Annotated in this window: 171 protein-coding genes and 1 other RNA gene (1 of these 172 running past the window's edge); 96 read left to right on the top strand and 76 right to left on the bottom strand. The window is 37.6% G+C overall.

Going from position 1 to position 182,798, the window contains the following annotated elements; translation table 11 throughout:
- Window positions 1-201: 201 nt before the first annotated feature.
- Window positions 202-1,299: an RNA-binding domain-containing protein gene (locus tag RM541_RS05875; RefSeq protein WP_311499282.1), complete on the top strand. Its 1,098-nt coding sequence runs from the start codon at window positions 202-204 to the stop codon at window positions 1,297-1,299.
- A gap of 292 nt (window positions 1,300-1,591) precedes the next feature.
- Here RM541_RS05875 and RM541_RS05870 read toward each other — a convergent pair whose 3' ends face one another.
- Both RM541_RS05870 and RM541_RS05865 read right to left on the bottom strand, forming a co-directional pair.
- Window positions 1,592-2,716, bottom strand: coding sequence for an IS91 family transposase (locus RM541_RS05870; RefSeq protein ID WP_432264661.1), 1,125 nt, complete (start codon window positions 2,714-2,716; stop codon window positions 1,592-1,594).
- A 2-nt stretch (window positions 2,717-2,718) separates the two neighbouring features.
- Window positions 2,719-3,474, bottom strand: a complete 756-nt coding sequence (locus RM541_RS05865; protein ID WP_311499281.1) for a tyrosine-type recombinase/integrase — start codon at window positions 3,472-3,474, stop codon at window positions 2,719-2,721.
- Between the two features lie 267 nt (window positions 3,475-3,741).
- Between RM541_RS05865 and RM541_RS05860 the strand changes: the two genes are divergently transcribed.
- Together RM541_RS05860 and RM541_RS05855 are read left to right on the top strand one after the other, a co-directional pair.
- A complete protein-coding gene (locus tag RM541_RS05860) occupies window positions 3,742-3,879 on the top strand; it encodes a hypothetical protein (RefSeq protein ID WP_311499280.1) in 138 nt (45 codons plus the stop codon).
- Between the two features lie 248 nt (window positions 3,880-4,127).
- Window positions 4,128-4,331 carry a hypothetical protein gene (locus RM541_RS05855; RefSeq protein ID WP_311499279.1) on the top strand — a complete coding sequence of 68 codons (204 nt, stop codon included), beginning with the start codon at window positions 4,128-4,130 and terminating at the stop codon, window positions 4,329-4,331.
- Between the two features lie 372 nt (window positions 4,332-4,703).
- Here RM541_RS05855 and glgB read toward each other — a convergent pair whose 3' ends face one another.
- The 3 genes from glgB to RM541_RS05840 are packed head-to-tail and all read right to left on the bottom strand — an operon-like array spanning window position 4,704 to window position 12,638.
- The gene (gene glgB, locus RM541_RS05850) at window positions 4,704-7,337 is read right to left on the bottom strand and encodes a 1,4-alpha-glucan branching protein GlgB (protein WP_311499278.1); all 2,634 of its coding nucleotides are present in this window, start codon (window positions 7,335-7,337) and stop codon (window positions 4,704-4,706) included.
- Entirely contained in the window at window positions 7,318-10,647 is a 3,330-nt protein-coding gene (treS, locus tag RM541_RS05845) for a maltose alpha-D-glucosyltransferase (protein WP_311499277.1), read from the bottom strand. The genes glgB and treS overlap by 20 nt, the downstream gene beginning before the upstream one ends.
- A 14-nt stretch (window positions 10,648-10,661) precedes the next feature.
- Complete coding sequence (locus RM541_RS05840; protein WP_311499293.1) at window positions 10,662-12,638, bottom strand: alpha-1,4-glucan--maltose-1-phosphate maltosyltransferase; 1,977 nt, start codon at window positions 12,636-12,638, stop codon at window positions 10,662-10,664.
- 174 nt (window positions 12,639-12,812) lie between these two features.
- On the opposite strand from RM541_RS05840, the gene treZ reads away from it, so the two are divergent.
- The 5 genes from treZ to RM541_RS05815 all read left to right on the top strand — a co-directional run bounded on the left by treZ (window position 12,813) and on the right by RM541_RS05815 (window position 22,730).
- The gene (treZ, locus tag RM541_RS05835) at window positions 12,813-14,609 is read left to right on the top strand and encodes a malto-oligosyltrehalose trehalohydrolase (protein ID WP_311499276.1); all 1,797 of its coding nucleotides are present in this window, start codon (window positions 12,813-12,815) and stop codon (window positions 14,607-14,609) included.
- Between the two features lie 112 nt (window positions 14,610-14,721).
- Window positions 14,722-17,151: a DUF3536 domain-containing protein gene (locus RM541_RS05830; protein ID WP_311499275.1), complete on the top strand. Its 2,430-nt coding sequence runs from the start codon at window positions 14,722-14,724 to the stop codon at window positions 17,149-17,151.
- Window positions 17,148-19,808 (top strand): malto-oligosyltrehalose synthase, encoded by a 2,661-nt coding sequence (treY, locus tag RM541_RS05825; RefSeq protein ID WP_311499274.1) that lies wholly within the window; start codon window positions 17,148-17,150, stop codon window positions 19,806-19,808. The genes RM541_RS05830 and treY overlap by 4 nt, the downstream gene beginning before the upstream one ends.
- A 2-nt stretch (window positions 19,809-19,810) precedes the next feature.
- Complete coding sequence (gene malQ, locus RM541_RS05820) at window positions 19,811-21,340, top strand: 4-alpha-glucanotransferase (RefSeq protein ID WP_311499273.1); 1,530 nt, start codon at window positions 19,811-19,813, stop codon at window positions 21,338-21,340.
- Between the two features lie 76 nt (window positions 21,341-21,416).
- Entirely contained in the window at window positions 21,417-22,730 is a 1,314-nt protein-coding gene (locus RM541_RS05815; protein ID WP_311499272.1) for a serine hydrolase domain-containing protein, read from the top strand.
- Window positions 22,731-22,791: 61 nt separating this feature from the next.
- Here the strand turns inward: RM541_RS05815 and RM541_RS05810 are convergent, their stop codons facing one another.
- Window positions 22,792-24,087 carry a carboxypeptidase-like regulatory domain-containing protein gene (locus tag RM541_RS05810; protein WP_311499271.1) on the bottom strand — a complete coding sequence of 432 codons (1,296 nt, stop codon included), beginning with the start codon at window positions 24,085-24,087 and terminating at the stop codon, window positions 22,792-22,794.
- A gap of 578 nt (window positions 24,088-24,665) precedes the next feature.
- Here RM541_RS05810 and RM541_RS05805 point away from each other — a divergent pair.
- Window positions 24,666-25,217 carry a sugar O-acetyltransferase gene (locus RM541_RS05805; RefSeq protein ID WP_311499270.1) on the top strand — a complete coding sequence of 184 codons (552 nt, stop codon included), beginning with the start codon at window positions 24,666-24,668 and terminating at the stop codon, window positions 25,215-25,217.
- Window positions 25,218-25,222: 5 nt separating this feature from the next.
- On the opposite strand, the gene RM541_RS05800 is transcribed toward RM541_RS05805, so the two are convergent.
- The gene (locus tag RM541_RS05800) at window positions 25,223-25,378 is read right to left on the bottom strand and encodes a hypothetical protein (protein ID WP_311499269.1); all 156 of its coding nucleotides are present in this window, start codon (window positions 25,376-25,378) and stop codon (window positions 25,223-25,225) included.
- 71 nt (window positions 25,379-25,449) lie between these two features.
- Between RM541_RS05800 and RM541_RS05795 the strand changes: the two genes are divergently transcribed.
- On the top strand, window positions 25,450-25,914 hold the full coding sequence (locus RM541_RS05795; RefSeq protein ID WP_432264663.1) for an FKBP-type peptidyl-prolyl cis-trans isomerase: 465 nt from the start codon (window positions 25,450-25,452) through the stop codon (window positions 25,912-25,914).
- A gap of 250 nt (window positions 25,915-26,164) precedes the next feature.
- On the opposite strand, the gene RM541_RS05790 is transcribed toward RM541_RS05795, so the two are convergent.
- The 7 genes from RM541_RS05790 to RM541_RS05760 form a co-directional block, all read right to left on the bottom strand.
- Window positions 26,165-26,701, bottom strand: a complete 537-nt coding sequence (locus RM541_RS05790) for a hypothetical protein (protein WP_311499267.1) — start codon at window positions 26,699-26,701, stop codon at window positions 26,165-26,167.
- 205 nt (window positions 26,702-26,906) lie between these two features.
- Window positions 26,907-27,374 (bottom strand): hypothetical protein, encoded by a 468-nt coding sequence (locus RM541_RS05785; RefSeq protein ID WP_311499266.1) that lies wholly within the window; start codon window positions 27,372-27,374, stop codon window positions 26,907-26,909.
- 320 nt (window positions 27,375-27,694) lie between these two features.
- Window positions 27,695-28,129: a serine hydrolase gene (locus RM541_RS05780; RefSeq protein WP_349254612.1), complete on the bottom strand. Its 435-nt coding sequence runs from the start codon at window positions 28,127-28,129 to the stop codon at window positions 27,695-27,697.
- Window positions 28,130-28,203: 74 nt separating this feature from the next.
- A complete protein-coding gene (locus RM541_RS05775) occupies window positions 28,204-28,653 on the bottom strand; it encodes a serine hydrolase domain-containing protein (protein WP_311499265.1) in 450 nt (149 codons plus the stop codon).
- Window positions 28,604-28,918, bottom strand: a complete 315-nt coding sequence (locus tag RM541_RS05770) for a hypothetical protein (RefSeq protein ID WP_311499264.1) — start codon at window positions 28,916-28,918, stop codon at window positions 28,604-28,606. Before RM541_RS05770 ends, RM541_RS05775 begins: the two co-directional genes overlap by 50 nt.
- 209 nt (window positions 28,919-29,127) lie before the next feature.
- On the bottom strand, window positions 29,128-29,943 hold the full coding sequence (locus RM541_RS05765) for a DUF4393 domain-containing protein (RefSeq protein WP_311499263.1): 816 nt from the start codon (window positions 29,941-29,943) through the stop codon (window positions 29,128-29,130).
- Window positions 29,944-30,042: 99 nt separating this feature from the next.
- Window positions 30,043-31,701: an AIPR family protein gene (locus tag RM541_RS05760; protein WP_311499262.1), complete on the bottom strand. Its 1,659-nt coding sequence runs from the start codon at window positions 31,699-31,701 to the stop codon at window positions 30,043-30,045.
- A 362-nt stretch (window positions 31,702-32,063) separates the two neighbouring features.
- On the opposite strand from RM541_RS05760, the gene RM541_RS05755 reads away from it, so the two are divergent.
- Window positions 32,064-32,231, top strand: a complete 168-nt coding sequence (locus tag RM541_RS05755; protein WP_311499261.1) for a hypothetical protein — start codon at window positions 32,064-32,066, stop codon at window positions 32,229-32,231.
- Window positions 32,232-32,549: 318 nt separating this feature from the next.
- Window positions 32,550-33,281, top strand: a complete 732-nt coding sequence (locus RM541_RS05750; RefSeq protein ID WP_311499260.1) for a class I SAM-dependent methyltransferase — start codon at window positions 32,550-32,552, stop codon at window positions 33,279-33,281.
- Between the two features lie 168 nt (window positions 33,282-33,449).
- Here RM541_RS05750 and RM541_RS05745 read toward each other — a convergent pair whose 3' ends face one another.
- Together RM541_RS05745 and RM541_RS05740 are read right to left on the bottom strand one after the other, a co-directional pair.
- The gene (locus RM541_RS05745; protein WP_432264660.1) at window positions 33,450-34,133 is read right to left on the bottom strand and encodes a thioredoxin family protein; all 684 of its coding nucleotides are present in this window, start codon (window positions 34,131-34,133) and stop codon (window positions 33,450-33,452) included.
- A gap of 2 nt (window positions 34,134-34,135) precedes the next feature.
- Window positions 34,136-34,723 (bottom strand): TlpA disulfide reductase family protein, encoded by a 588-nt coding sequence (locus RM541_RS05740; protein ID WP_311499259.1) that lies wholly within the window; start codon window positions 34,721-34,723, stop codon window positions 34,136-34,138.
- A 298-nt stretch (window positions 34,724-35,021) separates the two neighbouring features.
- Between RM541_RS05740 and RM541_RS05735 the strand changes: the two genes are divergently transcribed.
- Window positions 35,022-36,209, top strand: a complete 1,188-nt coding sequence (locus RM541_RS05735; protein WP_311499258.1) for a hypothetical protein — start codon at window positions 35,022-35,024, stop codon at window positions 36,207-36,209.
- Between the two features lie 164 nt (window positions 36,210-36,373).
- Here RM541_RS05735 and RM541_RS05730 read toward each other — a convergent pair whose 3' ends face one another.
- Together RM541_RS05730 and pta are read right to left on the bottom strand one after the other, a co-directional pair.
- Window positions 36,374-37,558 (bottom strand): acetate/propionate family kinase, encoded by a 1,185-nt coding sequence (locus RM541_RS05730; RefSeq protein WP_311499257.1) that lies wholly within the window; start codon window positions 37,556-37,558, stop codon window positions 36,374-36,376.
- A 119-nt stretch (window positions 37,559-37,677) separates the two neighbouring features.
- A complete protein-coding gene (gene pta, locus RM541_RS05725; RefSeq protein WP_311499256.1) occupies window positions 37,678-39,780 on the bottom strand; it encodes a phosphate acetyltransferase in 2,103 nt (700 codons plus the stop codon).
- A gap of 455 nt (window positions 39,781-40,235) precedes the next feature.
- Between pta and ychF the strand changes: the two genes are divergently transcribed.
- The 5 genes from ychF (at window position 40,236) to mscL (ending at window position 46,930) form a co-directional block, all read left to right on the top strand.
- Complete coding sequence (gene ychF, locus RM541_RS05720) at window positions 40,236-41,330, top strand: redox-regulated ATPase YchF (RefSeq protein ID WP_311494745.1); 1,095 nt, start codon at window positions 40,236-40,238, stop codon at window positions 41,328-41,330.
- A 155-nt stretch (window positions 41,331-41,485) separates the two neighbouring features.
- Window positions 41,486-43,348 carry a DNA topoisomerase IV subunit B gene (locus RM541_RS05715; protein ID WP_311499255.1) on the top strand — a complete coding sequence of 621 codons (1,863 nt, stop codon included), beginning with the start codon at window positions 41,486-41,488 and terminating at the stop codon, window positions 43,346-43,348.
- Window positions 43,345-43,833 carry a hypothetical protein gene (locus RM541_RS05710; protein ID WP_311499254.1) on the top strand — a complete coding sequence of 163 codons (489 nt, stop codon included), beginning with the start codon at window positions 43,345-43,347 and terminating at the stop codon, window positions 43,831-43,833. The genes RM541_RS05715 and RM541_RS05710 overlap by 4 nt, the downstream gene beginning before the upstream one ends.
- On the top strand, window positions 43,833-46,481 hold the full coding sequence (locus RM541_RS05705; protein ID WP_311499253.1) for a DNA gyrase/topoisomerase IV subunit A: 2,649 nt from the start codon (window positions 43,833-43,835) through the stop codon (window positions 46,479-46,481). The genes RM541_RS05710 and RM541_RS05705 overlap by 1 nt, the downstream gene beginning before the upstream one ends.
- On the top strand, window positions 46,481-46,930 hold the full coding sequence (gene mscL / locus RM541_RS05700; protein WP_311494749.1) for a large-conductance mechanosensitive channel protein MscL: 450 nt from the start codon (window positions 46,481-46,483) through the stop codon (window positions 46,928-46,930). Before RM541_RS05705 ends, mscL begins: the two co-directional genes overlap by 1 nt.
- Window positions 46,931-46,937: 7 nt before the next feature.
- Here mscL and RM541_RS05695 read toward each other — a convergent pair whose 3' ends face one another.
- Together RM541_RS05695 and RM541_RS05690 are read right to left on the bottom strand one after the other, a co-directional pair.
- On the bottom strand, window positions 46,938-47,312 hold the full coding sequence (locus tag RM541_RS05695) for a DNA topoisomerase IV (protein ID WP_311499252.1): 375 nt from the start codon (window positions 47,310-47,312) through the stop codon (window positions 46,938-46,940).
- 31 nt (window positions 47,313-47,343) lie between these two features.
- The gene (locus RM541_RS05690) at window positions 47,344-47,760 is read right to left on the bottom strand and encodes a helix-turn-helix transcriptional regulator (protein ID WP_311499251.1); all 417 of its coding nucleotides are present in this window, start codon (window positions 47,758-47,760) and stop codon (window positions 47,344-47,346) included.
- Window positions 47,761-48,073: 313 nt separating this feature from the next.
- Between RM541_RS05690 and RM541_RS05685 the strand changes: the two genes are divergently transcribed.
- The 6 genes from RM541_RS05685 to RM541_RS05660 all read left to right on the top strand — a co-directional run bounded on the left by RM541_RS05685 (window position 48,074) and on the right by RM541_RS05660 (window position 54,614).
- Entirely contained in the window at window positions 48,074-49,204 is a 1,131-nt protein-coding gene (locus RM541_RS05685) for a M14 family zinc carboxypeptidase (protein WP_311499250.1), read from the top strand.
- Between the two features lie 78 nt (window positions 49,205-49,282).
- The gene (locus RM541_RS05680) at window positions 49,283-49,762 is read left to right on the top strand and encodes an Lrp/AsnC family transcriptional regulator (RefSeq protein WP_311494754.1); all 480 of its coding nucleotides are present in this window, start codon (window positions 49,283-49,285) and stop codon (window positions 49,760-49,762) included.
- An 85-nt stretch (window positions 49,763-49,847) separates the two neighbouring features.
- Window positions 49,848-52,430, top strand: coding sequence for a phosphoenolpyruvate carboxylase (locus RM541_RS05675; protein WP_311499249.1), 2,583 nt, complete (start codon window positions 49,848-49,850; stop codon window positions 52,428-52,430).
- Complete coding sequence (locus RM541_RS05670) at window positions 52,430-52,948, top strand: DinB family protein (protein WP_311499248.1); 519 nt, start codon at window positions 52,430-52,432, stop codon at window positions 52,946-52,948. Before RM541_RS05675 ends, RM541_RS05670 begins: the two co-directional genes overlap by 1 nt.
- Window positions 52,949-53,965: a YihY/virulence factor BrkB family protein gene (locus RM541_RS05665; protein ID WP_311499247.1), complete on the top strand. Its 1,017-nt coding sequence runs from the start codon at window positions 52,949-52,951 to the stop codon at window positions 53,963-53,965.
- Window positions 53,966-54,065: 100 nt separating this feature from the next.
- The gene (locus tag RM541_RS05660; RefSeq protein WP_311499246.1) at window positions 54,066-54,614 is read left to right on the top strand and encodes a type 1 glutamine amidotransferase domain-containing protein; all 549 of its coding nucleotides are present in this window, start codon (window positions 54,066-54,068) and stop codon (window positions 54,612-54,614) included.
- 83 nt (window positions 54,615-54,697) lie between these two features.
- On the opposite strand, the gene RM541_RS05655 is transcribed toward RM541_RS05660, so the two are convergent.
- Both RM541_RS05655 and aroB read right to left on the bottom strand, forming a co-directional pair.
- Window positions 54,698-55,021 carry a hypothetical protein gene (locus tag RM541_RS05655; RefSeq protein ID WP_311499245.1) on the bottom strand — a complete coding sequence of 108 codons (324 nt, stop codon included), beginning with the start codon at window positions 55,019-55,021 and terminating at the stop codon, window positions 54,698-54,700.
- Window positions 55,022-55,099: 78 nt separating this feature from the next.
- Window positions 55,100-56,167 carry a 3-dehydroquinate synthase gene (gene aroB / locus RM541_RS05650; protein ID WP_311499244.1) on the bottom strand — a complete coding sequence of 356 codons (1,068 nt, stop codon included), beginning with the start codon at window positions 56,165-56,167 and terminating at the stop codon, window positions 55,100-55,102.
- Between the two features lie 96 nt (window positions 56,168-56,263).
- On the opposite strand from aroB, the gene RM541_RS05645 reads away from it, so the two are divergent.
- A complete protein-coding gene (locus RM541_RS05645; protein ID WP_311499243.1) occupies window positions 56,264-57,460 on the top strand; it encodes a proline dehydrogenase family protein in 1,197 nt (398 codons plus the stop codon).
- A gap of 158 nt (window positions 57,461-57,618) precedes the next feature.
- Here RM541_RS05645 and RM541_RS05640 read toward each other — a convergent pair whose 3' ends face one another.
- The 4 genes from RM541_RS05640 to gcvT form a co-directional block, all read right to left on the bottom strand.
- Window positions 57,619-58,338: a YebC/PmpR family DNA-binding transcriptional regulator gene (locus RM541_RS05640; RefSeq protein ID WP_311499242.1), complete on the bottom strand. Its 720-nt coding sequence runs from the start codon at window positions 58,336-58,338 to the stop codon at window positions 57,619-57,621.
- 94 nt (window positions 58,339-58,432) lie between these two features.
- Entirely contained in the window at window positions 58,433-58,720 is a 288-nt protein-coding gene (locus tag RM541_RS05635) for a 4a-hydroxytetrahydrobiopterin dehydratase (RefSeq protein WP_311499241.1), read from the bottom strand.
- Between the two features lie 86 nt (window positions 58,721-58,806).
- Window positions 58,807-59,622 (bottom strand): sugar nucleotide-binding protein, encoded by an 816-nt coding sequence (locus tag RM541_RS05630; protein ID WP_311499240.1) that lies wholly within the window; start codon window positions 59,620-59,622, stop codon window positions 58,807-58,809.
- Window positions 59,623-59,626: 4 nt separating this feature from the next.
- Window positions 59,627-60,709, bottom strand: coding sequence for a glycine cleavage system aminomethyltransferase GcvT (gcvT, locus tag RM541_RS05625; protein WP_311499239.1), 1,083 nt, complete (start codon window positions 60,707-60,709; stop codon window positions 59,627-59,629).
- A 202-nt stretch (window positions 60,710-60,911) separates the two neighbouring features.
- Between gcvT and RM541_RS05620 the strand changes: the two genes are divergently transcribed.
- Complete coding sequence (locus tag RM541_RS05620) at window positions 60,912-62,447, top strand: NAD(P)H-hydrate dehydratase (RefSeq protein WP_311499238.1); 1,536 nt, start codon at window positions 60,912-60,914, stop codon at window positions 62,445-62,447.
- 368 nt (window positions 62,448-62,815) lie between these two features.
- On the opposite strand, the gene RM541_RS05615 is transcribed toward RM541_RS05620, so the two are convergent.
- The 3 genes from RM541_RS05615 to RM541_RS05605 are packed head-to-tail and all read right to left on the bottom strand — an operon-like array spanning window position 62,816 to window position 65,250.
- A complete protein-coding gene (locus RM541_RS05615) occupies window positions 62,816-63,148 on the bottom strand; it encodes a CCC motif membrane protein (protein ID WP_311499237.1) in 333 nt (110 codons plus the stop codon).
- Between the two features lie 15 nt (window positions 63,149-63,163).
- Window positions 63,164-63,436, bottom strand: coding sequence for a DUF2752 domain-containing protein (locus RM541_RS05610; protein WP_311499290.1), 273 nt, complete (start codon window positions 63,434-63,436; stop codon window positions 63,164-63,166).
- Window positions 63,437-63,447: 11 nt separating this feature from the next.
- Entirely contained in the window at window positions 63,448-65,250 is a 1,803-nt protein-coding gene (locus RM541_RS05605) for a T9SS type A sorting domain-containing protein (RefSeq protein WP_311499236.1), read from the bottom strand.
- Window positions 65,251-65,910: 660 nt separating this feature from the next.
- Between RM541_RS05605 and RM541_RS05600 the strand changes: the two genes are divergently transcribed.
- Both RM541_RS05600 and RM541_RS05595 read left to right on the top strand, forming a co-directional pair.
- Entirely contained in the window at window positions 65,911-66,114 is a 204-nt protein-coding gene (locus RM541_RS05600; RefSeq protein ID WP_311499235.1) for a hypothetical protein, read from the top strand.
- Between the two features lies 1 nt (window position 66,115).
- Window positions 66,116-66,667, top strand: a complete 552-nt coding sequence (locus RM541_RS05595; RefSeq protein ID WP_311499234.1) for a DUF8465 domain-containing protein — start codon at window positions 66,116-66,118, stop codon at window positions 66,665-66,667.
- Here RM541_RS05595 and RM541_RS05590 read toward each other — a convergent pair.
- The gene (locus RM541_RS05590; RefSeq protein WP_311499233.1) at window positions 66,664-67,686 is read right to left on the bottom strand and encodes a hypothetical protein; all 1,023 of its coding nucleotides are present in this window, start codon (window positions 67,684-67,686) and stop codon (window positions 66,664-66,666) included. The genes RM541_RS05595 and RM541_RS05590 overlap by 4 nt on opposite strands.
- A gap of 124 nt (window positions 67,687-67,810) precedes the next feature.
- Between RM541_RS05590 and RM541_RS05585 the strand changes: the two genes are divergently transcribed.
- On the top strand, window positions 67,811-68,959 hold the full coding sequence (locus RM541_RS05585) for a cysteine desulfurase family protein (protein WP_311499232.1): 1,149 nt from the start codon (window positions 67,811-67,813) through the stop codon (window positions 68,957-68,959).
- Window positions 68,960-69,447: 488 nt separating this feature from the next.
- Here RM541_RS05585 and RM541_RS05580 read toward each other — a convergent pair whose 3' ends face one another.
- Entirely contained in the window at window positions 69,448-71,136 is a 1,689-nt protein-coding gene (locus RM541_RS05580; RefSeq protein WP_311499231.1) for a M23 family metallopeptidase, read from the bottom strand.
- 180 nt (window positions 71,137-71,316) lie between these two features.
- Here RM541_RS05580 and RM541_RS05575 point away from each other — a divergent pair, with 180 nt between their 5' ends.
- From RM541_RS05575 to rny, 4 genes are all read left to right on the top strand, one after another.
- Window positions 71,317-71,607, top strand: a complete 291-nt coding sequence (locus tag RM541_RS05575; RefSeq protein ID WP_311499230.1) for a hypothetical protein — start codon at window positions 71,317-71,319, stop codon at window positions 71,605-71,607.
- A 9-nt stretch (window positions 71,608-71,616) separates the two neighbouring features.
- A complete protein-coding gene (locus RM541_RS05570; RefSeq protein WP_311499229.1) occupies window positions 71,617-71,910 on the top strand; it encodes a cell division protein ZapA in 294 nt (97 codons plus the stop codon).
- A gap of 48 nt (window positions 71,911-71,958) precedes the next feature.
- Window positions 71,959-72,066, top strand: a non-coding RNA gene (ssrS, locus tag RM541_RS05565) — 6S RNA.
- Window positions 72,067-72,117: 51 nt separating this feature from the next.
- A complete protein-coding gene (gene rny / locus RM541_RS05560; RefSeq protein ID WP_311499228.1) occupies window positions 72,118-73,680 on the top strand; it encodes a ribonuclease Y in 1,563 nt (520 codons plus the stop codon).
- A 75-nt stretch (window positions 73,681-73,755) separates the two neighbouring features.
- On the opposite strand, the gene RM541_RS05555 is transcribed toward rny, so the two are convergent.
- A complete protein-coding gene (locus RM541_RS05555; RefSeq protein WP_311499227.1) occupies window positions 73,756-74,703 on the bottom strand; it encodes an aldo/keto reductase in 948 nt (315 codons plus the stop codon).
- Between the two features lie 255 nt (window positions 74,704-74,958).
- Entirely contained in the window at window positions 74,959-75,855 is an 897-nt protein-coding gene (xerD, locus tag RM541_RS05550) for a site-specific tyrosine recombinase XerD (RefSeq protein ID WP_311499226.1), read from the bottom strand.
- A gap of 119 nt (window positions 75,856-75,974) precedes the next feature.
- Here xerD and RM541_RS05545 point away from each other — a divergent pair, with 119 nt between their 5' ends.
- The 4 genes from RM541_RS05545 to RM541_RS05530 all read left to right on the top strand — a co-directional run bounded on the left by RM541_RS05545 (window position 75,975) and on the right by RM541_RS05530 (window position 78,665).
- Window positions 75,975-76,592 (top strand): porin family protein, encoded by a 618-nt coding sequence (locus RM541_RS05545; protein WP_432264662.1) that lies wholly within the window; start codon window positions 75,975-75,977, stop codon window positions 76,590-76,592.
- Window positions 76,593-76,915: 323 nt separating this feature from the next.
- Window positions 76,916-77,413 (top strand): hypothetical protein, encoded by a 498-nt coding sequence (locus tag RM541_RS05540; RefSeq protein ID WP_311499224.1) that lies wholly within the window; start codon window positions 76,916-76,918, stop codon window positions 77,411-77,413.
- Window positions 77,414-77,517: 104 nt separating this feature from the next.
- A complete protein-coding gene (gene aroQ / locus RM541_RS05535) occupies window positions 77,518-77,943 on the top strand; it encodes a type II 3-dehydroquinate dehydratase (protein ID WP_311499223.1) in 426 nt (141 codons plus the stop codon).
- A complete protein-coding gene (locus RM541_RS05530; RefSeq protein ID WP_311499222.1) occupies window positions 77,940-78,665 on the top strand; it encodes a Dph6-related ATP pyrophosphatase in 726 nt (241 codons plus the stop codon). Before aroQ ends, RM541_RS05530 begins: the two co-directional genes overlap by 4 nt.
- Before the next feature lie 399 nt (window positions 78,666-79,064).
- Here the strand turns inward: RM541_RS05530 and lpdA are convergent, their stop codons facing one another.
- The 6 genes from lpdA to RM541_RS05500 all read right to left on the bottom strand — a co-directional run bounded on the left by lpdA (window position 79,065) and on the right by RM541_RS05500 (window position 83,798).
- Complete coding sequence (lpdA, locus tag RM541_RS05525) at window positions 79,065-80,456, bottom strand: dihydrolipoyl dehydrogenase (protein WP_311499221.1); 1,392 nt, start codon at window positions 80,454-80,456, stop codon at window positions 79,065-79,067.
- 153 nt (window positions 80,457-80,609) lie between these two features.
- On the bottom strand, window positions 80,610-81,296 hold the full coding sequence (locus RM541_RS05520) for a collagen-like protein (protein ID WP_311499220.1): 687 nt from the start codon (window positions 81,294-81,296) through the stop codon (window positions 80,610-80,612).
- Between the two features lie 168 nt (window positions 81,297-81,464).
- Entirely contained in the window at window positions 81,465-82,001 is a 537-nt protein-coding gene (locus RM541_RS05515; protein WP_311499219.1) for a hypothetical protein, read from the bottom strand.
- Between the two features lie 15 nt (window positions 82,002-82,016).
- Window positions 82,017-82,409, bottom strand: coding sequence for a peptide-methionine (R)-S-oxide reductase MsrB (gene msrB, locus RM541_RS05510; RefSeq protein ID WP_311499218.1), 393 nt, complete (start codon window positions 82,407-82,409; stop codon window positions 82,017-82,019).
- A gap of 4 nt (window positions 82,410-82,413) precedes the next feature.
- Window positions 82,414-82,893 (bottom strand): peptide-methionine (R)-S-oxide reductase MsrB, encoded by a 480-nt coding sequence (gene msrB / locus RM541_RS05505; RefSeq protein WP_311499217.1) that lies wholly within the window; start codon window positions 82,891-82,893, stop codon window positions 82,414-82,416.
- 26 nt (window positions 82,894-82,919) lie between these two features.
- Window positions 82,920-83,798 carry an alpha/beta hydrolase gene (locus tag RM541_RS05500; protein ID WP_311499216.1) on the bottom strand — a complete coding sequence of 293 codons (879 nt, stop codon included), beginning with the start codon at window positions 83,796-83,798 and terminating at the stop codon, window positions 82,920-82,922.
- Between the two features lie 183 nt (window positions 83,799-83,981).
- Between RM541_RS05500 and RM541_RS05495 the strand changes: the two genes are divergently transcribed.
- Complete coding sequence (locus tag RM541_RS05495; protein ID WP_311499215.1) at window positions 83,982-84,806, top strand: M48 family metallopeptidase; 825 nt, start codon at window positions 83,982-83,984, stop codon at window positions 84,804-84,806.
- A 75-nt stretch (window positions 84,807-84,881) separates the two neighbouring features.
- Window positions 84,882-86,216 (top strand): MFS transporter, encoded by a 1,335-nt coding sequence (locus RM541_RS05490; RefSeq protein WP_311499214.1) that lies wholly within the window; start codon window positions 84,882-84,884, stop codon window positions 86,214-86,216.
- Window positions 86,217-86,404: 188 nt separating this feature from the next.
- Here the strand turns inward: RM541_RS05490 and RM541_RS05485 are convergent, their stop codons facing one another.
- Genes RM541_RS05485 through RM541_RS05470 form a run of 4 tightly spaced genes read right to left on the bottom strand, consistent with a single transcriptional unit; the run spans window position 86,405 to window position 89,342 of the window.
- Window positions 86,405-87,136, bottom strand: a complete 732-nt coding sequence (locus RM541_RS05485) for a head GIN domain-containing protein (RefSeq protein WP_311499213.1) — start codon at window positions 87,134-87,136, stop codon at window positions 86,405-86,407.
- Window positions 87,137-87,162: 26 nt separating this feature from the next.
- Complete coding sequence (locus tag RM541_RS05480) at window positions 87,163-88,251, bottom strand: DUF4097 family beta strand repeat-containing protein (protein ID WP_311499212.1); 1,089 nt, start codon at window positions 88,249-88,251, stop codon at window positions 87,163-87,165.
- Complete coding sequence (locus RM541_RS05475; protein WP_311499211.1) at window positions 88,232-88,792, bottom strand: DUF4179 domain-containing protein; 561 nt, start codon at window positions 88,790-88,792, stop codon at window positions 88,232-88,234. Before RM541_RS05475 ends, RM541_RS05480 begins: the two co-directional genes overlap by 20 nt.
- Window positions 88,779-89,342 (bottom strand): RNA polymerase sigma factor, encoded by a 564-nt coding sequence (locus RM541_RS05470; RefSeq protein ID WP_311499210.1) that lies wholly within the window; start codon window positions 89,340-89,342, stop codon window positions 88,779-88,781. Before RM541_RS05470 ends, RM541_RS05475 begins: the two co-directional genes overlap by 14 nt.
- A gap of 213 nt (window positions 89,343-89,555) precedes the next feature.
- On the opposite strand from RM541_RS05470, the gene lon reads away from it, so the two are divergent.
- The 4 genes from lon (at window position 89,556) to RM541_RS05450 (ending at window position 95,261) form a co-directional block, all read left to right on the top strand.
- Window positions 89,556-92,006: an endopeptidase La gene (gene lon / locus RM541_RS05465; RefSeq protein ID WP_311499209.1), complete on the top strand. Its 2,451-nt coding sequence runs from the start codon at window positions 89,556-89,558 to the stop codon at window positions 92,004-92,006.
- Between the two features lie 133 nt (window positions 92,007-92,139).
- On the top strand, window positions 92,140-92,844 hold the full coding sequence (cmk, locus tag RM541_RS05460; RefSeq protein WP_311499208.1) for a (d)CMP kinase: 705 nt from the start codon (window positions 92,140-92,142) through the stop codon (window positions 92,842-92,844).
- Window positions 92,845-93,136: 292 nt separating this feature from the next.
- Window positions 93,137-94,990 carry a 30S ribosomal protein S1 gene (rpsA, locus tag RM541_RS05455; RefSeq protein ID WP_311499289.1) on the top strand — a complete coding sequence of 618 codons (1,854 nt, stop codon included), beginning with the start codon at window positions 93,137-93,139 and terminating at the stop codon, window positions 94,988-94,990.
- A 106-nt stretch (window positions 94,991-95,096) separates the two neighbouring features.
- Window positions 95,097-95,261 (top strand): hypothetical protein, encoded by a 165-nt coding sequence (locus RM541_RS05450; RefSeq protein ID WP_311499207.1) that lies wholly within the window; start codon window positions 95,097-95,099, stop codon window positions 95,259-95,261.
- 334 nt (window positions 95,262-95,595) lie between these two features.
- Here the strand turns inward: RM541_RS05450 and RM541_RS05445 are convergent, their stop codons facing one another.
- Complete coding sequence (locus RM541_RS05445; RefSeq protein WP_311499206.1) at window positions 95,596-96,345, bottom strand: C40 family peptidase; 750 nt, start codon at window positions 96,343-96,345, stop codon at window positions 95,596-95,598.
- 21 nt (window positions 96,346-96,366) lie between these two features.
- On the bottom strand, window positions 96,367-97,545 hold the full coding sequence (locus RM541_RS05440; RefSeq protein ID WP_311499205.1) for an acetyl-CoA C-acyltransferase: 1,179 nt from the start codon (window positions 97,543-97,545) through the stop codon (window positions 96,367-96,369).
- A gap of 113 nt (window positions 97,546-97,658) precedes the next feature.
- On the opposite strand from RM541_RS05440, the gene RM541_RS05435 reads away from it, so the two are divergent.
- On the top strand, window positions 97,659-99,707 hold the full coding sequence (locus tag RM541_RS05435) for an HD family phosphohydrolase (protein WP_311499204.1): 2,049 nt from the start codon (window positions 97,659-97,661) through the stop codon (window positions 99,705-99,707).
- Here RM541_RS05435 and RM541_RS05430 read toward each other — a convergent pair whose 3' ends face one another.
- The gene (locus RM541_RS05430) at window positions 99,708-100,151 is read right to left on the bottom strand and encodes a transcription elongation factor (RefSeq protein ID WP_311499203.1); all 444 of its coding nucleotides are present in this window, start codon (window positions 100,149-100,151) and stop codon (window positions 99,708-99,710) included.
- A 190-nt stretch (window positions 100,152-100,341) separates the two neighbouring features.
- Between RM541_RS05430 and RM541_RS05425 the strand changes: the two genes are divergently transcribed.
- On the top strand, window positions 100,342-101,007 hold the full coding sequence (locus tag RM541_RS05425; protein WP_311499202.1) for a hypothetical protein: 666 nt from the start codon (window positions 100,342-100,344) through the stop codon (window positions 101,005-101,007).
- Window positions 101,004-101,732, top strand: coding sequence for a DUF3307 domain-containing protein (locus RM541_RS05420; protein WP_311499201.1), 729 nt, complete (start codon window positions 101,004-101,006; stop codon window positions 101,730-101,732). Before RM541_RS05425 ends, RM541_RS05420 begins: the two co-directional genes overlap by 4 nt.
- Here the strand turns inward: RM541_RS05420 and RM541_RS05415 are convergent.
- Window positions 101,709-102,116, bottom strand: a complete 408-nt coding sequence (locus RM541_RS05415) for a glyoxalase (RefSeq protein WP_311499200.1) — start codon at window positions 102,114-102,116, stop codon at window positions 101,709-101,711. The two genes, RM541_RS05420 and RM541_RS05415, sit on opposite strands and share 24 nt — an antisense overlap.
- Window positions 102,117-102,283: 167 nt before the next feature.
- Here RM541_RS05415 and RM541_RS05410 point away from each other — a divergent pair, with 167 nt between their 5' ends.
- From RM541_RS05410 to RM541_RS05395, 4 genes are all read left to right on the top strand, one after another.
- Window positions 102,284-103,642 (top strand): NAD-dependent succinate-semialdehyde dehydrogenase, encoded by a 1,359-nt coding sequence (locus RM541_RS05410; RefSeq protein WP_311499199.1) that lies wholly within the window; start codon window positions 102,284-102,286, stop codon window positions 103,640-103,642.
- A gap of 12 nt (window positions 103,643-103,654) precedes the next feature.
- Window positions 103,655-104,527 (top strand): DUF72 domain-containing protein, encoded by an 873-nt coding sequence (locus tag RM541_RS05405; protein WP_311499198.1) that lies wholly within the window; start codon window positions 103,655-103,657, stop codon window positions 104,525-104,527.
- 1 nt (window position 104,528) lies between these two features.
- Window positions 104,529-104,942 (top strand): NUDIX domain-containing protein, encoded by a 414-nt coding sequence (locus tag RM541_RS05400; protein ID WP_311499197.1) that lies wholly within the window; start codon window positions 104,529-104,531, stop codon window positions 104,940-104,942.
- Between the two features lie 131 nt (window positions 104,943-105,073).
- A complete protein-coding gene (locus RM541_RS05395; RefSeq protein WP_311499196.1) occupies window positions 105,074-105,463 on the top strand; it encodes an acyl-CoA thioesterase in 390 nt (129 codons plus the stop codon).
- Window positions 105,464-105,465: 2 nt separating this feature from the next.
- On the opposite strand, the gene RM541_RS05390 is transcribed toward RM541_RS05395, so the two are convergent.
- From RM541_RS05390 to RM541_RS05375, 4 genes are all read right to left on the bottom strand, one after another.
- Window positions 105,466-106,380 (bottom strand): mechanosensitive ion channel family protein, encoded by a 915-nt coding sequence (locus tag RM541_RS05390; RefSeq protein WP_311499195.1) that lies wholly within the window; start codon window positions 106,378-106,380, stop codon window positions 105,466-105,468.
- A gap of 103 nt (window positions 106,381-106,483) precedes the next feature.
- Window positions 106,484-107,581 (bottom strand): endonuclease/exonuclease/phosphatase family protein, encoded by a 1,098-nt coding sequence (locus RM541_RS05385; RefSeq protein WP_311499194.1) that lies wholly within the window; start codon window positions 107,579-107,581, stop codon window positions 106,484-106,486.
- 25 nt (window positions 107,582-107,606) lie between these two features.
- Window positions 107,607-108,908, bottom strand: a complete 1,302-nt coding sequence (locus RM541_RS05380; RefSeq protein WP_311499193.1) for a mechanosensitive ion channel family protein — start codon at window positions 108,906-108,908, stop codon at window positions 107,607-107,609.
- Complete coding sequence (locus tag RM541_RS05375) at window positions 108,909-109,193, bottom strand: DUF3817 domain-containing protein (RefSeq protein WP_311499192.1); 285 nt, start codon at window positions 109,191-109,193, stop codon at window positions 108,909-108,911. It lies immediately after the preceding gene.
- 166 nt (window positions 109,194-109,359) lie between these two features.
- Between RM541_RS05375 and galE the strand changes: the two genes are divergently transcribed.
- The gene (gene galE, locus RM541_RS05370; RefSeq protein ID WP_311499191.1) at window positions 109,360-110,394 is read left to right on the top strand and encodes a UDP-glucose 4-epimerase GalE; all 1,035 of its coding nucleotides are present in this window, start codon (window positions 109,360-109,362) and stop codon (window positions 110,392-110,394) included.
- Between the two features lie 121 nt (window positions 110,395-110,515).
- Here the strand turns inward: galE and RM541_RS05365 are convergent, their stop codons facing one another.
- The 4 genes from RM541_RS05365 to RM541_RS05350 all read right to left on the bottom strand — a co-directional run bounded on the left by RM541_RS05365 (window position 110,516) and on the right by RM541_RS05350 (window position 112,689).
- Window positions 110,516-110,668: a YqaE/Pmp3 family membrane protein gene (locus tag RM541_RS05365; RefSeq protein WP_311499190.1), complete on the bottom strand. Its 153-nt coding sequence runs from the start codon at window positions 110,666-110,668 to the stop codon at window positions 110,516-110,518.
- A gap of 30 nt (window positions 110,669-110,698) precedes the next feature.
- Window positions 110,699-111,493, bottom strand: a complete 795-nt coding sequence (locus RM541_RS05360; RefSeq protein ID WP_311499189.1) for a DUF1206 domain-containing protein — start codon at window positions 111,491-111,493, stop codon at window positions 110,699-110,701.
- 110 nt (window positions 111,494-111,603) lie between these two features.
- The gene (locus RM541_RS05355; protein WP_311499188.1) at window positions 111,604-112,221 is read right to left on the bottom strand and encodes a YqaA family protein; all 618 of its coding nucleotides are present in this window, start codon (window positions 112,219-112,221) and stop codon (window positions 111,604-111,606) included.
- A gap of 93 nt (window positions 112,222-112,314) precedes the next feature.
- Complete coding sequence (locus tag RM541_RS05350) at window positions 112,315-112,689, bottom strand: hypothetical protein (protein ID WP_311499187.1); 375 nt, start codon at window positions 112,687-112,689, stop codon at window positions 112,315-112,317.
- A 224-nt stretch (window positions 112,690-112,913) separates the two neighbouring features.
- On the opposite strand from RM541_RS05350, the gene RM541_RS05345 reads away from it, so the two are divergent.
- Window positions 112,914-113,627: an SDR family oxidoreductase gene (locus RM541_RS05345; RefSeq protein ID WP_311499186.1), complete on the top strand. Its 714-nt coding sequence runs from the start codon at window positions 112,914-112,916 to the stop codon at window positions 113,625-113,627.
- Window positions 113,628-113,919: 292 nt separating this feature from the next.
- Window positions 113,920-114,666 (top strand): SDR family oxidoreductase, encoded by a 747-nt coding sequence (locus RM541_RS05340; RefSeq protein ID WP_311499185.1) that lies wholly within the window; start codon window positions 113,920-113,922, stop codon window positions 114,664-114,666.
- An 80-nt stretch (window positions 114,667-114,746) separates the two neighbouring features.
- Here RM541_RS05340 and RM541_RS05335 read toward each other — a convergent pair whose 3' ends face one another.
- Window positions 114,747-115,742: an NADP-dependent oxidoreductase gene (locus RM541_RS05335; protein WP_311499184.1), complete on the bottom strand. Its 996-nt coding sequence runs from the start codon at window positions 115,740-115,742 to the stop codon at window positions 114,747-114,749.
- A 191-nt stretch (window positions 115,743-115,933) separates the two neighbouring features.
- Here RM541_RS05335 and RM541_RS05330 point away from each other — a divergent pair, with 191 nt between their 5' ends.
- Genes RM541_RS05330 through RM541_RS05320 form a run of 3 tightly spaced genes read left to right on the top strand, consistent with a single transcriptional unit; the run spans window position 115,934 to window position 120,631 of the window.
- A complete protein-coding gene (locus tag RM541_RS05330) occupies window positions 115,934-118,201 on the top strand; it encodes an FUSC family protein (RefSeq protein ID WP_311499183.1) in 2,268 nt (755 codons plus the stop codon).
- Window positions 118,202-118,711 (top strand): DUF6155 family protein, encoded by a 510-nt coding sequence (locus tag RM541_RS05325; protein WP_311499182.1) that lies wholly within the window; start codon window positions 118,202-118,204, stop codon window positions 118,709-118,711. It begins immediately after the preceding gene.
- Between the two features lie 42 nt (window positions 118,712-118,753).
- Complete coding sequence (locus tag RM541_RS05320) at window positions 118,754-120,631, top strand: T9SS type B sorting domain-containing protein (protein ID WP_311499181.1); 1,878 nt, start codon at window positions 118,754-118,756, stop codon at window positions 120,629-120,631.
- A gap of 3 nt (window positions 120,632-120,634) precedes the next feature.
- On the opposite strand, the gene RM541_RS05315 is transcribed toward RM541_RS05320, so the two are convergent.
- A complete protein-coding gene (locus tag RM541_RS05315; protein ID WP_311499180.1) occupies window positions 120,635-121,855 on the bottom strand; it encodes an MFS transporter in 1,221 nt (406 codons plus the stop codon).
- A gap of 471 nt (window positions 121,856-122,326) precedes the next feature.
- On the opposite strand from RM541_RS05315, the gene RM541_RS05310 reads away from it, so the two are divergent.
- Both RM541_RS05310 and cysM read left to right on the top strand, forming a co-directional pair.
- On the top strand, window positions 122,327-123,118 hold the full coding sequence (locus RM541_RS05310; protein ID WP_311499288.1) for a serine O-acetyltransferase: 792 nt from the start codon (window positions 122,327-122,329) through the stop codon (window positions 123,116-123,118).
- A complete protein-coding gene (gene cysM / locus RM541_RS05305; protein ID WP_311499179.1) occupies window positions 123,115-123,999 on the top strand; it encodes a cysteine synthase CysM in 885 nt (294 codons plus the stop codon). Before RM541_RS05310 ends, cysM begins: the two co-directional genes overlap by 4 nt.
- 65 nt (window positions 124,000-124,064) lie before the next feature.
- Here cysM and RM541_RS05300 read toward each other — a convergent pair whose 3' ends face one another.
- Entirely contained in the window at window positions 124,065-124,625 is a 561-nt protein-coding gene (locus tag RM541_RS05300) for a hypothetical protein (protein ID WP_311499178.1), read from the bottom strand.
- 90 nt (window positions 124,626-124,715) lie between these two features.
- Complete coding sequence (locus RM541_RS05295) at window positions 124,716-125,429, bottom strand: Crp/Fnr family transcriptional regulator (RefSeq protein ID WP_311499177.1); 714 nt, start codon at window positions 125,427-125,429, stop codon at window positions 124,716-124,718.
- Window positions 125,430-125,646: 217 nt separating this feature from the next.
- Here RM541_RS05295 and RM541_RS05290 point away from each other — a divergent pair, with 217 nt between their 5' ends.
- On the top strand, window positions 125,647-127,161 hold the full coding sequence (locus RM541_RS05290; protein ID WP_311499176.1) for a DEAD/DEAH box helicase: 1,515 nt from the start codon (window positions 125,647-125,649) through the stop codon (window positions 127,159-127,161).
- A 141-nt stretch (window positions 127,162-127,302) separates the two neighbouring features.
- On the opposite strand, the gene RM541_RS05285 is transcribed toward RM541_RS05290, so the two are convergent.
- Together RM541_RS05285 and RM541_RS05280 are read right to left on the bottom strand one after the other, a co-directional pair.
- Entirely contained in the window at window positions 127,303-129,597 is a 2,295-nt protein-coding gene (locus RM541_RS05285; protein ID WP_311499287.1) for a transglycosylase domain-containing protein, read from the bottom strand.
- Between the two features lie 318 nt (window positions 129,598-129,915).
- On the bottom strand, window positions 129,916-130,038 hold the full coding sequence (locus RM541_RS05280; RefSeq protein WP_311499175.1) for a hypothetical protein: 123 nt from the start codon (window positions 130,036-130,038) through the stop codon (window positions 129,916-129,918).
- A gap of 252 nt (window positions 130,039-130,290) precedes the next feature.
- On the opposite strand from RM541_RS05280, the gene RM541_RS05275 reads away from it, so the two are divergent.
- The 8 genes from RM541_RS05275 to RM541_RS05240 all read left to right on the top strand — a co-directional run bounded on the left by RM541_RS05275 (window position 130,291) and on the right by RM541_RS05240 (window position 137,465).
- Complete coding sequence (locus RM541_RS05275; protein ID WP_311499174.1) at window positions 130,291-131,142, top strand: SdiA-regulated domain-containing protein; 852 nt, start codon at window positions 130,291-130,293, stop codon at window positions 131,140-131,142.
- Window positions 131,143-131,454: 312 nt separating this feature from the next.
- Entirely contained in the window at window positions 131,455-131,610 is a 156-nt protein-coding gene (locus RM541_RS05270) for a hypothetical protein (protein ID WP_311499173.1), read from the top strand.
- Window positions 131,611-131,619: 9 nt separating this feature from the next.
- Window positions 131,620-132,333, top strand: a complete 714-nt coding sequence (locus tag RM541_RS05265; protein WP_311499172.1) for a TVP38/TMEM64 family protein — start codon at window positions 131,620-131,622, stop codon at window positions 132,331-132,333.
- Window positions 132,334-132,489: 156 nt separating this feature from the next.
- Window positions 132,490-132,864 carry a hypothetical protein gene (locus tag RM541_RS05260; RefSeq protein ID WP_311499171.1) on the top strand — a complete coding sequence of 125 codons (375 nt, stop codon included), beginning with the start codon at window positions 132,490-132,492 and terminating at the stop codon, window positions 132,862-132,864.
- Between the two features lie 80 nt (window positions 132,865-132,944).
- The gene (locus RM541_RS05255; RefSeq protein WP_311499170.1) at window positions 132,945-133,973 is read left to right on the top strand and encodes a transporter family protein; all 1,029 of its coding nucleotides are present in this window, start codon (window positions 132,945-132,947) and stop codon (window positions 133,971-133,973) included.
- A 134-nt stretch (window positions 133,974-134,107) separates the two neighbouring features.
- Complete coding sequence (locus RM541_RS05250) at window positions 134,108-135,565, top strand: RimK family ATP-grasp domain-containing protein (RefSeq protein ID WP_311499169.1); 1,458 nt, start codon at window positions 134,108-134,110, stop codon at window positions 135,563-135,565.
- On the top strand, window positions 135,562-136,782 hold the full coding sequence (locus RM541_RS05245) for a carboxylate-amine ligase (protein WP_311499168.1): 1,221 nt from the start codon (window positions 135,562-135,564) through the stop codon (window positions 136,780-136,782). Before RM541_RS05250 ends, RM541_RS05245 begins: the two co-directional genes overlap by 4 nt.
- The gene (locus RM541_RS05240; RefSeq protein WP_311499167.1) at window positions 136,779-137,465 is read left to right on the top strand and encodes an N-formylglutamate amidohydrolase; all 687 of its coding nucleotides are present in this window, start codon (window positions 136,779-136,781) and stop codon (window positions 137,463-137,465) included. Before RM541_RS05245 ends, RM541_RS05240 begins: the two co-directional genes overlap by 4 nt.
- A gap of 87 nt (window positions 137,466-137,552) precedes the next feature.
- On the opposite strand, the gene RM541_RS05235 is transcribed toward RM541_RS05240, so the two are convergent.
- Together RM541_RS05235 and RM541_RS05230 are read right to left on the bottom strand one after the other, a co-directional pair.
- Complete coding sequence (locus tag RM541_RS05235; protein WP_311499166.1) at window positions 137,553-137,966, bottom strand: OsmC family protein; 414 nt, start codon at window positions 137,964-137,966, stop codon at window positions 137,553-137,555.
- Window positions 137,967-138,114: 148 nt separating this feature from the next.
- Window positions 138,115-138,546, bottom strand: a complete 432-nt coding sequence (locus tag RM541_RS05230; RefSeq protein WP_311496291.1) for an FKBP-type peptidyl-prolyl cis-trans isomerase — start codon at window positions 138,544-138,546, stop codon at window positions 138,115-138,117.
- Window positions 138,547-138,856: 310 nt separating this feature from the next.
- Here RM541_RS05230 and RM541_RS05225 point away from each other — a divergent pair, with 310 nt between their 5' ends.
- Both RM541_RS05225 and RM541_RS05220 read left to right on the top strand, forming a co-directional pair.
- Window positions 138,857-139,309 carry a 3D domain-containing protein gene (locus RM541_RS05225; protein ID WP_311499165.1) on the top strand — a complete coding sequence of 151 codons (453 nt, stop codon included), beginning with the start codon at window positions 138,857-138,859 and terminating at the stop codon, window positions 139,307-139,309.
- A gap of 75 nt (window positions 139,310-139,384) precedes the next feature.
- Window positions 139,385-140,449 carry a transporter substrate-binding domain-containing protein gene (locus tag RM541_RS05220; RefSeq protein WP_311499164.1) on the top strand — a complete coding sequence of 355 codons (1,065 nt, stop codon included), beginning with the start codon at window positions 139,385-139,387 and terminating at the stop codon, window positions 140,447-140,449.
- Between the two features lie 2 nt (window positions 140,450-140,451).
- Here the strand turns inward: RM541_RS05220 and RM541_RS05215 are convergent, their stop codons facing one another.
- Window positions 140,452-140,583, bottom strand: coding sequence for a hypothetical protein (locus tag RM541_RS05215; protein WP_311499163.1), 132 nt, complete (start codon window positions 140,581-140,583; stop codon window positions 140,452-140,454).
- Window positions 140,584-140,714: 131 nt separating this feature from the next.
- Between RM541_RS05215 and RM541_RS05210 the strand changes: the two genes are divergently transcribed.
- Together RM541_RS05210 and RM541_RS05205 are read left to right on the top strand one after the other, a co-directional pair.
- Window positions 140,715-140,864 (top strand): hypothetical protein, encoded by a 150-nt coding sequence (locus RM541_RS05210; RefSeq protein ID WP_311499162.1) that lies wholly within the window; start codon window positions 140,715-140,717, stop codon window positions 140,862-140,864.
- A gap of 341 nt (window positions 140,865-141,205) precedes the next feature.
- A complete protein-coding gene (locus tag RM541_RS05205) occupies window positions 141,206-141,358 on the top strand; it encodes a hypothetical protein (RefSeq protein WP_311499161.1) in 153 nt (50 codons plus the stop codon).
- 3 nt (window positions 141,359-141,361) lie between these two features.
- Here RM541_RS05205 and RM541_RS05200 read toward each other — a convergent pair whose 3' ends face one another.
- The gene (locus RM541_RS05200) at window positions 141,362-142,006 is read right to left on the bottom strand and encodes a hypothetical protein (protein ID WP_311499160.1); all 645 of its coding nucleotides are present in this window, start codon (window positions 142,004-142,006) and stop codon (window positions 141,362-141,364) included.
- Between the two features lie 101 nt (window positions 142,007-142,107).
- On the opposite strand from RM541_RS05200, the gene RM541_RS05195 reads away from it, so the two are divergent.
- Together RM541_RS05195 and RM541_RS05190 are read left to right on the top strand one after the other, a co-directional pair.
- A complete protein-coding gene (locus RM541_RS05195; RefSeq protein ID WP_311499159.1) occupies window positions 142,108-143,445 on the top strand; it encodes an aspartate kinase in 1,338 nt (445 codons plus the stop codon).
- Between the two features lie 27 nt (window positions 143,446-143,472).
- Window positions 143,473-143,841, top strand: coding sequence for a cupin domain-containing protein (locus tag RM541_RS05190; RefSeq protein ID WP_311499158.1), 369 nt, complete (start codon window positions 143,473-143,475; stop codon window positions 143,839-143,841).
- 121 nt (window positions 143,842-143,962) lie between these two features.
- On the opposite strand, the gene RM541_RS05185 is transcribed toward RM541_RS05190, so the two are convergent.
- Complete coding sequence (locus tag RM541_RS05185; RefSeq protein WP_311499157.1) at window positions 143,963-145,204, bottom strand: glycosyltransferase; 1,242 nt, start codon at window positions 145,202-145,204, stop codon at window positions 143,963-143,965.
- Between the two features lie 154 nt (window positions 145,205-145,358).
- Here RM541_RS05185 and RM541_RS05180 point away from each other — a divergent pair, with 154 nt between their 5' ends.
- The 5 genes from RM541_RS05180 (at window position 145,359) to RM541_RS05160 (ending at window position 151,348) form a co-directional block, all read left to right on the top strand.
- A complete protein-coding gene (locus tag RM541_RS05180) occupies window positions 145,359-145,862 on the top strand; it encodes a GreA/GreB family elongation factor (RefSeq protein WP_311499156.1) in 504 nt (167 codons plus the stop codon).
- A gap of 5 nt (window positions 145,863-145,867) precedes the next feature.
- Window positions 145,868-147,775, top strand: coding sequence for an NADP-dependent phosphogluconate dehydrogenase (gndA, locus tag RM541_RS05175; protein ID WP_311499155.1), 1,908 nt, complete (start codon window positions 145,868-145,870; stop codon window positions 147,773-147,775).
- A complete protein-coding gene (locus tag RM541_RS05170) occupies window positions 147,775-149,121 on the top strand; it encodes a GntP family permease (protein ID WP_311499154.1) in 1,347 nt (448 codons plus the stop codon). Before gndA ends, RM541_RS05170 begins: the two co-directional genes overlap by 1 nt.
- Before the next feature lie 168 nt (window positions 149,122-149,289).
- Window positions 149,290-149,709: a DoxX family protein gene (locus tag RM541_RS05165; protein WP_311499153.1), complete on the top strand. Its 420-nt coding sequence runs from the start codon at window positions 149,290-149,292 to the stop codon at window positions 149,707-149,709.
- Between the two features lie 235 nt (window positions 149,710-149,944).
- Window positions 149,945-151,348 (top strand): amidohydrolase family protein, encoded by a 1,404-nt coding sequence (locus RM541_RS05160; protein ID WP_311499152.1) that lies wholly within the window; start codon window positions 149,945-149,947, stop codon window positions 151,346-151,348.
- A gap of 113 nt (window positions 151,349-151,461) precedes the next feature.
- Here RM541_RS05160 and RM541_RS05155 read toward each other — a convergent pair whose 3' ends face one another.
- Window positions 151,462-151,791, bottom strand: a complete 330-nt coding sequence (locus tag RM541_RS05155; RefSeq protein ID WP_311499151.1) for a hypothetical protein — start codon at window positions 151,789-151,791, stop codon at window positions 151,462-151,464.
- A gap of 500 nt (window positions 151,792-152,291) precedes the next feature.
- Window positions 152,292-153,128, bottom strand: coding sequence for an OmpA/MotB family protein (locus tag RM541_RS05150; RefSeq protein ID WP_311499150.1), 837 nt, complete (start codon window positions 153,126-153,128; stop codon window positions 152,292-152,294).
- 436 nt (window positions 153,129-153,564) lie between these two features.
- On the opposite strand from RM541_RS05150, the gene RM541_RS05145 reads away from it, so the two are divergent.
- The gene (locus RM541_RS05145; protein ID WP_311499149.1) at window positions 153,565-158,646 is read left to right on the top strand and encodes a translocation/assembly module TamB domain-containing protein; all 5,082 of its coding nucleotides are present in this window, start codon (window positions 153,565-153,567) and stop codon (window positions 158,644-158,646) included.
- Between the two features lie 12 nt (window positions 158,647-158,658).
- Window positions 158,659-160,980, top strand: a complete 2,322-nt coding sequence (gene tamL, locus RM541_RS05140) for a translocation and assembly module lipoprotein TamL (RefSeq protein WP_311499148.1) — start codon at window positions 158,659-158,661, stop codon at window positions 160,978-160,980.
- Here the strand turns inward: tamL and upp are convergent.
- Window positions 160,977-161,636, bottom strand: a complete 660-nt coding sequence (gene upp, locus RM541_RS05135) for a uracil phosphoribosyltransferase (protein ID WP_311499147.1) — start codon at window positions 161,634-161,636, stop codon at window positions 160,977-160,979. The two genes, tamL and upp, sit on opposite strands and share 4 nt — an antisense overlap.
- Window positions 161,637-161,811: 175 nt before the next feature.
- Here upp and RM541_RS05130 point away from each other — a divergent pair, with 175 nt between their 5' ends.
- The 5 genes from RM541_RS05130 to def all read left to right on the top strand — a co-directional run bounded on the left by RM541_RS05130 (window position 161,812) and on the right by def (window position 165,120).
- Window positions 161,812-162,075, top strand: a complete 264-nt coding sequence (locus RM541_RS05130) for an SRPBCC family protein (protein WP_311499146.1) — start codon at window positions 161,812-161,814, stop codon at window positions 162,073-162,075.
- Window positions 162,076-162,090: 15 nt separating this feature from the next.
- Complete coding sequence (locus tag RM541_RS05125; protein ID WP_311499145.1) at window positions 162,091-162,345, top strand: SRPBCC domain-containing protein; 255 nt, start codon at window positions 162,091-162,093, stop codon at window positions 162,343-162,345.
- A 91-nt stretch (window positions 162,346-162,436) separates the two neighbouring features.
- Window positions 162,437-163,066 carry a hypothetical protein gene (locus RM541_RS05120; RefSeq protein ID WP_311499144.1) on the top strand — a complete coding sequence of 210 codons (630 nt, stop codon included), beginning with the start codon at window positions 162,437-162,439 and terminating at the stop codon, window positions 163,064-163,066.
- A 250-nt stretch (window positions 163,067-163,316) separates the two neighbouring features.
- On the top strand, window positions 163,317-164,378 hold the full coding sequence (locus RM541_RS05115) for a hypothetical protein (RefSeq protein WP_311499143.1): 1,062 nt from the start codon (window positions 163,317-163,319) through the stop codon (window positions 164,376-164,378).
- Between the two features lie 100 nt (window positions 164,379-164,478).
- Window positions 164,479-165,120, top strand: coding sequence for a peptide deformylase (gene def, locus RM541_RS05110; protein ID WP_311499142.1), 642 nt, complete (start codon window positions 164,479-164,481; stop codon window positions 165,118-165,120).
- On the opposite strand, the gene RM541_RS05105 is transcribed toward def, so the two are convergent.
- Complete coding sequence (locus tag RM541_RS05105; RefSeq protein WP_311499141.1) at window positions 165,121-166,365, bottom strand: APC family permease; 1,245 nt, start codon at window positions 166,363-166,365, stop codon at window positions 165,121-165,123.
- Window positions 166,366-166,728: 363 nt separating this feature from the next.
- Here RM541_RS05105 and RM541_RS05100 point away from each other — a divergent pair, with 363 nt between their 5' ends.
- From RM541_RS05100 to RM541_RS05085, 4 genes are all read left to right on the top strand, one after another.
- Window positions 166,729-167,634 (top strand): helix-turn-helix domain-containing protein, encoded by a 906-nt coding sequence (locus RM541_RS05100; protein ID WP_311499140.1) that lies wholly within the window; start codon window positions 166,729-166,731, stop codon window positions 167,632-167,634.
- Between the two features lie 94 nt (window positions 167,635-167,728).
- Complete coding sequence (locus RM541_RS05095; protein WP_311499139.1) at window positions 167,729-168,187, top strand: universal stress protein; 459 nt, start codon at window positions 167,729-167,731, stop codon at window positions 168,185-168,187.
- A 73-nt stretch (window positions 168,188-168,260) separates the two neighbouring features.
- Complete coding sequence (locus tag RM541_RS05090; RefSeq protein ID WP_311499138.1) at window positions 168,261-168,833, top strand: Crp/Fnr family transcriptional regulator; 573 nt, start codon at window positions 168,261-168,263, stop codon at window positions 168,831-168,833.
- Window positions 168,834-169,120: 287 nt separating this feature from the next.
- Window positions 169,121-170,236, top strand: a complete 1,116-nt coding sequence (locus RM541_RS05085) for an alkene reductase (RefSeq protein WP_311499137.1) — start codon at window positions 169,121-169,123, stop codon at window positions 170,234-170,236.
- 109 nt (window positions 170,237-170,345) lie between these two features.
- On the opposite strand, the gene RM541_RS05080 is transcribed toward RM541_RS05085, so the two are convergent.
- Complete coding sequence (locus tag RM541_RS05080) at window positions 170,346-171,359, bottom strand: zinc-binding alcohol dehydrogenase family protein (RefSeq protein ID WP_311499136.1); 1,014 nt, start codon at window positions 171,357-171,359, stop codon at window positions 170,346-170,348.
- Window positions 171,360-171,680: 321 nt separating this feature from the next.
- Between RM541_RS05080 and RM541_RS05075 the strand changes: the two genes are divergently transcribed.
- The 5 genes from RM541_RS05075 to RM541_RS05055 all read left to right on the top strand — a co-directional run bounded on the left by RM541_RS05075 (window position 171,681) and on the right by RM541_RS05055 (window position 176,909).
- Complete coding sequence (locus tag RM541_RS05075; RefSeq protein ID WP_311499135.1) at window positions 171,681-172,130, top strand: cold-shock protein; 450 nt, start codon at window positions 171,681-171,683, stop codon at window positions 172,128-172,130.
- A gap of 139 nt (window positions 172,131-172,269) precedes the next feature.
- The gene (locus RM541_RS05070) at window positions 172,270-173,592 is read left to right on the top strand and encodes a DEAD/DEAH box helicase (RefSeq protein WP_311499134.1); all 1,323 of its coding nucleotides are present in this window, start codon (window positions 172,270-172,272) and stop codon (window positions 173,590-173,592) included.
- Window positions 173,593-173,644: 52 nt separating this feature from the next.
- Window positions 173,645-174,589: an EamA family transporter gene (locus tag RM541_RS05065; RefSeq protein ID WP_311499133.1), complete on the top strand. Its 945-nt coding sequence runs from the start codon at window positions 173,645-173,647 to the stop codon at window positions 174,587-174,589.
- A 5-nt stretch (window positions 174,590-174,594) separates the two neighbouring features.
- Window positions 174,595-175,086 carry a peptide-methionine (S)-S-oxide reductase gene (locus RM541_RS05060; protein WP_311499132.1) on the top strand — a complete coding sequence of 164 codons (492 nt, stop codon included), beginning with the start codon at window positions 174,595-174,597 and terminating at the stop codon, window positions 175,084-175,086.
- Between the two features lie 392 nt (window positions 175,087-175,478).
- The gene (locus RM541_RS05055; RefSeq protein ID WP_311499131.1) at window positions 175,479-176,909 is read left to right on the top strand and encodes a pyridoxal phosphate-dependent decarboxylase family protein; all 1,431 of its coding nucleotides are present in this window, start codon (window positions 175,479-175,481) and stop codon (window positions 176,907-176,909) included.
- 153 nt (window positions 176,910-177,062) lie between these two features.
- Here the strand turns inward: RM541_RS05055 and RM541_RS05050 are convergent, their stop codons facing one another.
- From RM541_RS05050 to RM541_RS05035, 4 genes are all read right to left on the bottom strand, one after another.
- Window positions 177,063-177,305, bottom strand: a complete 243-nt coding sequence (locus tag RM541_RS05050; RefSeq protein WP_311499130.1) for a hypothetical protein — start codon at window positions 177,303-177,305, stop codon at window positions 177,063-177,065.
- A gap of 14 nt (window positions 177,306-177,319) precedes the next feature.
- Window positions 177,320-178,051 (bottom strand): LytR/AlgR family response regulator transcription factor, encoded by a 732-nt coding sequence (locus RM541_RS05045; protein ID WP_311499129.1) that lies wholly within the window; start codon window positions 178,049-178,051, stop codon window positions 177,320-177,322.
- Entirely contained in the window at window positions 178,048-179,127 is a 1,080-nt protein-coding gene (locus RM541_RS05040; RefSeq protein WP_311499128.1) for a sensor histidine kinase, read from the bottom strand. The genes RM541_RS05045 and RM541_RS05040 overlap by 4 nt, the downstream gene beginning before the upstream one ends.
- A gap of 766 nt (window positions 179,128-179,893) precedes the next feature.
- Window positions 179,894-180,406: a DUF4251 domain-containing protein gene (locus RM541_RS05035; RefSeq protein WP_311499127.1), complete on the bottom strand. Its 513-nt coding sequence runs from the start codon at window positions 180,404-180,406 to the stop codon at window positions 179,894-179,896.
- A 373-nt stretch (window positions 180,407-180,779) separates the two neighbouring features.
- On the opposite strand from RM541_RS05035, the gene RM541_RS05030 reads away from it, so the two are divergent.
- Both RM541_RS05030 and hpf read left to right on the top strand, forming a co-directional pair.
- The gene (locus RM541_RS05030) at window positions 180,780-181,520 is read left to right on the top strand and encodes a DUF6090 family protein (RefSeq protein WP_311499126.1); all 741 of its coding nucleotides are present in this window, start codon (window positions 180,780-180,782) and stop codon (window positions 181,518-181,520) included.
- Between the two features lie 321 nt (window positions 181,521-181,841).
- Window positions 181,842-182,141, top strand: coding sequence for a ribosome hibernation-promoting factor, HPF/YfiA family (gene hpf, locus RM541_RS05025; RefSeq protein WP_311495732.1), 300 nt, complete (start codon window positions 181,842-181,844; stop codon window positions 182,139-182,141).
- Between the two features lie 72 nt (window positions 182,142-182,213).
- Here hpf and RM541_RS05020 read toward each other — a convergent pair whose 3' ends face one another.
- Window positions 182,214-182,798: the 3' portion of an aconitate hydratase gene (locus RM541_RS05020; protein ID WP_311499125.1), read on the bottom strand. The gene runs 1,452 nt beyond the window's last position; 585 of the gene's 2,037 nt are visible here — the last part of the coding sequence; the start codon falls outside the window, past its right edge; its stop codon occupies window positions 182,214-182,216.

Below are 182,798 nucleotides of genomic sequence, written 5' to 3'. Positions count from 1 at the left end.
TTGTGTATAAGCAATAGCGGGTTAAGTGCTATTTTAAAACGTAAAACTTTAAATCAAAGGTCGGTGCTATCTGACAGTTTAGTGGCTTAAAATCCGCTACTGCTCATACACGAGACCGTTAGGCACAATTTAAACCGACATTCTCATTCAAACAGCCAATAATGGAATTAAAAGAATTAAAAAACCATGTAGAAGTTTTAATTGAAGCTTAAAGACCATGGAAAGTATCCTAAAGAAAACGGACTCGTAGATTATAAAATGGAATTAAATTTTATTCCAAACGATAATGATGTCACTACTTTCATGAAAAACTTCGCAAAGGATATAATTTCTTTCTCAAATGCCAATGGTGGGATTATCATTATAGGAATTAAAGAAAACAGTACGACTGGAGTTCATGAGGATTTAGGATTAAATCAAAAAAACATCGATTGTTTTGCCAAACTCGATTTAAATGATATTAGCCAAAAATTCAATAAAATTTTGAAGAATGGAGTATCATTAGATATCCAACAGTTTCAAATAAGTATTAGAAAATTTTATTACATATTAATTCCAAAAAGTAATAATACCCTCGTTCCGATCAATGATTTTAAAGAATATAAAATCGAAAAAGGTGCGATCTATTATAGAGATACTGGAGGAACTGAACAGGCAAACAAGTCAACATCAGAATTTGACCGCTTTCTACAAATTAAAGCAAATGAAAAAAGTAAAGAATTCATGGAAATTTGGTCAAAATTACTTCCTGAAATGATAGATATAAATCCACGTGAAGTTTTGATCTTGAATCCGCAACAAAACAAAGTTTATGGTTTCAACAATAAAGATAAAACTCTCTCGGGCAGTAACATAGATATCGAGAAATCACAAGAAGGTGTTTTCAATATTATTTTAAGTGCAATAAGTGCTGGGGAAATTGGCAAAATCACTGATAATGAAGGCAAACCGATATACAAGCTTATGGGTGAAATCCATACAGAAAGAGAACATATTTCCTTAACGAGTTTAGAAAAGGCTGTAAAAGAAGTTGCCAATTACAAATTTACAAATGCACATCTAAAAATAGTGATCGATCATTTGGGATGGGTTAATGATAAAAGTTTCAATGTAATAAATCCACCTAATCAAACAGTCTCGAATGACTTTAATAAATTTATTTGGATAGAAACAGTCGACCAGTATTCACAAAGGACTAAAGTATTCTTCTCTCCCTCTGCAATACCAGAAATAGCAAAAGTTATAGATGACCCTAAAATTCACAAGCAGCTTTTTAATAAGAAATTAAGTAAAAAATAAAACTGTGCCTCATAACTAAGCGTTCGTGTGGCCGGAACGGCCCAACATGAACGCACTGTTGACTAAACCGGTGCTTTGCGAATTAGTATATATGGGGATTAGTCTGTTTTTAGGAGGTAGTATTTGTTGGATAGTACATCTAGCCTCTATGCAAGATATCGGCTTTTGACTATTGACCTAAAGTCAAGCTGCTTTTAGTAAGTTTTTTACTGGCACTTACAGTATTCAATGTCATTTTGATCTTTTTAGGCCATAGGTTTCCTGTTACGCCCGGAAGAATCGTTTCTTATACTCATTTATTTGATTGTTTTCTTAGTTTTTCCATCCAGTATCCTGGTGGGCCTCGGGCCGTAAAAGTAGTAAGGGTTATCAGTTTTCCTTTCTTGCATACCGGGCACAGGCGGTGTTGAAGTGGTTTACGCTCCTTGAGTTGTACCCCTCCCAGGCTTTTCCGTAGCTTGGTAATCGTAATTTTTTTATGGTAAGTACTTAAGATTCCATAATGTCGGATGCGAACAAAGCCTTTGGGAAGTACGTGAAGCGCGAACCGCCTTATGAACTCTGCATCGGATAAACGTAACAAAGATATTCTTCCGGCGTGCCGGTAATCCTTTACAGTAAATGTAACGCTTTCATTATCCAAGTTTTTTATCCGGTGGTTACTGATGGCGATTTTGTGGGTATATCGGCCAAGATATTCCACCACCTGGGCGGGACCTAAAAATGGACGCTTGCAGTAAACTACCCAGTTGTGTTTGAACAGGCTTTCATAGAAGTCCGTGGATTGCGGTTCCAGTTCCTTGCGAAGGGAAGCCACAAAATGAGCTCTAAACACCTTGCTCATAGCCTTGACTGGGAACAGGTATTTGCCTTTGCTTTTTGCAGATTTCCATTGACCACTTTGGTTAATACCACCCCCGGGAACAATACAGTGCAGGTGTGGGTGCAAAGAAAGGTTTTGTCCAGAGGTGTGCAGGATAGCGATCATCCCTGGTTTGGCACCCAAAAATTTATGATTGGATGAAAAACCCTGGATCACCTGCCAGGCTATTTTAAACAGTAGCCCATACATTTTTTTAGGTTCGTACAGGCACAGGCGGTTGAGCGCTGATGGCAGGGTAAAGACCACGTGGAAGTAGGGAACATTAAGAAGTTCTTCTTCCCGCGCCTGGATCCACTGTTCTTTTTTATGCCCCTGGCACTTGAGACAATGGCGGTTCCGACAACTATTATAACTAAGGTGGAGCCGATGGCAGGAAGGGTTGTTACAACGGTCGATATGGCCACCCAGGGCAGCAGTGCGGCATTTGCGCAAGGCGTGCAGGGTTCTTGTCTGCCAGCTGTTGTAACAATATTTGGATAAAGATTCCGTATTCCTTTCCAGAACCTGGGCCACCTCATAGGCAGCAGGTTTCACGGCTACTCCTTGTATAGCCGATCCAACGGACTGAAGGGCTTCTGCCTACCGAGTTGTGCCAAGTGTAGGTAGGTGAGGGTGGTTTGGATATCTGCGTGTCCCAGTAAATCTTTGACACTGATAATGTCCAATCCCATCTCCAAAAGGTGGGTGGCATAACTGTGCCGAAGGCTGTGGGTAGTGATTTCTTTCTGGATCCCGCTGTGTTTCCAGGCTTTCCGAACGATCCATTGTACCCCCATTGCCGATAACTGGGCTGGGTTTCCTTTCCTGTTGTAGCCATTAAAACACCAGGTGGTAGGATGATCTGCAGCGATATATTTTTTAAAGCCACGGATCTGCATCTGGGATAATGGAACATAACGGTCTTTTCTTCCTTTACCATGGCGGATGTGAAGCATTTTACGATCAAAATCCAGGTCCTTGAGCTGAAGGCTGCGAAGTTCAAAGCAGCGAAGACCACAGCCGTAGAGCATTGCCAGTACCAACCGGTGTTTGAGAAGTTTGGTAGTTTTAAGCAGTTGCTTTACTTCTCTACGACTTAGTACCACCGGGAGTTTGTGAGGTCGTTCTATCGAGGGTAGTATAACCCGCATTTCCTTCATCCCGGAGATTCGATAGGCATAGCGAAGACCATAGACCATATGCTTAAAGAAACTATCCGATGGTGTTTTGTGCTGCGATTTCAAAACGTGCAGGTAATCCAAAACCTGTTCTTCATCGAGATCAAGGGGACTACATTTAAAAAGGAGGGACATATGAGTAAGGCAGCGGGAGTAGTTGGTAAGGGTACTTTGACTTTTACCGGCGAGTTCTACGTAACGCTTTAATTTACGGTAAAGTTGATCGAACTCAGGTACAGAAATACAGGCCCTGTCAATAAGGGTACTACTTTTTTTTCATAACTTTAAATATTATAATTTGAGATACTTAAAGGTAGTGAATAGTGATTTTGCGATCTCTTGAAGCTACCTTTAGGTTTAGTTCAACATTGAACTGAGTTTGGAACTAAAAAACAAAAAGCTTTGACTGAAATACAAGAGCAAAGAATAAAAGCCAAAATTACTAAAATCAAAAAAGATTTAGCTGCTGATAAAAAAAATGGGGAGGATTTTATGATGATAGCGCAGGACTTAGATACTTACCGCCCGAATTATATATAAAATTAAAAGATTATAAAGGTGCTTCAAGGTATTTCAACTGGTTTGATAAAAATTTCCCAGAAGATATAGGATTCCCAAATTTCTTATTCCAGTATACCCTCACTTTATTTAAGAACAATAAAATCAAAAGAGCAGAAAATAAAGCAGTACAAACATTTATATCAAACACTTATATAATTGATTATTTCCTAGGAAGAAAATTAATCGATATCGATAAGAATGAAAATTCTAACTGGGAAAAGGAATCAATGATCAAATACTTTCCTTACTCAAAAAAGGATTCAGATTTTAACGATTTTGCACAATGGTTAGAAGAATACACGGAGACCCCTAAATTTTTAAAAATTAAAAATGAGTTCATTGATATTGAGAAAAAATTAAAAGATGAACCAGTTGGACCTAAAAGAACAGAATTAGTCAGAAGAAGATACAGCTTATTCGAGGATGTTTAAATCAACAGCAGCTATAAGTGCATAACTTAAATAGACGACACCATTAGAAAGAAAAATAATTAAATTGACCAATAAAACAATTCTAAGGTGAAAAATCCGAGTCCCCTAATCCGCCAACTGGAGATAACAGGGGCCTTTGAAAACAATTTTGGCTAAAAAGGACACCATACGAAATATGAAATTAGCAATAAAAATATAACGTATTCTCGACAAAACTACATCCCAACAAAACGTTAATTGTTATGCAGTTTTCTGGATTTAAAATGTAGTAGGGAATAGATATGAATAAAACCTTCTACAGACCCTAAAAAAAACCCTTCCAATTCGGCGGAAGGGTTTTTGACAATACTAAAGCTCTAAGGCCCGCTTAGATTACTGCTTTTTAAGATACACAACTGCCATTGGGGGAAGTGTGAGCGCAATAGAATGATCTTTACCATGCGTTGGCAAAGGCTTAGCTTCTACAGGCTCTTTGTTACTTACATTACTTCCTCCAAATTCTTCGGAATCTGAGTTAAAAACTTCTTTCCATTTCCCGGTTTCAGGAACTCCTATGCGGTAATTTTCCCTGGGAACAGGGGTCAGGTTGCAGACCACCATTATTGTATCCTTTTCTTTCTCTCCTTTTCTTAAGAAGCTAATAATACTATTCTCGTGATCATTAATATCTATCCATTCAAAACCTTCGCTTTCAAAGCTCTTTTCATAAAGAGCCGGCTCTTGCTTATATAACCTGTTTAAAGCCTTGAGGGTTTCCTGAACCTGCCTGTTTGGGGCGTTATTGGTCTCATGCCAGTCCAGGCTGGAATCGTGGTCCCATTCTGTTCTCTGGCCAAATTCAGCACCCATAAAGAGTAATTTTGTACCCGGGTGTCCGTACATATATGCATACAGACTTCTTAGGTTCGCGAATTTATTCCATTCGTCGCCCGGCATCTTATTGAAAATTGCCTGCTTTCCGTAAACCACTTCATCATGACTTAATGGAAGCATAAAGTTTTCAGTAAAAGCATAGGTGGTACTGAAGGTGATTGTATTTTGATGGTATCTTCTATGGATAGGATCTTCCTGAAAGTATTCCAGCGTATCGTGCATCCATCCCATCATCCATTTTTGACCAAATCCAAGGCCTCCCATGTAAGTTGGTTTAGAAACCATTGGCCACGCAGTGGATTCTTCAGCAATAGTTATTATGTCTGGAAACTCTCCATAGACAGTCTCGTTAAATTCCTTAAGGAAACTTATTGCTTCCAGGTTTTCATTTCCGCCATTCTCATTAGGCTCCCATTCTCCTTCCTTCCTGGAGTAATCCAGGTAAAGCATAGAGGCAACGGCATCTACACGCAGCCCGTCAACATGAAATTTATCCAGCCAGAAAACGGAATTACTTATTAAAAATGAACGTACCTCATTTCTTCCGTAGTTAAAAATATAACTCTGCCAGTCGGGATGAAATCCTTTTCTCGGGTCGGCATGTTCGTAAAGAAAAGTTCCGTCGAAATAATGGAGTCCGTGTAGATCTGAAGGAAAGTGCGAAGGTACCCAATCCAGGATCACCCCAATTCCCGCCTGGTGAAGCGCATCAATTAGATGCATAAAATCCTGCGGACTACCAAAGCGGCTGGAAGGAGCAAAATACCCTGTTACCTGGTAACCCCATGATCCAAAGAACGGATGTTCCATAACAGGCATAAACTCTACGTGTGTAAAGCCCATTTCATTTAAATAACCCGGAAGATCTTCTGCGAGTTCCCGGTAAGTAAGGGAACGGTTATCTTCTTCGGGCTTTCTTTTCCAGGAGCCAACATGGAGTTCATAAACGGAATAAGGTTTGGCTTTTTGCGCCTCTTTTTTACGTTTTTTCATCCAGTCCCCGTCGTTCCAACTTCCTTCAAGATCCCATACAACAGAGGCAGTGTTTGGCGGAGTTTCCCATTTAAAAGCAAATGGATCTCCTTTTTCTGCTTCGTACCCGTTGTTATGGGAGCGGATATAGTATTTGTACATACTTCCGTTCTTTGCTTCCGGAATAAAAGCTTCCCAAATACCAGATTCATCATTCCTAGGCTTCATTGGGTTAGTTTGCCTGTCCCAGCCGTTAAAATCACCTATTACTGAAACTTTTTCAGCATTTGGTGCCCAAACAGCAAAGTAAACTCCCTTTGTTCCCTGGTGCTCCATAATGTGGGAACCGAATTTTTTGTAAAGGTGGTAATGTTTTCCCTCTCTAAAAAGATGCACATCATATTCTGAAAGCAAACTGGCGCCTTCTGCCACTTCACTTTTTTTACTGGTCTTCTTAGCTTTTGCTTTTGTTTTTTTCACTTTGTCCTCTTTTTCATCATCGGATAACAGCGTGTCAACAGCTTTATTGACCGTCTTCTTCACAGTTTTCTTTACCGTTTTTTGATCAGGAAGAATTGCCTTAGCCGTATCTCCCACTGCTTTCTGAGTTTCTTCATCAGGCAGTACTTTATCTGCAATATTCCTAACCTTAGAGGTAACATCGTCTGAAGTTTTTTTCTTGGTTGTTGTCTTCTTTGATGTAACAGATTTCCCGGTTTTAGAAGGATCTACTTTCTTTGCTTTTGAATTTTTTTCAGCAACTTTCTTTTCTACACCGGTTTTTTTAGCTGCGGATTTTGCAGTAGTACCGGGCTTGGATTTAGTTGACTTTTTTGCTCCCGCAGCGGCTTTAGAAGATTTCTTAGCAGTTGTTTTTTTCTCAGATGCCGAAGTTTCTTCCGGATTAGCCTCTTTTGGCTTCGGAAGCTTTCTTTTAGTAGTACCCTTTGCCGCGTTAGCCTTTGCAGTAGGTTTTATAGCAGTCTTAGTCTGCGTTTCCTTTGCCTTACCAGTATCCGGATTTTTCTCACCAGTTCCTTTAGGGCCTTTTACTTCGCCAGATTTTGATGCATCTTTAGTGGTCTTCTTAGCACTTGTAGTTTTAGTAGTTGATGTAACCTTTTTGTCTTTATCGATATCTTTATTTTGTTTCTTTGCCATCTCTATACCTCCCTATAATTGTTTTTATGCCCCGTAATGGAATTAACACCCAGTCAGGACGATTATTCAGTTCGTAATTCAGTTCGTATACTGCTTTTTCAAGCAGGAATGTATCCATCAGGATTTTAAAATCTTCTTCATCCTCCGGAATGAAATTGTTATTTCCAACATTTTCAGCGTAACCCTCGAGGAAAAGCCGGGTTACATGGTAATACCAGGATTCTGCCCAATCTTCAAGATCGCCTTCACGACGTTGCTGGTCAAACTCTGGTTCCATAATACTACTGTAGGCAGCATAATGGAAGGATCTCACCATACCTGCAACGTCTCTTAGTGCAGATCTTTTTAAACGTCTTTCACTAAATGCTCTTGCTGGTTCACCTTCAAAATCAATGATTATAAAATCTTTTCCAGTCCATAATACCTGTCCAAGATGATAATCCCCATGGGTTCTTATTTTCATGGTAGGAATTTTATGATCAAAAACCCGTTTGAAGCAATTAAGAACTTCGTTTTTCATATCCAGAACTTCCTTAGCTTCATTCCTTACTTCCTCCGGAAGGTTTTTAAGGTTCTTCTGAAGGTTTGTGAAGCTGTTCCTGGTTAGAGACTGTAATGAAGAGAAAAGCGATCTCTGGTAATGCAGAGAGAAAGGCTCGTGTTCAAAATCCTTTTCTTCAGGATGTTCTGCGAGCGCTTTGTGCATTTCTGCGGTACGCTGACCTAAAAGAGAAATCCGCTCCGGAAAAATTGCTCCCATAAGCTTTTTCATATCCTCTGTTATTTCAGTGTAATTAAGGGGTGTAAGTAAAAGATCTGTGTCTTTTGGTGTCAGTTTTACATCTTTAGCCCTTGTCATTACATTTTCGAAATAACGATTTATAGAATCTTTTGTGTAATCCCACGCATCGCCCTGGTTCGGTATCAGGTCCTGCATCATTCCCAATACGATGATATTTCGGGCACCGGTCCTGTATTCTAAAGCACCAACAAATTGAGGAGAATTTTTATAATCTGTCTTTTCAGAAAGATAGCGCGTTATCTCCAAATCAGGATTTATAGTATTATCCAATTTCCGGTATAACTTCAGAAAATACTTATTGTCGTAAATTAGTGAAGTGTTGCTTTGTTCTGCGTTTAAAATCTTAGAATGTAGAACTTCAGAATTTATCGTAATTTCTTCATCACCATGATAAAAATTGAGGCTGCCTTTACCGCTTGTTAGAGTCTTATTCTTTTGAATATTTTTAAATATTGCATTTCTGAATTCTTCATTATATACAGCATCAAAAAGAATTCCTTCCTCTTTTCCAACGGTTAATCTTGTGATTACACCTTTTTCGGGTATATCCCTTATGTCATCTTCATTATGATACGGTACAAAGGCAAGTGGTAACTGATAAACTTCGGGCAGACCATCGTTATAGTTGATTTCAATAGTAACCAGGGTAGCCGGTAAATCTTTCACCGGAATCGGTATCTGGTTAATAATTGCGATATTTTGGACTACTCTTGATTTTCCGCCGAACCATCTACAGGAATTCAAATAAGAAGGGAGAACTTTATTCTCCAGCTTACTTTGAGTCTTACGTTCCAGCAATTCCGGCCATTCCTTAACTTTTAGGGCAGGAAGATCTGCTTTTTCAGAACGTTCTTTGTCTTTTTCCAGCACAAACCAGTAGTACCCGTGAGGTCCCATTGTAAATAAATAAGGATCTTCAGAAACTTTCGGAAATTTATTGTGGCTAAATACCTCTATTGGAGTGTAGCCTTCATAACCTTCCAGTTCCAGTTCCGCAGCCTGTGGGAAGCGGGAAAGATTTCCAAGGACCAATATATCTTCTTCCTCATAAGTACGGGTATAGGCTATAATTTTGGCATTAGAAGGAGAAAGGAATTTAATATCGCCACGTCCAAAGGCCTTAAATCGTTTTCTCATTCCAATTATCCGCTTCATCCACCATAACAGGGAAGAGGAGTTTAACTGTTGCGCCTCTACGTTAACGGCTTCGTACTTATACTCTGGATCGATGATTACCGGAAGATATAATTTATGCGGATTTGCCGTGGAAAAGCCGGCATTTCTATCTGCAGTCCACTGCATTGGTGTTCTCACACCATCCCGATCTCCAAGATAAAAGTTATCTCCCATTCCTATTTCGTCCCCGTAGTAAATTACAGGTGTTCCCGGAAGAGAAAATAAAAGCACATTCATTAATTCAATTTTGTTCCGGTTGTTTTCCAGTAAAGGAGCCAGCCTGTGCCTTATTCCAACATTGATTTTTGCCTGTGGATCTTTGGTATAAACTTTATACATATAATCCCTTTCCTCATCTGTCACCATTTCGAGGGTAAGCTCATCATGATTTCTTAGGAATATTGCCCACTGGCAGGACTCAGGAATATCAGGTGTCTGATCGATAATGTCAATTATCGGATACCTGTCTTCCATTTTTACCGCCATAAACATTCGTGGCATAATAGGGAAGTGGTAGTTCATGTGGCATTCGTCCCCGTCACCAAAATAGGCTGCGGAATCTTCCGGCCACATATTCGCTTCGGCTAAAAGAAGTTTATTATCGTAATTTTTATCTATATGTGCCCTTAATTTTTTAAGAAAAACATGGGTCTCATCAAGATTTTCGCAATTGGTGTTTTCCCTTTCAAAAAGATAAGGAACGGCGTCCAGTCTGAAACCATCGACTCCCATTTTGCACCAGTAATCCATAACTTTTAAAACTTCGTCCTGAACTTCAGGATTATCAAAGTTTAAATCTGGCTGGTGAGAAAAGAACCTGTGCCAGAAATACGATTTTGCCACAGGATCCCAGGTCCAGTTAGAAGGTTCAGTATCTGTAAAAATGATACGTGCATCTTTATATTTATTGGGGTCATCGCTCCATACATAGTAATCTCTGTATTTAGACCCTTCCGGAGCTTTTCGTGCTCTCTGGAACCACGGGTGTTGATCTGAAGTGTGATTAATTACAAGTTCGGTAATAATTTTTAGTCCGCGTTTATGCGCTTCTTTTATAAGCTTTTTAAAGATCTTTACATCTCCAAAAGAAGGGTTAATATTGTAGTAGTCTGCAATGTCATAGCCATCATCTTTTAGTGGCGAGGGATAAAAGGGTAGCAGCCAAATTGCTGTTACTCCCAGGTCTTCCAGGTAATCGAGTTTTTTTAGAAGACCTTCAAAATCACCTATTCCGTCGCCATTGCTATCAAAAAAGGCTTTAATATGTAATTCATAAATTACGGCATCTTTATACCAATGCACGTTGTCGTCAATATTTGTCTGGTTGATCATAAATCTTTAAATTTTTATCTCTCTGTTACGGTTTCAACACGTAGAATATGTGCGGGCATTGCCTGAGGGTGAAGTTCTACATAATTCCATTCATTCTGCCAGATATACCTCGAGCCGGTAAGTAGATCGTGCACAGCAAAAGGTTCGTGCCCCTGGATTTCCAACTCGTTTAATGGCACTTTTATCCAACCCGACTGAGTGTGATCGGGGTTAATGTTTACAACCGTTATCAATTTATTCCCTGTTTGCCGGTCAATTTTAGTATAGCAAATAATCTGGTCATTATCGGTTTCTGCAAAGGCGATATTATAGGTAGTCTGCAGCGCCGGATTTTCGTTTCTAATACTATTTAACTTACCTATTAATTCTTTAATTCTTGTAGGCCGGTACCAATCCCAGTGCTTAACTTCATATTTTTCTGAACGGGTGTATTCTTCTTTTCCGGGATAAGCTTCATTTTCTCCGAATTCGAACAATGGACCATAGATTCCGTAATTTGAAGATAAAGTTGAAGCAAGGATAATCCTGATTAAAAAAGAGGCTTCACCTTTATCCTCTAGCGAAACTGGTAAAATATCAGGAGTATTAGGCCAGAAATTGGGTCTGAAATATTCCCTAAGTTCTGTCTTAGTAAGTTCAGTGAGGTACTCCTCAAATTCTTCTTTTGAATTTCTCCACGTAAAGTAAGTGTACGATTGCGTGAACCCGACCTTAGCCAATTCTTCCATAACCCGTGGACGGGTAAAGGCTTCGGCCAGAAAGATAATATCCTGATGTTTTTTGTCTATTTCCTTGATTAACCATTCCCAGAATATGAAAGATTTTGTATGAGGATTATCTACACGGAAAATTTTCACTCCCTTGTCAATCCAGTATTCTACCACACTTTTTAGTTCTTTCCAGAGGTTTTCCCAGTCTTCCGTTTCGAAATTTACAGGTAAAACATCCTGATATTTTTTCGGAGGGTTTTCCGCATATTGTACAGTTCCATCGGGACGCCATTTAAACCATTGTGGATGTTCCTTAACGTAAGGATGATCGGGGCTGCACTGGATGGCAAAGTCAATTGCGACTTCAATCCCGTGACTTTCGGCCTTCTTTATAAAGGAAGTGAAATCTTCCAATGTACCAAGTTCCGGATGAATGGCTTTGTGTCCGCCTTCTTCAGAACCTATAGCCCACGGTGATCCTGGTTCTCCCGGTTTTGCTTCGGTAGCATTATTAGTACCTTTTCTATGGCTTTTTCCAATGGGATGAATGGGAGGGAGGTATATAACATCAAAACCCATATTTGCAATTTCAGGGAGTATTCTTTCAGAACTTTTAAAAGTCCCGTGTTCCCCATGATTTTCCGCAGTAGACCGGGGAAAGAATTCATACCATGCGCTGAAAAGGGCTCTTTTTCTCTCTACTCTGGCAGTAAGTATCTTATGGTATTGTGTAGCTTTTTCGCGATTTCGCGCCTGGTACATTATCTTTTTTACAGCATCTTCAAAAACCTTAGAAATAGCTTCAGATTCCTTCTCTTCATCTTTGATAAGTTTTATCCAGTTGCGCAATTGCTTTTTCTGGGTTGCAGGAAGTCGTTCCAGGGCATCTTCCATTAGATCGGCACCTATAAGCAACTCTGTCCTTACATTCTGCTTATCTTCAATTTTCTTTTTTAGACCGTATTTCCAGGTGGAAAAATGATCTATCCATCCTTCAATCGTATATTCATAAGTTCCCAGCTTGGCTCCTTCAAAAGCAGCAGACCAATGGTCGTTACCTTCAAAAATCATGGGTAACTCCTCCCATTTTTTATCTTTACCACTACCTCTTCTGGATTCGCGATAGAGGAGTACGGCATCTACTTTATCGTGTCCATCTCCAAATATATCAGCCTCAACTTCAATTTTTTCATTTATAATCCTCTTTATAGGATATTTCCCACCTTCAATTTGTGGTGAAACATTTTGAATACTTACTCTTTTTTGCCCTTCCAATTTCATCAAAATTTTTATTTTTTACACTTCAATTGCGAGCTGAAGTATGGATTTTTCAACTAAAAACTCTTTTAAAGGTAGTTAAGCGTGTTAAAACGGCTAGTTAAATAATTATTAAACATCTATAATTATAATTTATCATTATTAGCTTTGAAGTAGTTTTAAATTATATAAGATCATATGCAGAGAAAAGTAGGAGCACATTATGTGAAGGATGAAAAATGTCAATTTCGGGTATGGGCACCTTCTGCCAAAAAAGTTGAAGTTGTTGTAAAAAACAGAAAAAACGTAATTCAACTAGAAAAGGAGGAGAAAGGTTACTGGAGTAAAGAATTAGAAGGTATACCTGCCGGAAGCTACTACAAATTTCGGCTAAATAAAGAAAAAGAATTTCCGGATCCTGCTTCAAAATTTCAGCCGGAAGGAGTTCATAGCTGGTCTCAGGTGATAGATCCTGAAGATTATCAATGGAACGACAAAGACTGGAAAGGTTTACCAATGTCGCAAATGATTATCTACGAACTTCATGTTGGTACCTTTACAAAAGAAGGAACTTTTGCTGCAATTGAAGAAAAACTGGATTATTTGCTGGAACTGGGGATTACTGCTATAGAAATTATGCCTATTTCGGCATTTCCCGGAAATCGAAATTGGGGATATGACGGAGTTTACCCTTATGCTACACAAGAAAGCTATGGCACGGTAAAGGCGCTTAAAAAACTGATCGATTCCTGCCATAAAAAGGAAATTGCAGTTATTTTAGATGCTGTTTACAACCATATGGGGCCTGAAGGAAATTATTTAGCGGAATTTGGTCCTTATTTTACAGATAAATATACAACGCCGTGGGGAAAGGCGATTAATTTTGACGACCGGCAGTCAGATCATGTGCGAAATTTCTTTTTGCAGAGTGCACTTATGTGGTTAAAGGAATTCCATTTTGATGGTTTACGCCTTGATGCTATTCATGAAATCATTGATCGTGGAGCAAAACATCTTTTAAAGGAATTAAGCGAACAGGTAGATAAACTTGAAGAAGAAACTGGTCGCAAATATGTTTTAATTGCTGAAAGTGATCTTAACGATACAAAAATAATAAACGAATATAAAAAAGGTGGTTTCGGACTGGAGGCACAGTGGGTAGATGATTTTCACCATTCCCTGCACACTTTGATTACGGGCGAAAATGAAGGCTATTATAATGACTATGGCAAAATGGCAAATCTGGGTAAATCCCTGGAGCAGGCATTTGTGTATGATGGCATTTATTCAAATTTTAGGAAAAGGACCATAGGGAACAGCCCTAAAGGTCTTCCTTCTTCAAAATTTGTAGTCTGTATTCAAAATCACGATCAGGTTGGGAACAGAATGCTGGGAGATCGCCTGTCTCAGTTAGTCTCTTTTGAAAAATTGAAGCTTGCAGCAGGTGTAATGCTTACTTCGTCTTTTGTACCAATGCTATTTATGGGTGAAGAATTTGCTGAAGATCAGGTTTTTCAATATTTCGTAAGTCATGGAGATCCAGAACTGGTAAAAGCTGTTCAGGAAGGAAGAAAAAGGGAGTTTGAGTACTTTAATCATCATGGTGGAGAGTTTCCCGATCCGCAATCTGAGGAAACTTTTAACAACTCAAAGCTTAATTGGAGTTTTCAGGAAGAGGGGTCAAAAATGGCAATTTTCGGCTTATACAAAGAACTTATACGACTTCGTAAAGAGGGTGCATTTCAGGCGTTTTACACTAAAGAAAAAAGCAGCGAAGCAGATGAAGAAAATAAAACGCTAAGGCTGTCTGCAGGTGGGCTTACCGCACTTTATAATTTTAGTGAAGATTCCAAAAAAATGAATTTACCAGAAGGTGAACATCAGTTGGTTTTTGCTTCCGCAGATAAGAAATGGAGTGGACCTCAGGATTTTCCGCAGAAAGTATCCGGAGCTGTTAATATTCCGCCGGAATCATTAATTATTTGCAAAAGTTAGCAGAGCACGCTACACCTAACCAATTTATAATTACCTTTTTCGACTTTTCCGAAGCAAATATTTTCTGTCTGAAAATGTGTGGAAGTGAAACGATTACTAATAAAATGAAACTATGAAAGAAAAATATATTTGTATCCACGGCCATTTTTACCAGCCACCAAGAGAAAACCCATGGCTAAACAAGGTTGAAATTCAGGATTCCGCCTATCCTTACCACGACTGGAATCACAGGATTAACGCCGAATGTTATATAAGAAACGCTTCTTCCAGAATTCTCAATTCTGAAGGGAAGATTGTGGATATAATGAATAATTACGGCTGGATGAGTTTTAATATCGGCCCAACCTTGCTCGCTTGGATGGAGCATGAAGCTCCCGAAACTTATGAAGGGATTTTACAGGCAGATAAGGAAAGCCAGGAGCGTTTTTCAGGTCACGGTTCAGCACTGGCACAGGCTTACAACCACTTAATTATGCCATTGGCCAATCAAAAAGATAAAGAGACGCAGGTAATTTGGGGAATAGAGGATTTTAAATCCAGGTTTAACAGACATCCGGAAGGAATGTGGCTGGGAGAAACTGCCGCAAATACAGAAACTCTGGAGGTTCTTGCAGATCATGATATTAAATTTACTATTCTTTCGCCTTACCAGGCTAAAAGGATGAGGAAAATTGGAGATAAAGAGTGGGAGGATGCTACAGATGCAAAAGTAGATCCACGTAAGGCTTATGTCTGTAATTTACCTTCGGGAAGAAAGATAAGTCTGTTCTTTTATGATGGTCCTGCTTCACAAGGTGTGGCTTTTGAAGGACTTTTAAATGATGGAGAGCGTTTCGCCAGCCGATTGCAGGGACAGTTTACAGAAACAGATGATGTACAACTGGTAAACATTGCAACAGATGGTGAGAGTTATGGCCACCACCACAAACTTGGTGAAATGGCACTATCATACTGTCTCGAATATATAGAAGAAAATGAAGATGCCAACCTTACCATTTATGGTGAATTTTTGGAAAAATTTCCTCCTCAATACGAAGTGGAAATTATAGAAGATACTTCATGGAGTTGTTATCACGGTGTGGAAAGATGGCGAAGTGACTGCGGTTGTAATACCGGCGGGAATGGAGACTGGAACCAGAAATGGCGTGGTCCTTTACGTGATAGTTTTGACTGGGTTCGGGAAGAGCTTATCACGCTTTATGAAAAGGAAATGGCAAGCTACACGAAAGATCCGTGGTTAGTACGAAACAAATATGTTGAGGTTGTTTTAGACAGAAGTAAAGAAAATGTAGACGCGTTCTTAAAAGAACAATTCGGATCAGAATTAAAAGAGGAAGAAAAAATTAAGCTCCTCAAACTGCTGGAAATGCAATATCATACGATGTTGATGTATACCAGTTGCGGTTGGTTTTTTGATGAAGTAACGGGAATAGAATCGATGCAGGATATTTTCTATGCAACCCGTGCCATCCAGTTGGCAGAACAGATAAGCGGTAGGAATTATGAAGAGACCTTTGAAAAATATTTAGACAAAATCCCGAGCAATATGCCGGAATTTGAATCTGCGCTAGGAGCTTACGACAAGTATGTTAAACCTATGGCTCTGGATATGATTCGTATTGGTGCGCATTACGCAGTCTCCTCACTATTTGAAGAGTTTCCTGAAGAAGTCAGCCTTTATAACTTTAGCGCCACTACAAAGAGTAATTATTTTTATGAAGCCGGAAAACAGAAACTGGTTATTGGCCGTACTGAATTCCGCTCAGATATTACATGGGAAAAAGTAGATATTTCCTATGCTGTTTTGCACATGGGAGATCACCATTTATTTGGTGGTGTTAGGGAGTATATTGGTGCAGAAGCTCTGGAAGATTTACATAAGAACGTCGCTGAATTTTTTCAGAAGGGAAATGTTTATGAAATTTTCAATATGATGGATACCTATTTTGGTAATCATAACTATTCCTTCTGGCATTTATTCCGTGATGAGCAACAGAGCATTATGGAGCTGGTGATGGAGAACACTCTAAAAAGTGCAGAAGGGGCTATGCAGCAGGTATACGAAAATAGTTATCCGTTGCTGCAAACCTTTAAGGAGATTCATATGAAGGTGCCCAACAGGCTCAAGCTTCCGGCAGAACTTGCAATCAATACGAAGCTGGAAACTGAATTAAAGAACGATAACTTCAATTTAAAGAATTTTAAAAGTTTGCTTCATTCAGCCAAACAGATCGGAGTAAATCTTGATGTTGTGACACTCAGTTTCCTTGGCGATATTCAACTGAATTCATTAATGAGGAAATTAAAGAAAAATCCTGAAGACCTTAAATTGCTGGATTGCATTAATGAATTTGTAGAAACACTTGATAAAAGTACACTCGAACCTGAAAAATGGGAAGCACAGAACGTGATTTTCGCTATGCGTGAAGAAGAAGTCGCACGAATAGAAAGAAATGCAGAAGAATCGCAGGATGGTAAAGGTCAAAAATGGCTGGAAGCACTCGACAGGCTCACAAGTAACCTGAACCTTGTAAATGAATGAGAGTACCAATAACTACATACAGGCTGCAAATGTCTCCAGATTTCACCTTTATGGATCTGGAGCAAATCACAGATTATCTTGAGAAACTTGGAATCTCCACTGTTTATTCCGCGCCTTTTTTTAAGGCAAGAACGGGCAGCACCCATGGATATGATGTTACAGATCCTTTTACCCTCAATCCGGCCATTGGAAACCTCAAGCAGTTTAAGAAGCTGAGTAAGGATTTGAAGGGGCGAAAAATGGACTGGCTTCAGGATATTGTTCCCAACCACATGGCCTACGATAGTAGCAATCCGTGGTTGCGGGATATTACTGAGCTTGGTCCAAGATCACGGTTTTACAATTTTTTTGACATTGACTGGGATTATAAGGGTTGGGGAAAAGTGATGACTCCGTTTTTGGGTGATTCCATAGACGAAGTAATAAGGAACGGGGAACTTAAAGTAAATTATGACCAAACAGGTATCTCGGTCAATTATTTTGAACATAGTTATCCTGCTTCAGTAAGATCTTATAAAACTGTTTTAGCTGAAGTAAATTCCGAAAAGGCCGATAGACTAAAGAATTTCTCCGGAAATGCAGAAGAATGGGCAGATGTGAAAATCTCATTTTTCAGGGAAGTTCAGGAAGATGCCGATTTGGAGAAGAAGATTACTGAAGTAATTGAAAACATCAATAAATCTGAAGAGAAGATGCACCAGGTGATGGAGTTGCAATACTTTAAACCTGTACACTGGAAAACCACCGAAAGCGAGATAAATTATCGCCGTTTTTTCACCATTAACGATCTTATTTGCCTAAGTATGGAAGATGATGAGGTTTTTAAAACCTATCATCATTTTATTAAGGAAATGTGTGAAGCCGGAATGATCAATGGTTTGAGAATAGATCATATCGACGGACTTTTTGATCCGGAAGGTTACACTAAAAAGCTTCGGAAGCTCGTTGGCGAGGATTTTTATATAGTTGTTGAAAAGATATTGGAAGCTCATGAAGAGCTACCGTCTCACTGGCCGGTGCAGGGAACAAGCGGATACGAATTTCTGGCCCAAATCAACCACCTGTTCACAAACCCTGAAAGTAAAGGAGTATTTTCTGAAAGATATAAAGAACTCGTACCAGATCTTCCGGAATATGAAGAACTGGTTTATCAGAAAAAGCTGTTTATCCTTAAGGAAAGAATGGGAGGAGAGCTTCACAATTTACTGGATTATCTAAGGACGAAAAAACTTCTACCGGAAGGAAAACAGGAGGACGATAATTGGCAAAAATCGCTATGCGCTTTTTTGGCTGCTTTTCCTGTTTATAGAATTTACCCCGGAGGTTTTCCGCTGAGAAATGCTGAGGTTGAGACTATAAATACTGCTTATAAATGGGCACTGGAGCATGTAAAAGATGCTAAAAACGAGCTGGATTATCTAAAATCTCTCTTTTTAGGCGAAATTGACGATAAAAAAGAGGAAGCTTTTTATTTTCTTCAGCGTTGCCAGCAATTTAGCGGCCCGCTTGCTGCAAAAGGAGTGGAGGATACCAGTTTTTACATTTATAACAGGCTTATTTTGCACAATGAAGTAGGGGATTCACCCGAAAACTTTGGAATTTCTACAGAGGATTTTCATAAGAAAATGCTTCAGAAGCAAAAAACATTTCCTCATACTTTAAATGCAACTGCCACACACGACACCAAAAGGGGAGAGGATGCAAGAATGCGATTGAGTATTCTAAGCGAATTTCCGGAAGAATGGTTTCGGAAAGTGGCGGAATGGAGCAAAATAAACGGCAATATCAGGAAAAGCAATAAAGCACCAGATAAAAACGAAGAATATTTTATTTATCAGGCTTTAATTGGAGCGCTGCCTTTCGACAATTTTGATGAAGAGGAATTTTTGCAGCGGACCAAAGATTATTTGCAAAAAGTAATGCGTGAAGCAAAGGTAAATACCAACTGGTCTCAGCCAGATGAACAACATGAAAATGCTGTTTTTGAATTTATTGAAGGTATTTTTACTCATGAAGAATTCAGAAAATCCTTTGATCCATTTTTGGAGAAAATGGCACTTTGGGGAGCAGTTAAGTCATATTCGCAGGTGCTCATTAAGAACACCGTTCCGGGAGTTCCCGATACTTACCAGGGAACCGAACTTTGGGATTTAAGTTATGTAGATCCCGATAACCGAAGACCGGTAGATTATGATTTAAGGAAGGAAATTCTGTCTGAATTCTCTTCTCTTAAAGAAGAAAAGAAAAGTGACTACCTAAAAAATCTAAAGAAAGAATTCAGCAATGGAAAATTAAAATTCTATTGTCTGCACAAAGCTTTGGCGGCAAGAAAGGAATACCATGATGTTTTTGAAAAAGGAGAATATCAGCCTCTTTCAGTCTCAGGTACTTTAAAAGGCAAAATTATCGTCTTTGCCCGAACTTATCAGGATACCACTATTGTTACTGTGGCTCCGGTGCAGGTAAAAAATCTTTGTAAAGAAGATGAAATTTCTTTAGACGAGTCCATGTTGGATGATTCTTTCATGGAATTACCCGAACGCGATTTAAACTGGAAAAATCTGCTCACCGGAAAAGCTCTGAAAAATGGTGGAAAAATTAAATTTTCAGAAATTTTAGGAGATCTTCCGTTGGCGCTCTTAATCAGTAAAAAATAAATATGGAATTAACCAGAAGTAGTGGGGTTTTGCTACATATAACTTCTTTACCTTCAGAATATGGTATTGGGGATTTAGGAACTTCTGCTTATAAATTTGTCGATTTTCTTAAGGCTTCCGGGCATAAATACTGGCAATTATTGCCACTTAATCCTACTCATAACACTTTTCATCATTCTCCTTATAGTAGTTATTCCGCTTTTGCGGGCAATCCGCTTTTAATTAGTCCGGAATTACTCGAGAAAGAAAAACTGGTAGATTTAAAGAAGTTTTCGATTCCGAAGAAACTTTCTGCTGAAAAAGTGAATTTTGAGCCTGTAGAAAAATATAAAACTGATTTGCTGGATTCTGCTTATTCGAATTTTAAGGAGCGAAAGGCAGATTTCCCTGATTTTGAAAAATTTTGTAACAGGCACGCAACATGGTTGAATGATTTCGCGATCTTCAAATCCCTTACACAGAAGTTTAGTAAGGGCTGGCTGGAATGGCCGGAAGAGTTGCGCGACAGGAAACCCGCAGGACTAAAAAAAGCGGAAAAAGAACTTTTTGAAGAAATTGAAAAAGAAAAATTCATTCAGTACCTGTTTTTTAAGCAGTGGGAAAGTCTCACCAGCTATGCACATAAGAATGATGTACAGCTGATTGGTGATATTCCATTTTATGTTAACCATGAAAGTGCAGACTGCTGGGCGAATACAGAATATTTTAAACTGGACAGTGATAAAATGCCCACACATGTTTCCGGAGTACCACCAGATTATTTCAGTGAAACTGGTCAGCTCTGGGGAACTCCGGTATTTGAATGGAAAACGCTAAAGAAAAATAAATACGATTGGTGGGTAAAACGGATAAAGCAAAACCTGTTATTGTTTGACCTGGTAAGAATCGATCATTTCCGGGCTTTTGCAGCATACTGGCAGGTACCGGCCGGAGATGAAACAGCCATTAACGGAAAATGGGTGAAATCTCCGGGAACGGAATTTTTTAAAATCATTGAAAAGGAGATTCCCGAAATGCCTTTTATTGCCGAGGATCTTGGACAACTGGATCAACCGGTTTACGACCTGCTGGAAAAATTTAATTTTCCCGGCATGAATGTATTGCAATTTGCTTTTGGCGAAGAAAAGGCAGAGAATCCATATCTGCCATTTAACCACAAATCCCACAGCATAGCTTACACCGGAACTCATGATAACAATACTACCGTAGGCTGGTTTAAAGCTGCGGATAAAGTCACAAAACAACATTTAAAGAGATATTCAGATAAACGTGTGACAGTGAATAATGTTCACGAAATATTGCACAGAATTGTACTGAGATCTGTGGCGAAAATTGCCATTTTTCCACTTCAGGATATTATCGGGCTTGGGGAGGAAGCACTTATGAATACTCCCGGAAGTATTGAAGGTAACTGGACCTGGCGTGTAAAAGAGGTTCAGATTCCTTTAGAAGCTGTCAAAAGTTTACGTGAGCAAAATATTCTCTTCGGAAGATTTAAAGAACCCAAGCCAGTCAAAAAGGTTAAGAAGTAAAGAGGACAGTGACAGCAAGGTTTTTAAGATTAGTGACAAAAAAATATCTAACTTTACCTGAACCAAAAAATATTTTATGCTGTCACCATATTTAATAAAGCTAAAACAGGGGCTAACCGGCCTCTTGTTTTTTGCCTGTACAATTGCTTTTCAAGCTCAAACCACTTCTTCTCAGCATTCTGAACCGCTATCTGAAGCTGCACCAGAAAGTGTGGGAATCTCGTCAGAGAGGTTGGAAAAAATCAGTGAAATGATTCAGTCTTCGATTGATGAAAATCAAATTCCGGGAGCGGTGGCGTTGATTGCAAAAGACGGCAAAATCATCTACCTCAAAGCTTTTGGCAAAGCCAATGCTGAAGGAAAGGAGCTGGAAAAGGATGCTGTTTTCAGGATTGCTTCACAAACCAAGGCTATAACTTCAACAGCAGTTATGATGCTGTGGGAAGAAGGAAAATTTCAGCTGGACGATCCTGTTTCTAAATATATTCCGGAATTTGAGAATCCGCAGGTGCTGGAAAGCTTTAATGAGGCTGATTCCTCTTATACTACAAAGCCTGCAGATAAGGAGATTACGATACGTCATTTACTCACCCACACTTCCGGATTAGGCTACGGAATGATAGATTCAGATCCCAGGATTAGAAAGATATATCAGAAAGCAGGAGTAACAGAATTGTTTACAACCGCAAATGTGAAAATTGGAGAAGTAATTAAAAAGCTTGGGAAACTTCCTTTGCACCACAATCCGGGTGAAAAATTCACTTATAGCATGGGACTGGATGTGCTGGGATATTTTGTAGAAGTTGTGTCAGGCCAGTCATTTAGCGATTATCTGGAAGAGCATATTTTTGATCCCCTGGAAATGGAGGACACCCATTTTTACCAGCCTGAAGGTAGCAAGGAAAGGCTGGTTTCTGTTCAGGTAAAAGAAGGTGGCCAATGGAAAAATCTCGAACCTACTTTTTATGATCCCGATTACCCTATAAAAGGAGCACAGACTTTTTATTCCGGTGGTGCAGGTCTTTCCAGCACGGCTGAAGATTACGCCACTTTTCTTCAGATGTACTTAAACAAAGGAGAATTAAACGGAACACGTTTGTTAAGCAGGACTACAATAAATAGCATCCTCGGAAATCACACAGAGGATCTTTTTGGCGGGAAAAACAAGTACCATGGACTGGCGTTTGGAGTGGTAACTCCCGAAGGGCAGGATATGGGCGGCATCGGCAGCACTGGCACCTTCGACTGGGGAGGATATTTTAATACCCAGTATTTTGCAGACCCTGAAGAAGATGTAATTGGTATAATAATGAAACAAACTTCTGGTGGGACAGGAGACCAAACCGGCTGGAAATTTCGCCAGATGGTTATGGCAAGTATTGATGATTAATGGTAGAAAATAAAATCGCCTGTTGTTTCAAAACAACAGGCGATACATTTTTTAACGGTATTTAATCTTGATCATCCTCCATATTCCTTTTTATCTTCTCAATAGCATTTTGGATTGATTTCTCAGGCTCAATTATGTTGTTATTTCCCCAGAATTCAGCGTCATAGAACCCTGATACATCATCACTCATCACTACATAGGGATCTATAAATTCTGTTTTCTTTTGTTCTACAAGGTCAGAGTATTTTTCCCAATCTGTTATTACCATTTCACTGTTAATAGTATATCGCGAATTAAAAATTTTTCTCTTCCAGTTCACTACATATTCCATAACAGCATTGCCGTAGGCGTAATGCCACTTCCCGTCTTTTTCAGCGTAGTCAACTTTATAGGCGAGATCTACGGGATATACCTTAGATCCCGAAGGTTTCTTCTTTACAAACATTTTACTTGCTGTGCGTTTATCGTCAACATTTAAATTATACTCTGCCCGTACGAGTGTAAGAGATTGAGCGTCAATAAACAATTGTCCAAAATACCATGGACTTGACTTATCTTTCTCTTCGAAATTTACCACATAAATATAATTGTCATCAATTTTGGTGGGTTCATCAAAAGTGTACTCATAGTTTGCAGTCATACCCGGCTCCAGGACATACTCTGTATATTTTATAAGGTCCAGGTAAAGTGCATTAAAAGGCCCACCTCTTAATTTTAAAGCGAGGGTATCCAGCTTGTTATAATCGGTACTTTTTCTTGCTTTAAATATAGAGACAAGATCATCTTTGTTGGAGTTGTGCGGACTCTTGTATATCTTCACAACTGCTTCAGACAAAGAGACATTTGTACGTCTTCTTTTAATTGTTTCCCGATAGAAGGAGGTCATTAAGGTTTGATCTGTAAAATAATTCTCATCCTTTTTCTGAAGCATTTTATCAACCAATGCTTTGGGATCTTTAGCATCAAAAATATTAATTTCTGAAAGTTCTTCCACATTGCTTACCAGTTCCACGCGGTTATTGTTGCTAAAATAATCCAGCGGGAGACTTTTACTATTATAGCCTAACATGGAAACTGTAACGGTTACCGGTAAAATACTCGTAGGTACACGGAGCGAAAATTCTCCATCTGAATTGCTTATCGTGGTAATATTGCTTCTATTCACTGCAATTGAAGCAGAAGCTATAGGATCATCGCTCTCGCTGTTTACTACTATTCCTTTATAAACATTAAAACTCGTGGAATCGGTCTGCTGTTCCTGGAAGTTAGCACTAAGGGCGGGCGAAAGGCCGAAAACGAGTAGAAAAAGAGCACTGTATATTTTTTGCAGGCGGAAGTTTAATTTTGATGTTTCCATGGCATGTAGTTTTACTTCCTAAGATACTAAAAACTAAGCTTTTATTAACAAAATTTTAGTTAAATTAATTTGGAAATGTGCAGCAGGATTTAATAAGAATAAAAATTATTCCGGAAGTGAGCAGTATTATTGCGGACTGCTGAAAATGGCCGTTTTCGGCATGCTGCTTTGTGCAGCAGGTTGGCAATTGTACTGTGTATCCACCTTTTCTGTTGATTGCTGCGGAGACAAATAAGGAATGCCAAGCCCGAGACCTCTAACCACGAACATTAGCCCCATAATAACCACAAAGACCGGAATTGCATGTCTAATGTGCTTCCGTACCTTGCCGGAAAGGACATCTCTTGACCTCTGTAAAATTTCAAATAATTATACCGGACAATAATAATTATTTAAAAATACGCTTGCCCTAATGCACCACGCCATAAAATAGTTTTTATATATTGAAAAAGAGTGAAAATTATAACGCTTCACCAGATGAAGTACAAACGATACTCGGGTAGGAGAGAAGCAAATACTTTTTGAGACCCGACGGGCAGGCACTTCAAAAAAAATTAAGCATAGACAAAGAATTTAAGATGAAAACAGAAAAGGAAAAAATGATGGCCGGAGAGCCTTATGATGCACATGGGAAAGAGCTTATTGAAGTCCGTACCAGGGTGAAACGTATTCTTCATAAACTAAATGTCACTGAATATTATACAGATAAGTTCCAGGAAACCATAAACGAATTATGTCCTAATTCAGCTAAAAATATACATTTAGAACCACCTTTCCATTGTGACTATGGGGAAAATATCTATGCTGCAGAGAATGTTTTTGTCAATTTTGGAGCAGTTATCTTAGATGGGGCAAAAGTCACTATAGGAAAGGGAACACTCCTCGCTCCCGGAGTGCATATTTACACCTCAAGGCATCCTTTAGGAATTAAGGAACGAAGGCTGTGGGAAGATTGCAAGCCCGTAAACATAGGAGAAGAATGCTGGATTGGCGGACATGCAACGATTTGCCCCGGGGTAAATATTGGTGACAGGGCTGTAATTGGAGCAGGAGCAGTGGTGACAAAAGATATTCCGGCAGATACATTAGCAGTTGGGAATCCCGCAAAAGTGGTTAAGAAATTAAACTAGGAGAACTAAATGTTCCAGCTCCAGAAATCTGCGCATAAGATATCTGTTTTAAAGAGGTAACGGTTGGCAAAAGATTCTTTTCCCGGGTTGCATTCTGCCAATGCACGTTTTAATCTGCAGGATTTATGCGAGAGATGGGCGGCCTTATTGATTGCTTCCAATTTATGATTTTACTTTACCTTCAGGGGTGGAGCTTCTCAAAGTTATTTATATTTGTGAAAAAAATATGAAAATTAAAATCAGCCTTTTGGCACTCCTGTTCATTTCCTTTATTTCCTGTAACGATGATATCAATTCCGTAGATTATGTAAGCCTCAATGATCAGGAAATTCAGGATTATCTGGAAGAAAATGATCTTGAAGCAGAGAAGAGTAATTCAGGATTGTATTATATTATTGAAGAGGAAGGAACAGGGGAGCAACCGACAGCAACAGACGATGTAAGGATCGCGTACAAAGGTTACTTTACTGATGGTGAGATTTTCGATCAAAGTGATGCGGGTGGAGTTACCTTTAATCTACAGGAGGTAGTCAGGGGCTGGACAGAGGGAATAACGTATTTTAAAGAGGGTGGGAGCGGAATGCTTCTCGTACCCTCACACCTAGCTTACGGCCCGAATAATTACAGGGGTATTCCCGGAGGTTCTGTTTTAATTTTTGAAATTGAGCTTTTAGAGGTTGTTGATGCTACCAATTAATTTATAGATATATTGGAAACCGGGTAGCAGTAGAATTGCTTCAAAGAACGTTTTTCTCGTTGACAACGCTTCGGAAATTTTCTAATAAGTCCTTGATCAGTCTATTATTTGCCAGGATAGGATAGGCAGCATATTTACTATATATATTATTTATTTTGTAAGTGTGATGCGTTTTTAGATGTTCCGGCATCCAATTTTAAAGCAAGGATCCCGCAAAACTTTTATTTTCAATAAAACGTTGAAGTTTCTTCTAATTAAAAATACGCCACCCCAGTCTTAAGCTGACTATCGGAGAGAAAAAAGAACTACCGGACTCATTGAAACCATAGCCTCCACCTAAGTTAAGATCTAATTTAAAACCAGCACCATAATAGCGCTGCAATCCCCACACCGGACCAATGACACCGAAGTAATTTTCATTATACTCCAAATCCCCGATTATTGGTTTACTAGTCTGGATGGCGCCACTTAAAGCAATATAATTTCCACTATTACTGGAGATGTTTTTTCCTTTTTCAAAACGCTTCTTTAAGTTATAATAATGGCGGTACTGAACATTAAAAATTGGATAGATACCAAAACCTTCCCCAAATATTCCTTTTCTATACGCAAACCCTGATCCTGCTCTTAAATCTAAAGTTGCAGAATTTGTTAGGCCATATTCATACTCCAGCCCGGGAGTTAAAATGTTTACTGATAATAAACCCTCTTCCACTGAAGGTTGATTTTGAGCATCAATGTTTAAAAATGAACAAAAGCAGAAGCTGAGTAGTAATATTTTTTTCATTCAGAAGTTTTGTGAAAATAAAGGGCGCAAGTTAAAAAAACACTGTTCGCCAAACGGGATTGTCCAGGTTTTTTCTCCACCTGAATTGAGATTTATCTTATCCGGACATAAGTATAAATATATCCTTCTGAAGGATCAGGCGCAGCAAACGAGCACGGAGTTGCGATTTAAAAAATTTTTTAGCAATGTTGGCATTTTTTACCCGCTATTGCTTTTTGGTCAGATCTTTTATTTCCTCAAGGGTTGTTACATCGTTGACTATTCCTCCCATCATACAAATGTTTGTTCTGATTTTTCCATTATCGTCAATATTCCCAAAAAAGATGTAGCTGTAGCTTATCTTATACAGTCGGTCACAATTTGTCCATTCTGTCTGATAACTATATTTTCCATCTACTAATTGATCTTTTATTCCACCTTTAAAATTTTCAATAATTTTAAAAATTGGTTCATAACCGCCCTTGTTTGCATAATCATCCCCGAATGTGTAGTATTTGACCTGTTCTGCGTAAACCGGATCATCGCGGTCGTCAACGCCTAAAACTGTTCCATAAAAGATTATATCGGCATCCTCAACCATCTCTTCGATTGACTTAGTTAAAATACATTCACAGGCGTGAAGTCCGCCGGTAAGGAAAAGAAAGATTAATAGTATCTGAAACTTAAATTTCATAGTCAGCGTTTTAGCTTGCTGCCAGTCGTCCCGGTTGTAGGAACGTGGAATTGACGGCTTATATGATTTTATTCCTGGGTTTTAAGATTATAATATTTTGATAAAAGAAATGCATCCGCTTAGCTTTCAATCTCCTTAAATTTTACTTTTGTAATATTAAAAATACAGCTTTAATTTTACTAAAAGTCATGGTGTTTGTCCGAGGAATGGTTGGCAACGTATTTGTGTATGATTTGTGGAGTGTAAAAGCACCTGATCTGGCAAATACAAACCGAATAGAAAATCCGCCGGGATTTTCGGAAGTAGGCGCGAACTAGCCATTAATTATACACTGTGCTGGTAGTGGTTATTTCTTCTGCTATGAATAATTCAGCTATTTTAAATGTAATATCGAATAATTCAGATGACGAACCACTCCTATTCATTGCTACAGCTATAGATGTATTATATTCAGGCAGAAGTACTAGCATTGCGAGAGAGCCTGAGGCAGTTCCACCGTGATGAATAATTCTAATTTCTCGGTTGTCTTTAATTACATCTTTTCTTATATCATTTCGCCAACCTAAACCATAGTTTTGTTCATTTACTTTACCGTTTTTCAATTGAACAGGTTCAAATAGCAACTTCGTTGTTGTGGAATTTATAAGTTCTTGATTAAGTACTCCATTCCCAAATTTTACTAAATCAATTGGTGTAGAAAGAAAACCACCACCAGCCCATTTGTTACTACTATTGGTCTTGTATGCTTTATTTATTTTGTTATCTGCATTATCATAGAATTCAGCTATATTATTTGATTTGTTAACAGCGTAGTCTGGTATTGTTTCAGTTAATTTAAAGGTTCAAACACGTTTGTTTTCATAAATTCAAGGTAATCCAGATTAGTAGCACCCTCAATTATTCCACTCAATAACGTATAATTATAAGTACTGTAGTTAAAATCTGTACTTGGTTCAAAAATAAGGTCATCATTATTAAAAATTAAGACACTCTGTTTAATGGAATTATATTGGTTATTATTATAGAATTCCCAAATAGGAAAACATAGACAACTACTGTAGTTTCTAATACCAGATGTATGGGAAGCTAATTCTTTTATTGTTAATTTGGATAACTTACTATTTGCGTATGGTACATAATTTTCTACAATTGAATTAGGTTCAATAGTTTTCCTTTCAAACAATAAACCTAAACCAACAGAAGTAAGGCTTTTTGAAATACTCCCAATTCTATATTTTGTTATTGAATCTGCAAAATTTTTTTTTTTCAAAGTCTGCATAACCAATAGAATTTGACCAAATTAAAGAATCATTCATTCCGACAGCAATAGAAATAGATGGTGCTTCAAGTAATTTAAATTCTTTTCCTAATATTTCATCCGCTTTATTTTTCAACGTTTCAGAATGTGTTTTCTTTGGATGAATTTCTTCTAAATTTGGCATTTCAGTTCTACCTATGTAATAAGTAAAAACAGGCTCAAAAAGAAAGTAGCTTAAGATTAATACTCCAATTACGCATATAATAATAGTCAGGTTTTTTTTCATTTATTTTACGATAAAAAATTAAGAGAATATTAGCATTTTCTGGTATTATCGATTCAAATTTTAGATAACAAATCTATTTTAGAAATTATAAAATTCTGAATTGTGGTAATATACTGATGAGCTGTAATTACTGCTAAAGGTCTCGTTTATCGCAAGTTCCGGGAGTAGGGGACGTGGGGATATTGGCGATTAGCCGATGTTAGACACAATTAATGACCCCTAATACATGCTCTTATAAACATATTGCCAAAATTGGTTTTTTCATACATTCCTTTATCTTCTATTCTTACTTTTCTAAGTTCTTCCTCATTATATTTTTCAAAAATTTTTTTGATCTCAGGATCTAGATCTTCTAGAATTTTTTCAAATTTTGTTTCAAGTACAGTAAGATAATATGGTTTTCTACTAATCAGACCTAATGACTCTAAATTGTCTAAGTAGATTGGTAAATTGTCCGGCCAGTTTAATATCAATTTTTGTTTTAAGCCAGTTTCCCCTTTAATTACAAGTCGATATTGTGCAGAATTGTCAGGATTGTTAATATGTTTAATGTCTATTACAGGAATTGCAATTGCGGTTGCTAAATATTTTAAAATACGAGCTTCGTCTGGTGAAATTCTATCAATTATTTGTATAAAACCTGGGTGAGCATCTTTTGCTTTTTTGGAAGATGAAGCACTGGCTAATAATTTTACAAAGGCATCACTTAGTTCTTTATTTGAAACATATGAGAATCTGTCTAGAATCGGATTTGATATCTCTGTAGGAACTGGAGTAATTTCTTCTTCAGGTAAATTTTCCAGTTTTTCCTCGTATTTTTTCAGATTGCTCTCAAAATATAATCTTGTTCTCTCATTGAACCATTTTATAGGCCATAAAACGGTATTACTAACATTCACAATAGTGCCTAAAGCTTGTCCAGCTTTCTTACTTGGTTTACTTAAAAGATCTTGATAAAGTTTTGATACCAACTTTCCTTGACCTAAATGAATTAAAGCATTAACGTTTGATTCTTCATCACTCATTATCTTGAATTTTATGGCTAATTATGCCTAACGGTCTGCGTATGGTGCCGCAGCTATCACGTAGGATAGCTATGCATTATACACCTTGTTAGCATCGTTTTAAAGTTGATTGGCTACAAATTTACACTTAGAGGTGTTTTTGAATAGGGACCCCAAATTTGATTCAGAATAGAGTTCCTCGACCTTATCATATAATTCATCATGTACATGGTTAAATATCCTTGTTAGTTTTTCATTTGAAATATCCGAATGCACAATCTCCTCTTCTTTAAGTTTCTTATACACTCTGTGAAGGATGAATCTATTGCCATGGGTTACAAATAGTTTATCGCGCCCATGATTAGAATTCTTTTTTTGAGATATTAGTTTTTCTATTCGTTGAAGTATAAAAACTTCCTTACTCAATTCAATTGCATCTGTTGATCCATTGAAAAAGAGCTTGTAAGGTGTTTTTTCTATATCATTCCAGAGTTTGCTAATCTCACGCTTAGCCTGTACTGAATAAGATACATCCTCATGTAAACAGGCTTTAGCAACGACAGCCTCATTGAGATCAAAACCTAGATCGTCTTTTTCTGGAAATTCTCCCGATCTAAAGACATAATTGATGTTTTCAATTGCTAATTCGCTCTTTAATCTTGCCTGTTGAGGGTCTAGTGATACAAAATCTCTACTATCAATTCGGTTCTGAGTATTGTTTGTTCTTGTAATTCTCTTAGATTCTTGTTCATTTTCCTCTGATACTTCAAAAATCCGAATCCATATTCGTATCTGTTCTACATTGTTAGGTTCTGATTTTGAACTTTCAGTGATAGTTCCAACGGTTTGCGCACCATTGACAACTCTGAGATTCTTACATACAAAGATCCCAGATTCTGAACCAGCACCGCCAATAGCTTTTTTGTTTATATCATTTGCCAAGGCAGTGATTCCATTGTTGTAATACCAAAATTTTTCTGGAGCTTCGCTTATGGTTTGAGAAATACCTTCGTTTACTTCTGTATCGCCTAAATGCAGCCTAATATTCGGGGAGAATAGTTGGCGGCCATTTGCTTTGTATAAATTCGCTAAGTCACTTCCTGCTACAAGACCAAAATAAGATTTTATTGGAAAGTCTATTTTACTCCAATTATATAGAATTAAATCTGAATCAATGGGGGTTCCTAAAGATCCTCTGGAAATAAAAGAATAAATATCATTTATTTTAATTGGCTTGAAACTGAAAATATCTGTAGAGTTTATTGAGTTATTATCTTCAAGAAAATCATTGATTGATCCTTGAACATGGTCAGAGATATTGCCTGTTCCTGAATGTATGGTTACCAACACAAATCTTGTTTGAATATCGAGTAAATAATTCTCTATTTCAGGTATTCTTTCTTTTATTGATTTATTAAAGTTTTCATATTTAGGTATTAAAAGCTCCTTCACACCCTTTAAAAATTTCCCGATTTCACCAACATCTATTGAACCAGTTCCGTCCTTGTGAAATTTAGACTGAATCAAATAGAGAGTTTTGTCAGTGGAATCGAAATATATTCCATCTAACCCATTATCATCATAACCATCGGTAACATATAAACAGGCTTCATCAGGTTCTACATTTCCTTGCATACACATAGCTAATGCGCATAAAGAACGAGTCAATTTCATGTTTTCCACCTGCTCTGTAGATTTACTCGATTCGTCCTCATTGAGAAAAACGTGATCAAAGTATTTTTCCTCAAGATATTTTTTTATTTGCCTAATTTGTAACATAATTGTATTTATTGATGCCAACGTCCTCATAAATGTACCATTACATTTATTTACGGGTTATTCTAGATAAATTACCAGAGGGTAGGGATTCCGGTGAGAGGATATAAATCTAAATAAAATCTTAAAAACGAAAGATGTTTCTTTCAATTTTTTACCTGTTTTTATTTTAGTCCGGTCTTCAGGAGTTTTATAAAATGGTCAGACAACAGAAAATACATAGGTATGAAAAAAGGAAATAGGAGATAATGTCTAAAGCGGGAGATGGCCTCAGCAGGGGTTTTTGCTTTATTTTAACACCGGAAATAAGGCGTTCGTGTTCTTTTTTTCTAATTTGATTTACCTAATCAACAAAATTAAAAATTATGAAGAAGTTATTTTTATTATTTGCATTAGTGTTTTCAGTAAGTACGTCATTTGTTTCCTGCAGGGATACTCCTGAAGAGGAAAGGGCTGAAGAAGCGGCAGAAGCCGTTGAGGAAAGAACAGATGAAATTGAGGAAGCAGCAGATGAAGTTGAGGATGAATACTAGTAGTAAACTCAGCATTTGATAATTAAAATTAAAAGCCGAGATTGGGTAAATTTTTATTTCCTTTTAAGGTTTTTCGAAATGAAACCTTCATTCCTTGATCTCCTTCCGGCTGTTTCTTATCCTAATATGGGTGAAATGGCAAAGCACGGGAGTAACACGTGAAGGTTGTTAAGAAAAGGCTGTCGAATTTCGACGGCCTTTTGCAGTGCTTAGCTCCTTGTAGCGATATTTGGCTTTTTTTAGCAGAAAACTATGAACTCCCACGGTTTTTAAAGAGCAAATCTTCCTATTCGAAATATTTGAAGCTAATTTTTTACCATGAAAGACAATTTCTCCACAAAATCGGCGGATTACGCCAAATTCCGGCCTGTTTATCCCCAGGAAGTTTATGATTTTATCGAAAAACAGCTTCCACAGCAGCAAAAAGCATGGGATTGTGGTACAGGGAATGGCCAGGTAGCCGCAGAACTGGCAAAATTCTTTGATAAGGTTTGTGCTACAGATATTAGTGAGCAGCAGTTAGGCCATGCCCCCAAAATGGCAAATATCGACTACTCCAGGCAGCCTGCCGAGTCTACAAATTTTCCCGATGATCATTTTGATCTGGTAACTGTGGCGCAGGCGATACATTGGTTCGAATTTAATAAATTCTATAAGGAAGTAAAGCGTGTTCTAAAACCAGGGGCGATAATTGCCATTTTTGGCTACGGACTTTTTAAAAGTAACCCCGAAACCAATGAAGTTATCGATCATTTTTACCAAAATATAATAGGGGAGTACTGGGATCCGGAAAGGAGATACCTGGATGAGGAATATAAAACGATTCCCTTTCCTTTTAAAGAAATTGAAACTCCGGAAATCTCACTTCAGCTTCACTGGAGTTACGATCAGCTAATTGGCTATTTAAAAACCTGGTCCGCCGTAAAGCATTATGAAAAAGCCAACGGTAAAAACCCGGTAGATCTTATTGCAGAAGACCTGAAAGAAGCTTTTGGCGAAAATGGGGAAATTACGTATCCCATTTTATTTAGGATGGGGAAATTTCAGTAGTCAGTCTCTCATTTTACTCAAAAGCAGTGTTTTTTATTACAACTGAAAATAAAAAAACCAAAATTCAGACTCCTTAACTTCAGGAATCAGAATTTCGGTTTTCTGTTTTATTATTGAGAGAATTCAGAATGCCACAACAGTATTTCAATCCGCTTTTCTTTACGAAAACTATTGTTTTACGCTGCAGCCAATTGCTTTTGTTTCTTTAGTAGTAACTTCTTTTCCCGCTAAAAGTTCATTTACGGCATTAGCCAGAAAACGTTCGTTTACGGCATCAGCATTTCGCACATTATCGTCAATGGCGCCGATATACTTTACAATATTTTTTCCGTCTTCTTTTTGAAGCAAATAAACATGCGGGGTTTTTGTAGCACCATATTTGGCATGTACGGTTTGGCTTTCATCAAACAGGTAAGGAAAAGTAAATCCTGCTTCATCGGCTTTTTGCTGCATTTTTTCAAAAGTGTCGTCCGGTTGCACCTCAGGGTTATTCGGATTAATAGCAATTACAGGATAGCCTTTTTCTTTAAATTCCTGGTCAAGTGCCACAATTCGATCTTCGCTGGCCACGGCAAAAGGACAGGTGTTGCAGGTAAAAATAACGATATAACCTTTGGCATCAGGATAATCTGAAAGGGAGACCATCGAGCCGTCAACATTTTCCAGGTTAAAGTCGGTCGCTTCATCGCCAATTGTGTAACCGTAAGCTGTAGTTGTTTCTTCTTCAGAAAGAATGGCCATTTCCTTTTTTTCTGAATTTCCAGGCATGTCTTTTTGAGCTGCATCCTTACAACTGCCTAAAGAAAATGTGGCTATAAGAGCCAGAACGGGTAAAAATGTTTTTATTTTCATATTTATAAAAATGATTGAAGTTCAGTGTTTAATTCTTCGTAAGTAAAGGTACGTTCATAAAATTTCCGTTCCTGCTGGTTTAATATAATAGTAGCGGGAATAGCGCCGCTCCACTCTTCAGAGACTTTTGGTATCCAGGAATTGGCATCAGGATCATCCAGCAGTACCACTTCACTTTTTAAACTGTTTTCTTTTATAAAAGGAATTACCTGCTGTTCTATCTTATCAGGAAAATCGAGGCTGGCCAAAACCACTTTTACCTTCTTACTGGCAAGCTGTTCATTCAGCTTTTCAAAGGCCGGTAATTCTTCTACACAAGGTTTGCACCAGGTAGCCCAGAAATTAATGACATAGGTAGTGTCATTTTTTTGCTGAAGATATTTCGAATAAAAAGCTTCAAAATCGACAGTACTGACTACAGCCGAAGATGCAACTTCTTTTTCTGAAGAATTTTTCTGTACCGTTTCTTGCGAAGTATCGATACTTTCAGTTGTTTTTGCATTGTCTGCGCAGGCAAGGCAAATACTAACTGCTATAAGACTCATTAGCTTTTTCATCTCGTAAAAATATTCAATCAGATTGATATTCATGAAGCAAAAGAGTTAAATAGTTAGAAAGTCGGGAAGTAAATAGTGAAGAGAAAAGGATGATGATGTATGTGAGGGACAGAAAGTTAGCACTGACAAGGACGAGTGGTTTCTTGTAGATTTACTCGTGATTGGGTGGTGGTACGGGAGATCTTCAGAAAATATTGGGGAAGAGCAAAATTAAAGTAAAAATTCTATATTTAGTGCTGAAAAATATGGCGGAATTTTTGATGCTTTAGCCTCAATTTCCAAAAGCCGCAGTTTATATTTTGTTGCGGTTCAAAATTTTAAGTTATCGATTATGAAAAAAACATATGTAATTCTTCTACTGATTTTTACGGTGAACCCTGCGCTTCTTTCAGCTCAGATAGGAGATCAGTCCGTTACCCAACAAGTTCTCCAGGAATTGAACAGGGAGAGAACGTTACTGAGTCAGAACCTCGACTTCCGGATAAAAGAAATAGATTCCAAGATCAATAATCTGGACGAGAGTATTAAGAATACCAATTCTGCCGCAGAAAAGGTGGAAAAGCTTGTGGAACGGGTTAAGTTCCTGGAGGAGCGTCAGGAAGAAATAGATAAAAACACAGTTGGCGTTTATAAGTATAATTACAGTTCAGCTGTCCTGAATCTGGCCTCTATGGAGCGCGAAATAAAGCCGCTCAATTTATTTAATTCTTCACGCGAATTTTATTCGACATTAGATAAGGTCAGCAACCCAATGAATTATGAAGGATATAAAGAGTGGTTTGGGAACTTCAAAAAGTATATAGAAGAAGAACAGGAAGACGATGCAAAATTAGCAGCGCTAAACCATATTATTGGTGTTACGGGAGATCTTGCCCAGGGAACGCCTTTTACAGGAATGTTTGCCGGAACACTTTTCGACGGAATCAGTCAGTTTGTAAATTCTCTGGGTCGACGCGACCGGGAAATGAAAGAGAAAAGTCTTGAAATGCTTAAATTGACGACCACAGTTTCCCAGTTTACGCACGATAAAGATCTTATTGAAACGGAATGGGAGGCGATCAATAAAAGCCTGGATGAACTTAAGGAACTTCAGAATAAAGCGATGAAGGAGAATCTTGTGAATATTTTGGGGATTGATCTGAAGGAGTTTGAGCAAAAATTCACCAATGAAACCGATGCTAAAAAAAGAACTCAGTATATTCTCGATATTTCTAAAGTCGCAGAAAATAAAATCGCTGAAGAGAAAACTAAAAATCCGGAGAACTGGAAACAGGATTATTATGACCAGATGATGACGGTTCAAAATCTGAAAATCCGTTTCGGAACAATTACGTTCAGGATTCTTGAAAATCTAAATAAATATGAAGGACTGATCCAAAAATATCAGAATGATAAATATCTGAAAGAGGAAATGGCGCAGTTAAAACTAAAGCTGAACCTGGTAAGAAACAGTTTTGAATCCACTTTTAATCCGCAGGAATACATCAAAGCTTCTAATGAGATGTATGTTGTTGAGTAAAGTTTAAGGTTAAAAGTTTAAAGTTTTAAAGGAAAAAAAATTGGAAAGTAGAAAGCCCGGACCTGCTTTTAAAAGCGACAGAATACGAACTATTAACAATAAACAAAAAAAAGAGGTTGCTGAATTTGATTACAACAACCTCTTTTATTTAATATAAAAAACTATTAAACCAGTTTATCTACCTGTCTGGCGATTTCCAGTTCTTCATTAGTGGGAATAACCATAACCATAACCTTAGAAAATTCGCTGCTGATTGTCCTGTTCTCTTTAGAACGAATATCGTTCTTACCTGGATCCAGCTCAATACCAAGAAAATCCATATTCTCACAAATCAGATTTCTCATGGTGCTGCTGTTTTCTCCAATTCCGGCGGTAAAAACAAGGAGGTCCAGGCCATTCATTACGGCTACATAGGAGCCGATATACTTTTTGATCCTGTAGGCGTTCATTTCTAAAGCCAGCTTACATTCGCGGTTTCCTTTTTGTGCTTCTATCTCAATATCGCGTAAATCGCTAAAACCGGTTAAACCCAGCATTCCGCTTTTTTTGGTAAGCAGTTCATTAACTTCATTCAGACTATAGCCTAATTCATCCACCAAATGAAATATAACTGAAGGATCTATATCTCCACTCCGGGTACCCATAATTAAACCTGAACGCGGAGTGAAACCCATGGAATGATCTACACTTTTTCCGTTTTCTACTGCCGTAATGCTACAGCCATTACCAAGATGGACACTGATTATTTTAGAACCGGATCTTCCCAGCTTTTCGATTGCCTTTTCTGAAACATATTTGTGGCTCGTACCATGAAATCCATAAAGACGAATATCATTTTCTTCTGTGAGTTTATTCGGAATCGCATACTTATAGGCTTTCGCAGGAATACTGCTATGAAAAGTTGTATCGAAAACTGCTACCTGCTTCGCATCTGGAAAAACATCTTCTGCTACTTCTATCCCCGTTAGATTGGGCGGATTATGCAGCGGAGCCAGAGAAAATAGCGACTTAATTTCCTGTTTTACTTTGTCGTTTATAACTGTGGTTTCAGAAAAAGCTGTTCCGCCGTGAACCACCCGGTGACCCATAGCAGTAATATCTGAGGAGTTCTCAATCACTCCTTTTTCGGGATCCATAAGAAGGTTCGTAACTTCTTTTAATGCTACCGAATGATTGGGAACGTCTTGTTCCTGACTTCCTGAATATCTTTCGGAAGTAAAATGTATTTCTGATTTTTTTTGACCTATGCGCTCTACAAGTCCTGAAGCCAGAACTTTTTCTGTAGGCATTTGTATTAATTGAAATTTAAAGGAAGAACTTCCGGTGTTTATTACAAGTATATTATTCATTATAGATTGTTCAGGTTTTTAAAAATTTAAATTTTGAATTCTAAATTTTAAATATTTTTTTCACTACTCACTACTCACTACTCACTACTCACTACTCACTACTCACTACTCACTATTTACTACTCAGCACCCATTCCCTGAGCCTGGATTGCGGTTAAAACTACGGTATTAAAAACATCGTCGATGGTGCAGCCGCGGCTAAGGTCATTTACAGGTTTATTAAGTCCTTGTAGCATTGGTCCAATTGCCAACGCTCCGGTTTCCCTTTGTACTGCTTTATAAGTGTTGTTTCCGGTATTAAGGTCGGGGAAAATAAGCAGGTTTGCCTGTCCTGCTACTTCAGAATCTGGCATTTTACTTTTTCCGATGGTGATATCCACAGCAGCATCGTATTGAATTGGTCCTTCAATTTTTAGATCGGGACGTTTGTTTTTTACAATTTCAGTAGCCTGGCGAACCCGGTCTACATCGGCTCCTTTTCCGGAAGTTCCGGAAGAGTAGGAGAGCATGGCAATTTTTGGGTCTATCCCAAAAGCGAAGCAGCTTTCTGCAGAAGAAATCGTGATTTCCGCGAGTTCTTCCGCAGTAGGATTCGGATTAATTGCGCAATCTCCAAAAACTGAAACCCTATCTTCCAGGCACATAAAGAATACTGAAGAAACTACAGAAACTCCCGGTTTTGTCTTGATAAACTGAAGTGCAGGTCTGATGGTGTGCTGAGTGGTATGAGCCGCACCAGAAACCATTCCGTCGGCATGTCCTTTATAAATCATCATGGTTCCAAAATAAGAAACATCGGTCATCCAGTCCCTGGCCATATCCATATTCACTCCTTTGTGCTTTCTTATATCGTATAAAGTTTCAGCATAATCCTGAAAATGATCTGATTTTTCCGGATCTATAATATTTACTTTATTTAAGTCAAAGTGAAGACCGAGTTTCATGATTTTTTGTTTGATCACCTCCACATCACCAAGAAGAGTAATATCCACAATATCAATAGCCAAAAGTCTTCCCGCGGCAATTAAAATCCGATCATCGGTACCTTCAGGTAAAACAATATGCTTTTTGCTCTGCTGCGCCCGCTTTACCAGCCCATACTGGAACATGCGTGGCGTGATTCCGTGAGGTTCAAAATTGATAAGCCGTTCCACTAAAGGATCAAAAGAAACATAGCGTTCAAAAGTGCTTATCGTAGTTTCAATTTTCTGAATACTGTCGGCATAAATATTAGATTTTATAGCACCAACCCGGTTTGTCACATTAAAAGTTCCATCCTCTACAGAAATTATCGGAACAATTTCAGAAAGCCCTTCAATTAATTTTAGAATAGAAGGCTCGGGAGTAAGTCCGCCTGTAAGGATAATTCCCGAAATTCTTGGATAGTTGCTGGAAATATTCGCCTGTAGTGCACCCAGGATAATATCTGCCCTGTCGCCGGGAGTTATCACCAGGCTTTCATTTCTAAGGGTGGTAAGATAATTTCGAAGCTGCATAGCTCCAACACCAAAGTTCCCGGTTTGGTTATTCAAAAACTCATGTCCGAATAATATTTTACCATCAAGGGCTTTCACGATTTCTTTAAGCGTAGGATTGTTTAGAGTTTCTATGAGCGGAATGGCAAAAACGTCTATTTCTTCAGGAAGAAATTCGCGCATATGTTTTTTGGCAGATTCCAGGTTTTCTTCCAGAACCTTATTGCTCACCATCGCAATAACATCTACATCCTTTTCTATAAAAGCATTATAAGCCATCCTAAGGCTTCCCAGGTGTTCTTCCCAGGTTTTATTTTCACCACTCGCGATAATAATTACGGGTATACCAAGATTTCTTGCCGTCACGACGTTCACATCAAACTCGAAAACGCTTCCTTCACCAGAAAAATCGCTTCCTTCTACCAGCACAAAGTCATATTCTTCTTCCAGTTTTTTGTACTTACGGATAATTGTATCAATTACTTCTCCCGATTTCCCTTCATTTCTCTTCTGAATCAATTGATTCCTGGTAAAAGCATATGTATCTTCATAAGGTAGCTGAAGATCGAAGTAAGAAAGGACGGTATCTATATGATTATCTCTTTTTCCCTCGGGAACATCGTTAATAATGGGCCTGAAGTATCCAACTTTTACGGTTTTTCCCAAAAGCGTACGCATTAATCCAAGGGAGATCATCGATTTCCCGCTATGAGATTCTAATGTGGCAATATAAATTCCTTTATTCATTACAAATATTATTATGACGTCAAAATTAAGGCAGATAAAGAGAAAGCCTTCTTTGGTTTGATTAAATTCATGCGAAAACTGATGAAGATCAGCATTCGATCATAATATACGGAAAAGGAACAGCATGAAAAAGTGAAGATAAACAGAGGAGGCTGAAAATTGCCAATTTTCGACCTGCTTAAAGTACGAGGTAAGAAGTACGAAAAGTTAGCTTTACCACGAATCCACAAATAATTTTTAATTGCTTCCGTAGAAGGTTCAGCGTATCCTGCTTCTTGTCTCCTGTTTTCTGATTCAGTTTTTTAAGGTGAGTCTCTAAAATGCCAATTATCGGCCTTCAGTTTAAAAATTACATTTAGCAATTTTGGTTTCTAACTTCTTTCCGCCCCAATATTAATTCTCGGTTCTAATTGCTATCTTTGCACGCTCAAAATTACTGCATCAAAATATAGCATATGAAAGCCGGAATTGTAGGATTACCTAATGTTGGAAAATCAACACTTTTTAACTGTTTGTCCAACGCCAAAGCGCAAAGTGCCAACTTTCCGTTTTGTACGATAGAACCAAATATTGGAGTCGTAAATGTTCCGGATTCCCGTTTGCAAAAATTGGAAAGCTTAGTTAATCCAGAGCGTGTGCAACCGGCCACGGTCGAAATTGTGGATATTGCAGGCCTCGTTAAAGGTGCAAGTAAAGGAGAAGGTTTGGGAAATCAATTTCTTGGAAACATCAGGGAAACCGATGCAATCCTTCATGTTTTGCGCTGTTTTGAAAATGAAAATATTGTTCATGTAGATGGTTCTATAGACCCCATCAGGGACAAGGAGACCATAGATATAGAACTTCAGCTAAAAGACCTGGAAACTGTTGATAAAAAGCTGGAAAAGGTAAAAAGAGCTGCCAAAACCGGGAATAAAGAAGCTCAGAAAGAGGAAGCTGCACTTTTAAAACTGAAAGAAGGCCTGGAAGCAGGAAAATCTGTGAGGGCTATTGAAGTTTCCGAAGATGAACATAAAGAATTTGTGAAGCCACTTCAATTTATAACAGATAAACCGGTGATGTATGTTTGTAATGTGGATGAAGGATCTGCAGTTGATGGAAACAAGCATGTCGACAGGGTTAGAGAAGCTGTAAAAGACGAAAATGCTGAAGTTTTAGTACTCGCTGTTGGTACTGAAGCTGATATTACAGAATTAGATGATTTTGAAGAGCGGCAAATGTTTCTTCAGGATATCGGACTTGAAGAACCGGGTTCTGCAAAACTTATCCGTGGCGCATACAGTCTGCTGAATTTACAGACTTATTTTACTGCCGGCGTTAAGGAAGTCCGCGCATGGACGATTCCAGTCGGGTCTACAGCACCACAGGCTGCCGGGGTAATCCATACCGATTTTGAAAAAGGTTTTATTCGCGCCGAAGTAATTTCTTATGAAGATTTTGTGGGCTTCGGAAGTGAAGCAAAAGTAAAAGAAGCCGGAAAAATGAAGGTAGAAGGGAAGGAGTACATTGTAAAGGACGGCGATGTGATGCATTTTAGGTTTAACGTGTAGAGACGCCCAATCGGGCAATGTGTAGAGACGCTCGATCGAACGTCTCTACACATTGCCCGATTGGATTGTGAAATCTTTGTTAATTACTTTGTGCCGCTACTATTTCAACTTTTTAAGGTAAACCTTATATTAGCTGCAAACTCCATTCACTACTTATGAGCGATGAAACAAAGTATACCGAGGATAATATCCGGTCTTTAGACTGGAAGGAGCACATTAGAATGCGCCCCGGGATGTATATCGGGAAACTGGGGGATGGATCCAGTGCAGATGACGGAATTTATATTCTGCTTAAGGAAGTACTGGACAACTCGATAGATGAGTTCGTGATGGGCTCGGGAAAAACTATTGAAATTTCGGTACAGAATCAACGGGTTATCGTGAGGGATTACGGCCGGGGAATTCCGTTGGGAAAAGTTGTGGACGTAGTTTCCAAAATGAACACCGGGGGAAAATACGATACCCGCGCCTTCAAAAAATCTGTCGGACTTAACGGAGTTGGTACCAAAGCTGTAAACGCACTTTCTTCTTATTTCAGGGTCGAATCTACACGTGATAGCAAATCTGCTTCTGCGGAATTTGAACAGGGAAACCTGGTAAACGAAGAAACTCTTGATGAAACTTCGCGAAGAAGAGGAACTAAAGTGACTTTTGTGCCAGATGAAGTAATCTTTAAAAACTTCAAATTCAGGAATGAGTATATCGAAAAGATGCTCAAAAACTACGTTTATCTTAATCCGGGGCTGACAATTGTTTACAACGGAGAAAAATTTTATTCAGAAAACGGATTAAAAGATCTTTTAGGTGACAGTATAAATGAAGACGATCAGCTTTATCCTATTGTTCATCTAAGGGGGAACGATATTGAAGTTGCCATAACTCACAGTAAATCACAATACAGCGAAGAATATCATTCCTTTGTAAATGGGCAAAATACTTCCCAGGGAGGAACTCATCTTCTTGCCTTCAGGGAAGCAATAGTCAAAACCGTTAGGGAATTTTACGGAAAAAATTATGATGCCAGCGATATTAGAAAATCTGTCGTTGCGGCAATCAGTATAAAAGTAATGGAGCCTGTCTTTGAAAGTCAGACAAAGACAAAACTGGGTTCCACAGATATGGGTGGTGAACTGCCAACGGTAAGAACGTATATCAATGATTTTGTTAAAACAAATCTGGATAATTACCTTCATAAGAACCAGGAAACGGCAGAACAGCTTCAGCGGAAGATTTTACAGGCAGAAAGGGAACGAAAGGATTTATCTGGGATCAGGAAACTGGCTAAAGATCGTGCGAAAAAGGCAAGTCTTCACAATAAAAAATTACGGGATTGCCGTATACATTTAGGCGACAGTAAAAAGGAGCGGTACCTGGAAACAACCTTGTTTATAACTGAAGGGGATTCGGCAAGTGGTTCTATAACAAAGTCCAGGGATGTAAATACACAGGCTGTTTTCAGCTTAAAAGGAAAACCTTTAAACAGCTACGGACTCAGTAAAAAGATCGTTTACGAAAATGAGGAGTTTAACCTCCTCCAGGCTGCGCTTAATATTGAGGAGTCGATGGAGGATTTGCGATATAACAATATTGTGATCGCGACAGATGCCGATGTAGATGGAATGCACATCCGTTTACTTCTGATCACTTTTTTCCTTCAGTTTTTTCCTGAGTTAATTAAAGAGAATCATTTATATATCCTGCAAACTCCGCTGTTTAGGGTTCGGAACAAAAAAGAAACCATTTATTGCTATAGTGAGATGGAACGCAGACAGGCTATTGAAAAGCTTGCCGGAAAAACGGAAATTACAAGGTTTAAAGGTTTGGGTGAAATTTCCCCGGATGAATTTGTTCATTTTATTGGTGATAATATACGTCTGGACCCGGTGATGCTGGACAAAGACAAGTCTATTGAAGAAATGCTGAGTTTTTATATGGGTAAGAATACACCGGACAGGCAGGAATTCATTATCGACAATCTTAAGGTTGAACTCGATCTTATTCAGGAGCTGGGGATATGAGGTTCACCAATAAAAACGAAATAAAAATAATCCCTTCTATTTACATAGTTTTGGTTGCCGTTTTTGTCACCAACATCTTTGTAAATATTGAATTGATGAGTACTGATGAGCCAATTGGCTTCAGTCATTATTTGCCAAATATCGTCACCGTATTAATCGGAATTTATGTCCATAAGATAGGGCAGACGTTCGATTTTGATAGTGATGGGGAGACGCTTAATTTTAAAAATAACGGAGTTTTCTTTTCAAAATTCATGGAATATCGTGTGAAAAAAGCAGAATTTCCTAAGAGAAAACTGGGGAAATTTCGTTTTAGTGATTATGGAATTTATTCATCATTAACGATTTTTATAAAATCCAGGAGAAGATCGGGATTCAAAAAATATACATTTAACACTACGTTTTTATCCCGAAAAAAGAAGAAAGGTATGATTGTATCCCTTCAGAAAGTATTAGAATACAACGCGAATAAAGCAACCGCCTAATGGAAGAACACGAAGAAGGAGCTCAGGAAGAACATTTTGAACAACCTAAAGAAGAGCTTATTCGGGTAACCGGGATGTACAAAGACTGGTTTCTGGATTATGCTTCCTATGTTATTTTAGAAAGGGCTGTGCCAGCTATAGAGGATGGCTTTAAGCCGGTACAACGCAGGATCATGCACTCGATGAAGGATCTGGACGATGGCCGCTATAACAAAGTTGCGAATATTGTGGGACATACCATGCAGTACCATCCCCACGGAGATGCCAGTATTGGAGACGCAATGGTACAGATTGGACAAAAAGATATTCTTATTGATACCCAGGGAAACTGGGGAAATATTTTAACCGGAGACCGGGCAGCGGCACCACGTTATATTGAAGCGAGGCTTTCAAAATTTGCGCTGGAAGTACTTTTTAATCCGAAGCTTACAGAATGGCAATTATCGTACGATGGCCGTAAGAAAGAACCGGTGAATCTTCCGGTAAAATTTCCTATGTTGCTGGCACAGGGCGCAGAAGGAATTGCCGTAGGTTTAAGTACGAGAGTACTACCACATAATTTTATTGAAATTATAGATGCTTCCATTAAGCATTTACAGGGAAAAAGGTTTAAACTTTTTCCGGATTTCCCAACCGGAGGAGAAGCAGATATTACTGATTATAATGACGGATTGCGCGGCGGAAGAGTACGGGTGCGGGCAAAAATCTCGCAGTACGACAAAAACACCCTCGCAATTACCGAAATTCCATACGGCACCAATACCACAACGCTTATAGATTCCATCTTAAAGGCGAATGACAAAGGGAAAATAAAAATCAAGAAGATTGAAGACAATACCGCTGCAGAAGTGGAGATTCTTATTCATCTTCCTCCAAACATTTCTCCTGATAAAACTATAGATGCTTTATTTGCCTTTACACAGTGTGAAAATTCGATTTCGCCGTTAGGATGTGTAATTATTGACAACAAACCGATTTTTCTCGGAGTTTCTGAAATTTTACGTCAGTCTACAGATCATACGCTGCATTTACTAAAACGGGAACTGGAAATAACCCTCGATGAGCTGGAGGAGCAGTGGCATTTTGCCTCCCTCGAAAGAATATTTATAGAAAACAGGATCTATAGGGATATCGAAGAACAGGAAACCTGGGAAGGAGTTATTAAAGCAATAGATGATGGTTTAAAACCCTATATAAAACATCTGAAACGCGCGGTGACCGAAGAAGATATTGTAAGGTTAACCGAAATCAGGATCAAGAGAATTTCAAAATTCGATATTGATAAAGCCCAGCAAAAAATCGATTCGCTGGAAGACCAGATTGCCAATGTGAAACATCATTTGGATAACCTGGTTGACTACGCAGTGGCTTATTTTCAGAAATTGAAAAAAGACTACGGAGGAGGAAAAGAACGGAAAACCGAGCTGAGAATATTTGAAGATATTGAAGCTACAAAAGTGGTGATAAGAAACACCAAACTATATGTAAACCGAAAAGAAGGTTTTATTGGAACCGCGTTAAAAAAGGATGAGTATGTGACGGAATGTTCAGATATTGATAATGTAATCTGTTTTACGGCCGATGGAAAAATGATGGTCACCAAGGTGGACAGCAAAACTTTTATAGGTAAAGATATTATCCATGTCGCCATTTTTAAGAAAAAAGATAAGCGTACCATCTACAACATGATTTATCGTGATGGTAAAGGCGGTAGTACCTACGTGAAACGTTTTGCTGTAACTTCGGTAACCAGGGATAGAGAGTACGATTTATCCCAGGGAAAAAAAGATTCCAAAGTCCTGTATTTTTCTTCAAACCCTAATGGAGAGGCAGAGGTTATTACTGTTTTCCTGCGACAGGTAGGAAGTATTCGCAAAGTGAAGTTTGATGTTGATTTTGCAGATGTTTTGATAAAGGGAAGAAATGTAAAAGGGAATATCGTCACGAAATATTCTGTAAAGAGAATTGAACTAAAGGAAGAAGGTGTTTCTACTTTAAAACCGAGAAGAATTTGGTTTGACGATACCGTCAACAGGCTAAATGTAGATGGCAGAGGAGAACTGCTTGGAGAGTTTAGAGGAGAAGACCGCCTTTTAATTATTACTCAGGATGGTTTTGCAAAAACAGTAATACCAGAGCTTACCAACCGTTTTGATGACGAAATGGTGGTTCTCGAGAAGTGGTCCCCAAAAAAGCCAATTTCGGCTATTTACTGGGAGCCAGAGAAAGAGCGGTATTACGTAAAGCGTTTCCTCATAGAACATCCCGACAAAGAAGAACAGTTTATAAGTGAACATGAAAAATCCTTTTTGGAAGTAGTTTCTACAGATTATTTTCCTGTAGCAGAAATTATATATGGTAAACAAAGAGGAAAAGATCAGCGCCCATCTGAAAAGCTAAATATCGAAGAATTTATTTCGGTAAAAGGAATTAAAGCGCTCGGGAATCAATTAACTACAGAAAAAGTGAAACAGATCAACATTCTCGATCCACTACCTTATGAAGAGGAAGAGGAGAGTTCACCCGAAAATATGGATGTTATAGACGATGAAACTGTGATGGACAGCAGGAAAGGTCCGGAAAAAGCAGAAGACAAAGACCAGGATTCTTTATCTTCAGAAAGTCAGACAAAATTATTTGATGAATAATGGCAAGTTTACTACAGGAATTTAAAGAATTTGCTGTAAAAGGCAACATGGTAGACATGGCGGTGGGTATTATTATAGGTACCGCCTTTAACCGGGTCGTGGATGCCCTGGTAAAACAAATCGTCATGCCACCGCTAAGTATCCTTACAGGCGGAATAAATTATACCGACAAAAAACTTGTTTTAAAAGAAGGCATTGCTGCTGTAGATGGTGGTGAAGCCGTTGAAGAAGTTGCTATAGGCTATGGAATTCTTGTTCAATCGCTGGTGGATTTCCTTATTATTGGGCTGACCATATTCGTCGTAGTTAAGTTCCTCAATCGCTTCAAGAAAAAGGCTGAAGACCCCAAGGATAAGACAGTAGTTACTCCCAAGGACATAGAGTTGCTTTCGAATTTAAACGATTTGATGGAGGAGCAGAATAAACTGCTGAGGGAAAGAGGTAATTAAACAAAACTTAGTCCGCTCTTCTTACAGATCCCCGTTCTCTTCTGGTTTCGCCAACGACACCGTATTCAAAAGTATATCCGTTTTCATTAGTGGTAAGGATCTTCATGTGAATGGGTTTCCTTTCGGCCATATTCTCCGGATTTAGATTTTTCAGGACAAATTCGCAATCATTTAACCATCGCACAGACGAAGTATCTGCTTTTCCCTGGAATTGATCTATTTCTATGGAATCATTTCTAATGAAACGGGAAGTTACTATTTCTCCGTTAAGATAGGATTCAAATTCAAAGGTACCTGTTCTAAAATCTTCGCAATTCCTTTCTGGCTGAAAGCAGCCGGTTATTATAAAACTACACCATAATATCAGGAATATCTTTTTCATGTTGCAAAGTAACTTCTTTTTGCAGGAATATTCAATTTTCAAAGGCGTCAAATGTCCCGTCTTCATAGAAAATAACAATTTTTTTAATTGCTTTTGATGAGCCGGATTTTCTTTGTTGCTCAGGGTCGAAAATTGCCATTTTTGAAGGCCGACTTTTTGGAACGTTTTCAGTTTCTGTTTTCTGTCTTTCCCCCGAAGGAGGTGAATTTTCAATTTCGTCTTCTTTAGGAAAATGTCCTTTTCCGTTTAGTAGCCAATAAAGTTCCACTTCAGGAAACGTCTTTACAACCTTCATAACAAAGTCCAGACTGGGCTTATTTCTACCGGACAGAATGTGGGAAATAGAAGAGCGGCCAACCTCTATTTTATCTGCAAAAGAAGCAGCAGAAAGATCGTAGAATTTTATAATCCTATTGAGTCTGTTTACAAATTTTTCGGTGTTTACCATTGTGAAAATTTCCGCCTGTGCAAGTTATTTACAAATGTAAAACTTCTCATCATAGTGCACAAGTTACAATTGTAAATATTTTATTTAATCTATAACAAACACTTTAATTAAACCTATATAAATACCTAAAATACAATATATTATTGTTTAAATTAAGCTCTGTAGGATTATTTCCAATAAGGGTGTAATGAGAAGATGAAGTGTTGTTTACAATTGTAAATACAAATGTAAATTTCTTACGTTTACAATTGTAAATTATAGAATATTTACTTTTGTGAACATGAAGAATTATCCGCAACATTTACAAAAATTAATGCAGAATTATACTGCTTTAAAAAATCAAAATATTCACGGAAGATATCTCACTTTGGATTACATTGCTCCAGAGCTGAAAAAGCTAACCGTGAATTTCACGATTGAAGAAATTGGAAAATCTACTTTAGGCGAATCTATTTCAGTAATAAAAATCGGGAAGGGAAAATTGAGAATATTGGCCTGGTCCCAGATGCATGGAAATGAATCTACAACCACTAAAGCCGTTTTCGATCTTTTAAACGCTTTTTCCCGTCAAAGTAATTTTCCGGTGGTAGATAATATTATTGAAAATTGTGAAATATGGATTATCCCTATGCTTAATCCCGACGGTGCACGTGCTTATACCCGTGTAAATGCTAATAATGTAGATTTAAATAGAGACGCACAGAATTTGCAGGAAGTAGAGAGTCGAATTTTAAGAAGTCAGTTTGATAAATTTTCTCCTCACTTTTGCCTTAACCTGCATGATCAAAGAACCATTTTTACTGCCGGAGCTTTGCCTAAGTCAGCTACGCTTTCTTTTCTTACTCCTTCTATGGATGAGGAACGCACAGTAACCAAAAGTCGAAAGGAAAGCATGCGCGTGATCTCAGTCATTGCTGAGGATCTTGGTAAGGTACTACCAGGCCAGATAGGCCGGTATGACGATGCTTTTAATCTTAATTGTACAGGAGATACTTTTCAACACAAAGAAGTGCCAACAATCTTATTTGAAGCAGGTCATTATCCTGATGATTATAATCGCGAAGAAACCAGGAAATACGTGTTTGCGGCTTTAATTTCGGCTTTGCATACAATAGCAACCGGGGACTATAAAACTATTTCTTTTGAAAATTATGAAACAATCCCGGAAAACCAGAAGCTGTTTAATGATATTGTGCTGAGAAATTGCAGGGTTGATAAGAAAAAAGTAGATGTTTCTATTCAGTTTAAGGAGAAATTGGACGGGGTAAGGATCAAATTCGATCTATTTATTGAAGGTATTAAGCAAGAAATTGAAAATTTTGGACTTAAAGAACTGGATTGCAAAGGAGGGGAGTTAACCATAGATGGGGAGAAGTCCCTAGACGAAAACGTTTTAGTTGAAGAGATATTCTTAAATAGAAAGAAATTAAACCTTAAACCTTAGGAATTCTTCAATTGTTTATCAATAATTCAATGATTTTGTATTATTTTTGAATTTCATATAAATAGAAGTTTAGAAAAAATGGCCAAGTTTAAATTAGACGAAACAGATCATCAAATTCTCGATATGCTCATTGAGAATACGAGAACTCCTTTTACCGATGTTGCAAAGAAGCTCTTAATATCGGCCGGGACAGTTCATGTAAGAGTAAAGAAAATGGAGGAAGCCGGAATAATTATAGGTTCATCCCTTACTCTTGACTACAAAAAATTGGGATATGCTTTTATTGCTTACGTAGGGGTATTCCTAAAAAACACTTCTCAGACAAAATTTGTCCTCGAGCGCATTAACGAAATACCTTTTATTACGGTTGCACACGTGACAACTGGTAAATTTAATGTATTTTGTAAAATAAGAGCGCGGAACACTCAACACGCCAAAGACATTATCTTTCAATTAGATGATATTGAAGGAGTATACAGAACAGAAACTATGATTTCTTTAGAGGAAAGCATTAACGATAAGAAACGTTTAATGCATTCCATTTTTCAAGAAATGTAAGGTATCCTAAACTTTTTATAAAAACCCTTTAGGCTACCTTGTTTAAAGGGTTTTTTAATAAATTTAAGTCAAACCAACTATAATTATGCACAGAGAACCGAAATTAGAAAGATTTAATGAAAGCGTACTTGCGAAATACCAGGTTTACAACAGTATTTTTCTAACCTTACCTTTTAACGACATCAGTAAAACCGGGGCTTTGCTGCCTTTGTTTCAGGATATATGTGAAGAAGGTTTTAAAAGGAATCAAAATCCTTCAGAAATAGTCGAAACCTTTTTCAAAAAGTACCATGAAAATCCTTCTGAAGAAGAAAAGAATAACCTGTTGTTCCGTTTTATTCAATTTATAGAAAGACAGGTAGTATTGTTTGATGCTATTGAAGATGCTTCCTTTCCAATCGTAAATAACATGGACGGTCGGGGAACGCTTAGGAACGTAAAGGAAGAGGCTGAGGCAAAGAATAAAACTGCCGAGCTTCGGGACTATTTGAAGAGATTTAAAGTCCGTCCCACTTTAACTGCCCATCCTACACAATTTTATCCCGGAGCAGTTTTGGGAATTATTACCGATCTCGATAAAGCTGTCCAGCAAAACGACGTAATAGGCATTAAAAAGTTACTTGCTCAACTTGGGAAAACCCCATTTTTTAAGAAAGAAAAGCCAACTCCTTATGATGAGGCAGTAAGTCTTATCTGGTATTTTGAAAATGTCTTTTATCAAAGTGCCAGTAAAATTTACAATTATATTCAGCAGAATATTTTTGAAGGTGAAGATGTGGGGAATCAGATAATTAATCTTGGCTTCTGGCCTGGAGGTGATCGTGACGGAAATCCTTTTGTTACTACCGAAATCACTCTAAAAGTAGCCAGACGTTTAAAGAGAACGATTCTTCTTAACTATTATAGAGATGTAAGAAAATTAAAACGAAGAGTTACTTTTGAAGAAGTAGATCAAATAATGTCTGATTTAGAATCTGCGCTTTATAAAGGCGCTGTTTCACGAGAGGACAATCTTAAATTAACTGTTGAAGAGTTTAAGTCTAAATTGCAGAAGATAAAGGATATTATAATTGAAAGACATAATTCTTTATTTCTTGACGAAGTAGACGATCTTTTAAACAAAGTAAAACTGTTTGGTTATCATTTTGCGACTTTGGATATACGACAGGACGCAACTGTACATGAAGAAGTTTTAAATGAAATTATAAAAGTTACCGGTGCAAAAGGTGCCTCTCTTTTCCCTGAGAATTTTAGTGAACTTTCAGATGAAGAACAGATCAATATTCTGAAGAATACCAATGGGAAGCTCAATCCTGAAGATTTTGAAGAGGGCATTACAAAATCAACAATATCGTCGGTTTATGCTATGCAGGAGATTCAGAAAACAAATGGAGAGCATGGAGCCAACCGCTACATTATAAGTAACTGTGGATCTGTACAAGGAGTACTTACACCTTTTGCTTTTCTTAAAGCTTGTGGATGGGAAAAGCCGAGCGTGGACGTTATTCCTTTATTTGAGACTGTTCCAGACCTTCAATCTGCACATAAAACAATGGAAGTTTTATATAAAGATCCCGTTTACAGTGAACATTTGAAGAGGCGGGACAATAAGCAAACTATCATGTTAGGCTTTAGTGATGGAACAAAAGATGGCGGTTACCTTATGGCGAACTGGAGTATCTATAAAGCAAAAGAAATGCTTACAGAGGTATCCAGGGAATATGGAATTAAAGTAATATTTTTTGATGGTAGAGGTGGACCACCTGCCAGAGGGGGAGGGAAAACACATCAGTTTTATGCTTCACTAGGATCTGGTATTGAAAATGAGGAAATTCAATTAACCGTTCAGGGACAAACAATTAGTTCTAATTTTGGAACAAAAGATTCATGTCGATATAACCTGGAGCAATTATTAAGTTCTGGTGTGTCTAACGAGATTTTTAGTAAAGGAAGTAACACTCTTTCTGACGAAGACAGGGAAACAATGAATAGCCTGGCAGAAATGAGTTATAAAACCTATACTAATTTTAAGCAGCACGAAAAGTTTATTCCTTACCTGGAAAAAATGAGTACGCTTAAATATTACGCCAAAACAAATATTGGTAGTCGCCCTTCAAAAAGAAATAAATCTGCACAACTAAATTTAAAAGATCTTCGTGCTATTCCTTTTGTTGGAAGCTGGAGCCAGTTAAAGCAGAATGTTCCCGGTTTCTTTGGAGTTGGAACTGCGATAGAAAATTATGAAAAAGAAGGAAACCTGGATAAGGTGATTCAGCTTTATAATAATTCGATATTTTTCAGGACGCTTCTGGAAAACAGTATGATGAGTCTTACAAAATCTTTCTTCCAATTAACTTCTTATATGCAGGATGACAAAGAATTTGGTGAATTCTGGAAACTTATACATGCCGAATTTCAGCGTAGTAAGGATATGATTTTAAAGGTCACCGGTTACCAGAGGCTTATGGAAAATGAGCCCGCGGGTCGTGCTTCTATTGAAGCCAGGGAAAAAATTGTTTTACCCTTGTTAACCATTCAGCAACATGCACTTAGAAAAGTACAGGAGCTACAGGATAACGAAGATAAAGCTGCCTTGCTGGAGATTTATGAAAAGATGGTAACCCGATCCTTGTATGGAAACATCAATGCGAGTAGGAATTCTGCTTAATGAAAGTAGGTAGATTAACATCTGAAGAATATCCTGAGTTTTATCAGGATTATATAAATAACATCCCCGGAGAAGCATCTTTGGGGATGCTATTTAAGAGCAATATTGAAAATCTGAAAGATATTACGGAAACCATTTCTCCTGAGAAACTTTCATATAGATATGCAGAAGGAAAATGGACTGTAGCAGAAGTACTTCAGCACCTAATAGATGTAGAGCGGGTTTTTCAATATAGGGCACTATGTATCGCAAGAGGAGATCAAACTTCTCTGCCGGGTTTTGATCATGATAATTATGTTTTTCAATCTGAAGCAGGTGGACGGAGTCTCGATAGTTTACGGGAAGAAGCAGAAATTGTAAGAAGCTCCAGTATAGCATTGTATAATAGTTTTTCTGAAGCTGTGCTTAAGCGAAAAGGAAACATGAATAATGCTCCGGCAAGTGTAAGGGCGATAGGTTTTATTATTGTGGGTCATACTAGGCACCATATAAAAATTTTGAGGGCAAAATATTTGTAAATGCTAAAATTATTAAAGATATTCTGGAAGCTCCTAAAAGATGCTTTCGCCAGCTGGAACAGGAACGAGCCTTATGCACGTGCTGCAACCATAGCGTACTATGCTTTGTTTTCTCTCCCGTCTTTGATAATTATTGTTGTTACAGTAGTAGGATATTTTTTTGGAAGAGAATTTGTTCAGGGGAAAATTACAAATGAAATATCTTCTTTTATTGGTGAAGACCCTGCGAAAGCTATAGAAAATATGGTTTCCAATGCAGCGCTGACTGAAGGATCTACTCTTGCTATTATATTTGGTGTGGGAGTTTTAATTTTTGGTGCTACGGGAATGTTTTTTCAGTTGAAGATGGCCATGAATAATATCTGGAATATAGCAGCTAAAAAAGCTAACTTCGGAAAATTACTACTAGATAGAGCAGTTTCGCTGGGGATGGTTTTTGTCATTGGACTGTTAATGCTGGTTTCTTTAATTATTTCGGCACTCCTGAGTATTATTAAAGATCAAATCCACCTATATGCCCCAAATGTCACTGGCTTTATGGTAGGTGTGGCAAATTTCTGTATTTCATTTGCATTTATAACATTTCTTTTTGCAGCTATTTTTAAACTCTTGCCGGATATTCATATCAAATGGAGAACCACCCTTTATGGAGCAGCATTAACTGCGACACTTTTTATAATAGGGGAATTTTTGATTGGGTTTTATTTTGGACAGAGTAATCCTGCTTCGGTTTATGGAGGAGCCTCTTCCGTCGTCCTTATTCTTCTTTGGGTATATTATACCTGTCTGATTTTATTCTATGGAGCAGAGTTTACTGTGCAATATGCGTTACACAAAAATGAAAGAGTGGAACCAAACAAGTTTGGTGAGCCTGCCATTTATCAGGAAATGGAAAAACTCGAAGCCAAACGTCTTCAGCTTAAAGAAGAAAAGGCAATTATCGATACTTTAAAGTCTAATCTTGATTTTAGAAGAGAAGAGAAAGAAAAGAGCGATAAGGAGAAAAAGAAGACTTAATAAAGGTTTAACGCTCATGCCGGTTCTTTTATAAAGACCTTAATATAAACTTCCTTAGTCTGTTGTTATCTTTGTATCGAATTAAAAATGAAGAAGAATTATGGAAAAGAGAATAGCTATTTTAGCAACAAACGGATATGAAAAAAGTGAACTTGAATCTCCACTGGAAGCAATGAAGAAGGAGGGTTTTCAAGTTGATATCGTAAGCCTTGAAAAAGGAAAAATTAAAGGTTGGGCCGATGGAAACTGGTCTGGCGAAATTGAGGTAAATTATACAGTAGACGAAGTTTCTGCAAAAGATTATCATGCACTTGTACTTCCAGGAGGGGTTATAAATCCCGATAAACTAAGAAGAAGTGAGGATGTTCTTGTTTTTGTGAGAGATTTCTTTAAGCAGAGTAAACCGGTAGCGGCTATCTGCCATGCGCCATGGACGCTTATAAGTGCAGAAGTGGTAGAGGGCAGAACAATGACTTCTTTCCATTCTATTAAAAAGGATCTGGAGAATGCCGGAGCCCTTTGGGTAGATAAAGAAGTAGTGGTAGACGAAGCTTTAGTTACAAGTAGAAATCCTGATGACTTACCTGCATTTAATGCAAAGGTTATTGAGGAAATCAAGGAAGGTAAACATGATTTGCAGCATGCTTAATCTTTAATGTTATTATTATTTAGACAAAAAAAGGAACGCAATTGCGTTCCTTTTTTTGATATAATTCAATATCTGCTGATGAGCTATTTACCTCTGTCGTCGTCATCTTCATCTTCAATAGCATCCTCCTCTTCTTCTTTTTCCGGGATCTCAACAATGGGTTCATTGAAATCGGAATCATCATAATCATCTTCATCAAAACTAGCCATCGTGTTTTCCAGTCGGGTACTTACTTTTACCAGGTAAATAGTATCCTCTGTTCTCACTTCAACAGCATCTACAGTTTCATTTTTAGCGTTTTTAAAAGATATCACCTGGTCATCATCGTAACCATCAGGATATTTTTCCACTAAAAGGCCAAGTATTTCAGGAGTTAATTTTTTGTAGTCTACAATTATCCTTTTCATAGATAAAACGGTTTAAACAATTTTTTTGTAGTTATTAGTTAGTCTTTTATTTTAAATGTAATGCTTTATATATAAAAGTCAAGCTTTTTGATAAAAATCGAAAGCTTCATAGATAATATCATTTGCAACCAAACAATCTATTTCCGGTTCACCTATGTCTTTCAGGAGAACAAAATTTACGTTACCTCTTTCGTTCTTTTTATCAAACTTCATCAAATCAATAATGTTGGCAATATCATTTTGATCCACTTCAATTTTGCCGTAAATATCAAAAATTTTTGAAGATATCTGTTCTAATTTTTCTTCAGGAAAACTTTTTAATTTCTTAGAAATAAAAGTAGCGAGTACCATACCGGCGGCAACGGCTTCTCCGTGAAGTAAAGTTGCTTTGGATTTATGGGTTAAAAAGTAAGATTCTATAGCGTGTCCAAGGGTATGACCATAGTTTAAAGTTTTTCGAATATCTTTTTCAAATGGATCTTTAGTGACAACTTCAGTTTTGATGTCTACAGATTCTTTTATTATAGCATCCAGATCCTGAAGGTCGAGATTTGCCAAATTAGACACCCTATGCCAATAATCCTCACTTTTTATAAGCCCATGTTTTAAAATTTCTGCCAGTCCACTTCTCATTTCATTCTTTGGCAGGGTAGTCAGATACTCACTGTCAATAATTACCATTTCGGGATAATTAATGACACCTATCTGATTTTTGAGATTTCCCAGATCTACACCTGTTTTTCCTCCAACCGATGCGTCTACCATAGAGAGAAGACTGGTAGGTACATTTATATATTCAATTCCTCTTTTAAAGGTAGAAGCTACAAATCCACCAAGATCAGTTACTACACCGCCACCTACGTTAATCAACAGGCTTTTTCTATCCGCTCCCAATTCTGAAAGGGCGTTCCACACTCCGCTACAGGTCTCAAGATTCTTATTTTCTTCACCTGCCGGAATTTCTATTATTTCAAAGTCTGAAGTATCTTCTAATTTTGCCAGAAATTTTGATAAGCAAAGCTCATGAGTATTTTCATCTACAAGAATGAAGACTTTGGAAGGCTTATTGCTGTTTAGGTACTTATTAATTTGGTCGTAAGCCTCTGCGCTGTAATAAACCATTCCTTTATTTGCCGGAATTGCCATAGTTTATGCTGTTTTTACTGGTTTCGAAAATAAGGAGAATTATTATTTAATAAAATCAATCTTCAATATTTATATTTGCTCAATAACAGGTGCTCTATGATAAGAAAAAAAATATTTAATAACACAGCTACCGCTTTTAAGTTAAAGTCTGATCTGGAATTAAATCGTGCTATATTTTTATTTAGCATGATGAACAGGCAAAAGCTGGTAAAAGCCGGTACTTTTTTAACTAAATTTTCGCTAAAACTTCACCTTCCTGTGGAGGGAATGATTAAAAAAACCATTTTTGAGCAGTTTTGCGGAGGCATTACTACAGATGATTGTAAAGGTGTGATTGCAGAAATGCATGAGGAAAAGCTGCATAGTATTCTGGATTATTCAGTTGAAGGTAAAGAGACCGAAGAACAATTTGATGCGGCTCTGGAGAAAAAGCTGTCATTAATTAAATTCGCAGACAAAAAAGCAGAGTTACCTTTTTCTGTATTTAAACCCACAGGAATTGGGCGTTTCGCAATCTGGGAAAAGGTTACTGAGAAAGTGAGCCTTAATGATGCTGAAAAAGAAGAATGGGAAAGAGTGAAAGATCGTGTGGAAAAGCTTTGCAAAGCAGCTTATGAGCATGATGTACGACTTTATGCTGACGGGGAGGAAAGCTGGATGCAAGGTGCTGCAGATGACCTGTTAGAAGAAATGATGCGAAAATATAATAAAGAAAAAGCTTTGATATTCAATACCTTACAATGTTATCGTTGGGATCGAATCGAATATTTAAAGGATCTTCATGAAAAGGCGAAAAGGGACGGTTTTAAAATAGGAGCCAAGATCGTGCGTGGAGCCTATATGGAGAAAGAAAACAAAAGAGCGAAGAAATTAGGATATCACACCCCAATTTGTGAGAGTAAAGAAGCTACAGACGTTAATTTTAATAGTGTAATGTCTTATTGCCTCAACAATCTTAACGACATTTCTGTCTTTATAGGTACGCATAATGAAGTGAGCAATTATTTGGCGTTGCAGATTATGGAAGACAAAAATATAGCTATAAATGATCCACGAGTTTGGTTTAGTCAGCTATTTGGAATGAGTGATCACATCAGCTACAATCTCTCCAGAAGAGGATACAACGCTGCAAAGCTTGTGCCCTTTGGTCCCGTGAGAGATGTTGTGCCTTATCTGTTGAGAAGAGCACAGGAAAATACTTCAGTAAAAGGTCAAACCGGTAGAGAGCTCTCACTTTTAATGGAAGAGAGAAAGCATAGAAAGGGAGAACCTAATAAAGCACACCGGGAATAACTTCAGTGTAGAAGCATTCCATCAAGGGATACACGAAATTTGACAGTTTTCGACCTTTATCTATTCCTGAAAAAGATGCATAGAAAAAATCAGGATTTTAATCCAGTGCTCTGGGTTAAAATCCTGATTTTCTTATTTTTTATAAATGAATTTGGCTCTTAAGATTCTGATTCTTCCATTGTGTGATATACGTTTTGCACATCATCATCTTCTTCAAGCTTTTCCAGTAACTTTTCGACATCTTCGGCCTGTTCCGTAGGTAATTCTTTCGTTACCTGCGGAATTCTTTCAAATCCTGAAGAAATTATCTCAATATTCCTGTTTTCCAGTTCCTTCTGGATACTACCAAAATATTCAAATGGTGCATAAATATGAATACCATCCTCGTCTTCAAAAACTTCTTCTGCGCCAAAATCGATTAGTTCAAGCTCCATTTCTTCGGCATCAAGACCTTCAGCATTTATCCTGAAGTTACAGGTATGATCAAACATGAATTCCACAGACCCGGAAGTTCCTAAATTTCCGTCGCATTTGTTAAAATAAGATCGCACATTGGCAACCGTTCTATTGTTGTTATCTGTAGCAGTTTCCACTAGAATTGCAATACCGTGCGGTGCATAGCCTTCAAAAAGCACAATTTTATAATCTCCCTGGCTTTTATCTGAAGCGCGTTTTATGGCACGCTCGATATTGTCCTTGGGCATATTTACACTCTTAGCATTCTGTATAACCGCCCTTAGTTTGGAGTTAGTATCGGGATCTGGCCCGCCTTCCTTAACTGCCATCACAATATCTTTCCCTATACGGGTGAATGCTTTGGCCATTGCTGACCAACGTTTCATTTTTCTTGCTTTTCTAAATTCAAATGCTCTTCCCATGGTATAAAAAATAAAGTCCGGGCAAAAATATAAAAAAGCTTCTAATCGGTTTTAAAAATCAGAAGCTTCCTTTGCGATTTTATTCTATTCGGTTTTAACCTGCTTCAATAATTTCTTCAATTGCCTGTGCAAGCTTAAAATCTTTTTCGGTTACACCATCAGCATCATGTGTGGAAAGAGAAATTTCAAGTTCATTGTAGACATTTCCCCAATTTGGGTGGTGCTGTTGCGCTTCAGCTTCAAAAGCAATCCGCGTCATCACAGTAAAAGCATCTTTAAAATTTTCGAACTGAAAAGAGGTGTGAATAGCATTTTTAGAATATTTCCAGCCATCAAGCTTTTCCAGTCTTTTATTGATTTGATCTTCACTTAGTTTTCCCATAGTTTTAAATTTAGAGTTAGAATAAGATAAGGAACTAAACTGAAATTATTAAAGGAAATAAAAATCAGTTTAGAAAAAGATTATAATTACAGCTCTTTACAGCCCTGTAATACGTCCTGTACCGAAATCTGAAGATTTCCCGGCAGTAAATTATCCTTGGGAAGCACGGCAAGAAAACGGTCAAAGTTGGAGTCGTAAACATTCTTGAAAAGAGGGTTTTCCATGCCTAGTAACTCACATAAATCTTTTATAAAATCACGTTGATGGATAAGGTCTGTGGTGCCCAAATGAAAAACGCCTTCCCTTTTTCTATTGATGATGTAATGGATTTGTTGGGTAACCTTTTTTATTTCGGTTACGTTTACTACCACATTTGGAAAGACTTCTATTGCCTCACCAAGATCAATAAGTGTTTTAATTTCTCTAACTCTGGGAGAATTATAGCCAAAAACCATTGGTAATCGCAGGATATTGTATTTTTCGTTTGGCAAACGGAGTAGTGCATTTTCAATTTTTATTTTAAACCGGCCATAAATACTCTGCGATAATGTTTTATCATATTCGTAAGATGGATAATTGGTGAATGCATCAAATACATTTGCTGAAGAAAGAAATATGAGTTTGCAATCACTTCGCATCACATATTCCATCATGTAAAAGTGAGCAGCAATTTGTGCGTCAAAATTTCCACGAACAGCCGAAATTATAATTGTAGGTTGCAGATTTTCCAGTAAGATAGAAATATTTTCTGTTTCCAGGTCGTACTGAAAAAACTGCTTGTTTTTGCTTAAAGTGCTATTTTCTGAATGAAAAGTTCCATAAGTGTCAAAAAAAGAGCGTAACTCTTTATACAGGGAATTCCCGATAAAACCACTAGCTCCTAATATTAAGATTTTCTCCAAATAATTATCCTTTATAAAAGGGCAACTTCACCTGAGTGGCAGGAACGTCTTTTTTACGGATCCTGATGTGGAGTTTAGCTCCAATCTCAGCAACCTCAGCAGATATATATCCTAAACCAATTCCTTTCTCTAAAGAGGGTGACATAGTGCCCGAGGTGACTTCGCCAATAACAGTGCCATTATTATCTACAATATCGTATCCCTGCCGTGGGATACCGCGCTCATCCAATTCAAAAGCAATAAGTTTTCTCTTAGGTCCTTTTTCTTTTTCTTTTTTAAGTGCCTCAGAATTGACAAAATCTTTATTAAACTTTGTTATCCACCCAAGCCCCGCTTCAATAGGAGAGGTCGTCTCGTCAATATCATTTCCATATAGGCAGTATCCCATTTCCAGTCTTAGAGTATCACGGGCTGCCAGGCCTATAGGCTTTATTCCGTAATCTGCTCCGGCTTTCATTATCCTGTCCCAGACACGCTCTGCATCTTCATTTTTGATGTAAATCTCAAAACCACCACTACCAGTATATCCTGTGGCCGAAATTATTACTTTCTCCACTCCGGCAAAATCAGCCAGTTGAAAAGTGTAAAATTTCATATTGCTAAGATCAACTTCAGTTAAGGATTGCATGGCTTCCGCAGCTTTTGGACCCTGAATAGCGAGAAGGGACATACCATCAGAAATATCTTTCATCGTAGCATCCATGGTATTGTGTTCTGAGATCCAGTTCCAATCCTTTTCAATATTAGAAGCATTTACCACTAGTAAATATTTTTCGGAATTCATTCTGTAGATGATAAGATCATCAACAATACCGCCATTTTCATTTGGCATACAGGTGTATTGCGCTTTTCCGTCTACAAGTTTGGAAGCGTCGTTAGATGTAATTTTCTGAATAAGCTCCAACGCATTTTCTCCTGAAATCAGGAACTCACCCATATGAGACACATCAAAGACACCAAGTTTTTCCCTTACATTTTGATGTTCAATATTTACACCTTCATAGGAAACCGGCATATTATAGCCGGCAAAAGGAACAATTTTCGCGTCAAGCGATTTATGTCTCTCAATTAATGCAACGTCTTTCATTTATTCTGAAATTTTGCGCAAATTTATTGATTTCACCTTGAATACAATATTAATTAGGTGTTTTTATGAAGAGCGTAAGAAATACATTAGCTTTATATATATTAGAACAACCAAAAAGATCAGTTTTAACTGAAAAAGAGACTGATTTTTAGCAATAGGACGATAATTGTCAAATTTCGACCTCCACTTAATTAAACTATTTATGAAAATACTTACTGCCTCTCAAATTAAAGAAGCTGACGAAATTACCATCAAGAATCAGAATATTTCATCAGAAGATCTTATGGAAAGAGCCGCTACACAGGTTTTTAACGAAATCCACAAACGACTTCAGGGTGCAGATCTGCCGGTTAAGATTTTTTGCGGCATCGGTAACAATGGCGGAGATGGTTTAGTGATCGCCAGGTTGCTCATGGAGCACTCTTATAACGTAAAAGTTTTTATTGTTAACTATTCTGATAACAGATCTCAGGATTTTCTTGCAAATTATGACAAAATAAAAAATCTTTCACATGACTGGCCTGAACTTTTAAAAGGAGAAGATGATTTTCCTGAAATTAACAGGGGAGACTTTGTTATTGATGCCATTTTCGGCATAGGGCTTAACCGTCCGTTAGAAGGATGGGTCGCGAAATTAGTCAATTTTCTGAATGCTTCTTCAGCTTTTATCTTGGCTATTGATATGCCCTTCGGACTTTTTTCTGATAAAATTCCCGAAGAAGGAGATGCCGTAATAAAGGCCAATTTCACCCTTACGTTTCAAACACCAAAACTGGTTTTCTTTCTACCTGAGACAATGGAATTTGTTGGAGATATACAGGTGCTGGAAATAGGACTTGACAGAGAATTCCTTTCAAAAATAACTCCTTCGGCTCAGTTGATCGGCCGCCAGGAAGCGCAAAATCTTTATAACCCCAGAAATAAAAATTCCCATAAAGGTAATTATGGCCATGTATTGGTGGTAGGCGGGAGCTATGGTAAAATTGGCAGTATTGTGCTGGCTACAACCGCTGCATTACGTACCGGCGCCGGCCTTTCTACGGTCTTTATACCTAAATGCGGATATGAAATTGTGCAGACAGCTCTTCCTGAAGCAATGGTATTAACAGACGCTAATTATGAAATGCTTACCGATATAAAAACAGATGTGGACGCAGATGTAATATGTTTTGGAATGGGGGTGGGACGTGACAAAGGTACTGTAGAGGCGTTTAAAGAATTACTGAAGGATACAAAAAAACCTATGGTAATAGATGCCGACGGCTTAAATATTTTATCTGAATATAATGAGTTACTGCAGCATTTACCTGAAAATACAATTTTAACGCCGCATCCTAAAGAACTGCAAAGGTTAATAGGGGAGTGGAAAGACGATTTTGATAAAATTAAAAAAGTTCAGGAATTCATTAATAAGCACAAAGTTATAGTAGTTTTAAAAGGGGCACACACCTTTATTTTTGAGCAAGAAAACATTTATATTAATAATACGGGAAATCCAGGGATGGCTACTGCGGGAAGCGGGGATGTATTATCTGGTGTTATCGCCGGTCTTATCTCGCAAAAATATGAACCTCTTCTAGCTGCGGTTTTGGGGGTATACCTTCACGGAAAATCGGGTGATATTTCAGCAGAGAAATTGGGTTATGAAGGAATGATTTCTGGTGATATTGCCAAAAATATGGGTCTCGCTTTTTCTGATCTTCTGTCTGAAAAAGAAAATGGTTCTCGTGCTGATTAGAATATTGAGAAGTATGAGTAGCAGGAGGAGATTCTGGGCGAAAGAAGCAGCTACAGCAAGACCGATGACCGGTTCATCGTTAATTACACGCTGCACCAGGATACCGTTTACATTCCCACTTTGAAACCCCATTTGCAGAATAATGAATACCTATAGCAGGATGTACCTCAACCTCTTAGAACCGGAGAATTCATATTACACGCCCTGGCACAAACTATTAGAAAGAAGAGAGCGTAGGAATGACATCTTTTAATGTTGGGCAAATTCAAGGTTCATCCCACAATCCAGATAAAAAACTGAAAACAAAAAAGCCGTCCCAATTTAATAAATGAGACGGCTTTTTTTAATATCAACTAATTTCCGGGCTACTATTGCCATGCTCCGGATTCTCTGAGAATCTCTTCCTGCATTTCCTGTATTCCTTCAATACCTCCATATATTATTAAAACCACTACAATAAGAGCGATATATAGAACACTCACTACCAGTCCTATAATACCTAGTATTTTACCGGTTTTTACATTTTGATATCCCGTGTATAATTCGGGATTGGATTCATACACCTGTTGGGCTCTTTTGGCAATAACTATAGCCATAACTCCAAAAATCGCTCCTAAAACGCCATAACAACAACAGCCAACAATAGAAAGTATTCCAAAAATGAGGACTAAAGTTGAATTTGGTAATTGTTCTTTTTCCATAAAAAAATGGTTTAATTAGTTGATTATTTGACTTATTTTATACAGGTAACTCACGATCATAATAACAGCAGTGAAAATAATGAGACCTATTTTTACCGTGTAATCATGTTTAAATTTAAAGAAAAGATTCATAATAAGAAATCCAAAAAGAAATGCTAATGGATATATGGCGGGAAACATGTGGAAAGCTGCCGCGAAATCCCCCTTTAAAAGTAAGGCTAATGCACGCTGGCCACCGCATCCGTAGCACTCCAGTCCAAAGAGTTGCTTGTTTAAACATGGGAGCATGTATTTCTCCATTATTGTTGCTTTTTGATCCTGATTTTTTTACTTACCTGTTTTTTGTCTGAAGTAGTGACCTTAAATATGTATACCCCGTCGCTAAGTCCGTTGGTGGAAAAACTGAATTCTTTTTCTTTTCCTGAAATCTTATGACTGAATATTTTGCTGCCTTTAAGGTCGAAAAGACTTACCTGATCGACGCCCGATTCCTGTAAAACTTTTAGCTGCAGTAGGCCTTCAGCATTATTTTGAAAGATTTCAAGACCTGCTTCCGGAAGAGCTTTTTCTTCGGCAATAGTCGGGACATCTTTTCTGGCTGCCGGCTGCTCCACTTCTGTTCCTTCTGGAGGAGTTGCAGGCATGTTAAAGCCAAGAAAGAACCGCTGTTCGTATTCACCTTTAGGAAGAATAACTTTATAACTGTCGGCTTTCAAATCAGTCTGAATATTCTTTTCAGAATCGTATAGAAAAACTTTTTCCGGTTCAAACGCCTTTGTAGATTTTAAGCTGAATACTATTTGCCCTTCCGAAGCCATATTTATAATCAGTGGAATCTTCTCTTCAGCAGGAAAAGGCATTACATTAATTAAATAAAAATCTTCATCAATAAACCATCCCGCATCTGAAGAAACCCTGTTTAGTGTAATGGCATCCATAGCCCAATCTGCATTTTTAGTAGCATCCTCATGAAAAGCTAGAATTAAAGGGCGGGTATAAAGATTGTTTATTTCTACATCCAGACGGAGATTGGGAGTAACTTCAGTTAAAAACTGGTTTTCTGATAGGCTTTTAAACTGTGAATTTTCACTGTTCTCTTTTTTGTATATTCGGCTGCTGTTTGTGAAATTAACGTAACCATCTGCACTTCCAATAAGCATAAATCCCTGAGCAATAGGTGCAAATTCACGCGGAATTATATCTCCGGTTTCACCTGTAGCCTCTAAAACATTTCCCTGATTTTGAAATTTCTTAAATACGGCCGGCACATAAGCGTTGGCACCGGGAGAATAGGCTCCGTAACCTCCTTCGTAATCTGATAAATAGTGAGAGCGGCCGTTATCCTTGGAATCCCAGAAATACGCAATTCCAGTAGTGTTAGGATTCTCAAATAAAAAACGTCTTAAATGTATGGCGGAGGGGTAGGGGTTTCCTACAAGAACACTCTGGTTCTCCATAATTCTCACCTGGTACTCACCATCGTTTGGCCGACCTCTAAAATCATAACGTTGTGAACCGCCTGGATTTGTCTGGATTCCATTAATGGTATTGGAATTCGTACCGTTGGTGCCTTTCATGGTAAAGCCTTCACCGGGAAGGAGATCAAAATGATCACCAATAAATCTCCAGTCCATATAATCTGATCCCGAAAACTTGTGCAGCCAACGCCTGGCAATAGTTAGGGGGGCTGCTGTACCGTTAAGATCTGATGTTACAAGAACTTTCTGACTCCTGGTTACACCCAGTGGTTCATATATAATTTCACTAATAGCTTTATTCGCACTTGTATTTGCAACGGGAAGTGACCAGTAATTATAATCGAAAGCGTTGGAAGTACCTTCCTGAAACAGAGATGTTAACCCGTCTCCAGTGTTTTTATTCTCTTCTTTTTCCCCTTGCAACAATTGCGCCTCGCTTCTTAGGTAGAGACTGGCCTCTGTGTGTGGATTATAATTTCTTTTCAAAATAATATCACCTTCAACAAACAATACTTCGTTGTTAATATACACATAGCTATCTCCGGTTGCAGAAGGAGAGATGCTCAATTGCCCATAAGAGCAATTGTAAAAACAGAGGAAAAGAAAAAAGAGTACAGGTTTCATTTTAAGAGATTGACTATAAGAAAGGTAGTAAAAAAAACACAATGATCAATATTTCAAAGTTGATCCATGTAGAATTAAACCTGAAAATTTATCACGACATAGACCAGTCCTTTGTAATTCCTCATTTTCTATGTTACAGTTGTTAATTAACAATTTACAATAGGTTAAACTCTTATTAAAGAGCAAATCAGAAGGATCTAATATTCTTTATTTTTGGTTGATATGAAGAAACAGGAATTTAAATGATAAATGATTTAGGAATGGAGATATTCTTTTTAGTATTGGGGTTTTCCTTGGTGGCCCTATTGTCTGTGTTTTATATACGGACCTTACTTGACAACAGGGAGCAGGAGAAATGGTTGAACAGGCAAATACCGCAATATAAAAGAGGGAAAATTCGTCTTTAAATCTGAGGATCAATTACCCATAGCGGAACTTTCCTTAGATATAGAGTTTACCGTTCTAGGCAATAATAGTATATATATTTAATTTTCAATCATTTAAGATGTCGGAACCCCGACATCTTTTCTCCTAATTATCTATTTTATTGAAATATATTTTGAAATAATTTTATTTAAACATTTTCTCAGCTTCATAAAATTATTTACTTATAACTTTGTAAAAGTTTTATAAGCAACAAGCTATTTCAGAATAAAAAATATGACCAACAGGAATTCGCAGGTTTTGAATACGGTATTGATAATAGTCGGCGGCGGACTCCTTATCTACGCCATCGCTGCAGATAACGCTCATCCATATTTTAAAATTGGAGGATTAATTATTATTATGATCGGCCTTTACCGGGCCACAAATCATTGGGCTGCAACAAAGGATGATCATAAAGAAGACGAAAATCAGGAGTAACATGGACTTTAGAAAAGGAGATAAAGTTGAAGTGCTGGATGACAACCTGGAAGGTGTCGTGGTAAGCAATAATGGAAACATGATTGAGATTGAGACTAGCGAGGGTTTTAATATGGAGTTCCCTGCCTCAGATCTTGTAAAAATTGAAACTCCCATAGAGGATTTTCAGGAAAATGTGGATTTTAATCAAATTCTTGAAGAGAAAAAGGTTCCGAGAAAGCACAACAGCCAGCGCATTAAACCTAAAGAACGAAATGCTCCTCCCATGGAGGTCGACCTGCATATCCATAAACTTACCAAATCTGCACGTGGTTTATCCAATTATGAAATGTTGGATATCCAGATAGACACAGCACGGCGGCAGCTGGAATTTGCCATGGAAAAGAGAATACAAAAAATTGTTTTTATCCACGGAGTTGGAGAAGGAGTCTTAAAAGCTGAGCTTGATTATCTTTTTGGCCGTTATGCCAATGTGAAATTTTATGATGCTGATTTTAAAAAATACGGTCTTGGTGCTACTGAAGTATATATTTTTCAGAATGTGCGTGACTAATTTGTTTCTTCTCCTTCTTCTGTATCCTCATCTTCAGGTTCCTCTTCATTCCCCTCATCTTCCTCATCACCTCTGGTAAGGATAACTGCAATAGATTCATCGTAGAAGCCAAGGTTATATTCAACAAATTTAATTTCTTCTCCACTACCATCTTGTTTTATCAGCGAAAAATCTCTTAGTTCTACATACGTTCTTATTCTCCTGTTCTGGATTACGTTCTCCAGGAATATAGAATTTTCAAGAAAAATAGCATTTTGACGGTCAAGGTAGTATGGGATATTTGCCGCATTCACATATAAATTTGGAGTACTTCTGTTATCTTCATTAACTTCATTTCTGGTTGGTGAACCGTCTTCATCATCATCTGCATCCAGGAAGTTTGGGATACCGTCTTCATCGGTATCACGAAAATCCCGGTCATTTATATTAACTACAGGATCTCCGCCTGGATTTGTTTCCAGTCTCGTTGGCACGTTGTCATTATCATCATCTATATCCAGATAATCTGGTATCCCATCGCTATCAGAATCCAGATGTTCGCCATTTTCCAGGTCAAAACCTTCTGTTAAGTTTGAAACACCATCGCCATCAGCGTCAGCATCGTTTGTTTCATCACGAAAAATGGTGGTAATTAAAATAACTCCTCTGGTGGAACTATTGTATTCTTCCAGTACTTGTGGTTCACTGGGAGGTATATCACTACAAAAATAGGTGCCGGAAGTAGGAAGTGCATCATCATAGATGCGATAAACCAGTCGATTAGTATTATTTAGCGGTATTTCCACAGATCCCGGACGGGTTCTTAATTCATTGACTTCAGAGCTTATTTCATTTCCTGAAACTAAGAGGGACATAGATTCATATACATCTTCGCTGTTGGTAGCGAAAAGTACTTTTGTTTCACGTCCGCAAAGTTGCAGCTGACTGTCTTCCAGATCAAAACTTGTCACAATAATGTCTCCACTATCACACGCGATCATCACACAGCCAAAAATTATCAGGGCAAAAAATTTTTTCATTTTCAAAACTTTAAAAATCAGAACGCAATCTTTTAAATTTCTGTTCCAAAACAAAAGTAGAGGAAATATAGATTTCTACGGAAGCTTCTTTTAAATAATTTAAAATCCGCTACTTTTGCACCTCATGAAAAAAGTATATTTAGATTCAGCAGCAACTACCCAAATAAGGGGAAAAGTCATTGATAGAATGAGCATAGTGATGAAGGAAAATTTTGGAAATCCCTCATCTACTCATAGTTATGGTAGGTCATCTAAAACTTTAGTTGAACAGGCAAGAAAGACAGTCGCATCTTTACTTAACGTTTCTGCATCTGAAATTATTTTCACTTCGGGAGGCACAGAAGCCGATAATCTCGTGCTAAACAGTGCTGTGCGTGATCTTGGAGTAAAGCGGATTATTACTTCCAGGATAGAACATCATGCAGTTCTTTTTACCGTGGAGCAGTTGCAAAAAGTTCATGGAATAAAAGTGGATTATATAAAGCTGGACGGGAAAGGCAATATCGTTTTGGAGGATCTGGAGCATTTATTGGCTGTTTCGGAAGAAAAGACGCTGGTGAGTTTAATGCACGTAAACAATGAAATTGGTAATAAAATTGACCTTAAAAAAGTAGCTGAAATTTGCAAGACCAATAATGCCCTTTTTCACTCAGACACAGTACAGTCTGTTGGACATTATCAACTCGACCTGAAGGAGATTCCCGTAGATTTCTTGGCCGCCAGTGCTCATAAATTCCACGGACCAAAAGGTGTCGGATTTGCATTTGTAAGGAAAAACAGCGGATTAAAACCGCTTATTTTTGGAGGAGAGCAGGAGCGGGGGCATCGTGCCGGGACAGAAGGGGTTCACAATATTGTAGGACTGGAGGAAGCTATAAAAATTGCATACGATCAACTTGAAGAAGAAAAAGCTGTAGTTTTAGCTTTAAAGAAGTACTTCATCGCTGCCCTGAAGAGTCAAATTCCGGGGGTGAAATTCAATGGTAATTGCGAAGACCCTGAAAGCAGTACCTATACGCTCATCAACATCTGCCTCCCTGTTTCTACGGAAAAAGCACTGATGTTGCTTTTTCAGCTGGATTTAAAGGGGATTGCCTGTTCAAAGGGAAGTGCCTGCCAGAGTGGAAGCAGCAAAGAATCTCATGTTTTAAGCGCATTTTTATCTGAAGAAGATTTAGCAAAGCCTTCTATCCGTTTTAGTTTTTCGAAATACAATACCACAGAAGAAATTGATTTTGTTGTGGAGGTTCTAAAAGAATTTGTAGAAGCTTAATTCTTCAGAAGGTCGATATTTGCCATTTTTGAGGGCAGGCAGAAATCAGCCTTTACGCCAGATCTCAAAAGTTTTTAAAAACTGTGAGATCTAAAAAAACCGAAGGGCGAAAATTGACATTTTAATGGTTAGGCTTTAGAAGTTCAGAACTTTAAAAGATTATTTTAATTCCATTTTCGCTTTTTGTAGGTTTTATCCTCTTCCGCAGCATAAAACTCTACCCTGGAGGCTTAATTTTCTGAAGATTTACAATTTTAAGAAGCACAAAAGTTTTTCTACAGCCCAAAAATTGTCATTTTTTGATGCGTGCCAAAATCAACCACTGCGCAGACCTCACAGGTTTTCAAAATCTGTGAGGTCTAAAAATAACAGCACAATAATTGCCTTTTTATATTGCATAAGTTCTAAAAGGGCAGAGAAAATTCAGAACTTATTCGCGAATTCGTGGCAAAAACTTTGAGTTGATAATTGCCATTTTTTAGCATCTATTATTTTCTGAAGAATTTTGCTTCATACGTATTTGTATTTCCAACATTATCTGTTACAATCAGCTTAAAGTTGTTTTCTGTCTCTGTAACAGCTCCGTCGCTAAAATCGTGGGTTAGCATATTATCCTTATATTCATACTCCATCAGGATAAATTTACCATTTACCGTAGCGCGATAGCTTTGTATTCCCGAAAGATCATCACTTATTTTAACCTTAAGAGTGCTGTTATTGGAAATCCACTGGCCATCAGAAAAGTTTACCGGGCTTATCCATGGGGCATTATTATCTGAAGCCAGGGTGTATTTGCCAAATGTCCTGATTCCGGTAGTAAAGCGATCTCCTTTTTTATAAGTTGAAGAATAGCTGGGGCGATCCCCATAACCAAGTTTTGCAATAAACATTTTCTCCTTTTCTGCCGGTTCATACTTACTCACATCAAAGCCAATCGTGATATTTTGATGTATTGGAGTATCGTCCCTGTGCAGGTTCACAATATCTCCATTAAAACTAATATCCAGATACTTGTCCTGGTACAAACTTCCCTTCGGAATATATACGTCAATTCCATTTTGTTCTGTTGAAAACGACTGATCGGCCTGCACAAAATATTCGGTTTCTTCTAATTTCTTTGGCTGAATACTTTCAGTGAACTCGCCCTGAATAGGAACCCTTATAACACTTTCATTTCCTGCAAAATCGGTCACCTTGATGGTATAATTGTAATCCAGGCTGTCCTGGATGTCCAATCTTCCTTCAGATTGAACATCTTCATAAAGACTTAGTGGATTACTTTCCTCTACAAATAGCTTCTGAACCCGTGACCGGTTATTGGTATAATATTCATAATCTATTAATTGATTGAGGTGACGCGTTTCAGAAAAAGAAAAACGATCGAAATTTAGCTGAAAAACATTATCGCCATTTAAGTTCGCTTCAATTTTATAAACTCCATTTTGATTGGAAGCCATATCCTGTTGATCTACAGTAGAAATCCCAAAACCGATTTTCCCGCAGGCATTCAGTTTCTCAGTGGTGTAAGTGCCATCTTTTAGCGGAATCAACCTGATTTTCTGCCTCTCTGCGGAATGGTTTACATGGGAATCTTCGTCCATTGGATAAGCAAAGAGTCCTTTAATTAGAGGCTTTCTGGAATCCTGAATTTCAATTCCGAATAATTTTGGGTTCATAGGTCTTTGGCTGCCGTCCCTAATTTCGAAGTGTAAATGAGGTCCACCGCTGCCGCCGGTATTTCCGCTATACGCTACCAGCTCTCCACTTTCAACCTGAAGTTCTCCCGCTTCAGGGAAAAGCTCAATTTCATAAGATTCATTTATATATTGTTGCTTTTTAACAAAGGCTTCAATTTCCGGAGAAAAACTTTGAAGGTGTCCATACACTGTGGTGTAACCGTTTGGATGCTGGATGTACAGTGCTTTCCCATAGCCATAATGCTGAATTTTAATTCGGCTTACATGGCCTGGCGCAGCAGATTTTACTTCCAGGCCTTCCCGTTGCTGCGTTTTAATATCGAGACCGCTGTGGAAATGATTCGATCTTAATTCCCCAAAAGTTCCTGAAAGCACCAGGGGAACATCAAGTGGGTTTTCAAAGTAATCCTGGGGGACTTTAGGTTGAGAATTCGCAATCTGTGATATTGCAAAGAAGATCAGTAAATAATAAAGTTTCATAGTAATTGTTTAGGCAAATTCATAGCGGGATAAAGATAATCAAAGTCCGTGCAAAATTAAATGGCTTTACCTGAGTTTATTAAGGTTGATAGACGATTTTTATAAAAATAGAATTAAAAGTATTGGGATATTTCAAACGGTATGCTAACTTTGTAGGGATTGGCATCATATCCAGCTTTTATGAGTGAATTAACGGAAATAGTTGATAGTCTTGAAAATAGAATCAGCAAGTTGCTTCACAAATATGAAGTTCTGAAGCAGTTGCAGGCTTCTTTACAGGAAGAATTGACAACTGTTAAATCTGAAAACGCGGCCTTAAAAAAGGAACTGGAAAATTCCGGAGAGCGTATTCAGTCTTTAAAAGCTGCAAATGCGATGCTGGGCAGTAATGATTATAAAAGAGAAACAAAGCTCAAGATAAATAGTCTGATAAGGGAAATTGACCAGTGTATTGTTCAATTATCCGACTAATTAAAAGCAATGGCCGACAAATTAAAGATCAAAATATCGATAGCAGATCGTGTGTATCCTTTAACCATTCAACCAAAACAGGAAGAAGGACTGCGCAAGGCTGCAAAGAAAATCGAAGCTATGATCAAGCAATTTGAGCAGAGTTATGCCGTTAGAGATAAGCAGGATGTACTTGCTATGTGTGCCTTACAGTTTGCCGCTCAAACTGAACAGCAGGGCATAGATAAGTCAGCCGAAATGCTTGAAGCAGAAGATAAATTGAAATCACTTAATGATTTGTTACAGAGTCATTTAGCGAATTAAGTTCTTTAAATAAATAGGTTACTGCCTGTATTAGTGATTTTTTGATAAACTCAACACGGATTCTTTAAAGAGGGTGAGTCTAAGTTGTAAAAGCGCGCCGCCTTTGAGCGGATTCTTGATCAGCTTGTTAGCCCTAAACTTGATTTTAAGGAGTTTAATCCAAAACACAACTAATACAGGCTTTTTTTATACATAAATTTTAACTACATGGAAATAATTATAATGATCGTTGTGGGACTGGTGGGGATAGCTATTGGTTTTGCAATTGCTAAAACGATGGAGCGGAAAAGAGCTTCCGGAACCATAAAAAATGCTGAGCAATCTGCTGCCAGTATTATTAAAGAAGCAAAAGCCGAAGGGGAGAGTATAAAGAAGGACAAAATCCTTCAGGCAAAAGAAAAGTTTATTGAGCTTAAGTCTGAACACGAAAAGGTTATCCTTAGCCGTGATAAGAAAATTGGTGATGCAGAAAAGCGTATCCGGGATAAGGAATCCCAGGTTTCAGGAGAGGTTGCCAAAAATAAAAAGTTAAACAAAGATCTTGAAGATAAATTAGCAGATTACGAGCACAGGACGGCGTATCTGGAGAAAAAGCAGGAAGAAATAGATAAGCTCCATAGTAGCAAAGTTCAGCAGTTAGAAGTTATTTCCGGACTTTCTGCCGAAGATGCCAAGGCACAGCTTACAGAATCCTTAAAAGATGTCGCAAGAGCAGATGCCATGGCGATGATCCAGGACACTGTGGAAGAAGCAAAGCTTACTGCACAACAGGAGGCGAAGAAAATTATTATAAATACAATCCAGAGAATTGGTACTGAAGAGGCGGTAGAGAATTGCGTTTCTGTCTTTAACCTGGAGAGTGATGATGTAAAAGGTAGGATTATTGGCCGGGAAGGACGGAATATTCGTGCTATCGAGGCCGCTACCGGTGTAGAAATTATTGTAGATGATACTCCGGAAGCAATTATTCTTTCCTGCTTCGATTCGGTTAGGAGGGAAGTGGCCCGTCTATCCTTACATAAACTGGTAACAGACGGTAGGATTCATCCTGCGCGTATTGAAGAAGTCGTAAAGAAAACACGCAAGCAAATAGACGAAGAGATTATCGATATCGGAAAGCGTACCGTTATAGATCTTGGGATTCATGGATTAAATCCAGAATTGATTAAAGTAATTGGTCGTATGAAGTATCGTTCTTCTTATGGTCAGAACCTGCTTCAGCATTCCAGGGAAGTTGCGAAGTTGTGCGGAGTAATGGCAGCAGAGCTCGGTTTAAACCCAAAACTGGCAAAAAGAGCCGGTCTTCTTCACGATATCGGAAAAGTGCCGGATACAGAGACAGAAGTTCCGCATGCTATTCTAGGAATGCAGTGGGCAGAAAAATATGGTGAAAAACCGGAAGTATGTAATGCCATTGGAGCTCACCACGATGAAGTGGAAATGACTTCCCTGTTGTCACCAATTGTACAGGTTTGTGACGCTATTAGTGGTGCAAGACCAGGTGCAAGGAGGCAGGTGCTGGATTCTTATATTCAGCGTTTAAAAGACCTTGAAGAAATTGCCTTTGGTTTTGGCGGAGTGAAAAAAGCTTATGCTATCCAGGCTGGCCGTGAATTGCGGGTGATTGTAGAAAGTGAAAGGGTTAATGACGAAAAAGCCTCTAATCTGTCTTTCGAAATTTCACAGAAAATCCAGACAGACATGACTTACCCGGGGCAGGTAAAAGTGACGGTAATAAGGGAAACAAGAGCAGTAAATATTGCAAAATAATCCCTCTGGAGTATCATAATAAAAAAATCCCGCTAATTATTGCGGGATTTTTTATGCTCAATTTTTTCCGGGAGATTAGTCATCATAAATATTTTCATATGAATTTCCTTCGGTAACAAAAAACTCTCCGGTTACATATCTGAAATGCTGGTCAAGCTCTGTAATTTCCTTCAGGTCCTGCTCATCCAGTTCCAGGTTAGCACTTTCAAGGTTTTCTTTTATTCTTCCTTCGTTGGTACTTTTAGGAATTACACCTGTGCCACGATGTTCACTCCATTTAATTAGAATCTGCCCGGTGGAAGCATCATGCTTTTTGGCAATTTTCGTTATAACTTCATTTTCCAGCAAAGAAGGTTCGTCATCAGCTTTCATTCCGTCTGGTCTGTCGCCACTACCAAGAGGTGAAAAGGCGGTAATATTTATATTGTTTTCTTTACAAAACTCCAGTAGTTTATTTTGCTGAAGATAGGGATGAAGTTCCACCTGGTTCATTTCAGGAATATCATCGGTTTTTTCCATTAGATCTTTTAGTTTAGTTATACTGAAGTTGGAAACTCCCACATGCTTTACCAGACCCTGTTTTTTAGCTTCAAGCATCATATTCCAGGTTTCTATAATTGGAGCTTCTTCCAGAGACAGATAATCATCGTCACTTTTTGGGGAAGCAACATCTGGTTTAAAAGCAACCGGCCAGTGGATTAAATATAAATCCAGATAATCCAACTGTAGGTCTTTAAGAGTTTGTTTTAGTGCCGGAATCACATCCTCCTTTTTATGGGCATTGTTCCATAATTTGGAAGTAATATGGACATCTTCACGTTTAATTTTTCCTTCTGAAAATATTTCTGAAAAAGCTTCCCCAACTTCCGCTTCATTCCCATAAGTTGCAGCACAGTCTATATGTCTGTACCCGTTGTTTAATGCTATTTTTACAGCTTCTCCTACTTTACCTTTATCAGATTTCCAGGTACCGAGCCCAATAGCGGCCATTTCGTCGCCGTTTCTGAATTTCAATTTATTCATAGTTTATGTTTTTTCTGAAAGTACCAATATTTACAGGTATTTTGAAGCTATTTTCATGCTTTAGCAGAATTTTAACCACCCCGGCCTTGCGGCCACCCCTCCTTAAAAAAAAGGAGGGGAGCAAAACCACCCCGGCCTTTGGCCACCCCTCCTTGAAAAAGGAGGGGAGCAATAAGGTACATCCTGAAAATGGCAATTATTGGCCTGAAGGAAATTTTTGCTCCGAATTCCGAAATAAAAACTCCGAACTAACCATCATCTCCGCGGGTGGAACTCTTCCATCACTTTGCGTAGGTGGCTTCTGTCTACGTGCATATAAACTTCTGTGGTAGTAATACTCTCATGACCCATCATTTGCTGGATAGCTCTTAAATCGGCTCCATTTTCCAGGAGATGGGTTGCAAAAGAGTGTCTAAAGGTGTGCGGACTAATTTTCTTCCGGATCCCGGCTTTCTCTGCGAGCTGGCGCACAATTGTGAAAATCATTGCCCGGGTAAGCTTTTTTCCCCTTCGGTTTAAAAATAAAGTATCTGAGGATAACTTTTCAACTTCCTGGTGAACACGGACTTCATTTCTGTAAATATCGATATATTTTCGGGTATATTCAGAAATAGGAACGAAACGCTGCTTATCGCCTTTTCCGGTGACTTTAATAAAGCCTTCTTCAAAAAAAAGATCAGAGATTTTTAGCTCGATCAATTCAGAAACCCTTAAACCGCAGCCATACAAGGTTTCAATTATAGCACGGTTGCGTTCACCTCCATTTTTAGAAAGATCTATGGCCGCGATGATCTCATCAATTTCTTCTGTAGAAATTGTATCGGGGAGTTTTCTACCAATTTTCGGAGATTCAACTAAATTCAGAGGATTGTCCTTTCGGTAATCTTCAAAAACCAGGAAATTGAAGAAGCCACGAAGGCCGGAAATTATTCTTGCACGGGAACGTGCATTCAGGGTTTTTGCAGTTTCATAAATGAATTGCTGAACGATTTCTTCTGAAATATTTATAGGGGAAATTTTTATATCATTGGTTTCCAAAAATTTGATGAGCTTGATAATATCTAAGCTATAATTCTCAATAGAATTAGGAGAAAGACCTCTTTCTATTCTCAAATAGTGGCGATAATCTTTTAGTGCATTTTCCCATTTCATTTGCTAAAGATAAGAACAATTGAGACGATATTCTTAGCAATACTTTAGCCCCAATTAAACATTACATTAACAAGTTGACTCTTACATTTGTTTCAACTTTTAAAAAGATAATTATGAATATGAAAAAAGGGATTTTAATGGTTGCAATGGCTTTATTTGCAACAACAGCAGTAAGTGCGCAGGAATTTGTACAATTTGGTATTAAGGGAGGTGTCAATTTCTCTACCTTTACAGGCGACGGAATACGTGGCTTTGAAGATCCAGACATGCGTACAGGTTTTAATTTGGGATTATTGGCCGAAATACCTTTAGCAGATAAGTTTTCCATCCAGCCGGAAGTGCTTTACTCTGCACAGGGCTTTGATCTTTCAGATGATCAGCAAGATAATATTTTTGATATTGATGATAACGTGGAGTACCAGTTAGATTACATTAGTGTACCCGTATTGGCAAAAATTTATCTTGTAGAAGGATTAAATGTACAGGCGGGGCCTTCTTTTAATTTTAAGGTAAACGAAGAAATCGATAATGCACCTTTTGAAGATGGAGGAGATACTGATGTTTCGGATGTTAGTAGAGTTCAGGATTTTGAAATTGGTGGTGTTGCCGGTTTGGAGTACAAATTTAATAATGGATTTTTTATCCAGGGAAGGTATATCTATGGGTTTTCAGATTTAATTGAAGATTATGATGTTCATAACTCTGTATTCCAGGCTGGAGTTGGATATATGTTCTAAGAATAGAAAAAGTAAAAATTTTTAAAGCGGGAGAATCTTTCTTCCGCTTTTTTTATGGCTGGAAAATTCTTTCATGTCTAGAGGTAAAAAGAAGCTGCAGCAGTTACATTACCTCTCGAGAAGGATTTTTAAATACATGAAAGTTACGAATCTTCGAAAAAAATATATAAAAGAACCGGTTATAAAGCCGCGCTTTGCCGATAAGATCAACTACGTTATAATCTAAGGTAAGTTTCTGCGCATAATTTCCTTAAACTGTTAATATACAGATATATATTATTTATTTCTCTACCTTTATTAGTAAACCAACTAAATTGAAAGAAATGAAAAAGCTAATTTTATTATTCGGTATTTTCCTGTTTGGAATGCAGTCTTCTTTTAGCCAGGATGGAGATTTCATACTAGGAGTGAACGTAGGTCTTCCCGTAGGAGATGTGGAAGATATTTCAAATTTTAATGTGGGTGCAGATATCGGCTACCTTTTTGGATTAGCTGAAATTGTGAAAGTGGGGCCCACAGCCGGCTACATGCATTTTTTTGGAGCAGATGGAGATGATGAAGGTGTGGAATGGGAAGTAGATGATTTTCAGTTTATTCCTGTGGGTGCTGCCGGTCGTGTTGATCTAGGTTTTTTAGTGGTAGGTCTGGATCTTGGATATGCCATAGGCGTGAATGATGGAAATGACGGTGGATTTTTTTATAGACCCAAGGCCGGATTTTCACTTGCTATGTTAAATATAATAGCATCATATACTAATATTAATGTTGAAGACAATTTTAGTGTTGGTACCTTTAACGTAGGCCTGGAATTTGGACTTTAGGTTTAAATTGTATAAATATTCTTTAAAAGCAGGAGAGATCCTGCTTTTCTATTTTCTGGATCCAGACTGAAGAAAATACGTTCATATTTCGATATATTTACGGTATGAAAATACTTATTATTAATGGTCCTAATCTTAACTTGTTAGGAACACGCGAACCTGAAATTTACGGAGGTAAAACTTTTGAAGAATATTTTTCTCATCTTCAGTTTAAATTCAGAAGCCTGGAACTTTCATATGTACAGAGTAATATGGAAGGAGAAATTATTAATGAACTGCAAAATGCTGCTAAAACTTTTGACGGGATAGTGCTTAATGCGGCGGCATATACCCATACTTCTGTAGCCATTGGTGATGCTGTAAAGGCGATTGAAACTCCGGTGGTAGAAGTTCATATCTCTAATACCCATGCCCGCGAAGATTTCCGGCATAAATCTTTTATTGCAGCAAATGCAAAGGGTTTAATTCTTGGCTTCGGACTTAAAAGTTACGATCTGGCAATTACCAGCTTCATTAAAGATGAAGAATGAAGAAAGCCTATCTCAACTGGAGTAGTGGGAAGGACTCAGCATTAGCACTATACAAACTTCAGCAGCAAAAGGAATATGCTGTAGAAAAATTGGTAACTACGATAAATACCGATGTTGACCGGGTTTCGATGCACGGACTGCGAAATGAGCTGCTTTTTCAGCAGGCTCAGAATATGGGGCTGCCACTTCAGGTGATTGCTTTAAACGGAGCTGTTTCTATGCAGGAATATAATTCTAAAATGCAGGAGACAACAGAAGGACTAATTAAGGAGGGTTTTAAATACAGCATTTTTGGAGATATTTTCCTGGAGGACCTCAGGAATTATAGAGAAGAACAGCTAGAGAAAGTGGGATTAAAGGGGGTTTATCCACTTTGGAAGAAAGATACTTCAAAATTAATTCAGGAATTTTTACTGCTAAATTTTAAAGCCATTGTTGTTTGCGTAAATGCTAAAATACTCGATAAATCTTTCTGCGGAAGAATTATCGACCAGGCTTTTGTAGATGATTTACCTGAAGGTGTAGATCCTTGTGGTGAAAATGGAGAATTTCACACTTTTGTTTTTGACGGACCAATCTTTAATAATCCAGTAAAGTTTGAAATAGGAGAGAGGGTGGAAAAATCTTATCCCCAGAAGAGAAACAAAGAAGATAATTGTTTCTCTGACGACGACAGAACCTGGGATTCGAGGTTTTGGTACTGCGACTTACTTCCGAAATAACCACCCCGACCTACGGTCACCCCTCCTTTAAAAGGAGGGGAGCATTTTTGTTTGGTGCTTGATGAGCAGAATCTGGGATTGCTGCTATTTTTAGTGGTACATTAAAATGACAATTATCGGCAATGAATTCCCCGAACTACGAATTCCGGGCTTTGAACTGGAAAAACCACGCCGTCCTTCGGCCACTCCTCCTTAAAAAGGAGGGAACTTTATAGTAGACAATATATTTGGCCTTCGGCCATCCATCCTTGGTGAGGAGGGGGGCTTTTACGGGCGTTGCATCAAAAATGGCAATTATCGGCAGTATATTCTCCGAACGGCGAACTATAATCCACAAACAAAAAATCCCGAAAAACCTTTTCAGTTTTTCGGGATTCTTAAGCTTAAATTTTCTACAATCTAAATATGAATTACTTCATCATAAGCGGCGGCAACAGCTTCCATTACTGCTTCGCTCATTGTAGGGTGAGGGTGCACTGCTTTTAGCACTTCGTGACCTGTAGTTTCCAATTTTCGGCCCAGAACAGCTTCAGCAATCATATCTGTAACTCCGGCGCCAATCATATGGCAACCCAGCCATTCTCCGTATTTTGCGTCGAATATTACTTTTACAAAACCATCAGATTTTCCTGCAGCTTTTGCTTTTCCTGATGCCGAAAATGGGAATTTTCCGACCTTGATCTCGTAACCGGCTTCCTTAGCTTGCTTTTCTGTCATTCCAACCGAAGCAATTTCAGGAGTTGCATAAGTACAACCAGGAATATTTCCGTAGTCAAGCGGCTCTACTTTCATGCCTTTGATTTTTTCTACACAAAGAATTCCTTCCGCAGAAGCAACGTGTGCAAGGGCAGGGCCGTGAACCACATCTCCAATCGCGTAAACGCCGGAAACGTTGGTTTTATAAAAATCATCAACAATGATTTTATCTTTTTCAGTCTTAATACCGAGTTCTTCAAGTCCGATATTTTCTATGTTGGTTTTAATACCCACTGCAGAAAGCACAATATCGGCTTCCAGTGTTTCTTCACCTTTTTTGGTTTTCACCTTGGCTTTTACTGTTTTTCCGGAAGTATCCACACTTTCTACTGAAGAGTTGGTCATTACTTTAATTCCGGCTTTTTTGATGCTTCTTTCGAATTGTTTGGAAATATCTTCGTCTTCGAGAGGAACCACGTTAGGAAGAAATTCTACAACAGTTACGTCTGTTCCCATAGCATTGTAGAAATGTGCAAATTCTACCCCAATAGCTCCGGAGCCAACTACGATCATAGATTTAGGCTGCTTTTCCAGAGTCATAGCTTCCCTGTAACCGATAACTTTTTTACCATCCTGCTTTAGGTTTGGCAATTCCCGTGATCTGGCGCCGGTTGCAACTATAATATTTTCTGCTTCGTAATCTGTAGTCTTATCCTTGCTATCTGTAACAGCAACTTTTTTACCCTTTTTCAGTTTCCCAAAGCCTTCAATTACATCAATTTTATTTTTCTTCATAAGAAACTGCACACCTTTGCTCATTCCATTGGCAACGTCGCGGCTTCTTTTAATTACAGCCCCAAAATCTTTATCTGCGTTTTCAAGCTTTAATCCGTAATCGTCGGCATGCTTTAGGTAGTCAAAAACTTCAGCACTTTTAAGAAGCGCTTTTGTAGGGATACAACCCCAGTTAAGACAAACGCCACCAAGGCTTTCTTTTTCTACAATTGCAGTTTTAAAACCCAATTGTGAAGCACGAATTGCAGTTACGTAACCGCCCGGGCCACTACCCAGCACTATGACATCGTATTTACTCATATTCGGAATAATTTTTAAATCGGTTATAGAAGTAGCGAATTTAAGGAATTATAGCCTAAACTGAAAGCATTATGCTTTGGCATTATTTCAAAAGATCGGAATAAAAAAAGCTTACCCATAAGGATAAGCTTTATCTGAATAAGTCATTAAATGTTATTTGCTGCTCGGGGAAACGGTTCTGATCTTTTTAGTATTAAAATTTAGCTTCTTCATTACGGCATTGTAGTCGGAAATATCCACGCTTTGTGTTTCAGCAAAAGTCGCAGGAACCACTATAATTCTAAAGAGTTGGTTGTCTGTGTAAGTGGCATCTATAGTGTCAAAATCTTCATAAGGAATGCTGCTATTTAGAAAAATTGTGACGTCGAAGAATGTAAAGTCAAAATTGTATTGAATTTGTTCCCCGTCTTCGGTATAATAAATCTGCGGAAGCTGGCGCCAAACATAATACGGAACTCCGTCAGAATCGTCAAATTGACCTGTGGCCATATAAACGAGAACAGCATCGTCTTCTTCAACAGTTACTCCCTCTTCTTCAAATTCCAGAAAAAGCGTGTAATCATTGGCTTCATTAAAGTTTGATACCTCCAAATCGAGAACCGTCCCGGTAATTGCATCTCCAGGTTCGCCTTGTGGTCCCTGTGGTCCTTCAGGACCCTGTGGACCTTCTGGTCCCACAGGTCCTTGCTCACCCTGCTCGCCTTGTGGTCCACCTGCCGGACCAGGTTCTCCCTGTGGGCCCTGTTCACCTTGTGGCCCTTGTGGACCCATTTCTCCGTCTTCTGAGCATGCTGTGAATAAAAATGTGGAGATAAAAAGTAGTGTAAAGATTTTTCTCATAATTAATTTTTAGTTTATCTGATTAGGGAAGTGAAGATATAAAATTACCTTAAAAGGGGAATAGTTTTCTTTGCTACTTAGATAAATTCACAAAAAAAAGCCTGCCCACAAGGGCAAGCTTTTTATAAACTGGATAAATATTATAAAGACTCTTAGCCTTTATGCAATTTACTTAGAGTTTTTAATTTTAATTATTTCATTTTCCTGAAGATTTAATGCATCCAATACAGCATGCATGTTAGAAGTATCAACACTGCCTTGCTCAAAATCTGAAGGTAAAACAACGACTCTATAATATTGATCTTGAGTAAATGAAGAATTTAAATCGTTTATATCAAAATCGGCTTCAATTAGTAATTGTACATCCTCATCAGTATGATTATAGGAAATCTGAAGAATTCCTTCATCTAAAAAATAGCTCTTAGGAATCAAATTCCAGGTGTCAATATTGTTAATTGTTTCCAGTCGATAAACCAAAATAGCATCTGATGGTTCTTCAGTTTGTGGAAATTCTAATAAAGAAGTATAAATATTTGATTCCTCATCATATTGAAACTCTACATCATATTCATAACTGATTCCGACAACATAAGCGCCATCTTCTCCAGGAGGGCCTTGTGGACCACGGGGACCTATTTCACCATCATCTGAACATGATACAAAAGCAAATGTCGATAAAAATAAAATTGAAAGTAATTTTTTCATAATATAGGTGTTAAGTTATTTATTAAATTCTATGCTTGCTGAATTTACGCAATATCTCTGCCCAGTATCCGTAGGGCCATCATCAAAAACATGTCCAAGGTGGCTACCACAATTCGCACATAAAATTTCTGTACGAATCATTCCAAAAGTTTTGTCCTGGATATATTCTACTTTTCCTTCTATGGCTTCATCAAAGCTGGGCCATCCGCAGCCACTTTCGAACTTTGCGTCACTTTCAAAAAGCTTAGTATTGCAGGCAGCGCATTTGTATTCTCCTTCTTCAAAGTGAAGATTGTATTTACCTGTATGCGGTGCTTCGGTACCTTTTTCCCGAAGGACGCGATATTGCTCATCAGAGAGTTGCTCTCTCCATTGTTCTTCTGATTTTTCTATAGTGTACTTTTTCATAGTTTTATTGATTTTTTGGTTCAAAATCCATCGCGATTCCATTAATGCAATGTCTCTTACCAGTAGTTTCCCGGGGGCCGTCATTAAATACATGCCCTAAATGTCCGCCGCATCTTGCGCAGTGCACCTCATCACGACTATATCCTAATTTGGAATCCCTTCCATAAGCCACTCCGCCTTCAACAGCACGATCAAAGCTTGGCCATCCGGTACCGCTCATAAATTTATGTTCGGTTTCGTACAATTCATTGCCACAGGCTGCACAAACAAAAGTTCCGGGTTCCTTGATATCATTTAAATCACTGGAAAATGGTCTTTCTGTAGATGCCTTACGCAGTACCTGAAATTCTGCATTGGTAAGTTCCTGCTTCCATTGCTCTTCAGATTTTGTAACTTCAAATTTCTCTGAAGATTTTTCTTCCTGGGCGTTGCCCCCGCAGCTAACTGCAACCATGGCAAGAAAAGCGAATATTAACTTTTTCATACTTTTTTAATTCAAAAGTACAAAGATCATACCGCGATGAATGTTGCTATTTTGTTAATTACCACGGGATCACCTAATATGCGCCGGTGACCGAGTCCTTCTGTAATTATGAGTTCGCTATTTTTCAAAACTTTATCTATTTCATAAGCAGAACTCACAGCTACATCTACGTCATTCTCATCGTGTATAATTAAGGTTGAAGTTTCTATACCTTTAGCAGAAACAGCCCCAGAATAATTGTCCATATCCTGTCTTAATTTGAGGTCCAGATAGGCTTTCATTTTGCCGGCAACCTTGTCGTTCATCTTCATGTTCCGGGCAAATTCTTTAGTAATATGAGTAATGCTGTTTGCTGTCCCAAGAAGAACAATTTTTTTGGTGGAAACTCCGTCACTTACTGCCTTTAAGGAAGACATTCCACCAAGAGAGTGTCCAATAATGGCTTCAAAAGGACCGTGGATTTTGTTCAGATAGTGAATAGCTTCTATAAAAAAGGGCATCATGCTTATTTTACCTGGTGCTTTTCCATGTGCCGGGGCATCAAAGCTTATTGTACTATAGCCTTGTTCGAGTAACGCTTCAGCAATTTTACTTAACTGAGTTCCCCGTCCACTCCAGCCATGCACGAGCAAAATTTTCCTGGAGGACTTCCCATATTCATAAGTAACAATCTCCCTGTCGGCTATGGGAAGTTTTATTCGTTTTTGAATAGATTCGTCGTCCATTTTCTTTTCTCTTTCTGGAAGTTTATATCGGAAGGGGGTAAGGAAAAGTTTTGCAGCAAATCTACTGGCAAGGTGAGGGGAAAGCTTTGTGAGAATTTTATTAAATTGAAGGATGTAACCTGGGATTAACAGCCGCTGTACAGGAATATTCTCTTTGTTTTCTTTGTTTTTCTTCGTCATGCTAGCAAAAATTGACCTGCAAGTTAGCTAATATTTACTTCTGCTGATTCCCAGATTTGATGTGTTTCTCCTGTAGCCGAAAAATGTGGTACTATAATTGGTTTACTCAATTTGTTAAATCCTACTTAAACACTTCAGGAAGAACAGGTGCTTTTGTAATTTTAATCCATAAATCAAAATAATATGAGTCTTAAAAAAACATTAATAATAACTAGTGCAATGCTGCTGATGGTAGTGGCTTGTAAGACCAATCCTTTTACAGGAGAGAAAAATTTGAACTTCGTGTCCAACGAGCAACTATTCCCGGCATCCTTTGAACAATACAATCAGTTTCTTTCTGAAGCTAATGTTGTTACAGGAACAGAGGAGTCCAGAATGGTTAAGCAAGTAGGGCAGGAAATTATTACAGCAGCAGAAAGATACTTGAATGCTAACGGCTATCAGGGCTTTATGCAGGGGTTTGAATGGGAAATTCAATTGGTGAAAGATGACCAGGTAAACGCATTTGCTATGCCCGGAGGAAAAGTAGTAATATATACCGGAATACTTGATGTAGCAGAAACGCGAACCGGTCTTGCGACAGTTATGGCGCATGAAATTGCACATGCCCTTGCAGACCATGGAGCGCAGAGAATGAGTGCAGCCCAACTTCAGCAAGTGGGTGGAGCTGTAGTGGGAGTTGCTGCAGGTGGACAGAGTCAGGCCACGCAACAAATTATAGCTCAGGCTTACGGTATCGGTAGCCAGGTAGGAGGAATGCTTCCTTTTAGCAGAAGTCATGAGGCCGAAGCAGACAGGATTGGTTTAACTCTAATGGCAATTGCAGGATATAATCCTGATGAAGCTGCCGAGTTGTGGAGAAGAATGGCTGCACAAAGTGATGGACAGGCACCACCGGAATTTTTAAGTACCCACCCGTCTAATCAAACGAGAATAAATAATCTTACTGAATGGGCACCGGAAGCTAAAGCAGAAGCCAGAAAATATGGTGTGACCAGTTTTAGATAATACCAAATAAAAATTAATAGAGAATTGATATTGAAAAGCTGCCTTTTACGGCAGCTTTTTTTTATTTTTAGCATCATGAAACAACTTCCAAAGGGAAATAAAAAGCTCATTAATGCATGGGCTTTTTATGATTGGGCAAACTCCGTTTATCCACTTGTTATATCTTCGGCAATTTTCCCAATATTTTATGGAGCGCTTACGATCGTCAAGAATTCGGAAGGAAAAATTATTGATGATACTGTTCCTTTCCACGGAATTAATTTTAATAACGACAGCCTTATAAGCTATATAACGGCAGCAGCTTTTTTGGTGGTTTCGATATTGAGTCCGTTTTTATCGGGAATTGCAGATTATGTTGGAAATAAGAAGAACTTTCTGAAATTCTTCTGTTATCTGGGCGCAGTTTCCTGTATAGGGTTATTTTGGTTTCAGCTGGAATTTCTATGGTTTGGACTATTGTGTTACTTTCTTGCGCTTGTCGGATTTTGGTCCAGCCTTGTTTTTTACAATTCTTACCTCCCGGACATTGCTTTTCCAAGGCAGCAGGACAAAGCAAGTGCCAAAGGCTTTTCCATGGGATATATTGGCAGTGTTATTTTGCTCATATTGTGCCTGGTTATGATCCTGAAATACGACTGGTTTGGGTTTGAAGATGAAGGCTTACCCATTCGATTATCTTTTGTATTAACCGGAATATGGTGGATAGGTTTTAGCCAATATACTTATCGCTATCTGCCAAAAGGTAACAGAAAGGCACGATTAACGCGGAATATTCTTTTTAACGGATTTCGGGAACTCAGAAAAATTTGGATTTCGCTTAAGGTGGATGTTCAGTTATACCGCTACTTAATTGCGTTTTTTGTCTACAGCATGGCGGTGCAAACCATCATGCTTATTGCCACTTATTTTGGGATTGAAGAACTGGATTGGGGTGAGCAGGATGCGACCACAGGCTTAATTGTTAGTATTCTTCTTATTCAGCTTGTAGCAGTGGCAGGGGCAATGCTTACTTCCAGACTGGCATTAAAAATTGGTAATATCAAGACCCTTATCTATATTAATCTTATCTGGATAGCCATTTGCGGTTATGCGTATTACATTGTGACACCTCTTCAGTTTTATTTCGCTGCTGGTTCGGTGGGGCTGGTAATGGGCGGAATCCAGGCTCTTTCCAGGTCTACGTATTCTAAGATGCTACCGGAAAATGCGATTGATACGGCAAGTTATTTCAGCTTTTATGATGTTTCTGAAAAAATAGGAATAGTAATAGGCATGTTTTTATACGGAATAGTTGCTCAAATCACCGGAAGTGTACGAAATTCCATACTTTTTCTAGTGGTGTTCTTTATAGCAGGGGTTTTTCTCTTACTTCGTGTTCCGCAGAAAAGCAGAGGAGAGAAAAACCTTTGATCAACCAGGAAATGAAAGCCAAATTTGCTTGAATTTTATTTGAACTTCAAACGGGAGGTTGTCGCCCTTCATTTCCCTCCGCTTACGATGGTGTAAAGCCGATAAGATCCAGAAAAGTGGAAGATTTCATTTTAAATCAGAAAGCCCCGCCAATTAAAGCGAGGCTTGAAATTTGCCAATTTTCGACCTTAATAGGAAGAAACGCTTCCTGATCCCGAAGTTTTAAAATCTTCTTTTTCAGGATTTCCTTTATATGAGATATCCCCGGAGCCGGATACTCTTGCAGTTAACTTTTCTGAAACATTTACCATAACATCCCCAGAACCGGAGACAGTGGCTTCCACAAATCGTGCTTTAAGATCATAAGCTTCAAAATCTCCCGATCCTGTCACTTTACATTTAAAAGTATTTGCAGTTCCTTTAAAATTCACGTCTCCGGAGCCTGTAATTGCTCCCTCCAGGTTTTCTACATTCAGATCCAGGTTCATATCCCCCGAACCGGTTACACTGGAGCTAAAGTTAGAAGCCTTTATTTTGTCGCGAGTCCAGATATCTCCGGAACCTGTTAACGAAACGCCTTCAAGATCTTCAAAAGGAACGGTGATTTTTATCTCATTGCCACGAGAAGGATCTATCTGCACTCCTTTTTCTACTGAAATCTTAAGTATTCCGCCAGATACTTCGGTTATAATATATTCCTGAAGATTACTTTCGGCTTCTACTTTTAACCTTCCTTCTGTTCCTGCTACAAGTTCTACGTTCATAAATCCTACCAGCTGTACTTCATCATAATCTGGTGTGGAGCGATTATCTGTTACTACTTTTCCGTTTCCCTTAATTTTATCATTTCCCCACCACTGTGCATTTGCAGAAGTGAAACTTAAGGTTAGTGCTATTAATACGAGAATTGCTATTTTCATGGTTTAATAATTTGATTGATGATTAGTTATTGTCTGTTAAATGAAACACTGCCGTAACTGGTAGAAATATTTATTGTACTTCCGCTGTTATTGGAGAGGTGATAGCCTTCATAACTTTTACTTGTACCGGATTCATTTCTTTTATTCACTTCAAAATCGTTTATACCTTTTACACCGCCGTAAGAAGTTTTGATATTAAAATCAAAAGCCTGTGCAGCATCATAGCCAATTTTTACTCCGGTATAATCTGTATCAATTTTTACTTGTTTCATACCTTTTACAAGTTTTTCTATAGAGGCAGAGCCGTAGTCAAGATCGAGGACCAACGAGGTAAACACCCTGCCGATTTTCGTACTCAGATAATCTCCGTTTCCGGCAAGCCTTCTTACTTTTTCTATAGTAATACTTCCATAATCGCAATTGAAAGCTGCGTCTTCAACCTTTAGGATTTTTGAGTTCGTATAGTCTGCATTTATATCAAGTTTTTCAGCCTCTTCGATGGTGAAATCTGAATAATCTGCGTTAATCTCTGCATTCTTAACGTAGCCGATATGGCTGTTCCGGGTGTAATCAAAACTGAGATAATTGGAGCTGCTCCTTAATTCACCAATATCGATCTTACCGTAATCACAGGATATCTTTGAATTTCCCAACAGCCGGTCAATATAAATTCCGCCGTAGTCGTTGTTCAGGTCCACATTATTTCTTTCTGGAGCTTTTATTACATAATTCACTTCCATATTTACGTTACTACTACCGCTAAAAAGCTGCTCCCACCAGGATTTGTCTTCCCTGGAAAAGTGAGTTTTTGCAATTACTCCTGAAGAATTCTGATTAAATTCAATATTAATATCATCCAGTTTTCTCTGCACCGCTTCTTCATCATTTCCGTTAATTTTAATGAAGACTTCTATTACCACCCGATTCTCATTCCAGGTAGAAATGTCAATATTTCCATAGCTGTTATTTACGATAAGATCTGAAGTCGCGGAGACTTTAAACTCTTTGGAGATTTTCTTGGTTTTGGTATGTTTCCCGTTAAAGTCATTGTTGCAAAAGCTCAAGAACGGCGAAAGAAGGAGCAATAGCAGTAGTTTATATAATGTAGTTTTCATGACTGTTGTTTTTTAATAGTTTAATTTCTTCAATTTGGGTTAAAACTGTGTTCAGTAAATCAATGCGTTGCTGGAAGTTGTTGATCATGGCGTGAATCACTCGTTTATCCTTACCACTTTTTAAAAGATCCCTTTTAAGTTCTTCATACTCGGTATCCAATTTTGCCATTTGGGCCAGCGCGTCTTTTACTATGGCTTCAGTTTCTGGAGATTTTTCTTCCTGTATTTCTTTTAATTCATTTTCAATTAAAGAAGTATAAAACTCCTGGGTTTGCTTCATTTCCGGAGAAACGCTCGCCAGATCCAACGAACTGCCCAGCGCTTGGTAATTAAAATACGTTCCGCCTAAAAAGACCAGCAGTGCAAGACCGGCAGCAATTCCAAGAAAAGTTGCCCATAAACTTCTTACACGGGGCTTCTTTTTTGCTGAAAAATTTTCATCCTTTAGTTTTTCTAAAAATCGTTCTCTGTGCCCGTCATGAGGTTCTGAAGTGTCGAAATCCACATCCCTGAATAGCTCTTCTATATTATCTTTCTTCATGGTTCAATAGTTTTTTGCGAAGACTTTCTTTTGCTCTGAAAATTGTGGTTCTGCAGTTGGCATAACTGATTTCCATAATTTCACAAATTTCGTCATAATCGTAGCCTTCAATTAGATGCAGCGTTAAACACATCCTGTAGTTTTCTTTTAATGAATTTAATTTAGTCAGAAGCACCTCCACTTTTTCACTGGTCTTTTCTTCATTAATTATATAACCTTCGGAATCATCTATTTCATTTTTTAATTCATCATTATAGCTTACTTCTTCATATTTTATTTTCTTGTTATAGACACTTATGCACTTGTTTACCACAATCCTCTTTAGCCAGGCTCCAAAAGTGGATTCACCATTAAAGCTTTCAATTTTGGTAAAAGCATTCAGAAACGCCTCCTGCATAATATCTTCCGCTTCGGCAGAATGTTTTACAATGCGCAAAGCTGTATTATACATCGCCTTATAAAAGCGATTGTAAATTTCCATTTGTGCTCGTTGATCACCTTTACGGCAAGCGGCAACAAGATCATTAATATGTGTGATGGTTGGTGTCAAAAAACTCTTGTTATCTACTTATAAAGATAGCGCCGTTTCCATTTTGTTACAGTTTCGATAAAATTATTTTGAAGAAAAGCATGGCACAGGAATTGAATTAGTGTTCAGGAATCTGAGCTCTCTTAGGTAACGCCTTGTAATTAAGGGTCTGGGGCAGGATTAAATCTTAATACAAATTACAAACTGTAGTGACAGTTTGACCTAAAATAAATTATGGCTAACACAAAATTTACTAATCTTGACAGTTTGTCACTGCAGGGTATTGATGAAGATGCAGAATTAATACCGCTGATGACTCCTGAAGATGAAGAAGAAATAAACAGGGAAGATCTTCCCGAATCTTTGCCAATCCTACCATTGCGGAATACTGTGTTATTTCCGGGGGTTGTAATTCCAATAACAGCCGGAAGGGACACTTCTATTAAATTAATTAATGAAGCAAACAATGGAAGCAAGATTATTGGGGTAGTATCGCAGAAAGATGAAGAAGTTGAAAATCCTTCAGTAAAGGATATTAACCAAATTGGTGTCGTTGCAAGAATCCTTAGGGTTCTTAAGATGCCGGATGGGAATACAACGGTAATTATCCAGGGTAAAAAGCGTTTCAGTATTTCTGAAATAACAAGCGAAGACCCTTACCTAACTGCAAACATTCAGGAGGTTCCGGAGGCACGACCTGCAGTAGATAACGAAGAATTTTCGGCTATTACAGAATCAATAAAGGAACTGGCTTTGCAGATTGTAAAAGGAAGTCCAAATATTCCTTCTGAAGCTTCTTTTGCTATTAAAAATATCGAGAGCTCCTCGTTTCTAATCAATTTTGTTTCTGCTAATATGAATCTTACGGTAGAGGAGAAGCAGAAGCTGTTGGAGACAAATGATTTAAAAGAACGGGCTCTTTCTACCCTAAGATATATGAATGTGGAGTTTCAGAAACTGGAACTTAAAAATGATATTCAGTCGAAGGTGCAGAGCGATATGAGCCAGCAACAGCGTGAATATTTTCTTCATCAGCAAATGAAAACTATCCAGGAAGAACTTGGTGGAGTTTCACATGAAGATGAAATCGAAGAAATGCGCATCAGGGCCAAAAAGAAGAAATGGGATGAGGACGTGCAAACGCATTTTGAAAAAGAGCTTTCCAAAATGCAGCGTATGAATCCGCAGGTGGCAGAATATTCTATACAAAGAAATTACCTCGATTTATACCTGGATTTGCCATGGAATGAATTCAGTAAAGATAAATTTGACCTTAAAAGGGCAAAGAAAATTCTTGACCGTGATCATTACGGACTGGACGATGTAAAGCGCAGAATTATTGAATATCTCGCGGTATTAAAATTGCGTAATGATATGAAGTCGCCAATTCTCTGCCTTTACGGACCTCCCGGAGTAGGTAAAACTTCTCTTGGTAAGTCTGTTGCCGAGGCTTTAGGTCGCGAATACGTGCGAATTTCCCTGGGAGGTTTGCGTGACGAAGCAGAAATAAGGGGACACCGTAAAACATACATAGGAGCAATGCCGGGTAGGATAATTCAGAGTCTGAAGAAAGCCGGAACCAGCAATCCTGTTTTTGTTCTTGACGAAATTGATAAATTAAGTATAGGCAATGCAGGAGACCCTTCTTCAGCATTACTGGAAGTGCTTGACCCTGAACAGAACAGCGAATTTCATGATAATTTTCTTGAGATGGGTTACGATCTTTCTAAGGTGATGTTTATTGCAACAAGTAACACCTTACAAACTATCCAACCCGCCCTGCGTGATCGTATGGAAATTATTAATGTTACCGGTTATACGATAGAGGAGAAGGTGGAGATTGCCAGAAGGCATTTGTTGCCTAAGCAGTTGGAAGAGCACGGGATGACCAAAGAACACATTAAAATAGGCAAATCTCAACTGGAATCTATTGTTGAGGGTTACACCAGGGAATCTGGAGTACGTGGGCTGGAAAAGCAAATCGCAAAAATGGTGCGTCACGGGGCCAAGAGTATTGCGATGGAAGAAGAGTACAATATAAAAGTAACCGATGAAGATATCATTGAAGTACTTGGAAGCCCAAAAATGCAGCGGGACAAATACGAAAACAATGATGTTGCGGGTGTTGTTACAGGATTAGCATGGACGCAGGTTGGTGGTGATATTCTGTTTATAGAATCCATACTTTCCAAAGGAAAAGGAAATCTAAATATTACCGGAAATCTGGGGAAAGTAATGAAGGAATCGGCCACTATTGCTATGGAATATATCAAGGCCAATGCGGAACAGCTGGGAATAATCCCTTCGATTTTCGATCAATATAATGTACATATTCACGTGCCGGAAGGAGCAACTCCAAAAGACGGTCCAAGTGCGGGTATTACCATGCTAACCTCTCTTGTTTCGCTTTTTACTCAAAAGAAAGTAAAGAAAAGTATTGCGATGACTGGAGAAATTACCTTGCGAGGTAAAGTCTTGCCGGTTGGTGGAATAAAAGAGAAAATCCTTGCAGCTAAAAGAGCGAGGGTAAAGGAAATTATCCTTTGCGAGGAGAATGAGCGTGATATAAAGGAAATCAAAGAAGACTATTTAAAAGGTCTTAAGTTTCATTATGTACGAGACATGAGCGAAGTAATAGATATTGCAGTTACAAAGCAGAAGGTGGTAAATGCAAAGAAATTGTAGTTAAAAATCATAAGTTTTAATAAAAGCCCTCGAAAAAGTAACTATCTTTTTGGGGGCTTTTCTTTATTGAGAAATTAGGGAGTACATGGTCTAATGCTTAATATTGTAGTTTTCGTACTTATAATAAAATCTAATGGATAAAAAGATAACTATAGCTATAGACGGTTTTTCTTCTACAGGGAAAAGTACTATAGCAAAGCAGCTTGCAAAGGAACTGGGATATATTTATGTTGATACCGGAGCAATGTACCGTGCGGTTACTTTATATGTAATGCGCCATCTTTTCGTGACAGAAACTAATTTTGATGAAGAAGCAATTCTTCGCCACTTGCCTTTTATTAACCTAAGGTTCGTTTTCGATGAAAAATTGGGTTACGGAGAGATTTATCTGAATAAAGAAAACGTGGAAAAAGAAATCCGTTTAATGGAAGTTTCCAATAATGTAAGTAAGGTGGCGACGGTTTCTAAAGTGAGGGAGATGTTAGTACAACAACAGCAGGAAATGGGAAAAGATAAAGGTGTGGTGATGGATGGCCGTGATATTGGAACTGTTGTTTTTCCCGATGCCGATTTAAAATTATTTATGACCGCCTCTACGCAAACCCGTGCAGAAAGAAGATATAAAGAATTATGTGAGCGTGGTGAAAATGTAGCGTTTGAAGATGTGCTTAAGAATGTAAAAGAGAGAGATTATATGGACTCTACCCGTGAAGATTCTCCTCTGATTATGGCCAAAGACGCTATAGAAATTGATAATTCTGATTTAACTCTGGAGGAACAGTCAGAGAAAATTATGAAATTAGCTAAAGAGGCAATCGCTGCGGCACAAAATAAGTAGTTTATGTTTCTGTAAACCAGTCAATTTTAATCTTTATCTTCAGAAAGAGGTTGTGAATTGGCAGTGTAGTTGTTTGGGTTTAACTTTTTCTTTTAGAGAATTTTTAAAATAATCTTCAAAAGATAAGTTTATAGATTTGAAATTCAGAAATTAAGTTGTATTTTTGCACTCCTTTTTGGCAATAATCCGGGAGAGCAAAAAGGGCTGAAAATCAAATACTAAAATCACTTCTGTGTTTTTAATTGCAGAATTTCTTCCGAAGAAACACAGGATACAAATATTATTATCAGCAATGGCTGAAGAAACAAACAAACAAGAATCTCAGGAATCTAACGCACCTGAAGTTCAGGAAGTGGCTGGAATGGCTACAGATTCACAACCGGAACCTGTTAAGCAACAACAAGATCCTGAGCAATTCCTTAAAGAATTCAACTGGCATAATTATGAAGAGGGGATCGACCCGATTGATGACCAGAAGCTGGAAGAATTTGAAAAATTGGTAGAAGAGAATTTCGTAGATACACTTAATGATGAGGTTGTTACGGGAACTGTAATTAATATTACAGATCGTGACGCGATTATTGATATCAACGCGAAAAGTGAAGGAGTTATTTCCTTAAATGAATTCCGTTACAATCCAGATCTTAAAGAAGGAGATGCTGTTGAGGTATTAATTGATGTTCGTGAAGACGCAACAGGACAATTAATCCTTTCTCACCGTAAAGCTCGTGTGATCAAAGCCTGGGAACGTGTGAACAAAGCACATGACGAAGGTCTTATTGTAAATGGATTTGTGAAATGTCGTACCAAAGGTGGTATGATTGTAGACGTATTTGGAATTGAGGCGTTCCTGCCAGGTTCTCAGATAGACGTTAAGCCAATCCGTGACTACGATGCTTATGTAGGTAAAACAATGGAATTTAAGGTTGTAAAAATCAACCACGAATTCAAAAACGTTGTTGTTTCTCATAAAGCGCTTATCGAAGCAGATATTGAAGAGCAGAAGAAAGAAATCATCGGTCAGCTTGAAAAAGGTCAGGTACTTGAAGGTACTGTTAAAAACATTACTTCTTACGGAGTATTTGTTGACCTTGGAGGTGTTGATGGACTTGTACATATCACCGATCTTTCTTGGTCAAGAATTAACCATCCAAACGAGATTGTTGAACTAGACCAGAAACTTAACGTGGTAATTCTTGACTTTGATGAAGCTAAGACAAGAATCCAGTTAGGTCTTAAGCAATTGAGTCAGCATCCTTGGGAAGCACTTGACAATGAGCTTAAAGTTGGAGATAAAGTAAAAGGTAAAGTAGTTGTAATCGCAGATTATGGTGCATTTATCGAAGTTGCTGAAGGTGTGGAAGGTCTTATCCACGTTTCTGAAATGTCATGGAGCACGCACTTGCGATCTGCTCAGGATTTCGTAAATGTTGGAGATGAAGTTGAAGCTCAAATCCTTACTTTAGACAGGGAAGATCGTAAAATGTCCCTTGGTATCAAGCAATTGACTCCAGATCCATGGACAGATATTACTTCTAAATATCCTGTAGGTTCAAGACATTCTGGTATTGTACGTAACTTCACCAACTTTGGTGTGTTCGTAGAACTTGAAGAAGGAATTGACGGATTGATCTATATCTCTGATCTTTCATGGACCAAGAAAATCAAACATCCATCAGAATTCACTAATGTAGGTGATACTTTGGAAGTTGTTGTATTGGAGCTTGATGTTGAAGGGCGTAAACTAAGTTTAGGTCACAAACAAATCGAGAGCAATCCATGGGATAAATACGAAGATGAATTCGCTGTAGGAACTACTCATACTGCTGAAATTTCTGAAATCGTAGACAAAGGTGCTACCATCGACTTTAACGAAGATATTACTGCTTTTGTTCCACAAAGACATCTTGAGAAAGAAGACGGTAACAAACTGAAGAAAGGTGAATCTGCAGAATTCCAGATCATTGAATTCAATAAAGAATTCAAGAGAGTAGTGGCGTCTCACGCTGCTGTTCACAGAGAGGAAGAGCAGAAGATCGTTAAGCAGGCTGCTAAGAAAGCTGCCGCGCAAAACAGCTCAAACACCACTATTGGTGATGTTAATGCAGATCTTCAGGCATTGAAAGACAAAATGGAAGGAAAATAATTTCCGAAGTTTTATAAATTTAAAGAAGCTGTCTCATTTATTTGAGGCAGCTTTTTTGTTTTACGACTGCAGCTGCTTTTTTGTAAGGATTTTAAATTTTTAAGTAATGGTGATGAAAATTATTAATCATAAATCTAAAGAGTATAACCAGCAGCAAAACTGGCATCTACTACCATTCTTTGAAGAATTGATTTTTGGGGATCATCCGGTTAAAATTGTCAATGGAGTGATTGAACATTTGGATATTCAGCCATTGATTTTTAGAAAGTAACCATGCCTTGAGCGATATAAACAAAAGGTTCGGGAGGAGCTATTATCAGAAATAGAGGAACAAAAATAAAAAAACGAACGGCAGATGTAGAGCGGGTATTTGCTCATATAAAACACCACTGAAATTTTAAAAGATTACCCTACCGTGGACTGGGAAAAATGAACTGGAAAATTCGGATTACACGCCCTGGCACATAACTTAACAAATAAGAGTGCCTAAGAACAGCTTTCTTTAATTATCGAAGAAAATCCGTGCAAAAATAAAATCATCTGGTATATAATTCCCATATAAATAAAAAACCGCCTCATTTTGGTAAATGAGACGGCTTCTTTTTTTAAATAATTTTCTTGATGACACGAAGTTTATGAGTATGTCGTTTTAGGTCAACGTTAAAAATGCCGGAATGATCAATACGATCTATTCTCACCATTCCGTCTACATGAATAATATAATTATCCTGCATCATAATACCTACATGATCAATGATTCCTTCATTATTGTCAAAAAATGCTAAATCTCCGGGTTCGCTTTCTTCAATAAAACTTAATGCTAATCCCTGTCTTGCCTGGTCTTCAGAATTTCTTTTGATTCTGTGGCCATTCAATTTATAGACCATTTGTGTAAAACCACTCGCGTCAATTCCTAAAGGAGATTTACCACCCCAGCAATAGGGGCAGTTTAAATATAGAAGAGCAGAGTGTACTAACTTCTCTTTATTGCTTATACCTGAAGATATTTCCCCTTCAAATCTATGTTGAAGTTTTTGAACAAAATTTAAAGATGATCCCAAGGGGACAGCCATTAAATGCCCCTGCTTATTTACCACATAACTCAACAAATCGGCCGATAAACTTTGATCTTGGCCTAAGAGGCTGTGATATTCTTCTTCTTCTATTTTAAGATATTGTTTGTTGCTTATCCATGCTTCAGATTCATCAAAAGCGAGACGAATTCTGCTCCATTTACCTCGTTCTTCAAGAATTTTAAAATGTTCACCATATAATACCTGGGAGACCATTTCACTTTGATGGGAAGGAGAAATTCGAATAGGAGCGATACTTAAATGGCAAATACCATATTGCATTCAGTAGAAATTAAAAAGAAGTTAAGGACGTTCTATTATCATAGCTGAGGCACCACCACCGCCATTGCAAATTGCTGCAGCACCTATTTTAGCATTATTCTGTTCCAGCACATTTAATAAAGTTACCACAATTCTGGCACCGCTGCATCCTAGTGGATGTCCCAGCGAAACAGATCCTCCGTTTACGTTGGTGATTTTATCACTAAGTCCTAAAATTTTCATGTTAGCGAGACCTACAACAGAAAAAGCTTCATTAAATTCAAAGAAATCTACCTCTTCCTGTTTAATTTTGGCATTTGCTAATGCTTTAGGAAGCGCTTTAGCAGGTGAAGTGGTAAACCATTTTGGCTCTTGGGCAGCATCTGCAAAACTTCTAATGGTGGCCAGAATTTTCAAACCTAATTCTTCAGCTTTTTCACGACTCATTAGTACCACTGCTGCAGCACCATCATTTATTGTAGAAGCATTTGCTGCTGTTACCGTACCTTCTTTACTAAAAGCAGGTTTAAGAGAAGAAATTCTGTCCATCTTCACATTCTTATATTCTTCATCTTCTTTTACAACAATAGGGGCCCTTTTTCGCTGTGGAACTTCAACAGGAACCACTTCATTATTGAATTTACCTTCTTTCCAGGCTTTTGTGGATCGATTATAAGATTGGATTGCATATGTGTCCTGATCTTCCCTTGAGAAATCATACTCATTTGCGCATAAGTCTGCGCATACACCCATGGCATTGTTATCGTAAGCATCTACAAGTCCGTCCTTTTGCAGGCCGTCTTCCATATTTGCGGGACCAAATTTCTTACCATTCCTAAGGTGGATATAATGCGGAATGAGACTCATATTTTCCATACCTCCGGCAACCACTATGGAAGTATCGCCCAACATTATAGATTGAGCTCCCTGCATCATGGCTTTCATACCACTTGCACAAACCTTATTGACTGTTGTACAGGGAACGGTTGCAGGGATACCTGCACCTAAGGCAGCCTGTCTTGCAGGTGCCTGTCCCACGCCTGCCTGCACAACGTTTCCCATTAAAACTTCTTCTACAAGCTCAGGCTTCAGGTTTATTTTTTCTAATGCTCCTTTTATTGCTACAGATCCCAGTTTTGTGGCGGGTACACTGGAAAGGCTCCCAAGGAAACTTCCTATGGGAGTGCGTACTGCACTTACTATTACTACTTCTCTATTCATAATTTTTTATTGTATGTGTGGTATTGCGAAGTTAATGATTTTATAAGGAACTTAATAATAGGTTATGATTCAGGGTGATTTTTAGTACATTTGATTACTAGCTGAATTTATGTATGAGCAATTTCGTAAATAACCTTTATAAAAACCAGGCGCTTTTTTATAAAGTTTTTTTATTTATACTCACCGCAGTTTTAATAGTTTACCTGCTGCCAAAGGGAGGGAAATTTAAGTACGACATCCCCAAAAATAAACCCTGGCAATATGAAAACCTTTATGCTCCGTTTGATTTTGCAATTTTAAAGACCGAAGAGGAGATCCAGGAGGAAAGACAGGAAATCAGGAATAGTCTTATCCCTTACTATGAATTTGATACGGCTGTAGTAGAAAGAGTGAAATTCGATGGACTTCAGGAAATTCAAAGAACTTTTAGTGATAGCATACTTGACTTAGCAGAAAGGCCGCTGAATAATTTTGTAGAAAATACAATAGAGAAAATCTACAATAATGGTTTGTTGCAGGAGAGTAGCAGGATGCAACCTGAGCAGCTGGTTTATCTTCGAAAGGGAAATGAAGCCTACGAAGTTACCTATAAGAAGATCCTGAAGCAGGGAGATATCAGCACTTTTCTCAATAACGAAATAGATCAGGCAAATCTTGGATTTTTTAGAACCGAACTGCTGGAAGTATTTTTTAATTCCGTAGAACCCAATGTTGTCTACAATAACGATCTCACTCAAAAAGAGCTGGAAAGCAAACTGAATAATATCTCGTATACACGGGGTATTATTGAACAGGGGAGTAGGGTTATTGCGAAAGGGGAAGTTGTGGATAATGCCAAGTATAATATTTTGCGATCTCTTAAACAGGAATATGAATCACAGGTATGGAGCGAGGACAATCACAACTGGATTTTAGTTGGCTATAGTACTTTGGTAGCTCTGGCTTTGCTTATGTTATTGCTCTTTATTAGAAAGTATAGAAGAGATATATTTGAAAATAATGTAAAAGTTACTTTTATATTTTTTAATATTATTTTTATGGTAATGCTTACCACTTTGGTGGTAAAATTTAACATAGATTATGTCTATGTGGTTCCTCTTTGTATTTTGCCTTTAACTCTTAAAGCTTTTTTTGATGCGCGATTGGGGCTTTTTACACATGTAATAACTGTTTTGTTGCTTGGGTTTATTGTGCCTAATAGTTATGAGTATATGTTTCTGCAAATTATAGCTGGTATTGTAACAATTCTGACGGTTTCAGAATTGTATAAGCGAGCAAATCTTTTTATATCGGTGGGGCAGATAACTCTGGTATATATTATTTCCTATTTTGCCTTTACCATTATCCAGGAGGGAAGTATAGCCGATGTGGAAGGGGAGGTATTTCTTACTTTTCTACTTGGTGGACTCGCTACGCTTTTTGTTCAACCACTTATTTATATTTACGAAAAAATCTTCGGGATGGTTTCCGATATGTCTTTGCTGGAACTATCTGATACTAATTCCAGATTACTTAAAGAACTTGCAGAAAAGGCGCCGGGAACCTTTCACCATTCATTAAATGTTGCCAATCTTGCCGAAGCTGCAGCTAACGAAATTCAGGCAAACGCAATGATGGTAAGAGTTGGTGCGCTGTACCACGATATTGGTAAAATGCAGAACCCGACCTACTTTACAGAAAATCAAACTACTGCTGTTAATTCTCACGATGAACTTTCACCCCGCGAAAGTGCAGAGATTATTATTGAACATGTAATTAAGGGTATTGAGATTGCCAAGCGGAATAATCTTCCAGATAGAGTGATAGATTTTATTAGAACCCATCATGGAACGAGCACTGTTTATTACTTTCTTATGAAAGAAAAGGAAAGTAGTAGTGAAGAAGTAAATCCCGATGACTTTCGTTATCCCGGACCCATTCCTTTTAGTAAGGAAACTGCGATTTTGATGATGTGTGATAGTGTGGAGGCTGCCAGTAAGAGTTTAAAAGAGCCAACTTCTATACTTATTGATGATTTTGTTGAAAAAATTATTAATAAACAGATGAAGGATGGCCAGTTTTTAAACTCCAATATCACATTTAAGGAAATTCAACTTGTAAAGAAAATTCTAAAACGTAAGCTTAAGAATATTTATCACTTGAGAGTTGAGTATCCCGAATAACTAATGTACTGCTACAATCTTGAACTCCTGATCATTAAAGGTATAGCTTTCTCCTGCTTTTTTTCCTTTTAGCCCTTGGTAAACAGGAGCTTCGGTGGAGATGGCATATACTTTACTTCCGTTCTCCATATTTAATTCTCCTATAGGGACTGCAACATAGTAGAGATTTTTATCTGTTTCTACCACACTTCCAAAACTTACTCGTTCACTATAATGATCCAGATCGATTTCACTTAATGTTTCCTTCATTTGCCTGGAGTCATCAAGATAGCCGGCATTTTGTTCAAAATCACCAAGTAATTTGCCACGATTGTCTTCATCATAGTCTGTTTTAATATCGTTCGCATCCATGGATTCCTTGATCATATCCATTTCCTTTTGATATTTTTCTATTCGCTCATTTACAGCATCCACTGCTTTATAGTAAATTTCTTTCTTATTCATTTTAAATTTGTAATTTTTATTTTTTTAAAATTAAGTATCAATTATTTTTTAAAAGAACAATTAGCAAAAGTTTAATAACTGATTTTTATAATAATAATAAGATACTATCCTTATAAATTAACTTTATAAGGTTTAAAGCTTATAAATAGGCAAAATTAGCCTATGTCCTTATTTTTTGTATATTCGAACTATGATAGCCGTGATTACAGCAGACCTGGTAAACTCTTCACATTATACTAAAGATTTGCTCTCCAAAGTATTATCCAAACTTAAAGAAGAGTTTAAAGAAATGAATCTAATGTATGGTTCAGGGCTAAAATTTAAGATTTACAGAGGAGACAGTTTTCAGGGAATTATTAGAACGCCTGAAAAATCCCTGGAAATCTCACTAATCCTAAAAACAGCCATAAATGCTGTCCGGGACAAAGAAAAATCCAGAGGCAAAGCATTTGTGAAAGAAGCTGACTTAAAAATAGCTATAGGAATTGGAGATTATGAATTTGAGAGACCTTCTATAGCAGAGTCTAACGGACAGGCCTTTCAATTTTCAGGTCGCAGCCTTGATGAAATAAAAAAAGAGTCACGGACCATTGTTCTAAAAACACCTCAGGAAAATTTAAATGCCGAATTTTATGCCAGTTTCCTTCTTTTGGATATGCTAATGGATAAGTGGAGTATTGCTTCGGCTGAAGTCATTTATCATCTTCTTAAAGGACTAAAAGAGCAGGAAATAGCAGAGAAACTGAACATTTCTCAATCTGCTGTAAACCAAAGGAAAAAAGCTGCAGGATGGGATGCAGTATCTGTCTTGTTGCAAAGATATGAGCAGGTAATTTCTAAATCTTTAAAGCAATGATGGCCACCCAAATTTTGCTACAACTGTTACTCGCACATATTTTAACCGATTTTGTTTTTCAACCCAACGCATGGGTTTTACAAAAAAGAGAGAAAAGGGCTAAGTCATTTTACCTCTACATTCATTCCATATTAGCAGGTTTACTAACGTATATAATATTGCAACAATGGCACTTATGGTACATAGCCTTGTTTATTACTTTAACTCACTTCGGCATTGATTTATGGAAATTAAGCAGTACAAAGGACAACCTCCGCATCTTCTTGCTGGATCAGTTATTTCATATTGTAATTATTTTAATAGCCTGGATCTATATCACGGATAGTTCGTATGAAATTTTGCCATTTCTAGAAAAATGCTTTTCTTCTTCTGCCTTTCTGGCGATCTCAATTGGTTATCTGATCGCAATATTCCCTGTAGGTTTTCTTATAGGTAAAGCTACTCAACGTTGGCATAATGAACTAAAAACAGGGAGTGAAACCGGTAGCCTGGAAGCAGCGGGTCGTTATATTGGAATTTTCGAAAGAATCCTGGTGCTCACCTTTATATTAACCAACAATTTTTCTGCAATTGGATTTTTAATAGCCGCAAAATCCATTTTACGTTTTAGTGATAAATCTGAAGCAGGAGCCAGAAAACAAACAGAATATGTGCTTATTGGTACTCTTATGAGTTTTGCTATTACAATAATAATTGGGCTGCTAGTACGCCAGATCGCGTTCTAAAAGCTGAATATTCGACTGCAGCCGTTCCTTTACGATATTCATCATCCGTTTATTGAGGGCAGAAGAGTTCCGTATATACAGCGCATATTCTTCCAGAGTAAACTGGCCAATGATAATACCCTTTAAGTTATTCCTGAATTTTATATCCTTTTGTATAGCATTTTCAATATATTTCAAACGTTCATCTGTCTTCAGATCGTAAAACATATTCTTATGTTTTGCAATGTAATTTTTAAAAACTGCAATTAGTAGTTCATCCTGAAGCTTGGCAACAGGACGTAAAGTGCTGTTTTGAAATTTCTCATCAGGACTCATCCTCTCGGTAATTTTTGCGGAAGGAATATGTGGTCTTGATTCCAATAAATGTAGATCGCGTGGGTTCATAGGAAGAAGTTTTTTAAATTTAATTATTTCTGAAGTAATTATGGAAGTACAACAGTGTACTTTTAAACTACTTATAAACATTATCGTAGTTAAAATCCTCTTAATCGCTCTCATTAACCTGACACTTCTTGTTATATTGAACGGAATCATAATAACAAATAAGTGTAATGATTATATCACATAATCCATATAATGGGGATGAAATCACAAGGTTTGAGGAACTTAGTGAGGAGAAGGTAAAAGAAGCTCTAGAAGCTGCGGATCGAAGGTTTTCTTCCTGGAAAACAACTTCTTTTAAGGAACGTTCGAAGTTAATGAAAGCAGCAGCAAAAGAATTGATGAAGAACAAAGAGGAATATGCGAAAGACATTACTTTAGAAATGGGTAAACCTATAAAACAATCTCTTTCTGAAGTTGAAAAGTGCTCTTGGGTTTGTGAATACTATGCAGAAAATGCAAAAGAACATCTAGCCAATGAACTAATAGAAACAGATGCGGAAAAAAGTTATACAAGCTATGAACCTATGGGAGTTGTATTGGCGGTAATGCCGTGGAATTATCCATTCTGGCAGGTATTTCGTTTTGCTGCTCCTGCATTAATGGCGGGTAATATTGGTGTTCTAAAGCATGCAAGTAATGTGATGAAAACAGCGCAGAATATTCAAAAAGTTTTTGAAAGAGCTGGATTTCCTGCAAATTGCTTTCAAAGCCTTACCATTGGCAGTAAAAAGATTGAAGCTGTTATTCGGGACAAAAGAATTAAAGCAGTTACTTTAACCGGAAGTAAACCGGCCGGGAGTTCTGTTGCCTCGATAGCAGGCGAAGAAATAAAAAAATCTGTGCTGGAATTGGGAGGAAGTAATGCTTTGGTAGTATTTGAGGATGCAAATATTCCTGAGACAGTCAAATCTTGCGTAATGGCTCGTTTTCAGAATACGGGCCAAAGTTGCATTGCAGGAAAACGTTTACTTCTTCAGGAAAGCATAGAGCAGGAGTTTATGGGAGAGTTTGTAAAACAGGTAAAAGAGCTTAAAAGCGGGGATCCCATGGATTCAGAAACTTTTATAGGAGTATTAGCAAGAGAAGATTTAGCTGAAGACCTGGAAGATCAGGTTAAAAGAACAATAGAGCAGGGAGCTACACTGGTTACCGGAGGAAAAAGGGAAAAGGCTTACTTTGAACCTACTGTGGTTTCGGGAGTTAAAAAAGGCATGGCCATGTTTGAGGAAGAAACTTTTGGACCGGCTATTAGTGTTACTACTTTTAAAAATTCCGAAGAAGCCGTAGAACTGGTAAACAGTTCTGTTTTTGGACTGGGAGTTTCCATTTATACAGAGGACGCAGAATTTGCGGCCAAGCTGGTACCAAAGTTTGATGATGGTGCGGTCTTTGTGAATGATATGGTGAAAAGCGATCCGCGACTACCTTTTGGTGGGACCAAAGATTCGGGTTACGGAAGAGAACTTTCTGAACATGGAATTCGGGAGTTTGTAAACAGAAAAACTGTTTATTTCAACAAATTTTAAAATTAGTATTAAATGAAGTTTGGAAAAGTTGATGATCCTGGCAAAGTGAATTTTGCTTTACCTGAGACTCATTTGCAAACAGAGAAGATCCTTTCTAAAAAGGGATCAAGAAATTTTGAGGACGTTAGGGTGGGATGTGCAAAATGGAATAAGACAGATCTCAAGAAATTCTACCCTAGAGGAACAAAAGATGAATTAGCCTACTATAGCACGCAGTTTAACTCTATAGAACTGAATGCTTCCTTTTATAGGATGTTTCCTGAGGCACAATTTGAAAAGTGGGAAGAAAAAGCCGAAGAAGGCTTTAAGTTCTTTCCTAAGATACCCAGGATTATTAGCCATATAAAACGATTGAACAATTGTGAAGAACTTGTAGACGATGTTATCACTAACATGTTACCGTTAAAAGATAAATTGGGGATGGTCTTTCTTCAAATGCCGGATAATTTTCAGCCGAAGTTCATGGATAGGTTGGAACCATTTTTTAAACACTGGCCAAAGGAAGTTCCTCTTGCAGCAGAATTTAGACATAGCGACTGGCATAATGATAAAGTAGTTGCAAAGGAACTACACGAGTTACTGATTAATTACAATATTTCCAATATTATTACAGATAGCGCAGGAAGAAGGGATTTGCTACATATGCGCCTTACAACAGATACTGCGTTTATAAGGTACAATGGTGCCAACCACGAAACTGACTACTCAAGGCTGGATGACTGGCTGGAGCGCTTGGAAGAATGGTATAAATTGGGTTTAAAGAATGTATATTTTTTTGTCCATCAAAATATGGAATTAGCTTCTCCTTTACTTTCAGCATATTTTATTGAAAGATTTAATGAGAAGTTTGGAACAGAATTAAAAATACCAAATACACTAAACTAAAATGGGAAAGCAAGAGATAGCGATAACGGTAGATAGTGTGGTACTATGCCACATTGACAACCAATTTAAAGTTTTACTAATTAAAAGGAAGAAAGATCCATTTAAAGATCAGTGGGCGCTACCCGGTGGGTTTATAGAAGAAGGAGAGGACCTGGAACAGGCGGCAAGACGGGAACTGCTGGAGGAAACTGGAGTAAAAATAGATTCTATGGAACAAGTTCGCGCCTTTGGAAAACCGGGTAGAGATCCACGGGGGAGAATGATTTCTATAGCATTCCTGAGTCGTATATTTAATGAAGAACCTTTAAAGGCAGGAGATGATGCTAAAGATGCGGGTTGGTTTGGTATAAATAATCTTCCGGACTTAGCTTTTGATCATGAAGAAATTATCACGGCCGCACGAGGGCTTCTTTAGTAGGAAAATTGTCATTTTTTATTAGCTGAAATAAAGAAAACGAAATAAAATTCTCAGATTCTGATAATAACCCAATTCTAATGATAGGATTTTATCAGCTCATGTTTTTCTATTACTTTTAAAAATAAAAAATGAGATTTCACACTAGAAAATGGGTGAAGCCCGGGGATATGAATCCTAATCGTACGCTGTTTGGAGGGAGATTGCTGGAATGGATAGATGAAGAATGTGCACTGTATAGTATCATTCAATTAGAGAACCCAAAGACAGTTACAAAATTTATGAGTGAGATAGATTTCCGCAGCTCTGCTAAAGAGGGCGATATTGTGGAAATTGGAATCGAGGTTGTGAAATTTGGCACAGCCTCTATTACCCTTCAATGTGAAGTACGAAATAAAATGACCAGGGAAACTATCATTACAATTGATAAAATAGTTATGGTATCTTTAGATGGAAGCGGGAAGCCTAAACCTCATGGTAAAACCAAAGTTGAATTTGTGAAAGACAGGTTAGAGAACTAATCTTATTTCTCTTCGACTCTGTTCATACGTACGGGAAAATCTTTTTCCATGCCAGCACCGTATAATTTTATTTCCTGAATGTCTGCAGGCATATAGAAACCGTTCTCTTCGAGAGCTTCTTTAACGGCCCTTACCACATTTCCTTTAGTAATGAGTGCTAATCTTCTAAAATCTTTAGTGTCCACCCAAAAGAAAACTTTTAGGTTTACTGTACTCGTAGCAAGTTCGTCTTCTATTACAAAATTCTGATGATCATTATCTTCGATGACTGTAGGCTCTTCGCGTAATGCGGTCATCACAGTTTTTTTTGCCTCGTCTATGTTGTTTTCATAAGCAATACCAATAGTGAAGTTCCATCTAAAGAAACCATCTTCAGTAAAATTTGTAACAGGTTTTGTTAGAACATCACTATTTGGAATATATACGTCCTTACCATCAAAGGTTTTTAATTTAGTATAGCGAAATTCGAGACCTTTCACCTTTCCGAAGTTTTCTCCTATTTCAACAGTGTCTTCAATATCAAAAGGTCTGTTAAAAGCTAAAATAATCCCAGAAATGAAGTTCTCACCTATATCTTTAAAAGCGAAGCCAAAAATTACGGCACTTGCACCTGCAGCTGTAAGTATTCCGGTAGCAATTCCTCCTAAACCTGCAGCCCTTAATGCGAGCATAACCGCAACGAGCAGGAAGATAAAACGGATTGTTTTTCCAAGAAAGCGACTCATTAATGGGTCACTAGTACGGGCAGATATTCTTCGCGTAGCAAATCTGCCAATCCAGCTTCCAATGAGCACACCGAGAATAATAATAAGCAAACCCAGACCTATGCCGGGTAATTGTTCGATAAAGTTATCATAAAATCTCTCAAACGAATCTTTTACTGTTGTTACGCTATAAGCACGGTTATCTTGCTGCATTTAAAATTCGCTGTTATTTCCTTCTAAAATAGCATTTACCTGATTGAAAATCTCAGAAATGGTAGAGATTAAGGAATTCTTAACAGTTGAAGATGCAAGACATTTACTCCTTTTTATTTCTATTGTTTTCTTCTTCTTGTTTTTTTCTAGCTTCAGCTATCTGGGTATTAGCCAACATTATTTGCTCTTTAGTTGGTGCTGCCGCCTTTTGCATATTCGCGTGTTCGGGTTCAAAACTTAAAGTGAGGTAAAAAGGGAAATGATCAGAGTCAATATTAGCAATTGTTCTGCAGTCCACCAGGCGAAAATCTTCTGTAACAAAAAAATGGTCTAAAGGCCAACGCAAAAGAGAACTGGTAGCATCAAAAGTATTAAAAAATCCACGCCCCACTCTTACGTCAAGTAAGCCACCAACAGCCTTAAAGAGTCCCGTTGTACTGGACCAGGCTACATCATTAAAATCACCGGCAACAATTACAGGTAATTTTGATGCTCTTGTTTTTTTGGCAATTATCATCATTTCTGCATCTCTATCGGTAGAGGAGGGGTTGTGCTGTGGCATTGGAGGTGTAGGATGAATAGCAAAGAGCTGTACATCCTTACCTGATCTCAATTCTACAATAGTTTCTATGGAAGGAATACTATCATCTACCAAAAAATTTATTTTTGAATTCTTTAGAGGAAGTTTTGAGTATAAAAGCATACCATAAGTATTATCCATGGGTACTTCTACTTTAAACGGAAAGTTTGATGTCGCTTCACTTAGGCTTTTCTTCCATTTGTAATTTGTTTCAGTTAATAAAATTACGTCCGGATTCTGATTTTCCAATTCTTTAATAAGTAAATCTGAAGTTTCATTTTTTTGCAGAACATTCGCAGCAAAAAAGCGAATAGTATTTTCTTGCTTTATGTCTTCTGAAGCTTCTCCAACCTCATACTGCTTATGTGGAAGATAAGGGTAAATTTTTAACAATTGAAATACGAAGCACGCAGTGAGAACCACAACAAAAGCATAATCCTTCCAGGATCTTATATCGAACTTTGCAAAGTAAACCACCAGGGCAACCATGGTTAGAATGGTGAGTTGGGTATGAGGATAATCAAACATACGAATCCACCAGTAATCGGCTGCAATTATAGGTGCGAGTGTTAATAAGACGGCAAGAATGCCAAAACCCAGTAAAAAAGGCTTCAATTTCATTTAGGGGAGTTTATTACTAAGATAATTAAATCTGATCTTGCTTTTTACCTGACTCCGTTATAATATTTTTTAAATCGTCTCCTGAAGGTGATTCAAAAAGTTTTAAATCAAAAAAAGGAACAGACGCTATTAAATGATCAAAAATATCAGCCGTTATATATTCAAAATTTTCCCACCTTTTGTCTTTGCTGAAGCAAAGAATTTCCAGTGGTAAACCTTGTGCCGTCGGCGCAAGTTGTCTTACAATAATGTATAAATCCTTATTAATTGCGGAATGCTCGTGTAGGTACGTATCGGCATATTTTCTAAATATCCCCAGATTAGTTTGATTGCGACCGTTTAAATAAATACTTTTATCTACATTATTCTTTTCATTATACCTGTCTATTTCCGCCTGACGACCTTCTACATAATTTGAAACTAGTTTAATTTTCCTGAATCTTTGAAGATCTTCAGGAGTTAAAAACTTTACAGAGCTTTGTTTAAGATATATAGCTCTTTTTATACGTCTGCCGGGACTTTCCTGCATTCCCCTCCAGTTTTGGAACGAATCAGAAATGAGACTATAGGTGGGAATAGTGGTAAAGGTATTATCCCAATTTTGTACCCGCACGGTAGCGAGGTTTATTTCGGTTACATTCCCGTCTGCGCCATACCTACTAAAGGTGATCCAGTCTCCTATTCTTACAATATCGTTTACTGAAACCTGGATAGAAGCTACAAATCCTAAAATGGTATCTTTAAAAACAAGTAGAAGGATTGCTGAGGCAGCACCAAGAGATATGGCAAAACTGATAACAGATTTACCCGTAATTTCAGCAAAAATAAACATAAAGCCTATCACCCATAGAATAATAAGAACTACCTGACTATAACTTTCTATAGGCTTATCTCCATATTCTTCCTGGGTCATTAGGTAATTTCGGGAGGTACGGATTAAACTTCGCACAATCCACACAGCCAGAATAATTACATAGATGTTAAACAGGAAAAGTATGCTCTGGAGCAGAAGAGGAAAATCTGCAAATATGTGAGGGACTGAATAATATATGATTAGTAGAGGAATAATCTGTCCTACATATTTCGGAAAATTACTTTTTATCAGAAAGTCGTCAAAAGTCGTGGTTGTTTTGTCTGTAAAAGCTCTAAAAGTTTCAACTACAAAGCGTTTAATAACGTAATTAGTAAGTAGAATTAGAAGAACCAGAACGCTAAGGTTCACCAATAAATTAATATACATTGCGAGTAAAGTATTTACTCCCTGGGATACTAATAGGTTCTCTAAAAGACAAAAAATTTGTTTATAGTCCTGATTAAAATCCATCATCTAAAGGTATCTTTTGTCGACATAAAATGGCCCAAATGGAAGTAAGGAGCAGAGCAATATTATTGTAAGGTCCTTTAATTTCCATTTCATGCTCTTGTAGAGCAGCATTGCACCTAGTACGTAAGCAATAAATAAAACACCATGAGCCATTCCTACCCAGCGAACCATCTCTGGCTGATCAAAAAAATATTTAAGAGGCATTGCAATTAGTAGTAATATTAAATAGGAGAGTCCTTCGAGAATGCTTATCCATTTAAACGTCTTTCTTTTGCTTTCTTTTTGCATAGTATTTAATTTCCAATGGCAAAGATAGCGGATATAAGGAATTTTGCCTCTAATTACTTTATTCTATTCTCTAAAAAATAAATATAAATCATCCAGATTTTTTTTAAAGAATAGAAAGTGGAAAGGATCTATTTTTCCTATTTTGCACAGTAAAGAACAGAAACAAATGAGCTCAAAAATATTAGTAACAGGAGGTTTAGGATTTATTGGTTCTCATACGGTAGTGGCTTTACAGGAAAAAGGCTTCGAAGTAGTAATTATTGATGATCTATCTAATTCTTCTTTAGATGTACTGGAGGGAATAGTAAGCATAAGCCAGAAAAGACCTGCTTTTGAACAAATCGATCTCCGTGAAAAGGAGGCTGTAAAGAAGTTTTTCGAGAAATACAAGGACATTGATGGTGTTATACACTTTGCTGCTTCTAAGGCAGTGGGTGAAAGTGTGGAAAATCCTCTATTGTACTATGAAAACAATCTTTCCACTCTCGTCTATCTTTTGCAGGAGTTGCAGGAGAAACCGAAGGCAAATTTTATTTTTAGTTCTTCCTGTACAGTATACGGCCAGGCAGACGAGCTTCCAATCAATGAGAATGCACCGGTAAAAAAGGCAGAGTCACCTTATGGAAATACGAAACAGATTGGAGAAGAGATTATAGCCGATACCTGTAAAGTAGCAACAGGTTTAAAGGCTATTTCACTCAGATATTTTAATCCGATAGGAGCACATCCTTCAGCAGCAATAGGGGAGCTTCCTATTGGCACTCCTCAAAATCTTGTTCCTTTTATTACCCAGACAGCGATAGGTCAAAGACAGGAACTGTCAGTTTTCGGTGATAATTATCCCACCCGTGATGGAACATGTATAAGAGATTACATTCATGTTATGGATCTTGCTCAGGCACACGTAGTAGCCTTGGGACGTTTAATTGAAGGTAAAGAAGAATCTAATTATGAAGTTTTCAATCTTGGAACAGGAAAGGGTAATACCGTTCTGGAGGTAATCAATACCTTCCAGGAATCTACGGGGGCAAAGCTGCCGTACAAAATTGCGGGACGAAGAGAGGGGGATGTAATTGCTGCTTTTGCTGATACAGAAAAGGCCAATAGAGTCTTAGGTTGGAATGCAAGTCGAAGCCTCTCAGAAGCTTTAAAAAGTGCCTGGCAGTGGCAGAAGGAGGTATCAAAGGATGAAGAGAAATAAGAATATCTTATTTATTCACAAAATTAAAAAAAACAGGCATTTTCTCTCTTTAAAGAAGAAAATGCCTGTTCTTGTCAAAAAGTTTGCTGATGAGAGCCTGTCTTATCAACAGCTAATTTGTTTATTTGGTTCCATTAACCAAAAATGCATGAATTACACCCGGTATCCAACCTATAATGGTTAATATTATGCTGATTAACAGTGTAGATCCCACTCCGTGTTTCATATAAACTGCTACAGGTGGTAAAAGAATATTTAGAATTATCGTTAACATACTTAATTGATTTAGTTGATTAATATTAGATTATTCACTTTCTCCGTCCTGAAATTGACGGTAACGTGCCATCATAAACATATAAATAGCATAGCACACCAGACCTGCTGCAACTGCTCCCAGTAACCAGGATCCATACGAGGATTCCTGAATAAAAGAAAAAGCATCTGTTGTACTCTTAATGTCTGATGTGTTTGATTCCATTGCAGCCCTAATAAAGAAAAAAGCCAGGATTCCCAGTATAATACCCCGAGCAATTAACCCAAGGTATCCTGAATTCTTGATTGTTTTCCTACGCTTCTCTTCAGAAATGGATTTGTAATTGAACTTTTTCAAAAATTCATTAGTATAAGCTTTTTTAATTTGAAAAGCTCCTGCTACCGCTAAGGCGGCTCCTACAACAGCAAAAATATAGACTCCTGCTTGTCCGGCCAGAAAGGAGGAACTTTGTCCGCCTCCACCCCCGGAAGATCCTGCAGTAAAAAGCTGCATAAAAGAATAAATGGCTAAGCCTAAGTAGATTAGGCCACTTACGAAAAAACCTGTACGTTTAGCCTTGCCTTTTTTATCTGATCCTATATCTTCAGGATCGCTGATGGACTGGATAAAACGCCAGCCTGCATAGCACAACAGCCCTAAGCCTATAAGAATTAAAAGAGCATTTCCAAAGGGTTGTTTTTCAAGAAATTCGATTACCTGTAATTTTCCTGTTTTTTGCCCTCCCAAATTAAAAGCGGCCATAAAAGTTAATACACCAGTAATAGCGTAAACACTACCTTTAGCCACATAGCCTACCCTGGCCATCTTTTTAAACTTTGAATCCATTCAATCTGATTTTGGTTCAGGTTGAAATTAGTTCAAATCCTATAGATGCCACAGCTTATTGGGAAAATTTTAGTGCTCTTTTTGAAGATTTTAAGGAGAAAGCTTATATTCTAAACCATTTCGAAAATAACAAGTGCGTAAAGATAGAATCTTACAAATCGGAGCAATCCGAACATAAGGTAACTTAGAAAGGGAAATCTTATTATGCCGGCAGCAATACTTGTTATAGCAAACGGAATTGGAAGTAGAGCTCCAACAATAATTAAAAAACCACCCCATTTTCTTGTATTGGCAATATGTTGAGCCATATTTACTTCCAGTTGCTCATGTACAGAAGGGATCTTGGTTATACCTTTTCCTATAAAATAGGACACTATTCCTCCAGCATAGGAAGCAGCTGCCAACAATGAAAGATTCAGGATGGGGCTGGCTGATTTTCCAGACCAGGCAATAAATAATTCAGGAGGCACAAGACCAAGCAACGATTCAGAAACAAAAAACACACTAATAATCCCTAAAGGAGAATAGGTTTCTGTAACTGTTACCAGCATTCCTTCTATGTCGAGTACAAAATAGTCGAGAGCCAGTAGAGCTCCTATAAAAAGAACAATGGGAACTATTGCTTTCTTTATACTCTTCCAAACAAACTTATAGAATCCTGTATAACTATAATACTGGTGCAATAACCGTATACGCGACTTCTTTCTAGATTTCGCTTTCCTTTTCATCAACAATTTTTTAGCAATTACTTATTCAAAGACTGAACCGAAATCTGTCTCTTTAAAATTTATTCCAGAAGTCTTTACAGAAAAAGAAAAATGCTAGTTCTCCTCCTCATAGGCTCTGAAGGCATTTACATATTCCCGAATTTCTATCTCGTTAACTTTATTAGAAGGATCTGCCATTAAAGAAAATAAATAATCTAAACTTTCCTGTCCGCTTGTTTTCTCGGTAATTTCAGTAGTTTCACCCTCTTCAATTGGTTCGTCATCCGGAATCGGAATCTCAAAACCTTCACAAGCCTCGATGTGTTCGTAGGCTAACCTGATAACTTTTGCCAGCAAGGGATTACCTTCTTCCACTACTAGATCTCTTAATTCTTGAAGGTCTTTTACAAGAGTATTAATAATGATTCCGTTGCGGTTTAAATCGCGGTGGATTCTATTTAGCAAATTTTGAGCTTTTATATTTTCCAAGGGACTATATTTTATATCAGGTTAAAAAGTTTCATTTTCAAAAAGCTCCAAATGAAGCTATTTTTAATTTTGTGCAAAGTTACTTTTTTTGCAATTGTGTGAAAGATTTTAACTCACATTTTGTGCAGGTGTTTTCATTTAAAATTAACAATAAATTAAACCTTTATCCTTTAACGAAGTGGCAATCTTCATTAGCTTTAAAATAATTCAAAAAATAAAAACTTATGAGTAAACTAGAAGGAAAAGTAGCATTTATCACCGGGGGGACAAAAGGGATAGGATACGGTGTGGCAGAGTCCCTGTTAGCATTGGGTATGAAAGTGGCTATCACAAGCCGGTCTGCTGAACGTGCTGAAGAAGCCGCGAAACAATTACAATCCCGTGGAGAGGTATTAGGAGTGGAAGCCGATGTGCGCCAGTTTGAGAGTCAGGAAAAGGCAATAAAAGAAGTTACCGATAAATGGGGGCAAATAGATGTTGTGGTTGCTAATGCCGGGGTTGGCCACTTTGGATCTATAGATGATTTAACTCTCGAGCAGTGGCAGGATACGATCGACACCAATTTAACTGGTGTGTTTTATAGTGCAAAAGCTTCTCTGGATACGCTTGAAAAATCAAAAGGGTATCTAATTACTATTTCCAGCCTTGCAGGTACTAATTTCTTTACCGGTGGGGCAGCTTATAATGCAAGTAAATTTGGTCTTACAGGTTTTACCCAGGCCGTTATGTTGGACCTTAGGCAAAAAGGTATTAATGTAAGCACTATTATGCCGGGATCTGTAGCTACTCATTTTAATGATCACACTCCAAGCCCCGAAGATAGCTGGAAAATTCAACCTGAAGATATAGGAGAACTTGTAGTAGATCTTCTAAAAATGAATCCTCGTACCTTACCAAGTAAAATTGAAGTTAGACCTTCACAACCGCCAAAGAAATAAGTTACATTTTTAAAAAGGGATTTTATAGAATCCATTCGTAAAGTCCCTTTTTTTATTCTTCCTATCGGAGTCCCGTCAAGCTTTTTCAGATGGACTTACCGAATTGCTTTCGCAGAATTCTTACTCAAAAATTTTTTTTGGAATTTAACGGCTATCACAAAAATTTTAAGAGGCTGAAATGTCAAATATTGATATAGGTTAAGTGTAGCAGTTAAACCCATATTAAAAGTTTAAAATTGGCGATTTTGAAGCGTCTAAACCTTAACTTTTATCTGAATAAAAAATAAACAAGATGAATTTAGAAGGAAAAACACTTATTATAACCGGAGCATCTAGCGGAATTGGAGAAGCGACAGCCAAAAAATTAGCTCAGGAAGGAGCAAATGTTGTATTAAGCGCGCGCCGTGAAGAGAGATTAATATCTTTGAAAGATGAAATCGAAAAGAATGGGGGAAAGGCTCTGGTAATTTCGGGAGATGTCACCAATAAAGAAGATTTTAAGAAAATTGTATCAGCAACTTTAGAAGAATTCGGAAGCATTTTTGGAATTATAAATAATGCAGGATTAATGCCACTTTCTTATATTAAGAACCTCCATACCGAGGAGTGGGATAAAATGATAGATGTAAATATTAAGGGTGTCACTAACGGAGTAGCCGCAGTTCTGCCTACTTTGATGGAACAGAAAAGCGGGCATATAATAAACATTTCTTCCAGCGCCGGAAGAAAATATTATCCTGGTGGTGCAGTTTACTGTGCAACAAAAGCAGCGGTAAAAATGTTTACTGAAGGCCTTAGAGCAGAATTAGCTCCACATTTCGGAATTAATGTAACTTCTATTGATCCGGGTTTTGTATCCACAGAATTAACAGATACAATTACCGATGATGAGATCAAGAAAGATATGGAGCCAATGTTTAAAGAATTAACGCCATTGCAGGCACAGGATATTGCAGATGCAATTTACTATTCTTTAACCCAGCCTAAAAGAACAAACATCAATGATGTTTACATTATGCCAACGGACCAGGCACAATAAAAGTATAGACTAGAATTAGAAAGAGGTTGTTTGGAATCCGAACAGCCTCTTTTTTGTTTTACATACTTTCCTCAAAACACCTAAACTTTTACAACCATTTTCCCCTTATTTTTACCTTCAAAAAGATCCAGAAAAGCTTGCGGAATTTCTTCAAATCCTTCAACTATAGTCTCTTCATAGCGTAGTTTATCCTCTTTTAACCATTCTGAAAGTTGTCTTATTGCAGGCTGAAAATCTTCGGCATAATCCCTAACTGTAAAGCCCTGCATTATAATACTATTTTTAAATAAAAAGGGTTCAAGCCGAAGTCCTGTCGGTTGCTCTTCAGCATTGTAAATAGAAATAGCACCACAATTTATTACACGGCCAAACTTATTCATATTCAATACTGCCGCATCCAGTATTTCTCCGCCAACATTATCGAAGTAAACATCAACTCCGTTTGGACAGGCTTTTTTTATTTCTTCCTGTATATTTTCTGCAGCTTTATAATTGATACCTTCATCAAATTGAAAATCCTCAGTTATTTTTTTGATTTTTTCGTCGCTGCCGGCTATTCCAACTACTTTACAACCTTTTATTTTTCCTATCTGGCCTACAATGCTACCAACAGCACCGGCCGCTCCTGAAACTAATAGAGTTTCTCCTTCTTTCAATTTACCTATTTTCTCCAGACCCAAATAAGCTGTAATACCTGTGAGACCGAGTATGCCTAAAAAAGCCGATAAGGCAGCATTATTTTTTTTTATTTTGTTAAGCCCTTTGCCATCTGAAACCTGGTATTCCTTCCAATCCAACATGCCACTTACAAAGTCTCCTTTGCTGAAGTTTTTATTTTTGGAATCCTCAACTTCAGCAACGACCATAGATTCTATTGGTTCATCTAGTTTAAAAGGAGGAATGTATGATTTTTGATCCCGCATTCTTCCTCTTAGATAAGGATCTACAGAAACATATAAAGCTTTAAGAAGAATGTCTCCCTCGCCGGGTTGCGGCTTTTCTGTTTCTTTTGTTTCAAAATCATTCAGGGAAGGTTTACCTTTCGGTCTGTTTTTCAATACAATGTATTTATTCATAACAATCTTTTTTTACTTTCTTCTAAGCTACGTTCATTAGAGAATCTTTCCAAAAGTGCCCTCACAATTAAATATTAATTTGGGCTGCCTATCGTATAAAAAAGGTTTTACTATCCAAATTTTTTCCCCGGTCTCCTTTCTTTTAAAACGAACTATCTTTGTAAATTCCGGATTTAAAAAGCAGCAGCTACTTGAAAATATTTATATCAAATTTTTTAAAAGATCTTCTAAAGTTTCTAAGGAGTACAGACTTTTCCAAAGCCATTGTACTTACGGTAGCGATAATTATCCCAATAGCACTCTTTTCATATTATTCAAACACCTTAGTAGGAGTTGTAATTGCTTCCGGTTGTCTTTTAAGCTCTCCTAGTGATGTTGCCGGAAGTTTTAAACATAAGGTTATAGGGGTGAGTTGCGCAGCAATTCTTGCCGGATTGTCTTCTGTAATATCTGGATATGCACAGGTAAGTCTGTACCTTATTATTCCGGTGCTGGGTATGCTCATGTTCGCTATCAGTTATTTGGCAGTTTTCGGCTTTAGGGCCTCGCTTATAACCTTTTCCGGACTTTTAGCTGTGGTAATCAGTTTTGCCAATCTTTCTAAAGATCTTGAAATTTGGCAAAGAGGAATTCTTATTATTCTTGGAGGATTTTGGTACCTGAGTTTAAGCTTGCTATGGGATTTTTTAAACCCAAGAAAACAAACCGAACATTTACTTGCAGGAACAATGGAGCTTACTGCAAAATACCTCCGGATAAGAGCTAAACTTTATACTGAATTTGAGCAACGGGATCAACTTTTAAAGAAATTGTTTCTACTTCAAACAGAACTGAACGAAAAGCATGAAAGCCTACGTGAAGTTCTTATAAGCTCACGAAAAACATCTGGTAATTCTAACTACGCCAGGAAACGACTGCTTATTTTCATTGAACTTGTAGATATGCTGGAGCTGGCAATGGCAAATCCCGTAGATTATTCTAAAATGGATGAACTATTAGGACAAGAGCAGCAACAATTTGAAAATATACAGGATCTGCTTAATGCTATGGCAGAGCATCTCGAACAAATCGCTTCCGCATTAAAGTACAACAATAAACTCCCGCCCAACAATCTTAAAAATGCTTTAGATAAATTACAGTCCGGGCTTCTTGCCTTTCGTGAGAAAATAAATATTAACGAAAGTAGGGAAACCATGTTGTTGCTGAGAAATCTTATTGATTATCAAGAGCAACAAGTGCAAAGGATGAACAGTATTTTTAGGATTTTGAATAATCTGGAAAGCGAAAAGAACCTTTTTATTAAAAGCAAAGAGGTCTCCCGGTTTATTACTCCGCAGGATTATGATCCTAAAATTTTGGTCGAAAACTTCAATTTTAACTCCATCATCTTCAGGCACTCCATTAGACTTGCAGTAGTTGTTATTATAGGTTTTTCAATAGGAATATTTTTCTCAATACAAAATGCTTACTGGATTATTCTGACGATTGCGGTGATTATGCGTCCCAATTATGGACTAACTAAAGATAGGTCTAAACAGCGAATTATAGGGACACTAATTGGAGGTGCAATAGCCGTTGGGATTGTTTATATCACGCAAAATGAAATTGTGTATATGGTCCTGGGAATTGGCTCTCTTACCCTGGCTTTTTCTTTGCTTCAGAGAAATTACAGGACAGCAGCAATTTTTATAACCCTTAGTATTATTTTTATTTATGCTTTACTGCAGCCCAATGTGCTAAATGTTATTCAATATAGAATTGTTGATACTCTTATTGGAGCTGGTCTTGCGGCTCTAGGGAATCATTTTCTTTGGCCATCGTGGGAAGTACACGGGATAAAAAGCTACATTCAGGAAAGTATTGCTGCCAACAGGAATTACTTAGAAGAAGTAGATAATTTTTATCATAATAAAGGAAAACTACCCATATCTTATAAGTTGGCTAGAAAGAAATCTTTCTTAGAAATGGGAAATCTTAGTGCGGCTTTTCAGCGAATGACGCAGGAGCCGAAATCCAAACAGAAAGATATTAGCAGGATATATGAAATTGTTGGCTTAAATCAGACTTTTTTATCTGCTCTGGCGTCTCTTGGTACCTATATTCAAAATCATGAAACCACAGCTGCTTCTGTTAATTTTGAAACCTTTACCAATTTTATTTCTGAAAACTTAAAATCTTCAGAAGACATATTGCAGAATAATAATCTAACAGAAGTATCCAAACTATCTTCAGAAATTGAAGGAGCAGCGATGGCACTCAAAAAAACGTATGAAGATCTCGTAGAAAAAAGAACTATAGAAATTGAGGAGGGGAAACAGAATATAGATCTCCGCATGCGACTGCAGTTGCAGGAAGCTCAACTGGTAAATAATCAGTTAAGATGGCTCGCAGATATTTCAACAAATATCAGGAAAACAGTTTCAATATCTAAGGAGGTATTACAAATATCTAAAATTTAAATGAGTAAGAGAGCTTTAAAAAAATATCTGGGTACACTTGAGAAGGAACAGTTGGAGGAGCAAATCCTGGATTTATACGAAAGATTTGGCGAGGTAAAAACTTTTTACAATTTCGTATTTAACCCTAAAGAAGAGAAGCTGGTTCAGGATGCAAAATTTAAGATTTCAAAAGAATATTTTCCTACCACTTCCAGACGTCCAAAGGCCAGAAGATCTGTTGCGCAAAAATTCATTAAGCACTTTATAAAGCTCGGGTTAGATCCCATTTTGTTGGCAGATGTAATGCTCTACAACATTGAAGTGGCCCAGGCTTTTTCTGCAGACCGCGAAATTAAGGAAGCATTTTGTCGTAGCATTTATAAATCTTTTGAAGAAGCCACTACCTTTATACTAACGAATAATTTAACTCCGGAATTTCTTCCCAGAATGCACAAAATTGAAGTAAATACTCAGGAGCAGGATTGGCCAAATAAGTTCCGGTTTGAAAAGATAATGGATCAGTTCCATTAAAAATTAAATCTTTAATTTTTGCAATTTGATGTACATTTGAAAATGACCAGATTAGTAGTTCTTCTTTTATTGTTACTTAGTTGCAGTTATTCTTTTGCACAACTCGGTTTTTGTGAAGGCAGTAAAGGAGACCCTATTTTTTACGAAGATTTTGGCACCGGGAGTGGTAGTGGCCCGGCTTTTCCTTCGGGCACAACGAGTTATTCTTACGTGACTGGCGATCCACAGGATGGACAGTATACAATTTCTGCAGGAATAGGTCAGCAAATATCTCCCTGGCACAATTCCTTACCAAACACTACACTTTCTAATGAGCGGGCATTAATTGTAAATGCAGATTTTACTTCAGGGCAGTTTTTTAAAACCGAAATTAGCGGACTCTGTGAAAATACTTCTTATGAGTTTTCAGCATATCTCATAAATATATATGACAGGCTGGATCCTATCTGTCCTAATGGTGGAATACCTATTAACGTTCGTTTTGAAATTTGGGACGAGACAGATTCTCAGCTTCTAAGAGAAGGCAGTACCGGTAATATTGCTTCTGCTTCCAGTCCGGTATGGGAACAATATGCGCTAACTTTTCAGAGCGAGGCAGGTCAGGATGCTGTTATTTTAAAAATCTTTAATAATGGAGACGGTGGCTGCGGAAATGATCTTGCCATAGATGATATTATCTTTAGATCCTGCGGCGATTTTACCACCGTTACTTCTGAAGAAAGTAACGGAAGCGAATTAGCGGTTTGTGAATCTGATGCCCCGGTAAGTATAGAATTAAAAGCAACGCCGGATTATTCCGTTTACCAGGATCATTTTTTTCAATGGCAGGAAAGTGATGATGGCGAAAATTGGCAAAATATAGCAGGCGCCACAGGAGATAATTATTTTACAGATTCTTTAAATATGTCGCGATTTTACAGGGTAAAAGTAGCTGAGGATGAAGTTAACTTAGCAAATAATCTCTGCAGTTCTGCTTCTGAAGCTTTTTATGTTACTATTGTAAGTACTCCGGAGGCTCCTGTGAGCAATGGAGATCAGTTTGTATGCAGTGGAGAGCCCATACCCGAGCTTTCTGTGCAAATTAAAGAGGACGAAACGGTAAATTGGTATGATGCAGCCACTGGAGGCAACTTAATTGCTGAAAATACCGTTTCTTTTACACCGGAAAGAGCAGGTATTTATTATGCTGAAGCAAAAAAGACAAATTTTGATTGTGAAGTGAGTGTAAGAACTGCTGTTGAGCTTACTATTTATGAAGTGCCGGAAGTAGAGGACGAAAATTGGCAAATTTGTGCAGGCGCTTTGCTTACGCTGGACGCTGGTGTTCCAGGAATGTCTTATAACTGGTCAAACGGGGAAACTTCACAGTGTGTCACCGTAGATAATCCCGGAAATTATAATGTTCAGATTACTACTGCTGATGGTTGTGAAATAAACAAGAGTTTTCAGATTATCCCTACAGATGTCGCTGGAATATCAGACGTTGTTTCTGATGAAAATACTGTTACGGTGGTACCGGCAAATACAGGTACTTTTGAATATTCGCTGGATGGTTCAAGCTTTCAAGATTCTAATATTTTTACAGGAATCCCCAGCGGAATTTACACTGCATATGTAAGGGATATGAGTGGCTGCGCCACAGTTTCACAGGAATTTCCGCACATCGTTGTACCTAAATTTATTACTCCTAATAACGATGGCTATAACGATACCTTCAGTTTAAATGGATTAAATTATTTTCCTTTTTCAGAAATCAGGATATTTAATCGTTTTGGAAAGTTGTTGAAAATCGGCAACGGGGAAGACTTTTCCTGGAACGGAATTTTGGAAGGTAATGCATTGCCCGCTTCAGATTACTGGTATCAAATCACTATTGAAGGATTTAAAACAATTAAGGGCCATTTTAGTCTGGTGCGCTAAACTTTAAATTTCAACATCGGGTCCTGCAGGTTCTAATTGTGCAATTCTCTGCGAATTAAGCACAACAAGTACCATAGCTGCAAAAAGGATCAGCATAATAGTGCTGAAACTTATTCCCATGTCAATCATAAACCCCACAATTAATGGTCCCAGGGCTGTACTTAATACCATAAACATTGAAAAAACACTTCTTATAGCACCCATTGTTTTAATTCCGTAGATTTCGGCAATCACAGCTGTTTTTACTGTTCCTGCCATTCCACTGGTAATTCCTGCCAAGACTAAAAATAGGAGTGCTCCTATAATACTTTCCATAAAAGCAAAAGGTAGCAGACCGATATTCATTGGAATAATATAGAATCGAAACATTTTTTTAGCAGAGATTTTATCTACCCAACTTCCCCCAAGCAAAGAAAAAATTAGTCGGGCTATAGCATAAACTGTGAAAAAGGTTGCGTAAAGCTGTGGAGACCAGCCTTTATCTTCAACAAAAACATACTGGTAAAAGAATATTGCCGTATTCGTAAAACCTAAAATAAAGCTGGCGGGCATCATAATTCCAAATCTTTTATCAAGTACTACGTTCTTATAGTCTTTTAAGAGGGAAAAAGTAGAAGGTCGACCCTCTGAAGACAGGTCCTGATCAAACTCTTCAAGATTTGTAAATTTTAATTTAATTAAATAAAGTAAAAGTGCCACACCACTCACAATTGCTGCAATACGCCAGTCAAAATAAGCTATGATAGAAGCTATAATTATGGGGAAAATAGCCTCACCCATAGAATATCCTAAAGAGGAGATACTTAATGCTTTTCCGCGATTTTCTGTAAAGCGTTTAGACATAATGGTCATACTAATATGGCTTAGCAGGCCCTGTCCACATAATCGCATTCCAATAAGAGCTACAAACAAGAAAGCAATATGATAAGAAAATCCAAGAATAATACTTGAAATTGCGAGGCATACGACAGTAAATGCAGTTACTTTTTTAGCAGGTTTATGATCTACGGTATGGCCAACGCTCAACATGATAACGGAGGCAGCAACGGTACAGGCAGCATAAATAGCTCCAAAACTACCTTCAGAAATAGCAAAGGCATTAACGATCTCCGGAACATATAAGGAAATGAGGAACGTTTGTCCAAAACTTGATAGGAAAGTCAGAAGCCATCCAAAACTGACTTTCTTGAAGTTACTTTTTAAAAAATTATAGTATTCTTTCAATTTTGTTTTTTCAGAAATGCAAAGATACTATTACATGATTTGCTAAAAAGAAAAGTTCTTAATATTTACAGATAAAAACCAGACATGTTTTACCGACCAGAATTAAAAAAGCCACCCTTTTGAGGTGGCCTGAAAATTACTAAACTGTTACTTTCCGGATTTATCCATCTTTTCCCCTTGTTTTTGAGGAGCTTGTTTTTTGTCGGAATCTTTTTTCTTTGGATCCTGTTTTTTGGGTTTGTCTGCCATGATTAAAATATTAATGGTTAATAAAAATATCTATAATAAATTTACGCGGAAAGCGATTTGAGTGTATACACATTGGCAAATAATTAACTCAAAGGAACTTAAGATAAAGGAGGTATTCTTAGACAACCATATCTATAGCATTTATTGAAATAAAAAGGAGATTTCATTCGCTATTGTTTATTTTTGATTTTTAAACTTAAATTCCGGTAATCAGTGGCTGTAATAAATAAACAATCGGTAATTGACCAAATTCAGAAGAATAAAAGGAATCCTCATCTAAAGTTTCGTATTAAGGAGAAAACAGAAGAATTTACCCGTACGCTTTTTTATACGCTGTTTGATAATGACACTCCGGTTCCGGAAAATATTAATTTACTGGAAAAGCTATTTGAAGAACTGGCAGACCTTGTTTGCTGGTCTCCAGATAAACCCTGTAGGGATATCTGGTCAGAATATCTGGAAAAGTTACCCGAAATTCTGAGAAAATTAAACGAAGATGCCCGTGCAATGGCCGTTAATGATCCTGCTGCAAATTCTATAGAAGAAGTTTATCTTTCTTATCCGGGTTTTTACGCTATTGCAATTTACAGGTTAAGCCATGAATTTTACAATTTTGGACTCCCACTTGTTCCGCGGTTAATGACAGAGTTCGCCCACCGTTTAACAGGTACTGATATTAACCCGGGGGCAAAAATAGGAACTCCTTTTTTCATCGATCACGCTACGGGAGTTGTAATTGGGGAAACTGCAATTATAAAAGACAATGTAAAAATTTACCAGGGAGTTACGCTTGGTGCTCTTTATGTCGACCGTAAAATGAGAAGTGTAAAACGGCATCCTACCATAGAAGAAAATGTTACTATTTATGCTAATGCCACAATCCTGGGAGGAGAAACCGTGATTGGTGCTAACAGCATAGTAGGAGGAAATGTATGGCTAACTGCTTCTGTTCCTGCCGATTCAATGATTTCGCACAACCCCCAAATTAATATTAAAAAAGCAGCTCAAAAATGAATGAATCAATCATAAAATTAATTGGAAACACTCCGCTTGTAAAAGCAAATACGCTGGTTCAAAACCCTAAAGTTGAGCTTTATTTTAAATTAGAAGGACAAAATCCCGGAGGTAGTGTAAAAGATCGTGCGGCGTATTTCATGATTAAAAATGCGCTGGATAGGGGAGAAATTAGAAAAGATACTAAGCTTATTGAAGCTACCAGCGGAAATACCGGAATTGCTCTTGCAATGATTGCCGGAATTTTCAAACTGGATATTGAACTTGTAATGCCGGAGAATTCTACCATAGAACGAGTGCAGACGATGCGAGCTTATGGTGCAAAAGTGACGCTTACAGATGCCGATGGTGGTATAGAAGGAGCAAGAGATTATGCTGAAGATAAAGTAAAAGAAGGAAATTTTTTTATGTTTAATCAGTTTGGCAATAATGATAACTGGAAAGCCCATTATAATACTACCGGACCTGAAATTTGGAGGGATACTGACCAAAAGGTGACCCATTTTGTTTCCTCTATGGGAACAACAGGAACCATTATGGGAACTTCTACTTATTTAAAGGAACAAAACAGTAACGTCCAGATTGTGGGGGTACAACCCACAGATGATTCCAGCATACCTGGTATCCGTAAGTGGCCGGAGGCTTACCTTCCAAAAATTTTTGATGCGAAAAAAGTAGACAGAATCCTGGAAGTAAGTGAAGATGAAGCCAAAAAGATGACCAGAACCCTGGCTACAGAGGAAGGTATTTTTGCAGGTATGAGCAGTGGTGGAGCAGCCGCCGCAGCCGTTCGCCTTTGTGAGGAAATAGATGAAGGTCTCGTTGTAAGTATTATTTGCGACAGAGGAGACCGCTACCTGTCATCTGATTTATTTAAATAAGGAAGATCTGCTTATAACAGAATCTTCCTTAATTTCAGACCAATCTAATTAATAATTATACAAAATTAATTTACTGCCAGGGCATCACTGGGTCTCTTGTCAGAAGTGTTAGTGGAATAAATTTTCAAGCGTTGCTTTTCATTATCATTTTCCACGACAATTTTATAATAACCCTTATCAATTTTCTCTCCTGTTCCTCTGGCAATAAACGTGCTCCTGGTAACGTCCCAGCCTGCATATTTTCCGAAAATCTCATTTCTCACTTCGTAAGGCAGGGACATTTCTGTAAACCGCTGTAATGTCTTAATCAAATCGCCACGAGAATTGTAATGAGCTCTTAAAAAACCTTTCCGGCTTTTGAAATTAACCTGATAAGAGTCAAAATCTCCCATTAAATTACTACTGAGATATTCCTTCATCTTGAAATTTCTGCAGATAAAGCCAATTGCATCCATTTCGAATTGGTTGTCATATTCTTCTGCAATAATAAATTCGTTACCTCCCTGGAAATCAATCGGGATAGTGTTATTTTGCGCATTAATCTGGGTTTCTTCCAATTGGATAACCTGTGCCTGTGTACTGAACAGGAAACCTGTCAGTAATAGTAATGTAATTGCAATTTTCATGATTGGTAGTTTTTAAGTGAATAATAAAATTACCAGTATAACTTACTACTGAAAACTACCTAAGTAGCACATAATCAATATTTGACATTTTTATTCATGGTTATTTTCCTTTTTAAGAAATTCAATCAAAATACCAAGATCAATTATTTGCAGGTTTTCTCTCGAAGTATGGATCGAACCATTTTTCTTTAATTTCTGAATCTGCCGGTTAACCACAGCACGTGTAGAACCTATAAGATAAGCAATCTCCTTGTGGGAAAGATCATTGATTAATTCCAAATTTTTAGAATCTTTATTGACGTTCCTAAGGAGGAGTTTTACTAACCTGGTTGAAATGTTAGCAAATATTATATCTGATATATAATTCTCCATCCTACGCAGCTTTTTACCTGCATAGAACAGCAGGTTTTTATAATATTCCGGGTGCTTTTGGAACCAATCATGCAGATTTTCCATGGGTACTTCCAGCACTTTTACCTCGTCCAGACTTTCGTAATATACCTTGTGCTCTAAACCATCGAGAAGACAGAAAAGATCCATAAAGTCTCCCTTGTGCAAAAGGAATAAAGTTACTTCTTTAGAACTTGTTTCATCGAGCTGATACATCTTTACCCTGCCACTAATAATAATATAGAACTTACAGAGAAACCTGTTCTCATCTACTAAACAGGTGTTCTTAGGCCATGTTTGCTCCTTAAATAATGAAATCAGGCTGTTAAACGTAAGGTCATCCATATTTTCAAGAAGATGGCAATTACTTAAGCTTTTGCGGTAACGCTGGTAATCAGTGTCTTTATTCTTCATTTTGTAGGGTATTTAGTAAGGAGGAATGGGGGACTATTTTGATGTAATAGCTTAAAGAGTAGAAAATTGGAGGCGATATTATAGTGCTGATTACGTTTAATTTACGAAATATTTTGGAAGCCTCATACACAAAAATTAAAATCTTATTTTCTACAAAACATTTTATATTACTTTAAAAATCTGTTATTTTTGCAAAATTGCAGACTTAATAGAACCTATGGAGACCAAAACATTTGGAATTGAAAATAAAAAAGTAGATAAAGAGCTTTACGGCTATCAACAGAAAGATATTGAGAAAATCTTTGCGGTTATTGATGAGCATCCAGAGCACTATAATTTACTCTATCAGCTTCCTACAGGAGGAGGTAAGACCGTTATTTTCTCACAAATTGTAAGGGAATACATCCAACGTACCCAGAAGAAGGTTTTGATACTCACACACCGGATTGAACTTTGTAAGCAGACTTCTAAAATGCTTACTGATTTTGGGGTTCGTAATAAAATTATAAACAGCAAAGTTAAAGAACTTCCGGACCAGGAAGATTATATGTGCTTTGTTGCGATGGTGGAGACATTAAATAATCGTCTTCACGATGAGAAGCTGGATTTGCAGAATATCGGCATGGTAATTATTGATGAAGCGCACTATAACTCCTTCAGGAAGTTATTTAAGTTTTTTGAGAAATGCTTTATCCTTGGGGTAACAGCAACTCCGTTAAGTTCCAATATCAAGCTTCCCATGAAAGATAATTACCGGGAACTTATTGTTGGGGATTCTATTACTTCGTTAATTGAAAAAGGCTTTCTTGCCAAAGCAAAAACCTTCAGCTATAACGTAGGCCTTTCCGGACTTAAAATTGGTATGAACGGGGATTATACAGTAAAATCCTCAGAGGAGCTATATTCTAACTTCTCAATGCAGGAGAAGTTGCTTAATGCCTACATGGAACGTTCAAAAGGAAAGAAAACGCTGATTTTTAATAACGGGATTAACACATCAATTGAAGTTTACGAGACTTTCAGAAATGCAGGACTTAAAGTCCGCCACCTGGATAATACCACCAGCAAACAGGATCGAAAGGACATTTTAAAATGGTTCAAACATACGCCAGATGCTATTGTAACTTCTGTAAGTATTCTTACTACCGGATTTGACGAACCTACAGTAGACACCATCATCCTTAACCGTGCAACCAAATCCCTTACGCTTTACTTCCAGATGATTGGCCGGGGATCTAGGGTACTGCCGGGAAAAAAGGAATTTAATGTTATTGATCTTGGAAATAATCTAGCGCGCTTTGGTAATTGGAGCGCTCCTGTTGACTGGAAGCAGATTTTTAGATCCCCCGATTTCTACTTTGAAAACCTTTTGAGTGATGAAGAAATCGAAAGGGAATTTAAGTACCAGATGCCACCGGAAATCCGTGAGAAATTTGCTAATTCTGAAGATGTGGATTATGATGTGGAAAGCGCTTATGATGAAGTGATTAAAAAGGGACTAAAGTCTAAAACCGTACTGGAATGGTCTATGGAACAACACGTGAAAATGTGTGTGGAAAATAGCGAAGATGTTTTTGACGCACGTATTCTTGCAAAAGAGCTTAAAGACGATATTTCATCCAGGATCAAGCAATATTCCTATTGCATTAGTAAGAGCACCAAAAACTACAGAGATTGGCTGGAAGAAGATTATTCCCGAAAATTAAGAATGGAAATCAATAAAGAATTTTAAATTTTCTTCGGAAGCAATTATTTATTTGTAAGAGACCATTCAAAAATGGCAAATATCGACCTTCAATTACTTTACACATAATCCTGAAGGTTTACCGTAAGGTTGTAATAAGGATGAAAATTGTCATTTTCGAAGCCTCGCTTAACCCTTATCTTTTTTTCCGAAAAGCCGCTTAAAAAATCCTTTTTTCTCCTTTTTTCCTTCGGAAGTTGCCTCTTCATCCTTATCAGAACCTGAAAAGAGGCGTTTAAAGAAGCCGTTACGCTTCTTTTCGTCGCAATCCAGCATCTCAGCAACTTCAGAAGAGACAGGAGCAAAGCGGGCATTGGTGATACTATTAAAATAAGGATCCTGATTCATTTTTTGCATAAGCCTGGCAAATATTGGCAATGCAGAGTTAGCGCCCTGGCCAATCCTCGTGTTTCTGAAACCAATTCTATGATCATCTGCTCCAACCCAGGTTACCGCCACAAGATGCGGAGTAATTCCTACAAACCAGCCATCTTTATTATTTTGAGTAGTTCCGGTTTTGCCGGCAATGTCATTGTTTAATCCATAAGTAGAACGCAGTCTTGTCGCTGTTCCTTCATTTACAGTTGCCTGCATAAAATTCAGCATTACCTGTCGCGTTGTTTCACTATAAGCCGGAGTGGAAGCAACTTTTGGCTCAAAAGAGGCTAAAAGGTTCCCATTTCCATCTTCTATCCTGGTAATATAATGAGGTTCGCTTGGCCTTCCGTTATTTATATAACTGGTGTAAGCTCCTGTAAGTTCTTCAAGATTTAATGAAGCGGTTCCCAATGCTATAGAAGGTACTGCCGGTAGGTCAGATGCTATACCCATTTGTCTCGCTTCCTGGATAACATTGCCTATTCCTGTTTCCATCAGCACTTTTACTGCTATGGTGTTCATGGAAGTGCTAAGGGCAGTCTTCAGGTTATAGTTCATGTGAGGATCTTCACTCCCAGAGGAATTTGACGGAGTCCATCCATTTTCGTAAGTAACCTCTTCCGCAGAAAAGTAACTACAGGGCTCCATTCCGCTCTCGAGGGCTGCAGTGTAGACAATAGGTTTAAAAGTAGAACCAACCTGTCTTTTGCTCATCGAAACATGATCATATTTAAAATACCTGAAATCCACGCCACCAACCCAGGCACGTACTGCTCCGGTTTCCGGCTGCACGGCCAGCATTCCTGCATTCAGAAATTTGAGGTAATGCGAAAGGCTATCGATAACACTCACGTTTTTTGTAGTAGAACCATCGTAGCTAAAGAGTTCTGTAGGTTTTGTTTTCCGTAACTCCTGCATGATTTCCTGATGGTTTAAACCTTTGCTACTTAGTTTCTGGTAAGATTCAGTTCCTTTTACAGCATCTTCAAGGATGTTTTTGTTTTTCAGCCACGGTGCATTATCTCCATAAGAGGCTTCGTGCTGCTGCTGCAGGTCCATCATATGCTCGCGCATAGCTTCTTCAGCCAGTTTTTGCATTTTATGATCGAGGGTGGTGTGTACTATGAGTCCGTCGCGGTAAATATTATAGGACTGTCCTTCGATGTTTTTGAGGGTATCCAGAATCTTGCTTACATCTTTTCTTACCTGTTCGCGAAAATATGGGGCAAGGCCTTTGTTGTTACTGTAGTTACGGTAATCCAGCACAAGATCTTTTCTTTTTGCTTCCAGAGCTTTTTCTTCGGAAAGATAATCGTACCGAGCCATTTGCATTAATACCACATCCCGGCGCAACCTGCTTCTTTCAGGGAAAATCCGCGGATTATAAGAATGTGAAGCCTTCAGCATTCCCACTAAAACTGCTGCTTCTTCCAAACTAAGTTCTGAAGTATGCTTGTTGAAAAACTTCATGGAAGCACTTTCAATTCCGTATGTATTATCGCTAAAGGGAACAGTATTAAAATAGAGGGTAAGGATTTCATTTTTATTATAAATACCTTCCAGTCTTTCGGCTATAATTGCCTCCTGAACTTTATTAATTACAATTCCAAAGGTGCCGTAATCTTTTCTTCCGTAGATGTTCTTGGCGAGCTGTAAAGTGATGGTGCTACCACCACCCGCAGATTCATCCTGTAATAAAATAGATTTAAAAAACACCCGCAATAAGCTGCGGTTATCGATACCATCATGTTCAAAAAATCGAACATCTTCAGTTGCTATAAGTGCTTCAATAAGATGTTGTGGTAGTTCTTTAAAAGTAATAGGCTGCCTGTCGAAGATGTAAAATTTTCCGATTAATTCTCCATCTGAAGATAAAACCTGGGTAGCTTTGCTTTGCTCCAGTTTCCGAAGTTCTTCGGTAGATGGTATTTTACCCCACATTCCAAAGTAAATACTGGAAAAAAATAGTAGCGCCAGCGCGAGAAGACTTAATAAGATAATGAGCGCCCATCTTATTTTGGGGGAGATTTTTAATTTTGATAGCATAATAATCTGAAACTGCTGCAAATAAACGAATACTTCCAAAATAAAAATTTATTTTAAGCTAAATTTTAGAATATGGTGAAAGGGTAGGAGCAGGAGGAAAAAAAGCCGATGACAATGTTCTGTCCCGGCTATGTAGGAAGTAAGTTCATGGATTCGGTCTTTAAATTGAACAGCATCTTCTTCTGTTAAACCTTATATCGCTATTTGAGACCTGCCTGATGTTCAAAAATATTTTTCTATGAGAGAAATTTAAACCTCTTAATTCTGTAATGTTTTCTAAAGTTTTCATGATAATGATGTTTTAATTGATGAATTTAATTAGTTATAGCGTCTTCGGCTATACCAGCTTCCTCTATTGGAAGGCTGCTGAATGTTCAAAAATGATCTCCTGTGAGTCAGATCTCCGTCTCTTAATCCTGTAATGTTCTCTAAAGTTTTCATACATCTTATTTTAATGGTTATATCTAATAGACTATTCATCTTTAAATTTGTGACAGTACTATGTATAAAATAGTAGTGAATTAACTTTTTATTAACTAAACCAGGTGAAAACTGTAGTTTTTAAGGCTCAAATCTTATTTTCCTGCCCCTTCTATTATTTTGCAAAAAACTGTTAATGATTTTGGTATGGTCTTTCAAATAGATACTTTAGGGCAAACAGGCTATCAATTTCTTTAAAAAGAAAAAATTCTCATGTATAAAATTGTATTTTGGATAATAGCCGCTATTGTGGCAGTGGGAGGACTTCTGTATTTTGTATTTAAAGACACTGCCTATATTTCCTTTGATGATTCTGAAAAAACTTATCAAATTAAACAGCAATGGGATTTACCTGAAGAACTCGATGAAATATCCGGCTTAAGTTGGGTGGAAAATAACCGAATCGCCTGTATTCAGGATGAGGATGGAATTATTTTTATTTATGATCTTTCTTCTTCTAAAATCGTTTCAGAATTAAAATTTGGTGGTCCGGGGGACTTTGAAGCTGTAGCTGTCTATGGTCACGATGCTTACACAATGCGCAGTGACGGCAAAATATTTCACATCATAAATTATAAAGAAAAAAATCCTGTAGTAAATGAATATCAGACTCCGCTGGATCAGGAAGACGTGGAGGGAATGGGATTGGACGCTGAAAATAACAGATTACTTCTCACGATAAAAGATTCAGATCGGCAAAATCCTGCTGCTAAAGGTGTTTTTTCTTTTGACTTAAAAACATTAAAAATGAATGAAGAACCTATCTTCAGAATAAATCCAAATGATAGTATTTTCGATACTGTTAAAGGAAGAGGCTCTCAAAAAATTATTAGACCTTCTGAAATTGAAATTCATCCTGTAAATGGCGATATATACATCCTGGAGGGACATCAGCCTAAACTACTAATTTTTGATTCGCTGGGAAACCTTAAGAAAATACATCTTCTGGATCCTGAAAAATTTCAACAACCTGAAGGCTTAACTTTTGATCCCGAAGGCACGCTTTATATCTCCAACGAGAGCCGACGGGCTCCGGCCAACATTCTGGAAGTACAGCTTAATTAAAGATGTGTTTAGGCAATTCCCGTCCGGAAAGTCAGACTCCTTCTGCTGTGCAGAACACTTTTCAACAGCAATATTTTGTATCCTGCTGGCTGTAAAAGGTAAGAATACCAAAAAGTTTTAAAAGGAATTTATGAGTACAACCTCAAAAATGGCAATTTTCGGCCTGAACCTGTTTTTAAAATTGAACTCCGCGATAAAGTTTTCAGCAAAATAGAAGAAGTTAAGTAAGGTGATGAGCTTTTGATATCTTGCTTTTTATTTTAACAGCGGGAAATTAATATATTGGAAGGTAAGGAACCAAAAATTCTATTTATGACCAGCAGCGATGATGCTGAAAAAATTATTAAATTAAGTAAAAAAGAATTTAATCAGCCAGAAGGGATCACTTTTAGCCCTTCAGGGAAAATGTATATTTCCAACGAAGGCAAACCTGCCAATATTATGGAGGGTACAACTCAATTAATTTAACTATAATAAATGGACAGAAATCAAATAGAAACTACAAGCGTAAAAAAAAGTAAAGCACCTTTATTTATTTCCCTGGCCATTGTTATTGGTCTGCTTTTAAGTTATTTCTTTATTCCGGGAGTACAGGGTTTTTTAAATGAATCCTGGAATGTTTTAACCAGTGACGACCAGGAACGAATCCAGGACTGGGTGAGCCAGTTTGGATGGTTTGGCCCTGTGGTGCTTATTCTTACTATGATTGCACAAATGTTTTTGCTTGTAATTCCAACGATCCTGTTAATGGTGGTTTCTATAGTTGCTTATGGACCAATTTATGGCAGCTTTATTGTGTTTGGAGCGGTATATTCAGCTTCTTCTGTGGGCTATTTCATAGGAAGATATTTTGGACCTGTAATTGTGGAAAAAGTGATCGGACAAAAATCTGAGAAAAAAGTAGCAGACTTCCTTGATGATTATGGATTTTGGGCAATTTTTATCACCCGGTTAAATCCTTTTCTATCTAATGATGCTATAAGCTTTGTTGGAGGAATTCTAAAAATGGGCTACTGGAAATTTATTGGTGCTACTTTGGCTGGTATCGCACCTCTAATTTTATTTATAGCAATTATTGGGAGAAGTACAGATGGCCTTAAAACCGGACTGCTGTGGGGCTCTGTAATTAGTTTAATCCTTTTCATCGCCTACGTATGGTGGGACAAAAAGAGGAGAAAGAAGAATCGTTAGAAATTTTTCAGAAGAGCAACAGAGGATCGAAAATTGGCATTTTCAGAAATTGATTTTCCTTGTATACGTGCATCTAGATTAATTTTCGTAATAATTTTATTGAACTTAGTCAATACTTTTTTATCTGCTACCTTTGCAGCCGATTAGCAATTCATTTTGAAGCAAATTTCCGGCATATTACTACTCCTGTGTTTTGCATTGCGACCACTTTATCAAGTGGTGAATATTACTTATTACCAGTTTAATATTGATTTAATCATAGAAAAATATTGTGTAAATAAGGACAAGCCAGCGATGCAGTGTAACGGAAAATGTCATCTTAACAGTCAGCTGGATAAATTTGAGAATTCGAAGGATGATCGTAAATCTACAATTAGCAGCACTTTTTTACCGGTTTATTTTCAGCAGGCTTTCACCTATAAGGTAGCTTTTCAGAATATAGAACTCCTTACTAATAACTGGAAAATTCCCCAACTCTTTTCAACTAAATTTATCCAGGGTATAGAACATCCACCTAATCTTTCAGTTTAATTTATCAGTTTCAGTTAAACTTTAATTATTACGGGTGAATTCAGGAAGTTTCTTTAATTCACGCTAATTTATATCCTAAAATGAAAAAATATATATTAATGTTGGCAGTATTGCTGGCAGCTACAGGGCATTCTTTTGCTCAAAATGAAATACAACCAACTTCAAAATGGACCGCCTCTCGACCAGACGGACATGCGCCAATCTCAGTTATGGCAGACCATGTACACCACAAAGGCGAATGGATGTTTTCCTACAGGTTTATGTCTATGAATATGAAGGGATTGCACTCTGGGACAGATGAAGTTTCCACAACTGCAGTTCTTGAAAATTATATGATTTCTCCAGAAGAAATGAATATGAATATGCACATGCTGGGAGCTATGTATGCACCAACAGATAGGCTCACCCTTATGGCAATGACAAATTTTATATCAAATGAAATGGAGCTGGTAACGCGAATGGGTGCAGCTTTTAATACGTCATCTTCCGGTTTTGGAGACCTCAAATTTTCCGGTCTATATCAGCTTTTTAACAGAAGGAAGCAAAGCCTTCATGGGCAGTTGGGTGTTTCTCTTCCTACAGGAAGTATTGAAGAAATGGATGTTACACCAATGTCTGCACCCAATGAAACAAGCCTCCCATATCCTATGCAAATTGGAAGTGGTACTTTTGATGGGGAAGCAGGGCTTACCTACTTAATCCAGGGAAATTTTCTCTCTTTTGGAAGTCAGTTAACGACTTTGCTTAGGTTTGGTAAAAATGAATACGATTATAGTTTTGGAAATCAATATCAATTAAATAATTGGATTGCCGCAAAGCTGGCAAACAGCCTGAGCATTTCTGGACGGGTGCAGGGAATTATTGTAGAAAAAATAGAAGGAGCGCACCCAGGTTTAAATATGATGATGGTTCCTGCCGCAAATCCTGAAAATTCCGGAGGAAAATATATTAATGCGGGATTGGGAACTAATTTTTACATTCCTTCAGGAGCATTTAAAAATGTGAGATTTGCTTTGGAGTATGCTTTCCCTTTATATCAGGATCTAAATGGAATTCAGCTCAAAAACAGGAGTACTTTCACTGCAGGAGTACAGTATTCTTTCCATTAAAATACTGATAATATAAATTTTTAAGGGTCCGTTCTATACGGGCCTTTTTTGATTAAAAATTCTTATTTTCAATGTAAATACTTGTTTAAGCTATTCGTTTTTCAATTACATTTGATTAAATTTTAAAGCATTTAATGAATAAATATATAGTGGTTAACCACCCCGAAAAATGGGAGGTCCTTGCCGAAAATGTTGAAATTATTTCTGCCCAGGCTTACCTCACCAATCCTGAATATTCGAGGTTAAAAAAAGTGCGTATTTTTAATCTCTGTAAAGATTATTCTTACCAGAGTAAAGGTTATTATGTCTCGCTTTTAGCTGAAGCACGTGGGCATATGGCTATACCGACCGTTAAAAATATTGTAGATTTAAGGGAGCCAAAGCTGGTAAAGATTGTTTCTGAAGAATTTGAAGATGTTATTCAGAAAAGTTTGAAAAACATTAAAGCTCCGGAGTTTACACTTAGTATCTACTTTGGACAAAATGTAGCACAAAAGTATAAGGAACTAAGCGCCATGTTTTACAGACATTTTCAGATCCCTTTTTTACGGGTGAATTTTGTGCGAACCAATAAATGGAGTATTAAGAACATCAAAGCAATTTCTGAAGCTGAAATTCCCGAAGATCATAAGGAGAGCATGTACCAGTTCGCTTCTCAGTATTTTTCTAAAAAGCGCTATGATACTCCGAGACAAAATATAGCTGAATATGATCTGGCCATTCTGGTAAAGCAGGGAGATCCTGCACCCCCAAGTAACGCCAAAGCATTAAAACGTTTCACAGAGCTTGCTGAAAAAATGGATTTCTATGTGGAAACAGTAACACCAAGGGATCTCTCCCGGTTATCTGCTTTCGACGCTCTGTTTATTCGCCAGAGCACCGAAGTTAATAATGAAGCTTACGCTTTTGCCCGAAAAGCTCAGCAGGAAGGCATCGCACTTGTGGATTATCCAGATGCGATCCTTAAATGCTGCAACAAGGTATTTATGGCAGAAGCTTTGGAAAACGCCGGAATTGCGACTCCAAAAACAGTGATCGTCCACAAAAATAATACACACCAGGTTCTGGAAATTACCGGATTACCGGTGGTGCTAAAATCTCCTGATTCCACTTTTTCCTTCGGAGTAAAAAAAGCCGGTACAGAAGAAGAATATAAAGAACTGGTGCAGCAAATGTTGAAAAAATCTGATTTGGTGATCGCGCAGGAATTTTCTCCATCAGATTACGACTGGAGAATTGGTATTTTGGATAACAAACCGCTGTTTGCCTGCAGGTATTATATGGCTAAAGGGCACTGGCAAATTTACAACTGGGATGCGGAGAAAAAAGATGATCAGGATGGAAATGCAGATTGTCTTCCTATAGAAAAAGTCCCGCCTAAAATCCTCGAGATGGCCTTAAAATCGGCTAAATTAATGGGTAAGGGTTTATACGGAATCGATATTAAGGAAGTCAATAAAAGACCAATGGTGATTGAAATTAACGACAATCCTAATATCGACTTTGGCGTAGAAGACGCATATTACGGCGATCAGGTTTATATCGAAATATTGTCTGCACTTAAAAACAGGCTTAAAAAGGGTGAAATATGAGTTACCATTTATTTGAAGTTTTTGGGATCGAGCTGGAATATATGCTGGTAAATTCCGGGACTTTTAAAGTAAATCCTATAGTAGACAAGCTTTTAACGAAGAAGAACGGCACGCTCACTTCAGATGTTTCCAATGGGGAAATCGAGTGGAGCAACGAGCTGGTGGCGCACGTCGTCGAGTTAAAAACCAACGGTCCTACTGCCGATCTTGATAATCTTGCCGAAAAGTTTTCTGAAAACATAAAGGAAATAAATCTTTTGCTGAAGGAATTTAATTCTGAATTGTTGCCCACTGCGGCGCATCCTTTAATGAATCCGGAAAAGGAAACCCGGCTGTGGCAACATAATTACAGTAAAATTTACGCACTTTATAATCGAATTTTTGATTGCCGTGGGCATGGCTGGAGCAATGTGCAAAGTATGCACATTAATTTACCATTTTTTGATGATGCTGAATTTGAAAGATTGCACGCAGCAGTACGATTATTGCTACCCATTATTCCCGCACTAAGCGCCAGTTCTCCTATTTTCGACGGTAAAAGCACCGGATTTTTGGACAGCCGCATGGAAGTTTATAAAACCAATCAAAAGGAAATTCCTGAAATGGCAGGAAAAATTATTCCGGAACAGGTTTTTAGCAGAGAATCGTATTTTAAGCAAATTTTTGAGCCGATAAACAAAGCAATAAAACCCCATGATACAGAACATATCCTGGATCATCATTTCCTCAATTCCCGCGGCGCAATTGCCAGGTTCGACAGGAATGCGATAGAAATAAGGGTAATAGACCTCCAGGAATGCCCAAAGGCAGATGTCGCCATTGCTGTTTTAATTATTGAAAGCCTTAAGTTGCTGGTAAGTGAACAATTAATTGCTTTGGAAGACCAAAAAAAGTGGCATGAAGATGATCTCTTGGAAATCTTTAATGGAGTGATTAAGAATGCCGAAAATTGCCAAATTTCGAACAGCACTTATCTTGATGTTTTTGATCTTCATGGAAAGAACACAGCTGGTGAAATTTGGAAGAAATTATATGCGAGGGTAAAAAATAATATTTCTGAAACGCACCGGGAAAGTATAGAATTTCTTCTGGAAAACGGAAGCCTGTCCACGCGGATTTTAAAAGCTGTTGAAAAGGATTTTTCTGAAGAAAATATTCAGGATGTGTATCAAAAACTTTCTATCTGCCTAGCTCAAAATCGGCAATTTACGTCATGAAAATTATCGTAACCTGTGAACATGCATTTAATGCCGTGCCTAAGGAATATTTAGATTTATTCGTTGGAGCAGAAGAAACTTTAAACACACACCGCGGGTATGATCCCGGGGCATATAATCTTTTTGAAGCAGTATCAGAATTGGCAAATTTTGGTGCCTATCAAAAAGTGAGTCGGCTCCTGGTTGAAGTAAACCGCTCAGAAGATCATCCGCAGCTTTTTTCAGAATTCAGCGGTAGTTTATCTAAAGAAGAGAAGCAGGAAATCCTTGAACGCTATTATTTTCCCTACCGAAAATCTATAGCGACAAAAATTGAGGATTTTATCCAGAAAGGGGAGGGGGTACTGCATTTTTCGGTACATACTTTTACTCCCGAACTTAATGGGGAAGTAAGAAATGCTGATATCGGACTTTTATTTGATCCCGAAAGACCCGCAGAAGAAGAATTTTGTACTTTATTTAAAAACCGGCTTCATCAGGAAGCTCCAGAGTTAAAAATCAGGTTCAATTACCCATATTTAGGCAAGTCTGACGGTCTTATTACCTTTTTCAGAACACATTTCCAGAAAAGCTATTCGGGAATTGAACTTGAAGTGAACCAGAAATTTGTAAATGGATATAGATTGGATGAGCAGCTGAAAATGGCAATTTTCAACAGTCTGGAAGCTACAATACAATATTAAGAGAAATAAGAAAAGGCTGCTTCAAACACAAATTCAGGAATTAAAACAGCCTTTTATAAATTTCATTCTATGCAGAAATTTGGTTTATTATTTCTCGAGTTTTGCTGTAAGGGTAATTTCGGTATTAAGAAGTTTTGAAATAGGACAATTCTCTTTTGCTTTATTGGCCAATTCTTCAAATTTTCCCTCTTCAATATCAGGAATATTTGCATGGAGCGAAATATGGGATTTCTTGATGGTTCCGTCTTCAAAAGTAATTTCGCTTTTAGCAGATAAAGTATCTGCAGTAAAGCCTTCTTCTCCCAGAAAAGCCGATAACTGCATTGCGAAACATCCGGAATGCGCTGCACCTATAAGCTCTTCAGGATTGGTACCTTTCCCATCTTCAAACCTGGTTTTAAATGAATATTGGGCTTGATCCAAGACTCCGCTTTGCGTACTTATTTTTCCATTTCCTTCTTTTATAGAACCGTTCCAAACGGCTGTTGCATGTCTTTTCATAATTATGTTTTTAGTTGAGATTAAGGTAAATATATGATCCCTGTATACCAAATAATTACAATAATCTTAACCCTTTATTAAAGTTTTAGGCATAAAAAAAGCCCTGCAAAATTTGCAGAGCTTTAAGCTATAGAAAATTGTGAGGAAATTACTTAATCTCCACAACTTCCAGGTCAAAAACAAGGTCTTTTCCTGCAAGTGGGTGATTTCCATCTACCACAATAGAATTTTCCTTTACATCTTTAACTACAAGGTTCATTTCTCTACCATCTGGAGCTTTGGAAACTAGTCCCATTCCAACTTCAGGCTTTATATCTTCAGGTAACTGACTTTTATCAACTTCCTGAACGAGTTCTTCCCTTGGCTCCCCATAAGCCTCTTCTTTAGGGATATTTACAGTCTTTTTTTCATTCAGTTGCATGTCGATAAGGCCTTTCTCAAAACCTGGGATCAACTGCCCCTGTCCAAGGGTAAATTCAATAGGTTCACCTCTTTCTACAGAGCTATCAAATACCTGCCCGTCAGCTAGTTTTCCAGTGTAATGTACCTTTACCGTGTCATTCTGTTTTACTTGACTCATATCTTTGTTTTACTATTATAAAATTGGCTTAAGTTCAATCTTTAAACCATTTAATTTTGCAAAGGTACATTTATCTCATGGACTTCCAAAAAAGGGTAGGTAATATAGCTGTTTAGTTGCAAAACTTAACTTTTTTATATAATTTATAGGGGTTATTTAACAATTAACGACATTTTCTGAATGTTGAATCTAAATATAATCGAGCTACTGAAACTTTCAAATATTCCACGGAAACTGATTTATAAGTTATGGTAAAAAGTATTAAAAGAAGGAGCTTTACAGAAGTCCGGTGGTTCTAAAATAAAAATATATGTGCAAGTTGAAAAATATAAAGACGTTCTTTCTGAATTCAGTTCTAGGAATCATTTTTGTTACTTGGATAATAAGTTTTTCTGCTTGTGATTTTGGAAGCAAAGAGGCAGATATAAACTGGGACACACTTTCTGTTACCGCTTCAGCTTATAATTCCCTGGACTATCAGGGGGAAGGAGATCCAAACATTACCGCCTGGGGAGATACACTAAAACCAGAACAAAAAGTCATTGCAGTATCCAGAGATTTAATAAGGAGAGGCCTCGATTACAATACAAGGGTGAAAATTGAAGGTTTTAAAGGAGAATTTCTTGTAAAAGACAAAATGAATGCAAGATGGAAAAATAAAATTGATATTTATATGGGTAAAGATTCGCAGAAAGCCCGGGAGTTTGGAAGGAAAAAATTGGAAATATATTATGTGGTTGAGGAAGAAACCCCTTCAGAATAAATAAATCCTGCTAGCATCTTTGAAATTTCTTCTGTTCCTGTTTTTTCTTACTTTGCAGAAAATACATCATTTTCTATGAAATTATTTTCCTTTTTGTTTTTTATAATACTTCTTTATTCGCCAGAAATCTATGCGCAGGATTCTACTACAGTTGATGATGGGAAACTGATAATTGGCATTACAGAAGCCCCACCATTTATTTCAGAAAATAACGGAAAGTTTACTGGTTTAAGTATCTCTTCCTGGGAGCTTGTAAATGAAAAAATGGAATCTGAATATGAATTTCGCACTTATAGTTCTTTAAGTGACTTACTTTTAGGTATCCAAAACAAAGAGGTAGATTTTAGTATAAATCCTATTACGGTAACCGACAAAAGGATGGAGACCCTGGATTTTTCCCAGCCATACTTCATATCAAATACAGGAATAGCAAAGAGAAAAGAATCCCAAATATGGAAATACATTAAAAATATTGTTAGCTGGAACTTTATTTCTGCCATTCTTATTCTCCTGGGAGTGATATTTATATTTGGTTTCCTGGTATGGATTTTTGAAAGAAAGAAAAATCCCGAAGAATTTGGTGAGGGTACGCGCGGCATACTCCAGGGATTCTGGTGGAGTGCGGTTACAATGACTACAGTAGGTTACGGTGATAAATCACCTAGAACAACCGGAGGTAGGGTAATTGGTTTTATATGGATGTTTATGGCCATAATTATGATTTCCAGCCTTACGGCAGGAATTGCTTCTTCTTTAACGGTGAAAACAATCAACGACAAAATTTCCTCGGTTCAGGACCTGCAAAACTTTAGTGTTACCACCGTGGCTAATTCCAGTTCCCAGGAATTTCTTGACCTCTACAATATTGAAGTAGATACTGTATTTAATGAGGCTCAGGGTATAGAGGCCCTTCTCAATGAAGAAACGTCATTATTTGTATATGATGTCCCTATGCTGACACACATGATTGAAAAGGACCAGTTAAAAGATGAATTGGAAGTCTTACAAAAAACCTTGAAAAAAGATTATTACAGCTACACTTTTCCTAAAAATTCAACCATACTCAACACGATAAATCCAGTTTTGGTAGGAGTTTTAAAAACCATGGAGTGGAATGTTTTGGTGGAGGAATATAAATAGAATCAACTAAGTCCCAGTGCTCCCAGGATTAACCAGAGGATGACAAACACTACGATTATTCCTATACAGCCACAGCCGCCTCCTAATTTTTTTGCTCCCCATCCCGCAAGAATAGCCCTTATTATGTTTTTCATATTTCTAAAATTGAATATTAAAATTAATCAAGAATTTGGAGTTGATTTAGGCTTTATGAAAACTTTAGGTAAGAGGGAATTTATGGAGATTGCATCTTTTTTCAGTATATTAGATTTCAAAATAAGGAAAAATGAAATTTAAGTCAGCCTTTTCAACAGCGACAATTCTTCTTTTCGGATTCGTCTCTTCTGCACAGGGATTTATTTTAAAGCTTAATGCCGATGATGGTATTATTGACACCCGCAAGTGGATCAAAGGACTAAAAGAATTCCCATTTTGAACGGAAAATTGTATGCATCAGCCTCTGGGGAAGTAATAATGAGCCGGGGAATTTTCTAATGATAAATCCTGAAGACAAATCCATACACCAACTATCTTCTGAAGGAATTTGCAACCTAGATAGACGGAGTGCAAAGAATTGACGATGAAACTTTTTATATTGCAGATTGGGGAACAGGAAAGATCTATATAATAACTACTGATGGCAAAAGGAAGTAATATTAACTTCAGATAAAAGTTCAGGAGATATTTTATATCTCAACGAGAAAAATCAACTGGTACTACCAACGAATTTCCAAAATGAAATCTGGTGGTACAGAATAAACTAAAAACCAACCACACATGGCATCTAACAACAAGTACAATCACAATACCGAAGATCATATAGTAGAAGACAATAAAAAAACACGGTTTGGCGGAATTTTTATTGCTATTATTCTAATTCTTTTAATAGCAGCGGTTGCGGCTAGCGGCGTATTTCTTGGCTACTGGTAATAGCTATTCTTTAATCTCATTCATTAATAAAAACGCCTTATTTACATATTCTTTTTCAAGAAATATGGCGAAATAGTTGGATGTAGATATCATTTCAAATACAGGTATCCCTTCGTAGGCCAGAAGTTTAAAGATGTAAAAATACATTCCCACACTCTGGGAACTGTTTTTGGGCAAAGCAATGGTTATAGAAGACAATTCTTCTTTAATTGTAACCCTAACCTCGTTCTTAAAACAGTCTTCCACCAGGCTTGTGAGGGAGGAAGAAACCAGGATATTACTTTCCTGATAATTACTTGAATAATTTAGATATACACCCGTCTTATCTTTAACAGCTTCCAGTAATCTGGCCTTATTTGAGATTATAGAGTTAGAATTGAGAAAAGTATATTCTGTAATTCCAGATCTTACCACGATATCCCCAAGATCCCGCAGAGCTTTCATATTTACTTTACTGCGCTTAGGGGCATACCTTCGCAACGCCATAATTATGGAACCCTGCTTTACCGGTTTGCGCATTTCTTTTTCAACCTGGGGTTGTATATCTGCGGCCAATCCGCTGAAATTTACAATATCCCGGGCCATTGCATCGTCGAGGAATGGCTGGTGTTTAATAATATCATGAACGCAGGTGGTAATTGTCTTCATTGTTAAATATTACACATTTTGTACAAATGTATATAAAATCATGCATTTTTTTTCGGTGCATGGCTTTAAAAACTAATTATGCAGCATTAAATTTTATCATCATGAGGGTAATGAAATTCGGAGGAACTTCTGTAGGTTCTGTAGAAAGTATAAATAATGTAAAAAATATCATCCAGTCTAAGGAAGGTAAAAAGTTACTGGTTCTTTCAGCAATGTCTGGGGTTACCAATGAGTTAGTTTCTATTTCTGAAGCCATGAAAATAGGAGACGAGAAGGAAATTGACGCAGTTATACAGCGTCTAAAGGAACGCCATGAAAGTGCCATTAATGAGCTTATTCAGGATGAGGAATTAAGAAATTCCGCTCTTACTTTTATTAACGATATTCTGGCTCAACTAAAGCAGACTTCCGGAAACGCTTATTCAGAGAAAATATATTCTGAAATAGTTACCTATGGGGAAACCATGCTTACCTATATTTTCTCTAAGTACCTGGAAAGTCTTAATATCCAGAATCAATGGCTGGACGCGAAGGAATTTATGTATGTAAGCAACCTCGAAAATCCGGATACAAAAAAAGTAGGGGATCATTTTAGTAAAGTAATAGACAGTAAGCCGGAAAGTGACATTTACATCACACAGGGTTTTGTACGTATCGATAAAAATAACGAGATAAGTACACTTAAAAGAGGAGGCAGCGATTATTCTGCCACAATTCTTGGAGCTTCAATAAATGCTGAAGAAGTACAAATCTGGACAGATATAGACGGGCTTCATAATAATGATCCTCGGTACGTGGAAAATACCCATCGTATTTCTGAATTAAGCTTTGAGGAAGCTGCGGAGCTGGCCTATTTTGGAGCAAAAATTCTGCATCCGCAAACTATTTCTCCGGTTATTGATAAGAATATTCCAATTTTCCTGAAAAATACATTTACGCCAGATTCCCAGGGAACAAGGATTTCTCCTGAAGCTAAGGAAAAAGGATTAAAAGCAATTTCAGCAAAAGACGGAATTACAGCCATTAAAATTAAGTCTAACAGGATGCTGATGGCGCATGGATTTCTGCGAAAAATATTCGATGTTTTTGACAATTATGAGACGGCAATCGATATGATCACCACTTCAGAAATTGCTATTTCCCTCACCATAGATGACGACCGCAACCTGGAGGAGATTCTAAAGGAACTGGATTCTTACGGAGAAATTACTGTCGAGAAAAACCATAGTATAATCTGTATTGTTGGAGAATCTGTAATTGAAGACAAACAAACTTACAGGCTTTTTGAACTTCTAAACGATATTCCCGTACGTATGATTTCCTACGGGGGAAGCAATAACAATATTTCTCTTCTTGTAGACACCCAGAATAAAATTCCTACATTAAGAAAATTGAACGATAAGCTTTTTATTCAAAATAAAAAGGCTCAGGTAGTTTAAGCCTTACCATTAAACCCAATACAAAAAATGGAGATAAAAAAGATTTCTATTGCAGAAAAGATGTCTCAGTTTTCTGATTATTGGAATCCGAGGATAGTTGGGGAATTAAATGGTCAACATATAAAACTTGTAAAAGCAAAGGGCGAATTTGAATGGCATAAACACGATAATGAAGATGAAATGTTTTTAGTCATTAAAGGAGAGTTTGATATGGAATTGAGAAATAAAATAATTTCAATAACAGAAGGAGAATTTATAATTATTCCAAAGGGAACAGAGCATAGACCTGTGGTTAAAAATGAAGTCCAGATTATGTTGTTTGAACCTGCAACCACAATTAATACCGGAGGTAACGAAAAATCTGAGTTAACTCAAAAAAGAACAGAATGGATCTAAAATCAGATAAAGCTGTAATTATAGCAGATAATATGGTCAGGCTTTTCGCATAAATTTAGCGCACTAACAATGCTGGACGTTTCTTAGTAAATGTTCATTTTCGTGTGAAGACCGCCGGCTTTTAGTCGGCGGTTTTCTTATTTTTTTCCTGGATGTATTTCGACATAAAATAGGTACTCCTGTGCAAATGATGCCGCAACATGGAACCTGTAAAATTAGACTTGCGATGCGAAATGAGACTTCTTTTTATCTTCTGTAATTTTCTTCTGAAGATTTGCTCAAAAAATTCTTTTGAAAACCGACTGTTAATAATTGAAAATCCTGCGTGGTGCGCTTTTTCCCATATTTCCCGGTCTGTATATAATGCTGCTGCTTTTTCTGCAAAAGCCTCGTTTTTATCTTCGATAAACCCACTCCAGTTATTCTTTTCAGAAATTCCTTCGGCACCAATTCTGGTGGTGACACTAGGAGTGCCGCAACGCATGGCATCTATAAATTTACCTTTTAGTCCGGCTCCAAATTGAAGCGGAGCAAGAAGAACTTTTGCATTTTTCATTACTTCAGAAGCACTCCCGGCACGTCCCTTTACCAAAAATCCTGTTTCGGGGTTATGTAAATCCAGCACTTTTTTAGTGGGGTAGGAGCCATAAATATGGATTTCGGCCTCGGGAAGTTCTTGCCTGATTAGCGGCCAGATCTCCTGTTTTAGCCTGAGAACGGCATTCCAGTTTGGTTTATGTTTAAACGTTCCAATGCTTATAAAATTTTTTCGTTCCTTAAAGGAAGGAGAAAGTTGAATGTCTTCTTCAGAAACAGGATTAAACATAAAAGGCAGATACAGAAGAATATTTTCACTAATCCCAAAGTCGGACTGGAGGATTTGCATTTCAACTTCAGAAATAATTAAACTAAGATCGCTGCGATATATGGCTGCAATCTCCCGTTTTGTTAATTCTGAATCCATATAAACAGTCTTTGCCGATAATTGCCATTTTTGAGCCTCCATCCTCGCATTTCTCAAAAAGTGTAAGTCTTCGGTATCCAGAATCTTAATAGCATCAGGACAAACTTTTTCTATACGCCATCCAAACTGTTCTTCAATCATAAAACGGTCAAAAAGAACCACTTCAGGGTTTAATTTGTATAAGAAACGGTCAAAATCTGGATCATTTACTGCGATTTCTTCAGTTAAAATTCCTAATTCTTCCAGATTCGCCATAAATGGAGTTTTATGAGCAGTAGAGGCAAAGGTGATTTGATAATTTTCAGCTAAAAAGAACTCCAGCAGCTGTATCATTCGGCTTCCTGCAGCAGAGGAGGATGGTTCGGGCCATACATATCCAATGACCAGTAAATTTTTCATAATATCGGCTTTAAATTCAGAACCTGAAATTCAGCATACCTTTTCGAGCGACAAAAATAGTAATTCTGAAACGGATTATTTCTTTTCCGTGGAACTTTAGATTTCAGGATGATTAAAATTTGAGTATATTGTTAATATTACAGAAAATGATGACATGAGTAGAGGATTTGTAAAAGAAGAAGACCAGGAAGAAGCACCAATTATACCACCAAGGGCGGCTTTACCGGCGGGTGTCACTAACTATGTTACTCCCGGGGGAATGGAGGAATTGCTGGAGGAAAAAAAGCAACTTGAGAAGGAGAGGGCTGCTTTAGATCCCGAGAATGAAATAGAACGTAGGCGCTCGCAGGCTGTAATAGACGGAAAGGTGAAACTTTTGAACGAGCGCATAAATTCTGCGAGAATTATTCAACCCAAAGAGCAGGCTCAGGACGAGGTAAGGTTTGGTGCGGTAGTAGAGTTTATGGACCTTGAAAAAGAGCTGACTCAGCAATTCCAGATTGTAGGTGTGGACGAGGCTGATGTGAAAAAGCAGAAAATAGCCTTTGTAGCCCCAATTGCAAAAGCATTAACCGGGAAAAAGATTGGTGAAACAGCCGAATTTGTAATGGGTGCATCATCTAAAAAACTTAAAATTCTGAATATTAATTATAACTAAACCATATGCAGGTGTTCATTGTAATGGGAGTTTCAGGCGTTGGGAAAACCACCATAGGAAAACTCCTTGCAAAAAAAATAAACGTTCCTTTTTATGATGCAGATGATTTTCATCCTTCAGAAAACCTGAAAAAGATGAAAGAAGGTATTCCGCTTCAGGATAGCGACCGGGAAAGTTGGTTGCAAACCCTGGCAAATAAAATTTCAGAATGGCAAAAGAAAGATGGTGCCGTTTTAGCCTGTTCAGCTTTAAAGGAAAAATACCGGGAGCAATTACAATCTGTACCTAAAGAAGAGATCACGTGGATTTTCCTTCATTCTGAATATGAAACTATTTTTAACCGAATGTCTTCCCGGGAAGACCACTATTTTAAACCGGAATTACTAAAGTCTCAATTTGAAACTTTAGAAATGCCAAATTACGGTTTCCATATAAATGTAAATGCGTCTAAAGAAGAGGTTCTGGACGAAATTATGTGGAAACTTAACAGGAAAGAAGATGCTCATATGGGCCTGGTGGGACTAGGTGTTATGGGTAAAAGCCTTGCGTTAAATTTTGCTTCTAAAGGAATTGATATTACCGTCTTTAACCGACATGTCGAGGAGCTGGAAGTAGATATTGCAAAGAAATTTGCTGAAGAAAATAAGCTGGTATATGAATTTCCGTGGTTTGATAATCTGGAAAAATTTGTAGAAAGTCTTGAGCGGCCAAGAAATATAATTCTCATGGTAAATGCCGGTCCTGCTGTGGATATGGTAATTGAAAGTTTACTGCCTTTTCTGGATAAAGATGATTTAATTATAGACGGAGGAAATTCCCATTATAAAGAGACGATTAGGAGAGAAGGCTTGCTTAAGGAAAAGGGGATCTTTTTTATGGGTGCGGGAATTTCCGGCGGGGAAGAAGGTGCCTTAAAGGGACCTTCAATTATGCCCGGCGGTCCTAAAAAAGCATATGACAGGGCAGGGAAAATATTGGAAAGAATAGCTGCCAAAGATAAAGATGGCAATCCCTGTTGTACCCATGTGGGACCAGACGGAGCCGGCCATTTTGTGAAAATGCTCCATAACGGAATAGAATATGGAGAGATGCAGCTTATTGCAGAAACTTATCATTATTTGAGGTTTGGCACCAATGCCTCACCTGAAGAGATTGCAGCACTTTTTGAAGAGTGGAATAAGGAAATGAAGAGTTTCCTACTGGAAATCTCCGTAGAAATTCTTCGTAAAAAAGAAAATGACGGATTCCTGATCGATCAAATCCTTGATGCAGCCAAGCAGAAAGGTACCGGCGGCTGGTCTACAAATGCGGCATTGGAACTCGGAGTTCCCTTAGACACCATTACTGCAGCCGTACTTGCGCGAAATATTTCCGGCAAGAAACAAGAGCGGGTAAATGCCATGAAGGCTTACAACAGAGAGTACAAAAGTACTACAGATCTTAAGGAAATATCAGCGGACTTATTTAAGGCTTATAAAGCCGGAAGTGTTATTAATCATGCTATAGGTTTCGATTTGCTGCTGGAAGCTTCAAAGGCTTATGACTGGAACCTTAATTTATCTGAAATTGCACGTATCTGGACCAACGGCTGTATTATCAGGTCTCATTTTATGGAAGATTTGATCGAGATTTTTAAAGAAAGACCTTCAGAGAATATTTTGATGCATCCAGATATTATTTCGCTCATCAGCAATTCAGAATCTGCGCTAATGGGCATTATCGCTAAGGCTTTACCGGCTGGATATCCGTTGCCGGTTTTATCTTCTGCAGCAAATTATCTGCTTAGTTTTACTTCAGGACAATCTTCTGCAAACATGATTCAGGCGCAAAGGGATTTCTTTGGAGCTCATACTTATGAGCGTACAGACAAACCAAGAGGAGAATTTTTTCACACCCAATGGCTCGATAATTAATGGATATACAGTTGCTATCTGCAGTTTTTATCGGAATTGCCTTATTGCTTTTTCTAATTTTAAAACTAAAAATCCAGGCTTTTCTTGCTCTTTTAATTGTTTGTATTGCGGTTGGAATGATGGCAGGAATGCCTGCAGGGGATATCCTGGAAACAATGAAAGAGGGGATGGGAAGTACCCTTGGCTTTGTAGCCACCGTTGTAGGTTTGGGTGCGTTATTTGGCGGAATTTTGGAGCAATCTGGCGGGGCACAGCGGCTGGCTTCTTACATGCTACAAAAAACGGGCGAAAAGAATGCTCCGTGGGCCATGATGATAACGGGTTTTGCGGTGGCCATACCCGTTTTTTTTGATGTGGCATTTATTATTCTTGTGCCCATAACTTATGCGCTAAGCAAAAGAACGGGCAAGTCCCTCCTTTTGTATGCGCTACCGTTATTGGCAGGTTTGGCCATAACACACGCTTTTATTCCGCCTACGCCGGGTCCTATTGCTGTAGCAGATATTTTGGGAGCAGATTTGGGTTGGGTGATCGTCTTCGGATTTTTGGCGGGAATACCCGCGGCCATCATTAGTGGTCCTGTTTTTTCCCGCTTTATTTCAAAAAAGATTTTTGTAGAACCTAAGGTTTTTGAAGAAAAGGAGGATTATGATGAAAAGATGGCACCCTCACCTGGGCTGATAATCTCCATTATTTTTATTCCGATTCTTCTTATTGTCATCAATACAATTTTAGGAAGTCCGTTCTTCGCCGATGCTAATATTCCTGTGGAAATATTATATATGGTGGAGTTACTGGGACATCCTTTTACCGCATTAATAATTGCCAATTTAATAGCCTGGTATTTTCTGGGAGTAAGACGCGGAATGCAGAAAGAATATTTACTGAAGGTAGCAACAAAATCGTTTCAAGCTGCAGGAATTATAATTTTGCTGACTGGGGCCGGTGGGGCTTTTAAACAAATACTTATTGATACCGGAGCAGGGGAGATGATTGCTGAAGGACTTAATGATACCTTTTTTAATCCGCTCTTATTCGGGTTTATTGTAGCTGCATTGGTAAGGGTTTTACAGGGATCTTCGACGGTGGCAATGATCACCGCAGCGGGAATTACTGCACCTGTTTTAACCGACGGAATCTATTCTATGAGTCAGACGTCGCTGATTGTAATAGCTATTGCCGCGGGAGCATCAATTCTCTCACACGTAAACGACAGCGGATTCTGGCTGGTTGGGCAATATCTGGGTTTAACTGAAAAACAGACTTTTAAAACCTGGACGATGATGACTACTATTATTGCATTTGTTGGCCTGGGAATGTCGCTTTTAATGTGGTACCTGGTGTAAAGGAAAGAAACTAAAAGTACTATTCTTCTTCTTCTTCGCTGTATATACGCGGCAATCAGGTTTCCTTTGTAAAGAAATTTTTGACCGGAAATACTTAAACCTTCTCAAGGAAAAGGAACGCTTTTCCGCAGATTTCGCTATCTTTCACCAAACATTTAACTTCTCCCTATGCAAAATTCCTATTCAACCAGTCTAAACCTCCAAAGTGTGGACATCGCACTCCTTATTTTTAGAATAGCTATCTCAGCTCTTATCCTTACTCATGGGATTCCGAAACTCATAACTTTCTTTAACAGCGAAGAAATCCAATTTGCAGATCCCATTGGGTTAGGAGAAACGGTTAGTTTTACCCTTGCTGTTTTTGCAGAATTTGTTTGTGCGGTGCTTATCATATTCGGTTTTGCTACAAGACTGGCAGCAATTCCACTAATAATCACGATGGCTGTTGCCGCACTAGTAGTGCATATGCCAGACGGATTTGGAAGACAGGAATTACCATTACTCTACATGTTTGGTTTTATTCTATTAATGTTCACAGGAGCAGGAAAATATTCTCTTGATCATTTCTTATTATTAAAGAAAAAATAGTAATTATCACATGTCTTAAAGTGTAAGATTGATAAATAGAGAGCCGGCCTTATTGTTGAACTATTGATCAAATTCTCTACTGCGAAAATTTGAGTTAACAAATATATGCCCCTGATCTTCTTCAATTTGAACTGTAAATCCAAGTCTTTTATGTGGAGGAAAGGCTTTATCTGAAATCGCTAAATTTCAATAGGTAGTTTTCCTCTTTTTCCCTTATTTTTAGTAAAAATAGAAGATGGACAAGAAAAGAAGGGATTTTTTAAAGAAGGTGGGAGCTTTTTCTGCAGTAGGCTTTTTACCTTCAGAAATTTTGGCTTTTACAGATGGATCCATAAATCATGTGGCTTCTAAAATAACAAATTTCGTCATTAAAAATGCACAGGTGCTTTCTATGGATGACGATATTGGTGATTTTAAACATGCCTCTGTAGTGGTGGAAAATGGATTAATTAAATCTGTTTCCGAAGACTTCACCAGTAATTCAGATTTTGAGATAATTGATGGGGAAGGTGCTATTCTCCTGCCGGGACTTATTGATAATCACTGGCATTTATGGACTTCTCTGTTAAGAAGCATGGCGGGCGAAACCAAAGCCGAAGGTTATTTTCCAATGACAGAGCGCTATAGTATGCTCTATACTCCACAGGACATGAAACTTGCCGCAGAATATGCTGCAGCTGAAGCGATCAATAGCGGAATTACCTGCTTAAATGACTTCAATCATAATGCGAGGAGTCCGGAATATGTAATGGCCAGTTTTGATGCTCTTGCTGAAGCAGGTTTGCGCGGACATGTAGCTTATGGTCCTTACCGCGACCTGAGTTCTGACACTCCTACAGATTTTGATGGGATTAAAAAGGTACTAGAGGCGACTAAGGATGTGGAAAAATATCAAAATATAAGTCTTGGACTGGGAGCACGTTCGGTCGATTCAAAATTTCTTAAAGAAGACTGGTCCCGTGCCCGTGAATTAGGTCTTCCTATTACCATTCATGCCAGTTCTAATGAAGAACAAAAAGGACAGATCTCAAAATTGGCAAATATCGGCCTGCTGGGAGAGGATGTTAATATTATACACGCAAATGCTATTACAGATGAAGAAATCGTGGCAGTCGAAGAAGCGGGAGCTTCTATTACAATGACGCCCTACAGCGAAATGCGTATTGGATTTGGATTTCCGCAGGTAAATCGCCTAATGCACAGTGAAATTAACCTTGGAGTAGGGGTGGATACCACGGCACTTTCTGGTAACGCTGATTTGCTTTCAGTTTTAAAGCTTTTGCTGAATATTGGTAATGCTGAAACAAAAGACGAATTTGCAACAGATCCCAGAGAGGTGCTGAAAATGGCTACTATTAACGCTGCAAAACTCTTAGGTATCGAAAAGGAGACAGGTTCTATAATTCCGGGTAAAAGTGCGGACTTAATATTATTAAGGAAAAACGATCTGAACTTTTCTGCAAGTACGCAGCCCTATCATTTGGTAGTTGAAGCAGCTCAGCCCGCAAACGTGGAATTTGTTTCTGTAGGCGGCAGGATTTTGAAGAAGAATGGAACACTTTTGAATATTGACGCCAGGGATCTTGTAAAAAGAGCTAAAGCAACACTTCAAAGAATGGAGGAGCAGGTAAGCAACTAGCAAAAAAGAGACTATCTAAAAATTCCAGTTTTCGTCGTGTTAAATAAAAGATGACGGAATTAAAATTTTTAAATAATCTCTTAGTAAGTTATTGCGGCTTTTTCGCCTGAAAATTAAGGTTTATCCGTCTCTGAATCGGGATGATCTTTGGCCTTATCGCGATCTGGTCTGGCTCCACGTTCATTAAACTGAAAGTTTTGCTCATCGGGATTCGGGTTTTTATCAGAATCAGGAAGACTGTCGTTACTCGCAGGAATGTCCAAATCTTTTCCTGTAAAGTCTACCGGTCTTTCTCTATCCAATGCCTTGTCCTGACCTTTATTCATGCTGCGGCCTTTTTCATTAAGTGCCTGTTTATCTTCTTTTGTAACATCAGGATTATAAGGTAAATCTTCTTTCTTTTCCTTTGGTTCTCTCTTTAAATCTTCGTTCGCTTTACTCATATCTTTCTGTTTTACTCGATTATCTTAATTAAATGCTCCAGGGTTTGCCTCCCAGTAAATTTTTATTTTCACCTTGTTGGATTACCCGGAAGGATTTAATTAAATGTAAAGATTGTATCTATAACAGCAATTTATTACCGGTTAAAATCTCGTTAAAGCTTACAGATGCAGGCGATCTTCATCCTGGCCTATATTTGCCAATTATCGCCATACTCCTGGAGGAGTGACTACTTCAGAAGAAAAGACAGCAACAGAGTTTGAAAGGAGACCTTTTACCCCAAAAATATCCTCAAAGGTTTCAAAAACCTGAAAGAACTCTTTTGATTCAAAAACGTTTGACCAGGCCCAGATTCTAAACCTTGGCAGGATTTTGATAAAAGTGCAGTCTCAAATTTGCCAATTATCATCCTGTTGTTGAACGAAAGAAGTTTTAAAGTAATAAAAAAAGGGTAAAGTCCTGAGACCTTACCCTTTTCAGAAAAAATGTTGGGGGTTTTTTTTTAAATTTCTCCTTCAGAGTCTAGCATAGCTAAGAACTTGTCGAGGTTAGGAAGAATTACAATTCTGGTTCTTCTGTTCTTGGCCATGTTATCCTTAGAGTCATTTTCGACTAAAGGATCATAGCTACTACGTCCTGCTGCAATAAGTTTTTCTGGAGAAACGCCATATTTATCCTGTAGGAGACGTACAATAGAAGTAGCTCTTCTTACACTTAAATCCCAGTTATCCTGTAGGTAAGAATTTTCTACCATAGTTCGGGAATCTGTATGTCCTTCTACCATTACCTCCATAGTAGGTTCCGATTTAATTACTTCAGAAAGTTTTTTAAGTAGATCATGCGCCTGATTACTTACGCGGTAACTTCCACTTCCAAAAAGAAGTTTATCGGAAACATCGATCATTACTACGGTTTTATCCACCTTAATATCTATATTCTCATCATCCGCTCCTTCAGAAATAGAATTTTTCAGGTTATAGGACACTGCAAGATTAATGGAATCTTCAAGAGTTTCGGCTCCCTGAACAGCTGCAGGATCCATCTTTGCGATGGTGGACCTCATTTGATTTCTGTTGTTATTAGACATTGCGGTGAGGTCATTCATTTCCATTTTCTCGTCGTTAGACTCACGAAGAGAATTAATTTTTGCATTATAATCTGCTACACGGGATTCAATTGCAGCATATTTCCCTTCTATTTCTTCTTTTGCAACTTGTGTTTTTTGTAACTCACTTCTGGTATTATTCAGGTCACTTTCCAATGCCACATATTTCTTTTTAGAAACACATGAGCTGAACATAGCTGCTGATAATACTGTTATTGCGATCGTTTTCTTCATAATAAAAATTTAGATTAGATTCTTTTTTGTTGATTGTAGGAATATATTTTCCAGAATAGTGCCATAATTAATAAAATACGTACTCGTGGTACAGACCTAATAATTCATAAATTTACTATTTTTCAGCATTCACAGTGGCTGGCGAGGGGTTTAGTATAGTTTTCCATAAAATAGTAATGAGTATTTTCTTTTAATTATCATTTTGATAAAAGAGAATAAAATTGTGGAAATAAACCTTAAACTGTGAATTTTTGCCACAGTTTGAGTTGCATAATTTATAGTAGTATGCAGGTTTCAAAAATTGCTTTTGGTTTTGTTTAATATACCTTTTACACGTTTTAACAATTTTTAATTGAACCTTAAGAAAATATAAACTCACAAAACTTCTTAATCAGCAGCCTTTATAATAGCTTTGGAAATTGTACCAACAGTTGATTTGAAAAAAAACAAAAGAATACTCATAAAGATTCTGAAAATCCTGGCTAAGATCCTGGCAGGAATTCTTATTTTATTACTTATTATTATTCTATTTGTCCGCAGTCCCTGGGGGCAAAATATAATTAAAGACAAATTTATTTCTTCAATAACAGACAAGACCAATACTGTTATAGAACTTGATAAACTTTTTATCACTTTTTCCGGAGATATTAGCGTGCAGGGACTTTATGTAGAAGATAAAGAGGGAGATACTTTGGTTTATTCCAGATCGCTGGAAGCCGATATTCCGCTATGGCCAATTATTAACGGTGAGGGAATAGCTGTAGATGAACTTGATTGGGACGGATTAAGGGCAAATATTACCCGAAAAGATTCTGTAGAAGGATTTAATTTTCAGTTTTTGGTGGATGCGATGATGCCCGCCGATACTACTACAACTGCAGCAAATAATACACAACAGGATACTACAGCTACACAACAGTTTTCTATAGGAGATGTATACTTCTCTAATTTTAATATTACCTATAAAGATGATGTAACAGGGATGGTTGCCGGGATAAAAATGAAAAACCTGGAAGTGGAAATGCAGGAAACCGATCTCGAAAATATGCGTTTTGAGGTGGCTTCGGCAAGTCTTTCTAATACAGATTTTGAATATCTGCAGACAAAACCTTTTCCGGAATCGCCAGAACAGGAAGAAGCACCATTACCCTATATTTCTGTTAACTCTTTAACTATTGATAATGTGAACGGGGAATATGAATCTATTCCGGATGGTATTCTCGCTCGTTTTGATATTGCTGAATTAAATACGTCGGCACCGGTTATGGATTTGGCAAATAACGTTATTGAGGTCGATAATTTGGATTTAAACAACTCCATTATTTATATGGATATGAAAACCTCTCCAACGGAAGGCAATACTCCGGCAGATTCAACAGAAGTTGAAACACCTCCCGCAGAAGAAGGTTTCCAATGGCCGGAATGGACCTTGGATGTAGCGGAAATAAATTTGCGGTCTAATGACATCACTTATTTGGCAAATAACGCCCTGCCAAAGACGGGCGAGTTTAATGCTGAAGCTCTTGTACTGCAGAATTTAACAATGGAAATACGCAATCTTTATCTAAAAGATAAAACTGCAGGAGCAGAATTTAATAAACTTGAATTTCAGGAATCTTCAGGAATAGATTTTAACGAGCTAGCTTTTAATCTCCAGATTTCTGAAAGTCAGCTGGAACTTTCAGGCTTAACGTTCGCTGCCAATGACAATTTTATAAAAGGCGAATTTTCCGCAGAATATGATAGTCTGGACGATTTCATAAATGCTCCGGAAAATGCGCAGTTACGCGCCGATTTAAGAAGGTTTGAAATCGCGTTGCAGGAGCTATTCCGTTTTCAGCCAGATCTAAAGAACAACGAATATCTTGTAAACCTTAGCAAAAAGAGAATAACAGGAAACCTGAGAATGGAAGGGCCGGTGGCTTTTCTTCAAATCCCTTCAGCAACTATAAACTGGGGCCAGAATACACGTATTTCTGCCAGGGGAAGTATTCAGAATCCGACAGAGCCAGATAATTTAAAATTTGATTTCCCCAGCGTTGAACTTGTTTCTACAAAATCTGATCTTAATCAGATCATTGAAGAAGACAGTCTAGGAATAAGCCTTCCTGAGAGAGTACGTTTAACAGGAAATTTAAGAGGGAGCCCAGACAACATAAATGCTATGGCCCAGCTTAATACTTCTGAAGGAAACATAAATCTTGATGGTAGTTTTCTTAACAGGGAACAAATCGCATTTGATGCCGACCTTCAGGTAGATAGTCTTCAATTGGGCAAAATTCTTCAGAATGAACAATTGGGACCGCTCAGTTTAACCTTAACAGCTTCAGGGGAGGGTAGTGACCTAAATAGCCTGGACGCTAAGTTGCAAACCACAATTTCAAGTTTTCACTATAATAATTATGCTATTGAAGACCTGAATATTTCAGGTGACATTGAAGATGGTCAGGGAACTATTACTTCAGATTATAAGGATGAAAATCTTAACGCCGAACTTGCAGCAAACGTGCTCCTGGATTCCGTCTCTCCCGTTGTAGATCTTAAACTTAATGTAATAGGTGCCAATTTAACCAAATTTGGAGTCACACAAAGGGAAATGAGAACGGCATTCCGTTTACGTGGCATTTACGAGGGAACCGCTGATGGTTTCCAGGTGATTTCAAGTATTAATGACGGGGTGGTGGTATACGATAACAAAAGCTACCTCCTTGGTGAATTTGGTGCCGCCGCATATGTAACTCCAGATAGTACGGCGATGGCGGTAGATAATAGGATGCTGAACTTAAGGCTGAATTCTAATACCAATCCTGCAGGATTTGTAGATGCTATTATAAGACATTATCGGCGTTACCTAACTGACGATATCGAAACGCCCGACACTTTAGTCGATCCGGTAGAACTTGAAATGAGAGGAAAAATAATTCCTGCACCTATTATGCGCGAAGTTTTTCTTACCAGTCTGGAAGAATTGGATACTATAGACCTTAGTGTTAATTTTGACGAAGAAGAAAGGTTGCTAAGTGCTTATGTGAAAATTCCATATGTTAATTATGCCGGAATGGAGGTGGACAGTCTTCAGTTTGACCTCGATTCTGAACCTGGTAAATTTGATTTTAATCTTGGTTTTAAAACTTTGGCAGTTGGTCCTCTGGACATAAAAGAAACCATTTTAGATGGGAATATAGAAAACGAGAATCTTTACCTGGATTTCAGGTCCTTTTATAATGATGAGCAACTTGTTCATGTGCAAACAGAAACCTCAAAAGAAAATGATACGGTAAGAATCCATATCAACCCTGAGGAACTTATCCTAAATCGAAATCAGTGGAATATTCCGGCAGACAATGAAGTACTTTTTGCAGATCAGTTCATTAAATTCAACAATTTTAAGATTGACAGGGATCAGCAGGAATTTACTCTCACTAACAATCAACCCGATGTAGAAGAAGAACACATCGCCCTGAATTTCTCTAATTTTAAGCTCGCTACATTTTTAACTTACCTTAATCCTGTTGATACTCTAGCAACAGGAAGGATGAACGGGGAGTTTGTATTGCAGGAGCCATTTGGCAGTACCGGGATTCTGGCAGATTTAGAAGTTAATCAATTCAATCTACTTAATGTAGATATGGGTACGCTTAGTCTAAATGGTGAATCGCTGGGGGATCAAAATTACGATTTTGGTCTTGCAACCAGCGGAGGAAAGGTAGATATGGAGTTAGCCGGAAATTATAAGGTACAGGATACTACGGCTCAACTGGACATGACGCTGGACCTTCAAAAAGTGGAAATGTCTGCACTGGCCGGTTTCTCTATGGGTGCCGTAAGCAGTGGCGAAGGAAATTTTTCGGGACAGATTCAAATTAATGGAACCACCGCCGATCCTAATTATGACGGGGAGCTGAACTTTAATGAGGCTACTTTTACCGTTGCCATGCTGGATGCGCCATTTACACTTCCAAACGAAACACTTACTTTTGATAATCAGGGACTTTACTTCTCCAACTTCACCATAGAGGATGTAAATGACAGTGCGCTGGTATTGGACGGTGAAATTAATACCGAAGATCTTTTAAATCCTGCTTTTGATTTAAGCATAAAAGCCGATGATTTCCAGGCGCTCAGTTCTACTGCAGAAGATAATGAGCTTTTTTACGGTACTGCAGTTTTTGATGTTGATGCCAATTTAACCGGAGATCTAAATCTTCCAAGATTAGATATGGAACTGGATATTGGTTCCAAGACAAATGTTACCTACGTAATTCCTGAAACGGAATTACAGATGCAGCAAAGAGACGGGATAGTTGTTTTTGTAAATCGTCAAAATCCTGATGCGATTCTTACTGAAACCGAAGAAGAAACGGCCGTAGTTTCCGGCGTAAACGTGGATGCTTTTGTAAACGTTAATGAAGATGCTATTTTCAGTATTATTATAAGCGAAGAAACAGGAGATCAATTCCAGGTACAGGGAGAAGGAGAACTTAATATGAATGTTTCTCCAAATGGACGAACCACTCTTACCGGAAGATATGAAATGAGTGACGGTTTTTATGAAATGAGCCTCTATAATCTCGTTACAAGGAGGTTCGAAATTGTCGAAGGAAGTACAGTTACCTGGTATGGAGATCCATATAATGCCGGTTTGGATATAAGGGCCAGGTATAATGTAGAAACTTCGGCAAGTGCCTTAATGGCCTCTCAAATTTCGGGTATAGATGTAAATGAAAGAAACAGGTATAAGCAGGAGCTTCCGTTTCAGGTGTTTTTAAATATTGAAGGAGAACTGACCCAACCAAGACTTTCTTTTGGTCTTGACATGCCTGAAGAAGAGCAGGGAGCAATTGGAGGTCAGGTTTATGGAAGAATTCAGCAGCTTAATGAGCAGGAACAGGAGTTGAATAAGCAGGTATTCTCCCTTTTGGTACTTAACCGTTTTTATCCAGATGCAGGTTCTGCTGGAACTTCTGGTGGTATAGCCACTATTGCCAGGGATAATTTAAATCAGGCGCTTTCAGATCAACTAAATTTATTTTCAGATAAATTGTTGGGGGACACAGGGCTGGAACTCGATTTTGGTCTGGATAGTTATACAGATTATCAGGGAAATGCCCCACAGCAAAGAACAGAGCTGGATATTGCTGCCCAAAAGCGATTCCTGGATGACAGGTTAATTGTTCGTGTAGGAAGCGAGGTAGATATCGAAGGAGCAAACAGCGATCCTCGTGATACCAATCCATTAATTGGGAATGTAAGTCTCCAGTATTTATTAACTGAAGATGGCCAGTTTAGGTTGAAAGGTTTCCGAAGAAATCAGTATGAAAATGTAATTGACGGGCAGGTAATCGTTAGTGGTCTTGCCTTTATATTCACTCAGGAATTCAATAAATTTTCTGAACTCTGGGATGCTCTTTTAATGCAACAGGAAGAAAAAGCGAAAGCAAAAGAAGAGGAGGAAACCGGAGTGGAAAATACTCCGGGAGAAGATGAAATTGATGATAACCAGGACACAAAAAAATAAATATTGAAACAGGTGCGGAAATTCAAGCATTATATAATACCTGCTTTACTTGCAGTTTTTACAGTATACTCCTGTAGTGTGGAGAAATTTATTCCTGAAGATAAACTGCTGTACACCGGCGCCGAATTGGAATTAGACACCACCAGTCAAATTAATGACCTGCCGGAGGTAAGAAGTGAACTGCAGGAAGTATTGCTGCCAAACCCGAACAGTGAATTTTTGGGAATGCGTCCCGGGTTGTATTTTTATTATAAAGCACAGCGGGAGAAACCAGGGTTTATAAATGAATTTTTAAATAAGAAGATCGGGGAGGAGCCAGTTTATCTTTCTGACGTTGAAACTGTAAATACTCAGGATCTTATTCTTAACCGCCTGGAGAATCGTGGATTTTTCTATAGTACAGTAGGGAGCCAGGTTAATGAAGATGAAGAGAGTAAGGAAGCAAGTGTTTTATACAGAGCGGAATTATCCCAACCTTACCTTCTGGAAAACTACAGGCTGGACAATGACTCCCTTATCGTTTATAAAGAAATTCAGGATTATTTACCAGAATCTCCTTTGAACGAAGGAATGCGTTTTGATTTACCGGTAATGAAACTGGAGAGGGAAAGAATAGATAATTATTTAAAAGGAAAGGGATATTATAATTTTAATCCCGGATTTTTAATTTTTGAAGCAGATACTAATCAATACGACAATAAGAAATTTGATCTTTTCCTGAAGCTGAAAAAAGATGTACCTCCTAAAGCAATTATTCCTTACCGCATTGCCGAAGTTAATGTTTATCCGCATTATACCGTAGGCAACGATTCCCTTCAGCTGGATACGGTACATTTCGAAAATAAAAACTATATAAGGGACGAAGAATTTTTTAAACCGAAGCGACTGGATCCATATATTCTCATAGATGAAGGGGATTTATACAGCCCAGATGTGTCTGGTAATACAAGCCGCAGGTTAGGCTCTATAGGCGCCTATAAATTTGTAAATATTAGTTACGATGAAATAGATTCCACAGCAACGGACAGCCTTGGTCTTCTTGAAGCTAACATTTACCTTTCACCCTTAAGTAAGCGATCTATAAGGGCAGAAATTCAGGCAGTAACTAAATCCAACAACTTCGCAGGTCCAACATTAGCAATAACTTACAGCAACAGGAATTTATTTAAAGGTGGTGAAATTCTTAATATTACCGGGAAAGTGGGTTATGAAACCCAAATTGCAGGAGGGGACAATGCAGGATTGAGTACTCTTCAATTAGGATTAAATACCGACCTTATTTTTCCAAGATTATTGTTTCCTATTTCTATAGATGACAATTGGTTTGATTATTCCATTCCAAAAACAAAGGTAGGTTTAAGTTTTGATTACATGAACAGGACCAATTTGTTTACTCTGGGTTCTGTTCTTGCGAGCTTCGGTTATTTATGGGATGCGAACCGCTATATCACTCATGAGTTAACACCAATTTCAATAGCCTACACTAAACTAACCGACACCAGTCCGGAATTTGACCAGATTCTGGAAGACAATCCATTTTTACAAAGTAGTTTTGAGCAGCAGTTCATTGCCGGCATCACTTATTCATTTACCTATAATGGAATGGTAGACACTAACAAAACTCACCAGTTTTTTATAAATAACACCTGGGACATTGCGGGAAATACGTTAAATCTTCTCAGCGGAAGTTCTACGGAAGAAGAAGAACCTAAAGAGCTATTTGGGCAGGAATTTGCGCAATATGTCAAATCTGATATTGACCTTCGGTATCACTTTAACTTTGGGAAAGAACAGAAAATAGCCACGAGACTTTTTGCCGGGTATGGTTACGCTTATGGCAATTCTGAAGTTCTACCTTTTATTAAACAATACTATTCTGGTGGTCCGTATAGTGTAAGAGCGTTTAGAACCCGTTCACTTGGCCCCGGGAGTTATTCTGCAGATGAAGACGAGGGCATTAGTTTCTTTGACCGTACAGGTAATTTGCGGCTTGAGGGAAACATAGAATATCGTTTTCCTGTATTCCAGTTCCTAAAAGGTGCTGTTTTTGCTGATGCCGGGAATGTATGGAATACTCAGGTTAATTCCCTTGAAGAAGGCGAAGAACGAACTGAATTTCAGCAAGAATATGTGGAAAGTGGAGAGTTTGAATCAGACTTTATATCAGAATTGGGGATTGGAGTAGGGGTAGGCCTTCGGGTAGATATACAGAGCTTTGTGATAAGATTTGATCTCGCTGCACCAATGCACGACCCGGCCTTGCCAGAAGGAGAGCGTTGGATCTATGATTTTGGTAGTCCTGTTTTTAACTTCGCAATAGGATATCCATTTTAGTGCTGAAGTTTAGGTCCAAAACAGAGGTCGCCTGCATCACCAAGACCCGGAACAATATATCCTCTTTCATCTAGTGTGTTGTCTATAGTTGCAATCCAGAGATGACTATTTTCAGGATATTCTTTGCTAACATATTCAATTCCTTCCTGCGCTCCAATTACAGAAACTAAATGTATTTCTTTTGGATTTCCCATCGTCTCCAGTGCTTTTAGGACATTCACAAAAGAACTTCCGGTAGCGAGCATAGGATCTGCCAGGATCAGTATTTTTCCTTCCAAAGAAGGAGAAGCCAGATATCCCACTAGTATTTCAAACTCTTCATCGTCGTTGGGATGATGTCTGTAAGCAGAAATAAATGAATTTTCTGCATCATCAAAGTAATTCAGTAATCCTGTATGAAGTGGCAATCCTGCCCTTAAAATAGAACAAACTACAATTTCTTCTTTGGGTAATTTCATTTTTACTTCTCCAAGGGGAGTGATGATATTCTCAGAGCCATAACGCAAACTTTTACTCAATTCATAGCCCAAAATTTCACCTAATCTTTCGATATTTCTCCTGAAGCGCAGGCGATCTTTTTGTATAGTAATATCCCGCAATTGCGCTACAAATTTGTTTGCTATAGACTCTTTTTCCAAGAGGTGATGTACAGTCATAATATAATTTCCTTTAAGAGGGTAGAATATATAGCAATTTACCATGTACAGCAATATTGAACAACTTCTTGTAGTTATTTATTACTACTCGTTGTGATCAAAACGTCATTTGCTATTTCTGCCATGCAATCTTTTAATTAGTATCTTTAGATAATTAACCATTCATAATATTATAATGCAAAAATATGGCAGAATTACTTCTCCGGGTACTTTACAATTTGAACGGATATTTCAGAATGAAATCCTGGAAGTATGGGATTATTTGACAGATTCTGATAAGCGGGGGCTTTGGCTTGCTTCCGGAAACATGCAAATGGCAGTAGGAGGGGAAGTTAACCTTGTTTTTCAACATAGAAATCTGTCGATGCAGGAAGATACTGTGCCAGAGAAATTCAGGGACGAAGTATGTGGAAACATCCTGAAGGAAAAGCTCACATAACTGAATCCTCCGGAATTGCTTAGTTTTACGTGGAGCGGTGATTCTGTAGTGACTTTTCAACTGGACGAGAGAGAAGAGCAAACTCACCTTACACTTACCCATCATAATCTGGGAAAGAATAAAGGGACATTAATTGGCATTTGTAGTGGATGGCATACTCATTTAAATATACTTTCAGACAGGTTGGAAGGTAGGGAACCAAAGGGTTTTTGGATGGCTTATAGTGAAGTGGAAGCTGAATATGTCCAAAGAATCGCGACTACGAAGTAACCCCTGTAAAATCATGTTTTGATTTGTATCTTTGGCTGTATTTTTGATTATGTGTAAACTGATTTTACCTGTCAATTTATAAAATTTTGAAATGAAATATTTCTTCACCTTAATTTTCATATTTGGATTCACTATTGGAAGCAAGGCTCAGATAGAAATTCCAAGGTCTACAAATACTGGAACTCTTTTACCGGCTGAACCCGAAAACAATAATACTGGTGCTTTTTCTTCATTCCGACTAAATAAGGAAGAGGAAAAAGAGAATAACTTCTTAAAAAAGGAACCCAGGAAACTTGACTTCAGGGAAACAAAAAATGAGTTTTTAACTGCCGGTGATGCGGTAGAAGAAAAGTGGAAAAAAGACAAGGAAGCTAAAGAAGAATATAGAGGAGATCAATATCTTGGGGATTTTACTACTAAAGGCGCTTATGTGGAATTGTATTGTCGTGATCATGAATTTGTTGATGGCGATCGCGTAAGAATTTCGGTTAATGGTGTTGTTGTGGAACCAAGTGTAGTATTGGGTGGTGGTTACCGTCCTATTCTTATTACCCTGGACAGTGGACTGAATAATATCGAGTTTGAAGCCCTTAACCAGGGATCTTCGGGACCAAATACTGCCGAGCTTCGGGTTTTTGATGCCCAGGGACAACCTGTTACCCGTAACATATGGAACCTGCTTACTGGTGCAAAAGCCAGCATGATTGTCTTAAAACAATAGCTGAAGATTATAAGCCCTACAATTGGAGAAAGATTTCTCTCAGTTCCTCCTGTACTTGTATCGTTCGGGTTCTTAAAGTCTATGCCTAAAAATTCACATTTTCATACTTTTCTTTACGAAAAGTAAAAAATTAATAAAAAAACTACTATTGCAACGTTAAAATAACGGCTGTTTAACGTTTAATTATATTTTATTCCCTTTATCTTAGTTTTTGTTGCCTTAATTTAGAAGAAACCAACTATAATAAATTATGGATACAACGCGTACAACACGAACGAGAACAGGTTTTGATGATCTAAAAGACAAGGTTACCCGGAGTTCCTGGGGCGCTATTTTTGCCGGTGCACTCACCGCATTGGCGATAGCTTTTCTTCTAAATTTGTTGGGCTTGGGAATAGGACTTACTTCTATAAACCCGATGACAGAATCTGATCCCCTCGCAGGACTTGGTACCGGAACTATTATCTGGTGGGGACTGTCTAACCTTGTGGCCTTATTTGTTGGAGGTATGGTGGCAGGACGCATGTCTGGTTTTCCTTCTTCTGCAGATGGTGGAATTCACGGATTCCTTGCCTGGGCACTTTATGCAATAGTTACTTTTTATTTTCTTACTTCTACCGTAGGATCAATAATGAATGGAATTGGTAGTGCCGTTTCAGGAATATTTGGTGGTAACCAATCAGAAAAGATTTCTGTACAAATAGATGAGGCACAGCAGCAAAGTCAGGATCAGGCCAATTTTTCTATTGAAAAGGCAAAGCAACAGGTACTTCAGGTATTAAATACTGCAGAAAAATATGATGTAGTGCCGGAAGAGGCGTCTACAGACACCCGCCAAATGCTGGAAAATCCGCAGGTCGATGCACAAGGTTTAATAAAATCTATGGACATTGAAGAGTCTTTTAATGATCTTTCTTATAATATAGACGATAGCGGAAATCTCAATATTGAGCTTGAGGGTAATGGAGAATATATTCAAACGGAAGAATTAAAAAGTTATCTTACTGAAAATACACAGCTTAGCGAATCAGAAATAGACGGAATGATTCAAAAGTGGGAAACTAATATTCAGCAGGCTGTTGAGGACGCTGAACAGGCTTTTGCCGAGGCAAAACAAAAAGCTGTAGAGCTAAGTGATAAAATTACTGACGCGATTGGAAACTTCAGCCTTATCGCTTTTGGTGTCTTGCTTCTTGGTGCATTAGCTGCTTTCTTTGGAGGTAGTTTAGGTTCTCCGGAATTTACAGTTAATGAAGAACATAGAATTAAAGAAGAACATGACGATGATCACCGTCGCAGGGATCACAGATAATTTCAGAGGAATACAGAGAATAATAAAAGCCGCAAAGAAAATTTTTGCGGCTTTTTTAATGATTAAAATGTAGTTTTGCACTTAAAATAAACCCTCAAAAATGAAAAATATATTCGTTGTATTTCTGCTTATAGTATTTATTGCAGGTTGCTCCAGTATGAAGCGTACCACAACTACAGGAAGTACATTTACAAAAGAACAGGTACAAATGATAATGGCTGCAGACAGTTCCCAGCCAATGAGGGTTTTTAAAATCACCAACACCAGTGATTCCATTTTATTAAGAAGCAAAAGTGAAGACGTAAGGGTAGATCCTTCAGACCCTGTTTTAAGAAGATTTGTAAACCGACTGTACAAAACAGTTACAGACAGTATGTCGCTGGGCGCCGGAATTGCAGCACCACAGGTTGGAATTCTGAAGAATATCATTTGGGTTCAGCGTTTTGACAAAGAAAATTTCCCGTTTGAACTTTTTCTCAATCCTAAAATTATTCAGTATTCTGAATTAAAACAAGACTGTCTGGAAGGCTGTCTCTCTATTCCTGATCGTCGCGACACCACAAAGACGAGATCTTATGCCGTCCTGGTGGAGTATGATAAGCTGGATAATACACATCATGTAGAAATGGTAGAAGATTTTACGGCGGTAATATTTCAGCATGAAATTGATCACCTAAACGGAATCCTTTACCTGGACCATCTCCAAAAAGAAATCGAGGATGCTGCTGGCAATAACTTATAACTAAAGATTACCCTGGAAAAGGTTGTAAATATTGAATCCAAAGAGAATAAGGATTGTTACCAATGCAATAACAGTTGGAATAGGAATGTTATTTACGTTTAACGGGATATGGAAATAAGGCTTCTCTATATCTTCATTACGTTGTTTGTATCGTAATCGAAGTAAAGCAACGTTGACCATCCCAAAAACGATAAAGATAAAAATGTTACTGATACTGGCCACCACTTTCAGGTTTCCTATTAATCCGAATAATATAGCAATTATTGCGATCGCGATAATGGCGAAATTTGGCGTTTTTGTACCTATACCTTTTAATGTGGTAAATCGTTTCATCCACTCAATTCCGCTGTCTCTTGCTACGTCATAAACAAGCCGGGAAGTTCCCAGTATGTTGCTCAAAATAGTCTTACTGGTAGCAAAAAGCGCCACGATTACAAGAATTGTTGCTCCTATACTTCCCATTTTAGTCTCAATAACTGCTGCAAGAGGTCCATTGGAACTGGAAAGCTCTTCCCAGCCCATCACACTTATAGTACAAATTGCAATAAGAACGTAGATTAGCAAAACTGCAAGACCGCTTAACATTACGGCTTTTGGCATATTTTTTTCTGGCTTTTTTGTTTCCTCGGCCATCTTTACTAGATCTTCAAAACCTATATAGCTAAAGAAAATTAAAGCTCCTCCGGCTAATATTCCCGTCCAGCCCTTATCATTCATTTCCAGTAAATTTCTTGAGCCTATCTCTGGAAAACATACAACTACAACCAGACCAAGTCCCAGTAATGTTACAACAGTAGCAAAAGAATTGTAGTAAGAACTATATTTGGAACCCAGGATATTAAATAAAGCCATTAGTGCAATAATAACAATTACCACAATCCATGTAGGAACATTTATAAGCCGACTAAAATAATCGGCAAAACTAATCGAAATCGCAGCGGCTGCCACAATTCCCGTAAAGACCATAAACACAGACATATAATTTGCCGTCTTTTCTCCCAATCCCTGTTTAATATATTCAAAGCTGCCACCCGCATCAGGAAAGCGGCTTACAAATTCGGAATAAGATAAACCTGTAAGTAAAGCAACAAAAGCAGCTATTATAAAGCTGAGCCAGAGCATATTCCCACCCAGCGCCGCTGCCTGTCCTATAATCGCATAAATACCCGCTCCAACTATACCCCCTACACCAAACATCAAAACATCCCATAATCCCAGAGAGCGCTTTAGTTTTTCTTCTGCCATATTATATATAAAATTTCTGATTTTTCTGAATATAAGTTTTTCAGCAGGAACAGTGATAGGCTTTAAAAAGCTGTTAGGAAAAAAATAACATCTTTTTGTAAATCAACTTTTCCATTCAGCTCAGGCTAACTTTTGTTTAATAATATTTACAATTACTATAATCTAATCTAAACATTTGTTAAACATTTACTTTTTATGAACTGAGGCATTTATTTAAGTTTATTATTGTTTAAAACTATTTTTCTGAAAATTATCAAAGTAAATTCCCTGCCCATTAACGATGTGTTAGAAGATATATCAAAATCACTGTCTGTTCCATTAGAACGAAATTGTGAGGAATACTATGTGCAAATTCCTTCCCAAATGGGAAAGGGTACTATCAAGGGAATTAATTTTGAGAATGGACTTGGGTTTATACGCTACAGCTGTACCTTTAAAACTGATTTTGAGATTCAGTTCATTAAATCAGAAGTTCATCCTTTAAGGTTTATTTATGCTCATCAGGGGACAATAGGGCACCGTTTTGCTAACGAAACTACTATTCATCAAATTCATAAATTTCAGAATATTATAGTTGCCAGTGAGCAGAATAATGGACATGTAATTCGTTTTTCAGCAGGGAAATCCACAATTATTACCAGCATAGAGATAAGGCGTAGTGAATTTAAGTCGAAAACCGAATGTGAAATTGAAAGCATGAATTCTGAATTTCGAGACTTGTTAACCGATGTAGAAGCCAGGAAGCAATTTTATTATGAAGGTTTGTATAGCCTTCACATTTCTGAAATGTTCAAAGAAATAGAGAATTTTCAGGAACAGGATTTTCTAAATAAACTTTTCACAGAAGGTAAAGTGTACGAAATTATTGCACTCCAAATGTTGCAGTACCAGGATGATTTAAAAGATGTTGGTAACCGCTCTCTGTTACGCAGGTATGAGGTAGAGCAAATAGAGAAAGCTGCAGAAATGGTTAAACAGGATATAATCAACTTCCATAACATAGACCATATCAGCAGGGAAGTGGGATTAAATGCCAATAAACTCCAACAGGGATTTCAGGATTTGTACTCCCAGACTGTGAATGGTTATATTAATAAAGTAAGGCTGGATCTTGCACAAAATCTTCTTTTGAATACTGATCTTAGCCTTGCTGAAATTGTAGATCGCGTAGGTCTTATTAACAAAAGTTATTTTTCTAAAATATTTAGAGATAAGTACGCTATTTCACCTTCGCAGTACAGAAAAAATTATCGGAACTCCCCACAATAGATGTCATTAAAAGCAGGTTTATTTTTACTGATTTTGATCTTTTTAAAACCATGTCTTTTTTGTAACTTCAGGTAATACTAAAACACTATCTGTTATGAAAAAAGTTCTTATCGCTCTCGACTATAATCCCGTTTCTGAACAGGTCGCAAAAGCAGGCCACAAGCTTGCTAAACAATTAAACGCTCAAGTTTGCCTTATACACGTCCTTACAGATGTGAGTTATTATGGGATGCAGTATCCTACTTTTATGGGCTACGATGGTTATAACATTTCAGCCGATATGAATATGTCCACTGAAATGAGAAATTTTGCTGAAGAATTTTTAAAAACAGCAACAGATCACCTTGAGGATCCCAACGCAGGTTATCATCTGGCGGAAGGTGAAACCGATACCGCTTTACTTAATTATGCCGAAGAATGGAACGCAGATTTAATTGTGATGGGAACTCATAGCCATTCCACCCTGGAAAAACTGCTCGTAGGAACCATTGCTTCCCGAGTGCTGGAAAAAACGAAAATTCCGGTTTATATGGTACCAATTAAAAAGGAATAATTTCAGGAAAGAAACTTAACTTAGCAGGGTGCATAAAATGGCAATTTTCGTATTCGATATTTTTTAATTCTACATGCAAAATAAAATCCTGCAACACATAGAACAGGTTATTGATCTTGATCTTTCAGAAGAAAACGAATTCCTGAGCATACTTTCGGAAATTAGAATTTCCAAAAGGGAATTACTAATTGAACCGAGGCAGGAAGTACTTTCAGAATATTATGTGGTGAGCGGCTGCCTGGAAGCGTATTATCTTGATGAAAACGGAAACAGACACATAATCCAGTTTGCAGTTGAAGACTGGTGGATAAGTGACTTTGAAGCCTTTTTCAGCGGAAGCAAATCTGAACTTTTTGTAGAAGCCATTGAAAATTCCCATTTACTGGAAATTCAAAAAAGTAATTTGGAAACGCTCTATAAAAGAATTCCAAAGTTTGAACGATTTTTCCGAATTAAAACAACTAATGCCTTTGTAGCTTTGCGCGGCAGGATCATGTCTGCACTTCAAAAAAACAACAAGCAACGTTACATAGAATTTTGTGAACAGTATCCACAAATCGAGCAGCGTGTACCAAACTCGCATATCGCCAATTATCTTGGAATAACCCCGGAAAGCCTGAGCAGAATTCGCAAAGAATTTCTCTAGGCTTAACAATGTTTAACAGCCTTCCCTAACATACATCAAGCACATTATTACGGCTTTTTCAATAGCTTCGCACATCGAAATCATTTTCTCTAATAAAGGAAATCTTTTTCGTTTTCAGTAAAAAGTTTGAGCCTGATTTTCATATCAGGTAGAAGACTCCGGCTTCATGGGAATTAAATTGCTATGAAAAATTTAAAAATTCTGAAGTCGGTTTTGCTGAAAACAGTGAACCTTCCGCATTCTGGGTTTGCGATAAAACAACTCAGCTATAAACGATAAATAAAACTATGAGTAAAGAACAACCACTATTACAGCATTATAATCTTAATGGAATTCAACTGGCCAACCGTGTGGTAATGGCACCCATGACGCGGAGCAGGGCAGCTAATTCCGAAAATAAGCCGGAAGAAGGATTACACGATGTTTACTATAAGCAGCGGGCAGGTGCAGGTTTAATAATAACTGAAGGCGCACAGGTTTCTAAAGAAGCTGTGGGTTATGTAAATACTCCGGGCATCTTCAGCGATGCGCAGGTAGAAGGCTGGAAAAAGGTAACAAAAAGTGTCCATGAGGCCAATGGGAAAATTTTTATCCAGCTTTGGCATGTGGGCCGCATGTCTCATCCAGATTTTCATGATGGAAAAGCACCGCTGGCACCTTCAGCCATTAATCCGGAAGCAAAAGCTTTCACTCCTGAAGGTTTCAAGGATACTGTTACTCCAAAGGAAATGACTATAGAGGATATCCAGCGCACAATTCAGGATTTTAAAAAAGCTGCAAAAAATGCAATGGAAGCAGGGTTTGACGGAGTGGAAATACACTCATCAAACGGTTATTTACTGCACCAGTTCTTCAACGCAACTTCCAATCATCGTACAGATGATTATGGAGGTACAAAAGAAAAGCGCGCCCGTATTTTATTCGATATTATTGATGCTCTTAAAGAAGTGATGCCAGAAAATAAAATTGGGTTAAGATTGAATCCTTCTCTTAACGGAATCTTTGGGATGACGATGGATGAAGAGACGATCCCTACTTTCGATTATATTATTGAAAAACTGAACGAATTTGATCTTTCTTACCTGCATTTATCAGAACCTTTTAACGACGTTTCTGATGTTCCTTACGCAGAGACGCAAATTGCCAAACGTTACCGCCCAATTTACAACGGAACAATTATAATCAATTCGAATTTTGATCAAGAAAAAGGAAATAAAGTTATAGAAGAAGGCAATGCCGATCTTGTTGCCTATGGAAAGCCTTACATTTCCAATCCAGATCTCGCAGAGCGTTTTGAACAAAATGTTCCGTTATCAGATTGGAATGAAGATACATTTTACACTCCGGGAAAAGAGGGCTATACAGATTATGAAGCGAAAACACAGAAGGAAGAAGTGAATTAAACAAACACTTCTAATTTATTACTGAAAGTCCTGTCCCATTAGTGCATAAAGAAGTCCTTCTGAAATTCTTCAGAAGGACGATAATTGGCATTTTTGGCACAGGACTTTTTTAGTACTTTATAACGTTTTTACCAATAGATTTGCCCGATTCCTGAAGTTTATGAACGTCTCTAAAGGTTTCAGCTTTTAATCCGTGAAAAGTTTTATTTAATGTTGATTCCAGAATTTCCTCCTCCAGTAAACTGGAAATTCTTTCCAGGATTTCATGCTGTTTGTGCATATCTTCAGTTTCAAACATTGGTCGCGTAAACATAAGCTCCCAATGAAAAGCCACACTCTTATTTTTAATTTTATTTAGATCTACAGGATCTTTGGTCTCCACAATAGAACAAATGTGTCCCTGTGGTTTAATTAATTCTGCCATGGCGTTCCAGTGGATGTCTGTATTGGAGAAATTCAGGATATAATCTACCTGATCAAATCCTTTACTTTTCATCTCTTGTTCTAGGTTCTTATGGTTTACCACTACATCTGCACCTCTTTCGCGGCACCATTCTTCAGTTTCATCACGTGAAGCTGTTGCGATTACTTTTAACTGTGTTAATTTTTTCAGGATCTGAATTCCTATAGAACCAACTCCGCCGGCACCTCCAATAACAAGGATGACCTTATTATTTCCGCTATTTTCAGTAATAGGAAGTCTTTCAAAAATACATTCCCAGGCAGTAAGAGCGGTGAGGGGCATTGCTGCAGCCTCTTCCCAGGAAAGGTTTTGAGGTTTATGTCCCGCGCTTCTTTCATCAACTAGCTGATATTCTGCATTACACCCGGGACGACCAATTGCTCCCGAATAAAAGACTTCATCTCCTTTTTTAAAGTTTTTGACACTTTCCCCAACCTCTTCTACAGTTCCTGACGCATCCCAACCTATAATCTTCGGATTTTCCAGTTCTTTATCTTTAGCAGCACCTCGACGGACTTTAAAATCTACAGGGTTTACCGAGACGGCTTCAATTTTGACAAGCAAATCATTTTCCCCGGGCGAAGGTTTTTCAGTTTCAAATTCAATAAAACTATTTTGATCTTCTACAGGAAGACTCTTTTTAAATCCTACGGCTTTCATAATATTTCAATTTTTTTATTCAGGTTAAAGTACAAATTAGATATACGACCTGCAATTCATTATTAATTTTGCTGAACAACACCGGCTTTTAGCTCTATAATGAGTTCAGAAAAATTAGCAATAAAATAGTTAGACTTCAATAATTTACATTTTTATTTAAGAGTTATTCTAATATAATTAAAACACTTATATTTGCAGGAATAAATGGATATACAATCATATTTCTTTCCTAAAATTCAAGATAAAAGTGGTCAACATTTTTATTTTTCCCATATAATTACTAATTTATACTTATAAACTAAAAACAATTTAAATAGACGAATGGCAAAATCTCAACAAACATTTAATAAAATCGAGAAAGAAAAACAACGTGCAAAAAAGCGCGAGGAGAAGCGTAAAAAGAAAGAAGAACGCAAATCAAGCTCCAAAGGAAGTTCTTTTGAGATAGCCTATGTTGACAAGAATGGAAATCTTACAGATACTCCACCAGATCCTGAAGACAAAGTAGAAATTGATGCTTCGGAAATTGAAATTGGGGTTCCGAAAAAAGTGGAAGGTGAAGAAGAAGACAAGCATGCTCCAAAAGAAGGAAAAGTTTCTTTCTTCGATCACTCCAAGGGATTTGGTTTTATTATAGACAGCAATACCCAGGAGAAGCATTTTGTTCATGTTAGCGGATTAATTGATGAGATCGATGAAAATGATAAAGTGACTTTCGAACTTGAAAGAGGGATGAAAGGTATGAACGCGGTTAGGGTTAAAAAAATCTAATACGCGCCAGCTCAATTTTATAACTTACAGGAATTTTCCTGAAGTAATATAACCTAAAGCTCCATTTTATGGAGCTTTATTTATTCTTTATACTTTTTAGGAAAAAAATTCCTAAAAAATTCACATAATAGTCCGCTCAATGGCAACATCTCAAAAAAATCAGCAGGAAATACTTGAAAAGCTTGGAATTAAAGCACTTAATCCCATGCAGCAAGAGGCACTGACTTCCATAAAAACTAAAAAAGATACTATTCTTTTGTCTCCCACAGGAACAGGGAAAACGCTTGCTTTCCTGTTGCCAGTCATTGATGAGCTGGATCCAAATCTGGAAGAAGTACAGGTTTTAATTCTTGTACCGTCACGCGAGCTGGCTATCCAGATAGAGCAGGTAACACGGGAAATGGGTTCCGGGTTTAAGGCCAATGCAGTTTATGGAGGCCGGGCTTTTTCCAAAGATAAGATTGAACTCAGCCATCCTCCGTCCATTCTTATTGGTACTCCGGGTAGAGTTGCAGATCATCTTAGGCGGGAAACTTTTTCAGTCGAAAATGTGAAAATTCTGGTACTCGATGAATTTGATAAGTCTTTAGAAGTTGGGTTTGAAGCAGAGATGAAAGAAATCATAAATTTTCTTCCACAAGTGGAGAAGAGAATCCTTACTTCAGCAACCCAGAATATTAAAATACCATCTTTTGCAGGTTTAAAGGAGCCGGAAACCATCAATTATTTACAGGAAGGCGTTGCCGGACTACATACAGAAGTAGTGGTTGCTCCAAAACGGGATAAACTGGAAACACTGCTAAAATTGCTGCAAAGTACCGGAAATGAACCGGGCATCATTTTTTGCAATTTCAAGGATAGTATCCAGGAAGTCAGTGATTTTCTAAAACAAAACGGAATGAACCACGCCTGCTTTTCGGGAGGAATGGAACAAAAGGATCGCGAAAGAGCGCTGATAAAGTTCCGTAACGGAACGCATCGCCTTATTATCGCGACAGATCTCGCAGCGCGGGGAATAGACATTCCTGAAATTAAGTTTATTATCCATTATGAACTTCCGCATAGAAAAGAAGAATTCACACATAGAAACGGAAGAACTGCCAGGATGCACGGCGAAGGAACTGCTTATGTGCTTCAATACGAAAAGGAAAGTCTTCCGGAATATATTACTCCAGACAGTTACACCAAAAATGTGGAGAGTAAATCCCAGGCTTCAAAGCCAAAGCAAACAAAATGGACAACATTATTTATTTCCGGAGGAAGAAAAGATAAAATATCCAAAGGTGATATCGCCGGACTATTTTTGAAACAGGGAAATCTCCTCAAAGAGGAATTAGGAGTAATTGAGCTTAAACAGGATTGTGCTTTTGTCTCTGTACCGCCAGCAAAAGCCGAAAAACTCGTGCAGGATCTGAATAATACACGGCTTAAAAAGAAAAAAGTAAGGATTTCTCGGGTTTAAAATTCAAAAGTTATTATTAATGTCTTTGCTGTTTTAGAGGCTATCTGTTTTTATGAAAAATGTTCCTAATCCCACGCTGGTCATACTGGCATTTTTTTCGGTATATGTAATCTGGGGATCTACTTATTTACTTAATAAAATCGCGGTATCTGAGCTGCCTCCATTTATGCTGGCGTCCATAAGATTTGTCACAGCCGGCACCCTAATCTTCATTCTCTGCAAAATAACGGGAAAAAGTCTCGCCATAAGCAGGAAGCAATTCTTAAATACTGTGGTGGCCGGATTCCTTTTCCTGGCCTTTGGAAACGGAGTAGTGGTTTGGGCGCTTAGACATGTAGATTCAGGATTTGCAGCTTTGGAAATCTCGTCTCAACCTCTGGTGGTACTTTTATTTATGAGGATCATTGACGGAAAAAAGATTCCGGCGATGTCTATGGTGGGCGTGGTGCTTGGCGTAATTGGAATCTACCTTCTGGTAAGCCAAAAGCAGGTGATAAATCAGGAAAATTCTGTTCTTGGAATGTCCATGATTGCTTTAGCATTAACAGGTTGGGCCTATGGAAGCCTCTTTGTAGGAAGAGCAAATTTACCTTCCAATTATTTTGTTAATACCGGATATCAAATGTTTAACGGCGGAATTTTACTTTTTATAGCAAGTATGGCTTTTGGGGAGGAGTGGAGCGCACCGGCGGCATGGAGTAGTTCCACGCAAATTTCGATGATCCTACTTATCTTATTTGGAAGCATTGTAGCCTTTACTTCTTTTAATTATTTACTGAGAACAGTTTCTCCGGAAAAGGTCGCTACATCAACATATGTAAATCCCATAATTGCGCTTATCCTGGGATGGTATTTCTTAAATGAACAAATTACTACGCAGTCTGTAATCGCGGCGATGGTACTTTTAACCGGAGTTTACTTTATAAATACCCGGAAGAAATTCCTGCTCTATTCCCGGTTTGCAAACAAAATTGGAGGTAAGCGTTATGAAGAATAAAGTTTATGGCTGCAGATTCTAAAATAGCTTTGGGTGGCGGGTGCCACTGGTGTACAGAAGCCATTTTTCAGGCTTTAAAAGGAGTGGAAAAGGTTGAACAGGGTTACATAGCGTCAACAGAGGAGCATTCCGCGTTTTCTGAAGCTGTTATCGTACATTATGATCCTGAGAAAATCCCGTTGAAGCGCTTAATTGAGATCCATTTGTATACCCACAACAGTACTTCTAACCACAGCATGAGGTTTAAATACCGGTCGGCCGTTTATTTTTACCATTCTAATCAAAAAGTTGAAGCTGAAAAAGCACTAATGACTCTGCAAGCAAATTTTTCTGAAAAAATCATCACCAAAGTTTATCCTTTTGCCGCTTTTGAACCTTCCCGGGAGCAAATACAGAATTATTACCATAAAAATCCAGAAAAACCCTTCTGTAAAACCTATATCGAGCCCAAAATAAAGCTGCTTTTGCAGCATTTTTCAAAAGATCTACGTGAGTAATTTTAGATTATGGGAAATATTTAAGTGGAGTAGGGGATGACCTGAAAATGGCAATTTTCGACCTTTAGTATTTTAGAATGTTGGAATATTAAATATTTTGATTCTTGGGTAATAATGATCCTCCAAAATGACAATTTTTGACCTTTAGTATTTTAGGTTGTTGGTATCTTGGATCGTTACAAAATTAAATATTTGGTCATTTTTATTATCAGTCAGTTATAATTATACTCTTTATTCTTTTTTCTTGCAGCGAAGCTGTATTTTGTCTTTAAACTTTAGAAAACAAATCTTTCCGAAGGAATTCTTCATCATTTCGAATAATAGTAATATGATAATTGGCATTCTAGGCACTGCTCTTATTTTCGCTATTTTTGTGCTGAAAAAATTTCTGAATGGACGATTTAAAAAAGCAAATTTTAGCACTGAGCGAAGTTTCAGGTGCGTTAGAACCTTCTGAAAATGAACGGAATAAAATATTGAAAGAAGTACAGCAATATGCCAATATTTTCCTGAACAATCTGCCTACGACAAAGGCTTATTCTTCGGAAAAGGCTAAAAAAGAAGCTTTTTCTATTACTTCTGAAGTAAAACCGCTTCAGAAATTACTCGAAATTTATAATTCTGAAGTTGCCGCAAAAGGAATCCATCCCGCTTCGGCAGGACATTTGGGATATATTCCCGGTGGCGGAATTTACAGCTCAGCACTGGCAGATTACCTGGTGGACATTACCAACGAATACGCCGGACTATCATTCGCATCACCTGGCGCAGTAGCCATGGAACACGAGCTTTTAGACTGGATGAAATCGCTCTTTGGATTTCCTGAATCTGCCGTTGGAAATCTTACTTCCGGTGGTTCTATTGCCAATATGATTGGCTTAACTTCAGCGCGTGACCAGCACAAAATAAAAGGTGCGAAAATTGAAAAAAGCGTGGTATATCTTAGTCCGCAGCTACATCATAGTTGCCTTAAAGCGCTTCGGATTATTGGCCTTGAAGATATTATTATCCGTCATCTTCAGCTGGATTCCAATTCAAAAATAATTCCGGAGGATTTTTCAGAAAAACTTCAGAAGGATAAAGAAAATAATTTGAAACCTTTTCTGCTAATTGCTTCAGCAGGAACCACAGATACCGGTGCGGTAGATCCTTTAAAAGAACTTGGTGAAATTGCGAAGAAGTATAACCTGTGGTATCATATTGATGCGGCTTACGGCGGATTTTTTATTCTCTCAGAACAACGAAAAAAGCTTTTCGACGGCATTGAAATGGCAGATTCCCTGGCTGTGGATCCTCATAAAAGTCTCTTTTTGCCCTTCGGAACCGGAGCTGTGTTGGTTAAAGATAAAGAAGCTGTTTTCCATTCTCATCACCACAGTGCGAATTACATGCAGGACGCTCATGCAGAAGTTAGCCGGGTAGATCCCGCAGATGTTTCTCCCGAGCTCACCAAACATTTTCGCGCGCTCCGACTGTGGCTGCCCCTGCAATTACACGGAATAGCACCTTTTACAGCCTGTCTTGAAGAGAAATTACTGCTTACCAGGTACTTTAGGGAAAAAATACAGGAACAGGGTTTTAAAGTGGGACCGGAACCTGATCTTTCGGTAACCTACTTCTGGTGGCCGCAGGATGAAAATGAAGATGAATTCAATAAAAGCTTATTAAGAGAAATCCATAAAGATGGCACTGTATTTCTAAGCTCTACATTAATCGAAGGAAAATTTGTGATTAGACTTGCCGTACTTTCTTTCCGTACAAAAATTGAAACCATCGATAGGGCAGTGGGGGTGTTGGTTGAAGCAGTTAGAAAGTTGTCTTGAAAGTTTAAGGTTTGTTGTCTAATTTTCAGGAAAAAAGGTAAAGAGTTAAAAGGAAAGAAACTGCAAAAACTTCAATCCCGAAACTCAGAACTTTAAAGAAAATAAGTCAGTTTGGAGTCGAAAACCACGTATTTTGTATTGAACCCACTCATTTCAATTCATTTTCCGCAGCCGTAATTCTTTTTTAATCGATTGTAGTTTGCTGAAATTTGTTGCTAGTATTGCCATAATGAATAATGGCATTAAGGTCGTAGCACTATATCCCTGCTGCCAAAAATTATAGCCACTAGCGATGATGGATACAATAAAAAGTCCTAGCAGGATAGCCGTTATGGTTTTTGCAGCGTTTCTTTTCTTTATAAGTTCCTTATTATTCAAGTTGCTTAGTTCTTTCATTGTTACACGTATTGTTATAAACTCAACTGTTCTTTAAAAAGATAGGACTGTCTTCTGGAAATTTCAATTTCGTCTCCGGAAATCATTTCAATTTTAAGTTTTCCGTTAAACCAGGAAACCACTTTTTTTACGTGATTGATATTAATTAGCTGCTGTCTGTTAGCTCTGAAAAATATATCAGCTGGTAATTTTTCTTCTATTTGACCTAAGGATTTATAGATTAAAGGTTTACTATCTTCAAAAAATACGCGGGTATAGTTTCCCATAATTTCGAACATAAAAATATCCTGAATCTTCACCAGCCAGCATTTCTCCCCGTCTTTAATAAATATCTGCTTATCCAGGCTAAAAACACCTTCAGTTTTAGAATCTGATGATGAGCTGTCACTATTTTGTTCGATAATTTTCTCTATACATTTCGTAAACCTTTTTTGATTAATCGGTTTCAGTAAATAATCAAAGGCATTGTATTCAAAAGACTTTATTGCATATTCATCAAAAGCAGTAGTGAAAATAGTTACAGGAACGTCATCTAACATCTCCAGCAACTCAAATCCATCTTTTTCGGGCATATTTATGTCCAGGAACAAGAGGTCCGGGTTTTTATCAGTAATCAGCTTAAAACCTTCGTCTACATTTTCTGCTTCCCCTACAAGTTCAATTTCTTTATGAACCTTAAGGAGCTCTTTCAGTTCATTACGCGCCAGGCGTGAATCTTCTACAATAACTGCTTTTAATAATCTCATTCTACCGGAATTTTAATTGAGGCAACTACCTGATTTTCTATTTCTTTTAAACTGAAAGTCGCTGCTTCGCCATAAAGTAATTCAAGACGTTGTTTAATATTTTTTAAGCCCAGTTGGGTACTGTCTTCGCTGGTTCTCAAATTTCCTGTATTAGCAACCTTTATGAGCAGGTGTCTTTCGTTTAATTCTGTTGAAAGATTTACCGTTCCTCCCTTTTTTAAATTCGAAATTCCATGCTTGATGGCATTTTCGATTAAAATCTGGATAATCATTGGTGGAATTTGAGTATTTAGAGATGTTTTATCTATATGTTCTTTAAACCGAAGACGATCTTCAAACTGAATTTTAGATATTTCAATGAAATTTCTGACCATCTCTAACTCATCTTCCAGTGCAATGGAATCTACATGACTTTTAGTTAAGGTATAACGCAAAGTTTCAGAAAGGCTTGTCAGCATATCTCTGGCTCTTTGAACATCTTCCAGCATCAATCCACGAATATTGTTTAAACTATTAAACATAAAGTGCGGATTAATCTGTCCTTTCAAGGTATTTAACTGCGACTCCCTGAGATTGGATTCAAGTTGTATCCTTGTTTCCCTGCTTTTGTTAAGTTCCATCAAACTTTTTATCGCCACATAAAATACTGTCCAGATAATAAAATAAATACAGTAATTTAAAATAAAAACGATTTTGCTGCTCATTTCCTGTGATGGATGGTTAAGAACATCAAGCCTATGGTAAATAAGGCTATAGGCGAATTTTATATATAGCTCATAAGTTAAATAGAAGAGGAGTGTTCCTGTAATGAGTAAACCGAGAATTTTGAAAATATCCTTTAAATTAAGGGCATCAAACTGAATAAATCCATTAAGTGTTCTTTTAATTTGGTGGGTAAAAAAAATAGAAAGTAAAATTACTACTGAAAAATCGGTAATCACTTGCCAGGGTTTCAATTTTAATTCATTCCCACCGGCCCAGTATCCAACCGCCATCACACTGGATAAAAACGTCCAAACGAGTATTTGAAGTACCCAATAGGATATTTCTTTTGAGCTTAAATCTAATTTTTTCAATTAAAAAATGATTTTTTAGTCAGGCTTATTGATTTTAAGTTCCAGTCCATTCAATTCCTGTTTTGCTTTTCTGAACATATTTTTCTCCAAAATTGTAAATAAAATAAATAGGTTATACCCGGAACGAATATGAGATTCAAATAAAGAAAATGATGGTCTCGTATTTTTCTTGTTTTAGAAGATAAGCCCGGTACAATTCTACCTGGTTGTGCAGATCTTCATTTATAACTAACAGTTACGATAAAATAATTAAAGATAAAAATTTAGATGCTTCAGATCCCTTCAGCAGGTATTTGAATTTTTTTACAGGATTAGCTTTTTCTTTCATATTGATGATTTTACAGATTAATTGTTATTTGAATGGCGAACTCAACAACTTCTTTTAATACTGCGGTAACTAATGTGCGCATAACTGGATGTTTTTTGATTGATAACTCAAAGTTAAAAGAGAATTAACCGTTTTCAACTGGAAATATGATGAGTGGCATATAAGTATGATGTGCGGGAAACGTTATGCTATAAAAACACTTCAGATTGAAATCTTTTAAAGTTCATGCTTATGCACTATAATTTATATTATGTAAAATAGAATATTTATCTACTCCCGGGATTCCCACAAAATATGTTTACTGCCTCTTCTAAATTCTTTGCCCAGGCCAGATTTTATAACTATTAGAATGGTCATCACTCTAAAGCCACAGGATCGATAAAAGAATCTGGAATTAATAATTTTTTAAAGCTGAAATCAAAATTTGCAGTTTACATCCTATTCTTTTTCTTCTGTCAGCGGTTTAACATCGCCGCGATAGCTTATCGCATCACGCTGTGAGCTATTAACCAAGGTTTCAACATTTCCGTTTGGATAAAGCTTTAAGTGAAACTGTAAATTTTCTGTTCCTGCTTTTCCTTCAAATTGTATTCTGATATTCTGATTATCGAGGTTTTCCATGATTTCCATGTCTTTTGCAGGCCCTTTATACTCAATCCCGCCTGCTTCGCCATATCCGCCTCCAGACTGTCTTACACCAAAGTACGGAAGAAAAATGTCCACGCTGTCTCTTTCAAATCTTATAAAATTTGTATTGCCAATTAAATTGACTCTCCCTCCCCGTAACGGAAGTGCCCACTGATTCTCAATTTCGAATCCGTTGCTAACAAGTTCCTTTAATTTCGAAAATTCCTTTACATCCTGTTCATTAACAGCATTTCTACTTCCGCTACAAGCAAAAATGAAAATCAGTCCACCTAATAATGTGAGTTTTAAAAGTATCTTTTTCATCTTTATGTATTTCAAGTCCTGAACTAGTAATTTACAAATTTTAAAGAACTCAGAACCCTATAGGCATTTCAGGATTTCTGTAAAAATCCTGTACTATCATCACAATCCCCTACAGAAATACTTAGCAATTCTCTCTATAAAATATAAAATTATGATGTTCACTACCGTACATAGGGAATATGGCTATTGCATTAGCCAATTTATAGTTGCTTTTATTACCGGAAGTTCTAGCCTGCTCTCTGCAAGGTTAAGTTCTAAAAAAACCAATTATCGAACTTACAGGTATTAACGTGTTTGTTTAGCTTCAAGTTGTGCTTCATTATTTAACCAGCCAATCAGTTAAAAATCATATATTTAGAGAAATCAATCTCTTATGATAAATTTCTTTAGGAAGATTCGTCAACAATTACTTGATGAGAATAGATTTAAAAAATATTTAATTTACGCCATTGGAGAAATTGTACTTGTCGTAATGGGAATATTGATTGCACTTCAAATAAATAATTGGAATCAAAATAGACTTAATGCAATACATGAAACAAAAATTTTAGAACATCTTAAAAAGGAGTTAGCGAGAAATAATGAAATAAATGAAGCTTTAATTTTTAATAGGTTAGACAAGAAATTAGAAAGCCTAAAGGCAGCAAAGAAATTTTGTGAAAACGAAATTATAATTCGGGATACCCTGGCATTTTTAAATACCGTTACTTACGGTGGTGTATTTTCAGGCGGTCATAGTTTTGGGGAGAGAAATTCCTACGATGAACTTATAAATACTGGAACCATACAACTTATTAACAATGATTCAATAAAAAATTCTATTGCAAATTATTATGGTTATTTAAACGCAGTCAAGGAACGGGCAAAGGTACATTCCAGTCGTTTTTCAAACTACACCTCAGAATTACGACCATTTGACACAAAGAATCCGAATTATATATCCAAATTCGACCAAATTGAAATGTTACAATCATTTAATTCTCCAGAATTCAGGAAACTGGTCGATCTTGAACTTTCATATACTTATAAAGTAAGAGATTATATTATAAATGTTAGAACTCAGGGTATTCAAACTATAAATCTTATAGATAAAAAACTAAATAATGAACTATAAAATAACCTAAGCACAACAAAATTCATCGCCAAAAAGCGGCAGCGTTACTAAGGCGACAAATCCGCGGCTCTTTACTCCGCCAATTGGCGATAACCGAGACCCCGTTGCTACATCAATTTGAAGAGAGGATTTCATCATAAACATTCAGTAAAAAGGAATGGTAAAACTTTGCTGAATAGCATTTCATATGGTACTAAATGTCCTATTATGCAAATCTTCTTTCTTCTAAAGCTATCATAAATATTTCAAAAGAAACCTATAATTAGCTTGGTGTCCTACCTGAATTTAATTTTCTTGTATGGAAATAAAATTTAATAATTTATGGAAACTAATTTCGAATATGTAGGTATTCAAAAGAGTGAAGCTCTGGAAGAATACACCCAAAATAAACTGGATAAACTGGAAGTAAAATACGATTTTATTGTACGAGCAGAAGTACATTTTAAGAGGGAGGAAAACCAGGATCCTAAAGGCTATATCTGTAATATTAAATTGAGCGTACCGGGGCCACAGCTTTTCGCACAATCTAATGAAGATTCATATGAAGCTGCCGCTGCAGAATCTGTACGTGATGTTGAAAAACAATTACAAAAGCTAAAATCGAAAATGAGTACCCGATAGAACCGACAATTTTCAGCATAAAAAACCCTTCAGTTTTAATTCTGAAGGGTTTTTTAGTTTTATAGCGATCAACTATTTTATCTGTTGTCGCTCATTATCTGTAACCGTATTCTTGTCTACAGCATTTACTTCTTCATTGCTGAGCTTCGCCTTAAATTCATTTATAATTCCTCCTTTTAAAAGAATTTCTATTTGCCGGTCACTCATAGTATGCTTGGCCTCGAACTCAATTGGCTCGCTACCCTTTTCGGATTTCTGCACACGGACTTTAATATTATTCCGGTTCTTTACATCTTCTCGAAGATTTTTAAAGCTGATCAGATCTCCCTGCTCAATTTTTTCATAATCGGCAATATCTATAAATTCCAAAGGCAAAATTCCGAAGTTTACCAGATTCTGCCATGCAATTCTTGCATAAGAATTTGCGATAACAGCTACCTGACCAAGATACTTTGGTGCCAGTGCGGCATGTTCACGGCTGGATCCCTGGGCATAGTTATCTTTGGCAACCACGATATGACCTCCAAAATCTCCTTTTGCATCCTGTGCCCTGTCATAAAAAGTATCATCAATAACTGAATAAGAGAATTTGCTGATTTCTGGAAGGTTACTTCTAAATGGTAAAACTTCAGCTCCGGCACGTAGAATTTCATCTGT

This window comes from Autumnicola psychrophila, assembly GCF_031846645.1.
GTDB lineage: Bacteria > Bacteroidota > Bacteroidia > Flavobacteriales > Flavobacteriaceae > Autumnicola > Autumnicola psychrophila.
Note: the sequence above shows the minus strand (reverse complement) of the source record. Positions and strands in the feature narration are given on the sequence as shown.

Excerpts from the sequence above, each read along its gene's own strand:
- RM541_RS05730 (WP_311499257.1), bottom strand. The coding sequence starts at position 37,558 with ATGAATAATATACTTGTAATAAACACCGGAAGTTCTTCCTTTAAATTT.
- RM541_RS05790 (WP_311499267.1), bottom strand. The coding sequence starts at position 26,701 with ATGAAAAAAATATTACTACTCAGCTTCTGCTTTTGTTCATTTTTAAAC.
- RM541_RS05430 (WP_311499203.1), bottom strand. The coding sequence starts at position 100,151 with ATGAATAAGAAAGAAATTTACTATAAAGCAGTGGATGCTGTAAATGAG.
- malQ (WP_311499273.1), top strand. The coding sequence starts at position 19,811 with ATGGAATTAACCAGAAGTAGTGGGGTTTTGCTACATATAACTTCTTTA.
- lpdA (WP_311499221.1), bottom strand. The coding sequence starts at position 80,456 with ATGAGTAAATACGATGTCATAGTGCTGGGTAGTGGCCCGGGCGGTTAC.
- RM541_RS05245 (WP_311499168.1), top strand. The coding sequence starts at position 135,562 with ATGAGTTACCATTTATTTGAAGTTTTTGGGATCGAGCTGGAATATATG.
- RM541_RS05160 (WP_311499152.1), top strand. The coding sequence starts at position 149,945 with ATGGACAAGAAAAGAAGGGATTTTTTAAAGAAGGTGGGAGCTTTTTCT.
- RM541_RS05685 (WP_311499250.1), top strand. The coding sequence starts at position 48,074 with ATGCAGAATTATACTGCTTTAAAAAATCAAAATATTCACGGAAGATAT.
- RM541_RS05840 (WP_311499293.1), bottom strand. The coding sequence starts at position 12,638 with ATGAAATTGGAAGGGCAAAAAAGAGTAAGTATTCAAAATGTTTCACCA.
- RM541_RS05320 (WP_311499181.1), top strand. The coding sequence starts at position 118,754 with ATGACCAGATTAGTAGTTCTTCTTTTATTGTTACTTAGTTGCAGTTAT.
- RM541_RS05740 (WP_311499259.1), bottom strand. The coding sequence starts at position 34,723 with ATGAATATCAATCTGATTGAATATTTTTACGAGATGAAAAAGCTAATG.
- RM541_RS05635 (WP_311499241.1), bottom strand. The coding sequence starts at position 58,720 with ATGGGAAAACTAAGTGAAGATCAAATCAATAAAAGACTGGAAAAGCTT.
- RM541_RS05620 (WP_311499238.1), top strand. The coding sequence starts at position 60,912 with ATGAAAATACTTACTGCCTCTCAAATTAAAGAAGCTGACGAAATTACC.
- RM541_RS05225 (WP_311499165.1), top strand. The coding sequence starts at position 138,857 with ATGTGCAAGTTGAAAAATATAAAGACGTTCTTTCTGAATTCAGTTCTA.
- RM541_RS05745 (WP_432264660.1), bottom strand. The coding sequence starts at position 34,133 with ATGAAAATAAAAACATTTTTACCCGTTCTGGCTCTTATAGCCACATTT.
- RM541_RS05515 (WP_311499219.1), bottom strand. The coding sequence starts at position 82,001 with ATGAAAAAATTACTTTCAATTTTATTTTTATCGACATTTGCTTTTGTA.
- RM541_RS05695 (WP_311499252.1), bottom strand. The coding sequence starts at position 47,312 with ATGAAAAAGATATTCCTGATATTATGGTGTAGTTTTATAATAACCGGC.
- RM541_RS05325 (WP_311499182.1), top strand. The coding sequence starts at position 118,202 with ATGAGTAAGAGAGCTTTAAAAAAATATCTGGGTACACTTGAGAAGGAA.
- RM541_RS05680 (WP_311494754.1), top strand. The coding sequence starts at position 49,283 with ATGGCCAAGTTTAAATTAGACGAAACAGATCATCAAATTCTCGATATG.
- RM541_RS05770 (WP_311499264.1), bottom strand. The coding sequence starts at position 28,918 with ATGAAAAAAAACCTGACTATTATTATATGCGTAATTGGAGTATTAATC.
- RM541_RS05605 (WP_311499236.1), bottom strand. The coding sequence starts at position 65,250 with ATGAAACCTGTACTCTTTTTTCTTTTCCTCTGTTTTTACAATTGCTCT.
- RM541_RS05715 (WP_311499255.1), top strand. The coding sequence starts at position 41,486 with ATGAGCGATGAAACAAAGTATACCGAGGATAATATCCGGTCTTTAGAC.
- RM541_RS05295 (WP_311499177.1), bottom strand. The coding sequence starts at position 125,429 with ATGAAGAATAAAGACACTGATTACCAGCGTTACCGCAAAAGCTTAAGT.
- RM541_RS05735 (WP_311499258.1), top strand. The coding sequence starts at position 35,022 with ATGAAAAAAACATATGTAATTCTTCTACTGATTTTTACGGTGAACCCT.
- RM541_RS05435 (WP_311499204.1), top strand. The coding sequence starts at position 97,659 with ATGAGCAATTTCGTAAATAACCTTTATAAAAACCAGGCGCTTTTTTAT.
- RM541_RS05035 (WP_311499127.1), bottom strand. The coding sequence starts at position 180,406 with ATGAAAAAGATACTTTTAAAACTCACATTATTAGGTGGACTGATTTTC.
- RM541_RS05200 (WP_311499160.1), bottom strand. The coding sequence starts at position 142,006 with ATGAAGACAATTACCACCTGCGTTCATGATATTATTAAACACCAGCCA.
- RM541_RS05665 (WP_311499247.1), top strand. The coding sequence starts at position 52,949 with ATGCTAAAATTATTAAAGATATTCTGGAAGCTCCTAAAAGATGCTTTC.
- RM541_RS05045 (WP_311499129.1), bottom strand. The coding sequence starts at position 178,051 with ATGAGATTATTAAAAGCAGTTATTGTAGAAGATTCACGCCTGGCGCGT.
- RM541_RS05785 (WP_311499266.1), bottom strand. The coding sequence starts at position 27,374 with ATGAAATTTAAGTTTCAGATACTATTAATCTTTCTTTTCCTTACCGGC.
- RM541_RS05060 (WP_311499132.1), top strand. The coding sequence starts at position 174,595 with ATGGCTGCAGATTCTAAAATAGCTTTGGGTGGCGGGTGCCACTGGTGT.
- RM541_RS05195 (WP_311499159.1), top strand. The coding sequence starts at position 142,108 with ATGAGGGTAATGAAATTCGGAGGAACTTCTGTAGGTTCTGTAGAAAGT.
- RM541_RS05115 (WP_311499143.1), top strand. The coding sequence starts at position 163,317 with ATGGATACAACGCGTACAACACGAACGAGAACAGGTTTTGATGATCTA.
- RM541_RS05495 (WP_311499215.1), top strand. The coding sequence starts at position 83,982 with ATGAGTCTTAAAAAAACATTAATAATAACTAGTGCAATGCTGCTGATG.
- RM541_RS05590 (WP_311499233.1), bottom strand. The coding sequence starts at position 67,686 with ATGAAAAAATTTTTTGCCCTGATAATTTTTGGCTGTGTGATGATCGCG.
- RM541_RS05290 (WP_311499176.1), top strand. The coding sequence starts at position 125,647 with ATGGAGACCAAAACATTTGGAATTGAAAATAAAAAAGTAGATAAAGAG.
- RM541_RS05645 (WP_311499243.1), top strand. The coding sequence starts at position 56,264 with ATGATAAGAAAAAAAATATTTAATAACACAGCTACCGCTTTTAAGTTA.
- RM541_RS05340 (WP_311499185.1), top strand. The coding sequence starts at position 113,920 with ATGAATTTAGAAGGAAAAACACTTATTATAACCGGAGCATCTAGCGGA.
- RM541_RS05365 (WP_311499190.1), bottom strand. The coding sequence starts at position 110,668 with ATGTTAACGATAATTCTAAATATTCTTTTACCACCTGTAGCAGTTTAT.
- aroQ (WP_311499223.1), top strand. The coding sequence starts at position 77,518 with ATGAAAATACTTATTATTAATGGTCCTAATCTTAACTTGTTAGGAACA.
- RM541_RS05520 (WP_311499220.1), bottom strand. The coding sequence starts at position 81,296 with ATGAGAAAAATCTTTACACTACTTTTTATCTCCACATTTTTATTCACA.
- mscL (WP_311494749.1), top strand. The coding sequence starts at position 46,481 with ATGGCAAGTTTACTACAGGAATTTAAAGAATTTGCTGTAAAAGGCAAC.
- RM541_RS05610 (WP_311499290.1), bottom strand. The coding sequence starts at position 63,436 with ATGCTCCCATGTTTAAACAAGCAACTCTTTGGACTGGAGTGCTACGGA.
- RM541_RS05405 (WP_311499198.1), top strand. The coding sequence starts at position 103,655 with ATGAAGTTTGGAAAAGTTGATGATCCTGGCAAAGTGAATTTTGCTTTA.
- RM541_RS05205 (WP_311499161.1), top strand. The coding sequence starts at position 141,206 with ATGGCATCTAACAACAAGTACAATCACAATACCGAAGATCATATAGTA.
- RM541_RS05255 (WP_311499170.1), top strand. The coding sequence starts at position 132,945 with ATGAAAAAATATATATTAATGTTGGCAGTATTGCTGGCAGCTACAGGG.
- def (WP_311499142.1), top strand. The coding sequence starts at position 164,479 with ATGAAAAATATATTCGTTGTATTTCTGCTTATAGTATTTATTGCAGGT.
- RM541_RS05640 (WP_311499242.1), bottom strand. The coding sequence starts at position 58,338 with ATGGGAAGAGCATTTGAATTTAGAAAAGCAAGAAAAATGAAACGTTGG.
- RM541_RS05485 (WP_311499213.1), bottom strand. The coding sequence starts at position 87,136 with ATGAAAATAGCAATTCTCGTATTAATAGCACTAACCTTAAGTTTCACT.
- RM541_RS05130 (WP_311499146.1), top strand. The coding sequence starts at position 161,812 with ATGCAAAAATATGGCAGAATTACTTCTCCGGGTACTTTACAATTTGAA.
- RM541_RS05080 (WP_311499136.1), bottom strand. The coding sequence starts at position 171,359 with ATGAAAGCCGTAGGATTTAAAAAGAGTCTTCCTGTAGAAGATCAAAAT.
- RM541_RS05440 (WP_311499205.1), bottom strand. The coding sequence starts at position 97,545 with ATGAATAGAGAAGTAGTAATAGTAAGTGCAGTACGCACTCCCATAGGA.
- RM541_RS05805 (WP_311499270.1), top strand. The coding sequence starts at position 24,666 with ATGAAAACAGAAAAGGAAAAAATGATGGCCGGAGAGCCTTATGATGCA.
- RM541_RS05075 (WP_311499135.1), top strand. The coding sequence starts at position 171,681 with ATGGCAAAATCTCAACAAACATTTAATAAAATCGAGAAAGAAAAACAA.
- RM541_RS05445 (WP_311499206.1), bottom strand. The coding sequence starts at position 96,345 with ATGCAATATGGTATTTGCCATTTAAGTATCGCTCCTATTCGAATTTCT.
- RM541_RS05580 (WP_311499231.1), bottom strand. The coding sequence starts at position 71,136 with ATGAAACTTTATTATTTACTGATCTTCTTTGCAATATCACAGATTGCG.
- RM541_RS05155 (WP_311499151.1), bottom strand. The coding sequence starts at position 151,791 with ATGAGTAAAGCGAACGAAGATTTAAAGAGAGAACCAAAGGAAAAGAAA.
- RM541_RS05390 (WP_311499195.1), bottom strand. The coding sequence starts at position 106,380 with ATGCAGCAAGATAACCGTGCTTATAGCGTAACAACAGTAAAAGATTCG.
- RM541_RS05230 (WP_311496291.1), bottom strand. The coding sequence starts at position 138,546 with ATGAGTCAAGTAAAACAGAATGACACGGTAAAGGTACATTACACTGGA.
- RM541_RS05065 (WP_311499133.1), top strand. The coding sequence starts at position 173,645 with ATGAAAAATGTTCCTAATCCCACGCTGGTCATACTGGCATTTTTTTCG.
- RM541_RS05180 (WP_311499156.1), top strand. The coding sequence starts at position 145,359 with ATGAGTAGAGGATTTGTAAAAGAAGAAGACCAGGAAGAAGCACCAATT.
- RM541_RS05220 (WP_311499164.1), top strand. The coding sequence starts at position 139,385 with ATGAAATTATTTTCCTTTTTGTTTTTTATAATACTTCTTTATTCGCCA.
- RM541_RS05210 (WP_311499162.1), top strand. The coding sequence starts at position 140,715 with ATGAAATTTAAGTCAGCCTTTTCAACAGCGACAATTCTTCTTTTCGGA.
- RM541_RS05410 (WP_311499199.1), top strand. The coding sequence starts at position 102,284 with ATGATTATATCACATAATCCATATAATGGGGATGAAATCACAAGGTTT.
- RM541_RS05380 (WP_311499193.1), bottom strand. The coding sequence starts at position 108,908 with ATGATGGATTTTAATCAGGACTATAAACAAATTTTTTGTCTTTTAGAG.
- RM541_RS05755 (WP_311499261.1), top strand. The coding sequence starts at position 32,064 with ATGAAGAAGTTATTTTTATTATTTGCATTAGTGTTTTCAGTAAGTACG.
- RM541_RS05545 (WP_432264662.1), top strand. The coding sequence starts at position 75,975 with ATGAAAAAAGGGATTTTAATGGTTGCAATGGCTTTATTTGCAACAACA.
- RM541_RS05030 (WP_311499126.1), top strand. The coding sequence starts at position 180,780 with ATGATAAATTTCTTTAGGAAGATTCGTCAACAATTACTTGATGAGAAT.
- treY (WP_311499274.1), top strand. The coding sequence starts at position 17,148 with ATGAGAGTACCAATAACTACATACAGGCTGCAAATGTCTCCAGATTTC.
- aroB (WP_311499244.1), bottom strand. The coding sequence starts at position 56,167 with ATGGCAATTCCGGCAAATAAAGGAATGGTTTATTACAGCGCAGAGGCT.
- galE (WP_311499191.1), top strand. The coding sequence starts at position 109,360 with ATGAGCTCAAAAATATTAGTAACAGGAGGTTTAGGATTTATTGGTTCT.
- glgB (WP_311499278.1), bottom strand. The coding sequence starts at position 7,337 with ATGGCAAAGAAACAAAATAAAGATATCGATAAAGACAAAAAGGTTACA.
- RM541_RS05585 (WP_311499232.1), top strand. The coding sequence starts at position 67,811 with ATGAAAAAAGTATATTTAGATTCAGCAGCAACTACCCAAATAAGGGGA.
- RM541_RS05500 (WP_311499216.1), bottom strand. The coding sequence starts at position 83,798 with ATGACGAAGAAAAACAAAGAAAACAAAGAGAATATTCCTGTACAGCGG.
- RM541_RS05240 (WP_311499167.1), top strand. The coding sequence starts at position 136,779 with ATGAAAATTATCGTAACCTGTGAACATGCATTTAATGCCGTGCCTAAG.
- RM541_RS05675 (WP_311499249.1), top strand. The coding sequence starts at position 49,848 with ATGCACAGAGAACCGAAATTAGAAAGATTTAATGAAAGCGTACTTGCG.
- RM541_RS05855 (WP_311499279.1), top strand. The coding sequence starts at position 4,128 with ATGATCAAATACTTTCCTTACTCAAAAAAGGATTCAGATTTTAACGAT.
- RM541_RS05540 (WP_311499224.1), top strand. The coding sequence starts at position 76,916 with ATGAAAAAGCTAATTTTATTATTCGGTATTTTCCTGTTTGGAATGCAG.
- gcvT (WP_311499239.1), bottom strand. The coding sequence starts at position 60,709 with ATGAAAGACGTTGCATTAATTGAGAGACATAAATCGCTTGACGCGAAA.
- RM541_RS05595 (WP_311499234.1), top strand. The coding sequence starts at position 66,116 with ATGGACTTTAGAAAAGGAGATAAAGTTGAAGTGCTGGATGACAACCTG.
- ychF (WP_311494745.1), top strand. The coding sequence starts at position 40,236 with ATGAAAGCCGGAATTGTAGGATTACCTAATGTTGGAAAATCAACACTT.
- cysM (WP_311499179.1), top strand. The coding sequence starts at position 123,115 with ATGAATGAATCAATCATAAAATTAATTGGAAACACTCCGCTTGTAAAA.
- msrB (WP_311499217.1), bottom strand. The coding sequence starts at position 82,893 with ATGAAAAAGTTAATATTCGCTTTTCTTGCCATGGTTGCAGTTAGCTGC.
- RM541_RS05475 (WP_311499211.1), bottom strand. The coding sequence starts at position 88,792 with ATGAAGAAAGATAATATAGAAGAGCTATTCAGGGATGTGGATTTCGAC.
- pta (WP_311499256.1), bottom strand. The coding sequence starts at position 39,780 with ATGAATAAAGGAATTTATATTGCCACATTAGAATCTCATAGCGGGAAA.
- RM541_RS05235 (WP_311499166.1), bottom strand. The coding sequence starts at position 137,966 with ATGAAAAGACATGCAACAGCCGTTTGGAACGGTTCTATAAAAGAAGGA.
- RM541_RS05190 (WP_311499158.1), top strand. The coding sequence starts at position 143,473 with ATGGAGATAAAAAAGATTTCTATTGCAGAAAAGATGTCTCAGTTTTCT.
- RM541_RS05050 (WP_311499130.1), bottom strand. The coding sequence starts at position 177,305 with ATGAAAGAACTAAGCAACTTGAATAATAAGGAACTTATAAAGAAAAGA.
- RM541_RS05490 (WP_311499214.1), top strand. The coding sequence starts at position 84,882 with ATGAAACAACTTCCAAAGGGAAATAAAAAGCTCATTAATGCATGGGCT.
- RM541_RS05670 (WP_311499248.1), top strand. The coding sequence starts at position 52,430 with ATGAAAGTAGGTAGATTAACATCTGAAGAATATCCTGAGTTTTATCAG.
- RM541_RS05865 (WP_311499281.1), bottom strand. The coding sequence starts at position 3,474 with ATGTCCCTCCTTTTTAAATGTAGTCCCCTTGATCTCGATGAAGAACAG.
- RM541_RS05395 (WP_311499196.1), top strand. The coding sequence starts at position 105,074 with ATGAGATTTCACACTAGAAAATGGGTGAAGCCCGGGGATATGAATCCT.
- RM541_RS05250 (WP_311499169.1), top strand. The coding sequence starts at position 134,108 with ATGAATAAATATATAGTGGTTAACCACCCCGAAAAATGGGAGGTCCTT.
- RM541_RS05425 (WP_311499202.1), top strand. The coding sequence starts at position 100,342 with ATGATAGCCGTGATTACAGCAGACCTGGTAAACTCTTCACATTATACT.
- RM541_RS05750 (WP_311499260.1), top strand. The coding sequence starts at position 32,550 with ATGAAAGACAATTTCTCCACAAAATCGGCGGATTACGCCAAATTCCGG.
- rpsA (WP_311499289.1), top strand. The coding sequence starts at position 93,137 with ATGGCTGAAGAAACAAACAAACAAGAATCTCAGGAATCTAACGCACCT.
- RM541_RS05690 (WP_311499251.1), bottom strand. The coding sequence starts at position 47,760 with ATGGTAAACACCGAAAAATTTGTAAACAGACTCAATAGGATTATAAAA.
- RM541_RS05385 (WP_311499194.1), bottom strand. The coding sequence starts at position 107,581 with ATGAAATTGAAGCCTTTTTTACTGGGTTTTGGCATTCTTGCCGTCTTA.
- RM541_RS05345 (WP_311499186.1), top strand. The coding sequence starts at position 112,914 with ATGAGTAAACTAGAAGGAAAAGTAGCATTTATCACCGGGGGGACAAAA.
- RM541_RS05570 (WP_311499229.1), top strand. The coding sequence starts at position 71,617 with ATGGCCGACAAATTAAAGATCAAAATATCGATAGCAGATCGTGTGTAT.
- RM541_RS05705 (WP_311499253.1), top strand. The coding sequence starts at position 43,833 with ATGGAAGAACACGAAGAAGGAGCTCAGGAAGAACATTTTGAACAACCT.
- RM541_RS05270 (WP_311499173.1), top strand. The coding sequence starts at position 131,455 with ATGACCAGCAGCGATGATGCTGAAAAAATTATTAAATTAAGTAAAAAA.
- lon (WP_311499209.1), top strand. The coding sequence starts at position 89,556 with ATGGCTAACACAAAATTTACTAATCTTGACAGTTTGTCACTGCAGGGT.
- RM541_RS05105 (WP_311499141.1), bottom strand. The coding sequence starts at position 166,365 with ATGGCAGAAGAAAAACTAAAGCGCTCTCTGGGATTATGGGATGTTTTG.
- rny (WP_311499228.1), top strand. The coding sequence starts at position 72,118 with ATGGAAATAATTATAATGATCGTTGTGGGACTGGTGGGGATAGCTATT.
- RM541_RS05480 (WP_311499212.1), bottom strand. The coding sequence starts at position 88,251 with ATGAAAACTACATTATATAAACTACTGCTATTGCTCCTTCTTTCGCCG.
- RM541_RS05615 (WP_311499237.1), bottom strand. The coding sequence starts at position 63,148 with ATGGAAAAAGAACAATTACCAAATTCAACTTTAGTCCTCATTTTTGGA.
- msrB (WP_311499218.1), bottom strand. The coding sequence starts at position 82,409 with ATGAAAAAGTACACTATAGAAAAATCAGAAGAACAATGGAGAGAGCAA.
- RM541_RS05355 (WP_311499188.1), bottom strand. The coding sequence starts at position 112,221 with ATGAAAAGGAAAGCGAAATCTAGAAAGAAGTCGCGTATACGGTTATTG.
- RM541_RS05090 (WP_311499138.1), top strand. The coding sequence starts at position 168,261 with ATGCAAAATAAAATCCTGCAACACATAGAACAGGTTATTGATCTTGAT.
- RM541_RS05170 (WP_311499154.1), top strand. The coding sequence starts at position 147,775 with ATGGATATACAGTTGCTATCTGCAGTTTTTATCGGAATTGCCTTATTG.
- RM541_RS05100 (WP_311499140.1), top strand. The coding sequence starts at position 166,729 with ATGGGAAAGGGTACTATCAAGGGAATTAATTTTGAGAATGGACTTGGG.
- RM541_RS05275 (WP_311499174.1), top strand. The coding sequence starts at position 130,291 with ATGTATAAAATTGTATTTTGGATAATAGCCGCTATTGTGGCAGTGGGA.
- RM541_RS05215 (WP_311499163.1), bottom strand. The coding sequence starts at position 140,583 with ATGAAAAACATAATAAGGGCTATTCTTGCGGGATGGGGAGCAAAAAAA.
- cmk (WP_311499208.1), top strand. The coding sequence starts at position 92,140 with ATGGATAAAAAGATAACTATAGCTATAGACGGTTTTTCTTCTACAGGG.
- upp (WP_311499147.1), bottom strand. The coding sequence starts at position 161,636 with ATGACTGTACATCACCTCTTGGAAAAAGAGTCTATAGCAAACAAATTT.
- RM541_RS05095 (WP_311499139.1), top strand. The coding sequence starts at position 167,729 with ATGAAAAAAGTTCTTATCGCTCTCGACTATAATCCCGTTTCTGAACAG.
- xerD (WP_311499226.1), bottom strand. The coding sequence starts at position 75,855 with ATGAAATGGGAAAATGCACTAAAAGATTATCGCCACTATTTGAGAATA.
- RM541_RS05710 (WP_311499254.1), top strand. The coding sequence starts at position 43,345 with ATGAGGTTCACCAATAAAAACGAAATAAAAATAATCCCTTCTATTTAC.
- RM541_RS05815 (WP_311499272.1), top strand. The coding sequence starts at position 21,417 with ATGCTGTCACCATATTTAATAAAGCTAAAACAGGGGCTAACCGGCCTC.
- hpf (WP_311495732.1), top strand. The coding sequence starts at position 181,842 with ATGGAAACTAATTTCGAATATGTAGGTATTCAAAAGAGTGAAGCTCTG.
- RM541_RS05335 (WP_311499184.1), bottom strand. The coding sequence starts at position 115,742 with ATGAATAAATACATTGTATTGAAAAACAGACCGAAAGGTAAACCTTCC.
- RM541_RS05765 (WP_311499263.1), bottom strand. The coding sequence starts at position 29,943 with ATGAGTGATGAAGAATCAAACGTTAATGCTTTAATTCATTTAGGTCAA.
- RM541_RS05760 (WP_311499262.1), bottom strand. The coding sequence starts at position 31,701 with ATGTTACAAATTAGGCAAATAAAAAAATATCTTGAGGAAAAATACTTT.
- RM541_RS05165 (WP_311499153.1), top strand. The coding sequence starts at position 149,290 with ATGCAAAATTCCTATTCAACCAGTCTAAACCTCCAAAGTGTGGACATC.
- RM541_RS05555 (WP_311499227.1), bottom strand. The coding sequence starts at position 74,703 with ATGAATAAATTGAAATTCAGAAACGGCGACGAAATGGCCGCTATTGGG.
- RM541_RS05375 (WP_311499192.1), bottom strand. The coding sequence starts at position 109,193 with ATGCAAAAAGAAAGCAAAAGAAAGACGTTTAAATGGATAAGCATTCTC.
- RM541_RS05830 (WP_311499275.1), top strand. The coding sequence starts at position 14,722 with ATGAAAGAAAAATATATTTGTATCCACGGCCATTTTTACCAGCCACCA.
- RM541_RS05810 (WP_311499271.1), bottom strand. The coding sequence starts at position 24,087 with ATGGAAACATCAAAATTAAACTTCCGCCTGCAAAAAATATACAGTGCT.
- RM541_RS05600 (WP_311499235.1), top strand. The coding sequence starts at position 65,911 with ATGACCAACAGGAATTCGCAGGTTTTGAATACGGTATTGATAATAGTC.
- treZ (WP_311499276.1), top strand. The coding sequence starts at position 12,813 with ATGCAGAGAAAAGTAGGAGCACATTATGTGAAGGATGAAAAATGTCAA.
- RM541_RS05575 (WP_311499230.1), top strand. The coding sequence starts at position 71,317 with ATGAGTGAATTAACGGAAATAGTTGATAGTCTTGAAAATAGAATCAGC.
- treS (WP_311499277.1), bottom strand. The coding sequence starts at position 10,647 with ATGATCAACCAGACAAATATTGACGACAACGTGCATTGGTATAAAGAT.
- RM541_RS05420 (WP_311499201.1), top strand. The coding sequence starts at position 101,004 with ATGATGGCCACCCAAATTTTGCTACAACTGTTACTCGCACATATTTTA.
- RM541_RS05085 (WP_311499137.1), top strand. The coding sequence starts at position 169,121 with ATGAGTAAAGAACAACCACTATTACAGCATTATAATCTTAATGGAATT.
- RM541_RS05285 (WP_311499287.1), bottom strand. The coding sequence starts at position 129,597 with ATGCTATCAAAATTAAAAATCTCCCCCAAAATAAGATGGGCGCTCATT.
- RM541_RS05400 (WP_311499197.1), top strand. The coding sequence starts at position 104,529 with ATGGGAAAGCAAGAGATAGCGATAACGGTAGATAGTGTGGTACTATGC.
- RM541_RS05450 (WP_311499207.1), top strand. The coding sequence starts at position 95,097 with ATGGTGATGAAAATTATTAATCATAAATCTAAAGAGTATAACCAGCAG.
- RM541_RS05070 (WP_311499134.1), top strand. The coding sequence starts at position 172,270 with ATGGCAACATCTCAAAAAAATCAGCAGGAAATACTTGAAAAGCTTGGA.
- RM541_RS05655 (WP_311499245.1), bottom strand. The coding sequence starts at position 55,021 with ATGAAAAGGATAATTGTAGACTACAAAAAATTAACTCCTGAAATACTT.
- RM541_RS05360 (WP_311499189.1), bottom strand. The coding sequence starts at position 111,493 with ATGGATTCAAAGTTTAAAAAGATGGCCAGGGTAGGCTATGTGGCTAAA.
- RM541_RS05300 (WP_311499178.1), bottom strand. The coding sequence starts at position 124,625 with ATGAAAATTGCAATTACATTACTATTACTGACAGGTTTCCTGTTCAGT.
- RM541_RS05530 (WP_311499222.1), top strand. The coding sequence starts at position 77,940 with ATGAAGAAAGCCTATCTCAACTGGAGTAGTGGGAAGGACTCAGCATTA.
- RM541_RS05415 (WP_311499200.1), bottom strand. The coding sequence starts at position 102,116 with ATGAACCCACGCGATCTACATTTATTGGAATCAAGACCACATATTCCT.
- RM541_RS05775 (WP_311499265.1), bottom strand. The coding sequence starts at position 28,653 with ATGCAGACTTTGAAAAAAAAAAATTTTGCAGATTCAATAACAAAATAT.
- gndA (WP_311499155.1), top strand. The coding sequence starts at position 145,868 with ATGCAGGTGTTCATTGTAATGGGAGTTTCAGGCGTTGGGAAAACCACC.
- RM541_RS05185 (WP_311499157.1), bottom strand. The coding sequence starts at position 145,204 with ATGAAAAATTTACTGGTCATTGGATATGTATGGCCCGAACCATCCTCC.
- RM541_RS05280 (WP_311499175.1), bottom strand. The coding sequence starts at position 130,038 with ATGAAAACTTTAGAGAACATTACAGGATTAAGAGACGGAGATCTGACT.
- RM541_RS05120 (WP_311499144.1), top strand. The coding sequence starts at position 162,437 with ATGAAATATTTCTTCACCTTAATTTTCATATTTGGATTCACTATTGGA.
- RM541_RS05150 (WP_311499150.1), bottom strand. The coding sequence starts at position 153,128 with ATGAAGAAAACGATCGCAATAACAGTATTATCAGCAGCTATGTTCAGC.
- RM541_RS05660 (WP_311499246.1), top strand. The coding sequence starts at position 54,066 with ATGGAAAAGAGAATAGCTATTTTAGCAACAAACGGATATGAAAAAAGT.
- RM541_RS05055 (WP_311499131.1), top strand. The coding sequence starts at position 175,479 with ATGGACGATTTAAAAAAGCAAATTTTAGCACTGAGCGAAGTTTCAGGT.
- RM541_RS05265 (WP_311499172.1), top strand. The coding sequence starts at position 131,620 with ATGGACAGAAATCAAATAGAAACTACAAGCGTAAAAAAAAGTAAAGCA.